The sequence below is a fragment of the Flagellimonas algicola genome (assembly GCF_005937185.1).
Lineage (GTDB): Bacteria > Bacteroidota > Bacteroidia > Flavobacteriales > Flavobacteriaceae > Flagellimonas > Flagellimonas algicola.
Genome location: NZ_VCNI01000001.1, coordinates 634,386 through 865,071, shown reverse-complemented (window position 1 = coordinate 865,071; position 230,686 = coordinate 634,386). Strand labels below are relative to the sequence as shown.

At 41.8% G+C, this 230,686-nt stretch carries 195 protein-coding genes (2 of these 195 only partly in view); 97 read left to right on the top strand and 98 right to left on the bottom strand.

The window, feature by feature from the left end; translation table 11 throughout:
* Positions 1 to 854, top strand: the 3' portion of a protein-coding gene (locus tag FGG15_RS03790; protein ID WP_138833371.1) for a M1 family metallopeptidase. 1,222 nt of this gene lie to the left of the window's left edge; 854 of the gene's 2,076 nt are visible here — the last part of the coding sequence; its start codon lies off the left edge, out of view; the stop codon is at positions 852 to 854.
* Complete coding sequence (locus tag FGG15_RS03785) at positions 851 to 1,765, top strand: patatin-like phospholipase family protein (protein WP_138833369.1); 915 nt, start codon at positions 851 to 853, stop codon at positions 1,763 to 1,765. The genes FGG15_RS03790 and FGG15_RS03785 overlap by 4 nt, the downstream gene beginning before the upstream one ends.
* Before the next feature lie 3 nt (positions 1,766 to 1,768).
* Here FGG15_RS03785 and FGG15_RS03780 read toward each other — a convergent pair whose 3' ends face one another.
* The 6 genes from FGG15_RS03780 to FGG15_RS03755 all read right to left on the bottom strand — a co-directional run bounded on the left by FGG15_RS03780 (position 1,769) and on the right by FGG15_RS03755 (position 9,036).
* Complete coding sequence (locus FGG15_RS03780; RefSeq protein ID WP_138833367.1) at positions 1,769 to 2,287, bottom strand: DUF7935 family protein; 519 nt, start codon at positions 2,285 to 2,287, stop codon at positions 1,769 to 1,771.
* 76 nt (positions 2,288 to 2,363) lie between these two features.
* On the bottom strand, positions 2,364 to 4,622 hold the full coding sequence (locus tag FGG15_RS03775; RefSeq protein ID WP_138833365.1) for a GH92 family glycosyl hydrolase: 2,259 nt from the start codon (positions 4,620 to 4,622) through the stop codon (positions 2,364 to 2,366).
* 198 nt (positions 4,623 to 4,820) lie between these two features.
* Positions 4,821 to 5,594, bottom strand: a complete 774-nt coding sequence (locus tag FGG15_RS03770) for a DNA replication initiation control protein YabA (protein ID WP_138833363.1) — start codon at positions 5,592 to 5,594, stop codon at positions 4,821 to 4,823.
* Between the two features lie 40 nt (positions 5,595 to 5,634).
* Positions 5,635 to 7,209 (bottom strand): FMN-binding glutamate synthase family protein, encoded by a 1,575-nt coding sequence (locus FGG15_RS03765; RefSeq protein ID WP_138833361.1) that lies wholly within the window; start codon positions 7,207 to 7,209, stop codon positions 5,635 to 5,637.
* A 2-nt stretch (positions 7,210 to 7,211) separates the two neighbouring features.
* Positions 7,212 to 8,486, bottom strand: coding sequence for an amidohydrolase (locus FGG15_RS03760; RefSeq protein WP_138833359.1), 1,275 nt, complete (start codon positions 8,484 to 8,486; stop codon positions 7,212 to 7,214).
* 10 nt (positions 8,487 to 8,496) lie between these two features.
* A complete protein-coding gene (locus FGG15_RS03755; RefSeq protein WP_138833357.1) occupies positions 8,497 to 9,036 on the bottom strand; it encodes a DsrE family protein in 540 nt (179 codons plus the stop codon).
* Between the two features lie 133 nt (positions 9,037 to 9,169).
* On the opposite strand from FGG15_RS03755, the gene FGG15_RS03750 reads away from it, so the two are divergent.
* Positions 9,170 to 11,494 (top strand): ATP-dependent helicase, encoded by a 2,325-nt coding sequence (locus tag FGG15_RS03750; protein ID WP_138833355.1) that lies wholly within the window; start codon positions 9,170 to 9,172, stop codon positions 11,492 to 11,494.
* Positions 11,495 to 11,529: 35 nt separating this feature from the next.
* On the opposite strand, the gene FGG15_RS03745 is transcribed toward FGG15_RS03750, so the two are convergent.
* Positions 11,530 to 12,843: a hypothetical protein gene (locus FGG15_RS03745; protein ID WP_138833352.1), complete on the bottom strand. Its 1,314-nt coding sequence runs from the start codon at positions 12,841 to 12,843 to the stop codon at positions 11,530 to 11,532.
* A gap of 158 nt (positions 12,844 to 13,001) precedes the next feature.
* On the opposite strand from FGG15_RS03745, the gene FGG15_RS03740 reads away from it, so the two are divergent.
* Positions 13,002 to 13,622: an L-threonylcarbamoyladenylate synthase gene (locus FGG15_RS03740; RefSeq protein WP_138835380.1), complete on the top strand. Its 621-nt coding sequence runs from the start codon at positions 13,002 to 13,004 to the stop codon at positions 13,620 to 13,622.
* 54 nt (positions 13,623 to 13,676) lie between these two features.
* Here the strand turns inward: FGG15_RS03740 and FGG15_RS03735 are convergent, their stop codons facing one another.
* From FGG15_RS03735 to FGG15_RS03725, 3 genes are all read right to left on the bottom strand, one after another.
* On the bottom strand, positions 13,677 to 14,549 hold the full coding sequence (locus FGG15_RS03735) for an OmpA/MotB family protein (protein WP_138833350.1): 873 nt from the start codon (positions 14,547 to 14,549) through the stop codon (positions 13,677 to 13,679).
* Positions 14,550 to 14,647: 98 nt separating this feature from the next.
* Complete coding sequence (locus FGG15_RS03730; RefSeq protein ID WP_138833348.1) at positions 14,648 to 15,649, bottom strand: glycosyltransferase family 2 protein; 1,002 nt, start codon at positions 15,647 to 15,649, stop codon at positions 14,648 to 14,650.
* A 12-nt stretch (positions 15,650 to 15,661) separates the two neighbouring features.
* Complete coding sequence (locus tag FGG15_RS03725; RefSeq protein WP_138833346.1) at positions 15,662 to 16,108, bottom strand: type I restriction enzyme HsdR N-terminal domain-containing protein; 447 nt, start codon at positions 16,106 to 16,108, stop codon at positions 15,662 to 15,664.
* Positions 16,109 to 16,134: 26 nt separating this feature from the next.
* Here FGG15_RS03725 and holA point away from each other — a divergent pair, with 26 nt between their 5' ends.
* Positions 16,135 to 17,136: a DNA polymerase III subunit delta gene (holA, locus tag FGG15_RS03720; protein ID WP_138833344.1), complete on the top strand. Its 1,002-nt coding sequence runs from the start codon at positions 16,135 to 16,137 to the stop codon at positions 17,134 to 17,136.
* Positions 17,137 to 17,138: 2 nt separating this feature from the next.
* On the opposite strand, the gene FGG15_RS03715 is transcribed toward holA, so the two are convergent.
* The gene (locus FGG15_RS03715) at positions 17,139 to 17,516 is read right to left on the bottom strand and encodes a DoxX family protein (protein ID WP_138833342.1); all 378 of its coding nucleotides are present in this window, start codon (positions 17,514 to 17,516) and stop codon (positions 17,139 to 17,141) included.
* 198 nt (positions 17,517 to 17,714) lie between these two features.
* Between FGG15_RS03715 and FGG15_RS03710 the strand changes: the two genes are divergently transcribed.
* Positions 17,715 to 20,495, top strand: a complete 2,781-nt coding sequence (locus FGG15_RS03710; protein WP_138833340.1) for a M16 family metallopeptidase — start codon at positions 17,715 to 17,717, stop codon at positions 20,493 to 20,495.
* A 32-nt stretch (positions 20,496 to 20,527) separates the two neighbouring features.
* On the opposite strand, the gene FGG15_RS03705 is transcribed toward FGG15_RS03710, so the two are convergent.
* The 4 genes from FGG15_RS03705 to uvrA all read right to left on the bottom strand — a co-directional run bounded on the left by FGG15_RS03705 (position 20,528) and on the right by uvrA (position 29,506).
* Positions 20,528 to 22,939, bottom strand: coding sequence for an alpha-ketoacid dehydrogenase subunit alpha/beta (locus tag FGG15_RS03705; RefSeq protein WP_138833338.1), 2,412 nt, complete (start codon positions 22,937 to 22,939; stop codon positions 20,528 to 20,530).
* A 158-nt stretch (positions 22,940 to 23,097) separates the two neighbouring features.
* Entirely contained in the window at positions 23,098 to 25,872 is a 2,775-nt protein-coding gene (locus tag FGG15_RS03700; protein ID WP_237561787.1) for a gluzincin family metallopeptidase, read from the bottom strand.
* A gap of 70 nt (positions 25,873 to 25,942) precedes the next feature.
* Complete coding sequence (locus tag FGG15_RS03695) at positions 25,943 to 26,629, bottom strand: LOG family protein (RefSeq protein WP_138833334.1); 687 nt, start codon at positions 26,627 to 26,629, stop codon at positions 25,943 to 25,945.
* A 15-nt stretch (positions 26,630 to 26,644) separates the two neighbouring features.
* Positions 26,645 to 29,506, bottom strand: coding sequence for an excinuclease ABC subunit UvrA (gene uvrA / locus FGG15_RS03690; RefSeq protein ID WP_138833332.1), 2,862 nt, complete (start codon positions 29,504 to 29,506; stop codon positions 26,645 to 26,647).
* Between the two features lie 105 nt (positions 29,507 to 29,611).
* Here uvrA and FGG15_RS03685 point away from each other — a divergent pair, with 105 nt between their 5' ends.
* Positions 29,612 to 30,139 carry a hypothetical protein gene (locus tag FGG15_RS03685; protein WP_138833330.1) on the top strand — a complete coding sequence of 176 codons (528 nt, stop codon included), beginning with the start codon at positions 29,612 to 29,614 and terminating at the stop codon, positions 30,137 to 30,139.
* Between the two features lie 71 nt (positions 30,140 to 30,210).
* Here the strand turns inward: FGG15_RS03685 and FGG15_RS03680 are convergent, their stop codons facing one another.
* From FGG15_RS03680 to FGG15_RS03670, 3 genes are all read right to left on the bottom strand, one after another.
* Positions 30,211 to 30,723 carry a hypothetical protein gene (locus tag FGG15_RS03680; RefSeq protein WP_138833328.1) on the bottom strand — a complete coding sequence of 171 codons (513 nt, stop codon included), beginning with the start codon at positions 30,721 to 30,723 and terminating at the stop codon, positions 30,211 to 30,213.
* A 225-nt stretch (positions 30,724 to 30,948) separates the two neighbouring features.
* On the bottom strand, positions 30,949 to 31,725 hold the full coding sequence (locus FGG15_RS03675; protein WP_138835378.1) for a DNA alkylation repair protein: 777 nt from the start codon (positions 31,723 to 31,725) through the stop codon (positions 30,949 to 30,951).
* A 35-nt stretch (positions 31,726 to 31,760) separates the two neighbouring features.
* On the bottom strand, positions 31,761 to 32,360 hold the full coding sequence (locus tag FGG15_RS03670; protein WP_138833326.1) for a TIGR03915 family putative DNA repair protein: 600 nt from the start codon (positions 32,358 to 32,360) through the stop codon (positions 31,761 to 31,763).
* A gap of 104 nt (positions 32,361 to 32,464) precedes the next feature.
* Between FGG15_RS03670 and FGG15_RS03665 the strand changes: the two genes are divergently transcribed.
* Positions 32,465 to 33,226, top strand: a complete 762-nt coding sequence (locus FGG15_RS03665) for an XRE family transcriptional regulator (RefSeq protein WP_138833324.1) — start codon at positions 32,465 to 32,467, stop codon at positions 33,224 to 33,226.
* 44 nt (positions 33,227 to 33,270) lie between these two features.
* On the opposite strand, the gene FGG15_RS03660 is transcribed toward FGG15_RS03665, so the two are convergent.
* Positions 33,271 to 33,717, bottom strand: a complete 447-nt coding sequence (locus FGG15_RS03660) for a hypothetical protein (protein WP_138833322.1) — start codon at positions 33,715 to 33,717, stop codon at positions 33,271 to 33,273.
* Between the two features lie 89 nt (positions 33,718 to 33,806).
* A complete protein-coding gene (locus FGG15_RS03655; protein ID WP_237561738.1) occupies positions 33,807 to 34,682 on the bottom strand; it encodes a DUF1338 domain-containing protein in 876 nt (291 codons plus the stop codon).
* Between the two features lie 123 nt (positions 34,683 to 34,805).
* On the opposite strand from FGG15_RS03655, the gene FGG15_RS03650 reads away from it, so the two are divergent.
* On the top strand, positions 34,806 to 35,690 hold the full coding sequence (locus FGG15_RS03650) for a LysR family transcriptional regulator (protein WP_237561737.1): 885 nt from the start codon (positions 34,806 to 34,808) through the stop codon (positions 35,688 to 35,690).
* A 4-nt stretch (positions 35,691 to 35,694) separates the two neighbouring features.
* On the opposite strand, the gene FGG15_RS03645 is transcribed toward FGG15_RS03650, so the two are convergent.
* Genes FGG15_RS03645 through FGG15_RS03635 form a run of 3 tightly spaced genes read right to left on the bottom strand, consistent with a single transcriptional unit; the run spans position 35,695 to position 38,879 of the window.
* Complete coding sequence (locus FGG15_RS03645; protein WP_138833316.1) at positions 35,695 to 36,609, bottom strand: ATP-grasp domain-containing protein; 915 nt, start codon at positions 36,607 to 36,609, stop codon at positions 35,695 to 35,697.
* Positions 36,610 to 36,615: 6 nt separating this feature from the next.
* Positions 36,616 to 38,298 (bottom strand): gamma-glutamyltransferase, encoded by a 1,683-nt coding sequence (gene ggt, locus FGG15_RS03640; protein WP_138833314.1) that lies wholly within the window; start codon positions 38,296 to 38,298, stop codon positions 36,616 to 36,618.
* On the bottom strand, positions 38,286 to 38,879 hold the full coding sequence (locus tag FGG15_RS03635; protein WP_138833312.1) for an acyl carrier protein phosphodiesterase: 594 nt from the start codon (positions 38,877 to 38,879) through the stop codon (positions 38,286 to 38,288). Before FGG15_RS03635 ends, ggt begins: the two co-directional genes overlap by 13 nt.
* An 85-nt stretch (positions 38,880 to 38,964) precedes the next feature.
* On the opposite strand from FGG15_RS03635, the gene glmM reads away from it, so the two are divergent.
* Complete coding sequence (gene glmM, locus FGG15_RS03630) at positions 38,965 to 40,356, top strand: phosphoglucosamine mutase (RefSeq protein ID WP_138833310.1); 1,392 nt, start codon at positions 38,965 to 38,967, stop codon at positions 40,354 to 40,356.
* Here glmM and FGG15_RS03625 read toward each other — a convergent pair.
* The 4 genes from FGG15_RS03625 to FGG15_RS03610 form a co-directional block, all read right to left on the bottom strand.
* Positions 40,353 to 40,892, bottom strand: coding sequence for a YybH family protein (locus FGG15_RS03625; RefSeq protein WP_138833308.1), 540 nt, complete (start codon positions 40,890 to 40,892; stop codon positions 40,353 to 40,355). The genes glmM and FGG15_RS03625 overlap by 4 nt on opposite strands.
* 76 nt (positions 40,893 to 40,968) lie before the next feature.
* Entirely contained in the window at positions 40,969 to 41,952 is a 984-nt protein-coding gene (locus FGG15_RS03620) for a sterol desaturase family protein (RefSeq protein WP_138833306.1), read from the bottom strand.
* Between the two features lie 79 nt (positions 41,953 to 42,031).
* On the bottom strand, positions 42,032 to 42,901 hold the full coding sequence (locus FGG15_RS03615) for an alpha/beta fold hydrolase (RefSeq protein WP_138833304.1): 870 nt from the start codon (positions 42,899 to 42,901) through the stop codon (positions 42,032 to 42,034).
* Positions 42,902 to 42,907: 6 nt separating this feature from the next.
* Positions 42,908 to 43,804: a lysophospholipid acyltransferase family protein gene (locus FGG15_RS03610; protein ID WP_138833302.1), complete on the bottom strand. Its 897-nt coding sequence runs from the start codon at positions 43,802 to 43,804 to the stop codon at positions 42,908 to 42,910.
* Between the two features lie 53 nt (positions 43,805 to 43,857).
* On the opposite strand from FGG15_RS03610, the gene FGG15_RS03605 reads away from it, so the two are divergent.
* On the top strand, positions 43,858 to 44,508 hold the full coding sequence (locus tag FGG15_RS03605; protein ID WP_138833300.1) for a rhomboid family intramembrane serine protease: 651 nt from the start codon (positions 43,858 to 43,860) through the stop codon (positions 44,506 to 44,508).
* Positions 44,509 to 44,579: 71 nt separating this feature from the next.
* Here FGG15_RS03605 and FGG15_RS03600 read toward each other — a convergent pair whose 3' ends face one another.
* Together FGG15_RS03600 and FGG15_RS03595 are read right to left on the bottom strand one after the other, a co-directional pair.
* Positions 44,580 to 45,689, bottom strand: coding sequence for a TlpA disulfide reductase family protein (locus FGG15_RS03600; protein WP_138833298.1), 1,110 nt, complete (start codon positions 45,687 to 45,689; stop codon positions 44,580 to 44,582).
* Positions 45,690 to 45,789: 100 nt separating this feature from the next.
* Positions 45,790 to 46,284: a hypothetical protein gene (locus FGG15_RS03595; protein ID WP_138833296.1), complete on the bottom strand. Its 495-nt coding sequence runs from the start codon at positions 46,282 to 46,284 to the stop codon at positions 45,790 to 45,792.
* 87 nt (positions 46,285 to 46,371) lie between these two features.
* Between FGG15_RS03595 and FGG15_RS03590 the strand changes: the two genes are divergently transcribed.
* The gene (locus FGG15_RS03590; RefSeq protein WP_138833294.1) at positions 46,372 to 49,284 is read left to right on the top strand and encodes an FAD-binding and (Fe-S)-binding domain-containing protein; all 2,913 of its coding nucleotides are present in this window, start codon (positions 46,372 to 46,374) and stop codon (positions 49,282 to 49,284) included.
* Here the strand turns inward: FGG15_RS03590 and FGG15_RS03585 are convergent.
* Positions 49,255 to 50,175, bottom strand: coding sequence for a UDP-2,3-diacylglucosamine diphosphatase (locus FGG15_RS03585; protein WP_138833292.1), 921 nt, complete (start codon positions 50,173 to 50,175; stop codon positions 49,255 to 49,257). The two genes, FGG15_RS03590 and FGG15_RS03585, sit on opposite strands and share 30 nt — an antisense overlap.
* A gap of 195 nt (positions 50,176 to 50,370) precedes the next feature.
* Here FGG15_RS03585 and aroC point away from each other — a divergent pair, with 195 nt between their 5' ends.
* The 7 genes from aroC to FGG15_RS03550 all read left to right on the top strand — a co-directional run bounded on the left by aroC (position 50,371) and on the right by FGG15_RS03550 (position 61,034).
* Entirely contained in the window at positions 50,371 to 51,435 is a 1,065-nt protein-coding gene (gene aroC / locus FGG15_RS03580) for a chorismate synthase (RefSeq protein ID WP_138833290.1), read from the top strand.
* A 57-nt stretch (positions 51,436 to 51,492) separates the two neighbouring features.
* On the top strand, positions 51,493 to 52,818 hold the full coding sequence (locus FGG15_RS03575; RefSeq protein ID WP_138833288.1) for a dicarboxylate/amino acid:cation symporter: 1,326 nt from the start codon (positions 51,493 to 51,495) through the stop codon (positions 52,816 to 52,818).
* 18 nt (positions 52,819 to 52,836) lie between these two features.
* Positions 52,837 to 53,868, top strand: coding sequence for a glutathione synthase (gene gshB, locus FGG15_RS03570; protein WP_138833286.1), 1,032 nt, complete (start codon positions 52,837 to 52,839; stop codon positions 53,866 to 53,868).
* Complete coding sequence (locus tag FGG15_RS03565) at positions 53,861 to 54,688, top strand: N-formylglutamate amidohydrolase (RefSeq protein WP_138833284.1); 828 nt, start codon at positions 53,861 to 53,863, stop codon at positions 54,686 to 54,688. Before gshB ends, FGG15_RS03565 begins: the two co-directional genes overlap by 8 nt.
* Positions 54,685 to 55,857, top strand: a complete 1,173-nt coding sequence (locus tag FGG15_RS03560) for a flavohemoglobin expression-modulating QEGLA motif protein (protein WP_138833282.1) — start codon at positions 54,685 to 54,687, stop codon at positions 55,855 to 55,857. Before FGG15_RS03565 ends, FGG15_RS03560 begins: the two co-directional genes overlap by 4 nt.
* A 232-nt stretch (positions 55,858 to 56,089) precedes the next feature.
* A complete protein-coding gene (locus tag FGG15_RS03555; RefSeq protein ID WP_138833280.1) occupies positions 56,090 to 59,671 on the top strand; it encodes a DUF1592 domain-containing protein in 3,582 nt (1,193 codons plus the stop codon).
* A 10-nt stretch (positions 59,672 to 59,681) separates the two neighbouring features.
* On the top strand, positions 59,682 to 61,034 hold the full coding sequence (locus tag FGG15_RS03550) for a DUF1552 domain-containing protein (protein WP_138833277.1): 1,353 nt from the start codon (positions 59,682 to 59,684) through the stop codon (positions 61,032 to 61,034).
* Between the two features lie 104 nt (positions 61,035 to 61,138).
* Here FGG15_RS03550 and FGG15_RS03545 read toward each other — a convergent pair whose 3' ends face one another.
* The 21 genes from FGG15_RS03545 to FGG15_RS03445 form a co-directional block, all read right to left on the bottom strand.
* Entirely contained in the window at positions 61,139 to 62,770 is a 1,632-nt protein-coding gene (locus FGG15_RS03545; protein WP_138833276.1) for an alkaline phosphatase D family protein, read from the bottom strand.
* A gap of 158 nt (positions 62,771 to 62,928) precedes the next feature.
* Positions 62,929 to 63,336 carry a thiol-disulfide oxidoreductase DCC family protein gene (locus tag FGG15_RS03540; RefSeq protein ID WP_138833273.1) on the bottom strand — a complete coding sequence of 136 codons (408 nt, stop codon included), beginning with the start codon at positions 63,334 to 63,336 and terminating at the stop codon, positions 62,929 to 62,931.
* Between the two features lie 52 nt (positions 63,337 to 63,388).
* The gene (locus tag FGG15_RS03535; protein WP_138833271.1) at positions 63,389 to 64,243 is read right to left on the bottom strand and encodes a nuclear transport factor 2 family protein; all 855 of its coding nucleotides are present in this window, start codon (positions 64,241 to 64,243) and stop codon (positions 63,389 to 63,391) included.
* A gap of 1 nt (position 64,244) precedes the next feature.
* The gene (locus FGG15_RS03530) at positions 64,245 to 64,886 is read right to left on the bottom strand and encodes a GntR family transcriptional regulator (RefSeq protein ID WP_138833269.1); all 642 of its coding nucleotides are present in this window, start codon (positions 64,884 to 64,886) and stop codon (positions 64,245 to 64,247) included.
* A gap of 100 nt (positions 64,887 to 64,986) precedes the next feature.
* On the bottom strand, positions 64,987 to 66,225 hold the full coding sequence (locus FGG15_RS03525) for an amidohydrolase family protein (RefSeq protein ID WP_237561736.1): 1,239 nt from the start codon (positions 66,223 to 66,225) through the stop codon (positions 64,987 to 64,989).
* A 69-nt stretch (positions 66,226 to 66,294) separates the two neighbouring features.
* Positions 66,295 to 66,681, bottom strand: coding sequence for a DUF4345 domain-containing protein (locus FGG15_RS03520; protein WP_138833264.1), 387 nt, complete (start codon positions 66,679 to 66,681; stop codon positions 66,295 to 66,297).
* A 73-nt stretch (positions 66,682 to 66,754) separates the two neighbouring features.
* Entirely contained in the window at positions 66,755 to 67,453 is a 699-nt protein-coding gene (locus FGG15_RS03515; protein WP_138833262.1) for a helix-turn-helix transcriptional regulator, read from the bottom strand.
* 72 nt (positions 67,454 to 67,525) lie between these two features.
* Entirely contained in the window at positions 67,526 to 68,404 is an 879-nt protein-coding gene (locus FGG15_RS03510; protein ID WP_138833259.1) for a bile acid:sodium symporter family protein, read from the bottom strand.
* Positions 68,405 to 68,477: 73 nt separating this feature from the next.
* Positions 68,478 to 69,266 carry an alpha/beta hydrolase gene (locus FGG15_RS03505; RefSeq protein WP_138833257.1) on the bottom strand — a complete coding sequence of 263 codons (789 nt, stop codon included), beginning with the start codon at positions 69,264 to 69,266 and terminating at the stop codon, positions 68,478 to 68,480.
* Positions 69,267 to 69,379: 113 nt separating this feature from the next.
* Positions 69,380 to 69,628: a hypothetical protein gene (locus tag FGG15_RS03500; RefSeq protein WP_138833255.1), complete on the bottom strand. Its 249-nt coding sequence runs from the start codon at positions 69,626 to 69,628 to the stop codon at positions 69,380 to 69,382.
* A gap of 108 nt (positions 69,629 to 69,736) precedes the next feature.
* Positions 69,737 to 70,798 (bottom strand): ribosome small subunit-dependent GTPase A, encoded by a 1,062-nt coding sequence (rsgA, locus tag FGG15_RS03495; protein WP_138833253.1) that lies wholly within the window; start codon positions 70,796 to 70,798, stop codon positions 69,737 to 69,739.
* 345 nt (positions 70,799 to 71,143) lie between these two features.
* Entirely contained in the window at positions 71,144 to 71,524 is a 381-nt protein-coding gene (locus FGG15_RS03490) for a DUF1428 domain-containing protein (protein ID WP_138833251.1), read from the bottom strand.
* A gap of 69 nt (positions 71,525 to 71,593) precedes the next feature.
* The gene (locus FGG15_RS03485; RefSeq protein ID WP_138833248.1) at positions 71,594 to 72,457 is read right to left on the bottom strand and encodes a Nif3-like dinuclear metal center hexameric protein; all 864 of its coding nucleotides are present in this window, start codon (positions 72,455 to 72,457) and stop codon (positions 71,594 to 71,596) included.
* 160 nt (positions 72,458 to 72,617) lie between these two features.
* A complete protein-coding gene (locus tag FGG15_RS03480; RefSeq protein ID WP_138833247.1) occupies positions 72,618 to 73,412 on the bottom strand; it encodes a cation efflux transmembrane domain-containing protein in 795 nt (264 codons plus the stop codon).
* 152 nt (positions 73,413 to 73,564) lie between these two features.
* Entirely contained in the window at positions 73,565 to 74,332 is a 768-nt protein-coding gene (locus tag FGG15_RS03475; protein WP_138833246.1) for a hypothetical protein, read from the bottom strand.
* Positions 74,333 to 74,967: 635 nt separating this feature from the next.
* On the bottom strand, positions 74,968 to 75,774 hold the full coding sequence (locus tag FGG15_RS03470) for an endonuclease/exonuclease/phosphatase family protein (protein ID WP_161991915.1): 807 nt from the start codon (positions 75,772 to 75,774) through the stop codon (positions 74,968 to 74,970).
* Between the two features lie 202 nt (positions 75,775 to 75,976).
* The gene (locus FGG15_RS03465) at positions 75,977 to 76,372 is read right to left on the bottom strand and encodes a lipocalin family protein (protein WP_138833244.1); all 396 of its coding nucleotides are present in this window, start codon (positions 76,370 to 76,372) and stop codon (positions 75,977 to 75,979) included.
* Between the two features lie 22 nt (positions 76,373 to 76,394).
* Positions 76,395 to 77,822: a serine hydrolase domain-containing protein gene (locus tag FGG15_RS03460; RefSeq protein ID WP_138833243.1), complete on the bottom strand. Its 1,428-nt coding sequence runs from the start codon at positions 77,820 to 77,822 to the stop codon at positions 76,395 to 76,397.
* 88 nt (positions 77,823 to 77,910) lie between these two features.
* Positions 77,911 to 78,990: a serine hydrolase domain-containing protein gene (locus FGG15_RS03455; RefSeq protein ID WP_138833242.1), complete on the bottom strand. Its 1,080-nt coding sequence runs from the start codon at positions 78,988 to 78,990 to the stop codon at positions 77,911 to 77,913.
* A 72-nt stretch (positions 78,991 to 79,062) separates the two neighbouring features.
* Positions 79,063 to 79,866, bottom strand: a complete 804-nt coding sequence (locus FGG15_RS03450) for a helix-turn-helix transcriptional regulator (protein ID WP_138833241.1) — start codon at positions 79,864 to 79,866, stop codon at positions 79,063 to 79,065.
* A gap of 147 nt (positions 79,867 to 80,013) precedes the next feature.
* Entirely contained in the window at positions 80,014 to 81,519 is a 1,506-nt protein-coding gene (locus tag FGG15_RS03445; RefSeq protein WP_161991914.1) for a tetratricopeptide repeat protein, read from the bottom strand.
* Between the two features lie 638 nt (positions 81,520 to 82,157).
* Here FGG15_RS03445 and FGG15_RS03440 point away from each other — a divergent pair.
* On the top strand, positions 82,158 to 83,858 hold the full coding sequence (locus tag FGG15_RS03440; RefSeq protein ID WP_138833239.1) for a thiol-activated cytolysin family protein: 1,701 nt from the start codon (positions 82,158 to 82,160) through the stop codon (positions 83,856 to 83,858).
* A 171-nt stretch (positions 83,859 to 84,029) separates the two neighbouring features.
* On the opposite strand, the gene FGG15_RS03435 is transcribed toward FGG15_RS03440, so the two are convergent.
* The 4 genes from FGG15_RS03435 to FGG15_RS03420 form a co-directional block, all read right to left on the bottom strand.
* Positions 84,030 to 86,201: an endonuclease MutS2 gene (locus tag FGG15_RS03435; RefSeq protein WP_138833238.1), complete on the bottom strand. Its 2,172-nt coding sequence runs from the start codon at positions 86,199 to 86,201 to the stop codon at positions 84,030 to 84,032.
* Between the two features lie 79 nt (positions 86,202 to 86,280).
* Positions 86,281 to 87,504, bottom strand: coding sequence for a cytochrome-c peroxidase (locus FGG15_RS03430; RefSeq protein ID WP_138833235.1), 1,224 nt, complete (start codon positions 87,502 to 87,504; stop codon positions 86,281 to 86,283).
* Positions 87,497 to 88,099, bottom strand: a complete 603-nt coding sequence (locus tag FGG15_RS03425; RefSeq protein WP_138833233.1) for a short chain dehydrogenase — start codon at positions 88,097 to 88,099, stop codon at positions 87,497 to 87,499. The genes FGG15_RS03430 and FGG15_RS03425 overlap by 8 nt, the downstream gene beginning before the upstream one ends.
* Positions 88,100 to 88,127: 28 nt before the next feature.
* Complete coding sequence (locus tag FGG15_RS03420) at positions 88,128 to 89,633, bottom strand: YfcC family protein (protein ID WP_138833231.1); 1,506 nt, start codon at positions 89,631 to 89,633, stop codon at positions 88,128 to 88,130.
* A gap of 72 nt (positions 89,634 to 89,705) precedes the next feature.
* On the opposite strand from FGG15_RS03420, the gene FGG15_RS03415 reads away from it, so the two are divergent.
* Both FGG15_RS03415 and FGG15_RS03410 read left to right on the top strand, forming a co-directional pair.
* Positions 89,706 to 90,371 (top strand): uracil-DNA glycosylase, encoded by a 666-nt coding sequence (locus tag FGG15_RS03415; RefSeq protein ID WP_138833229.1) that lies wholly within the window; start codon positions 89,706 to 89,708, stop codon positions 90,369 to 90,371.
* Positions 90,372 to 90,457: 86 nt separating this feature from the next.
* Positions 90,458 to 90,862: a response regulator gene (locus tag FGG15_RS03410; protein WP_161991913.1), complete on the top strand. Its 405-nt coding sequence runs from the start codon at positions 90,458 to 90,460 to the stop codon at positions 90,860 to 90,862.
* On the opposite strand, the gene FGG15_RS03405 is transcribed toward FGG15_RS03410, so the two are convergent.
* The 5 genes from FGG15_RS03405 to FGG15_RS03385 form a co-directional block, all read right to left on the bottom strand.
* Positions 90,863 to 91,711: a substrate-binding domain-containing protein gene (locus FGG15_RS03405; protein WP_138833224.1), complete on the bottom strand. Its 849-nt coding sequence runs from the start codon at positions 91,709 to 91,711 to the stop codon at positions 90,863 to 90,865. It lies immediately after the preceding gene.
* Positions 91,712 to 91,772: 61 nt separating this feature from the next.
* Entirely contained in the window at positions 91,773 to 92,642 is an 870-nt protein-coding gene (locus tag FGG15_RS03400) for a nucleoside phosphorylase (protein ID WP_138833222.1), read from the bottom strand.
* A gap of 3 nt (positions 92,643 to 92,645) precedes the next feature.
* On the bottom strand, positions 92,646 to 93,578 hold the full coding sequence (locus FGG15_RS03395) for a DUF1835 domain-containing protein (protein WP_138833220.1): 933 nt from the start codon (positions 93,576 to 93,578) through the stop codon (positions 92,646 to 92,648).
* A 147-nt stretch (positions 93,579 to 93,725) separates the two neighbouring features.
* Positions 93,726 to 94,058 carry a translation initiation factor gene (locus FGG15_RS03390; RefSeq protein WP_138833218.1) on the bottom strand — a complete coding sequence of 111 codons (333 nt, stop codon included), beginning with the start codon at positions 94,056 to 94,058 and terminating at the stop codon, positions 93,726 to 93,728.
* Between the two features lie 2 nt (positions 94,059 to 94,060).
* A complete protein-coding gene (locus tag FGG15_RS03385; RefSeq protein WP_138833216.1) occupies positions 94,061 to 95,011 on the bottom strand; it encodes an isopenicillin N synthase family dioxygenase in 951 nt (316 codons plus the stop codon).
* Positions 95,012 to 95,125: 114 nt separating this feature from the next.
* Between FGG15_RS03385 and FGG15_RS03380 the strand changes: the two genes are divergently transcribed.
* The 11 genes from FGG15_RS03380 to FGG15_RS03330 all read left to right on the top strand — a co-directional run bounded on the left by FGG15_RS03380 (position 95,126) and on the right by FGG15_RS03330 (position 104,549).
* Positions 95,126 to 97,102, top strand: coding sequence for an alpha-ketoacid dehydrogenase subunit alpha/beta (locus FGG15_RS03380; protein ID WP_138833214.1), 1,977 nt, complete (start codon positions 95,126 to 95,128; stop codon positions 97,100 to 97,102).
* Between the two features lie 86 nt (positions 97,103 to 97,188).
* The gene (locus tag FGG15_RS03375; RefSeq protein WP_138833212.1) at positions 97,189 to 97,674 is read left to right on the top strand and encodes a lipocalin family protein; all 486 of its coding nucleotides are present in this window, start codon (positions 97,189 to 97,191) and stop codon (positions 97,672 to 97,674) included.
* A gap of 4 nt (positions 97,675 to 97,678) precedes the next feature.
* A complete protein-coding gene (locus tag FGG15_RS03370) occupies positions 97,679 to 98,374 on the top strand; it encodes a YiaD family glycine zipper/OmpA-like lipoprotein (RefSeq protein WP_138833210.1) in 696 nt (231 codons plus the stop codon).
* A gap of 73 nt (positions 98,375 to 98,447) precedes the next feature.
* The gene (locus tag FGG15_RS03365) at positions 98,448 to 99,575 is read left to right on the top strand and encodes an NAD(P)/FAD-dependent oxidoreductase (RefSeq protein WP_138833208.1); all 1,128 of its coding nucleotides are present in this window, start codon (positions 98,448 to 98,450) and stop codon (positions 99,573 to 99,575) included.
* Positions 99,575 to 100,288, top strand: a complete 714-nt coding sequence (locus FGG15_RS03360) for a methyltransferase domain-containing protein (RefSeq protein ID WP_138833206.1) — start codon at positions 99,575 to 99,577, stop codon at positions 100,286 to 100,288. The genes FGG15_RS03365 and FGG15_RS03360 overlap by 1 nt, the downstream gene beginning before the upstream one ends.
* A complete protein-coding gene (locus tag FGG15_RS03355; RefSeq protein ID WP_138833204.1) occupies positions 100,288 to 101,343 on the top strand; it encodes a type III polyketide synthase in 1,056 nt (351 codons plus the stop codon). The genes FGG15_RS03360 and FGG15_RS03355 overlap by 1 nt, the downstream gene beginning before the upstream one ends.
* Before the next feature lie 10 nt (positions 101,344 to 101,353).
* Complete coding sequence (locus FGG15_RS03350; RefSeq protein ID WP_138833202.1) at positions 101,354 to 102,136, top strand: SDR family oxidoreductase; 783 nt, start codon at positions 101,354 to 101,356, stop codon at positions 102,134 to 102,136.
* A 2-nt stretch (positions 102,137 to 102,138) separates the two neighbouring features.
* Positions 102,139 to 102,597, top strand: coding sequence for a 3-hydroxyacyl-ACP dehydratase FabZ family protein (locus tag FGG15_RS03345; RefSeq protein WP_138833200.1), 459 nt, complete (start codon positions 102,139 to 102,141; stop codon positions 102,595 to 102,597).
* Positions 102,587 to 103,858, top strand: a complete 1,272-nt coding sequence (locus tag FGG15_RS03340) for a beta-ketoacyl-[acyl-carrier-protein] synthase family protein (RefSeq protein WP_138833198.1) — start codon at positions 102,587 to 102,589, stop codon at positions 103,856 to 103,858. The genes FGG15_RS03345 and FGG15_RS03340 overlap by 11 nt, the downstream gene beginning before the upstream one ends.
* Positions 103,859 to 103,864: 6 nt before the next feature.
* Positions 103,865 to 104,116: an acyl carrier protein gene (locus FGG15_RS03335; RefSeq protein WP_138833196.1), complete on the top strand. Its 252-nt coding sequence runs from the start codon at positions 103,865 to 103,867 to the stop codon at positions 104,114 to 104,116.
* Between the two features lies 1 nt (position 104,117).
* Positions 104,118 to 104,549 carry a hypothetical protein gene (locus FGG15_RS03330; protein WP_138833194.1) on the top strand — a complete coding sequence of 144 codons (432 nt, stop codon included), beginning with the start codon at positions 104,118 to 104,120 and terminating at the stop codon, positions 104,547 to 104,549.
* A gap of 244 nt (positions 104,550 to 104,793) precedes the next feature.
* Here FGG15_RS03330 and FGG15_RS03325 read toward each other — a convergent pair whose 3' ends face one another.
* Positions 104,794 to 105,306, bottom strand: coding sequence for a YceI family protein (locus tag FGG15_RS03325; protein ID WP_138833192.1), 513 nt, complete (start codon positions 105,304 to 105,306; stop codon positions 104,794 to 104,796).
* A 194-nt stretch (positions 105,307 to 105,500) separates the two neighbouring features.
* On the opposite strand from FGG15_RS03325, the gene FGG15_RS03320 reads away from it, so the two are divergent.
* Entirely contained in the window at positions 105,501 to 105,830 is a 330-nt protein-coding gene (locus FGG15_RS03320) for a hypothetical protein (RefSeq protein ID WP_138833190.1), read from the top strand.
* A gap of 119 nt (positions 105,831 to 105,949) precedes the next feature.
* A complete protein-coding gene (locus tag FGG15_RS03315; protein ID WP_138833188.1) occupies positions 105,950 to 106,867 on the top strand; it encodes an EamA family transporter in 918 nt (305 codons plus the stop codon).
* 1 nt (position 106,868) lies between these two features.
* Here FGG15_RS03315 and FGG15_RS03310 read toward each other — a convergent pair whose 3' ends face one another.
* Complete coding sequence (locus tag FGG15_RS03310) at positions 106,869 to 107,444, bottom strand: Crp/Fnr family transcriptional regulator (protein WP_138833186.1); 576 nt, start codon at positions 107,442 to 107,444, stop codon at positions 106,869 to 106,871.
* 80 nt (positions 107,445 to 107,524) lie between these two features.
* Here FGG15_RS03310 and FGG15_RS03305 point away from each other — a divergent pair, with 80 nt between their 5' ends.
* Positions 107,525 to 108,715 carry an MFS transporter gene (locus tag FGG15_RS03305; protein WP_138833184.1) on the top strand — a complete coding sequence of 397 codons (1,191 nt, stop codon included), beginning with the start codon at positions 107,525 to 107,527 and terminating at the stop codon, positions 108,713 to 108,715.
* Between the two features lie 17 nt (positions 108,716 to 108,732).
* Here FGG15_RS03305 and FGG15_RS03300 read toward each other — a convergent pair whose 3' ends face one another.
* On the bottom strand, positions 108,733 to 110,961 hold the full coding sequence (locus FGG15_RS03300) for a carbohydrate binding family 9 domain-containing protein (protein WP_202619523.1): 2,229 nt from the start codon (positions 110,959 to 110,961) through the stop codon (positions 108,733 to 108,735).
* Positions 110,962 to 111,073: 112 nt separating this feature from the next.
* On the opposite strand from FGG15_RS03300, the gene FGG15_RS03295 reads away from it, so the two are divergent.
* Positions 111,074 to 111,646 (top strand): DUF4251 domain-containing protein, encoded by a 573-nt coding sequence (locus FGG15_RS03295; RefSeq protein ID WP_138833181.1) that lies wholly within the window; start codon positions 111,074 to 111,076, stop codon positions 111,644 to 111,646.
* A gap of 79 nt (positions 111,647 to 111,725) precedes the next feature.
* On the opposite strand, the gene FGG15_RS03290 is transcribed toward FGG15_RS03295, so the two are convergent.
* A complete protein-coding gene (locus tag FGG15_RS03290; protein ID WP_138833179.1) occupies positions 111,726 to 112,460 on the bottom strand; it encodes a LytR/AlgR family response regulator transcription factor in 735 nt (244 codons plus the stop codon).
* An 83-nt stretch (positions 112,461 to 112,543) separates the two neighbouring features.
* The gene (locus FGG15_RS03285; protein ID WP_138833177.1) at positions 112,544 to 113,053 is read right to left on the bottom strand and encodes a hypothetical protein; all 510 of its coding nucleotides are present in this window, start codon (positions 113,051 to 113,053) and stop codon (positions 112,544 to 112,546) included.
* A 384-nt stretch (positions 113,054 to 113,437) separates the two neighbouring features.
* On the opposite strand from FGG15_RS03285, the gene FGG15_RS03280 reads away from it, so the two are divergent.
* Both FGG15_RS03280 and FGG15_RS03275 read left to right on the top strand, forming a co-directional pair.
* The gene (locus FGG15_RS03280) at positions 113,438 to 114,610 is read left to right on the top strand and encodes a PQQ-dependent sugar dehydrogenase (RefSeq protein ID WP_138833174.1); all 1,173 of its coding nucleotides are present in this window, start codon (positions 113,438 to 113,440) and stop codon (positions 114,608 to 114,610) included.
* A 1-nt stretch (position 114,611) separates the two neighbouring features.
* Complete coding sequence (locus tag FGG15_RS03275) at positions 114,612 to 115,277, top strand: ion channel (RefSeq protein ID WP_138833172.1); 666 nt, start codon at positions 114,612 to 114,614, stop codon at positions 115,275 to 115,277.
* A gap of 46 nt (positions 115,278 to 115,323) precedes the next feature.
* Here the strand turns inward: FGG15_RS03275 and FGG15_RS03270 are convergent, their stop codons facing one another.
* Positions 115,324 to 115,725, bottom strand: coding sequence for a hypothetical protein (locus FGG15_RS03270; protein WP_138833170.1), 402 nt, complete (start codon positions 115,723 to 115,725; stop codon positions 115,324 to 115,326).
* 237 nt (positions 115,726 to 115,962) lie between these two features.
* Between FGG15_RS03270 and FGG15_RS03265 the strand changes: the two genes are divergently transcribed.
* From FGG15_RS03265 to FGG15_RS03240, 6 genes are all read left to right on the top strand, one after another.
* Positions 115,963 to 116,397, top strand: a complete 435-nt coding sequence (locus FGG15_RS03265; protein WP_138833168.1) for a MarR family winged helix-turn-helix transcriptional regulator — start codon at positions 115,963 to 115,965, stop codon at positions 116,395 to 116,397.
* A 45-nt stretch (positions 116,398 to 116,442) separates the two neighbouring features.
* Entirely contained in the window at positions 116,443 to 118,770 is a 2,328-nt protein-coding gene (locus FGG15_RS03260) for an efflux RND transporter permease subunit (RefSeq protein WP_138833166.1), read from the top strand.
* A gap of 5 nt (positions 118,771 to 118,775) precedes the next feature.
* Positions 118,776 to 119,573: an outer membrane lipoprotein-sorting protein gene (locus tag FGG15_RS03255; RefSeq protein ID WP_138833164.1), complete on the top strand. Its 798-nt coding sequence runs from the start codon at positions 118,776 to 118,778 to the stop codon at positions 119,571 to 119,573.
* 2 nt (positions 119,574 to 119,575) lie between these two features.
* On the top strand, positions 119,576 to 120,910 hold the full coding sequence (locus FGG15_RS03250) for a DUF1302 family protein (RefSeq protein WP_138833162.1): 1,335 nt from the start codon (positions 119,576 to 119,578) through the stop codon (positions 120,908 to 120,910).
* Positions 120,911 to 121,215: 305 nt separating this feature from the next.
* Positions 121,216 to 122,013 (top strand): HNH endonuclease, encoded by a 798-nt coding sequence (locus FGG15_RS03245; RefSeq protein WP_138833160.1) that lies wholly within the window; start codon positions 121,216 to 121,218, stop codon positions 122,011 to 122,013.
* 12 nt (positions 122,014 to 122,025) lie between these two features.
* Positions 122,026 to 123,078: a hypothetical protein gene (locus tag FGG15_RS03240; protein WP_138833158.1), complete on the top strand. Its 1,053-nt coding sequence runs from the start codon at positions 122,026 to 122,028 to the stop codon at positions 123,076 to 123,078.
* On the opposite strand, the gene FGG15_RS03235 is transcribed toward FGG15_RS03240, so the two are convergent.
* The gene (locus FGG15_RS03235) at positions 123,075 to 126,824 is read right to left on the bottom strand and encodes a tetratricopeptide repeat protein (protein WP_161991912.1); all 3,750 of its coding nucleotides are present in this window, start codon (positions 126,822 to 126,824) and stop codon (positions 123,075 to 123,077) included. The two genes, FGG15_RS03240 and FGG15_RS03235, sit on opposite strands and share 4 nt — an antisense overlap.
* A gap of 310 nt (positions 126,825 to 127,134) precedes the next feature.
* On the opposite strand from FGG15_RS03235, the gene FGG15_RS03230 reads away from it, so the two are divergent.
* The 7 genes from FGG15_RS03230 to FGG15_RS03200 all read left to right on the top strand — a co-directional run bounded on the left by FGG15_RS03230 (position 127,135) and on the right by FGG15_RS03200 (position 134,547).
* On the top strand, positions 127,135 to 127,968 hold the full coding sequence (locus FGG15_RS03230) for an oxidoreductase (RefSeq protein ID WP_138833154.1): 834 nt from the start codon (positions 127,135 to 127,137) through the stop codon (positions 127,966 to 127,968).
* Positions 127,969 to 128,065: 97 nt separating this feature from the next.
* Positions 128,066 to 128,974, top strand: coding sequence for a helix-turn-helix domain-containing protein (locus tag FGG15_RS03225; RefSeq protein WP_138833152.1), 909 nt, complete (start codon positions 128,066 to 128,068; stop codon positions 128,972 to 128,974).
* Between the two features lie 4 nt (positions 128,975 to 128,978).
* Complete coding sequence (locus tag FGG15_RS03220) at positions 128,979 to 129,647, top strand: Rossmann-fold NAD(P)-binding domain-containing protein (RefSeq protein ID WP_138833150.1); 669 nt, start codon at positions 128,979 to 128,981, stop codon at positions 129,645 to 129,647.
* 10 nt (positions 129,648 to 129,657) lie between these two features.
* Positions 129,658 to 130,791 (top strand): MBL fold metallo-hydrolase, encoded by a 1,134-nt coding sequence (locus tag FGG15_RS03215; RefSeq protein ID WP_313790980.1) that lies wholly within the window; start codon positions 129,658 to 129,660, stop codon positions 130,789 to 130,791.
* Between the two features lie 130 nt (positions 130,792 to 130,921).
* The gene (locus FGG15_RS03210) at positions 130,922 to 132,826 is read left to right on the top strand and encodes a hypothetical protein (RefSeq protein WP_138833148.1); all 1,905 of its coding nucleotides are present in this window, start codon (positions 130,922 to 130,924) and stop codon (positions 132,824 to 132,826) included.
* 1 nt (position 132,827) lies between these two features.
* On the top strand, positions 132,828 to 133,649 hold the full coding sequence (locus FGG15_RS03205; protein ID WP_138833146.1) for a DUF2490 domain-containing protein: 822 nt from the start codon (positions 132,828 to 132,830) through the stop codon (positions 133,647 to 133,649).
* A gap of 34 nt (positions 133,650 to 133,683) precedes the next feature.
* Entirely contained in the window at positions 133,684 to 134,547 is an 864-nt protein-coding gene (locus tag FGG15_RS03200; RefSeq protein WP_138833144.1) for an MORN repeat-containing protein, read from the top strand.
* 91 nt (positions 134,548 to 134,638) lie between these two features.
* Here FGG15_RS03200 and FGG15_RS03195 read toward each other — a convergent pair whose 3' ends face one another.
* From FGG15_RS03195 to FGG15_RS03190, 3 genes are all read right to left on the bottom strand, one after another.
* A complete protein-coding gene (locus tag FGG15_RS03195) occupies positions 134,639 to 135,307 on the bottom strand; it encodes a nitrilase-related carbon-nitrogen hydrolase (RefSeq protein WP_313790979.1) in 669 nt (222 codons plus the stop codon).
* Positions 135,308 to 135,348: 41 nt separating this feature from the next.
* Positions 135,349 to 135,579, bottom strand: a complete 231-nt coding sequence (locus FGG15_RS20435) for a nitrilase-related carbon-nitrogen hydrolase (protein ID WP_313790978.1) — start codon at positions 135,577 to 135,579, stop codon at positions 135,349 to 135,351.
* 73 nt (positions 135,580 to 135,652) lie between these two features.
* Positions 135,653 to 136,459 (bottom strand): helix-turn-helix domain-containing protein, encoded by an 807-nt coding sequence (locus FGG15_RS03190; RefSeq protein ID WP_138833142.1) that lies wholly within the window; start codon positions 136,457 to 136,459, stop codon positions 135,653 to 135,655.
* 144 nt (positions 136,460 to 136,603) lie between these two features.
* Between FGG15_RS03190 and FGG15_RS03185 the strand changes: the two genes are divergently transcribed.
* Entirely contained in the window at positions 136,604 to 137,344 is a 741-nt protein-coding gene (locus FGG15_RS03185; protein ID WP_138833140.1) for a slipin family protein, read from the top strand.
* 249 nt (positions 137,345 to 137,593) lie between these two features.
* Positions 137,594 to 138,823 carry a hypothetical protein gene (locus FGG15_RS03180; RefSeq protein WP_138833138.1) on the top strand — a complete coding sequence of 410 codons (1,230 nt, stop codon included), beginning with the start codon at positions 137,594 to 137,596 and terminating at the stop codon, positions 138,821 to 138,823.
* A gap of 28 nt (positions 138,824 to 138,851) precedes the next feature.
* Here FGG15_RS03180 and FGG15_RS03175 read toward each other — a convergent pair whose 3' ends face one another.
* The gene (locus FGG15_RS03175; protein ID WP_138833136.1) at positions 138,852 to 140,114 is read right to left on the bottom strand and encodes a hypothetical protein; all 1,263 of its coding nucleotides are present in this window, start codon (positions 140,112 to 140,114) and stop codon (positions 138,852 to 138,854) included.
* Positions 140,115 to 140,243: 129 nt separating this feature from the next.
* On the opposite strand from FGG15_RS03175, the gene FGG15_RS03170 reads away from it, so the two are divergent.
* The 15 genes from FGG15_RS03170 (at position 140,244) to FGG15_RS03100 (ending at position 159,589) form a co-directional block, all read left to right on the top strand.
* Positions 140,244 to 141,347, top strand: coding sequence for a hypothetical protein (locus FGG15_RS03170; RefSeq protein ID WP_138833134.1), 1,104 nt, complete (start codon positions 140,244 to 140,246; stop codon positions 141,345 to 141,347).
* Positions 141,348 to 141,368: 21 nt separating this feature from the next.
* Positions 141,369 to 142,439, top strand: a complete 1,071-nt coding sequence (locus tag FGG15_RS03165; protein WP_138833132.1) for a DUF2911 domain-containing protein — start codon at positions 141,369 to 141,371, stop codon at positions 142,437 to 142,439.
* A gap of 37 nt (positions 142,440 to 142,476) precedes the next feature.
* On the top strand, positions 142,477 to 143,169 hold the full coding sequence (locus FGG15_RS03160; RefSeq protein WP_138833130.1) for a protein-L-isoaspartate(D-aspartate) O-methyltransferase: 693 nt from the start codon (positions 142,477 to 142,479) through the stop codon (positions 143,167 to 143,169).
* 119 nt (positions 143,170 to 143,288) lie between these two features.
* A complete protein-coding gene (locus FGG15_RS03155) occupies positions 143,289 to 143,948 on the top strand; it encodes an RNA polymerase sigma factor (RefSeq protein WP_138833127.1) in 660 nt (219 codons plus the stop codon).
* A 177-nt stretch (positions 143,949 to 144,125) separates the two neighbouring features.
* Positions 144,126 to 145,352: a FecR family protein gene (locus FGG15_RS03150; protein ID WP_138833125.1), complete on the top strand. Its 1,227-nt coding sequence runs from the start codon at positions 144,126 to 144,128 to the stop codon at positions 145,350 to 145,352.
* A gap of 221 nt (positions 145,353 to 145,573) precedes the next feature.
* Positions 145,574 to 148,828: a SusC/RagA family TonB-linked outer membrane protein gene (locus FGG15_RS03145; protein WP_161991911.1), complete on the top strand. Its 3,255-nt coding sequence runs from the start codon at positions 145,574 to 145,576 to the stop codon at positions 148,826 to 148,828.
* 16 nt (positions 148,829 to 148,844) lie between these two features.
* Positions 148,845 to 150,191, top strand: a complete 1,347-nt coding sequence (locus tag FGG15_RS03140; protein WP_138833121.1) for a RagB/SusD family nutrient uptake outer membrane protein — start codon at positions 148,845 to 148,847, stop codon at positions 150,189 to 150,191.
* A 285-nt stretch (positions 150,192 to 150,476) separates the two neighbouring features.
* Complete coding sequence (locus tag FGG15_RS03135) at positions 150,477 to 151,661, top strand: exo-beta-N-acetylmuramidase NamZ family protein (RefSeq protein WP_138833119.1); 1,185 nt, start codon at positions 150,477 to 150,479, stop codon at positions 151,659 to 151,661.
* A 79-nt stretch (positions 151,662 to 151,740) separates the two neighbouring features.
* A complete protein-coding gene (locus FGG15_RS03130) occupies positions 151,741 to 152,232 on the top strand; it encodes a DinB family protein (RefSeq protein WP_138833117.1) in 492 nt (163 codons plus the stop codon).
* Positions 152,233 to 152,301: 69 nt separating this feature from the next.
* Positions 152,302 to 153,234: a ketopantoate reductase family protein gene (locus tag FGG15_RS03125; RefSeq protein WP_138833115.1), complete on the top strand. Its 933-nt coding sequence runs from the start codon at positions 152,302 to 152,304 to the stop codon at positions 153,232 to 153,234.
* Between the two features lie 105 nt (positions 153,235 to 153,339).
* Positions 153,340 to 153,612, top strand: a complete 273-nt coding sequence (locus tag FGG15_RS03120; RefSeq protein ID WP_138833112.1) for a type II toxin-antitoxin system Phd/YefM family antitoxin — start codon at positions 153,340 to 153,342, stop codon at positions 153,610 to 153,612.
* Entirely contained in the window at positions 153,609 to 153,887 is a 279-nt protein-coding gene (locus FGG15_RS03115; protein ID WP_138833110.1) for a Txe/YoeB family addiction module toxin, read from the top strand. The genes FGG15_RS03120 and FGG15_RS03115 overlap by 4 nt, the downstream gene beginning before the upstream one ends.
* Before the next feature lie 233 nt (positions 153,888 to 154,120).
* Positions 154,121 to 155,026, top strand: a complete 906-nt coding sequence (locus tag FGG15_RS03110) for a leucine-rich repeat domain-containing protein (RefSeq protein WP_138833108.1) — start codon at positions 154,121 to 154,123, stop codon at positions 155,024 to 155,026.
* A 164-nt stretch (positions 155,027 to 155,190) separates the two neighbouring features.
* On the top strand, positions 155,191 to 157,200 hold the full coding sequence (locus FGG15_RS03105) for a serine hydrolase (RefSeq protein ID WP_161991910.1): 2,010 nt from the start codon (positions 155,191 to 155,193) through the stop codon (positions 157,198 to 157,200).
* Between the two features lie 286 nt (positions 157,201 to 157,486).
* On the top strand, positions 157,487 to 159,589 hold the full coding sequence (locus FGG15_RS03100) for an elongation factor G (RefSeq protein ID WP_138833104.1): 2,103 nt from the start codon (positions 157,487 to 157,489) through the stop codon (positions 159,587 to 159,589).
* A gap of 53 nt (positions 159,590 to 159,642) precedes the next feature.
* Here FGG15_RS03100 and FGG15_RS03095 read toward each other — a convergent pair whose 3' ends face one another.
* The 9 genes from FGG15_RS03095 to FGG15_RS03055 all read right to left on the bottom strand — a co-directional run bounded on the left by FGG15_RS03095 (position 159,643) and on the right by FGG15_RS03055 (position 173,021).
* Complete coding sequence (locus FGG15_RS03095) at positions 159,643 to 162,993, bottom strand: ThuA domain-containing protein (protein WP_138833102.1); 3,351 nt, start codon at positions 162,991 to 162,993, stop codon at positions 159,643 to 159,645.
* A 130-nt stretch (positions 162,994 to 163,123) separates the two neighbouring features.
* On the bottom strand, positions 163,124 to 164,509 hold the full coding sequence (locus tag FGG15_RS03090; protein ID WP_138833099.1) for an alkaline phosphatase family protein: 1,386 nt from the start codon (positions 164,507 to 164,509) through the stop codon (positions 163,124 to 163,126).
* A 13-nt stretch (positions 164,510 to 164,522) separates the two neighbouring features.
* Positions 164,523 to 165,734 carry a metabolite traffic protein EboE gene (gene eboE, locus FGG15_RS03085; RefSeq protein WP_138833097.1) on the bottom strand — a complete coding sequence of 404 codons (1,212 nt, stop codon included), beginning with the start codon at positions 165,732 to 165,734 and terminating at the stop codon, positions 164,523 to 164,525.
* Positions 165,734 to 166,894: a 3-dehydroquinate synthase gene (locus FGG15_RS03080; RefSeq protein WP_138833095.1), complete on the bottom strand. Its 1,161-nt coding sequence runs from the start codon at positions 166,892 to 166,894 to the stop codon at positions 165,734 to 165,736. The genes eboE and FGG15_RS03080 overlap by 1 nt, the downstream gene beginning before the upstream one ends.
* Before the next feature lie 21 nt (positions 166,895 to 166,915).
* Positions 166,916 to 167,806 carry a UbiA-like protein EboC gene (gene eboC, locus FGG15_RS03075; RefSeq protein WP_138833093.1) on the bottom strand — a complete coding sequence of 297 codons (891 nt, stop codon included), beginning with the start codon at positions 167,804 to 167,806 and terminating at the stop codon, positions 166,916 to 166,918.
* 3 nt (positions 167,807 to 167,809) lie between these two features.
* Entirely contained in the window at positions 167,810 to 168,715 is a 906-nt protein-coding gene (locus FGG15_RS03070; RefSeq protein WP_138833091.1) for a TatD family hydrolase, read from the bottom strand.
* Positions 168,715 to 169,560: an EboA domain-containing protein gene (locus FGG15_RS03065; RefSeq protein WP_138833089.1), complete on the bottom strand. Its 846-nt coding sequence runs from the start codon at positions 169,558 to 169,560 to the stop codon at positions 168,715 to 168,717. Before FGG15_RS03065 ends, FGG15_RS03070 begins: the two co-directional genes overlap by 1 nt.
* A complete protein-coding gene (locus FGG15_RS03060; protein ID WP_138833087.1) occupies positions 169,557 to 169,943 on the bottom strand; it encodes a transmembrane 220 family protein in 387 nt (128 codons plus the stop codon). The genes FGG15_RS03065 and FGG15_RS03060 overlap by 4 nt, the downstream gene beginning before the upstream one ends.
* Positions 169,944 to 170,033: 90 nt before the next feature.
* Positions 170,034 to 173,021 (bottom strand): PA14 domain-containing protein, encoded by a 2,988-nt coding sequence (locus FGG15_RS03055; protein ID WP_138833085.1) that lies wholly within the window; start codon positions 173,019 to 173,021, stop codon positions 170,034 to 170,036.
* Positions 173,022 to 173,292: 271 nt separating this feature from the next.
* On the opposite strand from FGG15_RS03055, the gene FGG15_RS03050 reads away from it, so the two are divergent.
* The 3 genes from FGG15_RS03050 to FGG15_RS03040 all read left to right on the top strand — a co-directional run bounded on the left by FGG15_RS03050 (position 173,293) and on the right by FGG15_RS03040 (position 176,670).
* Positions 173,293 to 174,315: an AraC family transcriptional regulator gene (locus FGG15_RS03050; RefSeq protein ID WP_138833083.1), complete on the top strand. Its 1,023-nt coding sequence runs from the start codon at positions 173,293 to 173,295 to the stop codon at positions 174,313 to 174,315.
* A gap of 170 nt (positions 174,316 to 174,485) precedes the next feature.
* On the top strand, positions 174,486 to 175,592 hold the full coding sequence (locus FGG15_RS03045) for a type 1 glutamine amidotransferase domain-containing protein (protein ID WP_138833081.1): 1,107 nt from the start codon (positions 174,486 to 174,488) through the stop codon (positions 175,590 to 175,592).
* A gap of 82 nt (positions 175,593 to 175,674) precedes the next feature.
* A complete protein-coding gene (locus tag FGG15_RS03040; RefSeq protein ID WP_161991909.1) occupies positions 175,675 to 176,670 on the top strand; it encodes a helix-turn-helix domain-containing protein in 996 nt (331 codons plus the stop codon).
* A gap of 4 nt (positions 176,671 to 176,674) precedes the next feature.
* Here the strand turns inward: FGG15_RS03040 and FGG15_RS03035 are convergent, their stop codons facing one another.
* A complete protein-coding gene (locus FGG15_RS03035) occupies positions 176,675 to 177,685 on the bottom strand; it encodes a LacI family DNA-binding transcriptional regulator (protein WP_138833076.1) in 1,011 nt (336 codons plus the stop codon).
* Between the two features lie 219 nt (positions 177,686 to 177,904).
* On the opposite strand from FGG15_RS03035, the gene FGG15_RS03030 reads away from it, so the two are divergent.
* Positions 177,905 to 179,308: a Gfo/Idh/MocA family oxidoreductase gene (locus FGG15_RS03030; RefSeq protein WP_237561735.1), complete on the top strand. Its 1,404-nt coding sequence runs from the start codon at positions 177,905 to 177,907 to the stop codon at positions 179,306 to 179,308.
* Positions 179,309 to 179,344: 36 nt separating this feature from the next.
* On the opposite strand, the gene FGG15_RS03025 is transcribed toward FGG15_RS03030, so the two are convergent.
* Positions 179,345 to 180,517: a heparan-alpha-glucosaminide N-acetyltransferase domain-containing protein gene (locus FGG15_RS03025; protein ID WP_138833074.1), complete on the bottom strand. Its 1,173-nt coding sequence runs from the start codon at positions 180,515 to 180,517 to the stop codon at positions 179,345 to 179,347.
* 214 nt (positions 180,518 to 180,731) lie between these two features.
* Between FGG15_RS03025 and FGG15_RS03020 the strand changes: the two genes are divergently transcribed.
* Positions 180,732 to 181,784 carry a sensor histidine kinase gene (locus tag FGG15_RS03020; RefSeq protein ID WP_237561734.1) on the top strand — a complete coding sequence of 351 codons (1,053 nt, stop codon included), beginning with the start codon at positions 180,732 to 180,734 and terminating at the stop codon, positions 181,782 to 181,784.
* Positions 181,781 to 182,527 (top strand): LytR/AlgR family response regulator transcription factor, encoded by a 747-nt coding sequence (locus tag FGG15_RS03015; protein WP_138833072.1) that lies wholly within the window; start codon positions 181,781 to 181,783, stop codon positions 182,525 to 182,527. Before FGG15_RS03020 ends, FGG15_RS03015 begins: the two co-directional genes overlap by 4 nt.
* Before the next feature lie 9 nt (positions 182,528 to 182,536).
* Here FGG15_RS03015 and FGG15_RS03010 read toward each other — a convergent pair whose 3' ends face one another.
* Positions 182,537 to 183,082, bottom strand: coding sequence for a sigma-70 family RNA polymerase sigma factor (locus FGG15_RS03010; RefSeq protein WP_161991908.1), 546 nt, complete (start codon positions 183,080 to 183,082; stop codon positions 182,537 to 182,539).
* Between the two features lie 173 nt (positions 183,083 to 183,255).
* Between FGG15_RS03010 and FGG15_RS03005 the strand changes: the two genes are divergently transcribed.
* From FGG15_RS03005 to FGG15_RS02975, 7 genes are all read left to right on the top strand, one after another.
* Entirely contained in the window at positions 183,256 to 184,395 is a 1,140-nt protein-coding gene (locus FGG15_RS03005; protein ID WP_138833068.1) for a FecR family protein, read from the top strand.
* A gap of 210 nt (positions 184,396 to 184,605) precedes the next feature.
* Positions 184,606 to 187,920 (top strand): TonB-dependent receptor, encoded by a 3,315-nt coding sequence (locus FGG15_RS03000; RefSeq protein WP_161991907.1) that lies wholly within the window; start codon positions 184,606 to 184,608, stop codon positions 187,918 to 187,920.
* A gap of 18 nt (positions 187,921 to 187,938) precedes the next feature.
* Complete coding sequence (locus FGG15_RS02995; protein ID WP_138833063.1) at positions 187,939 to 189,540, top strand: RagB/SusD family nutrient uptake outer membrane protein; 1,602 nt, start codon at positions 187,939 to 187,941, stop codon at positions 189,538 to 189,540.
* Positions 189,541 to 189,642: 102 nt separating this feature from the next.
* Positions 189,643 to 192,990 carry a VCBS repeat-containing protein gene (locus FGG15_RS02990; RefSeq protein ID WP_138833061.1) on the top strand — a complete coding sequence of 1,116 codons (3,348 nt, stop codon included), beginning with the start codon at positions 189,643 to 189,645 and terminating at the stop codon, positions 192,988 to 192,990.
* A gap of 79 nt (positions 192,991 to 193,069) precedes the next feature.
* Positions 193,070 to 193,435: a BlaI/MecI/CopY family transcriptional regulator gene (locus tag FGG15_RS02985; RefSeq protein WP_138833059.1), complete on the top strand. Its 366-nt coding sequence runs from the start codon at positions 193,070 to 193,072 to the stop codon at positions 193,433 to 193,435.
* Positions 193,428 to 195,113, top strand: coding sequence for a M56 family metallopeptidase (locus FGG15_RS02980; protein WP_138833057.1), 1,686 nt, complete (start codon positions 193,428 to 193,430; stop codon positions 195,111 to 195,113). Before FGG15_RS02985 ends, FGG15_RS02980 begins: the two co-directional genes overlap by 8 nt.
* 28 nt (positions 195,114 to 195,141) lie before the next feature.
* Positions 195,142 to 196,278, top strand: coding sequence for a TlpA disulfide reductase family protein (locus FGG15_RS02975; RefSeq protein WP_138833055.1), 1,137 nt, complete (start codon positions 195,142 to 195,144; stop codon positions 196,276 to 196,278).
* Between the two features lie 74 nt (positions 196,279 to 196,352).
* On the opposite strand, the gene FGG15_RS02970 is transcribed toward FGG15_RS02975, so the two are convergent.
* Positions 196,353 to 198,413: a DUF3857 domain-containing transglutaminase family protein gene (locus tag FGG15_RS02970; protein WP_138833053.1), complete on the bottom strand. Its 2,061-nt coding sequence runs from the start codon at positions 198,411 to 198,413 to the stop codon at positions 196,353 to 196,355.
* A 300-nt stretch (positions 198,414 to 198,713) separates the two neighbouring features.
* On the opposite strand from FGG15_RS02970, the gene FGG15_RS02965 reads away from it, so the two are divergent.
* From FGG15_RS02965 to FGG15_RS02915, 11 genes are all read left to right on the top strand, one after another.
* Positions 198,714 to 199,544, top strand: coding sequence for a dienelactone hydrolase family protein (locus FGG15_RS02965; protein ID WP_138833051.1), 831 nt, complete (start codon positions 198,714 to 198,716; stop codon positions 199,542 to 199,544).
* A gap of 196 nt (positions 199,545 to 199,740) precedes the next feature.
* Positions 199,741 to 200,163: an ABA4-like family protein gene (locus tag FGG15_RS02960; RefSeq protein ID WP_138833049.1), complete on the top strand. Its 423-nt coding sequence runs from the start codon at positions 199,741 to 199,743 to the stop codon at positions 200,161 to 200,163.
* Positions 200,160 to 200,960, top strand: a complete 801-nt coding sequence (locus FGG15_RS02955; RefSeq protein WP_138833047.1) for a hypothetical protein — start codon at positions 200,160 to 200,162, stop codon at positions 200,958 to 200,960. Before FGG15_RS02960 ends, FGG15_RS02955 begins: the two co-directional genes overlap by 4 nt.
* 12 nt (positions 200,961 to 200,972) lie before the next feature.
* A complete protein-coding gene (locus tag FGG15_RS02950; protein WP_138833045.1) occupies positions 200,973 to 202,061 on the top strand; it encodes a sensor histidine kinase in 1,089 nt (362 codons plus the stop codon).
* Positions 202,042 to 202,794: a LytR/AlgR family response regulator transcription factor gene (locus tag FGG15_RS02945; protein WP_138833043.1), complete on the top strand. Its 753-nt coding sequence runs from the start codon at positions 202,042 to 202,044 to the stop codon at positions 202,792 to 202,794. The genes FGG15_RS02950 and FGG15_RS02945 overlap by 20 nt, the downstream gene beginning before the upstream one ends.
* A gap of 285 nt (positions 202,795 to 203,079) precedes the next feature.
* Entirely contained in the window at positions 203,080 to 205,482 is a 2,403-nt protein-coding gene (locus tag FGG15_RS02940; RefSeq protein ID WP_138833041.1) for an ABC transporter permease, read from the top strand.
* 130 nt (positions 205,483 to 205,612) lie between these two features.
* On the top strand, positions 205,613 to 207,817 hold the full coding sequence (locus FGG15_RS02935; protein WP_237561733.1) for a carbohydrate binding family 9 domain-containing protein: 2,205 nt from the start codon (positions 205,613 to 205,615) through the stop codon (positions 207,815 to 207,817).
* A gap of 176 nt (positions 207,818 to 207,993) precedes the next feature.
* Positions 207,994 to 208,887 carry an ACP S-malonyltransferase gene (gene fabD / locus FGG15_RS02930; protein ID WP_138833039.1) on the top strand — a complete coding sequence of 298 codons (894 nt, stop codon included), beginning with the start codon at positions 207,994 to 207,996 and terminating at the stop codon, positions 208,885 to 208,887.
* 280 nt (positions 208,888 to 209,167) lie between these two features.
* Positions 209,168 to 210,541 (top strand): family 4 glycosyl hydrolase, encoded by a 1,374-nt coding sequence (locus tag FGG15_RS02925; RefSeq protein ID WP_138833037.1) that lies wholly within the window; start codon positions 209,168 to 209,170, stop codon positions 210,539 to 210,541.
* A gap of 34 nt (positions 210,542 to 210,575) precedes the next feature.
* Entirely contained in the window at positions 210,576 to 212,381 is a 1,806-nt protein-coding gene (locus FGG15_RS02920; RefSeq protein WP_138833035.1) for a sodium:solute symporter family protein, read from the top strand.
* Positions 212,368 to 213,066 (top strand): galactosamine-6-phosphate isomerase, encoded by a 699-nt coding sequence (locus tag FGG15_RS02915; protein WP_138833033.1) that lies wholly within the window; start codon positions 212,368 to 212,370, stop codon positions 213,064 to 213,066. The genes FGG15_RS02920 and FGG15_RS02915 overlap by 14 nt, the downstream gene beginning before the upstream one ends.
* 7 nt (positions 213,067 to 213,073) lie before the next feature.
* On the opposite strand, the gene FGG15_RS02910 is transcribed toward FGG15_RS02915, so the two are convergent.
* On the bottom strand, positions 213,074 to 213,847 hold the full coding sequence (locus tag FGG15_RS02910; RefSeq protein WP_138833031.1) for a 3-keto-disaccharide hydrolase: 774 nt from the start codon (positions 213,845 to 213,847) through the stop codon (positions 213,074 to 213,076).
* Positions 213,848 to 214,108: 261 nt separating this feature from the next.
* On the opposite strand from FGG15_RS02910, the gene FGG15_RS02905 reads away from it, so the two are divergent.
* The 3 genes from FGG15_RS02905 (at position 214,109) to FGG15_RS02895 (ending at position 218,331) form a co-directional block, all read left to right on the top strand.
* A complete protein-coding gene (locus FGG15_RS02905; RefSeq protein ID WP_138833029.1) occupies positions 214,109 to 215,122 on the top strand; it encodes a hypothetical protein in 1,014 nt (337 codons plus the stop codon).
* A gap of 335 nt (positions 215,123 to 215,457) precedes the next feature.
* Positions 215,458 to 216,969, top strand: coding sequence for a PQQ-dependent sugar dehydrogenase (locus FGG15_RS02900; protein WP_138833027.1), 1,512 nt, complete (start codon positions 215,458 to 215,460; stop codon positions 216,967 to 216,969).
* A 240-nt stretch (positions 216,970 to 217,209) separates the two neighbouring features.
* The gene (locus FGG15_RS02895) at positions 217,210 to 218,331 is read left to right on the top strand and encodes a TlpA disulfide reductase family protein (RefSeq protein WP_138833025.1); all 1,122 of its coding nucleotides are present in this window, start codon (positions 217,210 to 217,212) and stop codon (positions 218,329 to 218,331) included.
* A gap of 25 nt (positions 218,332 to 218,356) precedes the next feature.
* Here FGG15_RS02895 and FGG15_RS02890 read toward each other — a convergent pair whose 3' ends face one another.
* The 11 genes from FGG15_RS02890 to FGG15_RS02840 all read right to left on the bottom strand — a co-directional run bounded on the left by FGG15_RS02890 (position 218,357) and on the right by FGG15_RS02840 (position 227,615).
* Positions 218,357 to 219,502 carry a serine hydrolase domain-containing protein gene (locus FGG15_RS02890; RefSeq protein ID WP_138833023.1) on the bottom strand — a complete coding sequence of 382 codons (1,146 nt, stop codon included), beginning with the start codon at positions 219,500 to 219,502 and terminating at the stop codon, positions 218,357 to 218,359.
* Between the two features lie 112 nt (positions 219,503 to 219,614).
* On the bottom strand, positions 219,615 to 220,379 hold the full coding sequence (locus tag FGG15_RS02885) for a GNAT family N-acetyltransferase (RefSeq protein WP_138833021.1): 765 nt from the start codon (positions 220,377 to 220,379) through the stop codon (positions 219,615 to 219,617).
* Positions 220,380 to 220,402: 23 nt separating this feature from the next.
* Positions 220,403 to 220,957, bottom strand: coding sequence for a GyrI-like domain-containing protein (locus tag FGG15_RS02880; RefSeq protein ID WP_161991906.1), 555 nt, complete (start codon positions 220,955 to 220,957; stop codon positions 220,403 to 220,405).
* 54 nt (positions 220,958 to 221,011) lie between these two features.
* Positions 221,012 to 221,563: a hypothetical protein gene (locus tag FGG15_RS02875; protein WP_138833017.1), complete on the bottom strand. Its 552-nt coding sequence runs from the start codon at positions 221,561 to 221,563 to the stop codon at positions 221,012 to 221,014.
* A 247-nt stretch (positions 221,564 to 221,810) separates the two neighbouring features.
* The gene (locus FGG15_RS02870) at positions 221,811 to 223,304 is read right to left on the bottom strand and encodes an amidohydrolase family protein (RefSeq protein ID WP_138833014.1); all 1,494 of its coding nucleotides are present in this window, start codon (positions 223,302 to 223,304) and stop codon (positions 221,811 to 221,813) included.
* 155 nt (positions 223,305 to 223,459) lie between these two features.
* Positions 223,460 to 224,497, bottom strand: coding sequence for a methyltransferase (locus FGG15_RS02865; RefSeq protein ID WP_138833012.1), 1,038 nt, complete (start codon positions 224,495 to 224,497; stop codon positions 223,460 to 223,462).
* Between the two features lie 361 nt (positions 224,498 to 224,858).
* On the bottom strand, positions 224,859 to 225,194 hold the full coding sequence (locus FGG15_RS02860) for an avidin-fold protein (protein ID WP_138833010.1): 336 nt from the start codon (positions 225,192 to 225,194) through the stop codon (positions 224,859 to 224,861).
* Complete coding sequence (locus FGG15_RS02855) at positions 225,191 to 225,850, bottom strand: pyridoxamine 5'-phosphate oxidase family protein (RefSeq protein WP_138833008.1); 660 nt, start codon at positions 225,848 to 225,850, stop codon at positions 225,191 to 225,193. The genes FGG15_RS02860 and FGG15_RS02855 overlap by 4 nt, the downstream gene beginning before the upstream one ends.
* A gap of 2 nt (positions 225,851 to 225,852) precedes the next feature.
* A complete protein-coding gene (locus FGG15_RS02850; protein ID WP_138833006.1) occupies positions 225,853 to 226,368 on the bottom strand; it encodes a GNAT family N-acetyltransferase in 516 nt (171 codons plus the stop codon).
* A gap of 223 nt (positions 226,369 to 226,591) precedes the next feature.
* The gene (locus tag FGG15_RS02845) at positions 226,592 to 226,882 is read right to left on the bottom strand and encodes a DUF1272 domain-containing protein (protein ID WP_138833004.1); all 291 of its coding nucleotides are present in this window, start codon (positions 226,880 to 226,882) and stop codon (positions 226,592 to 226,594) included.
* Positions 226,883 to 226,892: 10 nt separating this feature from the next.
* Positions 226,893 to 227,615 (bottom strand): AraC family ligand binding domain-containing protein, encoded by a 723-nt coding sequence (locus tag FGG15_RS02840; protein WP_138833002.1) that lies wholly within the window; start codon positions 227,613 to 227,615, stop codon positions 226,893 to 226,895.
* Positions 227,616 to 227,719: 104 nt separating this feature from the next.
* Here FGG15_RS02840 and pdxR point away from each other — a divergent pair, with 104 nt between their 5' ends.
* Positions 227,720 to 229,195 (top strand): MocR-like pyridoxine biosynthesis transcription factor PdxR, encoded by a 1,476-nt coding sequence (pdxR, locus tag FGG15_RS02835; protein ID WP_138833000.1) that lies wholly within the window; start codon positions 227,720 to 227,722, stop codon positions 229,193 to 229,195.
* Between the two features lie 45 nt (positions 229,196 to 229,240).
* On the opposite strand, the gene FGG15_RS02830 is transcribed toward pdxR, so the two are convergent.
* A complete protein-coding gene (locus FGG15_RS02830) occupies positions 229,241 to 229,936 on the bottom strand; it encodes a LytR/AlgR family response regulator transcription factor (RefSeq protein WP_138832998.1) in 696 nt (231 codons plus the stop codon).
* Positions 229,937 to 229,941: 5 nt separating this feature from the next.
* A protein-coding gene (locus FGG15_RS02825) for a sensor histidine kinase (protein ID WP_161991905.1) crosses the window boundary here: on the bottom strand, positions 229,942 to 230,686 show its 3' portion. 161 nt of this gene lie beyond the right edge of the window; 745 of the gene's 906 nt are visible here — the last part of the coding sequence; the start codon falls outside the window, past its right edge; its stop codon occupies positions 229,942 to 229,944.

The following is a 230,686-nucleotide window of genomic DNA, read 5'->3' as shown; positions in this document are numbered from 1 at the left end:
CCATTTCCGATTTTATGTGGGAAATGGAAAAGGCCTCGGGGATGAAACTCTCCAGCTTTGAAGAGGCTTGGTTGCAGGAATCCGACTTTCCGTTTGAAAAGGTTAAACTGTTTTTAAGAGCGAAAAATACATCAATAGACACCTACTTTAAGGCAAAAGAGGAAATAGGAGACAAGCCGGAAAATGCAGAGACAGTTCTTGGGGCAAACTGGAAAACCTACCTATCAGAAGCCTTGAAGCACCAACTTTTATTGGACTACGGGAATCAACTGTCCCCGCAGTTTTTAAACGAACTCTTAAAACAGGAAGGGCTAAAGGTAAGACAAGCGATTTCCCTAGCTATGGAAAAAGTGCCCTTGGAGGTACGTGCGGGTTTTGAAGGATTACTAGGTGATCAGAGTTATACCACGGTGGAAGCAGCGTTATTCAAACTTTGGACGGATTTCCCTGAAAACAGGAATGTTTATCTGGACCAAACTGCAAATATTGTTGGGTTCCCAAACAAAAATGTGCGTCTACTTTGGCTGACCTTGGCTTTGGTGACTGCAGATTATGCTATGGACAAAAAACCTGATTTTTACAATGAGCTTAGCTCCTATACGGGATCAGAATACCATTTTGAAGTTAGACTTTTGGCATTTCAATATTTAAAAAGCATTGGAGCGTTTAACGATGACACCTTGAAAAGTTTGATAAAAGCCTGTAGCCATCATGTTTGGCACTTTAAAAAATCATGCAGAAAAATGTTGAAAGACTTTTTGAAAGCGGAAGGGAACCTGGCCAGGGTAAAGGCCATCTATCCTACTTTAAATTTAGAACAACAGCGTTATTTGGATAAAACCTTGGGCAAATGAGGGCATTGGTAATTTCAGGAGGAGGTAGTAAGGGAGCTTTTGCAGGGGGTGTAGCCCAATTTCTGATTGAGGAGGCCAAACACGATTATGACCTATTTGTGGGGACATCCACGGGTAGTCTGCTCATTTCCCATTTGGCCTTGAACAAGCTGGATAAAATCAAGGAAATCTATTCCTCGGTCAACCAGAACAGCATTTTCAACAATTGCCCTTTTGTCATCAAAAAGAAATATGGGATTGAGGTGATTTCCATCAACCATTGGAATGTGGTCAAAAATTTTATCCGTGGGAAAAAGACCTTTGGGGAGAGCGAAAACCTTAGACATCTTATTCGAAATTCCATTACCCCGGCAGAATTTGAAGAATTGAAACAAGGCAGTTCAGATGTTGTGGTCACGGTTTCCAATCTTTCCTTGAATCAGGTGGAATACAAATCCATCAACGATTGCACCTATGAGGAGTTTTGCGATTGGATTTGGATTTCGTCCAACTACACACCCTTTATGAGTTTGGCCCGAAGAAATGGTTGTGAATATGCCGATGGGGGACTGGGTACCCTGGTGCCTATTGAAGAAGCACTGAAACGCGGAGCCACAGAAGTGGATGTGGTGGTTTTGCACACTGAAGTGAATTACCTGAACCGTATGCCTGTGCGTAATCCATTTGAGTTGATTACTACCATTTTTAGTTTTATGCTGGATCGAATTGAAAATCAAAACATCCGAATTGGAAAATTGGTGGCCAACCAAAAAGATGCCATCATCAACTTCTACTATACCCCGACCGTGTTGACCACGAACTCCTTGATTTTTAACAAAGAACGTATGACCCTATGGTGGAAAAGAGGGTATTTATATGCGAAAAATAAAAATGAGGAGACCAGTCCTATAGACCCTGACCATCAGGAATAAAAACTACCAAAGTTCACTAACTTCTTTCTTGATAAAGGCTAGAGCCGTAGCAGAAGGAGACTGTTTGTCTATCGTTTGGTTTAGGATATCTTCCCTTAGTTTATCCGGAGAGTCGGTTTCACTCATTCCGGCAGAACGTATAATTTGAATGGTGGCATTTTTAGCGGCCTTGATAATGTTCCAGCACTCATCTGACATATAGATCTGTTGTGAAAGGTTGTGCTCAAACTCGGTTTCTATCTGTTTGATCAATAGATTTTCGTAGGCACTTTTGTCCTTGCTCGTGGGAGCCACTCTTACCACAAGACTGTTGATGGAAATACGTTCCAAGAACAACACCATACGCTCATAGGCTTGTAAACGAATGGGAAGCGTGTCTTTTTGGGAATCCTTGTGCAACAGAAAACGTCTACGACCATCTTCGTTTCTGGTATGAAGTCTAAAAAAATAAAATGCTACGGCACCCGTAACAACGGCTGGCAATAAAAAGCCGAAAAGCTGAAAAATGTCGTCTCCGCTCATGGTTTGGTTTGGTTTTGGATTTTATACTTTGGATGATAACGGAATAAACTTTCAAAAAGTATACCGGGCATACCCGCTATTTTTTTGGTTCTGGCCCCATAGTGATAATCAACGTACTTCCATTTCTAATAGCATCATGGGTAAAGAACAACTCTTCCAGTTCCTTGTCATTTAATCGGACTGATTGCACATACTTATTTTTTGGGGAATTATTTTGTGTTAGTATGGTAAATGTTTTTCCGTTTTCAAGTGGTATTTTGACGGTGTCAAACAGTGGCCTTCCAATAACATATTCAGGTTTTCCAGGTGCAACCTGATAGAAGCCCATGGCACTCATGACGTACCATGCGGACATTTGACCACAATCTTCATTTCCAATGATACCATCGGGTTGGGAGGTATAGAATTCCTTTAAAATTTGATTTACCAATTCCTGCGTTTTCCACCCTTGGTTTGCATAGGTGTACATATATGCGATATGGTGACTAGGTTCATTGCCATGTGCATACTGCCCAATCAGCCCCGTAATATCCCCACTGGCATTTTCACCTTCAATTTCAGAAGAGGTGGTAAATAGGCTATCCAATTTACTGGCGAATTGTTCCTTGCCACCATATAGTTGTGAAAAACCGTCAATATCATGGGGGACAAACCAAGTCCATTGCCAGGCATTGCCTTCAACATAATCAGAGTGCTCATGATCAGAATGTTTGGGACTAAAAGGCTCTCGCCATGAGCCGTCCGCATTTTTTCCACGCATAAACCCTGTCTCCGAATCAAAATAATGCCGATAATTTTGCCCTCTTTTTTGAAATTGCTCCGCAACGGAATCATTGCGAACAGCTTGGGCAATCTGGGCTATGCACCAATCATAATAAGCATTTTCAAGGCCGTAGGAAACGGAGGCTGTTATTTCATCCGAGGGAATGAACCGTCCCTCAATGATATACTTGTTGTACGGGGTCATGACTCGTGACTTTCTGGGTTCGTCGGAATCCTTCACTAGTTCAGGTCTATACGAAGCGCTGGTGATGGCTGCTTCCAAAGCCAATTGCTGGTTAATTCCAGGAAGTTTTTTGGATATGGCATCGGCAATGTTGGCCACAGCTGGATAGCCTACCATTGTTCCTGTATAATTGGAAACCAGAGGCCACTTGGGCAACAAGCCACCTTCATCATATTTCAAAATCAAATTGTTGACATAAGCTATGGATTTGGGTTCATCAATAATGGTCATCAAAGGATGTAGCGCCCTAAAAGTGTCCCATAGTGAATATACCGTATAATTGATCGCTCCATTTGTGGATTGATGTATCTCTTTGTCCATTCCACGGTATCTGCCGTCCACATCCTGGTGTAGGGCTGGAGCAATCATACTGTGATATAGGGAGGTATAGAAGGTGGTAAGCACATCCTCATCGGCTGTCCGTACCTGAATGCGATTCAATTCCTTTTTCCATTTCTCCCGTGTCTGGGAGACCACCGCTTCAAAATCCCAATGCGGTAGTTCGTTTTCAAGATTGGTTTGGGCACCTTTTTCATCAACTGCAGATATTCCGACCTTCACTAGCAAAGGTTTACCTATGGAAAGGGATGGAAAGCTTAGACGGGAGTATATGTTCTGACCTTTATAAACATCTTCAATTTTGTTTGAAGCTTGGCCATCCACAATAATGCTATCCACCTGAAATGGACTGGAGAACTTGGCATGGAAATACACTTTATGATCATAAGCCCAGCCCCGGGAATGTTTTAGGCCTCTTACGGTGCTATCATTTACAATTTCCAACGAATTGGAAATGTTTCCATGCCCCCAGGTTTGCTGAAGGATATGACCCACATCCAATAACAGCTGTTTATTCTGATTGGCACCATAGGTGTATTTGTGGAGACCGGCTCGCTCCGTAACAGCCAATTCTGCTTCTACATCGTAGTTGGTGAACTTGACGGCGTACTTGCCGACCTCAGCCCTTTCATCGGACTTTTTAAATTGGGCTATCGGTTTGTTTTTTTCTTCCCCAGTGAAGGGAAGAACAAGAATATCACCCATGTCCCCAATCCCAGTTCCACTGAGATGCGTGTGGGAGAATCCATAAATGGTGCTGTCACTATAATGATAACCGCTGGACGCATCCCAACCATTCAATTTGGTGTCAGGGCTCAATTGTACCATACCATGGGGCATTACCGGCCCTGGAAAAGTATGGCCATGAAATCCTGTCCCTATAAACGGGTCTACATAACCTAGTACATCCCTTTCAACTTCCGATTCTTGAGGAGTAGGCGTACAGGCCAACAAAAGGAACGGGGTTAAAACGGACAGAAGACGATTCATGATTTCTCAGTTTTTGGTTTGGTAATGTACTGAGAGTCAAGATAAGTTGGTTGCAGTAGTTTCCATCACTAAAATCGACCAATGACGCAATACAGGGAATCAGTATAGAGGAAAAGCAAAAACTGAAAACCGAGCCGTTTGGGTTACATGCTATAGAACTATTTATGCTAAATGGAAGTAGAGATGTTTCGTTATGGCTTATTCACCATTTTTCAGATTGGCTTTGGCTTTATCGTAAAACCCTTTGTAATCGGGTTGAAGACTTACAGAGATCCCTTCCTTGAAATTTCCATCTTTTACGGAAACACCAACCTTATCCACAGGTACGGCTAAGGTAGTTACCAATTCTTTTGCCGCAACTGAAGCCTGATCGTAAGTAACTCCAAACTCTCCGGTAATATTCAATCCCTCTACTTGGGCATGTATATTAGGGCTTGCCAAAATAATTTTTGCCAATTGCGACAGCCAAACTTTACCTTCTTCCGTTAAAGTGGTACCGGTGTCCGAACCAAACAACTTGGTTAAACTTTGGGAAAGTATCACGGCTCCATCAGAAACATTGGGGTTGGCATTTTCACCCATGGTCTGTTTTATTCGAGTCAAAAGTACAATGGCCGTGGAGTCACTGGAGGAAATCATGTCTGTTACTCCTCTTAATTGTTGCTCTTTACGTTCCAGGGCTTGCAGAGCATTGTTTACATTTTCGCTGTTCTTTTTGGAAAGCTCCGAAAAACTGCTCAGGTTTTTAAGTAGGGTGGCATTGGCATCCCTTAACCCAACATTTTCGGCTTCCAGCGTATTTGCCTTGGCCGTACTGGAAGAAATCTCGCGTTTGGCCTCGGCCAGTTGCTGTTGAACTTCACTGACCTGGGTTTCCAAATCATCAATTTGGGCAAATAGCTCACTTTTCTTTTGGGAAAAAGCAAGCGTAACAACAAATAAGCTGCAAAATAGAAGTAATGGTTTTTTCATAAGTAAGATGTGTTGGTTTAAGCAAAAATCGAAATCAAAATTAGGTTGTTTTTTTGGAAAACGCCTTACCGCCCAAATAAACACAGTCGTAAAGTTCCTGCATGTCGGCAAATGGAACCTTTTCTTTTTGATAGGAGTAGACCGCTTCCAAATCACTGCTAAGGTAGTCATCATCTACATTAACTTGGATATCATTCATGGAAAACTGACAAGGATGTTCGTAACCAGCTGCATGGGTAATTTCCAGGAATTCCTTTCTAAATGTTTTGAAGTATTGTGCCAGCCTATCCGATTTCAGTGGCACATTGATACCACCCTGCAACCACTTGCTCTGTGTAGCTACACCTGAAGGGCATCGGTTGGTATGACAGATCTGGGCCTGTATACATCCAATGCTCATCATGGCCTCTCTCGCCACATTAATACAGTCAACACCCATGGCAAAGGCCATGGCCGCCTTGGCAGGGAAGCCAAGTTTTCCACTACCAATAAACACCAATCGTTCGGTGAGTCCACGTTCTTTAAAAATCCGATACACTGAAGAAAAACCATACACCCATGGCAGCGAAACATGATCAGCAAAACTTGGGGGTGCGGCTCCAGTACCACCTTCACCTCCGTCAATGGTAATAAAGTCTGGGCCTTGGCCTGTTTTTTTCATAAGGTCTGCCAGTTCTTCCCATTGATCCAGTTTGCCAATGGCTCCTTTGATTCCAACGGGCAATCCAGTTTCCTTGGCTATATTCTCAATGAGTTCAACAAATTCAGGAATGGAGTTGAATGCCGTATGAGTCGCTGGTGATAGCACATCTTTCCCAACTTCAACTCCTCTTATTTTGGCTATTTCCGGGCTTATTTTGGCTCCAGGCAAAACTCCACCTTTGCCGGGTTTGGCTCCTTGGGACAATTTTATTTCGATGGCCTTGATGCAAGGATTTTCGTCCACCAATATTTTCATTTTCTCCATGGAAAAGTTCCCTTCACGGGAGCGAACCCCAAAATAGCCCGTTCCAAAATGAAACACTACATCACCTCCCGTTTTATGGTAGGGGGACAGGCCTCCTTCACCGGTGTTGTGGTACGCCATGGACTTCCCAACACCTTGGTTTAAGGATTCAACCGCCCTTGCGGAAAGGGAACCAAAGCTCATTGCAGATACGTTGATAACGGAAGCCGGGCGATAGGGTTTTTTTCGTTTGTTGTATGCACCTATGATCTTGGCACAAGGCAAGAAATAAGGGTCTTCTACATTGGGATGTCCTTTGGGTACTTGATACCCAATCATGGCATTTTTTACAAAAATGTGCTGATGTGCATAGATGTCCCTGTCCGTGCCGAAACCTTCATAGTTGTTTTCCTTTTTAGCTGAAGCATAGATCCAACCACGTTCAATACGATTAAAAGGAAGTTCTTCCCGATTGTTCGCCACAAAATACTGCCGCATTTCCGGACCAATGCTCTCCAGCCAGTACCGCAGATGTCCGATAATGGGAAAATTATGGCTTATGGTATGGGCTTTTTGGAAGAAGATGTCCCTCATGGCTACAAGACCTAATAAAATTAGAATCCAGGCCCACCATGGAGTTCCTGCCAAAAAGTCCATTACCGTATCCATATTTACAGGTTTAAATAGTCCAATGCCAACCCGGTCATCGTTTTTACTCCCAACAACAATCCACTGTCGTCAATCTTGAAATCGGGGGTGTGGTGTGGAAAGGATTCTGTATTTCCAGGGGTCATTCCCCCTAAGAAGAAATAAAATCCGGGTACTTTTTCCTGAAAGTAGCTAAAATCCTCAGCTCCGGTAATGGCTTTATGAATGCTGACATTCTCATCTCCAGCAACTCTTTTTAGAGTAGGCGCCATTTTTTCGGTCAATTCCAAATCGTTAAAAGTAATGGCCGTTGAGCTCTTGATATCGATGGTTGCATCTCCACCATACGCTTTGGCAATGGCCGGTACCATTTCTTCCATACGCTTGTTGATATGCTTCTGCATGTCGTAGTCCAAGGTGCGAATAGTGCCTATCATTTCTGCGCTCTCTGGAATGATGTTGAATCTAACCCCACTTGTAATTTTTCCTACGGAAATTACGGCGGCTTCATTGGTAAGTTCAGATTCACGACTGATGATGGTTTGCAGGCCATCAATGATTTTGGCACTGATCAAAATGGGATCAACACCGCCCCAAGGTTGAGAGCCGTGGGTTTGCTTTCCTTTTACGTTGATGACGAAGCGTTGCGCGGCCGCCATTGCACCTCCAGGCTTATATTTTACGGTTCCTACAGGTGTTTGGGAATTGATATGAAGCCCAAAAACGGCATCTACATCAGGGTTGGAAAGCACCCCTTCCTTGACCATCAGCAATGCCCCACCTTCCTCACCGGGAGGAGCTCCTTCTTCTGCGGGTTGGAAAATGAATTTGACCGTTCCTTTAATTTTGTCTTTGTTTTTGGACAGCACCTCTGCAACACCCATCAAAATAGCCGTGTGGGTATCGTGTCCGCAAGCATGCATTACGCCAACTTCCTTTCCTAAAAATGTCGATTTCACAGTCGATCTATAAGGTAGGTCGTTACGTTCTGTAACCGGAAGTGCGTCAATATCGGCACGTAACCCAACCACCTTACCGGGTTGATCTCCTTTTAATATACCGACCACTCCGGTTTTGGCTATTCCCGTTTGAACCTCAATCCCCAGAGATTTGAGATGTTTGGCAATCTTTTCGGCCGTTTTGAATTCCCGATTACTCAATTCAGGATTTTGATGGATGTCCCTGCGCCATTCAACGACTTTTGATTCTATATCTGAAAAATCTTTTTCCAAACTTGGCCCTTGGGCCCATACGGAAGTTCCGAAAAGTAGTAACGCTAGTGCGAATAATTTTTGCATATGTTCAATTTTAAAATTTTATAAGTTGATAGCCTTCATTTTGAAGTTGGACCAAAGCCGTCATGGCCGACAGGGAAATTTGTACCCCCGGAATAAGGTCTTCTTTGGCAATTTTATTGTGAGCAGCGGACTGTCCGCAAATTATGACCGGCACATCAATTTCCAAAAGGGATTTAACCAGCTCCAAATTGGGATTGTCCTTTTTATATTTTTTCTGATACACCACATTGGACAATACATCCTTACTGGCTCCGCCATGCACAACCAAAGCCACTTTCAACTGGTTGTTGGGAACCCCACTTTGGGCGTGCATATTTAAAAAACGGGCTGCGGTTTCAATACGTGCGTTTCTACTGCTATGGGAATCCGCCTTTCCGGTCACATCGATCACAGCCTTAAAGGTGATGTCCTTTTGAACCTTGTAATCTGGGTTGTTTACTTCATAAACCTTCCCAAAATCAGTTATGATCGGTCCGGCCTCTGCGGTTTGGGAATTTGTAATACAGCTAAAAAGAACAAACAGGGGTAAAGCTAGGAGATGGAATCTCATTCAGTTTCAAATTAGTCTCTAAATATATCAAATTCGAGCTAAATGGATTGCTGTTTATAAGTATTAACAGGATCATTTTAGCATGAGTTCAATATTGGCTATTTTCACCTTTACTTTTTAAATACCTGAGCGTTTGGATACTTTTTTGGATGAATTGAACGATGCGCAACGGGCACCGGTATTGCACAAGGATGGCCCCTTGATGGTTATCGCAGGTGCTGGATCGGGCAAAACGAGGGTATTGACCTATAGGATTGCGCATTTGATGGAGCAGGGGGTGGATTCCTTCAATATTCTGGCTTTGACCTTTACCAACAAAGCGGCCCGTGAAATGAAAAAACGGATTGCCACCATTGTTGGGAATTCTGAAGCCAAAAACCTGTGGATGGGAACTTTTCACTCAGTTTTTGCAAAGCTACTTCGGTTTGATGGTGATAAATTGGGCTATCCAAGCAATTTTACCATCTATGACACTCAAGACTCCCAGAGATTGATTGCGTCCATTATCAAAGAAATGGGACTGGATAAGGATATTTATAAGTATAAACAAATACAGAACCGGATTTCTTCCTATAAAAACAGTTTAATTACCGTCAAGGCCTATTTTCAGAACCCGGAGTTAGTGGAAGCTGATGCCATGGCGAAGCGCCCAAGGCTGGGAGAGATTTATCAGAACTATGTAGATCGATGTTTTAAGGCGGGGGCCATGGATTTTGATGACCTGCTACTCCGCACCAATGAGCTTTTGACCCGCTTTCCGGAGGTACTTATGAAATATCAGGACCGGTTTAGGTATATCCTTGTGGATGAGTACCAGGATACCAACCATTCCCAGTATCTTATTGTGAAGGCTTTATCAGACCGGTACCAAAACATTTGTGTGGTGGGGGATGATGCACAAAGTATTTATTCTTTCCGCGGGGCCAATATTAGCAACATTCTCAATTTCCAAAAGGATTACGACGATGTTGGAATGTATCGCTTGGAGCAGAATTATAGATCAACCAAGAACATTGTCAATGCTGCCAACTCCATTATCGCCAAAAACAAAAACCAGCTTGAAAAAGTGGTTTGGACTTCCAATGACGAAGGCAATAAGATAAAAATCCATAGAAGTATCACCGACGCGGAAGAAGGGCGTTATGTTGCGGGTTCCATCTTTGAGAACCGGATGCAGCATCAATTGATGAATGGTGAGTTTGCGGTATTGTATCGGACCAATTCCCAATCCAGGGCCATAGAGGATGCCTTGCGTAAAAGGGATATTCCCTACCGGATTTATGGAGGACTTTCTTTTTATCAAAGAAAAGAAATTAAGGATGTGCTGGCCTATTTGCGTTTGATCACCAACCCCAAAGATGAGGAAGCTCTAAAACGGGTGATCAATTTTCCGGCAAGAGGCATTGGTCAGACCACTGTGGATAAACTTATTGTAGCGGCCAACCATTATGGTCGTTCAATTTTCGAGGTTATGGATAACCTGTCCAAATTGGAACTAAAGATCAATGCTGGAACCCAAAGAAAGTTAGGCGATTTTGTGACCATGATAAAGAGTTTCCAAATCATGAACGAAGGTTCGGATGCCTTTATCTTGGCGGAACATGTTGCCAAAAAAACAGGCTTACTCCTAGAGTTTAAAAAAGATGGGACACCTGAAGGCATTGCACGGATGGAGAACATTGAAGAACTCTTGAATGGAATCAAGGATTTTGTGGAGGGGCAAAAAGAACTGGCTGATTCCACTGGGAGCCTGACGGAGTTTTTGGAGGACGTGGCCTTAGCAACCGATATGGATAAGGACACTGGGGATGATGACCGAGTGGCCCTTATGACGATTCACTTAGCCAAAGGATTGGAATTTCCGTACGTGTACATTGTGGGAATGGAGGAGGATTTGTTCCCATCGGCCATGAGCATGAACACACGTAGCGAATTGGAGGAAGAACGGAGATTGTTCTATGTAGCGCTGACCCGAGCTGAGAAACAGGCCTATCTCACTTATACCCAAAATAGATATCGCTGGGGTAAGCTAATTGACGCTGAACCCAGCCGCTTTTTGGAAGAGATTGAGGAGCAATATGTGGAAAACTTAACCCCGGTCAATGATGGATATCGCTACAAATCCATGATCAATGCTGATATTTTCGGGGATGTGGACAAGAGCAAGTTGAGACAGATAAAACCGCAAAACGGTACCCCATCTTCGGCGAATCGACCCAATGAAAATCAACTGCGTAAACTAAGAAAACTAAAACCAGAGCTTTCAGCTACAAATACCAATGCCTTAGATCCTAACCTCATTGAAGGTTGTCTTGTTAACCATACCCGTTTTGGCAGGGGTAAAGTCATTAAGATAGAAGGTGTGGGTAATGACAAAAAAGCCGAGATTCAATTTGAAAAAGGGGATATTAAAAAACTACTGCTCAGATTCGCGAAACTGGAGGTACTTGACCAATAACGCCTTCATTTTCAATCATTGAATCAAAAAGCCGGTTACAACTTGGCTAGCTGATTGTTCGCAATGCTACTGCAAAAAATCTGGTTGGTAAATTCCACGATGGGATGCTTCTCCCTAAAACGTACCGAATAAACTTTAAAATAGGCCCTATTGATTCCAACTGATGAACCGCATGATACTTCATGGGCATTGGAAACCAAATAGGATTCGGTTTTCTCTGCAAAAAGGATGGAGTCGTCCAAGATAAAAGCCTTGGTCAAAGGGCTTGTCCACTTGAAACTTTTGCTATCGATGTCATACAGATGTAGCATTTCCTTGTTTGTGTCCAATTTTTCTGAAAAGAACAGAAAACCATCTTTTTTGGCAACTAAACTTGTTTTTCCCTCCCAATGAATTTTAAAATCACCATTCCCAATAAGGGTTAATGACTTGTCCTCCTCTTCATTATAATTCATTTGCACCTCCAGCTCATCCTCAAACAAAAAAGTTCTACTATTTGTCCCTTCAAATGTTTTAGCTGCTTCCGAGCCTTGGAGGAAGTTGTCTGAACTTTTAATTTCAAAGGCTTTGGAGTTTATTTTATGGCCAATGGTAGTAGAGGCTTCAATGTAGTTCACGCTTTTATGATCGGCCTGGAGCTCCAATGGTCTATAAGCCAGTGTTGTTCCCCAAGTCTCTGGTTTTAGAATTAGGGAACCATCCATTTCAACATTAAAATCCAACTGGGAAACGATGGAACTTTGCCTGTTGGGAAAGATTTTGGCGAGTTCCATTCCATTTTCATTGATGGTATAGCTATCTATTCGGAAGAATTCTTCGTTGATATTGGTAACACCTTGACCTTGTAACAGATAAAAGTTTTTTGTGCCAGTTTTGATTGTGTGGATTTGCTGATAAATCATGGAATCTCCATATAAAGAGGTAGGGATTATTTTGCCATTATTGGTATAAAGGGCAATATTCCGAATACCTTGAAAAGCTCCTTGCATTCTAGACTCCCATGAAAACACGCCGATTTTTTCGTCCCTGGAAATGGTAAATAAAAAATCATGTTCCAGAATACTATATGATTTACAAACCTCCTTCAGCAGCTTTTTGGATTGGATTCGCTCTATGGTTTTTCGAATTTGCTCGTTGATCAAAACCGCCTTTTCATTAAAACCCGTATGGTTTGCGTCTAAGTCATTAAGAAGGGAAACATTGTAGTCTAGATGGGCAATGAGTTCCCTACCATGCTCAAAATGGGGAGGGGTTTGTGTCTTTTTGGATAGATTGTGATTGCCACAGCTTGTCAAGAAAATGGTGAAAATGCCAAGAAGGGTGAATGATCGTATTCTGGAGTTTATCATTTTTGGATGGATTGGGTTGTACTTTATCAAAAATGCAAGTTCGAGAGCTTACTTTCTGGACACAATTGACGGATGGCCCATATGAATTGACGAATGCCGCTTTTGGGGATATTCTTTGTTACTTTGTAGCTCGAAAAAAGGTTAACACCTCGCATGAAATGGCTGAATTGATCAAACTCTTTGAGGAGAACCCCAACCCTAGACAGGTTGAGAAAATAGGAGATGTGTTGCGCAAGGGCGGATTGATCATCTATCCTACGGATACGGTGTATGGCCTGGGTTGCGACATTACAAATTCCAGGGCGTTGCAGCGTATTGCTCGAATTAAGGGAGTGAAGTTGGAAAAGGCCAATTGGTCCTTTGTTTGTGCCGACCTGAGCAATCTGTCCGATTTTGTGCGCCAGATAGACACCTCTACTTTCAAAATATTGAAGCGATCCCTTCCGGGACCCTATACCTTTATTCTACCAGGAAACAACAACCTTCCCAAAGATTTCAAGAAGAAGAAAACGGTGGGAATTCGTGTTCCCGACAATGAGATTGTAAGGGCCTTGGTCAGGGAACTGGGCCATCCGATTGTCTCCACTTCCATATATGATGAGGATGATATTTTGGAGTATACTACAGACCCAGAACTGATCTATGAAAAATGGGGAGAATTGGTAGATGTTGTGATTGATGGGGGATATGGTGGCAATATAGCTTCCACCGTGGTGGATCTTTCCAGCGGTTATCCTGAAATCGTCCGTGAGGGAAAAGGGGACTTGGATATCTTCTAAATAAAAAAAGCGACCCATTTGGGTCGCCTTTTCTGGTTTTTTTAATGCTTTCGATTAGTTGCCAGAACCGCCAATGGCTGGATCCTTCATGCCTTCCTCGATCATGCTGTAGAATTGATCAATTTTTGGCAATACAACAATACGTGTTCTTCTGTTTTTAGCTCTTTCACCAGCCGTATCGTTGGAAGCCAACGGTACGTAGTAGCTTCTTCCTGCTGCTGTCATACGTTTTGGATCAACGTTGAAATCATTCTGTAAGGTTCTTACAATGGAAGTAGCACGCTTGGCACTCAAATCCCAGTTGTCAACCAAAACACCACTTGAGAAAGGAAGATTATCCGTATGTCCTTCTACCAAGAATTCAAAATCAGGTTTGTTGTTCACCACTTTGGCTACTTTGCCCAATACTTGCTTGGCTGCATTGGTGATGTTGTAGCTTCCGCTTCTGAACAAAAGTTTGTCTGAAATGGAAACAAATACCACACCTTTTTCAACACTTACCTCAATGTCTTCATCGTCAAGATTGCCCAAAACTCCTTTTAGACTCTGAACCAAGGCAAGGTTCACAGAATCTCGACGGGTTACAGCATCCTGCAATCTTCTAATGGTCAAATCTTTTTCCCTTAGGCTTTCCAAAGATTTTTCAAGGTTCTCAGCTCCTTTGGTAGTAAGGGTGGTTAAATTCCCCATGTTGTTGATCAATTCTTGGTTGTTGGCCTTTAGAAAGGCGTTTTGATCTTCAAGGGTCTGTAATCGAGAAGAAGCAGTTGCTTTTTCTTCAAGGCAATCGTTTAGTTTAACGGTTGCAGAATTCAATAAATCTTGGGTCTCTTTCTGTTTGGCCTCAAGATCGGCATATTTTTTTTGTGATACACAAGATGACAACAAAATTGCCATGGACAATGTTCCTAGGAAAACTTTTTTCATAGTACTGGGTATAAATTATTAAGAATTGTTAGATATTTCACTGCTTAAACTATTCGCCAAAATTAGAGAAATTGCAAAGTTGGCGTATTTCGGCATCGTTAATCTTTTACTAAAATGTTAAATCGCTTCACTTGATGTACGAAATGAGACCAAACAATGGATGTTGCGGAATAGTATTTTAATAAAACTTTTGCTTTTTCCCTCTTTTTGTAAAGTTTTCTAAAGTTACTATAAAAACTGAGATGCGCACGCATAATGGCGAGGCAATGGCCAAATTTTAATTGAAGGATAAACCGGACCCCGGCAATCCCATCCAACAACAACCTAAAAAAGATTATAGTGAAAGCAACTTTACCGGGTAAGTTCTTGGTAATGGAGTAGAGGGAGTTCCTGAAATTAAGAAAGGTTTTCTTGGGATCCATGTTGGTGAGTGTGGAACCCCCAAGGTGGAACACATGGCTATGTCCAACATACAGCACATGATGCCCCTGATTCTTAGCCCTCCAGCAAAGGTCAATCTCTTCCTGATGTGCAAAATAATCCTCGTCAAACCCACCAAGGGACCTAAAGACCTCACTTTTAATAAACATACAGGCACCGGTGGCCCAAAAAACCTCTTTGATGTCATCATATTGACCCGAATCTTTTTCCAGGGCCTGAAAGATCCTTCCTCTACAAAATGGGTAACCCAAACGGTCAATGAACCCTCCTGCGGCTCCGGCATACTCAAAATACTCTGGCCGTTTTAGATCCAAAATCTTGGGTTGAACTATGGCAGTTTCGGGTCGTGTCTTAAAAACTTCCAGTACAGGATCCAACCAATTGGGAGTAACCTCTACATCGGAATTCAATAAACAGAGGATATCGGCATCCACATGTTTTAGGCCATCGTTATAGCCCTTGGCAAATCCGCCATTGGTGGCATTCGTAATAACCTGTACACTGGGATAGTTTGCTCTTAGGAATTGGACGGAATCGTCCTCACTTGCATTATCCACCATATGGACACTGGCGTTTTCGGAATGGGACATGACGGTGGGGAGAAACTTTTCAAGCAAAGCTTTCCCATTCCAATTCAGTATGACGACCGCAACTTTCAAAATGGCAGCAAATTAACGGCTAAAATCAGGAATTTCCTTCAAAAACTTATATTTTTCACCTTCAAGATCCATTTTGCAGTAATAATGGTTCAATCCGTTGGTCACCATTAAATACTTGGAATGCAATTGTAAATTGTATCTGGCTATTTGATCAAAAGTGGTTTGGTCAATAGTAACTTCCGGAGCCTTGCATTCCACCAATAGATTAATGGACCCATTAGGTTGAAACACGACCACGTCGTATCGTTTTTTTAAATGGTTAACTACCAGCTGTTTCTCTACGTTGATTAAACTTTTTGGATATTTCTTTGTTTCGACCAAGAAATGAACCACATGTTGGCGGACCCATTCTTCGGGCTGCAGCAACACAAATTTTTTACGAATAATGTCGAAGATTTGGAGCCCTTTTTCGCTACTTTTGAGTCGGAACGGATATGAAGGGAAGTCCAATGGCTGCATGGGACAAATTTGACGATTTTTTCTGAATGGATAGGGTAAAGGAAATAGTTTCTGACATAAAACTGGGGAATCCCAAACCCATTTACTTTTTAATGGGGGAGGAACCTTATTATATAGACCGGATTTCCCAATATATTGCTGACAACGTATTGACGGAGGACGAAAAGGGTTTCAACCAAATGGTGCTCTATGGAAGGGATACGACTGTGGATGAAGTCATTGGTAATGCCAAGCGGTTTCCTATGATGGCAGAGCATCAGGTGGTAATTCTTAAGGAAGCGCAACATCTCTCCAGAACCATAGAGAACTTTGTTACCTATGCGCAAAACCCACAACCCAGCACAATCTTGGTGATTTGCTATAAATATAAGAAGCTGGACAAACGGAAAAAACTGTACAAAGCCGTTCAAAAAACGGGGGAACTATTCGAGAGTAAAAAGCTGTACGAAAATCAGGTAGCGGAATGGATCAGGCGAACCTTGTCTGGTAAGAAGTATAAAATTTCACCTAAGGCAGCCATCATGTTAGTGGAGTTTCTTGGAACCGATTTAAGCAAAATAAGCAATGAATTGGACAAGCTAACCCTCGTCGTGCCTTCCAACGTTGAGATTACCCCGGAACTTATAGAACAGCATATAGGAATTAGCAAAGATTTCAACAACTTTGAATTGAAAAAGGCCCTGGGAGAGCGAGATGTTAAAAAAGCGGCTCGCATTGTGGATTACTTTGCCCAAAATCCCAAGGATAATCCTTTTGTGGTCACTATAACCCTATTGAACACATTTTTCACGCAGCTTTTAAAGTACCATGGTCTCAATGACCATTCTCCAGGCAACGTAGCCAAAGTGTTGGGTGTTAATCCCTACTTTGTAAATGAATTTACCGTTGCAGCCAAAAACTATCCAATGAAAAGGGTGAGCGCCATTATTTCCAATCTTCGCCAATTGGATTTAAAAGGAAAAGGAGTAGGTGCCAGCAACATGGCCCAAGCCGATTTGCTTAAGGAAATGCTGACGGCAATAGTTTAATCTTATTTTTTGTCCACGCTATACTTGCCAGGACCAAGCAAGAACACCACTATGAAAACCACAGCAAAAAGAAGTGCCTTTTCCTTGGTGCCAAAAGGATCCTCTGCATGCACCCGGAATGCTGCCACCAGCATAACCAAGGTGGTTGGAATCGCGGCCCAACGCGTTTTTAACCCGATAATCATTAAAATGGGACAAATAAATTCGCCAAGCACTGCCAAGAACAAAGAGGGTCCTTGACCTATTCCAATGGGGTTGGCAAACTCCATATTTCCGCTGATCAACTTTTGGAATTTCGGATAGCCATGGGTAAGCATAAAGGCTGAAGGAACGATCCTTAGAATTGCCAATCCTAAATGGATCAAAAGATTATTTTTCATTGGTGGGGGATTTTGTTTTCGTGAAAGTATAAATTATGTTTCAACAAAAGAAAAATAGGCATCAAAAATTAAATAGGCACTGAGGATGAGAATAAACTTTACAATAGGCCTTTGCAAGAGCTAGCCGGACAGGATGATAAAAATTTAGTACCTTGTTAAACAGTTTTAACATCAATCACTTAACGAAAATTTTATGTCATGAAGAGACTTTTGACTTTCTTGGTAATGGTCCTGTTTTGTGTACAATCACAGCTGGGACAAAACTTTCAATTTAAAGCGGATCAAATTGAAATTCCGCATAAAAAATACCGACTTCCCAACGGACTTACTCTATTGGTCCATGAAGATCATAAAGCACCCATTGTTGCTGTGAACGTTTGGTATCATGTAGGTTCCAAAAACGAAAAACCAGGTAAAAGTGGGTTCGCACACTTGTTTGAACATCTAATGTTCAACGGTAGTGAGAACTTTAACAAAGATTATTTCCAAGCTTTGGAAAGTATAGGGGGTACGGATCTAAATGGAACCACCAATACGGATAGGACGAATTACTTTCAAAATGTTCCAGTTTCTGCCCTAGATCAGGTGCTTTTTCTGGAATCAGATAGAATGGGACATTTGCTGGGTGCCGTTGATCAAGCCCGGTTGGATGAGCAACGTGGGGTTGTCCAAAATGAAAAAAGACAGGGAGAGAACCAACCCTATGGAAAACAGTGGAACTATTTAACCAAGTCCATGTATCCCAAAGGTCATCCATATTCGTGGACGGTCATTGGTGAAATGGAAGATTTGAACGCGGCTTCCCTTGAAGATGTTCAGGAGTGGTTCAAATCATATTATGGAGCAGCCAATGCTGTAGTTGCAGTGGCTGGCGATATAGATCCTGAGGATGTTTACCAGCGTGTTTTGAAATATTTTGGTGACATTCCCGCCGGACCAACCATTGAACGTCAAGAGGTACGCATTCCAGAAAGGAGTCAGGATACCTATCAAGTTTATGAGGACAGGGTTCCCGAGACCCGGGTTCTCTTTGCCTGGCACACACCTCAATTTGGTAACAAAGAGGACCTACACTTTGATTTGATTTCTGCCATTTTGACCAGCGGTAAAAATTCGCGCTTGTTCAAAAGGTTCGTGTATGAGGACCAGACGGTCAGTCAGGCCGTTTCCTTCCAGGCCTCCAGTGAGATTTCCAGCAGGTTTATTACCTGGTTGAATGTGAAACCCGGTCAGGATGCAGATCAATTGAAAATTCAATTGGAGGAAGAAATCCAAAAGTTAATGGATGAAGGCCCTACTGAGGCTGAATTGAATAGGGTAAAAGCAGCGTATTTTTCCAATTTCATAAAAGGTTTGGAAAGGATTGGTGGTTTTGGGGGAGTCTCAGATATTCTGGCCTCCAACCAGACTTATTTTGGAGATGCAGCCTATTACAAAACCGTGTTGAAATTTGTAGAGGACGCAACAGTTTCCGATATCCAAAAAACGGCCGAGAAATGGTTGAGCAAGGGGAAACACGTTCTGGTTTGCAATCCTTTTCCGGAATACAGTGTTGAGAAATCTACTGTGGATCGCTCTAGCTTACCGGCACTTGGTCCTGAAAAAAGTTCAAAATTTCCCAATTTGGAAAAGGCACAACTATCCAATGGATTGAATGTTGTTTTGGCAAAGCGTACAGGTGTTCCCACGGTGGTGGTCAATATGGTGTTTGATGCTGGCTATAAAACGGATTACCTATCCAGCCCGGGTACTGCCCAGTTGGCCATGAACCTCATGGATGAAGGAACCAAGGACTTAAATTCCTTGGAAATCAGTGAAAAATCTGAGCTTTTGGGCGTTAGTTTGAATACATTTTCCAACCAAGACCAGTCCAACGTGTTCATGACCACCTTGAAACAAAGTTTTGATGCCAGTATGGACTTGTTTTCTGATGTGGTGTTGAACCCAGTCTTTCCAGAAGCCGAGTTTGAACGTCTGAAAAATGAGCAAATCAACAACATCAAAAACGAAAAGGCCCAACCCATTTCCATGGCGCTTCGGGTTATGAACAAGTATATGTATGGTGAAGGGCACCCCTACAGCAATCCGTATACGGGAACAGGATATGAAGAAACTGTGGAAAAACTCACCCGTGAAGATGTAGTGAAATTCTATGAGACTTGGATGAAACCCAACAATGCTACGCTTATTGTAACGGGAGACATTGAAATGTCTGAGCTAAAGTCCAAGTTGGAAAAAACTTTTGGCAAATGGAAAAAGGGAGATGTTCCCACGGTAGTTTTCAATGAGCCACAAGTGAATTCCAAAAATACCCTGTATTTAATGAACAGACCGGAATCACAACAGTCGGTTATAATTGCAGGACATCTAACAGAGAAGTATGGTGGTGTTTCGGAAATTGCTCTGGAACAAATGGTAAGTATACTTGGAGGGGATTTCACCTCAAGAATCAATATGAACCTAAGGGAAGACAAACATTGGTCCTACGGTGCAGGTGGATTTGTACTTGGGTCCAAAGAAGAAAGACCTTTTATTGTTTATGCACCGGTTCAAACAGATAAAACTTCGGAATCCGTTACCGAATTGAGAAAGGAGATTTCGGAATTTATTTCTACGCGCCCCGCTACCCAACAAGAACTCGATAAGGTAAAAACAAACCAAGTGTTAAGTTTGCCCGGGCAATGGGAAACCAACAGCGCGGTGAATACCTCCATTAGAAATCTTCTTCGGTACAATCTACCGGATGACTATTATGAAACCTATGACCAAAATGTACGGAGCCTTTCACTGGATGATGTGCGCAAGGTAAGTACCCAAGTGGTAAAGCCAGAGGCCGTTAATTGGTTTATGGTGGGTGATCGTGCCAAGATTGCCAGTAAATTGGATGAACTTGGTTTTGATAACATCATAGAGATAGACGCGGACGGAAACCCATTGGTGCCGGCTGTGCAGCAACCGGAAACCGAGTTGAAAAACTAATTAAAAAGCCCCCGATTTATCGGGGGCTTTTTTTATCTCAATTGTGGATAGGAAACGGGGTCCATCTCGTGCATAATGGCATAGACCTTTTCGAAAATATCCTCTGCATTGGGCTTGGAGAAATAATCCCCATCCGAGGCGTACGCCGGTCTGTGTTCCTTGGCCGTGAGGGTTTGCGGAGCACTGTCCAAATACTTATACCCTTCTTGGTTTTCCATTATTTCTTGTAGCAAATAGGCAGAGCATCCACCTGGCACATCCTCGTCAACAATAAGAAGTCTATTGGTTTTCTGAAGACTTTTAACCACGTCGTGATTTAAATCAAATGGGAGTAGGGACTGCGCATCAATGACCTCTGCGTCAATACCCACTTCCAAAAGCTCGGAAGCTACTTTTTGAACAATTCTCAGTGTTGAACCATAAGACAACAGCGTAATGTCCTTACCTTCTTTCAATGTTTCCACCTTTCCTATAGGTGTGCAAAACTCTCCCAAATTGGAGGGTTTCTTTTCTTTTAAGCGATAGCCGTTTAGACTTTCAATGACAATAGCGGGTTCATCGCTTTTTAGCAGTGTATTGTAAAACCCTGCAGCTTGGGTCATGTTTCTGGGAACTAGAATATACATGCCTCGTAACAGGTGTATCAATCCACCCATGGGTGATCCAGAATGCCAAATACCTTCCAGTCTGTGTCCGCGTGTTCTAACAATTAGCGGTGCCTTTTGCTTTCCAACGGTTCGGTACATCAGGCTGGCTAGATCATCACTCAAAGTTTGGATTCCGTATAGAATGTAATCCAGGTACTGAATTTCCGCAATTGGACGAAGTCCTCTGAGGGAAAGACCTATTCCTTGCCCAATGATTGTGGTCTCACGTATTCCGGTGTCCGCAACCCGTAGCGGTCCGTATTTCTTCTGAAGTCCCTCCAGTCCTTGATTCACATCCCCAATATTCCCGGTATCCTCGCCAAAGACCAAAGCCTGCGGATATTTGGCGAAAAGTGCATCAAAATTGTCCCTTAGAATGATTCGTCCATCTACTTCTTCAGCACGGCTGTCATATGCCGGCTCCTGTGTTTTAACTTCGGTAGCCTTGCTGTCCAACTCATTATAGAGGTGGGAGCTGTATTTGGGTTGAACTTCGTTCAAGAAGTTTGCTATCCATTGTTGAAGGGCAACCCTTTCTGGATTTGTTTCCCCAAGGAGGTATCTTAATGCCTTTCTGGCTTTGGAGGCCAAATCTTTTTTGATGGGCTCCTCAATGGCAATCAAATCGTTTTTCACCTTGCTGATGAAACTACGATTGGGGCTCTTGGAGGCAGCGCTTTCCAATAACTGGATCAATTGTTTTTTGGCTTGGATATGCGGTTGAAGGAATTCTGCCCAAGCTTCTTTTTTGGCGGCACGAACTTTAAGCTTGATTTCCCTTTCCAAAGTTTTTAGCTCTTCTTCGGTCTTTATACCGTTTTCAAGAATCCACTCTCTAAATCGCTTATTGCAATCATTCTCCCGCTCCCATTCTAATCGCTCGCTGGATTTGTAGCGTTCATGGGAACCCGAAGTGGAATGTCCTTGAGGTTGTGTTAGTTCTGTGACATGAATCATTACGGGAACATGATCTTCCCTCGCAATGTCCGATGCGTTCTCAAAGGCATGAATCAAGGCCGTATAGTCCCAACCTTTGACCTTAAGAATTTCGTAGCCAGGGGTGTCTTTATCTCGCTGTAAACCGGACAAAGCTTCTGAAATATCCCCTTTTGTTGTATGGAATTCCGCAGGTACTGAGATACCGTATTCGTCATCCCAGATACAAATGATCATTGGAACCTGCATGACGCCAGCAGCATTAACCGTCTCAAAGAAATGACCTTCGCTGGTACTCGCATTTCCAATGGTTCCCCAAGCAACCTCATTTCCGTTGTTGGAAAAGTTGGTCTGATCAATATCCTCTAGGTTTCGATATAGTTTGGAGGCCTGTGCAAGCCCTAACAAGCGTGGCATCTGACCGGCTGTACAGGAGATGTCTGCGCTACTGTTTTTTTGTTTGGTCAAATCTTTCCAGGTCCCGTCCTCATTTAAGCTGTGGGTCACAAAATGGCCTCCCATTTGCCTCCCAGCGCTCATGGGCTCTTTTTTCATATCCGTGGTGGCATATAGCCCATGGAAAAACTCCTTTGGGTTTAGGTAACCCAAGGCCATCATAAAGGTTTGGTCCCGATAATAACCGCTCCTAAAATCCCCGTCCTGAAAAGCTCTGGCCATGGCCAACTGCGGTAATTCCTTTCCGTCACCAAATATTCCAAACTTTGCTTTTCCGGAAAGAACCTCCCGTCTTCCCAATAGGCTACATTCCCTACTTGTGACCGCAACCTGGTAATCCTTAAGGATTTGGGACTGGAAATCATCAAAGGAAATATCGCTGCTTGTCTTGGAATGGGGTTTCATTGGCACAATTGAATTTGCGCAAAAATACTAAAATAGAAGCAGAATGGCAACAGTGAAACCTGTTAATAAAGTAATAATATGTTATAAAAAAAGCATTTTTATGGAAAATTATGCAATCAAACGATAATTAAGAGCCTGTTTTTTGAGAATGCTTCAATCTAAAACCATTTTCTGGTAAACAGTCCGATAAGTGTTTTTGGGCTGATAGTGACCACGAAACGAATACGTTCCCCGTAATCCCTTTCTGCAATTTCCCAACCTCTGTTGCTATATACAGGAAAGTAGAGTTCAAAATAGTCCGTAACCAAATTTAAACGAACCCCAGAATCGTAAACAAAGCGGGCATTTTCCCCTTTGTTGCGGATATACCCCAAATCTCCATAGGCTTCTATCCACCTCCAAATGTTGGTGCTGGCGTTTGTGGTAACAATCCAATCGTTGGCAAAAGGGTTTTCCAATTTGGATTTAAAACCACCCTCTGCAATGATAATTTGCTGGCTATAGATTCCTGAGTTTTCGGAACGTCCTAAATAGTTTAGGTCAAACATATAATCCGTGGGTCTGTCCAAGGCAAAGCTGAAGAAATCCGAGTCCGTGTTGTTTCGCAAAAATTTACCCGCATACAAGCGAAAGTTAAACTGCCTGTTGCTTTCAAATAGTTTGCGATATTCCAGCTCAAAAGCCAGTTTTGTAAAGTCGCTGGAATGTTGGGCATCCAAAAACCAAGATGTGTAGTTCAAAATATCATTGTCCACATCTATAAACCTGAGATTCAGCACCCCATAATCCGGTTCTGTGTCCAGTTGGTCCGCAATACTCTCATCAATATTTCTAAAAACACTTCGGTATCGCAGCAATAGGCTCTGCCTTCGATTCGAAATTAGATTATCCGGCCTCCATCCAAATGAGACTGCGGGAGTTAGCGTAGTGTATCGGGAATTGACTTGAAAATGTGAGGTTGATCCCGCAAAAACATAATTGGAGACAAAGAGGCCACTTTTACCGTGATATTTCCGGTAACGAAAACTAGCTTTGCCCACTACTGTTTTTTCCAAAAACGAATAGGTGGGAGATATATCATATTGAAATGGGCGCTCCAAAAAGGTTTTGTTGTAAATACGTAGCCCAGGGGTTATCCCATCATACACGTTGAAATTGGCAATAGGGACATAAAATATCTGATGGTAATAAGGATCTTCCGTGTCCTTGAAAAATTGAAATTTTAATCGCTTGTTACTGGCAAAAAAACCATTGAGCGTTTTCCAGTTATCCCGCTGGTTGAATTCCGGGATCTTCTTATCATAGTTGAGCACTAGCCGGTCTTCACCATTTCTTGGAATGGTAAAGGTTCTGGAGGTGTCTATGTCTTTAAACCAATACTGGGATACCACAGAATCCTTGTTAAGCCCAAAAAGGGAAATGGGAACCTTGGTTCCCCGTTTATTTTTAATCACAAAAGTCAGCGAATCCTCGTATTTTTCAACCTTCTTAATCTTGTAGTCAATCTTCTTTCGTGTAGAAACATATTCTTTAAAGAACCAATCCACATCCTTTTCAGCGTGCTGTTCTATTTCCTTTTGGAAATCCAAGGCTTTTACCGATGGATTCAGCATATGACCTCTATAAAAAGAGGTAATGCTGCTATCTACCTTCTGACCTCCTAGGTATTCAGCCAAATAGGACATGCCCAATCCAGCTTTATAACCGTTTGCGATTTTTTGATTGAATTTGATCAAGGAGTCATTAGGTGTGTCCAAGGCCTGATCTATATTTTTACGGGCAGACAGCATACTGAGGAGTGCATATTGCTCATTGAAGTCCATCTGCGCTAAATGAAATCCTCGGAATCCCCAGATTTTGGATAGTTTGCCCGCTAATTTCTGGTCAGGATAGTGTTCCTCCACATATTTGATCATCAAATAATTACCGATGGCATCCAGCACCCAACGTTCCGCTCTTGGGTCCAAATAAATGGTTTCATTTAAAAAACTATGGATGGCGGTTTTAAGGAATTTCATCTCAAACTGAAACTGCTCTTCATAAGGCCTAATAAACGAGGGTAATTGGTTGATTCCATACAAAGGACTTTTGTTGTATGAAATTTCACTTACCAGAAGATTGGGGTGCGGATACTTGCCCAGGTTTTCATTTAAGAAAACCGCAATCTTATTTATGGAAATACCCTGTGAGATTTTATCATAACGGTTGGATTCCAAGTCTGTAGTAACCGTGATCATTCCGGTTACATGTTTGGTGAACCTGGATGTTCTTTCCAAGATGATTTCGCAGTTTTTTCTATTGTCCCCTTGAAGCTGTATGAATTGCCCACCCGGAAAATTGGATTTCCCAATGTCGATAAAGTTAGTGGACAAAAATAGTTTATCAGGATAGGTGAAGTTAATGGAAGTGTTGGCTGGATCCGTGTAATTGTCATCCAAATCCATGTTGTCGTACAGTTTCCAACCATCATCATACACAGCCGGGGTAAGGTACCAATCCTTTAAATGATACTCCCCGTTAGGGCCAAACCCGTAGGCGGTAAACTTGGCATTGGGCAGTTTGATGGTGTAGGTAAAAAAAAGCTGTACGGATGCACCTGGAGCCAAGACCTCTTCCAATTGTACTCGAATAACATCGCTATTACCCATTCTATTCCAACTTAAGCCAGCATAGTTTTCTCCAACAATACTAACCAAATGGGTGTACCCACGTTCTTTGTCCTTGGCTAAATGTAAACTGCGTTTGAATTCTTCCCCAAAACGTTTGGCAAGTGCGGTTTTTTTGTTGGAAAAAGCGTGGTTCCAGTCGTTGAAATAAAGAGCGGTCAACCCATCCTTGGAGGTGTTGACATAGGTAAACTTTTGTTTGATTTCAACTTCCTTGGTTTCGTCTTTTAAGGCAGCTGTTATTTCATTGGTGTGCTGCCCCAACATCCTGAACCCAACAAGAAGGAAGAGCAATGAAAAATATGTTATGCTTTTTTTGTTCGCCAAAGGCAAGGGATTAAAAATTGGGGCTTAGGTTACGCCCTTTATAGAACGCATCAATAATATCAACAACAGCTTCGGCAGAATCCACAATTTTAATCAAATCCAGATCATGGGCACTAATGTTACCCGCGTTCAGCATGGTTTCCTTGATCCAATCTATAAGACCACTCCAGAATTTGGTGCCTACCAAAATAATAGGGAAGGTATGAATCTTGTTGGTTTGAATCAGTGTTATAGCCTCAAACAATTCATCCAAGGTGCCAAACCCACCGGGCATGACCACAAAACCTTGTGAGTATTTTACAAACATAACCTTTCGGACAAAAAAGTAATCGAAGTCCAGGTTTTTATCATTGTCAATGTATGGGTTATCATGTTGCTCAAACGGAAGATCAATATTGAGGCCTACGGAAGTTCCTCCCGCAAGGTTGGCTCCTTTATTTCCTGCTTCCATAATTCCTGGTCCGCCACCGGTGATTATTCCGTACCCAGCTTCCGCTACTTTTTTGGACACTTCCACGGCTAACTCATAATAAGGTTGTCCGGGTTTTACCCGCGCCGATCCAAAAATAGAAACACAGGGGCCAATTTCACTCATCTTCTCAAAACCATTGACAAATTCACCCATAATCTTGAATATGGCCCAAGAGTCATTGGTCTTTATTTCATTCCATCCTTTATGGTGCTGTTCTTTTCGCATTTGAATAATCATGTATTATACGGCAGGTGCAATTTTCCGTTTGGATTGCTCAAGCTCCTTCTTTAAAAACCGGGCTGTGTAGCTTTTATTGTCCTTGGCCACCGCTTCCGGTGTACCTTGGGCAACGATCATTCCGCCACCACGACCGCCCTCATATCCTATATCAATAATATAATCCATCATTTTTATGACGTCCATATTATGTTCTATAACCAAAATGGTATTTCCTTTGTCCACCAATTTGTTCAAAACTTCCATCAAGACCCTTATATCTTCAAAATGCAGTCCAGTTGTAGGCTCATCCAAAATATAAAACGTATTTCCTGTATCTCTTTTGGAAAGCTCGGTTGCCAATTTTACTCGTTGGGCTTCGCCTCCTGAGAGCGTAGTAGATTGCTGTCCCAAGGAAATATATCCCAACCCAACATCTTGAATGGTCTTTAGCTTCCTATGAATTTTGGGGATGTTCTCGAAAAAGTCCACCGCTTCATTGATGGTCATTTCCAAAACATCCGCAATGGATTTTCCCTTGTACCTAATCTCCAAGGTTTCTCTGTTGAATCGCTTGCCATTACAGGTCTCACATTCTACATATACATCAGGTAAAAAGTTCATCTCAATGACCTTGAGACCTCCTCCTTGGCAGGTTTCGCACCTTCCCCCGGCCACATTAAAACTGAACCTGCCGGGCTTGTACCCACGGATTGTTGCCTCCGTGGTTTTGGCAAACAGGCTCCTGATTTCACTGAAAGTACCGGTATAGGTTGCCGGATTGGACCTTGGTGTTCTTCCAATAGGCGATTGATTGATGTCAATAACCTTGTCCACATGCTCCAAGCCCGTAATCTTTTTATAAGGCATAGGTTTTTTCACGCCATTGAAGTAATGGGCGTTCATAATCGGGTAAAGTGTTTCATTGATTAAGGTGGATTTTCCACTTCCGGAAACACCGGTTACACCTATCAGCTTCCCCAAAGGAAACTGTGCCGTTACATTTTTAAGGTTGTTACCTGTACAGCCCGAAAGAACAATTTTCTTCCCAGTCCCTTTTCTTCTATTGGAGGGAACGGGAATTTCCCGTTCTCCAGTGATATATTCAGCGGTTAAGGTCTGGTGCTGTTTTAGTTCCTCCGGTTTGCCTTCAGAAATAATTTCCCCACCATGTCTTCCGGCCTTTGGCCCAATATCAATAACATGATCGGCATGTTCTATCATGTCCCGGTCATGTTCCACCACAATAACAGAATTTCCTATATCCCGAAGGGATTCCAAGGAATTGATAAGTCGTTCATTATCTCGCTGGTGCAAACCAATACTGGGTTCGTCCAATATATAGAGCACCCCAACCAATTGAGAGCCTATCTGTGTTGCCAATCGTATACGTTGCGCTTCCCCACCAGAAAGCGATTTTGAGCTACGGTTCAAGGACAGGTAGTCAAGTCCAACATCCAGCAAGAATTGAACACGGGTTCTGATTTCCTTGATTATTTCTTCGGCAATTTTTTTCTGGTTACCTTCTAGGTTGCTTTCCAATTGTTTGAAGAAATCTGCCAACTCTGCTATGTCCAGCTGTGCCAGTTCGGCAATGTTTTTTTCGCCTATTTTAAAATATAAGGACTCTTTCCTTAATCTGGCGCCCTGGCAACTGGGACAGCCCACTTTGTCCATATATTCCTTGGCCCATCTGCGGATGGATGTGGAGTTGGCTTCATCAAATTGGGTTTTGATAAAGTTGGCAATGCCTTCGTAATCAATTTTATACTGCCTTTTTACTCCCAGTGTTTTGGAGTCCACTTCAAAACTGTCCTTGCCACCATTTAAAATAATGTCCATTGCCTCAGCAGGAATCTTTTCAAGCGGATCCGTCAAATCAAACTTATAGCGCTGTGCTATGGTCTCCAGTTGTTTGAAGGCCCAGGATTTTTTGTATTCGCCTAATGGGGCAATCCCTCCAGCTTGGATGGATAATTTCTTATTGGGAAATATCTTCCGTTCTCTTACCTCAAACACATGTCCCAAACCGTTGCATTCTGGACACATGCCTTTCGGGGAATTAAAGGAAAAGGTATTGGGCTCAGGAGTAGGGTAGGAGATCCCTGTTGAAGGACACATTAGATCCCGGCTAAAATATCTGGGCACGGGCTCGCCTTCTTCCAAAACCATAAGCACATTGTTGCCACTGTACATGGCGGTATTGATGGTTTCCCCCAATCGCTTCTGGAAATCTTCTGATTCAGATACCTTGAGTCGATCAATGACAATCTCAATATCGTGGGTCTTGTAGCGATCTACCTTCATGCCTTTCACAATATCCAGGATTTCGCCATCAACCCTCACCTTCACAAAACCTTGTTTGGCAATTTGCTCAAAAAGTTCACGGTAATGTCCCTTTCTGGACTTTACCACAGGTGCCAGAACATTGATTTTTTTGTCCCGGTATGAATCTATGATCAAATCCTTTATCTGCTCATCGCTATAACTCACCATTTTTTCTCCTGTGTTATAACTGTAAGCATCACCGGCTCGTGCGAAGAGCAAACGGAGGAAATCATAGACCTCGGTAATGGTGCCCACAGTAGAGCGTGGTGACTTGGATGTTGTTTTTTGTTCAATGGCTATAACTGGGGAGAGGCCATCGATTTTATCCACATCAGGGCGTTCCAATCCCCCGAGGAATTGTCTCGCATAGGCCGAAAAGGTCTCAATGTAGCGTCGTTGCCCTTCCGCATAAATGGTATCGAAGGCCAAAGAGGATTTTCCACTTCCGGAAAGGCCTGTGATGACCACTAATTTCTCACGAGGAATGGTCACATCAATATTTTTCAGGTTGTGGACCCTGGCGCCTTTGACTTCAATATTTTCTTCGTAGTTAATCATAGCACAATTTGCTAAAATAAGGTTTTGATACTTAAAAAGGAAGCGTGTTCCAGTTTCGTTATTGACAATGGATGGCTTATTTTTGAGTTCTTTAAATTGACACAAATGAAACTACTGGGCATAGGCTCTCGTATTAACCATCCTGAGTACGGTAAAGGGGTGGTGACCAATGTATCTTCCCAACACTATTGGGTCACATTTTTGGAAAATGGTTTGGAAACCATTGATATTGATTCTGACTTTGATGTAATTGAAGGAGTTTCTGATGAAGTGGATACCGTTAGCTTTTTTGATGTGGAAAGTTCCTTGGTGTCCATCCTTAAAAAATGGAGTGATACGACTGAAAAAGTTGCCATTGCAGATAAATGGCGTGGTGGGAAATTGGTTTTGGAACCTGGAGATGATTTGGCCAACAAGGAAATGCCCATTGATACGTTCTTTCATAAGATTGTGATGGTACGTGACCGTATCAGGGTTATGGAGCAGAAAATCAATAGTAGTAAAAATCTTGATGATCAGGAAAAAGTAGATTTGCAACAATATATCACCCGTATTTATGGAAGCCTGACCACTTTTAACGTATTGTTCAAAAATAAGAGTGATCAATTTATCGGTGATCGGGGTAAGTCTTAAGGAGATATGCTTCCAATGCAATGGGCGAGGTTTTTTCAAATTGTAGTAGTGACGCTCGATATCCAGATTATTTAGGGATGTTTTGAGCGCTTCAGCAAAGATCTCCAATCTTCTTTCCTATAGGGGCTAAAATTGGAATCTTCCGTTCTTTTTTCAACGAAATGGATTAGATTATTCTGTTTAAAATAATAACGGTACTCATTGCCTTCCGTTTTTATGAAACAAAAAATCAACGCACCGTTTTTGTAGATGAACTCATTTACTTCATTTCTTGTGTCGATATCAAAATCACGTTTTTCATAGACTAGAACACCATCAGTTCCATATTTTGGACCATCATTTAAATTTTCAACCGTGAGAAACCATTTTTCTGTAAAACCATGGTAGCTACCTACAGCCGGCATTGTTTTCCGAAGTACATTTTCTTCCGAAAGCACAACATAAAAGCTTGGGTTTTCATTTTCCCTGGCCGTATCCATTTGTTCTTTTAGGTCATAGTAGTACTCTTTTATGGAATAGATTCCATTGTCTTGAGCATGGGCTTTAGCGATAATTAGAAGCAGGGCAATCCACATATATTTCATAGGCGTGACTTTTTTGGCCCGCTATTTGGCTGGGCTTAATAGTATTGTTTTGAATAAAATGAGGTTGAATAGTTGCATTTCATCCAAGAAATGCGGGAGGAGGTAAAAAACCAAAAATAGCAATTTATGCTCTTCCTTTTGTAAAATTTCGGAATCATTTGGGAATTGGGTCCTAACTAGACTGTGGGATTTTGGTTTATTCTTTTCATAAAAACTGATTCCTATTTACTGTTGCGTCAGAATCCGTTTTGCCCATTGATCATCTTTCTTTATTAAATAACGCATGGCGTGCTTTATAATCCACTTGCGCTGTGGCGTTGCATTGGGAATCCAGTTTTCTACCCAGGCTTTACCAACTTCAGGATTGTCCTTTAAAACATCGTTGATGCAGTTGGCTACGGACTTTTGCACGTATTTACTGGAATCATCCTTCAGGTTGTCCAAAATGAGGAAAATTGGACTTGGGTCTTGAATGAACTGATCTAATTTACTGGCCCAGGGCAATCTTGGGCGCACACCTTCGCTACTTAATCGGCGTACATGTTTATTATTGTCCTTGGACCAGGACAGCATAACTTCCAAGGTTTGTTCCGGGAATTTTTCCAAATAGGGTCTAATGGTATATTCTCCGGTATTCCGTTGTGTAATTTCCCGAATTGCGGACATGGAAGTGTCAAAATGGCCCAGTCCATACTTCTCTACATATTTGGCAATGGGCATCACCCAATAAAACTCCTTGAACATCCCTGTTTCTTTTTCATTTTTGGGGCCAAGGATATTCATCAAGTGGGAGGCTGTGGTGGGATAGTCATTCGGCAAATGGGTGTGAAGCGCATCCGCCATTAATTCCACACGATCTTTTAGTTCGAGGTAGGCCAATTTTTCAGCCACTGAATTGACAAAGGAAACCTTATCGAAATCCACACCATTTGCAAGGAGTTTGCCCGCAAGGAGTTCGGCCAAATCTGTATCGAACCATAGTTTAAGTTGTTTATAAGCCATGTTCGCTTCGGAAAGTTTAAAGATAGTTTTCAAAATTAAACTGCAGCCCGGACTTCTGTAGTATTCGAAATTAATTCCAAGCCCAAAGTACTGAATCTAATACCGTACTTTCTTTTATCGTCAAAGACTTGCCAGTCCCTTCCCTTGTAGGTTTGCCGTAGATGTTTGGACAATAGGGGCAATACGTTGTATTTGGGTTTGATATGGGCCGCCCCAGTTTCTTGGGAGAGCTGGAACTGCACAAAAGCTTCCATCCGGCCTTTTTCCCGAGCAACCTTGTTGGACTGGATGTTTAGGGTGTTTATAATATCATTGATATCAACTTCCGGTGAAACGATTCCCATTATGGATTGAATATAGTGATACAGTAAGATTTCAATATGGGATTGTTCACTTAGAAATGCATAGTATATTCTTTTTACAGCGGTATGATTCTTTTGATTAACACCTGACCAAACCTTTTTGGCCAAGGCAACATCCGTTTTGACATAGGTGGTGTTGGCAAAAAGTTCACTGGCCCCAGCGCCTTGTTTTTGAATATTGATAATAGGCCATTTGTGTTCAAAAGCTTTAAATATTAAGGTTAAAAAGCCATTAAAAGTACTGTCGTAGATGATTGTTTTACTTGATCCCATGATATTACATCTTGTAATTTGTCCAAAATTATGGAATTATTCCTAAATATGGAAATAGTCCAAATATTTTTTTGGAAATAATCCAAATTCTATATATTTGAGGTATGGAAAACGAGCTGACACTTAAGCGATTTATTGATATTAGAAGGGATTTGGGGCATACCCAAGCAGAGTTTGCCAAGCTTTTGGGTATATCCAATACCACTGCGGACATTGAACGGGGTCGAACCAAATTGTCTGGAAAAGTGGTAGTTGAACTTTTACGTCAGTTCAATATAAATCCTTTATGGTTGTTTGGGGAAAGCGAAGACAGACATTTGGAAACTTCAAGAACCAGTGTTATTCCAAAAGTGGTCACGGTCAATAGTGAGGAACAGGAGAATATGGTATTGGTCAACGCCAAAGCCGCAGCGGGTTATCCCCAAAATATTGCAGATACAAGTTGGTACAGGCAATTGCCTGCTTTTGACATGCCTATTCCCGAGTTTAGGAACGCTACGTATAGAGGGTTTCAGGTTGAAGGAGACAGTATGTTGCCCAATTTACGGCCAAACGATTGGGTATTGGCCAGGGCCATTGAGCATATAGACCATGTGAGCGCCAACAAAATGTATGTGGTTGTGCTCCAAGATGCCGTATTGGTCAAGAAGATTGAAAGACGACCCAATTCCAACAATATCACTTTGGTATCCCTTAATGAAACCTACCCTCCCTACGAAATAAAGCCTTTTCAGATACAGGAAATTTGGGAGGTAAGTAGCAAGTTGACCTTTAATCTGGATGCCACCACAGAAACGGGACTGCTGCGTCAGTTGCAACAGTCTATGGAAGAATTGAAACAGCAGGTGGGCCAGGTAAAAAATTAGGAGGCGCCCAAAAAGACGCCTCCCAGTTCCATCCCTTAAGGGATTTACTTCCAAATAGCCCTACATTTCTTGTTAGCCCAAAAGGGTTTGAGATACCCATCGCGTAACACTAATTCACTTCCATTGATTTTGATTTTCTGGGCGATGTAGTGATTCTTAGGAAGTTTACGGGTTCTAAAAACGGTAGCTGTCAAAGGTTGCCCCGTTTTTTTGCGAACAAAATTCTTGATTCGAGCGGTGGGCCCAAGATGAACATTGTACAATTCATCATTGGATAGCACCCAAATATGGGTTCCAGAAGCTGAATTACCTGTACTAAGCTCACATGGTCCAGTGCTTACACTTTTTATAACACCCTCAATGACCGACAAATTTGGCAATGAATCCAGTTGGGACAAACCCTTAGCATCCCCCATTCCTTTTTGTCCGAACAGAACGGTAGACAACAACAAGAAACTTAGCCAAATTGCGGATTTAGTAAAAAAGACCATCTTCATTTTTTTGAAGACGAAATTAGTCACGGCCTCAAAACCATCCTATGATTTTGGTCAGTTTGGGTTAGTTTTTTTGAAGAATTTTACTAGATTATTTTAGCGGTTTGCTCAGTGTAGGTGCTCTCAAAGATTTTATCTGCGTTTGCAGCCTCAAATCCCTCCCTGCGATGGTTGCGGGATAATTGTTCCTTAGCTAAAGTTTGAAATTCTGGTAGGGGAAGGCGTTCTGCAAATTCAACATAACTCCCGGCTATTTTGGTTTTTTCCCCATTGGCGAATTCAGCATCCACCATTTGGGCTACAGAACTGCTTTGTCTCAACAGACCATCATTACTTTCTTTGAGTTTTCCCCCGGCAGTGTTCAATACAACCCCTATGGATTCCAAAAAATTATTGAAGTTTTCCAAAGAGGAGTATGCTTCAGGAAGTTCATGTACACTAATCGTGTAATGGTTCAGGTAATACCGGTTATAAATGACCCAGGCGGCATATTCGCTTTCTTCTAGAAGAAGTTTATAGTCTGCTAAGGTTGGCAATGACCCTAAGGGTTTGTGGAAGAACTCCCCAACAGCAGTAAGATCGTTCAGATTCAAATGGTCTACTGGGTCTGAGGTAACTTGTCCCGTGTATTTTCTAATAATGCCTTGAGCTTGTTCGGACAGATCCTGAACGCGCAATTCACTAATGAATATTCGAGGTAGTCTTTCTTCCAGCGGGGCATACCAATAGGCGTCCAGTTTTTTCTCTGGAAAATGGTAAGGCTCCATCCGTTTGTACCCATGGTGCAGGAATATTTTTTCAAAGGAAGCAATACCCAAGTTGGGCACGCCCAAGGTTCGAAAAGCAATATGATCATTTACTATAGCCTCTTCATTTGCGATAAGCTTGTTTTGAATCATGGCAGAGATAATTTTGTCCACATCCGCTACACGCTTTTTATAGGGGGTAAAGAGTGCTTCCATTATTGAGTCCAAGGGGGTTTGTTCTGTAGAAATCATATTTAGCTATATTGAAAGATTTACTGGACGTAAAATTAATTGTACTTTTAATAGTTAACAATAATTATTTAATCATAAATAATAAGTTTGACTAATCAAATTGAATTTCGACATTTGGAGTATTTCCTTGCCCTTTCCCAAACTCTTCATTATGGAAAGGCGGCAGAACGTTTGTTTATTTCACAATCCGCCCTTAGTCAACAGATACAACGCTTGGAACATCTGTTGGGCCAACCCCTTTTTGACCGAACCAACAGAAGGGTAGAGCTAAATCAAGCTGGGCAATTGTTTAAACAAGTGGCACAGCAGGTCACCAATCAAATGCACGGATCCTTGGAAAGCTGGAGATTGGCCTTGGAGGAAATAGAGGGGATGATCAGAATTGGTTTCGTGGGGTCGGCCATGCAGGAGTTTTTACCCCCGTTGATCAAGGATTTCAGTGAAAACTATCCCAAGACAAAATTTTCCTTGGATGAAATGAATAACCAACTTCAACTTCAGGCGCTGGAAACGGAGCAGTTGGATATAGGGTTTGTACGGTCCAATGAGGTTCCCCCTGGTCTCAGCTGCAAAGCGGTTTATACGGAAAATCTTTGCGTGGTATTGCCAGAGAATCACGGTATTTCAGATGCGACCTTCAAGGATATAAGTCAGTTTTCCTATGAAAACTTTATCCTGTTTCCCAATCAACAGAGCCAAATGTACTATCAGCAAATTATTAGGTTATGCCAGCACTATGGTTTTTCTCCCAGTATTTCACATCGTTCTATCCACGGCCCGACTATTTTTAAACTTGTGGAAAGTGGAATGGGAATTTCCATAGTTCCCAAGTCGTTGATGGATAACAAAAACTATGGAATTCGGTTTATTGAGCTGACCAATGTTCCCTTTGACACATCACTTTTTGCAGTTTGGAACCCAGAAAACTCTAAAAAAGGATTAAAGCATTTTTTGGAACTCCTTTTCGCCTAGGAGATCAAAAGAGCTTGTTTTTGATATGTTTGGCCAAGACAGCAGCTGCATCTGGATTATTTCTAAACCATAGTTCGGGTTCAAAAATCTCCAGTTCGGCAAGGGCAAGTTGGTCATAGTTGTCTTGGAAAATATCGACTCTGGCATACATAGGAAGCTCCGGTGCTGCGTGAACAGTTTTCAACGCAAATTGGATTTCCGCTTCACTAGGATGATATTCATGAACGCTACCACCAAAATCGTCCTGAACCCTGAAGTCCCCTGGTTTAGCTACTTTTAGAACCGCATGCGTGTATTCTCCATTGAAAACCATCAACGAGATTTCCCCTTTTGCTACAATGTTTTTTTGAAACTCCTGGAGCATCATGGCTTCATTTTTAATAAGGGAAGTAAATACCTCTTCATACTCATGAATAGTTTTGGATTCAATTTTATAGGTGTGTCTAGCTCCTCCGGAAATACATGGTTTCAGAATTAAAGTAGAACCTTGGAACCCATGGGATCTTTTTGCGAGTTCCCAGATATTCCCCAAACTACTGTTCGTTCCTTTTTCGATAAAAACAGTTTTCGGGATATGCACTCCCTCCGTTTTCAAATCCTGGAGGTAGTGTTTATCCAAGTTCCAATAGATAAGGCTTTTGCGGTTGATAAACTGGGTTTTCGTTGAAGCGTTTTCCAGCCAGTCCTCAAATTCCGTAACACGATGAATATAATCCCAAGTGGACCGAAATAATGCGAATTTGGTTGTGGACCAATCAAAATCAGGATCGTCCCAGGACTTACGAACCACATTTAAACCTTCTTTCCCCAGCGCATTCGTAACCAACTGGTCCTCCCGAACTACATTTTGGAGCAAAATCGAATCCTCTTTGGCCAAAAGGTATCCGGGTGCTGAAAGAACAACAATATCGTAGATCATCTCAAACTAGAATCCAACGGCCGTATCGTCTCCCCTGGGGTCGGCACCACCTTCCAATTTCCCATCGGGCAATACCCGAATGGCATCTACCTTTCCAATTACAGGTGTCCTGTCTTCTTTGATCACATATCCTTTGGATTTGAGCTCCTTGATCAGCTCTTCCGGAAAGCCGTTGGGTTCAAAGGTTATGAGGTCGGGCAACCATTGATGATGAAACCGTGGGACATTTACCGCCTCCTGCATGCTTAGGTTAAACTCATGCACGTTCAAAATGGTTTGTGCAACCGCTGTTATGATGGTTGATCCGCCTGGTGTTCCCACAACCATGAACAATTTCCCATCTTTTACCACAATGGTGGGGGTCATGCTGCTCAACATTCTTTTTTCGGGAGCTATGCTGTTGGCCTCCGCACCAATAAGTCCAAACATATTGGGGACTCCCGGTTTGGAACTAAAATCGTCCATTTCATTATTGAGAAAGAAGCCCAGTTCGTCCGCATAGAGTTTGGAGCCAAACCCGCCATTAAGCGTAGTTGTTGCGGATATAGCGTTGTCTTCGGCATCAATGATGGAATAATGGGTGGTTTCAGAACTTTCCACGATTTCAACTGCTCCATGACCAACATCGGCTGATAAAGTGGCCTTTTCAAAGCTGAAATCCTTCATGCGTTGCTGCAAATATTCGTTGTCCAAAAGCACATCCAAGGGGATGTCCACAAAATCGGGATCACCCAAAAAATAGTTTCTATCCGCGTAGGCCCTACGGGCTGCTTCCGTGAAAAGCTGTATGGCCTCCACTGAGTTATGCCCATATTTTCCAATGTGATGTGGCTCGATCATCTTAAAAATCTGATTGATGGTCACCCCACCACTACTAGGGGGACTCATAGAGATCATACGGAGGTCTTTGTAGTCAAAAACAACAGGGTCTCTCCATTTGGCTTCATACTTTCCAAGATCTTCCACGGTAATAAAACCTCCTTTTTCCTGGATAAAACCAGCTAACTTTTCAGCTACTTCACCTTTATAAAAACCATCTTTTCCATTTTGCATAATGATGGTCAAGGTTTTGGCCAATTCTGGATATTTTATGGTGTCTCCGGGCTTAAATTCTTGGGCAAACTTGGTGCTATCACCATTGACCGCCATAAATTTTTCACGATATCTCCCAATGCGGTCTGCTTGCTTTTCCGTTACCACAACTCCTCTTTCAGCTAGGGCAATAACTGGTTTTATCAATTCTTCCATGGGCAGGGAACCGAATTTCTCGTGCACGGCGAACACTCCGGCCACCGTTCCAGGTACACCTACGGCTGATGCACCCAAGGTGCTCATGTCCGGGATTACATTGCCCAAAGAGTCCAAATACATGTCTTTGTGGGCAGACAGAGGAGCTTTTTCCCGATAATCAATGCCACCAACTTCACCGTTACTTTTTCGATAGACCATAAATCCACCACCACCAAGATTACCGGCATAGGGATAAGCCACGGCCAGTGCCAACTCAGTGGCGACCATGGCATCGAAGACGTTTCCGCCTTTTTGCATTACTTCGGAACCAATTCGGGATGCATCTTCACGTGCGGAAACTACCATGGCTTTTTCGGTGACCAATCCAGTGGGGGCTGCGGGTTGTTGTTTACAATGGATGAAAAGTAAGAGTGGGAGCGCTAAAATTAGTCTTCGCATAGGGATTTGAATTTATGTCGGGAAAAGGTAATCAATTCTTCAAAAAAACGGGTGAATTCATCTTCAAAGGCATCGTAATGCACTTCCAAGTCCAAGATGGCAAAGTTCATGCGGGATTTGTTCTTTGTTCTACGGTTCATGCCATCCAACACCTTCGAAATACCATTTAAATCAGCATAGCTCAACAGCCAATTATCAGCAATCAAGAAGGGCATCATTCGCTGCGTAGACAGTGGAAGAATGGCATAATTGTCCTCTAGAAGGTCATAAAATCGTTCAACGTAATCCTCCAGCGGTACTTCCGAGTAATTGGCCCAGTTTTTGGCCAAAAAATGGTCGTAAAAAATGTCAACGATTACGCGACTATAGTGGCTGTAATTTTTATGCAGTCTTTTGCTACTTTCCTTAGCAATGGGATGGGCATCCGTAAATGTATCTATTTCCCGATGTAGCAAAATCCCTTTTTGGATACGCTCGGGAAAATGCTTGTATTTATTACCCCGAATATGATCCGCAAAGAAATTCCCCAAGGTAATCTCAGGGTCATCAAAGGAAAGATAAATATGGGCTAGAAAATTCACTAAAAAGTATTGAATGTGAAATTTACGAATTCGAAACACGGATTCTAAACCAGCCCTTTATATTTGCAAAAACTTTTTAACAATTATGACGCTTATCAAATCAATTTCAGGAATTCGCGGAACCATAGGGGGATCAACCGGTGACAATTTAACCCCGATTGATGCAGTTAAATTTGCTGCGGCTTATGGAACTTGGTTAAAACAATATTCCGGAAAGGATAAATTGACCGTTGTAATTGGGAGGGATGCCCGTTTATCCGGCGATATGATTCAGAATTTAGTTGTTTCTACCCTCGTGGGTCTTGGGATTGATGTGACCGATTTAGGCTTGTCTACCACACCCACCGTTGAGATAGCAGTCCCCTTGGAAAAGGCTGATGGAGGAATTATTCTGACCGCAAGTCACAACCCCAAACAATGGAATGCGTTGAAATTGTTGAACGAGAAAGGCGAGTTTTTAGATGCCGAACAAGGTGCGCGTATTTTAGAATTGGCCGAGGCTGAAGACTTTGATTTTGCAGAGGTTGATGATTTGGGAACGGTTACCAATAACGATGCCTATATCGATATCCATATTGATGAAGTACTGAACCTGTCCTTGGTGGACAAAGAGACCATCAAAAAGGGCGGATTCAAAGTAGTGGTTGATGGGGTCAATTCCACAGGTGGAATAGCCATCCCCAAACTGCTGGAAACTTTAGGGGTTGAAGTTATCAAACTCTATTGCGACCCTACAGGTCATTTTCCGCATAACCCAGAACCGCTTAAGGAGCACTTGGGGGACATCTGCGATTTGGTCGTCAAAGAGAATGCCGATTTCGGAATCGTGGTAGACCCAGATGTGGACCGTTTGGCTTTTATAAGTAATGATGGGGAAATGTTTGGAGAGGAGTACACTTTGGTTGCCTGTGCGGATTATGTGTTGGGAAAAACCAAAGGTAATACAGTTTCCAATCTATCTTCTACCAGAGCGCTCCGGGATGTTACCGAAAAACATGGAGGTTCCTATGAGGCTGCAGCCGTTGGGGAGGTCAACGTGGTGACCAAGATGAAGGCCAACAATGCCATCATTGGTGGCGAAGGCAATGGGGGAATCATTTATCCGGAAAGTCATTATGGAAGGGACGCCCTTGTGGGTACAGCTTTGTTCTTAATGTTGATGTCTGAGCGAGGAGGTACCGTAGCCGAATTGAGAGCAAGCTATCCCAGCTATTTCATGAGCAAAAAGAAAATCCAATTGACTCCTGAACTTGATGTGGATGCGCTCCTAACTGCCATGCAAGACAAGTATGAAGAGGAAGAAGTCTCTACTGTGGATGGAGTCAAAATTGACTTTGCGGAAAACTGGGTGCATCTTAGAAAATCGAATACAGAACCCATTATCCGAATCTATACGGAAGCCAAATCCCAATCCGATGCGGATGCACTTGCGGATAGGATTATAGGTGAAATCAAGGAAGTGGCAGGATTGGCCTAGGAAGGCCCATCCATCTCATAAAGGGTTTTTTGCTTGCTGAATTCAGAATCTGAGATATCGGCTTTTTTGTCAGAATCCAACCAGATTCTCCAGCCGTCATCTTCCAGTTTCAAGCCAACATTGAAATACCCGTAGCCACGAACCACCATTTCCTCGCCGTCTTTTCCCAACGAACTAAAACGGTAATAGCCGGTTTGGTATGCCATTTCCTCACTTTCATCAACAGCTGTGGATAGGATAGCAAAGGCAATGGCCACTTTGCCGCCTTTTTTCTTTACAATGTCCAGGAATTTGCCAAAATACTCAAGGTAACTTTCACCAGATTTAATCTCATTATCATCAATGGTAACCCTAACAATTTCTTGGGAGTGGACTGATTTTAGCTTGTTGGGGTTAAGTTCATTATACGATTCCATAAAAGGAATCCAAACATCCTTTTTAATGGCATCAATAATTTCAGGATTGACTGCCTTGTCTTTTTGCCCGAAGGAAATAGTAACACAAAGCAGCAGCAAGGTTGATACTAACTGTTTCATTTTTTGGTTTTTGAATTAGGTTCAATTTAGGAAACAAAACAGCGAATGTCCAAACTTTAGGAAAATTTTAAAGGAGCTATCTGTTTTTCAGATACGCTCTCCGAACCACTTTCGCAGTTTTATGCTCACCGGTATGACTCCAGCCAGGAGGCATGATCAAATACCGAAACTTATTCGTAATTCCTGGAGCCTTGGCAACATCCTTGGCCAATGCCACAATTTCTCCGAAATATACATCCATAAAATTCCCGGAATCCATTTCACGGGTTATACCATATTCAATTTGAACACTTTTTTGTTCTTCTTGATAAGTCCCAAAAACTTTGTCCCAAATATTCAGAAGATTGCAAAAGTTGGTGTCCATATACAGAGGGTTTCTTGCATGATGGACCCTATGGTGTGATGGGGTGAGCATCAGTTTGTTCAAAAACCCAAAACGGGCATCTTTTATCATGTTTTCCCCAATATGGATAAAGGCCCCATAAGTTCCATCAATAAACATCACGGTGAACAATAGTTCAGGTTGAACTCCTGCCAAAATGCAAACCGTGGTACGAATTGTATCCGCATAGGGTGCTTCCAAGAAAAAATGGGCATGTGTTACGGAAAGATTCATTTCTTCTGGAGCATGATGGGTGGAATGCAAACACCAAAAAAGCCGCACCTTATGACCTAGATAATGGTAGATGAAATGTCCAAACTCCCACACCACATAGGCATACAGAAACCAATACCAAGTGTTGGAAGTCTTAAAAGGGGCATAAGCACTGAACAGTCCAATGCAAAAGGCAACCATGGCTATAGAGATAAAACGTCCCACAAACCGATTGAAAATGTAAATGAGGAAGTTGACCTTGTATACTTTAATCTGTGGCTTTTTATAGATTAGGCCAACAACAAGCTCTAGCAACAGCAACAGTGGAATAATGGGATAAATTAGAGAGGCAATCCCGTCGTAGGTTCTAAATGCGCTATAATCACCAGATTTTAGGATTTCCAGAACTTGGGTTATTCCCAAGAAACCCAGTAGCTCTTCCAAGAGAATTGATAGTATTTCCATGAAAGAAGTATAGGGAATACGAATTGTTTTTCCATCAAATTTAGACCAACAACTTTTGGGAACTCATCAATAGAAGATTTTAATCGCTTCTTACCCAGCTGAGTAGTGCGTTTTTGACCAATTGCTCCTGGCTCCAAACAATAAAATGGTTTTCATTTTCAATGGATATGACCTTTAAACTGTCCACTTGAGTAAAGTTTTCTTGCATAAAAGTCACATTCTGATAGGGCACCAATTGGTCTTCCGTTCCATGAATGATAAGCGTTGGCGTTTTCAGATTTTGAAGTCTTGGTTTCAAGTGTTTTAGATCTTCCTTCAACATCCAAAGCTCATCATTGGAAGGTTTTAATGCCCCCGGAACCAAATATTTTAAGGGAATCCAGGTAAGGGGTTTGCGCCACTTCTCAGGCTTTTCAGCATCGGGATCCAATGCCCCGGCGAGCATAACCAGCTTGTCATATAGTTCCGGCTGTTCCAAAGCCATTTGGGTGATGAGGGGGCCTCCGTAGGAATGCCCAATCAGTGTGATAGGCTTCCCATTATCCAATTGGGACAATAATTCATTTAAAATTACTGCTTGGGGTTGGAGTGCCATACTCTTTCTAAATCCACTTTTTCCAAACCCTGGCCGATCTGGAGCAATAAGCCTGAATTGACTGGTCAAGGTAGTGTCGGAAAGGTAGGTTTTATACGCATCCCAACTACCCGGTGAACCATGCATGAAAACCAAGGTTGCTGCCTCTTTTTTTCCTGTCTGTATATAGTGTAGCTCCCTGTCTTGAATAGAAATTGTTTGTTCGGAAAATGTCGTTTTCTGTTCCTCAAAATAAACCTTGGCATCCTTGGAAGAGGTTCGCATGGTCATACAGGAATGTGCAAAAAGCAGGTAGGTAAGAGAAAAAAAACCAAGAATCTTACGTTTTAGAAACCTTTTTCTTTTGCCCGCCATTGTGTTTTAGATGTTTTTAAACTCCGAAGGCACCTTGTCCTTGTGTTTCCACCTTTTGTGGGTCCAAAAATAGAATTCGGGAGCTTCATATATGGAAGCTTCCACTTCCTTCAAGAAGGCCTTGGTCAACTCAAACTCTGGAAGTTTTTCAGGGTTTTCAGCCAATACCTTGAAAGTACCTTGATAGTGGCCTCGTTTTAACTTGGTCACCTTAAGATAAACGGCAGGGAGATTCAATTTTTTGCAAAGAAATTCGGCACCTGTATGGGCGGGAACGGTAACACCCATAAAAGGAGTCCATAGATGAGTTTTCTTGATCATGGGTGATTGATCACTCAGTATTCCATACATACTCAATTGCCCTTGCTCTTTGTTGTTGGCCACAATTTCCCTGGTGTCTTTGGTAGATATTAAGGTAGTGCCAAATTTTTGTCGGATGTCCCGAATCAATCTATCAAAATATTTGTTCCCAATTTTTTGGTATATGCCATAGCCTTTTGAAGCAATATGTTTGTCCAAGGAAATGACCCATTCCCAACTGGCGTAGTGAGGAAACATAAGCATGACGCTCAGTTTTTTTTCCTCCAATTGATGCAGTACTTCTGGATTGGTAAACGTGAACCTATTTTGAAGCTGTGCATTGGAAATGCCCATAGTCTTGATCATTTCCAGGAACATATCGCAAAGGTGCTTGTAGAATTTCTTTTCTATGGTTTTTCGTTCAAGTTCAGATGTATTGGGAAACACCAAGGCCAAATTAGCGCGTACTACTTTTTTGCGATAGCCAACCAGCCGATATAGGACAACATAGACAGCATCCGAAAGGAAATACAGTGCTTTGAAAGGAAGTCTGGAAACCAGCCAGAGTAGGGGGTAAACAAGTAAAAAAACAACCAGCTGCATACGTAATTCTTGTGCGCAAATATAGCTATATTTGAGTCCAAACCTTTTTGTTCATGCACAATTTACATGCTGTGACCATAGCTATTATGGTAGCCAATGTTTTAGTGTCCCTGAAGGGATTTAATGATGATGCTTTTTTTGATCGATATAAGTTCAGCATAGGTGGAATAAAAGCCGGACAGAAGGACAGAACAATCACTTCTGGATTCCTTCATGTGGACATGTCACATTTGTTTTTCAACATGTTCACCCTCTATTTTTTTGCCAATGTGGTCATCAACTGGTTTGGTCCCGGAAAATTCCTGATCATCTACTTTATAAGTTTGTTGGGAGGAAGTCTTTTGGCGCTTTTTTTTCATAAGAATGAACCTTACTATAGTGCGGTAGGTGCCAGCGGAGCGGTCACGGGCATTTTATATGCCGCTATTCTTCTGAATCCTGACATGCCCTTGCAATTTGTTTTTATTCCTTTTGAATTTCCGGCCTATGCCTTGGGTATTGGATATATGTTGTACTCTATTTATGGAATGAAAAGTCGAATGGGAAACATTGGTCATTCCGCACACTTTGGGGGTGCTATTGGAGGCTATGCCACTGTACTGCTTTTTAAACCTGACCTAGTGGTTACCGAAACCTTTACCGTGATTTTATTGGCCGTTCCTATCGCCATTCTTTTCGTATTGGAGAAAATGGGAAAAATATAGATGGGGTCAAGGCATAAAAAAAACCGAAGCACTAGCTTCGGCCTTTGTACTTTCTTATTTATGTGCCCAACCTAGTTCAATAACTCTGCCACTTTTTGTTCCAATGCTGGACCTCTAAGGTCTTTGGCAACAATTACCCCGTTTTCATCAATCAGAAATGCCGCCGGAATGGCATTGATGTTGTACAATCTTGCCACAGGGTCCTGAAAGCGCTTTAGGTTGGAGATATGGTTCCAAGCCAATCCGTCCGCTTCTATGGCTTTGGTCCAATCTTCGGCTCTTGTGTCCAAAGAAACTCCAATAATGTTTAATCCTTTATCGTGATATTTATTGTAAACGTTCACGATGTTTGGATTTTCCGCTCTACAAGGCCTGCACCATGCGGCCCAAAAATCCACCAAAGTCAATTTTCCTTTGATATCGCTTAGAGCCAATAAGTTTCCTTCAGGTGTGGGTGCCGAAAACTCTGGCGCAACCCCACCAATTTCCGTGCTTTTGGCATTGTCCAATTGTTCTTGAAGTTTTTTGCCCGGATTTGATGCTTTCATTTCGGGAGTCAACCCATCAAAAAGCGTTTTGACCTCATCATGTGGTATCACCTTACCCATCATAAGGTTGTTGATGATTAAAACGGAAATCAAAGCACTTGGGTTATCCTTGGCAAATTGGATATTAAAGTTCTTAACATCGTCTTGAAACTCAATATACTCCTCACGCAGGGCGGACACGGTTGCCGTGTCACGTTGTTGAGCGGCATTTCGCATATCGTTCTGCATAGACCTGGCTCTGTTGGATAGCTCTCTTGATTCATCCAAAAACGACATAAACAATTCGTTTTGGGGGGTTCCCTTTACTTTGGCGAAATTCATACTGTCCTTTTGGAATTTTACCTGAATCTTTCCGTTTTCCAAAATCAGGGGTATATTGCCCATCGCAGTTTCCAAGGTAATGTAGTGCAATTGGGGCTCGTTCTGTATTCCCGAGAAGGTGAAGGATCCATTTTCTACGGTTGCCGTATCCACATCCACCAATTTGTTAAGGGTGTCCGCAGTTTTTAGGAAAACGCGGGTACCATTGTCTAATTCACCGGTAACAGTTGCATTTAAGGTAAATCCTTCCGGATTGGAATTGCACGAAACTAGGAATGCAAGGCCCAAACCGATGGTCAATAATTTTTTCATTCTGTTAAATTTAGCCGCTAAGGTATTCAATACTTATCGCATAAAAAAGGCCCTTAACTTTTAAGAGAAGCTAAAGGCCTGTATATCCAAGAAAGTTTGACTAGAACTGGTAGCGTATACCAAGCGCTATGTCAAAATCAAAATCATTTTCAAAACCATCGTAGCCAATAAGGCCAATTTCAGGTCTAAAATCCAAGGAAAGCAGCAGTGGGATGTCAAAATTGTATTCCACGCCTATATCTCCGGCTGCAAATACAAAAAGCCCATCATTGTCATCTCCACCTGGGACGGCATCGAAATCAACACTGCCCAATCCGCCACCAACTCCGTAGTACCAGTTAAAATTTCCATCCAATTGGTGTACCCATTGGTAAACTCCGGATAATTTAAAGGCATCAAAGGCTCGGCTGTCCCTCCAACCCAAGTTAAATTCTACACGATTATATCTAGCTATCGATTTTTGATACGAAATTTCGGCTCCAAATCCATCGCTGTCACCCAAACGCAATCCTAGGGCATGCTCAGAAATGTCTTGTGCACTGACCATGGTCGTTGCAAACGCAAAAAGTCCGATAAATAATGTGGTAATCCTCATAAGTTTCTCGTTTAGTTAAAAATTAAAGATAGTTTTGTACTTCTTTTTGACATTAAAACTGAGTAGAAGACCAAAAATTGTTCCAGATTGGAAAAATCTTTATTCACAACCCTGGCCAAACAACTGGAAGGGGAACTTCAAATTGATGGTTTAAGCAGGGCACTTTATGCCACCGACGCATCGGTTTACCGGAAATTACCCTTGGCGGTAGCCTATCCAAAAACCACCAAAGACATCCAGGTTTTAATTGCTTTTGCCAACGATCACAAGGTGGGTTTGATTCCCAGGACTGCTGGCACCTCTCTTGCAGGTCAATGTGTTGGGGACGGAATCGTTTTGGATGTTTCCAAGCACTTTACCCAAATCGTTCATCTTGATCAGGATAAAAAGCAAGTCAGGGTACAACCTGGGGTGGTTAGGGACGAACTGAATCTCTACTTAAAACCATTTGGACTTTTTTTTGGCCCCAATACTTCAACATCCAACCGCTGTATGATCGGGGGCATGGTAGGGAACAATTCGTCAGGTACCACTTCCATTCAATACGGAGTTACCAGAGACAAAGTAGTTGCCATGCAATGTTTGTTGGCAGATGGCAGTGAGGTTTCTGTTTCATCCTTGGGTAAGGACGAATTCCTCCAAAAGAAACAAGAACAATCCAAAGAAGGTGAAATCTACGCATTCTTGGATACTGAACTCGGTAATGTTGAAAATCAGGAGCGCATCAGAAACGAGTTTCCTCATCCAAGTATCCATAGAAGAAATACAGGATACGCAGTGGATGAGCTTTTGAACAACAACCTTTTTGGATCGGGTTCAGAAGATTTTAATCTGAGCAAACTACTCTCCGGAAGTGAGGGGACCTTGGCGTTCACTACGGAAGTGACCTTGCAATTGGATGACCTACCACCGCCTTTTGCGGCCATGGTAGCCACACATTACCATACCTTGGAAGATTGCTTGGCCGATGTTGCCCCGGTGATGCAGCATAGCCTGCATCTTTGTGAGATGATGGACAAGGTAATTTTGGATTGTACCAAAAACAATCGCGCGCAATTGGCCAATCGCTTTTTTGTGGATGGTGATCCGGCCGGAATTTTGATGTTGGAAATCAAAGCAAATTCTGAAAAAGAATTGCAACAGCAATTGGATGCGCTGCTACAAACCATAGCGGAATCGGGATTGAGCTATGCCAGTCCTGTGCTAAAAGGAGATGATATTGCCAAGGCCATTGAACTTAGAAAAGCGGGACTAGGCCTATTGGGAAACATGGTAGGGGACAGAAAGGCTGTTGCCTGTATTGAGGATACCGCTGTGGCACTGGACGACCTAAAAGATTTTATTGGGGAGTTTACGGATATCATGAAGGGTTATGGGCAGGAGGCTGTGTATTACGCCCATGCTGGAGCCGGGGAACTGCACCTTAGACCCATATTGAACCTAAAGAAATCTGAGGATGTCAAGTTGTTTCGGTCCATTACTACGGATGTGGCCCACCTGACCAAAAAGTATAAGGGAAGCTTTAGCGGAGAACATGGGGATGGAATCGTGAGGGCCGAATTTATTCCTATGATGATCGGCGATGCGAACTATGAACTGCTGAAACGCTTGAAGTCCACCTTTGACCCGAATAACATTTTCAATCCCGGAAAGATTGTGGATGCATTCCCTATGGATGAATCCCTTCGGTATGAAGTGAATCGTGAAGAACCGGAAGTGGATACCTTAATGGATTTTTCGGATAGCGAAGGGATATTGAAAGCAGCCGAAAAATGCAACGGAAGCGGGGATTGTAGGAAGAGTCACGAGATGAAGGGTGGCATGTGCCCAAGCTACCACGCTACCAAAAATGAAAAGGACACCACCAGGGGGCGGGCCAATACCCTTCGGGAATTTTTGACCCATTCCAACAAACCCAATCGTTTTGACCATCAGGAGCTGAAGGAGGTGTTTGACCTGTGCTTGAGTTGCAAGGCTTGTGCAAGCGAATGTCCCAGTAATGTGGATGTAGCAGCTTTAAAGGCGGAGTTCTTATATCAATATCAGGAAAATAATGGGTATTCCTTCCGCAGCAAACTCTTTGCATACAATACCAAATTAACCGCTTTGGGTAGCACCTTTCCTGGTCTCACTAACGCAGTCTATAAATCCAAAATATTGGGAGGATTGTTAAAATCGGTCACTGGAGTGGCCAAGGAACGAAGCTTTCCACCCGTGCATAAAGTCAATTTTAATGGCCATCTCAATAAATTTAAGGAAGTTCAGGACAAGAATGGGAAAAAGGTGGTGCTGTACTTGGATGAGTTTACCAGATACTTGGATGTTGAGGTGGGGCAGGACGCTATTGAGTTATTGTGCAAACTGGGTTACGACGTACAGCTGCATTATGCGGAAAGTGGGAGGACCTATTTGTCCAAGGGTTTCCTAAAGCAAGCAAAAAAATTGGCTACCAAGAACCTGGAGGAATTGGAACCAATGGTTGAGGAAAATATCCCCATGGTAGGTTTGGAGCCCTCTGCCATTTTATCGTTCAGGGATGAGTACAAGCGCCTGAGCCCTCGTAAAGAGCTTCTAGAAAAACTGGCATCCAATTCCTTTTTAATTGAGGAGTTCCTGGCTTCGGAAATTGAAAACGGGGTTGTTACAGCCGATAGTTTTACCCTGGAAAAAAAGAAGGTCAAAATTCATAGTCACTGTCACCAAAAAGCACTTTCCAACCAAAAAGTGACATTTGATATCCTGAATCTCCCCAAAAACTACGAGGTTACCATAATCCCATCCGGTTGTTGTGGTATGGCGGGTTCCTTTGGGTACGAGAAAGAGCATTACAAAACCAGCATGCAAGTGGGGGAGTTAAAGTTGTTCCCCTCAATCCGAAAAAGTGAAAAAGATACTCTGATTGCCGCCAACGGTACCAGTTGCAGACATCAAATAAAGGATGGGACAGATAGGGATGCAGAACATCCAGTTTCACTCCTGCGCAAGGCCCTGATCGTCTAAATCCTTGGCTTTTTCAGGAACTTCCGTGATTTCAGGATTATCGTCCAGTTCTGAAATCTCAGCATCAACACTCTGATCTGTGATGGAAGCAATGAGCTCATTCATGTCCATGTCCTTCAAATCTTCATCTACAAAGAAAGGAGAAAGACGGTCATGGCTATAATGGTAAATCCGCCACCTTTTGAAGGAGTATTCAAGCGCGGTCAGATTTTCCACCCAATCCCCTGAGTTGAGATAGACACAGCTACCATATTTGTTTTCGTAGCGTTCCTTTTTGGGTTGGTGGATGTGTCCGCAAATTACATAGTCGTAATGGTTCTCTATAGCCAAGTCCGCAGCAGTCCGCTCAAAATTGTTGATGTATTTTACAGCACTTTTTACTCCATTTTTGATGCGTTTGGACAGGGAATACTTCTCACGGCCCATTTTGGCCAGGCACCAATTGACAAAACTATTGATCAATATCAGCAAATCGTATCCGTAGCCGCCCAATTTGGCAAGCCATTTAGCGTTTTGGATAGACATATCGAAAACATCACCGTGGAAAATCCAGGCCTTTTTGCCATCCAGATTCAATACCAGCTTGTTCGTGATTTTAAAATTCCCCATTGAAGTATCACTGAACTTACGGAGCATTTCATCATGATTTCCAGTGATATAGAAAACTTCCACTCCCTTGGACGCCATGCCAATAAGCTTTTTTAGAACTTTTAAATGCGAGGCTGGAAAATAGCGCTTGCTAAACTGCCAGATATCTATGATGTCCCCATTTAAGACTAGCTTTTTGGGTTGGATACTGTTGAGGTAGGTGATAAGTTCATCGGCATGGCAACCATAAGTGCCAAGGTGCACATCCGATATCACTGCGAGTTCAATCTTCCTTTTTTTCAATGCGGTGGAGGTTTAAGTGCAAATTAAGTTTGTGGGAATAAACTGAAAATCAATTCTAAATCAAGAATTTATGAGTATTTCGTTAAGAAAACATGAATAAGCATCCCTATCTGTTACATATAGGTTAACTGGCTAAGCTGTTTTTGATTAAGCGGAATAACAGCTACCTTTGAAGCTTTTAGATTTTTAGGATAGATGGCAGGTAATAGCTTCGGGCAACTTTTTAGACTTACAACTTTCGGTGAATCGCACGGCAAGGCGCTTGGTGGGGTAATTGATGGCTGTCCTGCGGGGATTACCTTGGATTTGGAACAAATCCAAAGTGAGCTTGATCGCAGAAAGCCTGGCCAATCGGCCATTGTCACCCAACGCAAAGAGCCGGATACCGTTGAGTTTTATTCTGGAATTTTTGAAGGAAAGACAACAGGAACTCCCATAGGTTTTGCCATCCATAACACCAACCAAAAATCGAAGGACTATTCCCATATCAAGGATTCCTATAGGCCATCCCATGCCGATTATGTGTATGACAAAAAATATGGTTTTCGGGATTATAGGGGAGGTGGTAGGAGCTCCGCCAGGGAAACTGCAAGTAGGGTGGTGGCCGGTGCCATTGCCAAGCAGCTATTAAATGGAATCAAAATAAACGCCTATGTTTCCCAAGTGGGTGAAATGACCTTGGAAAAGGATTATAAAACATTGAATTTATCCAAAATCGACTCCAATCCAGTGCGCTGTCCAGACACTGAAATGGCCAAAAAGATGGAGGAATACATCAAATCCATCAAAAAAGAGGGCGATACCATAGGTGGAATAGTGAGCTGTGTCATCCAAAATGTACCTATTGGTTTGGGAGAACCGGTATTTGATAAATTGCATGCCACTTTGGGAGCGGCTATGCTGTCCATTAATGCGGTAAAGGGTTTTGAATACGGTAGTGGTTTTGAAGGCGTAAAAATGAAAGGAAGTCAACATAACGATGCTTTCAATTCTGATGGTACCACGGCAACCAATCGCAGCGGTGGTGTCCAAGGTGGGATCAGCAATGGTATGGATATCTACTTCAATGTTGCATTCAAGCCTGTTGCAACGGTACTTCAAGCCTATGAAACCATCAACAAAGAAGGAGAAAAAGTCACTACGCAAGGCAAAGGGAGGCACGACCCTTGTGTTGTCCCACGTGCAGTGCCCATAGTTGAAGCCATGGCTGCGTTGGTTTTGGCTGATTATACGCTTTTGGCCCGTTCCAATAAAATCTAATTTTGGGGTTAGGGCAATTCCCGCCAAAATAGTATCTTACTTTCCTAAAACATACGTATGCGTAAACTAGAACTGCATTGGCAGATCCTTATTGGAATGCTTTTGGGAATAGTATTTGGATTTGTCATGACCGGGTTGGATTGGGGTAAAGACTTTGTAACCGATTGGATCCAACCGCTGGGAACCATTTTTGTAAAATTGCTTAAACTCATTGCAATACCCCTCATTATTGCATCCTTGGTCAAAGGAATTTCAGACCTGAAAGACATCTCAAAATTTAGAAATATTGGCTTGCGAACCATAGGAATTTACATTATGACAACGGTTGTGGCCATTACGATAGGATTATTGCTGGTCAATGTGCTGCAACCGGGAAATGGCATAGCAGATGAAACAGTCGCCAAACTCACAGAAACCTATGCGAGTGATGCAGGAGTGACTTCCAAAATTGAAGAAGCAACCAGACAAAAGGACAGTGGCCCGTTGCAGTTTTTGGTGGATATGGTGCCGGACAATGCCTTAAAGGCAATGAGTGAAAATGGATTGATGCTTCAGGTCATCTTTTTTACCATCTTTTTGGGTATTTCCATGCTACTAATAGGGGAACAAAGGGCCAAACCACTAAAAGACTTTTTTGATTCCCTGAACGATGTCGTACTAAAAATGGTGGATTTGATCATGCTTACAGCTCCGTATGCTGTTTTTGCGCTTCTAGCTGGAGTGGTGGTTTCCTCAAGTGATCCAGACTTATTGCTGGCGCTTCTTAAGTATGCCGGTGTTGTTGTTGGGGGGTTACTTCTTATGATCGTTTTCTACTCTATTGTGGTGTCCACCTTCACCAAAAAGAATCCATTTTGGTTCTTAAAAGAAATAAGCCCAGCGCAACTATTGGCCTTTTCTACGAGTTCCAGCGCTGCGACTTTACCGGTTACCATGGAAAGAGTAGAGGAGCATATTGGAGTGGACAAGGAAGTATCCAGTTTTGTGCTCCCGGTTGGTGCTACTATCAATATGGATGGAACCAGTTTATATCAGGGCGTAGCGGCTGTTTTTATCTCACAAGCTTTAGGGTTTGATTTAACTTTTGGAGATCAATTGACCATTGTGCTTACCGCCTTGTTGGCTTCCATTGGTTCCGCTGCGGTGCCAGGTGCCGGAATGGTCATGTTGGTCATCGTTTTGGAATCGATTGGGTTCCCTGCTGACAAACTGGCTATCGGTTTGGCCTTGATTTTTGCGGTGGATAGACCTTTGGATATGTGCCGTACCGTGGTCAATGTTACTGGCGATGCTACTGTATCTATGGTGGTGGCCAAATCTGTTGGAAAACTGGGCAAGCCCAATGTAAAAGAATGGGATGACCACTTGGATGAAGTAAGATAACTGTCAAAATAAGGTGCTATGAATATCTGTTTTTTAATGTATCCTTGGGATGAGATTGACCCGGAAAACGACACTAGTTTGGCCCTCATCCACGAATGTGTAAAACGGAAACATGGGGTCGCACTCTGTACGCCTGCCAACCTAACTATCCGAAATAGCGTTACCAGTGCTTTTTGTACAGTAATTAATCGAATGGATAAAGTGTCCAGTAATCTGAAGACGTTTTACAAACAGGCTTCTATTCGAGAAGAAATGCTTCCCTTGGCCGGGTTTGATGTGATTTTTATGCGCGCAAATCCGCCTTTGGATCCCTTAATGCTAAACTTTCTGGATTCGGTTAAGGACGATGTATTTATTATGAATTCGCTCCAAGGACTTCGCGAGGCCAATAACAAATTATATACCGCAGCCTTTGGCGATAGCCATAGTAATATTATTCCAGCTACCCATGTCTCCAAAAACAAGCGGTATCTAGTTCAACAGATCAAAGAGTCATCGGCAGACAAAATGATTTTGAAACCACTGAATGGCTTTGGCGGGTCGGGAGTCATTTTGATTGAAAAATCGGCAATGTCCAACATCAAGTCTCTTTTGGATTTTTATGTGACCAACTCCGATGGCACTTCCAACTATGTAATTCTACAAGAATATATTGAAGGAGCAGATCAAGGGGATGTTAGAGTTTTGATTTTGAATGGGGAACCTATTGGTGCCATGCGTCGCATTCCGGGATCGGATGACCACCGCTCCAATGTTTCTGCCGGAGGTTCAGTGTCCAAGCATACCTTGACCAAACAAGAAAAAGCCTTGTGCAAACAGATTGGTCCAAAACTGGTCAATGATGGACTTTATTTTGTGGGCATTGATGTGATTGGCGGTAAATTGGTGGAAGTCAATGTGATGTCTCCAGGCGGTATAACCTATATGAACAAGGTGTACAAAACCAAGATACAGTGCAAGGTCATTGATTTTGTGGAAAGTAAGGTTTTGGATAAGCTCCAAGCTTTTGACAGAAGGTCAAGATTACGAAGCGAGGTTGAAAATGCATAGGCGGACCGTTGATGATATTATACTTTTAATTGAAGGAGGTGCATGTTTTGAAGCTGTAGCCCAAGATTATTCCTTTACTATAAAAATTGACAAATACGCCCCCTTTGTTTGTGGTGCCGTACACGATGGGCATCAATTTAGACAGTCGCTTTGGGATAATTGCTTGCATACCGAATATGAACGATGGTATGAGGAGGATCCTTGTACCAGAGAAATGGTACGGACTTTTCCTATCGTTATTGCTGGCTGTGATAGCCGCTTTGAATACGACCTAAATCGCCCTCCGGAAACCGCAATTTTTGATACGGCCTGGGGCAAACAGCTATGGAAAGAGGAACTACCCAAAGAGGAAAAGGAGAAAAGCTTTGCAAAGCACCACAATTTCTATCGAGTTGTCCATGCGTTAATAGGCAAATTGGAGAAAGAGTTCCGGGACGTTATAGTTTTTGATATGCATAGCTACAACTGGAAACGTTGGGATAGGGAAGTGCCCGTTTGGAATTTGGGGACTTCTAATATTGATATGGAAAGGTATGGCTCCCTTGTGGAAAGTTGGAGGGCCAAGTTGGAATCCATGCAGTTGCCCAATGGCATCCAAACCACTGCCAAAATCAATGATACATTTTATGGAAATGGGCATTTTTTAAAATATATCACCCAAAACTTCGAAAATACCTTAGTTTTGGCGACCGAAATCTCCAAAATTTATGGTGACGAACTCACCGGGATTATTTTTCCGGAGGTGGTACGATCGGTAGAAAATCAGCTTAAGGTTTTAATACCGGAACTGGTTGAAGAATTTGAAAAAGACTCTTTATGATTGGGGCGCAGGAAATAAAACAACTGGAAAAAGAGTACAGCAATCTTTTCGAAATTGATGCAAACCTTGATCGTTTGGTACGCAGGATAGAGCTTTTGAGCTATATCAATCCTTTGAACATTGAAAAGGAAAAACAACGTTTTTTTGCTTCCAAGTTCACATCCAATCCCAATTTTAAGTATCCCAAATTAAAGTTTGACCCCTATAAGTTGCACCGATTGTTCTTTTCGCAGCGGTTGGAGCGAATCAAGGATGAGCGGATCAGACAATTGTATCAGGAGGTGATCTATCACTATTCCAACATGATCCAATGCATTGAGACCATCGGGAAAAACAAAAAGTTCTATTACAATTCCTTGCGGGTCTACGGAACTCCCACCGAAAGAGATGTTCAGAATGCAAGGTATATACTGCACTATGAAGATGAACCCACCTCTTCGGATATGGAGAAAGTATATACTGCTGGGGAGGCAAGGGCGTATTTTGAAGAGTTTTCGCACCAATATAGTTTTCCGCTAAACATTAAATTTTCTACCCATATAGCCGCTGAGGCCATGGTCAGTAATAGCTCCCAATCCCTTTTGATTCGGAAGAACATCAAATTCAGTAAAAATCAACTGCTTACATTATCTAACCATGAGATTGGAGTGCATTTGGTCACAACCTTTAATGGACTGTTGCAGCACTTAAAGATTTTCTCCAATGGTCTTCCCAAGAATGTGGAAACACAAGAGGGCTTGGCGGTGTTTAGTGAATATATGGGCGGGGCGTTGACCCTAAAACGACTGAAGGAATTGTCATATCGGGTTTTGGCGGCGGATAGTTTGATTAAGGGTTATTCATTTGCAGATACTTTCGATTTGATTCATGGGCAATACAAACTTAACAGGGACGAAGCTTTTGGAATTACCTTGCGGGCACATAGGGGAGGAGGTTTCACTAAAGATCGATTGTATTTAAGTGGGCTTCGGAAAATATACAAACGATATCAAAAGGAAGAGAGTCTGGATATTTTGCTTTCCGGAAAGGTAGCCTTGGAGGATGAGGAGATGATCAGGTATCTGAGGACTTTGGGGTTGGCCCAACCCATTTCGCACAAAAGCATATCCTTTCAGCAAAAACTGAATACCAATCCCACTTTGGATTTTATTTTGAATAACTTAAAATAATCTGGGGAAGGCATCAATGCACTTCAAAACAGCTTCTATCAAGCGACCTCTTAAACCGTATTTTTTTGTTAAAACTATGGCTATTTGGCAAAATAGTGCAATTAAAGTATCGAAAAAAGCAAATTTTTAGGAGAATCCTAGTACTTTGATGGATTAGATTTGTCTTCATGTTGCATCATTCGGATGCTAATGGATTAAAAATTTTTGGACAAACCTCTAAGCTAGCTATTACATGAAAGACAATAATTTGGTCTTTAAGGCTGTATTATTATCTGTAATTCTTATTGCAATACCATTGTTACCCTTCAAAGGAGATGCCCATTGGCTGTTGGACTTTTTTGGAAAATTCCACCCATTGATTGTGCATATACCCATAGGGGCCCTACTGTGTCTTTTTATCCTTGAAATAATTGTTCCCAAATCCCATATGGGCCACATTCGTGGAGTGGTGCTAAAGTTCATTGTTATCACTGCAATACCTGCTGTGTTGGCCGGAACTTTGTTAGCTGGAACAGGAAGCTATGGTAGTGATGTTTTCACACTTCACAAATGGTTTGGGGTGGCAACTGCAGTGTTAAGTATTTGGCTGTATGTACTTCACAAGAGGAATTTGCCCAATAAAATAGGCAAGTATTCCATATACCAATGGACCCTGTTTATAAATGTAATACTGCTTAGTGTTGCAGGCCATTATGGAGGTTCCCTGACACACGGCTCTGATTATTTGACCAAAAGTCTTCCGCAAGAAGTACGTACATTTTTTGGTGATGATCCCTATGCCCTAAAGGGCTTGGTGGCCATGAATAATTCTAAGGTGGACAAAACACTTAGTACCTACGATTTCGGACGGGATCTCCACCCGGTAATCGAAAAGTATTGCGTACAATGCCATGGTCCAGAAGAACAAAAAGCTGGTTTGCGGTTGGACAGCATCAATCCAGATTTAATCAAAGGACCGGATGCAGCAACATGGCGGGGTATGCTGGACATGATCAATAGTGGAGAAATGCCCCCAGAGGATGAGGAGCAACTTACGGATGAAGAACGCCGTATGTTGGTGGATTGGATTACCGCTTCGGTGCAGAATGCCATTAAGATCAAAAAATCAAGTCAGGCAGCTGTAATCCGCAGATTGACCAAAAAACAATATACCAATTCACTCAATGAGTTATTGAAAGTTTCGGTGGATTTTGGGGATGTGTTGCCAGATGATGAAAAATCCGAGATGGGATTCAGTAATAACGGGCATGAACTGCAAACTTCACCCCTACATATAGAATACTACAAAAAAATTGCACGAGAGGCCCTTGACAAGGCCATTGTTACAACGGAAAAGCCATCCGCTACCTATTATCGGATTAAGTTTGGAAAAGGCATAGGAGAAGAGTTGCCCGCAGCAATGATTGGAGGATACCAAAGTGCACCCATCAATTCGGACGATTTCATTGTTGATATTTTGGATGGAAACGGTTTGCCCATTCAGCCTAAAGACAGTGTTGAGGAAGCGTACATTACAGAAGTCAAAAAGAATGTTGGGGTAGGGATGCGTGGTTCCCATGCAGACCGCTACGAGGTAGTGGAAGATGGTGTGATCCTTTATTCTGCATTACCGCATAAAGAAGTAAGCCCAAAATCATGGCAGGGCCCTTCACCCAATTTGAAGCTTTTGGTCAAGGACTATTTTCCCATGGATGGGGATTTTGAATTTCGGGTGAAAGCCTCCAAAGGGTATCAGGAACATGTTAAAAAAGAGGGATTGATCAGTCTCCGCACAGCTGTTCCAGCAGAACCTATGGAGAGCACTATAACCTTGGGTGATAGGGCATTTAAGGATAAGAGAAACCTAATCAAAAAGGGAAAATATTTGGTCTCAGAGGATTTGACCAATTATAGTTTTGCCAGAACCACCTTTGTCGCCCCAAAAACGGGCTATTACCAAATCGACTTTACCCATCCTTATGCCGCTCAAGATGGAATGCCTTCCATAGGGCTTAGATTGGACCAGTTTCGTTTGCAGGAACGACTGCACTTGGTAAAACCTGAAGATGGTCAAATGGACATGGTAACCCCATTGACCTTGGCATATCTGGAAGAAGGAAAACACAACTTGGAGATAGGGGGACGATTTTTTGTAGGTTTTGGAAAACTAATTATCACCCCTTATCCGGATGATCATCCTGTGTCCCTCCAATTGGATAGTGAAGAAGAAGAGAGCAAACGGAAGTACGATTTAGCTGCCCCAATAATGCGGGTGTTTGCGGGAACACGTACCGATGATGGCATTGACTACAAGAATTTTGATGATTTCAGAAACGTTATTAACGCAGACCAACCAAGACAATATATTTTTAAGGGCAGATTGGAAGATCTTCCTATTCCGGTGATTGATACTTTGGAAACCGAAATTTTGGCCAATATCATGGGGATGGGGGTTTGGAATGATTACCTGGTGAAGGACAATCGTGATTCGGGGCCACCGCTTTTAGTTCACGAAATTGAGTTTGAAGCCCCCTACCATCCGGTTTGGCCTCCAAAAAGTCATTCGGACATATTTTTTGATTCCCTGGATAAAGCTGATAAGGAAAAGTACACCTCGCAAGTACTTTCCAGCTTTATGGAGAAGGCATTCAGAAAACCCTTGGTAAAAGGAGAAGTGGAAACGTATATGGAATTTTGGAGAGCTATCAAGGAAGACTATGATCGTTATGAAGATGGAGTTAAGGAGGTGTTGGTTGCCATACTCTGTTCCCCCAACTTCATCTATTTGGCGGAACCTGAAAAAGGCACTTCTGATGATGAGCGTGAATTCTTCTTGGCTTCCCGCTTGTCCTATTTCCTATGGGATTCCCCACCAGACCAAGAATTGTTGGCACTGGCAGACAGGGGCAGGCTCCATAAAAAGAAGGAGTTGAAAAAGCAGGTGCGGCGAATGTTGCAGGACGACAAAATCTGGGAAATGGTGCGAAATTTTTCCAAAGAATGGCTGCGACTGGATCGCCATGAAACCATGAGCACCAACGTGAACGAATATGAAGCTTTTAGCCGATTTGTAAAACGGGATATGTCTGAGGAGACTTATCATTTTGTACATCATGTGCTCAATTGCAACATGTACATTGGTAACCTAATAGAATCAGACTTTGCCATGCTGAACCAGAATTTGGCTGAGTTTTATGGGATAGAAGGAGTAAAGGGAAACCATTTTAGACCTGTCAGTTTACCTCCCAATTCCAAAAGGGGGGGGTTGCTTTCCCAAGGTTCTTTTTTAAGTGGACATTCGGATGGAACGCAAGCGCATCCTATTAAAAGGGCAGTTTGGCTTCGCTCTCGAATATTAGGGGACAGGCCGCCAGACCCACCACCAAATGTACCGGAACTAGACCCCGAGACCCCTGGTTTTGAAAAAATGACTTTAAAGGAACAGTTGTTCCTGCATCGAAACAAGGTGTCCTGCATGGATTGCCATCAGAAGATTGATCCTTTTGGAATTGTATTCGAAAACTACAATGCGGTAGGACTTTTTCAAACAATTTCCAACAACGGAAATCCCATAGATGTAAAAACAGAACTACCTGATGGTAAGGTAGTTGATGGAATTGACGAAATAAAAGCGTATATTTTAAATGAGAAAATAGACGACTTTACACGTTCCTTGGTAAAACACCTGTTCTCCTATGCGGTAGGACGTGATGTGACCTTTGTGGACGAACCTGAAATTGAATCGATTGTAAGTGCCGTGCGTGAAGACGGATATCGGTTTCAATCGGTATTTGAACATATTATAACAAGTAAATCGTTTATTGGTGATTTTTAAAGACTAGATTATGGCTCGAAAATCTTGGCATTTAGATCGAAGAACATTTCTCAAAGGATTGGGTGTTAGTTGCATGATTCCCTACATGGAAGCCATGGGGATGGGAAGTATGATGAAAACTACCAACACCAGCAGTGAAGCCATGAAGAGGTTGTGCTTTGTGTATTTTCCCAATGGCGTGGGACTACCTCCGGTAGAGAGTTCCTATCATAAGAAATGGAGCTGGTTCCCAATGGGAGAAGGAGTAGATTATAAGGTTACACAGTCGCTGATGCCCTTGGCAGGTCACCGAGAAAACATGTCAATACTTGGCGGATTGAGCCATCCACGAAGTAGGGCGTTGCTCGGTCATTTAGCTGGAGATACCTGGCTGACAGGGGGTGATGTACGCGGAAGCGAATACATGAACAGTATTTCCGTGGATCAATTGGTGGCCCAGAAATTTAGTAAGCATACACGGTATCCTTATTTGGCCCTTTCCACAGATGGTGGAATTGGATACAAATCAAGGGTTTCTACGTTATCTTTTGATCTGTCTGGAAAACCTATCCCTTCAGAGCACCGTCACCGCGAAATCTTTGAGCGCTATTTTGCCCCTGGCGGCGGCGCAACTACCCAGGCCCGAAGAAAGAGTATTCAACAAGACAAGAAAATCGTTGACTTGATTTTAGAGGATAGTAAGCGATTGCATAGACGGCTTGGTAAGCATGACCAGACCAAAATGGACGAATACATGCATTCCTTGAGCACGGTTGAGGAGCAGGTGAAGCGCAACGAACAGTGGTTGGATATACCCATGAAGGATTTCGATACTGGTCATATCAATTTCAACGCTGATGTGAAAGTAGATCCAGAGGCTTATATCAAAACCACCTTTGATCTTATGGTCTTGGGCATGGAAGTGGATTTGACCCGTGTTATGACCTATATGATGGCCCGTGAAGATGGGCTTGGTTTGGGAGAAAACTTCCCAAAATTGGCTTTGGGCCTAAGCAAAGGGCACCACACTATAAGTCATGACCTTGCTACCGGACATTGGGAAGAGTGGGGCCGCTATGATCAGTGGTTATCCAAACAGTTTGCCTACTTCCTTGATCGAATGAAAAACACCCATGACGAGCATGGTTCCCTATTGGATAATACCATGATTCTTTATGGAAGTGCGTGCAGCACAACCCACAATGCCGTAAACTACCCCTTGGTCTTGGCCGGAGGAGCCAATATGGGCTTAAAGCATGGGTCGTACGAGAAATTTGGTGAGGAACCCATGTCCAATCTCTTTGTAAGCATGTTAAATACCTTGGGCATCGAATCTGAAAGTTTCTCGGATAGTACAGGCGAGTTGCATTCTAAAATTTGGTAGACTGAGACAACACCCATTCCAATCCTAAATCAGTATTGTACGGTGTTTTAAATATGGAATAGGCTAGAAGGTCTTATTAATTGATGTTACATTCAAGCCAAGGACTACTCCCCAAGCGTAACTTCAATTGGAAATCCGGTAAATTGTGTAGCTCCATCCATAGTTACATCAACTTCCCGTGGCCAGCATTCAAACACGACATTGTTTTCATCCTTGTTGAATCTGATGAGACCGTACCCTGCACCATTGGAAGGACTTTCTGGGTTGACATAGGCAAACATGGTAATCTTATTGTGAAATCCATCCAGGTATCTTCCATTCCACGGCAACACGCCATTTGAGTTTTCCCCTGCCTTTTCATCCTTTGGCCACCACCATCTGCTGTAATAATTGTTTACAATAGCAGGGACTACAAAAGCCCAGGGACCATCCTCAAATTCGTCAATACCATGATGTATGACCGTTGCCAGATGTTGATCTCCTGCTATATGAACCGCATTGGCATCTTTAATGGCCCTTAGCGCTCTATTTCTACCATCTTGCGGCCATCCATTCGAATCCAAATCAGCATGAAGACGGTTATCAGGATTTCCATGGATATGTGCTCCACCGCAAAATCCGGTCTGGGATAATACCACTTTCATTGTACCCTCACTTTCCATCCCCCAATTGGTCAAGAATTGTAGTTGTCGACCTCCCAACAACTCTAATCCCTCCAAATTTATGCTCTGGGGGTCATAATTAGGGTTATTCACATGGTCAGGTCTTGGTCCCATTTGGGGAATTTTACCTTTTGGACCGGATTTAAACTTTCTATCCTCAATGATAGCAAAGTCCACTCCTCCCAAAATTAGATTGGTGTAGTAAACACCAATGCCTTGTTTTATTGGAGTAGGGTCATAGGGGTCGGGCAAATGTCCCGTTTGGCATCTCTCAACCATTTTTACGTATTCAGGATGATAAAAGTATCCCCCATCATTGCCGGCATCCGAAGATGCTTTTTTGCCATATTCCCCCCAAATGTTTCCCTGACCAATATCATGATCATCCGGTATGGTAATACAGGGGCGATTCCTGAATACATCCCTAAACTGAATTCCAAATTTTAACCAGGCCGCGGTGTGTTGGATGTGATCATAGGATTGGTCACCTGCAAAAAATACGAGATCTGGATTTTGGTGATTTATATTCCGCACATAGTTGTTTCTGTCTCCTCTGTCTTGATTACTGTTACAGGAAAGGGCAGCCAAAACAATTTCATTTTTGTCCTTAGGGTCTTTTCTGATCAGACCTTGAAAAGAAGCTTTTTCTCCATGTAAAATTCTATAAGGTGTGTCTTTGCTATCATCCCAATTATCCAAACGGAATAAGGCGGACCAGCCAATATCGTTGATATTTTGTATTTGAATTTCTTGCCACTCGCCATCTTTTTGGATTTCCAGCCGAACCTCTCTGGTTTCATCCGGATAAAGGGGAAACAACTGCGCGGTAAGTTTAAGGATTTTGTTGTGCATGGTGTAAATTCCAAATGCCACAACATCCTCTCTTTTCACTTTAAGGTCAATAATTTCATTGGGCTTCCTATTCCACCAGTCATTTATGGATAGGGAATCCTCCGTTGAAAATGGAGCTACCACAGGGGAGGCGGCAGTTTCTTTTTTTGGATTTTTTGTTCCGTTGGCACATCCAAGTAAGAAGAAAATAAGGACAAGTGATGGATAAAAGAGATTTTTCATTTTTAAGTTCTGGTTGATTTAGATTGGTTTAGAACTAAAATACTTAAATAGCTTGGTATGTAAAACTTCGGACGTAGTTAGCAACAAACTTTATTAGATGAGTTACAGAATCTTTTAACCATCTACGAAAAGAACACTTGGAAAAATAGCGTATGGGGTTATCCCAAAAACTTGGCCTGTAGTTCTGGGGTTGGAATCATGCAGGCGTCCTTGCGACCAAACCAACGGTATCGGTTTTTGGCTACTAGGTTATAGATAGCATCACGAATAATTCTAGGAACCCAGCTAAAGATTACCAAACCTTTCCAAAGCCCGCCAAATTCCTGTACGATACGCAGCGCCGCATCCGATTTTACAAAATAGGCAATACCAGGTTCTATTAAAATGATGGAATCCACTTTGGACGTATTAATGCCGCGTTCAGCAATAAGTTTTTCCCCAATTTCGCTTTGCAGGGCTGCATAGCGGAAAACATCTTTTTTATCCCTTTTGATAATAAATTGGACGGCTCCGTTACAGAGGTTGCAGACCCCATCGAATAGGATTAGTTTTTTATTGTCTTCCACAATGCAAAGATACGATAGGTGTCAGGAACTTAAAATAAAGAGGGCGGATGGATTAATTTGTTGCCCTACGTTCATTGGTGATTTTCCAAATACCATCGAGTTTAAAAATGGTAATAAAAGAAGTACTGTTTTGTGAAGGAATGTCGATTCGGACAATAGCCAGTTTGTCGTGGTACAAATCTATGGACAACAATTGGGTGAAATCTATATGCTCGGTTTTGGGATTTTGAAGTAGCCCTTCTTTGGAAACAATGGTCAATTTCCCTTCAGTGTCAATCGTTATGGAATCCCATTCTGGATGTAGAATCTCTGAAAGAACTTGGGTGTCCGCAATGGAAAGCGCTTTAAAATAAGCATGAAGAAGCATTTCCACAGCATGATAGGACTCCGAAGTAGGAGAAAGGTTGGCCGCTTCCCTTACTGGTACCCACAATTTGTCCATGATGATCCATCCTTCATCCAGTTTGTACAAATAAAAACAAGTAGAACTTCTGCTAGGGGCCTTATTGATTCGTACAAAGGCCAAGTTGTCATTGGCCATCCCCACATGAGCAAATACTCTTTCGCTGGCATAACCATGGTAGGGGCCATGGTCTTTGACCATATTAACAAAATTGTTTTTATCCGCTATATGTAAAGTAGCCTCATTGGGTGTCCCTGTATCCCTCATCTGCCATTCCTTATGGAAAACCGTATTAAGTAATTCCGCCTTCCCCAGTTCAACACCTTCATAATATTGGGCCATTACACCATAAATAGCAGAAAGATCTTCTGAGTTCCGCATAAGATTGTCCGGATGAAAAATAAAACTGGGGTCTAAGGTTTCATTTGGGGCCTGAGGTTGCGAATTAGCATCTATGGATGCAAAAAAGGCGAATCCGAAGAGTAGAAATCCGAGTCGTTTCATTTTATAGGATTGAAGAGTTCTTAGCGTAATGTTTCTCAATAAATTCAGCACTGGTTTCCCAATTCTGTTGAAGAAGTCTGTAGGCCTTGGACTTATTTCCAACTTCCAAAGCTTGTATGATCTTTAAATGGGTTTCACTGGATTTTTTATGGTTTTTGGAGTTCATATATTCCAATTCATAAAAGAACACCCGAATCTTTAAGTCACGGAGAATATTTGCTGTGACCCTGTTCTCATAATTTGAAATGAGTATTTCATGAAATTCAAGGTCAAATCGAGCAGCTTCCTCATTGCTGATCGCATTCTCAAATTTGGTTTGAATTTGCTTAAGTCTAATGAGAAGTTCCGAATCCAGTTTAGATTGTTCAAGAGCTAATTTTTCCAAGGCGTAGATAGCTGGATAAATATCTTGGGCTTCTTTGGCGCTGAGAGCAGGAACAAAAAAACCACGATTGGGTATGGTCTCAACAATACCAGCGCGCGATAATTGGGACAATGCTTCCCTGATTGGGGTGACACTGACTTCCAAGTCTTTGGAAATATCTACCAAGGAAAGTTTTTCACCGTTTTGTAGAGAACCACTTAGCAGTTGTTCTTGAAGCCAACTACCAATTTGATCGCGCAATATAATTTTCTGAAGCATAGCTTAAAAATAATATATCGTATACGATATGAAAAAAGATTAACACATGTTTATGTTTTAATCGAGCACTTGAGAAGTCGGACTAACCTGAAATTGACCGTTAATTCAGAATGGAACCCTGCTTAACTTTTAATACGATTGACTGATTAACATCCTTGATATTCACGAGTGGATTTTTATCCAATACCAAAAAACTGGCTTCATAACCGTCTTTTAAAAAACTCACCTTTCTATGGGGAAGGGTAGTGGTGGCCGAATTCTCGCACCACATCTTGAGCAATTCCAAGTTACTATACACTTCCAAACTATGCAATAACTGGAACTCTTCCACGGAATTGTCGTTGTACATATCTGAACCAACAGCTACAATTACTCCGGCCTGTTTTAGTGTTTCCAGATTAGACCTAATATTATCCACCAAGGCTTGGTAGTTATCCCTTTCCTTGTTTTTCGTAACCAAGGAAGCCGTAGTTACTACCACTGTTCCCTGTTTAGCGGCCAAGTTTGCATCCTTTGGGTCAATAGGTTGACCATTATGGATTTCTGGGAGGTGCGCAATCTCGTCCACCCCGGATGAAACGGCCACATGGAAATCATGGGATGTGGCCACATGCGCACTGACCCGCAGGTTGCTGTTATGCGCTTTGGCCACAATTGCTGGCACCAATTTGGGATCAAGACCTTTTTTGCCAAAATAGGCGGTGTCGTTTTTACGTTTTTGAAATTCTTCGGAATACAGGAGGTTGATTTTTATAAAATCTGGCTGAAATGAGAGAATCCGTTGCCACTTACTTTCCAAATCCGCTTCAGTGTCAATGATAAAATAGCCGTGTGTTTCAATTTCTTCCAGGGTATTAAAAAGCCCATCAAAATAGCCATATTCCAAGTATCGTTTTCTTAGCGCAATCGGATGCCCTCCGGTTCCGGTTAAGGGGGCGTGGGCCAAGCTCACATCTATTCCGGTGGGTTTGTTATAAAAATGTATTAAGGAATCCATCCGCTTTTTTATGGAGGACAAATGCTTCACATAAAACACTCCATTGTCCAAGTAGGAGTTAATTCGTTCTTCCAATTCATAGTCACTCTCTAAATTGTGGTTATGCGCCTCGGCAAAAGGTGGAATTACATATTTACCCTCTAGGTCAATAATGGTATCACTTAGTACGGTCTTCTCATTAAAACTTAGGGTGCCATCTTTGATCCATACAGTTTTTTCCTCAAAATCGCTGCCATTGAACCAATAACCGTTGGATAGTTGCATCTGCACATGTACTGGGTTATCAGGTTTACAAGCAATTATAACAGAAGCCAATAAAAGTGCAAGGAGAAGCTTTTTCATCATGGGCTGGTTTAACTAAAGACTGAATTCGCAAAGCAATGTGGCATTGATGAATCAGGTAAACCCAGTTTAAATAAAAAAGTTCAACAAACAAAATAGATTTATACCCCCAAGAACAAGCTCGAACCATATACCCTGGACAATTTGCTTGTTAGGTTGACCGTCAACTGCGATACCGGTGAATCTACCTATGGCAAAACCTAAGAAAATAAGAGTGGCCACTACAAATGAAGTGAAGGTAAAACTATGGATAAAGATTCCCAGCACCGCCAAGATGCCACCAAAAAGCATTACTGCACTTACGCCTCTCATTTCATTTAAGAGGTCTACATCTTTATCCAAAGTAATTCCAGAATTCTTTAAATAGGTTTTAATGGGGTTGCTTAAGCGCATCGCACCCACAAAAATCAACATTAAACCTGATAGCGACAGAATAACTACTTTAGTAATCTCCATTTTTAATTTGTTTTAATTAATACTGAAGCAAAACTAAAATAGGGTTGTGACACAGGTGTGTCAGGGGTAGTTTTTACTTTTGTATATATTCCTCAAAAAATTGCTGCATGGTCATATTATGTGGGATAAAAGTTTCGTTGAAGGGAACAAGTTTCTCAATAAAATCGATTCTAAAAACCCTAAAATCATTCCGAAGTCGGCAAAAGGCAATAAGCAAAAAATTACCATTGATACTATAGATGGCAAAGGGTTCTATAGTCCGTTTGGTTCGTTTTTTTTCCGAAGAGCAATAGTCTATTTCCAAGACTTGAAAATTGATGAGGGCAGCTTGTATCTGCATGAGGTTGTTGCTGTATTTCTCCACTTTCTGTCCTGTACCAAAGTAAATTCGTTGTGCCAATAAATCGGCATTTCCTTTTTGGGAATAGCGTAAAATGGCCTTTATTTTTTCCAAGGCACTGTACACATTTTCGGTGAGGGATTGGTCTTTATTGGTTCGTGCCAACTGCTCCATGGTGATTAAGGCATTGGCTTCCTCCTCGCTAAAGAGTACCGGGGGGAGGTGATAGCCTTCCATAATGGAAAAGCCCTTGCCTTCTTCGGTTATGATAGGAATCCCGGATTTCTCCAGCGTACGGATATCCCGGTATATGGTTCGAACACTCACATTATGTTTCGCTGCTAAATAGGTAGCCGTTACAATTCTTTTGGACTGTAATTGGGTAATTATAGCCGTTAGGCGGGAAAGTCTTGGTTTTTCTTTTTCTTCCATTTTTACAAATTCCGCAAATCACTCCGCTTCCCATGATATCTTTCTAGTACCACAATGGAGTTGCGACTTGGGTTATTTGGCATCCACATCCGATCTTTTTCCAAAATACCACATCAAAAATCCCCCAGTAATAAACATCCAAATGGAATAGGCTCCAGTTGGAATTCCCATTTCAATATTGTTAAGTATGGATGTGGCAATTACAAAGGCCAGGGTGCCATTTTGTATGCCACTTTCAATTGTAATGGAAATTACGTTTTTTAGATTTAATTTAAACAACTTGGCGGTCATGTATCCCAACCCCATGGTTGCTAAATTCAGTATCAGGGTAACCAGTCCAGCTTCTTTCATGCCTTCCACGAGTTTTTCCGAATTGGCGGCCAATACGGCAATAAAAACCAGAATAAAAATTACTGTTGAGGCAATCCGCATGGGTCTTTCCATACGTTTAGCAAATTCCGTCCTACGTCTTCGTATGAACATCCCAATTGAAATGGGGATCACCGTGATTCCCATAATCTGTATGATTGTATCCATTATGGGTAGTTTAATTGCAATATCCGTAGTACTGCCAAAATAGGCCAGGGCGTAGGAAAGGATAAAGGGAATGGTCAAGATGCTTACAAAACTGGCAATGGCGGTAAGAGTTACTGACAGTGCGATATTCCCCTTGCACACCTGTGTTATTAAATTACTCGTTGGCCCTCCCGGGCAGGAAGCAAGAATCATCAGTCCTATGGCCGTAACCGGATTTAATTCAAAAATGATGGCCAACGCAAATCCAATTAAGGGTAAAAACAATAATTGGTTGGTAAGCCCAAGCAAAATAGCCTTGGGATATTTAATGATTCGGGTAAAATCGGCGGGAACCAAAGTCATTCCCATACCCAACATTATAATGGCAAGAGATAAGGGTAAGAATACCTTGCCCACAAGTTCGGCTGCGGTCATATGTATTGGTTATTGGTATGCGTTAGTGGCAGCAAAAGCTACGTTTGATGGTTATTGGCTTTGAAGATACTATTTATTGGTACGTATCCAAAAAAGAGAACACCACCTTCCACGTTTCGTCAACATTGCTGCCTACTCTTGAGGCCACTAACATAGAAGAACCATGCACGCCATGTTGGGGCACAAAGGTTTTATGACCATGGGTCTTGGCCAATTCCGATTGCAATTTTGAGGTTTCCCGCTCCATTTCATGGGGAGGTCTTAGAAGTAGTAGTGGTATTTTTATGGTTTCGAAATGCGCATTTGGTAGGCAATCCTTCATCGAATTACCAGATGCCGGTGAAAATGCCAACACCGCACGGATATCTTGCTGTCTGTTGTTGGCCAGATGTATACCAAGCGAAGCACTGTAACTACTTCCCCAAACAATTTTATCTCCCGTAAACCCGGAGTCTATAATAAAATCCAAAGCACTTTCCAGATTGTTGTAGGCATCGCAATACCCGTATCCATCTCCAAAACCATTGGTGGGAATGTTGGCAAGGGTGCGGTTGTAATTCCCGTAAAATTGTCCGCCCACGCGTTGGTCTATTGCTAAAATGTTGTAGCCTTTTTGAATTAAAGTTGGGATGATAGGTTCATATTCCCCCCGTGCATTGGACCCTCCTTGATGGAAAAGCAGAATGGTTTTCCCGTGTTTGTCCAATTCATATAAATCACCGAAGATTTGGATGCTATCCGGAGTATAAAAACTGATTTCCCTGCTGAGTTCAGGTTCGGTTACTGTTTCTTGTTTCACTTCTTTTCTACAAGAGCCCATTAGAAGCAACGCGCCTATTACGGTGATGGACCAAGTTCTCATGATCTATTGTATTTTGATGATGTCATACAAGATACAACTAAACCCCGTAAAGCAATTTAGTCCTTAGGAAGTGATGGAGGGAACGGCCTTTTATGCTATCAAAATAGCTGACGCTAAAACAACCTACCCCATTCAAGATAGCCAGAAACATCGTTGAGAATGAATACCAGCCCAAGCAGCAGGGCTATAATGGCAAGAATTGTTTTACCCAGTTTATCTAATCGTGCCATGTACTCCCAGAATTTTCTAGACGGTTTTAAATCCATTTCGGTATCATCGTCGGTAGGGTCGTATTCTGAATAATACCTGCCATGAAACAGCCATATCAAAAATAAAAGGATAAGAATAAGACCTGGGACCATACAAACTTAACTTACTTGCCAGGGCAATTTAATAGTTTTCAAATAATCCGAGAACACAAAAGACAAGCTGCTCCCGCAAAGCGCAAGACCATACAGGAGCAGGAATATCTATTTATTGGACTTTTTAATATACTTGAAGTGTTTTATCATCTTACCAAAATCCTTGTCCTTTTTTCGTTTTTCGGCAATAGTGGAATCAAAATGTACTTGCTCCCGTTTCAATTTCAGGTAGTTTTCATAAGCTGATTTATCTATATCACCACTTTCTACCGCTTGGGTTACGGCACAACCTGTTTCCACGGTATGAGTGCAATCCTTGAATTTACAATGTGCTGCTAGATCTAGTATATCTTCAAAGGTTTTATCCAAACCATTCGAAACATCTGGAAGTCCAACTTCCCTCATCCCTGGATTGTCAATCAGAATTCCGCCATTTTCCAAAACCACCAATTCCCTATGGGTGGTGGTATGCCGTCCCTTTTTGGAATAGTCGCTGACCTTCTTGGTCTCCATCAGCCGTTTTTGGGATAAGGCATTGACCAAGGTCGATTTCCCAACACCGGAGGATCCCAAAAGGCAGTAAGTTTTTCCGACTTCAATTATCTCTCTGACTCTTTTAAGACCTTGTGTCGTGGAGGCACTTATTCCAAGTACCGGAATTTCTTCAAATCTATTTTTAAGCTGTCCCATTAACTCCGATAGTCTGTCTTCAGCCACCAAATCCATCTTGTTAAGTATGATTATGGGTTGAATACAGGAAGAATGGCATAGGGTGAGATACCGTTCCATTCGATTAAGACTAAAGTCTTCATCCACGGAAAGTACAATAAAGGCAAAGTCAATATTAGTGGCAATGATTTGAATGTCCGCCGTAACTCCGACTGCCTTTCTGGACAATACTGAGAAACGGGGCAAAACTTTGTGGATAATGGCACTATGGGTGTCAAAAACCATGAGAGCCACCCAATCCCCAACAGCCGGAAAGTCTGCACGCCCTGCTGCCGTATACCTTAGGTTTCCTGTAATTTCTGCTTCAAATTCCCCTTTTTCGGACTGTACAAGATATCTTTCCTTATGTTCTGTGATTACACGTCCAATTTCAAGCCCTTCGAGTCCAATGTCTAGACTATTTTTGATTTCATTATTATAGCCCAATGCTTCTAATTTCATATCATATTTGTTTTGCTTTGATCGTTACCGGTGCCCGAGTGCCCAAACAATAGAGTAGGGTCAAGCTAATGCGGATAACCATCAAAAAAATGTTTGTAAAATGTAAATAGGTGATTTTGCCTCAGGTGATGACCTGAAGTGGAGGGGTGATAGTCAATCGAGTAACGGACTATCTTATTTTACAATATCCAAATATGAAATTTGTGTAGTGGACATAAAGTCTGATATGATGTAAAATTAGGGAATATTTCTTCCATTTGGAAGTCTTAATGATTAGATAGGCCCTTTGCACCTGGATTGAGCAAGGCGAAGTACTCTTGATGAGTCGATTTTCCATTTTCCTGTTTACCCGTCTGAGTTTACTAGGGGTTTAAATCCACCATAGACCATTCTGCTGGCATCAAAAATCAATTTTTTAGGATTGACCAATGGTCCAACTAAGTCTGCCATTCTTTGATCTTGAGGAACTTTTTTGTTGGCAAGGTCACGTACTTCTTTGGATGGAAAAACCACCCAACCAAACACAATTTCCTCGTCTTCTTTGGTGCCCACAGCTTCCATAAAAGACTTGGTGCCTTCCAATTTCATGTCGTCCCCAACAAATTCAAAGTAGGCAGTTGCCCCGAATTCTTTCCAAATTTCAGCGACTTTTTCTGCCACATTTTGATATTCTTCCAAATAAATACTTCGAATTGGAAAAACAAAGCCGTCTATATAGTTTGTCATGGTATATTTTGTTTTGGATTGTAAATTCAACACCGTTTTAACTATTTAAATCTTGCCTTTCAGTTACTTTTAGTATGACCAATATGAAGAACCGCACTCGATAAAATGGACAGGTATATCCTTAACGAACTTGCCCAACCAATCCGCACAGAATTTCATACCGTATTCCTCCGAATTGATATGCCCAATGAAAACAACCGCTTTTTTTCTTCCTTGTAAAACCGCGTCCCTGGCATATTCATAGGTTTCCCACTGAGGCACCTCCCCGGCGACTACAACATCAACATTGGGGTCCTGCAGTTGGCTAATATGGACTTGGCTACCGGATGATCCTGGTATATACATTACATTGGATAGATCCATTTCTGGGTCTCCAATCACATGAAAATTGTTTTCAGGAAACGTAGTCTTCAATTTTTTTAAAAGACTCATCAATGTGATGTTGGGAAAAGAAAACTTGTACGGATTGTCATTGGCCCTATGGTCTTCCCAGTCCAATTTTTCCGTAATTCCAGTAACAATTCCATCAAACGGAATGCGATGAATATAGTCGTGGAAACGCCAAACTACCAACTTATGGTCATTTATAAATTTCTTTTTTTCAAGAAAAACCGAATCCTTTTGAAATTGTGCCGTTTCATCCAAGTGGTTGTAATACAAAGGTTCATGAACAATGATAAGATTACAGTTTTTCTTCACCGCTTTTCTTAAAACATCCATGGTGGCAAACATACAGGTTGCTATACCGGTAATTTCCGTTTCCGGGTTTCCTTCTTTAATAATATCTACGGTGTTGGGTACCTCTGTAGCAGCTGTTTCTTTTATTATGCTTTCAATGAGTTGTTCTGCAGTATTGGCAGATTGGGTGGAACCGTTTTGACTCCAAAGAACTATGGGCAATGCACATAGCAAAAGGTTGAAAAGTAATTTCATTTTTTTGTTTTGAATCGGTTGTTGCTGATTATTGGTCTATATCCCCAATTTACCACATTTTACGTAGTTGGTAGGTTCTAGCATACTTACAATGTATTGGCCCACAAGATACACCTGATTTGACCCGGTGAATTGATTCTGCGGGAGCGCAGTGTTAAGCTCATTTCCCTAACTTCAATATTCGAAATGCACCCTGGATTACCAAAACAAAAACGATGGTCCCAATGATTAGGTCAGGTTTGTTTGAATGTAACCAATTTACCAAAAGTCCTGCTATGACCACCCCCAAGTTGATGATCACATCGTTGGAGGTGAAAATCATGCTCGCTTTCATATGTGCCTCCTCCTTGCTTTTTGACTTTTGCAAAATGTAAAGGCAAATTCCGTTTGCAATTAAGGCCAAAACGGAAACAATGATCATGGTGGAAAAGTCCGGTAGCTCCTCTGCTCCAAAAAAGCGTCTCAGCACTTCCATAAATCCGATAACTGCGAGAGTGATTTGAAAATACCCCGCAATTTTGGCTATCCGTTTCTTTCTGGTCAATGTCCCGCCCACAGCCAACTGGCTGATACCGTAAACAAAACTATCGGCGAGCATATCCAAACTATCTGCAACAAGTCCCATGGATTTTGAAATCAGCCCAGTTGTCATTTCAATAAGGAAAAAGGAAAAATTTATGGCAAGGACGGTCCAGAGCAACCTTTTCTGGGCCTTATTTTCTTCAAATTCGGTTTGGAGGGTTGGTTCGGTAGCGATTTTCTTTCCGTCCAGATTCAGTTGTAAAATGGACTGTTCTATAGCGTGGGCCGGTCCGCTATGAAAAATAGTCAATTTTCGGTTGGGAATGTCAAAGTCCAGATGGGCAATACCTGAAATTTCGTCCAATTTTAATCGGATTAGATTTTCCTCTGAAGGACAATCCATTTTGGAAATCTCAAATACGGTTTTGTTCATTCAGTTGTATGGATTTCTTTGTGTTGACCGCAACAGTCTGGGCTATGATTTCTTTTGGACTGTTGTAAAATTAATTAATTCACAGGTTACTCCTAGGTTTGGCTTGGCAAAGCACAGACAACTATGGGAGCGGGGTTAGCGAATATATTTTATCATCTCAATTCGTACTTGTCTTTAATAAACTCATACCAATTGCTTGAGAATTGTTCTTCTGTTAGGTTAAGAGTCTTTTTTAGGTCTCCGTAAGATGCAACCAGTTCAATTAATTTGTCCCTACCGTATGTTTCAAAGATGTACTCGATCAGGGTATAACCGCAGGTATATATCTTTTGACCGGCAGAACGATTGTTTAATTCCGAAATTTGGGGAAAATTACCGTTGTCAAAATACGCCAAGGTTTTAGGCTCATAAAATTGCTCGGCCTCATAAACACTTAACCCTTCCCAAAGCCATACCGGAAAAGTTAGAAATTTCTCATCAAACCGTTTGGAATCCAAAGGTTTAGGTTCTCTGTCAATGAGCAGTTTAAGAACCACAGCATGAACAAATTCGTGCACGGCAATTTTAGAAATCTCAGTATCCAGCCAAGCATTTTCCATAAAATGAAGTTTAGCTATTCCCTCAATACTCCCCGAAGCGCCCCAATGCCCTGTAGCTTGAAAATATCTCCATCTTTGGGCGTAGATGTTCACTTCAATGCGCTCGGCAGGAGTTGTCCTTAGATTGCTGCTTACCCTTGAATAACTAACTTCCAATGCTTTTGAGAGTCCTACAACGCTGAGGGAATCAATACCGCTGCTATAGTGGAAATTAAAATGTGTTGTTTTAAATTCTTTTCGGTTTTCAGGGATATTTGCAACAATTGATAGAACCAGAATCAGTAGAGCAATGGTTACAATGATGTACTTCAGTTTTTTCATGGGGTAGGTCACCTTTTTGATTACAACGGGTTGTTGATATCCACAAGTTACCCCTTTTTAAATTGAAATTTTTCTCCCGTATGGAACTATGAAACAGTTGGAAATGGATAGTTAAAAATTGAAAGCCATTAGTTGACAGCTGACGGTTTACACTTGTTGGAATTTGGCGCTTCTGATTTGGGTTCTCGACTGCCTGCCTGTCGGCAGACACGGTGCTCGAACTGACAGTTGGATAGTTGGAAACTTCGACTGCCAGTCCTCGGCACGAGACTTCGGGAGGCGGGCGCTCAGTACAGGTTTTTGGAATTTGCTGCTTGGAGTTTTAAGTCTAACGTCCAACATCCAACATCCAACATCCAGCATCCAGCGTCTTGGGTCTTGGGTCTTCCCTCTTGCTTCTCGACTGAGCTCGAACTGACAGTTGGATTGTTGGAAACTTCGACTGCCAGTCCTCGGTACGAGACTTCGGGAGGCAGGCGCTCAGTACAGGTTTTTGGAATTTGCTGCTTGGAGTTTTAAGTCTAACGTCCAACATCTAACATCTAACATCTAACATCTTGCATCCAGCATCCAGCATCTAGCGTCTTGAGTCTTGAGTCTTGAGTCTTGAGCTTTGAACTTGAACTTGTTCTTTCCTAGAGCTTGAACTCCGCCATCACGGGATAATGATCTGACAATCCGTGCGTCTCCTTTTGATTGAAGATTTTAAAGCTGGTACAAGAATTTCCCAGCTCTGGGTTTGCCAATATGTAGTCAATTCGCACCCTGTTTTCTGCAATGGATTTGTCGGTATGGTTGTATTTTCCAATTAGGGCAGGAGTGGGAAAGGTGTGGCCTTGGGTAACCAAGTCGACCTTGTTCAATGCCAAATCCACTGCCGGGAGGGCCAGAAATTCGGCAATAGTTGAATAGTCAAAATTCCCGTTCCTTAGGTTGGAGTGTTTGGCATCGGCAGCTTTGGGGCGGTATTTTTCCCGTAGCACATCGTTATTTTCCAAGGCTTGAGCATCAAAGGGGGAAGTGGCATTGAAATCCCCGAGAATAACGAAGTTATCAGGTTGACTTTCCTGTATGCGCTGGGTGATCATTTGGGCTTCGTGCAGTCTAAATGCTGCATCGGCAGGGGAGAGGTGGACGACGTAAAAGTCTATTCCATACGTCTGGCAGTGCAACAGGCCGTGCCAAAATCCTTCTACTTTTCGTTCTTTTAGTTGAATGGGTCGATTGGATGTAAGGGCGGTTGGGTAGCCTTCCGTTTTAAGCAATTGCACATACGAATGTCCCCATTGCAATGCATCCTCTTTGAGCATCTCTTCCGTGTAGCCACACAATTCCTGAAGGGCCAAGACATCTGGTTTTTGGCTCTTGATCCAATCAATGCATTGGGCTTTTCTCTCCGTGTCCTTTCCCCACTCAAAGCCGTTCCAGATGTTATAGCTCATCACTTTTAGGTTTTGTACTTCGCTTTGGTTTTGCTGCGCAAAACAACTGAAGGAAAGTAAAATAATAAGGAGAAGGGACAGGGGGAAAGTTGGGTTTCGGTTCATTGGGTTGGGTATGAAGTGAGCAACGTGGGTAATCCCAACTAAGTTCGTTCAATTAAGCCGTACAACCAAGTGCTGCATAAAAAAGTGGGTGGGCTACCTAGTCAATCTTCTGGAATTTTTGGGAATAACCTTCGTTGGAAATAAAGTTTAAAACCAGGGTTTCATCCTGCCATTCGAAGCTTATGGTGGCGATGTTTGGATTTTCGCAATTGGTGGTAATCGTCAAGTTTTCAAGATCAAACTTGCCTGCGGTTCTAATTTCTTCGGAATAGGGGTCGCATAAAGAGGTATTGGTGCTTACGGTGCCGTTACTTTTAAACTGAATGGTCTTTTCACTTTTCACAGAACGGAACTCAGCACTGCCATCCCCTGGGTCGGCCTTAATTTGAATCAGTTTCCAGGTTCCCACAATATCGCTTTCGGCATAAATGTCATCATTGCTACAGGAAAGCACCAAAATGATTGCAAAAGCTAGGGTAGCAATTCTTTTCATATGGTTGATTTCTTTTTAGACGTCATTTAGGGAATGGGTTGCTTCTTTTTCTTACCAAGACGTAGAAACCGGTATAATATTCTCTTAGGGCCACTGCCCGTCCAACATCATCCACCTCAAAAGTAATCAGGTCATAAGGCCATTGCTCAATCCAGAATTTGTTATTGCCTAAATAAGTCATGGGGTAGCAGGTATCGCCCATACAATAAGCTAGATTTCCATTTTCATCTATTTTGACTTGAATGGTTCTTTCAATTTTGGAATCATACCCTAAATAGGATCCACTGTAGTTTGAGGGATTGTTCAAAGTTTGCGTTTGGATGGTGTCCGTAGAAATACTGTCGCCCAAATATACAGCGGCAAATTCCCCAAAAATCTTTCTGGCACTGGTAGGAGTGTTATCTGTATTGGTGAACACTACAAAGGTCATGTCCCGTTCTGGGAAATACACCATAATGGCATAGGTGGATTTATGCCCTCCTGTATGGCCAATGATCCTTTCCCCAAAGAGCTCCCCGTTGCGTACACCTAGGCCGTAACCCGTTTCAATACCATCTGTAAGTATTCTTGGGGTTGCCATTTCTTGAAAGGAAGCGCTGTCAATGAACTTTCCGGAACTCCATTGCCTTGGGAATTGTGCCAACATAATGGAAGTTGCCGTTAAACCTCCATCCCCTTTTATCCAAGGCCAGTGCGGGTAGGGGATGAACCGGGTACCTTTCTTTTCCCAATAAGGGGACATATCAGGCAGAGTGGCTGCTTCTTCGATAAGTCTTAAATCCATGCTATCGGATTTGTTGATTACCCTATCAAACTCCTGTTGCAGACTCCGTTGACTTATGCGTTCCACGATCATTCCCATCAATAGAAAACCTGAGTTACAGTAGCTATAGTTGGAGCCGGGTTCAAAAATCAAATCATTTGCTTTAAAAAAGGTATAGAAGTCCTGTTTGTTTGGAATTGCCCCGGTCCTCACATATGTGGAATCAATCTCGGTAGCATATTCAGGTAATCCCGATGTATGGCTGATCAGATGCTCCAAGGTGATTTTTTTCCCTTGTTCGGGATTTGGAAAATCGGGCAGGAGTTCGATAAGGTTTTGATCAAGGGAAAGCTTGCCTTCTTCCACAAGTTTCATCACCAAGGTGGAACCTAACAACTTGGAGATGGATGCAATCTTAAAGCGGGTGGAGTTGGTAACTGGCTGGGTTCGTGTTGTGTCGGTAAAACCAAATCCGCGGTTAAACAGGGTATCATTCCCCTTCATGATAGCTACCGAAAAACCAACAACTCCTCCACCTTCCAAAATGGATTTACCCAAGGAATCCAGTTTGGATACCATAAGATTCAGATCTTGACTAGGTTTTTCTGGTGAAGGCTTGCATTGCGTCAAACCAACAATGCAGACGATAAGCAACCCATAAAACAATTTGATGGTCAATATTCTCATAATCAGCAAATAATACCAAAAGTTAAGGTATTTTCTTCAATTGCTTTTTGAGCTGAAATTTCATTAGGCGAGGCGGTATCTGCCCACTTTATTGTTGATCGGTCAGTGCCGGTACAATGTACTCGTTTACCAATTCATCTGTGTAGTTATGTGCATTTCTATTTCCGTAGTTGGTAGTTGTAATAACCATAACCGCATTTAATTCGGGAATGGCCAACAGTTTCTGCCCTCCGTTCCCTGACATATGGTAGGAGTAATGCTGCTGATTTTCACCAAAACTTCTTAGCCAAAACAAGTAACCGTATTCCACTCCATCCCTTACCCTAACTTTGGGAGTGGTCGCCTTTTGTAGCCAGGCAGCTGGAATGATTTCTTGGCCATTCCATACCCCTTTATTTAAGCAGAGTTGAATAAGCTTCAATAGATCTCTGCTTTTGTATTCGCTTCCCCCTGCGGTGTTTAAAACTCCCTCCGGGGTGTAATGCAGGACATAATCTTCGAACCCCAACGGATCTAAAAGGTTTTGCTTTGCAAATTGGTCTGCTGGCATGCCCACCGCACGCTGTACTATATCAGCCATCGCAGCAGCCCCCGCCGAACAATAACTGAAAGCTCTGCCATAGGGTTGGTCTTCGGGTTTTGGCTCAAAGGGGTACGCTCTAACGGGCAAGTCCACTAAAAAGCCGGTCCAGTCCTCGATAACATACATGCGCTCTTCATTGCCTCGGGAGTAACTATTAAAATCATTGCATTCCAAAATGGAACTCATACTGAGCAAATCTTCTAGGGTAATCCCTGACTTGCGATCATCCGGGTTTTTCACTGGGGTCTTGTGTCCAAGATATTTGAATATTTTATCCTTTTCGGATTGGATGTACCCCTGTTTAATGGCAATCCCAGTAAGCAGGGTAGCCATGGTCTTGGTAGCAGAGCGCGTATTATGTTTCGAATTTGAATCTGCGCCGTTGTAATAATTTTCAAAAAGGAGTTCGCCATTTTGCGCAACCAAAACACTGGTTATTCGTTCGTATTTTCCAGATTTAATGGTGCTGTCCATTTTGGACAAAAGCGGGTGGGAAGTTCCACTGGGAGAAGTAAAATCCAACTGTGAACAAGCGTTTTGGATTGAGAACAGGTAAACAAAAAAGACTACAATTAGTTTATTCATGATTTGATTGTTTTTTGAGCCGTCAATGTACCATGGAAATTGCCATCAAAATAGAACAGATTTAACATTGGGTCAAATCATCTGTTTCCGAAAAGCGCTGGGAGTGTTGTTCATATAGGCTTTAAAGGTGCGGGTAAAATGGCTTTGGTCCGAAAAACCCAATTGATATGTAATTGTCGTCAATGAATTGGAAGGATCCAGCAAAAGGGGGATAGCTTTTTTGATTTTCTGTTGTCTTATATATTCTCCAAGACTCATGGACAGATATTTTGAGGCCGCTCTAGAGATATGTACAGGATGGATATTTAGCTCAGAAGATAAATAATCAAGACTAAGCGAGGAACTGTCATAATGCAGTAATTCTTTTAAGCCATCTACCCATATGGGATTGTCCAGGGTGTTTATTTCTTTTTGGTTACCCAAAGCTTCACAGATTTGAAGCAATAAAACCTCAACAGACACTTCACTATAGTCATCTGAAAGTACGAATTCGCGATATAATCTGGCGAAAAGAACATGTAATTGTGGGTTTTCAATGAGTTGGCTACCTTCCAAGAGATGCAATGGGATTCCGTTTGTTTTGAGCCAATCCACCTCAAACTCCAGATGGAAGCCACTGGCTTTGTCGGAGTGTTTGGACCCATAGTGGGCTTCTTGCCAATTATTGAACATTAAGCTACCGGAAGGGCAGAGTGTTTGCACTCTGGTATTGCTATCCTTCATGTTTCCATGCAGTACATACATAAAGTATGGGTTTTCATGGTAATGCCAGTCCGTTTTATCTCCCGTATAGGTATACTGCGACAACAAAACCCCATTAAAGGATACTTCTGAGTTTGGACTTCCGTAATATTTTCCCTTGGTTAGAATTTTCATTTACTAGAGCATGCAACTAACGAAAACTATCTTGTCCCGTTTTATGAGCTATATCTGCCGCGAACGAATTTCGGCTAATTTTCTTTCAAAATCAAGACCAAAGACTCTGTAGCTAGAAAAAGAAATCGAAGCTTATAGCGCTAGTCCTTATAGGGTGTTCAAAAATGTAGTGAGATCCATATCCTTATCCAAGTCCAATTTCTTTTTGAGTCGGTATTTGGATTTTAGGATACTATCCGGGAGCACGTTCAACGTTGCTGCAATCTCTTTGGTAGTCAAATTCATCCGTAAAAAGGCAGCCAACCGGATTTCCTTTTCTGAAATGTCTGGATACAGTGTTTTGAGCTTTTGGTCAAAGTCGTTATGCACTTCAGAGAAATAGGACTTAAACACTTCCCAATCCTTGTCAGAGGCGTTTTGCTTTTTAAGAAGCATCACAATCCGGCGGAACTCCACCTTAAATTTTTCCGGGGAGTTTTTAAGGTTTTCCAGATTCTCTTTGAGTTCTTGGATAAAGGTGTTTTTTTGAACTAAATGAAGAGTTTGACTGGCCAGTTCCTTTTGTTTGTGTTCGATTTCCTTTTTATAGATTTCTTCTTGTTTTTCTCGAGCAATCCGGTTCTTTTTGATGCGCTGTCGGAAACCAAAAACCATTAATCCTGAAAGGGCTATGGCAGAGGTCATACCCCCAGCGTAGAGTCCCTTTTGCAGATTGTCCGCCCTTGCTTTTTCATTTAAAGTGTTTATTTCTTCTTCTTGCAGGGCGATTTCATTCTCTCTCTTTTCTGACTCATAGAATTCCCGCATACTGGCAATTTCTTTTTCTTTCTCAATGGTAAAAATGGAGTCTTTTGCGGTAATATACTCTTGATATACTTGTACGGAACTTGCATTTTTGTTGTTGGCATGCAGTGCCTTGGCATGGGTCTTCAAAATATTCAAATAGGCATCAGATATACCTCGTTCTTTTTCTTCCTTATAAACAATGGAAGTTTCTTTTAATGCAAGCTCGTTCTCGCCCAACTCTATATAAGTCTGGGCAAGATATCGCCTATTCATGTTTTCCAGTATTTTATTATCAACAATTTGGGATTCTTTTATAGCTGTGTTCAAAGTGGCTATGGCTTGATTGTATTCTTTGTTCAAATAGTATGCGTAGCCTAAGTGCGACTTCCCGTATAGGGCGCCATTTTTATCACCTTCTTCTTCCAAAATGGTAATTCCTTCTGGAATTTTTTGCAAAGCAGGTTTATGATTGCCATTCTCAATTTCAGAAACAGAAAGGCTAATTATACTTGCGGCATACATCCCCAAATCTTCGGCTTTTATAAACCCATCCGCTGCCTCTTGGTAATATTTTACAGCAAGTTCATAATCTCCATTGGATGTGTATGCATTTGCCAAAGTAAATAAAAGACCACTTTCACGGTGAATATCCCGGCTGGCCTTTACAAAAGGTCTTGACTCAATAAGAAGTTCTATTGACTTTGTAATGTTACCAATTCTTCTATATGAACTCGCTAATCGGATTCGGCTAATAGCAATTTCACTGCTATCATTAGCATATTCTGCCCAATAAATGGCTCTATTGTAAACGGGAATGAGACTATCGATTATACCAATTCTGGAATACGCATAACCTAATTCCCTCAAAAGACGATTTGTAACCAAGGGATGATTTTTTCCATTGAGTTCCAATCCTCTTTTTGCATATGAAATGTGTTCTTCATTATTTCCTACAAAATCAAGAACATTGCATATTTCAAAGAATGTCTGGGCTAAGACAGAATCATTTTGATCCTTCTTTGATTCTGATATCGCCTTTTCAAAATAGGAATTACAATCTAATTTTTTTTCATTAATACATTTTTTTCCTTGTTCTATTAATGACCCTTGTTTAGCAGGGAGGTTGTAAATTACCTTTTGAGAATTTAGGTAATTGACTAAAAGAAAGCAAGCCAGAACTGTGGATTTTATTTTCATGGGAGGTTGATTATAAAACCAAGATACCGATTATATGTTCTCCAAGAACATTGAATTCCATGGTGTAAAAATGCTTTGTCCATAAAAAGTCCATGGATTTGAAATTGAATAGTTTAACATCAATCCCTGAAATACCCCTATTTTATTGGTATTTCATTGAATTCACCTACTTTATAAAAAACGTACTGTCCATGATGCTTTTCAATGAAATCCATGCTGCTTGTCCATACTTTGTCCATGCCAAAAATTAGGGGTGGGGGATTTTCTCATCTAGGTTTGGGGTGTTGAATCCTAAAAACCAAAGTATTATGAAAACAAATCACCCCCTTTTAAAAGTAGGAATGCTAATCATATTATTGGGCATGTCTTTTTCAATCTTTGTTGCGTGCAGCAAAGACAGTACCGACCCACCAATTTCGGATGATGAAGTAGTCATCGATGATGACGATGTTACACCTTCAAATTTTAACGCTGACTTGAACAATCTGCAGAACTTTTCCCAACCCATGGAAATTGCCAATCCCGAACTCATAGAGGATGACGACACTCCGGAAAGGAACGGACAGTTTGAATGCGTTGTGAAAAAGTACAAGGCAGCTCCCGGTTATGACGAAATGCTTTCCTTGGATCCTGCCAATGGAGTAATTTACCCTGGCGCCATGCTCAAAGGAGAATCAATACCCACTGGAGAATATGTTGGCTTAAATGGAGGGAGAGCACCCATTACATTATCCATATCATTGGAAAATATAAATGGTACCGCTTCGGTGGAAGTTGAAGATCCTGATTTAGATGGTGTAAGAAATAGTGTAAATTCCTTATTGGCACAAGGTGTGGACGGGGCTACCCCAGCCGATTTGAATTTTACCATTCAAGAGGTACACTCTCAAGAGCATTTGGATATTGCCTTAAGAGCAAACTATCGTGATCGTAATAGGGATATTTCGGGTTCATTCGATTTTGAGAGCTCAACATACAATTACAAATATGTGATCAAGTTTTTTCAAGAGTACTATACCATAGATATGACCTTGCCACCTAATGATGATCCAGGCTCTCTTTTTACAGCACTACCCAATCTAAACAGCACTAGTCCTGTTATGGTTTCGAGCGTGGTATACGGTCGTATGGTTTTATATACTGTTGAATCCAATTATAGCACTTTGGATGTAAAATCGGCATTTGCGCTTTCCTTTAGTCAAGGAAGTTCAAGTGGTGAGGGTGGAACCAACGTAGATTATAATAAAATCATTAGCGAGTCAAAGATTGAAGCTTTGGTTATTGGCGGGTCCGCTGAAGATGCAGTAGGAGTTATTGAAGGCCCTTCAGGTGTCCATAGTTATATTATCAATGGGGGCAATTACTCCAAAGATTCCCCAGGAAAACCCTTAGCATATACCTTAAGGTATATCAAAAATGATTTCCCAATTGCCAGAGTGGTCTTGGCTTCCGAATATCCAGTGCGCACTTGCGACTTGGCTTGGCCACAATATGAATTAAAATTAGTAAAGATTGCTGGCTCAACACTTACCAATAGAGAGCTGTACGGAAACCTGGAAATTAGGATGTGGTCTGATGCCAATAACGATTTTGTACGATCCAATACCGATAACCCTGGTGTGGATAATGCCTGGTGGAACCGTGAAAATAGCAGTGACGAAAGGGTAAACGTAAAAGGTGGTGATGACAACCATTATTATTTTGACGACAATCCAATAGATGATGAGTTTTTCACCTATGACATTGAACCGTACAGACCGAATAAAAGCGCGGACTATTTTGAATACAGAGGGCATCTATATGATAATGAGTTGATAGGCTTTGATGATTTAGGCGCAAAATCGGGAAGGGCTTATTTGGACGATCTTGGTGAAAATGCCTTAAGTGAACAAGAAGCTAAAGATGCTAATTTAATAGAAGATACTGAGGCCATATTGCCAGGTGAATACTATTATAGCCATAGTTTTGAGGACGGAATAACTGTTTATTATAAAATAACAGAGAAGTAATCAAAGATGCAGCTGGCCGCTCAGGTTGGGTTCAACAACCTGATGCCGGCTGTTTTTCAATGGTCAATAAACAATTTACAATGTACAATGAGCAGTAATCAATAATCAATGTTCAATAAATATCCTCATTGTAAAATAATTGATAGCTGTTAACTGTAGATTGTTAACTGTTTACTTTTTGGCTTCCACCAACTCCAACTGATCCACACTGACCTGGGTGGTAAACATGCCATAATTGACCACGGCCTTTCCTTTTTCCAAAGTATCAATACTGCCTACAGCTTTTCCATCCATCATACGTACACGGTCACCAATTTTAAAGATTGGTCTGGGTTTGTTCTTTTCCTTTTGGATGGCTTTTTTCTTCTCTATTTTCTTTTCCTGGCGGACCTTAACGATTTTTTTCTCCAACTCTTGGGCTACCACCTTTTTTTGTGCTTGCTTGGCCTTGGACTGCTTTGCAGTGGTCTTTTTGCGCTTGCTGTTCTCGGTTTCCACAATGCGAAGGAGCTCCGAAATCAATGGCCTTTTTTTATTGTCGATAAAGTACCGCTCAGCTGCCGTGTTGACCTTATCTCCCAGATGGATCATTCGTTGGTTGTGATCGTACAACTCCTGATAATTTTCCAATTTGGATTTGATCTTGGCATTCAGTTTTTCCAGACGTTCGGCCTCATCCCTCGCTTTGGTTTCCTCTTCTTGCAGTCTGGAACCGGTTTGGGCCATTTTACTACGCTCTTTCTGAAGCTTGGCTATTGTGGCATCAAATCGCACTTTCCCGCGTTCTATTTTCTTTTTGGCCTTGTTGATCAGACTATAGGGAATACCATTTTTTTGGGCGACCTCAAAGGTGAAAGAACTACCGGCTTCTCCCAAAATCAATTGAAAAGTAGGTTCTAGCGTTTTGGAATTGAACAACATATTGGCATTGGTAGCATGAGGAAGCTCGTCCGCAAGCGCTTTAAGGTTGGCATAGTGGGTAGTAATCACCCCGTACGCTGCCCTTTCGTAAAATACTTCAAGAAACGCTTCTGCAAGGGCACCTCCCAACTCCGGGTCACTTCCGGTCCCAAACTCATCAATCAAGAACAAGGTTTTGGCATTGCACTTTTTCAAAAACTGGTTCATGTTCTTGAGTCGATAGCTATAGGTGCTCAGATGGTTTTCTATGGATTGGTTATCTCCTATATCCGTCAATATTTTGTCGAACAAGCAAACCGTACTTCTTTCATGAACAGGGATTAACAACCCTGATTGAAGCATTACTTGAAGTAAGCCAATGGTCTTTAGGGTTATACTTTTTCCTCCAGCATTGGGTCCGGAGATTACTATGATTCGGTTTTCATGATGCAGCTGAATGCTTTGCGGCCAGGTTTTTTCATTCTTCAGCTTGTTGGTCATGTACAAGAGTGGATGGTAGGCTTCCCTGAGATATAATTCCTTCTGGTCATTTATCTCTGGAAGCAGTGCGTCCATTTCCAATGCATACTTAGCCTTGGCCGCAGTAATATCGATGTGGCTTAAATAGGCTTGATAAGCTCGTAAAAGTTCTTGAAAAGGACGGATGTCATTGGTAAGTTGGTTAAGGATACGTTGGATTTCTTCCTTTTCCTCAAATTCCAGATTGTTCAATTCCCGTGTATGACTCAAAGTGGCTTCCGGAACAATATAGATAATGCTTCCTGTCTTGGAAGTCCCCATGACTGTTCCCTTTACTTTTTTCCGATGCATGGCCTTTACTGCCAATACCCTTCGGTTTTCCACTACAGACTCCCTGATTTCATCCAAATAGTCTTGTCCTTGGTATCGACCCAAAGCTGCAGCAAAACTTTGATTGATCTTGGCTCTAACCTCATTGATTTGGATTCGGAGATGTTTCAATTCTTCGGAAGCAGAATCCCTTATTTCCCCAAACTTGTCTATAACCGAATCTATGGAGGAAGGAATTTGGGAATTACCTTCCAATTGGCTGGAGTACTCAAAGAGCAGAGGATAGTATTCTTTGAATTTCTTTAGAAACTTTTGATGGAGTTCCACCGTTTTGCAAATAGAGGCAATCCGTCTAAAGCCTGAAATTTCCAAAGTGGTGTTCTCAATACCCAGCAGCTTAAGTTCACTATTGATATGGTCAAACCCGTGGTTGGGAATCCGGTTGTCATTGGAGAAAGAAGCGAGATACTCTGATGTTTGCCCCAAAATGTTCGTCAGGAATGCGATGTCTGTCAATGGGCGAATCTCTGCGGCTTCCAATTTGCCCAATTCCGTATTACACCGTGCTGCAACCTGCTCCAGTACAGTGGGGAACTCTAAATCTTGAAGTGTCTTGGGGTGTATTTTCTGCATGTTTATTTACTCGCGGGGCAAAGATAGCCATTCATACCTCCAATCAAAGGGAATACATGGAACATCTGTTGACATTGCCTTATTGGATATGGCCTCCAACCGGAAGGCCACTAGGCACCCTTTCCGGAATGGATTTGTCAAAATCTGGATCGTTAAGGGTATTTAAAAAGGAGATGATCTGGCTCATTTCCTTCACGGAAAGCTTAAGTTCAGCAACCAGGGGATCAAATTTGGACTTTGGTACATTCTTATTCCGAATTTTCCTATGGGCAATATCCTCATAAAACTCTAAGACCCGTCTCAGATCCATAAAGCTCCCATTGTGCATGTAGGGAGCTGTAAACCGAAGGTTTCGCAGTGATGGTGTTCTAAATGCAAAACTATCCACCCTTTGCTTGTCGGCCCGCCCCAAATCCGGGAGGGGTAGTTTTTTGTTTTCCGGAACCCCGAGGACATGAAATTTGTAATCCGAAAACATAGGGCCGTTATGGCAATTGGCACAGCCCACTTTTTTAAATTGTTCAAAACCGTCTTTTTCCAATAAAGAAATGGCGGACCTGTCTCCATTCATATACTGGTCAAATCTGGAATTGTTGGCGACCAGGGTACGTTCAAAAGAGGCAATGGCCTTACCAAGGTTTGAAACTGAAATGGGATTTTCCCCATCAAAGGCTTTTTTGAAAAGTTCCTGATATTCTGGAATATGTTGTAACCGACCCACAACCACCTGCAGGATTTCTTCTTCAGTAAAGTGTGGGCCGCGCATTTCCTCCAACGCTTTGATGGGTTCCAAAGCCTGTTTTTCCAAACTTTGAACCCTATCGTCCCAAAACATGGGAGCATTTTTAGCTTCCACGGTTTGGTGGCCTTGCATCCCATTAAAAGCTGTGTTGAGTATGGTTTGAGCGTTGCGCTTAACAAAGGGAATTGAATTGGGCTCCAGGAAGTTCCGCTTACTTCCCATACCCTGGGCGTTAGGGCCTATGGATATATCCAGAAATTCTGCATAGCCCATTTCCGGATGATGACAGGTGGCACAGCTTACATCTTTGTCTCCGGATAAGATAGGGTCATAAAACAGGAGCTTACCCAGAATTTCTTTGTCCCTGCTGGGGGGATTGTCCTGAGGGTAAGGAACTTCTTGGGGTAGTGCGGTAAAAACGGGAACATCAACTTTAGTTTTTGTAATCTCTGGCTCTTTTGCTTTGGGGCCGCCACAACCTAAGGGAATAAAAACCGCGGCAATTAAAAATAGTCCTTGTAGATGGGCAAAACGGTTCTTGGAAGATGTATTTTCACCCATAAACCCGTATTACTTTTCCGTTTTCTTTGCCCTTGATACTTTTGATGTAAGCATTCACAGCCTTTTCCATAGATATTGGGGTATGGCCTGGAAAATAATCCTTGTATTTTTCATAAGCGTCAATGACCAGTCCAAGGGACACCACATTAAGCCGAATTCCGTTTTGGAGTTCCAAAGCCGCCGCTTGTACAAAACTATGGATGGCCCCATTGACCATGGCAGCACTGGCTGTTTTTACCACTGGGTCATCGGCTAAAACACCGGTGGACAGGGTTATTGACCCTCCGGGATTTAGGTACTGTTGTCCAATTCTGGTCAAATTGACCTGTCCCATGAGCTTGCTTCGTATCCCTATGTAATAGTCTTCTTCGGAAAGTTGGTCAAAGTCGTCCCATTTGGCTTCGCCAGCAATGCACACAATGGCATCCAGCTTTCCAATTTTTTGGAACATACTTTCAATGGAGGCACTTTGGGAAATATCTACACTGATATCCCCAGAACTTCTGCCAGCCATGAGGACTTCATCACCCTTGGAAAAATGTGATACTACCTTGTTGCCGATGGTTCCTTTACCGCCTATGATCAAGATTTTCATAACAATTGAATATGTTTATTCGAAGGTATTAAAAATAGACACCAATTGTAAGCACGACCATAGCTAAGATGGCCAATAACAATACCAGAGGTAGAGCAAATTTCAACCACTTGTCATAACCTACATTGACCAAGGCCAAAGATGCCAATATTATTCCTGTTGGATTAATGATTTTGAACAAGCCCACGCCATACTGATAGGCACTGACCATGAGTTCCCGTCCAATTCCCACGCTATCCGCCAAAGGAGCCATAATGGGCATCGTCAAAACTGCCATTCCAGAGGAGGATGGGATAAAGAACGTAAGGCCAGTGTACATTATAAAGGCTACGTTGATAAACAATCCTTGTGGCATAGTTGAGGTGAACTGACTGGCATAAAACAAAAGTGTATCACTAATTTGTCCATCTTCCATCAAAACGGTAATTCCCCGAGCAATGCCAATAATAAAGGCAACACTCAATAGATCTTTGGCACCATTCATAAATTCCGTGACAAAATGTTTTTCATTTAATCGGGCGATTAGGCCAATAAGCAAAGCAGCCGCCAAAAAGACTGAAGTCATTTCCAAAAACCACCATCCCAATTGAGACACCCCATATACCATCACAAAAAAACAACTGGCAAAAATAAAAAGCACCAGTTTTAATTTAAGAGTGAGCGGGGTAATCTTATCCATGTTGATGGCGGGATAAATTTGTTCTATTTCATTCCGTTGATCATAAATTAAGGATTGCGAAGGGTTCCTTTTTACTTTTTGGGCGTAACGCGTGATATAGAGAATGCAAATTACTAGTCCAAGACTAAGCATAACCAATCTATCCGTAAGTCCCTCGGTCCAATTGATACCAGCGGCATCCGAGGCAATAATAGTGCTAAATGGGTTAATTGTGGATGCCAATGTACCAATGGAAGAACCGATATAAATGGATGCGATGCAAACCAGGGCATCGTATCGAGCAGCCAAAAAAATGGGAATTAAAATAGGGTAGAAGGCGATGGTCTCTTCTTCCAAACCGAAGGTGGTCCCGCCCAAAGCAACCAATAAAGTAACCATAATAATAAGGATAAACTCCCTTCCCCTTAAACGTTGTGCAAGCCCAGCTATTCCGGCTTCAAAGGCCTTGGTCGCATTAACAATTCCAATGAGGCCACCAATGATTAGCACCAACAAAATAATCTCAATGGATTGGGAAATACCTCTTAGCGGTGCTTTAATGAAGTTGACCAAACCCTGGGGTTGGCCTTGGAGCTTTTTATAGGTTCCTGGAATACTAATAGGCTTTGAAATGGCCCCTGTCCTAAACTTTTCAATAGGAATTTTAACGGTCAATTCATCCAAAGTTTCTTGGGTAGCCGGCAACGTTACTTGAACTTCTTCACTAGTTTGGAGGAAAGTGTCCGTATCCGCTGAGTACGCAAGACGGTCGTATTGGCCAGCAGGAACCAACCAAGTAAGGAGTGCTACAAAAGCTGCAATTATGAACAAAACAGTATGTGCGGTAGGGAATTTCCTTTTTTTGGTTTGGCCCATAAGTCCTAATAATTAATTAGCAAAGTAGAAAGATATTATTTTTAGTTTTATCCTTGGAAATGAAAGAAATTAATGGAGGTACATATAGAGCCAAGCTGGAAGAAACACTTACAATCTGAATTTGAGCAGACCTATTTTGAACAGTTGGTTCAATTTGTGAAGGGGGAATATCAGCAGCATACCTGCTACCCTAAAGGGCAGGATATATTTGCTGCCTTTGACCATTGCCCGTTTTACGAAACCAAGGTGGTAGTTATTGGTCAGGATCCCTACCATGGCCCAAATCAAGCCAACGGACTCTGTTTTTCCGTTAAAGACGGTATTTCCCACCCACCTTCATTGGTGAATATCTTTAAAGAAATAAAGACCGATGTAGAAAAGCCCTACCCACAAAGCGGCAATTTGGAGCGTTGGGCGCAACAGGGGGTATTACTGTTGAATGCCACCTTAACGGTGCGGGCCCATCAAGCCGGAAGCCATCAAAACAAGGGTTGGGAGAAATTCACGGACGCTGTGATCAAAACCATATCCTCCCAAATGGATGGGATTGTGTTTTTGCTTTGGGGTGGCTTTGCCAAAAAGAAAATTTCCCTCATAGATAAGACCAAACACCGCATACTTACCTCCGGTCATCCCTCCCCTTTAAGCGCAAATCGAGGGCTTTGGTTTGGTAACCAGCACTTTAGCAGCACCAATAAGTTGCTGGCCCAAATGGGAAAAACGTTAATAAGTTGGTGAATTACTTCTTGAAAGTGTTTTCTTAAAACTAGTTGGAATTTCTTACGTTTATATGTAAACTAACCCCATACGAAAATTCTGATACGTTGCGCAGATTGAAATCGGTTTTGCTTGTTGATGACGACGAAACCACGAATTTTTTAAACAGATTTTTTTTAAAGCAGTTAGATAGTAACCTTCCAGTCTTTACGGCATGTAATGGTATGGAAGCCATTGAATTCTTAGCTACGGATTTGGATGAAGACCATCTTCCCTGTCTACTTGTCTTGGATACCAATATGCCCGTTATGAACGGCTGGGAGTTTCTGGACGGTTATGGACAACAATTTGAAGCAGAATTTAGGGACAAAATTGTCATTATTATGCTAACTGCCTTGGACACTGAAGAAAATACAGCTCTGGCCTTGGCCAATCCCAATGTGAGGGACACGGCTCAGAAGCCGTTATCCGATATATCTTTCAAGGCACTCATCAAGAAACATTTTTCTTGATCATGAATACAAAAAATGTTCATTGGGTTTGATGTCCTGAATCAAGTCCAGATCCCTGAGTTGCCGTTGTACCTTTTCCAAGGTTTCGCTGCCCATCTGTGTCTGCCCCCAATTGGTTTTTGAAAGCCACTCCTTGATGTCCTCCAATTTTTGCCCATATCTATTGGACAAGGTACGGTCTATACTGGGAATTCGCTTAAATTCCGAAGTATACATGTTTATGATTTCCAAAATATGTTGAACTACATTCTTGTTTTTGCCTAGGAATGTAGTGTTGGCCGCAATTACAAAACAAGGCCATGGCGTTGGACAATCCCCCAACCGTTTAAAGATGCCCTGATCTACCAAGGGTTTGGTAGTAAAATGCTCCCACATGAAGTAGGCCCCCGAGCCATTGACCAAGCTCTCCACTGCACCATCCAAGTTGTTTATGATTTCAAATTCCAGGCTTTGGGTGTCCCAGCCTTGACTTTGGGCTTGGACATAGGACATCAAATGACTCCCACTACCCATACGGCTTATAGCTATCTTGTCATTTTCCAGGTCGGAGATGGAAGTTCGGTTATTATCGGCGGCAACATGAATTCCCCAAAGCAGGGGAGAGGACACGTACTCTTGAACAATTTTGGCAGGATTACCTTGGGCAATGCTTTTTACAATGCCCTCAGTAAGAATAATAGCCATGTCGGCATCACCATTTTCCAGAAGTTTGGCCATCTTACCAGTTCCTTCTGGAATATCTTCCCACTGTAATTGAATTCCACGATCTTCAAAGGCAGATTCTTCAATGGCCAGATGCCAAGGCAAATTAAAATGCTCAGGAACACCAACGATTTTTACCTGTTTCATATGGTCTTTTATTGCGGGTATTAAATGGGTGGATAAAGTTAAGCAAAAGACAAACCAATCGTTATGCCGTTAGTTTTTCCAAGGCCAATTGAATGAGTTCGTTCACGGTACGCATAGGTCTTTCGGAAAATTCTCCTGTGGCCCTGTTGGCCAAGATGGCATTCAGGGAAACCGCCCGGTGTCCATGCATTTTGGAAAGCCCATAGATACCTGCAGTCTCCATTTCCAGGTTGGTAATTCGCTGATTTTGATACGAAAAGTCGGCAAGCTTCCTATTAAATTCAGTGATACGCGGTTGAAGCCTAATACTCCGTCCTTGAGGGCCATAAAACCCTGAATTTGTTGCGGTTATTCCAAATCGTATATGATTTTCAGCAAATATGTCGGCTAAAGAAGCATCCGCATCAAAGGCATAAGCACTTATTTTATGGGTCTGCCAAGCCAGAAAACCATTCAACTCCTGTTCCAATCCTTGGTTGCCCGCTTGTCCAGTATCGTAAAAGTGCATCAAACCGTCAAAACCAACCGCGGAAGAGCTTAGTAAGAAGGTGTCCACGGGGATGTCTTCCTGTATAGCGCCCGATGTACCAATCCGTATAAAATCCAACTGGGTAAGCTCATCTTTTATTTGGCGGGTCTTAAAATTTACATTGACCAGGGCATCCAATTCATTACAGACAATATCGATATTGTCCGTTCCAATTCCTGTTGAAATTACCGTAATTCTTTTCCCGTTAAAAGTACCAGTGTGAGCAAGAAATTCCCTCTTACCTTTCTCAACTTCGATAGTTTCAAAATGTCTGCTTACCGAACGTACCCGGTCTGGGTCACCTACGGTGATAATGGTATTGGAAATATCTTCCGGATGAAGATTAAGATGGTAAATACTGCCATCAGGATTCAGAATGAGCTCTGAGTGGCCCAATGCCATATATTACAATTTTAGTATGCGGTCCGTAGATGAATTATATAAGAAGCTATACTTTAAAGAACCTCCCAAATATAATTGATTATCACGTAGTTGTGAATAATAATTTGCTTTGTTTTCTAAAACATCCTTACCCATTTTGGTCAGCTTTACCGGATTGAAAGAGCTGAACAATGGTTTTAACGACGTGATGATACGGTTGTGTTGGGTATCCCCAAATCCATAGTATCCTTGATTCGTAAGCATGCTGCTCAAAAGTTCCTTTCTGGATTTAGGTTTTTCACCGACCGCAGTCTCCAAGACCTGGTTTTCCAGCTCGTTCAAACCATTCTTGATGGTCGGGAAACGTTTAAGGTGTGCTTTTAAGGCTTCGGAAAGGTACTGGAACTGGAAATTGTTGTGGGCAATAAGGTTTTCCAAGCGTATGGGATTGTCACTGCAATATAGCTGCCATACATAGTCGGCGAACTCTATATCGTCCTGGGACAAAATCGTTCTGTTTTCGTACAGTTCCAGTAACTTATCGTCGCTTAGTTCGCTTAAGCCATACAGTTTGTCTGTTGCATCTTCCTTTCCGCTGCATACCAAAGAGATTTCAGCATGTCTTCGGTGGGTCTTCAACCAGCTAAGAACTGCTAGCATATTAATTTGGCAGAATAGGTCATACTCAAACCACAGCACAATCTGATCTTGTTGCTTATGGTTGCAAAGGGAGCGGTACTCCTTCAGGGTTTTCTCTACGAACCAAGATTTGGTAACCTTGTAATTCTTGTTCAAAAATTCAAAACGCGTCTTCCAGAAGGATTCACTGCCTACTGCACAAAGGGTTTTGCCCTCGCAAAGCATTTCCCTCCATGTAATAATATCCCCCTTAAGATTTAGCGTTTGAAGTTTTGACGTGAAAGAGTCCCCGTTGGTAATATGCAACAGTGATTTCATTTTCAACTTAGTTTTCGTCGGTTAGGAGCATTAAATGTAATATTTAAACCAAGAACTCAAAAACTTTTTTCGTAAAACCTTGGTTGTCAAAGCTTAAATTTAACATGGAAAGGAAGAGGCCCAAGGGATTTCTTGGTTTATTTGGAGTTATCCACCAACGCGTTTTACAGAAAATCCATGGTCTTTTAAATAATCCATGATTTTATTCCGATAATCTCCTTGAATAATGATGGATTCGTTTTTGAAGCTTCCCCCGACACCCAGTAAGGACTTTAGGTCTTTGGTCAATTTTTTAAAATCGGAGTTAGCTCCATTGTATCCTTCCAGAATGGTGACAGGTTTTCCTTTTCTTTTTTCGTATTTGCAGATTATTGGGTCGTCTTGAAGCCAATATTTGGGAACATGTGGCTCCTTTTCGGCTTCTGTTTGCTCCGGGGTATGGTCTGGAAACAAATTTTTAAGCTGGTCCTGTAAATCCATGCTTACTTTTTAACCAGTCCAAGCTCAATAAGCCGTTCATTCAAATATTCCCCGGCTGTGGTGTCCTCAAATCCCTTAGGATGGTCCTCATCAATACAATGCTCAAGGCAGTTTAAGGGCATTTCACTTACCGGATGCATAAAAAATGGAATAGAGTACCGTGATGATCCCCAAAGTTCCTTAGGGGGATTAACCACTTGATGTATAGTGGATTTAAGTTTGTTATTGGTCAATCTGGAAAGCATATCCCCCACATTGATCATCAATTGGTCCTGTCTGGCAATGGCATCCACCCATTCTTTTTGATGGTTCTGGACCTGTAAGCCCTTTCCATGTGCCCCCATAAGCAAGGTGATGAGGTTAATGTCACCATGGGCTGCAGCTCTAACCGCATTTTTGGGTTCCTCGGTAATAGGGGGGTAGTGAATGGGTCTTAATATAGAATTCCCATTTTTGATCCATTGGTCAAAATATTTTTCTTCCAATCCAAGATGGAGAGCCAATGCGCGAAGTACATATTTTGCTGTTTTCTCCAGCATTTTGTAGGTTTCCTCCCCAGTGCTATTGAAATCGGGAAGTTCACTAACAGTAACATTGTCCGGATATTCAGCTTCCAAAGTAGGATTGTCTTCAACATATTGCCCAAAATGCCAGAACTCCTTCAGATCGCCTTCCTTTTTTCCTTTAGCATGTTCTTTTCCAAAGGAAGTATAGCCCCTTTGGCCGCCAATGCCTGCTATCTCGTAGTTATCTTTGACATCTTGCGGCAATTGGAAAAACTTTTTGATCTGCCCGTACAACTGTTCCACAAGTTCATCTGAAAGAAAATGACCACTTAGGGCCACAAATCCAATGTCTTCAAAAGCAGCACCTATTTCTTTAATAAACTTTTGTTTTCTGGAAGGATCCCCTGAGATAAAATCAGAAAGGTCCACACTTGGAATTGCACTCATGACATGAAATTTTAGCTATTTTCAAAAGTAAGGAATATTAGGAAACGATTGGGAATATTTCATGGTTGATGGTGCGCATTTTTATTACATTTATCCCGACTGAATTGAAGCTTTATGAGATACCATATTGGTGGGTTGCCCCAGGAGAAATTACTGGATTTATACAAGGGAATGTTGAAACCCAGGATGATAGAGGAGAAGATGTTGGTGCTGTTACGGCAGGGGAAAATATCCAAATGGTTTAGTGGAATTGGACAGGAGGCTATTTCGGTTGGAGTAACCCATGCCCTCAATCCTGAAGAGTACATCTTGCCGATGCATCGGAATCTTGGGGTCTTTACCTCGCGAGGGGTGCCACTACATCGACTTTTTTCCCAATGGCAGGGAAAGAAAAGCGGTTTTACAAACGGAAGGGATAGAAGTTTTCATTTTGGAACCCAGGAATACAAGATTGTTGGTATGATTTCCCATTTAGGCCCGCAATTAGGCGTAGCCGATGGTATAGCTCTTGCAGATATGCTCAGACGTAAGAAGCGAGCTACGGCAGTGTTCACCGGTGAGGGCGCTACCAGTGAAGGTGATTTCCATGAAGCTTTGAATGTCGCCTCCGTTTGGAATCTTCCTGTACTGTTTTGCATCGAAAATAACGGATACGGCTTGTCCACTCCAACAAATGAGCAATACAACTGCAAGGATTTGGTAGATCGGGCCAAAGGCTATGGAATGGAGTCCAGAATAATAGATGGGAACAATATTCTGGAGGTATATAGCAAGGTGAATGAATTGTGCAAGGCCATTCGTAAAAGACCCCGGCCCATTCTGCTGGAGTTCAAAACCTTTCGTATGCGAGGACATGAAGAGGCCAGTGGAACAAAGTATGTTCCCGAAAAATTGATGAATAAATGGGCCAAAAAAGACCCCATATCCAATTACGAGGAATTTTTAAAAGACAAAGGGTTCCTGGATGATGCCAAAATAGAGGCGTATCGAGCTGAAATTACAGAGGAAATCAATGCCAATCTAAAGACGGCGTATGACGAGCCCTCAATTGAATCAACTTTAACTAAAGAGTTAAATAATGTTTATCAAGAATTTGATTATAAACATTATAAAAAAAATGAAAAGATAGAAAACATTCGCTTAGTAGATGCCGTATCCCAAGGGTTGGAACAATCCATGGAGAAATATAATGACTTGATCATCATGGGTCAGGACATTGCAGATTATGGAGGGGTTTTTAAGATTACTGAGGGCTTTACCAAAGCCTTTGGAAAGCGAAGAGTAAGAAATACTCCAATCTGCGAGTCAGCAATAGTGTCTGCAGCTATGGGACTGTCCATAAATGGGATGAAATCTGTGGTGGAAATGCAATTTGCAGATTTTGTTAGCTCCGGATTCAACCCTATTGTAAACTATCTGGCCAAAGTACATTACCGTTGGGGGCAAAATGCAGATGTGGTCATCAGAATGCCCTGCGGTGCAGGGGTGGGCGCAGGTCCATTTCATTCACAGACCAATGAAGCTTGGTTTACCAAGACCCCTGGATTAAAAGTGGCCTATCCGGCATTTCCTTCGGATGCCAAAGGCTTGCTGGCAACGGCTATTAACGACCCCAACCCAGTATTGTTTTTTGAGCATAAAGGACTCTATCGAAGTATTTACGAAGATGTGCCCACAGAATATTATACCATTCCATTTGGCAAGGCCAACGTATTGAGGAGTGGACAGGATTTGAGTGTGGTTACCTATGGAGCTGGAGTACATTGGGCATTGGAAATTTTGGAAAAACACCCAGAAATTAATGCAGATGTCATAGATTTGCGTACACTTCAACCTCTCGATGTCGATACCATTTATCAATCGGTAAAAAAGACATCAAAACTGATTGTTTTACAGGAAGACACATTGTTTGGCGGTATTGCCAGCGACATTGCCGCCATGGTCATGGAAAATTGTTTTGAATATTTGGACGCTCCAATAAAACGGGTGGGCAGTTTGGAAACCCCGGTTCCATTTGCAAAGTCATTGGAAGAGGAGTATTTGCCCAAACAAAGATTTGAAGCAGCGCTTTTGGAATTATACACCTACTGAAATATATGTTTAACATTTTTTTAACAACTTAAAAGAGTCAATACGGTGTCTCAACCGTATATACTCAAAATTAAACTCCTAATCTTATGGTAAGAAAATCATTGATTTTTATGGCACTGGCGGGACTCATTTTCTCGTCATGCTCCGTTTCCAAAAGTGCAAGGACGCAAAGAAATCTCTTTAGCGGTTCCTGGACTTTAGACAACATTTCGTACGAGAACAACACAGGTAACTTTAAGTCCGTCATTTTCAACGATGCAGAGGATATTTGCTTTGAGGGCAGCGACTGGTTTTTTAGGGACAATAACAGTACCGGACGGTACACCATTTCCCAAAGCAGCCTTTGTCAAGGTGGAGATCGCTTCTTTAGATGGTCGGTTGTGGAACCATCCCAAAACTACAGTAGCCAACTTCAGTTCAAATTTATTGATGATAAGCGCAAGGACATATCTGGTGGGGTAGGTTATCGCTTGAACATTGCCAGTCTTTCCGAGCAGGCCATGGTACTTAAGTCCAATGTTTCCGTCGAAGGTGAACTCGTCACCATAGTTTATGAATTCTCAAAAAAATAATCAGATGAAAAATATAGTAGTTAGAAGTACCGCCATTATTTTGGCTTTTGGTCTTATGGTGGGCTGTAATGCCGTTAAAAATGCAAACAACACCCAAAAAGGTGCTGCCATTGGTGCTGCCGGGGGTGCTGTAATTGGCGGAATTATTGGCAACAATGTGGGTAAAAAAGGAAATACTGCATTAGGCGCCATTATTGGTGCTGTTGTTGGAGGAGCCGCTGGGGGTTACATTGGTAACCGAATGGACAGACAGGCGGAACGGATTGAGGAAGAAATTCCAGGCGCGGAAGTAAAACGGGTTGGCGAAGGAATCAATGTTACCTTCAATGAAGATGCCGGAGTTTATTTTGATACCAACAAATCCGATGTGAAAGGAACCTCTGCCACCACTTTGGATAAATTGGCTGGTATTTTTAAGGAGTACCCTAAATCCATCATTTTGGTGGAAGGTCATACAGATAGTGCCGGAAGCGAAGAGTACAACTGGAACCTATCCCAACAAAGAGCGGAATCCGTTACCAACTATTTGGTAAGCAAGGGAATTTCCTCTGGAAGGTTTACCACCAAATGGTATGGGGAGACCCAGCCTCGTGAAAGCAATGAAACTTCTGAAGGAAAAGCAAAAAACCGTAGAGTGGAATTGGCCATCATGGCTAGTGAGGAACTCAAGGAAGAAGCTTATGATAGCACCAAGAATTAATATTCTTTCTTAAATATTTTGAATCCCGGCCAATGGTCGGGATTTTTTTTTGCAAAAAACCTATCTTCATATAGTGAAGAACACGGACGTGCTTATCATTGGAGGAGGTTTGGCTGGATTAACTGCAGCAGTGGACCTGGCTTCCAAGGGAATTCAGGTGGTAGTGGTGGAGAAAAAGACCTATCCCAGACATAAGGTTTGTGGCGAATATGTATCCAATGAGGTTAAACCCTATCTTGAACACCTAGGAATGGATTTTGCCACATTGTCCCTTCCGCAAATTGATACCCTTCAGCTGAGTACGCAACTAGGAAAGTCAGTTTCCGTGAAATTACCGCTTGGCGGATTCGGAATGAGCAGATATGCCCTGGATAACCAGTTGTATCAGTTAGCACTAAGAAATAGCGTGGAGTTTGTTTTCTCTACGGTTACCGCCGTGGACTTTAAGGAGGATGAATTTGAGGTTTCACTTGCATCAAAGTCCATACAAAGGGCAAAAGTGGTGCTTGGAGCCTTTGGTAAGCGCTCCAATTTGGATGAAAAATTTCAATTAAGAGGCAGGCATCAAAAGTCGCCATGGCTCGGTGTAAAATGCCATTACCATTACGATGGGCATCCCAAAAACCTTGTTTCCCTCCATAACTTTCAAGGTGGGTATGCTGGTTTATCGCAGGTAGAGGAAAGTGTGTTGAATCTATGTTATTTGGTTCGGTACGATAGCTTCAAAAGGGCGGGGAATATCCATGAATTCAACAGGCAGGTGCTGTGCAGAAATCCGTATTTGAAGCAATTCTTGGAAAAGGCAAAACCGATTTTTGACTATCCTTTGAGTATTGCACAGATTTCCTTCGGCAAGAAGCTCACTGTTGCCAATCATATACTGATGTGTGGAGATTCGGCAGGAATGATTCATCCATTATGCGGAAATGGCATGGCTATGGCCATGCATGCTGCTAAAATGGCTTCTGAACAAGTAACGTTCTTTCTCAAAGACCAAAGCATGGATAGAAGAGGGATGGAAGAAGTGTATCAAAAACAATGGAACAAACATTTTAAGAAAAGAATTTGGCTTGGCAGCCAGCTGCAAAGGGCAATGTTGCATACCGGATGGTTTAATTTTGGAATGCGATCTATCGCCAACTCCAAGCTGATGCTACAAACCCTTATCAAAAGAACCCATGGTAATCCAATTTTAAGTTGATGGATTTAACGGCAAGAAGTAGGATGGATGAGCTGATGGATAACCCCAACATGCAATTTCGACTACTTCAAAATGCGTATAGGGACATCAATTTTTGCAATAAATGGTTGGGTGGAGAGTCCATTACACGCAATGGTGTTTGGGAATTGGTCAAAAAAGACCCCAATAAATCGTATACGATTCTTGATATGGGGTGTGGGGATGGCAATATGTTGTTCAAACTATCCAATTTCCTCAGTAAAAAAGGGGTGTCCCATGAAATGAAGGGAATTGATCTAAGGGATGATGTTTTGGCTATAGCTCGAGAAAAATGTAAGGGTTTGCCCCATGTCAGCTTCCATAAGGTGGACATATTAAAGGCAGATTCGCGCTTTGAATGCGATATAGTAATCAACACCTTGACCATGCATCATTTTGAAGAGGAACGAATCGAGACCTTTCTGAACAAATTTGTAGAACTGGCTAGAGTAGGTGTGGTCATTAATGATCTTCAAAGAAGTAAAATATCCTATATGCTGTTCAAGATGTTCAGCTCCATTTTTTTGAGGACCTATGTTGCTAAACATGATGGTTTGGTTTCCATAAGTAAAGGTTTTAGGAAAGCAGAACTAATGGGATTATCAAAAAAAATACCGAATGTTTCACACAAGATTCGATGGAAATGGGCATTTCGGTATGTATGGGTCATGGATTTCAATCGACATACTGAATAATGGCGGAAGTACGGATTGCAGGAGTTTCAAAACAGTTGCCCAAGTATAGTCGGGATACCTTGGACATTATTCCATTTGTGGATCTATGGCTTAGTGGTCAAGAGGAACGGTTTCGAAGAAAGGTCATTAAGATTTTTGAAAGGGCCGGGGTTGACCGTCGATATGGAATAATGGATATTGAAGAGGTCTTTACGGCCACTTCCTTTGAGGAGAAAAATGAGATTTACGCACGGGAGGTTAAGGAATTAGGCGAGAAAGTACTTCAAAAGTCGCTATCCAAGCTAGCTTGGAACTCCGAATCTCTCGATTTTATTATCACCGTAAGCTGCACGGGGATCATGATTCCGTCATTGGATGCGTATCTGGTCAATGCTTTGGGATTAAGACAGGATATTGTTCGCCTTCCGGTAACTGAAATGGGATGTGCAGCAGGTGTTTCAGGGCTCATTTATGCCGCTAACTTTCTACGGTCCAACCCGGGCAAGCGCGCTGCGGTAATTGCTGTTGAGAGTCCGACGGCCACATTTCAGTTGGATGATTTTTCCATGGCAAACATGGTCAGTGCCGCAATTTTTGGCGATGGCGCTTCCTGTGTATTGCTTTCTTCCGAAAAAGAAGCAAGCGGCCCTAGAATTTTGGGTGAAGAAATGTATCATTTCAGCAATGCCACCCATTTAATGGGCTTTGATTTGACCAATACAGGTTTAAAAATGATTTTGGACCCTACCGTTCCAGAAGTGATAGCTGAACACTTTCCACGAATCATCCATCCGTTCTTGGCTAAATTTAATTCGAACTTGGATAAGGTCAATCATCTGATTTTTCATCCCGGAGGAAAGAAGATAGTGAGTACGGTGGAAGAATTGTTTGGTAAATTGGGAAAGAATATCGACGATACCCGGGAAGTACTGAAAAGTTATGGCAATATGAGCAGCGTCACCGTCCTCTACGTCCTTGAACGGTTTTTGAAAAAGGAGTTGGGAGCTGGAGAGCAAGGATTGATATTAAGCTTTGGGCCCGGATTTTCGGCACAAAGAGTATTGTTGGAATGGTAAACAAAAATAGATGGGAGATTCGGCTAAATGGGCTTTAATTCTTGGTGGGAGTAGTGGTTTGGGATTAGCCACGGCCCAGAAATTAGCCGGCAAGGGGTTCAACCTAATTTTGATTCATAGGGATAGAAGGACCAATATGCCATCGGTGCAAGAGGCGTTCCAGGAAATTGTATCCAATGGGGCTGTAGTCCATAGTTTTAACAAGGATGCTGTTGATGCTGCTAGCCGGGAAGGGGTAGTGGAAGAAATAAAATCGCTGTTGGGGGGTGCTAAAATTTCGGTTTTGGTGCATAGTATAGCCAAGGGTAATGTAAAACCAATGTGGGATGTCCAAGAGGGAGCATTGTCCAATAAAGATTTCCAATTAACGATAGATGCCATGGCCATAAGCCTTTATGGCTGGGTGAAAGTTTTGTATCAAACCCAACTTTTTAATCAAGATGCTAGAGTGATTGCTTTTACAAGTGAAGGTAGTACCAGGGCTTTGAGGAACTATGCAGCTGTTGGTGCCGCCAAGGCGGCCTTGGAATCCATTACGCGAAGTATTGCTCTTGAATTTGCCCCATTTGGGATTAAAGCAAATTGCATCCAAGCTGGAGTAACAGATACTCCTTCGCTAAGGCTGATTCCCAATAGTGAGAAATTAATCAAACAATCCATACGAAGAAATCCAAACCAAAGGTTGACCACTCCCAAGGACGTGGCCAATGCGGCCTATCTGTTGACAACCAAGGAGGCGCTGTGGATCACAGGAACGGTGATCAAGGTTGATGGCGGTGAAAGTTTGCAATAGTTATGACCTATCAAGAAATAATAGACCGTCTTCCTTATAGCCAACCTTTTCATTTTGTGGATGAACTTCAGCATGTGGATTCGGATGGAGTGGAAGGAAGCTATTGTTTTCACCCAGACTTGCATTTCTATCAAGGTCATTTTAAGGAAAATCCGGTTACTCCAGGGGTAATCCTAACAGAATGTTGTGCGCAAATTGGTTTGGTTTGCTTGGGAATCCATCTTCTGGGTCATGAAGGGCTGGATGACGGATTGAAATCATTGCAAGTCGCCTTTTCAAGTTCGGAAATGGAATTTTTGTTGCCGGTTTTCCCCGGAGAAACAGTCAGGGTAATATCAAAAAAAGAGTATTTCCGGTTCAACAAGCTTAAATGCAGCGTCCAGATGTTCAATGCCAAGGAAGAATTGGTCTGCAAGGGAATCTTGGCGGGGATGTTTAAAATGGTAGAGCATGGCAGTTAGGGTAGTGGTTACAGGAATGGGGGTCTGTGCCCCTAATGGAATTGGACTTGTAGCGTTCGGTCACGCGCTGCAATCGGGCATGAGCGGAATAAATTTTCAACCTGAACTGAAAGAATTAAATTTTTCATGCCAAATTGCTGGAAAACCGAATGTTGATGCATATAATCTAAATGATTACTTCACCAATGTTCAGCTAAAGGGTTTGAATGCCTCGGGCGTGGTTTATGGGGTTATGGCAGGGAAAGATGCATGGCAAGATGCTGGTTTATCAGCAAATACCGAAACACCAGATTGGGATAGTGGGATTGTCTTCGGGACTGGGATTTTGGGAGTGGATAAGTTCAGGGAAGCCATTTATAAGGTAGACCAGGGTAATGTGAGACGGTTGGGCAGTACATCCGTAATCCAGACCATGGCGAGTGGAATAAGTGCCTATTTAGGTGGAATGCTGGGATGTGGAAACCAAGTGACTACTAATTCCTCGGCATGCACCACGGGAACCGAGGCCATTCTAATGGGCTATGAACGCATAAAATCCAAAAAAGCAAAGCGAATGTTGGTGGGGAGTTGCAGTGATAGTGGCCCCTACGTTTGGGGTGGATTTGATGCCATGCGAATCTTACCCAGAAATTACAACGATAGCCCAGCTAAAGCAAGTCGACCCATGAGCGCTACGGCCTGTGGATTTGTACCCGGAAGTGGGGCAGGGGCATTGGTTTTGGAATCCTCGGAAAGTGCCAGGGCAAGAGGTGCCAAAATTTATGGAGAACTTTTGGGCGGTTCCATTAATAGCGGCGGGCAACGGAATGGGGGAACTATGATAGCTCCCAATAGTGAAGCTGTAGTTAGATGCATTCGCACTGCTATAAAAGAGTCGGGGATAACTCCCAGCCAGATAGATGTCATCAATGGGCACTTGACTGCCACGACCAAAGACCCATTGGAAATCAAAAATTGGAGCATTGCCTTGGGGCGTAGCGGTAAGGATTTTCCCTATGTAAACTCTTTCAAGGGGCTATTTGGACACTGTTTGGCAGCGGCAGGAAGTATTGAATGCGTAGGCAGTTTGCTTCAATTTAAATTAGGTCAAGTCTTTGGAAATCTCAATTGTGAGGATTTACACCCGGAGATTAAAAAAGTGGTAGATGCCTCCAGAATTCCGCAAAAAAGCCTGGATATAGCACCTCAAATTATTGCAAAAGCCAGCTTTGGCTTTGGAGATGTCAATGCCTGTGCTATTTTTAAGTCCTACAACAAATAATGCTATGTGAAAGAAGAACACTTTGTAAAACTCAAGGAAATAGTGAGCAATTATTTACCAGATGATGTTTCTTCGGAAGCTATTCAATTGGAAAGTAATTTTCTGGAGGAGCTAAATATCAACTCTGCCAATTTGGTGGACATTGTGTTGGATGTCGAAGATGCATTTGACATTATGCTGGAAAATGAGGACATGGACGGAATGCAAACCATGGCAGATGCACAACAGATTATTCAAGCCAAATTAGAAGCCAAATAAGATGAAGGAATTCTGGAATTTTATCTTGCAAAAAGTAAATGTGGATAAGCGATTGCTGCTCACGTACTGTTTGGTCTACTTCACTTGGGGCATGGGTATGGACTGGTTTGGGGAGCAGGTTCAAATTGCCAAGTTCACCTATTGGTGGCAAGTAATCACCTGCTATATTTTGTTCATGGTTCCCATTTCATTGATCCTCCGTGGGCTTCCGTTTCACATGCAATACGCCTATGGTCTTGTGGCCATGGGTCTGTTGGAATTTAGCGGGTACGCTCTTCAAACTTCGTATGCGTATCCGGACAATATTTTGGACCAGCTCTTCAACATTCGCAATTTTAGTTTGGGAATGGCGCTGTTCTTTGCGCTCTATTTTCCGCTCGGGAATTGGCTGGTCGTGAAAATTTATGCAGCATTATTTGGCAGGAAGCAATAAGTCTTGGGTCTGGTCAATTAAAAATTGAAAATTCAAATTTGAAAATTGCTACGCTGAAGTTCAAGTTCAAATATCAAGTTCAAAAGTTATGAGTTCTGAATTCTGAGTTTTGAGTTATCCATAAATCGAACTATCGAACATTCCAATATGCTAAACACAGTCCAAGTATCAAGTTCAAAAGGTTAAATGATAAAAATGCTGTAAACCGTTTACTGTTAACTGTAGACTGAAGACTGAAAACAGATTACTCAACCTCCAGTTCTAATTGCACTTTCACCAAATTATCCTCCCGCTGCTTTTTGATTTTTATCCCATAATCTATAGAATACAAGGAAAATGTACCTACCAACTTTTTGTCCTCCTTTTTGAAGATTATGGATACCGGGTTAGTGGTAGACTTAATGGTAAGTTCGCCCTTTACCACCCATTGATTCCCATTTGGAGTTACCTTGGTGCTTTCAAAAGAAATATAAGGATGGTCTTTGGCATCAAAGTACTTGCCGCTCCTCAAAGACCAATTCCGTAGGCCATTATTGGTGTCCAGGGTTTTGGATTGTACCCTGCCCTTAAAAATCGATTTTTCTGGATGTTCCCAATTAATTACAGACTCGGATTCAAATCCGGCAATGGTGCCCTTCACTTCTTTAGACACAAACTCAAAACGAATCTCCGCATTTTGAATCTGCGGGCTCTGAGCGTTTAGCAGTATTCCTTGAATACCGAAGGTCAATACAAGAAGTAAGGAAATCAATCGCATAACAGGCTTTTAGTCTAAAAATAGCAAAAACCTTATCAATGGCATTAGGTTTGGCGCATTCATCTAAACTAGGGTTCCAATCGGTTCCCAATGTTAAATTATGGCAAATTATAAGTGTATAGGTGGAAAAATGTAAGATAATTACTAACTTAATGGTAGCATTTAGATGGTTCTAAAATGGTAAACAAAATGGCATGGCAAACTTGACCAAAAATAGCAAGGATTCCATTCAAGATTTGTTGGTTCGCATGGAACGAAACAACAACATCATTCAACGGCTTACCAAAAAAATTAATTCCTATACCTGCGAACCTCGAGATTACTCCTGTTTTGAGAAACTCTATGAACTGAAGCAAAGTTTTAAAACCTACGCAGGACAGCAAAACAGGATTATGGACTTGATCAAACAAAAAAGAGGAGAGGCCAAAAGTTTAAAGGCGGATATCCAATTGCATTTGGAGCGTTTTAAAAAGCTGGAGAAGGATATCGCGGCCTATCTCTTGGCCACCGACCAATATTCCTAAAAGCCGCCCCTCCAAAAGCTTTTTCCACCCAATTTTTCTGGATAAAACTTATACGCAATTTAGTTTTTCACTGTCCCAAATAGCTGTAATATTGTAGTATAATTACCGACCTAGGCGCTATGGGAAAAACTTCAAACACCACCCTGATCATACTTGCCTTTTTTGCAATCTATGTCATCTGGGGCTCTACCTACATGCTCAATAAAATGGCAGTAATGGAGATTCCCCCGTTTATGTTGGCAGCCTATCGTTTTGTGGTGGCAGGACTCCTCATTTTTGGCATAGCAAGGCTTATGGGCATTTCTGTGGCCATTACTAAAAAACAGTTGGGCAATACCATCATCGCCGGTTTTCTCTTTTTGGGTATTGGGAACGGGGTAGTGGTTTGGGCACTTCGCTACGTAGATTCTGGATTTGCAGCATTGGAAATCTCCGCCCAACCTTTGGTTGTTTTGATTTTGATGCGCTTGTTGCAGGGCAAAAAGATTAAACCTATGTCCGTGGTGGGCGTGGTGCTTGGCATACTGGGGATTTATCTTTTGGTCAGCCAAAAGGAGGTGATAACCAAAGAAGGCTCTGTAATGGGCATGATTGCCATTTTCGCGGGTATGCTGAGCTGGGCCTACGGAAGTTTATTTGTAGGTAAAGCGGATTTGCCCACCAGTTATTTTGTGAATACGGGATACCAGATGCTCATGGGGGGATTCATCTTGGCCCTTATGAGTTTGGGATTGGGGGAAACATGGACATCCCCACTGGTTTGGAGTGGCAAAGTACAACTGGCCATGGTGTTATTGGTCATTTTTGGAAGTATCGTGGCCTTTACCTCATTTAATTATTTGTTGAAATCTGTCTCTCCTGAAAAAGTAGCCACCTCCACCTATGTAAATCCCATTGTGGCCTTGCTTTTGGGTTGGTATTTTCTAAATGAACAAATTAGTATGCAATCTGTGTTGGCCGCTGCCATTTTGCTTACGGGCGTTTATTTTATCAACACCAAAAAGACTTTGGCGATTTTTGAGCGCTTTAAGCGATAGCTTAAAAGAAATCTGATTTTTCTTTAAGCTCCTTCAGTGCCCTATTTAAGCTTCTTGGAGTAATGCCAATGTAATTTGCAATGTCTTTTTTCGAAATCACTTCTGTAAATTCGGGAAAAAGTTTTTTTAATCTAATCAGATTGTCCTCAATAGGATAGGAGTGTTGATAGGAATGCCGAGGAGCCTTAAACCGTATTTTGTTGGCCAGGGCTTTCATGATCAATTTATTGAACTTCGGGTCGGTATCCAGTAATTTGTGGTAGGTGCTGTGGGGGAGGGCATAAGTTTTCAGCGCAGTAATGGATTCCACAGAACAGATGGTGGTATAGTTGTCAAAAACCTCTAGTTCCCCAAACTCCATGCCCTCGCCCAAAAACTCTTGAATAAACTCTTTGCCATTTTCATCTGAGATATAACATTTGGCAATGCCTTCACGAATCAGGTGGACTTTTCCGTACCTGCGGTCTTGCTCAATAATCACCTCTTTAGGGTCAAAATCCTCTTTTAGGATTTGGCTTCCTTCCAAAGCCCATAAGCTTTGAATATAGGTTGCTAACTCAGGATTGGTTCGAATCATTTTTCAAGGAGGACAAATGTCCTTTTAGGTAATAAGCGCACGATCTTACTTTGCATTAAAATTAGGCATAAGCTATTGCGATGACAACAGTAAAGGGAGAATTAATCGTCAAAAAACAGTCCTTGTACAATCCAAAATTTATTTTGGTTTGCTTGGGTTCCCTGTTTTTTTCGGCGAGCTATAACATGCTGATTCCAGAGCTCCCGGCCTATCTAAGTGACATGGGCGGAGCCCGGTATATTGGATTGATCATTGCCCTATTTACGCTTACAGCGGGCTTATCCAGACCGTTTAGTGGTAAGCTTACAGATACTATAGGTCGTAAACCTGTGATGTTATTTGGAGCTTTGGTGTGTGTTGTTTGCGGAAGTCTTTATCCTGTTTTGACCACGGTGTACGGATTTCTTTTGCTTCGACTTTTTCACGGTTTCTCAACCGGATTTACGCCTACTGCGGCATCCACCTTTGTTTCGGATGTTGTTCCTCCCAACAGACTGGGGGAGGCCATGGGAATACAAGGCATTGCTTTTAGTACGGGTTTGGCCTTGGGGCCGGCCTTGGGCAGTTTAATCAAACTCCATTTCTCGTATGAAGTCCTTTTTTATAGTTCTTCGGTAATGGCATTTTTGGCCTCATTGCTCATTTTAAACTTGGGAGAAACCTTAACCGTCAAACAAAACTTCAGTCCTAAACTTCTACGGATTTCCAAGGAGGATATTGTAGCCAAAGAAGCATTTCCGGCGACCATTATCACCTTCTTGGCCTACATCGCTTTTGGGGTGATACTTACCTTGATTCCGGATTGGACTGAAATCATTGGTTTTAGCAACAAAGGCGTGTTCTTTATTGTGTTCACCTTAACCTCCTTGTTGGTGCGGGTAGTTGCTGGAAAACTCTCGGATAAGTATGGGAGAACGGGTGTAATTCTAATTGGCTTATTGTTCTTATGTATAGGCTTAATGGTTATCGGGGGCATCACCACTACATCTGGATTTTTAACAGGAGCAGGTATTTATGGGTTGGGCATGGGTATTGTCTCGCCCGGAATCAACGCCTGGACCATAGACTTGAGCTTACCGGGACAGAAAGGGAAAGCTATTGCCACCATGTTCATAGCCTTGGAGGCAGGCATTGGACTGGGGGCCTTACTTTCTGGTTGGTATTATAACGAAATGCCCAACCGAATTCCAATCAGTTTGTTTGTTTGTGCTGGATTGGCTTTTTTGGGAATCCTTTATCTTCTTTTACGGATGAAGAAGACAAGACTTTAATTGGAAAAAGGTGTTTCCTAATTCAATATATCAAACCTATGGGTGTACTTTACCGTCACAACCTGATTGTTCAAAAGGTCAAGGTCATTATCGTCCTTAACAATATTAAAGACCACAAAAAGACCCGTATTCGCATTTTGAAGCCATCCAAAACGAGCATTTACAGAAGTTATTTCTGAAACATTGTTTCGTTGGATCAAGCTTTGGAGGAATATTCTAGGTGTAAAGGAGTAGGACAATCTTAACCCACCCACTAAGGCGGTAAAATCCCCAGTATCCAGTTGAATATCACTATGGCTAAATGTCAAGGAGGAAACAAAACGGTCTCCAATTCTATAATTCGCCGTACCACTGTTGGTTATCCGGTCGCCATTGAAATATCCCCCAATAAATGTTCTGGAACTTAGGGAAAATGCATTATTGGGATTGGTAATCAACACCAGCTGCAATTCTTCGTTTTTGTAATTCCCAACAGGAACTGTGACATTTGAAAGGGTGAATTCCTGCAATACCCTTTCCGTAGTAAAATTAATACCCGTATGCACTTCAAAACCACTTTTAAACTCCCAGTGGTTGTCTACATGTAAAAACCCGGTAATCAGTTCATCATCAAAATTCCAATAACCTCGATAGGAGACATGGGGACGTATTTCCAAAAGATTCCCCATGTTCTTGAGTCGCTGGGCTTTCCAAATTAAAAACTCAGGTTTGCGGAAGGCCGTACGTTGTAAAAAGCCAACTTCGGGATTAAAACCCTCACCAACCTCTGTGTAACCTGCTCTTAAATCCCAGCCGTTCCAGTTGTAGTTGGCCAGCAACTTAAAAGCATGATCGTTTTCCTCTATTCCTGGTGTGGAACTTTTAGCCACAAATCCCGTAACCTCAGCTTTGTTCCCAATGCCCCATTTGCCATCCATGGCAAAGACTCTGTTGTAATCATCGTCCATGGACCCCAAGCCAGCGCGGTTGATGAAAATGCCACCCAATGAAGATCGGGTCCCTTGAAAATCATGGTTGACACGTCCAACAGTATAATTGTTTTTCTCAATGCCAGCGGCTTCCACATCATCAGTAAACATACTTAAGAAGCCAACATTGGTCTGACCCACTTTTCCAGACAATCTGGCCCCGCCTATAATCGGAACCAAATCCCCGGCAGCACCAATACCTATTCTTCGACTAAAGAATAAATCCACTTCTCCCGGACTCCCCACGCTAAATTGCCCGGCATTCTCCAAGAAAAAAGCTCGTTTTTCTGGAAAGAACAGATTGAAACGGTCCAAATTTACTTGTTGGTCATCCACTTCCACTTGGGCAAAATCGGTGTTGTAGGTAAGATCTAAAGTTAAACTAGGGGTAATGCTATATTTGATATCCGCCCCAGCCTCAAAATTGGTATCTGTTTCACTGGGGTCCACTGCCTTGTTGTTGGATACTTGACCCAAAACATAGGGAATAAGCTTTAGGTTGCCTGGATTTTTTAAGCTGAGACCGGTAAGTTTACCTGCAAGGGAGAGCCTTTTCATATCAAAACCAAGGGGTAAAGATGTCCAATAGGCCGTTTCTGTATTCTTACTAATGTTTCTTCTAAAATTCAAGCCCCATGTCTTGTTGGTGCCGGAGGCAAAGCGGAGGGAACGAAGGGGTATGGCGAATTCGGCACTCCACCCATAATCTCCAATTTGTGTTCTAACCGTCCAAGAGGCATCCCAGTTAATATTGGTTCCCCCAATTACGCCACCTTGCTGTCTATTGGCATTGAAGTTGCCTTTGCCCTCATTGTCTATTTGTGCATCATACTCCATCCCTTGTGCATTGGTTCCGAACAAAAAACCATTTTGACGATCGTGATACGTGTCAATAATGAACAAAAAGCTGTCTTCATCGTTTAAGTCCGCATCCCTTCTGGAATCCGATACGACTATTTTTTCTGGTTCTGAATCATGACAGACCACGGCCACATAGAATGTACTTTTACTGTAAGCCACGCGAATGACTGTTTTCTCGGAAACCGGTTGTCCATAGTTAGGTCTTAGTTGAACCAAATTGTCAATGGCCGGAACCATTTGCCAAATGGGGTCATTGATGATTTCCCCATCCACAATGGGATCTTGCGCCAAATTAAATGCTCTGAACTCTGGTCTATCACCAAGAGAATCCAAGGGTTGGGTTATTTGTGCAAAAACGGCGGGAAAAGACAGGAAGGTCAAAAAAAGTACAAGTACTTTTGAACAAATAGGGTTCATAAAATGAGGTCTGGTTGAAAGTAAATATAGTGCTAATCTTGGAATAATTTTTGTGTACTATTGAAATAAGAAATTGTATTCGTATCTTATTGAATGATAAAAAGTTGAGAAGATGAAAATGATAAAAAATGTAGTTGGGAGCCTCTTTATAATCCTTTTGCTGGGTTGTGGCGCCACCAACAAAACTGTTCAAGTCAGCGAGGCAGATAAACTGGCCTTGCAGGAGTTGGTGGAAAATGGAAAGTTGGAGTTCAGAGCCGAATGGGCGCGACCCTTGTTGACCAATAGTATGGCCAGTATTGCCAATTCGGGCTTGTTGGCACCAGGAAATACTGCAGGCCAAATCAATCTATTGGGAAATCCGGCATATTTACGGGTAATAGGAGATAGCGTATCTGCTTATTTACCATATTATGGAGAGCGTAATATGGTCACCGGATATGGCAACACTAACAATGCCATTCAATTTGATGGGCTCGCCAAAGATTTGGAACTCATTAAAGATCCCAAGACACAAGGTTACAGCCTAAATTTCAATGTGGATAATGATACGGAATCCTATACCGTGTTTGCCAAGATTTTTCCGGGAATGGGTGGTACCATCAACGTGAACAGTACCCATAGACAGACCATTACGTATACTGGAGAGGTATCGGCACTTGATGAAGAAGCTGAACTGAATTAACACACAACAATTCAAAGAAGCTCTCTGTTCGTTTATTAAGAACTTTGGACGAATGGATTTCCTTTGTCTCTAGCTGAAACTACCAGTTGATGGGCTTAAAGGATTGCCCAATTTTTAATCGTTTACCTGATTTTAACACCAAAAATTCATCCCGCTTGTCTTTTTCCGTAGCACTGATTTCATTTCGGTTCACTAAATACTTCCTGTGAATTCGGATAAACTCAGGTTCCAATTGTTTTGCCAAAGACACCAGTCGCTCCCTTTTTATAAAGGAATCCGACTCGGTATAAAAATTCAAATAATGTCCCTCCGCCTCAATCCAATGTATAAGGGACAATGGCATGGTAATCTTTTTGCGTCCCTTGTAAACTGTAATGGTTTCGGTATTTGACTTGGAAAACTGTACAAATACGGCGGCTCCCATTATCAAAATCAAATGGTAAAGGGCTTCACGACCAAAGTAGTACCGGGCATATTCCACATCCACAAAGTGATCAAAATAACCCAGACTGTGTAGTATCACATTGGATAACAGATAAAACAGCCCCAGTATACCCAATGCGGAAAGCATAATAAGGAACCAATACCCTCTGCTAAACCTGTTCTTTAAGTAGCGCTGCAAGCGAACTGTAAGTATGATTACCGGAATAAATAGGATAATGGAAATCGAAAGATAAACTATGGAAATCCAAACACTGTAACTACTATGATTACGATATCGAATAAAATTCTGGAGCAGTGTTAGTGCAAACATGACAATTAAAATGCCAATGGAAAGCACGTAAAACTTTTTTTCACTCCATTTAATTTGCATATCCAATATTATAGGATAAAAGGTTCTCCAACAAAGATAAATAAACCTTGCAGCGACATATTAAATAGTATACGTTTTGGATTTTAGTCAAATATTCCCTTAAACATTTTTTCCGTCAAGCCTTGGGACTGCAACCAATCGGCCAGTTCCATTCTTTCACCAACCTGGGCATGGTGAAGAAGGGTGAAACCATGCGGTCCAGGGGCTCGCAAGAGATGGGGATGATCGGCAATCATTTTCTTTACAAAATCGTCGTATCCAAGAAAGGCATAATTAAAGATATCCAACCGTGCTCCCTTGGATACCAAGTAATCCACAATATCCCTTCTTCCCATATGGCTTGCACCTCCAACGGCCGTTTCAAAGTCCCCTTTGATAAATTGATTGGCACAGTTGAGCAATAGGGGGTGTTTCTCAAGTATCTGTTGGGTCTCCTCCAAACTTCTATGGGCGGCAAATACAAATTCAGTAATTAGTTCTTCGCCAAAGAGTTCTTTTTGCCCCTGGTTTGAGGCAGTCAGCATTGGAGTCGGGCCCAGGGTAAGAGCACCGCCCAAGACTAAATTTCTTTTGAGAAATGTTTTTCTGTCCATTGTTTTTGTTTTTGATGAATACACAAAAGACTAGCTATTTTTGGGTTCTCGGAGCAAGAAGATTAGGATTTGTCCTGAAATTGTTTGAGGCTGTCATGAAATCTACATCCGCTCATGGAGTTTTGTAAGGATTTTGCAACGTCTTCGCCTTAATAGTTGTAAAACCAAAAACGACTTTATTGAAACCATGAATTTTATGTATTTTCGGGAGCATTCAGCTTCAAACGGTTAGTATCAGGGTTAATAAATGGAAAGTCTTCTATTTTCTAATCAAGTTCTTAAGGAATGTACGTTCAGTTGAATACAAGGGGTACTTGATATTGAGATCACTTGAAGCAAACATGTACAAAAGCAATAAATCATAAACCTATATCAATCAGACAAATGACACCAAAAAAAACGATGGTTTTTATGCTGGGCCTCTTGGTCATGGCGTGTAATGGGAAAAAAGAAGAAGCTAAGAAAGAGACTAGAATTGAACCCAAAGAGCGAGTTCATGCGACCAGCCTTCCATTAGACAGCCTAAATCTACCGGAAGGATTCAAAATAGAGGTCTATGCTGAAGGGGTGGATGGAGCCCGTTCCATGGCCATGGGCGATGATGGAACGCTGTTCGTAAGTACACGCAATGATAAAACCGTATACGCTCTTCAAGATTTGGATAATGACTTTTGGGCAGAAAATGTCAGGGTTTTGGACTCCACTTTGGAAGTGCCCAATGGTATCGCTTTTAAGGATGGGGATTTATATGTTGCTGAAGTCAATCGTTTGCTGAAGTATAATGATATTGAACAAAATTTGGATAGTTTACCCGAGCCAGAGGTTATTTATGATGACTATCCAACGGAATTCCACCATGGTTGGAAGTATATTGCTTTTGGCCCGGATGGCAAGCTCTATGTTCCGGTAGGTGCTCCGTGCAACATTTGCGATAGAACCAATGAAGATGAACGATTCAATACGATTACCCGTATGGATCCTGATGGTAGCAATCGTGAAATTTATGCGAAAGGAGTAAGAAACACTGTAGGGTTTACCTGGCATCCAGAAACCAAGGATCTCTGGTTCACGGACAATGGTCGGGATATGATGGGGGATGATGTGCCCCCTTGTGAGCTCAACCGGGCTTCGGAAATAGGTCAACATTTTGGATATCCACATTGCCATGGAGGAACCGTTACGGATCCTGAGTTTGGTGATGGAAACCCATGTGCCAACTTTGTGGCGCCGGTGCAGCCCTTGGGAGCTCATGTGGCTCCATTGGGGGTTAAGTTTAATACAGGAGACATGTTTCCCAATCAATATAAAGGGCAGGTTTTTATGGCAGAACATGGCTCTTGGAACCGCTCTTCCAAAGTGGGATACCGCATAACCATGGTAACCCTCAATGGAAATGAAGCAATGAGCTATGAACCTTTTATTGATGGTTGGTTGAACGATGATACCCAGGAGCAGTTTGGCAGACCAGTAGATTTGCTATTCTTGGAAGATGGTTCCCTGCTTATATCTGATGACTATGGAGATGCCATTTATAGGGTATCTTATGTAGGGGTATAATATGATTAAGAAGTGGTACAAGTATAGGTTTGAGATTTTTCTCATCACCCAATTGGCAATTCTCTTTGGGTCTTTGTTCTTTCCCGAGAACTTTTTTGAATTCACCCTGTTACCCTTATTGTATTTGATGGGAATTTTGGCAGGGATTCTGATGATATCCAAAAGGAAGGAACTCACCTGGTTTTTTATCCTTCTTTTTGCTGCATCTGCCTTTATTTTTGGTAGTTCCATGATTTATAGACAAGAATCACAGGGTGATATCCTGGTACGCCTGATGATTTATTTTGTTTTCTACATTGTGGTAAGCTGGAATGTGATCCATCAGGTTTGGAAGGCCAAATTGGTGAGCAGAAAGGTAATCGTTGGCTTGATGAGCGGCTATATTTCCCTTGGTTTTTTGGCATTCTTTCTCTTTATGGCTATCGAACTTACACACCCAGGAGCATTTCAAGGCACCTTACTTGAAAATCAACAAATAGAAATCAAAAGCGAAGCCATCCTGTACTATGCTTATATCACTTTGATGACCATTGGATATGGTGAGATTGTTCCAGCAATTCCCATTGCACAAAAAGCAGCCATGTTGGTTGGACTGGTGGGCCAGTTCTATTTGGTCATTGTTACTGCGGTAGTGGTGGAGAAATACATCAAACACTCCCAAAAATAATATTGGACCACAGTTATGTATGGTTAGTTGGGTAGATTCAAATCCTTCATTTTGCCGTAGAACTTTGTGTTTTGCCCTCTAAGACTTCCAGAAAAATATGGTTGAGCTTGGATCTTCGCTTAACCGGAACGGTTTCTACAATAAAGGACTGATTGTCCCCGCTAAACTTATATTTTGCCACTCCCCAAGATCCAGTTTTTTCAATTTTTCCATCGTAGAGGACTATATCCGGCTTTTCCAGGGGTGTTTTGGGCTGCATCCAGCTTGCATATCGCAACTTCCCTTCCTGGGTTTGGTCAATTCTAATAGTGTATCTGTCATTGGAGGAATGGATTACATTGTGTGCGGTTTCGACATACATTTTAATCAGCTCGGCATTGGAATGGTTTGTATGGATTGCCGATAGCAATTTTTGTTCAGTTTCTACAAGCTTGCGTTGCGTGTCCACTAGTTTTTGCTATGCCTCTTTATCTGAACAAGAGGTGATTGTAATAAATAAGAGGAGCAATGGAATAAGAAGTACTTTCATGTCTATTAAATAATTTAATGTTGATAGAGTAACATCAAACTACGATATAGGGGACATGAAATAGGGTGCTCAATTGACGGATGGGTGGTTTGGATTGACGGATGAGGAATAAGCAGGTCCGAGCAGCAGTTGTTATTAAAAAGTTAAAAGTAGTATATGCAACATATAAATAGATATATTTGCCCCATGAAGTATGATTACAGCGAATGTATTGGATCAAGGTTAAGAAAGATATCCAGAATGGTGGATAGCCATTTTAGGCAACACCTAGTGGATTTTGATATAACCGAAAACCAGATGACGATATTGTTTGCCATGAGTAAAATGAAGAAAGTGGAGCAGGGCAGAATTGGAAAATATCTTTATTTGGAAAAGTCAACAGTCAGTAGAAATATTAAACTATTGGAAAAAAGAGGTTTCGTGTCACGAAGCTCAGATTATAGACCCACCGTGGAGCTCACCGATGAAGGATATAAAATGGTAGAAACACTTACGCCTGTTTGGCTTGGTATTATGGATGAGCTGGTTGGGGTACTGGGTAGTTCTGGATTGGATGGGCTTAGGAATCTGGAAACTAAAATGAGAACATAAATTTTTTAATTATAAAGTTGTATATACTACATTAAAGCAATCAAAATGAAAACAAAAAGGGCACAAGCATTTTTTAATTGGGTTACATCACACTACAAACCCATTCTGATCCTAAGCTTTGCGGCGTTCGTTGTTTCCGTGGTCTCTTTACCCAAGTTGACCAAGGACACCCGTTACGAAGCTTTTTTACCACCCCAGGATTCCGTGTTGATTCAGCGTAACGCGATCAAGGAAACCTTTGGTTTAAAAGACCCCATGGTCATTGCAATTAAAAATGATAAGGGAATATTTAATCCAACATCCCTCGGAATTGTGGATGACCTTAGTGAAAAGCTAAAGAAAATCCCTGGCATTGATCCGGACCAGGTTCGGAGTCTATCCACAGAAAATAATGTGGTGGGAACGGACTTTGGAATTTTGGTGGAGCCATTCTTTGAATCCGAAGAACTTACCAATTCCAATGCCAAAGCTGTTTCCCAAGCCATAGACAATTTTGAATTGTATAAGGGCAGTCTGGTTTCCAAGGATAAAACAACCACCTTGGTCATTGCCGAGATGTTGGACAGTTATGACCTAAAACAGCATGAAGTTTACAATTCCCTCCAAGCGCTATTGGCAGACTACCAACATGACAACCATGACTTCTATTTGGCAGGGGAAGGTGCTGTAAGCGGTTACCTTATCAAATACATTGATGAGGATGCTATGCGAACCAATCCCTTTGCAGGTTTGGTCATTGCCTTCATTCTCATTTTTGCATACAGAACGGTTAGGGGAGTGGTCATTCCAAATCTAATGGTTCTGGCATCGGTTGGAATTGCATTAGGTTTGATGGCGTTTTTTGGAGTGGACTTCTACGTCATCACCAACGGACTGCCTGTGGTCCTTATTGCCATTGCCGTAGCAGATGGTATCCACATTATGGGTGAGTACTACGAGTTAGCAGCCAAACATCCAGGGTTGAGTCAAAAGGAATTGGTGGTCAACACCATGTTGAGCATGTGGCGACCCATTACCATTACCTCCATTACCACCATCGCCGGATTTATGTCCATTGTATTTTCTTCCTACATGCCACCAATGGCCTTCTTTGGAGTGTTCGGCGGCATTGGGGTTGCAACGGCACTTGTGTATGCATTGTTTATGATTCCATCGGCCTTGATGTTATTAAAACCGCAAATGAGCAAGGCGTTCGAATCTGCCAATACCATTGACGGCTTTGGCAAATTCATGTCGGGACTTGGAGATTTTGTATATAACAGGCCCAGAACCATACTTGTATCCGCAGTATTGATTGTTGTGTTAGGGTTTTTTGGGGCGCTTAAGCTCAAAGTCAATGAAGATAGAATCGCCAACTTTCAAAGTACCGAACCCATTGTTCAAGCGGATGCAGTAATCAATTCTAAAACTGAAGGTACCAGTTATTTGGATGTATTAATCGAGACCCCGGGAACCGAGGACATTTTCCAACCCCACAATCTCAAAAAAATTGAGGCTTTACAGCGTCATGTGGAGACCCTGCCCAAAGTACAAGGGAGTACTTCAATTGTTGATTTTGTTAAAAAGATGCACCAGTCTGTAAATGAGGATAATGCGGAATATTATACTATCCCTGATGACGAAGCTCTGATCAGTCAGTTTTTCCTTTTGTATTCCGCTAGCGGGAATCCAACGGACTTTGATAATTATGTGGATTATGATTACCGTTTGGCCAACGTAAGATTCCGGATAAACTCTGGGGAATACCTGGATGAAAAGATAATCGTGGAGAAAACGCAAGATTATCTAGACGCAAATTTCAATACACCCACCATTAAGGCAACCCAAAGTGGGAAAGTGGCCCTTGATGTGCACTGGATAGGCAAACTGGGACAAAACCACTTTACAGGGGCTATAGTTGCGCTACTGGTTGTTCTAATTGTCGCTGCATTGAGCTTTCGGTCCATGGCGGGGGGTGTACTTACCATTGTGCCTGTATTGATTTCGGTATTGTTCATCTACACCGTCATGGGCGTGCTCGATATATGGTTGGCCGTAGGTACGTCCATGTTCGCTGCTATTGCCATTGGAGTAGGGGTTGATTTTGCAGTGCATACCGTGGACCGATTCAAATATCTTCTAGCGGAAAAAGGACTTTCCCTACAACAGGCATTTCAGGAATTCTTTAAATCAGCGGGGAGGGCCTTATTGTTCAACTTTTTGGCACTGACCCTCGGTTTTGGTGTGCTCATGACCAGCGCCGTACCACCGTTGAACCGATTTGGCTTCCTAGTGGCCGTGGCCGTTATGGTCAGCTTCATTGGTAGCATGACCATCTTACCTGCCATCATTCTATTGGCAAAACCAAAATTTTTCATCACACATAAAAATTAAACATTATGAAATTCAACACGATAACAATGATGGCCTTTTTGTTGGCTATCGGATTTGTTCAAGGACAAAGTTTACCGGATGGACAATCCATTGCGGAGCAAACCTATGCACGGAATGAAGGGAATTCCGTAAAACGAAAACTCATCATGGAACTCACGGACAAACGAGGCAAGACCCGGGTCAGGGAAACTACAGCGCTCCGAAAATATTTTGGGGAAGAACGTCGCTTGATCATTTTCTATGAAACACCCACAAGTGTAAAAGGGACCGCATTTTTGACCTATGATTACCCCGATGCCGAAGTGGATGATGATCAGTGGTTGTACCTTCCAGCGCTTCGAAAAACAAGAAGAATCTCGGCTTCTAACCGGGGGGATTACTTTTTGGGAACGGATTTGACCTACGAGGACATTAAATTGGAAACCAAAATCAGTAGGGACGACTATAATTACAAGACCATAGGTATAGAACAGGTGGATGGCCAAGAATGCTATGTGCTTGAAGCTACCCCGAAGGATGAAGCTACCGCAAAGGAATTGGGCTACAGCAAGGGCAAATTCTGGGTGGATGCCAACATTTGGATGATGCGCAAGTCCGAGAGTTGGGACATTGCTGGCAATCCATTAAAGACGGTACACGTAACTGATATCAGAAAAGTACAGGGAATTTGGACTTTGCATCGAATTGATGTGCAGAATCACAAGACCAAACACAAAACGGTATTCCGCTTTGAAGATATTGACTACAGCACTGATTTAAGTGATGACTATTTTACGGAAGAGGCATTAGTTGACGGGTTGTAGTCATGAAAATTTCAAACATACTTCCGAAGTTGTTCCTGCTGCTGGGCCTATTGGGCTTAGCACAGGAGCAGCCCAGGAAAACGTTTTGGGACAAGTTGAACCCTAGTTTGGTGGTTGCAACAGAAACCTCCTACGAATTTGATTCTGGTCAATTGCAGAAGTCGGAATGGATCATTAAACCAGAGATAACGTATAAATTCAATAGACGCTCTAAGCTGGTATTCCGTGGACAGGTGTATAGCGAGTTCATGGATAATCTAGAAGCGGGCATCCCCGATCAGCATACCGTAGGGAATTTTAACCAAAGGTTATTTTTGGACAAGCATACCCATTTGGAGCTTCGGGAACTGTATTACCATACGCGGCTTGAAGGTTTAGGTTTAACCTTCGGCAAACAGCAGATAGTCTGGGGCGAGACGGATGGCATCAAATTATTGGATGTGGTGAACCCACAGAATTTCAGGGAGTTTATTCTTGATGATTTTGAGGATAGTCGTATTCCACTTTGGTCGGTAAAGGCCGAGTTTGATATCAAGGATGTTGGCGTTCAATTGGTTTGGATACCTGATAACACCTATCATATCACTCAAGATTTTGATGCGCCATTCTTTACCAAAAGTCTCTTTCCAAGCCCTCCGGTAGGTGTTGCTTCACAATTGAACACGCCTAACAAGCCTAGACGGTTTTTTATGGATTCCGATTTTGGAGTGAAGCTTACATCATTTACCAAAGGTTGGGACCTTTCTCTGAATTACTTATATTATTACGACGACCTCCCTGCCTTCTACTCCAACTTTGAGATGGTTGATGGCACTCCTACAGTTTCCATTAATCCAGTTTACGAACGGCAACAATTATTGGGCGGAACCTTTAATAAGGTATTTGGACCCTCAACTTTTCGGGGAGAGTTGGCCTACGTATTTGGACAAAATTTTATCTCGGAAAATCCCAATGCCGCAGGTGGAGTAGAAGAGTCCGATTTCTTTAGAACGGCTTTAGGGGTGGACTTTATTAGAGGGGAGTATGTGGTAAGCGGACAAATATTCAACGAGTGGGTGATGGAATCCATTAGTCCCTTTAATCGGGAACGTTGGGAAACCAACTTGACCTTGTTGGGGAGTCGGGAATTTTTGAATGATAGCCTTAAGGTCGAAGTACTATGGGTCCACAGTACCAATCACGGTGACGGGTATGTAACTCCGCGACTAAGCTATTGGTTCAACACCAATACCCAACTATTGCTAAATGTCCATGCCTTTTACGGGAAGGAATCCCAACTCTTTGGGCAGTTTAAGGACCGTAGCAGGATTTCTTTCGGGCTAAAGTGGGGGATATGACCCTTTATATGTTCAAGTTTGATGTTATCCTTCACCAAAACTTTAGCAACTGCATTTTGCTGAAATTCCACAAAAATTCTAAGGTTTTTATGCAATCTATTGTAAGATAAAATCAGTATATTTAAACTAAGGGTTTACCCTTGATTGAACTTCCCCCTGAGGTGCTCTAATGAAGCGTTTCAAAATCAAACGTGACCTGTCCTAAAAGAGGTGCTGTATTTCAGTGTTTGCTGTTATGCTCACTTTTTGGATTTAGGCGAAGTTTTGAAGTAGTTGATTTCCGATTTGGATGGAATTTAAACCCAATGGCTAGAAACTATTCGATAACCGATATCAAAAAATTGTTTTCCCTTTGTGGAAACGAATGTGCTGCTCCCGACTGTGTTGAGAATATGATCGCTGAGGATGGGGATACAGTATTGGGGGAAATTTGTCACATATCAGCTGCGAGCAAACAGGGGCCTCGATTTGACCCCGAAATGACGGATAAACAACGGAGTTCCTACGATAACTTGATTTTGTTGTGTCCAAATCACCATAAAATGATTGATAATCCGAGCAATCTTGGTACTTATACCAAGGAGCTCCTGATGCATTGGAAGCAGAATCACATTCAGGGCAAAAGGAAATTTCCGATCAGTGATGGATTGGCTGAAAATGCCAGGAACAAAATTGACATTTCTACAAAGGTCCATGTTGAAAATGTAATCCATGTCCATAACCATCCAGAACAATCGAAGTTTGCCGGACCTGCCGGGAAAAGATTCCTGATCAAGAATCTGGAATACTACAAAAAAAAGAGAAAGTTTGATTTGGTTATGTTTGGAAGTGCGATTCTTGTGGCTTTCGTCATTTTTATCATTCTCGTGGCAACCTATGAAAACAAGGACCAACTAAATCCATATCAATTGTTGAGAATAGTTCCAGCAATCCCCATCAAGTCGTTTTACTCCCATTTAATGGTGGCCAAAGATCGTTGGGAAATGAGCTATATGATCGAGCAAAAGTATCGTCAATTTATATCTGAATCCCCACAGGGCAAACTGACCCGGGACCAGCATAGCATCCTTTCAGAGGATTTCGATAAAATAAAGTCCAAATAAAGGTTTTCAAAAATGGAGGAAATAGATGAAAAATTAAGAAAGATTGAGGCCAAAAACCGAACCCTTCGAATTTGGAATGTGGTTACCGTCTTAGCACTTTTGATTGTTGTCCTATTTGTGTTTACCAAGAACAATGAAGTAATCAACGAAAATGAAGAAATTACAGTAGAAAATGAAAAACAGAATATTGAACACGAGTCAGAACTAAAATACGTACAGTCAGAGCTCAATAATCAGAAGGATTACACCCACCAAGAGTTGGAAACCATAAAGGAGGAGCTTAATCAAATTTTAAGCGCGACACAAAACACCAGAACCAAACAAGCCTTGACCCATCTTAGTCGACAGGTGGATACCTTGTCTATGTTAACCTTGGTTTCGGATAGTATAGATGTCTATTATTTTAAACGAAGGGCAGATGGCGGCATTGTTGAAAGAACGGTGAATGGTCTGAACTTTGCCCAATATAACCTAGTTAGAAAGACCCCAGGGCAAAATAGGGAAACGAGAAATAACACAGTGTATTATGGCAAATTGGTTCGGAGGTCGGTTGTGGATACTTTAGTGCAAAACCTTAGAAAAAATGGACTTGAGATTTATGAGGTCAAACCTTTTTTTATGGGATACAAATACAAGGACAACTCCATTGAAATTGGGTACGAAAGAGTAGATGAAAACACCAAGAGAAATAGTAAATACAACATCAAACTATATTCGTATCGGCCAGATGTCATTGTCAAGAATAAAATAGCAACTTCTTTGGTCGATGAAGGATTTCATGTCAATGTTTTGCCTGATAAGAATAAAAGATTGTCCTTCTTTTCTGACTCACCTACAATTCTTTATTACAAGCCCGGAAATCGAGAGAAAGCAAATGAAATAGCTCGTGGTCTGCAAAAGAAAACCGGGGTTAAATTCGGGGTCAGGGAGGATAAAGGTTTGGGAGTTTCAGAAAAGGAAAAAAATGGATTGTTCAGCATCCATTATATCGGAAACTCAAGTGTTCAAAAACCTATTTTGTCCGGAGAACAGAATACAATACTCAGATTGGATAGTAGTTTTTAATCCAAAAAACCAATACCTTTTCTACCTTCTTTTTTGGGAACTGTAAACTGGGACAAGGCTTTTTGAACATCAACATCGGTAATCCCAACCAACGCCTCATTACTGATGTTGGATTCGCCTGAGATGCGGTTGGCCTGGGTCTCTACAATCTTTTCAAAAACGTTGCGAACCAAACGGCCGTTGCCAAAATTACTATCCCTATTCTGGTAAATCTGGGTAAAAAATGAAGCCAAGGCCAGCTCACTTTGCTCGTCAAGGGTATAATTGTTGGATGAACAGAAAAAATGGAATATCTGCAACAATTCCTCGGGGGTATAATCTGTAAAATCAAGATATCGGTTAAATCGCGATTGTAGACCGGCGTTGGATTTAATAAAAGTATCCATGTCATGTTTATACCCTGCCACTACAACGATTAGCCTGTCCCGGTCATCTTCCATACGTTTGAGGAGAGTAGCTATGGCCTCTCCTCCAAAATCGGTACCTCCTCCAGAAGAGTTTAAGGTATAGGCTTCATCAATGAATAACACTCCATTCAAGGCCGAATCTATAACTTCATTTGTTTTTGGAGCGGTTTGCCCAACATATTGTCCAATAAGGTTGGAGCGATCCACCTCAATTACATGTCCTTTGCCAATGATTCCCATAGCCTTAAAAATACGCCCCAGTAATCGAGCAACCGTAGTTTTACCTGTTCCAGGTGAGCCTTGGAATACGAAATGGAGGGATAGCTTGGTTGGTGACATGCCTTGTTCCGATCTCATTTTTTCCACCTTAATAAAGTTGATTAAGGCATTTATTTCTTGTTTTACATTGTTGAGACCCACCAGTTTTTGGACTTCTTCCAGTACTTCTTCCAAAGATTCTTCCGTTGTTTCCTGGAATTCGCCCACCAGGGCGTTGTCCACATCCTTTAAGGTCAATGTGGAAAGAACATCATCAGGGATATGGCCATAATCTGCCAATCTTAATGACTGTGCTTGAATAATCTTTTCGAACGAATTGCGTACCATTCTTGCATTGCCAAAGGTTTCGTCCTTGGTTTCATGCAGATACGTATAGTATCTAAACAGCTTTTGTTTTGCATCATCGTGTATGGACATGGAATTGTTGGAACAGAACAGCTTGAAAATATCAAGTAACTCTTCTGGTTTGTAGTCAATGAAATTAAAATAGCGATTAAATCTAGACCGTAAACCAGGATTGGTTTCCAAAAAGTTATGCATGGGTAGGGGATACCCCGCCACTATGACCATTAATTTGTCCCGGTCATCTTCCATTCGCTTCAGAAGTGTATCGATGGCCTCCACTCCATAATCCACAGAGTCACCTTTGTTTAAAGTGTAGGCCTCATCAATAAATAGTATCCCACCAAGAGCTTGATCGATAATTTCATTGGTTTTTTGGGCTGTTTGCCCCACAAAGGAGGCTACCAATTGTGATCTGTCCACTTCTACTACATGACCACTGGATAACACACCAAGGGCATGGTAGATTTTCCCTAGTAATCTGGCCACGGTGGTCTTTCCAGTACCAGGAGGCCCCAGAAAAACCGTATGCATGCTAATGGGATTTTTGGAAAGACCCTTTTCCCGTCTTAATTTCTCAATTTTGGTGAACTTCGTAAGGGTATCAATGTCTTGTTTAATGTTGTTTAGGCCAATCATGGCAGTTACCTCTTTCATGACTTCATCCAAGGAAGGCTTGTCGGACATATCCAGCTCATCTCCATGTTTTTCCTTTTCCGCTAAGGCGGCATTCAGGTTGTCTTTATAGGTGGTGTTGGACGGATCCAAATCGGCAGCCTTTTGAAAATGTGAAGCGGATTTGGTAAACCCATACAATTTAAAATAGCAGAAACCCAATTGGTTATGTATATCATGGGAATCTGGCATCAACTCCGAGGCCTTTAGATAGTGCTCTATGGCTTTTTTGAATTCATCCTGTTTAAAGAACAGGAACCCCATATCTTTATGGGTCGCTGCATGCGTAGCATTGATTTGAAGAGCCTTTTCATAAGCTGCTGTTGCCTTTTTGAAATCACCCTTGTCCCTAAAAGCATTGCCTAACGCATTGGCTGCATCCGCATAGCTTGGATCCAGCTTAAGGGCTTTTTCATAATAATCAATGGATGCATCAAAAGCTCTTTGGGCGTGATAGGCAGTGGCCAGATTGTAATTGCCCAAGGGATCATTCGGTAGCTGTTCCAAATATTTCCCAAATAATGTAATTGCCAAGGAGTAATCTTTTTGGTTGTATGCGTTCATGGCTTGTTGGTTTAAAGCCATGGCTTCCTTTACAACCTCTGGTGGTAGCCCACTGTAGATCTTATCATTCGATCGTGCTATTTGAACGTTGGTCTTGTAAATCTCACTGTCTGGACTTAGGTCAAGGGCCTTCTGAAAGTATTCGGATGCTGTACCATATTGGTGCATGGAAAAATAACAACTGCCCAGATTGTTATAGGCTTCGGCATCATCTTTGAATTCTAATGCCTTGTTATACGTGGCAATGGCCTCGTCAAATTGTTTAAAATGGGTTTGTATATTGCCCATCAAATTAAGGGCAGGAAGGTTTTTTGGGTCCAGCTCCAATGACCTTTTCAGATATGGTAGACTTTCTTCCTGCCTCCCAAGGTTGAATAGGGCGTTGGCCAGGTTAAATATAAGAATGGCATCATTGGGATTAAGGTCCACCGCCCTTTGGTAATACCCTAAAGCTTCCTGGTACTTGGCTTGGCTAAAAAGATCCGTTCCAATTTGATTCAACTTGGTGGCTTCTTTCAGGGTATCTATCTGATCGGGACTCAACTGGTCCTGCTGTCTGGCATAATCTATATTTTGACGGTAATAGGTGTTGTTTGGGTCAATGTTCAATGCCCTGTCAAAAGCTTCAATGGCTTCCCTAAATCGGTTTAATCGTATTAAACAACAACCCAAGTCGTTATAGGTGTTACCGTCATTAGGGTCAATTTCAACCGCCCTTTGATATGCGGGTAGGGCACCCTCATCATTTTTTTGAGCTGTATAACTTCCTGCTAAATTACGCTGTAATACAGGGTCATTGGGTGCTTCTAGGGTTGCTTTTTGGTAATAAAAAATGGCCTGGTCAAACTCACCACTTCGGTGATAGGAATTTCCTTTTTCATTAAACTGCTGTGAACGTAGTTTAGGAAGGTCTACAGAAAAATTGGTATGGGCTTCTCTTGCTGTTTTAAGATTGTTTTGGTAGAGCGGGTCCGATGGTTTAAGGTTCATGGCCTTTTCAAAGAAATTGGCAGCAATATCAAATTCAAACATTTTGAAATGCGCATTGGCCAACTCATTATAAGTTTCCGGCTTGGGAGCCAGAAGGGTAGCTTTTTCATAAGATTGGGCAGCCTTTGTATATATCTGTTTGTTGGCGTAGATCACTCCCAAGTAATGATGGGTGTTGGCATCTGAAGGCTCCAAGGCAATGGCTTTTTCATAGCATTCCAAAGCTTCATCGTCCTTATGGGTTTCAAAATACACATTGCCCAGGGATTTAAGGGCCGGCACATGGTTTGAATTGAGTGATAGGGCCTTTTGAAAATGGGTAATGGCTTGCGGGTAGTCCTTTTTCATGTGATAACAGGAGCCCAGATTACCATAACAACTGGCATTGGAAGGGTCTTGGGCAGCAGCTTGCGAGAAATAAGTAATGGCCTCGTCATAATTGCCCGCGTTATAGCTTTGTATGCCCTTGTTGATTAAATCGGTTGTCACGGGAGGTTGTTTTGTCTTCAATGTACAAAAATTGTGGGCGCATGCGTAGGATTCCCATTATTTTTAGAGGTATAACCTAGGCTATGATTGAATTATAGGCCGTAGTCCTATAAGATTTCCTTTTTTCATCACTTGATCTAAGACAAAGTTCAAGTTCAAGTTCAATTTTCCACTTTCCATAATACAGTAACATGCAATGGCATCAGTAATTTGTATACACCAATCTGGAAAATGTATACGTGGCTAGAAAACAGCGGTTTTACTTTTGCCCTGTAATTGGAAAGGAAACCATTTCATTAAAACATATAGCATGAAAAAAGTAATCATTGTCACAGGGGCATCATCTGGTATTGGTAAAGCCACGGCCCTACAATTAATTCAGGAAGGACATACCGTTTATGGCTTGGCCCGCAGAGTTGAAAACATGCAAGATTTGATCAAGGCTGGCGGAAATGCCATGTCTATGGATGTCACCCAGCATGATCAAGTGAAGGCCGTAATTGCCAATATCCAAAAAAAAGAAGACCGAGTGGATGTATTGGTCAACAATGCCGGTTTTGCTATCTGGGGCGCAGTGGAAGATGTTTCCTATGAGGATGCCAAGCGCCAGTTTGAAGTCAACATTTTTGGTTTGGCCGAAGTAACGAAAGCTGTGCTACCAACTATGCGAGATCAAAAAAGTGGAACCATCATTAACATAAGCTCCATTGGTGGGAAAATTTACAGTCCTCTTGGCGCCTGGTACCATGCCACAAAACATGCCTTGGAAGGCTGGAGCGATTGCCTACGTTTGGAAGTAGAGAAATTTGGAATTGATGTTGTAATTGTGGAACCAGGAGCCATAAGAACAGAGTTTGGAGATGTGATGAACGATAACTTTTCCCGTTCAAAAAATGGTGCGTATTCCGACTTGGCCCATTTGATTACCGCAGCAGTGGAGGATACCTACAGTCCCGGCAAAAGTTCACCTCCAGCTGTGATTGCGGAAGTAATATCCAAAGCAGTGAAAGTAAATAAACCCAAAACCAGATATGCAGCTGGAAAAATGGCAGCCCAGACCTTGTTCTTTAGAAAGTGGTTCAGCGATCGTTTCTTTGACCGGACGATTATTAGAATGATGGGCAATGCGGCAAAAAGCGCATAACAATTGTTTGTTTGATTAATGTTTGGTTGAAGCTGTCGCCCGGGCACTGTTCGGGCGGCGGTTTAAAACCCAAAGAAATACGTAATTTAGAAAAGCCATGAGTGAGATCATCCATATAGAAAGCATAGAAAAAATCCATCAAATGATGGGTTTTCCCAAACCCAAACACCCTCTTATTTCGGTGGTTTACATGAAGGATTTCCCAAGTAATATGGACTTTGAAGGGTTTCGTTTTTCATCGGAACTCTACATGGTATCCTTAAAGGATGGGGTAGAGGGCTCCATTCAATATGGTAGGAACTCCTATGATTTTTCAGACGGCACTATGGTGTTTATGAAACCGCACCAAGTTATTCACGGTACCTCAGAAAATATTTGTGCGGACTCCAAGGGATGGATGTTATTGTTCCATCCGGATTTGATTCGAAAGTCAGAACTTGGAAAGTCCATGAGTCAGTACTCCTTTTTTGACTATGAGGTCAACGAAGCTTTACATCTTTCCGAGGAAGAGCAACTCATGGTGAGTGATTTGGCAAGTAAGATTGTACTTGAATACCAGCAGAACATTGATAAGCACAGTCAAAAACTTATTGTCTCCAACATAGAGTTGTTGCTGAACTACTGCACTCGATACTATGATAGGCAATTTTATGTTCGCACCAACTTAAACCAAGATCATGTAAGCCAATTTGAATCCCTGTTAAAGGGATACTTTAACTCAGGTAAAGCTTCGGAAATGGGAATTCCTTCCGTAAAGTACTGCGGGGAGGAGCTTCATATGTCACCCAATTACTTGAGTGATCTACTTAAAAAAGAAACGGGTAAAAGCGCCAAGGACCATATTCATGGGTTTGTAGTGAATAGGGCCAAGAACAGCTTGCTTGGCTCCACCGATTCCATAAGCGAGATTGCCTATGATCTGGGGTTTGAATATCCGCAGCATTTCAGCAAACTTTTCAAGTCAAAAACGGGCATGAGTCCCGCTCAATACCGAACGCAGAGTTAACAAAATGAAAAAAGTAATAATTACCGGCACCACTGGCATGGTGGGTAAAGGTGTACTATTGGAATGCCTTGAGGATGTGCGTATATCCGAAGTTCTAGTCATCAACCGAAGTCCGTTGGGAATTGAACATCCAAAGCTAAAGGAAATCTTGTTGAAGGATTTTATGGAATTGGAATCGGTCAAGGATCAATTGGAGGGATACCACGCTTGCTTTTATTGCATGGGGGTCTCTGTATTGGGTTTGAATGAGGAGACGTACGGCCATATCACATTTACCATGACCAAAAAATTTGCAGATGTGCTTTTTGAACTGAATTCCGATATGGTCTTCAATTATGTTTCAGGTTCGGGAACGGATAGTAGCGAAAAAGGCCGCTCCATGTGGGCCAGGGTAAAAGGGAAAACGGAAAACTACATCTTGAATAAAGGGTTTAAGGATGCCTACGCTTTTAGGCCAGGAGGCATTATTCCTGAAAAAGGAATTAAATCCCGAACGGGATGGTACAATGCGTTTTATGTAATTACAAGACCTTTTTTTCCTTTAATGAAAAAGTCCAAAAACATTACGACCACGACAAAAATTGGGCAGGCTATGATCCAAACATTGTTCCATTCCCTAAAAATGAAACATTTGGAGAACAAAGCTATCAATACGCTTTCCCAGAACCCCTAATTATATTGAGTTGAAAAAACTAATAAAGATTTTAAAACGAATGTTGTTATCCATTGGAATACTAATTGCTCTTTTGGTAGTTGCCTATCTGGCTTTTGTTAACTTTTACCCTTCATTTGGGGGAGACGTGTCGGAAGAGCGTCAAAAACGATATGCATTTTCACCCCAGTTTAAGGACGGAACGTTCAAGAATACAAAGGACGTACCTAAAGAAGCTAGTTTTGGTGAGATGTTGTCCATTGCACGAAAATTCTTTTTTCAGAAAGTGGAAAACGGAAGACCAGAAATAGAACCTCCATTGCATAAAGTGGATTCCCTTGAAATAGTATCTAAAACAAAAGGTACGCAGTTGATTTGGTTTGGGCACTCGGCATTTCTGCTGCAGATGAGGGGCAAAAATGTCCTAATAGACCCTATGTTGGGTGCCGTACCAGCGCCTCATCCTTTATTGGGAGCCAATCGATTTAATAAAGAACTCCCTATAGCCATTGAAAAACTCCCTAAAATTGATGCGGTTTTGATTTCCCATGATCATTATGATCACTTGGATTACGAATCCATTAAAAAACTGAAGGATAAAGTTGACCGCTTTTATGTGCCCTTGGGTGTTGGGGTACATTTGGAGGCATGGGGGGTTGCCAAGGACAAGATTGAGGAGTTGGACTGGTGGAAAGAAACTGCCTTGGATGGATTGGATTTTGTTTGTACCCCCGCCCAGCATTTTTCAGGCCGAAAGATGAACAATGGTCAGAGTACCTTATGGGCTTCATGGGTAATCAAGTCAGAGACCGAACGGATTTTCTTTAGTGGGGACAGTGGTTATTCTACCCATTTTAAGGAAATAGGGGAGGCGTACGGCCCGTTTGACTTTGCTATGCTGGAATGTGGGCAATACAACAAAATGTGGCCGGATATCCACATGTTTCCCGAGGAGACCGCCCAAGCAGGAATAGACTTAAGAGCTGAAACCATCATGCCCATTCATTGGGGAGGATTTAAGTTGGCCCTTCATTCGTGGACGGATCCCATTGAGCGTGTCACCAAAAAGGCCAAAAGTTTGGGCATTCCGTTGATTGCTCCGGAAATCGGCTCTATGATTGAGCTGGATTTGATCAAAAACCAAGAAGTTAAGCAGTGGTGGTAGGGTAAAATTGAGTGGATTAGATTAAAATCAAAAAGTCGCAATCCAAAGTAGCTTCACTTCACGTATATAGGGCATCGCGCTTTATAGGATATAGATCGCGAGAACACTAAACAACAAAACACCTATTCGCGTGAAACCAACCAGACAACCAAAATTCTTGGCGGTTTTACTTTTGGGGCTATTGTTTTCTTGGTCAATCCAAGCTCAAGAAAAACTTAGATATACGGGCCCTTTTCAAGTAGCCAGCTTTGTAGGCGAGGTAGATTATACCTATCAAATCATTGATGGGGATACCTTACTTCAGGGACCATTCAGCATGAAGCGTTCCAATTTGGACGCCCTTTTGGACCAAAAAGACAAAACCTTCTCTTTTACCGGTGCTTTTGAAAACGGATTTCCCAATGGCCCGTGGAATTTTCAATTTGGAGAATTTGAATCGGACCAAAAAACCGAAGTAGTCGGATTTCAATATAGGGTCAATGTGGATGGGATCCAACATCAGGCCCAAGGGGATATTCAAATGGGAAGACCTGATGGACTTTGGACTATATCCGAACAGCATATCGAAGATTCAGAAGTTAAGGAAACCCTGTTCCAAAGCCAGATAACCTACAATAACGGTGTGCCACAACAGAGTTTTAGAATTGAGGGTAAGCAAAGTACCTTGGTTGGTCGCTTTTTAAGGGATGGGCTCGCACATGATAGCTGGACCTTATTTGGTGATGAAAGCACAGAGACTTGGTCTTTTAACGAAGGCGTGCTTACCCAAATACGATTGAATGACACCACGATTGCTGTTTTCCAAGGTCCATTCAAGGCGGCTAGAACGATTAACCTGGATAAGCGGTTCTCTAAAATTTTAAAGCTTCAACTAAAAAAGGAGCAAGCGGATGGATTAAGGGATGGAATAAACAAGCTTCTGGCCGAGAATGCCGCGCACTATAGAAAATTGGATGATATCTTATCGCAATTGGGTAAATCCCAATTTTTACCCCTGTTTAAGGCAAAGGTTCCCTACTATCCATTGGATTCTCTAGAAAGAAATGGACTTGAAGCTATCCAAAAGGAGTATGGACATTCTTCCAAAGTGGCTGAGGGGTTATTGGAAAACACCCAGCTGAATTTGTTAAGGCGTTCGGATAACGAAGCCCAGTTCTTGTATTCGGCAGTGGAAAAATTCAAGGTGTCTTTCTTAGATCCACTGGATAAGGTTGTTCACTTTAGCGAGTTGGGAATCTTGGATTATTTGGATCGGGATTTGCTTGCACAACGTTTGTTTCCTACTGGCAAACCTTCAACAACAATTGTCATAGACGAATCAGAAAGAACCTTTGCAGGACCTAATGCCAATAACTTCAATTTTGAGGGTGAGGTGATGGAAGCTTTAAGTCAAATGTCATCTTATGCCAAAGTCAGTCTGGACCAAATTGCCGCCATTTTGTACGAAAAAGTAAAGAACGAGCAGCAGCAACAAGAATTTGTGGTCTTGGAAGAGCAGATGATTGCCCAAATCAATAGCCTAAACCAAATGGTGGATTCGCTGGATACTTCTGGAACTTATGGAACCGCCATTCTGCATATCAAGTCAATTGCGGAGAACAAATTAAATGCTTATTCGAGTTCAGCGGCTACCGAAGGTAAGTTGGAAGAAGCAAAACAATTGGTTCCTTGTCTGGAAACCCTTAAAAGTCTGTCCCAAAATCTGGCAGCTCTTCCGGAAAGGGAATTGGAAATTCAAGAAAGCTATAAAGACGCAGTTTGGAATCCTTTCATGGCCAATTTGATGGAGGAAGAAGTAAAGAAAAGGATCACTTCAGCCTACAGAAATGTTTTGATACCATTCATAGTGGATGAAGCCAGCGGAGAACTGGATTACGGTAAAGCCGGTAGCCTGAACCGTCTTTTAACTGAGCTTCATGAGCGAATGCTGGAACTAAGGGAAGAAGACACCCACAAATTGGAACGTAAACTTCGTAAGGAAAAGAACCCGAATACCATTTTGGAATTGTTCAACCTTCAACCTCTGGAAAACTAGCATGAAATACCTTAGCAAACACTCCGGATGGGTTGCGGCATTAATGTTGATAGCGTTCAATGTACATGCCCAGGATGAGCAGGTTTTACCTTCCGAATCCAAGTATAAAGACCCTACAACCAAGGTTTGGTTCAATACCTATGGCAATATTCGAATCTCAAAACGGTTATTTTGGGATGCCCAGACGCATTTCCGTTTTGAGGAAACCGAGGACACACCTTTTATTGGGCAGATAGGACAGATTTATAACCGACATGCCATTGGTTACATCTACTCTAAAAAGGTGAATTTTAGCTTGGGTGGGGTGCTTAGGGTCAATTTTAATACGGATGAGGATTCCGATGATCGTCCCGTGGTTCCCGAATTCAGGATTTGGCACCAATACCAATTCGCCATGCCGCTCTATAATTCCATGATTTATCATAGGCTGAGAATAGAGCATCGTTGGACCCAGGGTTTTGCTGAAAACAGCGAATACATTTTTAGAAACCGTTGGCGTTATATGTTTCGAGCCAAAGTCCCGTTGAACAACTATAAGCTGGAACCCAAAACCCTCTATGTTTCGCCCGAGGCTGAGCTTATTATGCAAAGCGGCAAGGCCGTGGTGGCGAGTCCCATGGAAGACCTGCGATTAACAACCACCTTGGGCTACATTTTGACGCCCCGTTTAACCATTGCTGGAGGACTGATGTACTCCCAAGGACAGACCTTGGAAAATGGAGGAATCTACAAACAAAGTTGGACTATGCGATTCCATGTTTATTTCTCCCCGGATATCAGAAAAGTAAAAAATAAACTTCCGGAGATCCATTTTGACGATTAGCAACGTATATGTTAGGAAGTCATTCAAATCCATCATGAAAAAAAGACTAAATCAACTCACCTACATTCTTTTTGGCCTTACTTTTTTGTTGGGCGGTTTTTATTTTCTGAAAACCAAGAATCTACAAGAGCAATTGAACATTAAAAACCAGGAGATTGAGGAATTGGCAAATGCTACGGAAATTGATGAGCCCAATTTATCCGAAATTGATGCCATGATCATAGATGGTGATGACTATTCCCAAGCCTTAGAGGCCTATCAAGAAAAGTACGAAGAACATTTATTGGCCGAAGAGGCAGAATTGAAATTGCGAATCGCTTTGACGCAGAAAATGATGGCATTAAAGGCGCAGCCCAAGCAGGATGACGAGGTAATGGATTTGCAGCAACAATTGGATTCGTTGACTACACTTCTTCAAACGGCTCCAAAAGAAATTCAACAATACGACTCCCTTAATTTTGCCTTGGAAAAGTCCAAGGTTCAAATTGCGCGAATGCAAAAGCAATTGCGCCGAAAGTCATCTGGAGAATATCTTACGTTTACCAATAGTAAGGGAAGCTTAATGCATTACGTTGGTCAAGTTAAAGATGGTAAAGCCAACGGTTATGGTGTGGCCATTCTAAACACCGGAAGCCGTTACGTAGGTGAATGGAAGGATAATCAGCGTCACGGTGAAGGAGCCTTTTACTGGGCAGATGGACAACACTATACAGGAGCTTATGTAAATGACAAACGTTCGGGTAAAGGAACCTACCACTGGCCCAATGGAGAAAAGTTTGTCGGTCTATGGAAAGACGATGAACGCATGGGCGAAGGGGCTTTTTATGGTACAAAAGGAGACGTTGTGGCCAGCGGCGTTTGGCAAAACGATGAGTTGGTCGTAACCAACAAGCCTTAAGACATTCCTCTTAACACACTGCAGTTTTACCTAGATAGGGGAATACTAAAATTTCGAAGGTTTAAAAGTTGAACATAGGCTAATTGAATTTTCATTTTAGCCACACAGGATTTGTTTTGGATTCATGGGGTTGACCGATGATATCCCGGTAAAGTTCAGGCCTCCGCGCATTTTTATACCTCGAACCTCCAGAAAGTGGAATTTTATCTTTTGTGATACGGACTACTGTGATATCATCTTCAAACGATTTAATTTCTGATAATACCTCACCGTACGGATCCAAAATCATGGAGTTGCCATTCTTTAAATGTTCGCCATCGTATCCAATGGGATTTGAAAACGCATAATAAACTCCATTGTCATAAGCCCTGGCCGGAAGCCATCGCATTAACCAACCGCGACCTTTGGGACCATCAAATTCTGCCCGTAAAGTTTCGGGGGCTTTGTGCCTATTTTGCCACAATCTGTCATCCACATAACCACGCCCCGGCATATTGGAGGGTGTACAGCAGGTGACATGGGGCGCAAAAATAAGTTCAGCACCCAAAAGGCTAGTGGCCCTCACATTTTCAATGACATTGTTGTCATAACAAATCAGAATTCCGAATTTCCATCCCATTAGATCAAATACACAATATTCCTCGCCGGGGGCCATATGATTACTGATAAAGGGATGTAGTTTTCGATACCTCCCAACAATTCCGTTTTTGGTAACGCAGATATAGGTGTTGAAAAGGCTGTCCGATGACTTTTCAACCAAACCAGCTAAAATCGGAATGTCATAATCACTGGCGATTTGGATCAGTTCGGAGTAGAAGTGCCATTGGGAACTTCTTCCGCCAGCTCGAACATTTCTTCTCGAGAAAGATCTTTGGTAAACGTATAGGCCGTAACACACATTTCGTGGAAGCTAATGATACCCGCTCCTTGAGATTTTGCCTTTTCGGTAAGCTTTCGAATTCGAGATAAATTATATGCTTTATCTCCATCTTTAGGTTGAAATTGTGCAACGGCAAGGTTTAGGTCATTCATTGTAATGAATTGTTTAAACCTCAAAATTAGACGTATGTCCCAAGTCAAAATTGTACGAACCCGACAAATAATACTAAGTCAGGGATACAAGGTTTGTGGCCAAACGATTCGTTTTAGCAATGTACTCATTGGGAGTTAGAGAAGTAAAATCCTTAAAATCCCGAATGGAATGGGATTGGTCATAATATCCAGATGTTAGTCCTATAGTGGTAAGTGTGGAGTCATCGGAATCAAGGTTCAAGAAACCCAAAAAATTATGAAATCTAACAATCCGAAGGTATTCCCTTGGTGGTATTCCCAGATACTTTTTAAAGGCCCGCTGCAAGCTTCTTTCGGTATAGTGGTAGCCTCTGGATAATTGCCCAACTTTGGATTGACCTCGTGCATTTAGGACAGACCGGATGACCGCTGAAAATCGATTGTCCATGGGGTGGATGCCATTTTGGATGTAACGCAAAAAATAAGCATTCAATAAGTCCACCTGCTGTTTAGGTTGGTAACAGGAATCCAATTGTGCTTGAAGGGTGGTAATTGATGAACACAATACGGAAGTTCCCATTATGGTTTCCTGACCCAATTCGTAAGAAGGGATTCCGGTTAGCTGATATAGTCCAGTGGGTTGGAATACCACGATGATTACCGAAAAATCCCCAAGCACAACAAAGTTTTTGTTCGTTCTTATGCCCCCAACGATAAATGGGCTTTCTTGGTTTTCAATTGAATCTAGGGCAAGTTTGGTTTCCCTTAATCTAAAGACCAAATTGGCATTGCCATCAGTAAAAAAGCGAATTTGTTGCAGACCTTTAGCACCTCGGACTCCATCAATAAAAAGGTAATGCTTAATTACTCCGGATAGATGTTTGGATGGTGCTATTTGCATGGCATCACAAAGTTAAAATAAACCGTCAGTTAAGAGTGAATTGCTTTATGTTTGACATTCAGATGTTTGACTTTTATACTCCAGCATTTTTTCGTAACTTATAGAAGGACTTTTTAGCTAAGTAATTACCTAAAACAGCAAAAAATGAACTTTCCGATATTCTTCAGTATCCTATTGGGTGTCATCCTCGTAGCAGGCATAAGGATTGTTTTTGAGTACAAGCGTGCCCTAAAATTTCGATTTGGGAAATACGTTAAGACGCTTCAGCCTGGTTTTAGATGGATTATTCCCTTGGTGGAAACCATTCAAGTGGTGGATATTCGTGTGATTACCATCAATATATCATCCCAAGAGGTGATGACGGAAGACAATGTTCCCTCAAGTATTGACGGAGTGGTGTTTTTTAAGATTAATAATCCAGAAAAAGCGGTGTTGGAGGTAGAAGAGTACGATTTTGCGATTACCCAGCTTTCCCAAGCAGCCTTAAGAGACGTTTGCGGAAAGGTGGAATTGGATACAATCTTGTCCAAAAGAGAGGAAATGGGTAAAAACATCAAGACTATTGTTGAAAATGAAACCCATCATTGGGGCATAGAGATTATTGACGTGAAAATCAAAGACATTCAATTGCCGGAGAATATGAAGCGCATGATGGCCAATCAAGCGGAAGCCGAACGTTCCAGGCGAGCGAGGATTATTCTTGCCGAGGCAGAAGAGCAAGCTGCCGCCAAACTTTTGGAGGCAGGATTACAAATAGATCGCTCACCATCTGCCATTAAATTGAGATTATATCAAACCCTCTCCAACATTGCTGCGGAAAAAAACTCTACTATTCTTTTCCCTTTTCCAGAAGAAGTTCTACCAAGGCAGCCCAAAAAAGATTGACATTATTCCAATCGTTCTGAGGTGAAACTATTTCCTAACATTTCATGGCTTTTTGTATTCTAGATGCTAAGGAGTCTTTACTTCTTTTCAACGAAATTTCGTAACCGTACTTGCGATATCTCGTAAAAACACGAGATATCGTTATGAAATTTTGTATCAAATATACCCATAAATATCTGATAAACAGATTCTTATAGTTTTTGGCACTTTACATGCATGTATCACCGGTGAATTGTAAAGAGAATAACAATGAACCAACTGGATAAACTATTTACAACAGCCCTAATAGGCATTTCATTATCTTATACTATACCTGCTTTTGGAGCTTTACAGCAGCTAGATGAAGAAATCCGGATGATGGACAATGCGCAGATTGACAGCACAAGTACCTTGTTAATCAATAATGCAAAGAATGCTGTGATAAGCGATGATTTTCGCCCAAGATTTCATACTGAATTAAAATTGAAGGACAACACCATATTGGATCGTTCGTACCACAGTGGGAATGGTTATGGTGGAATGGATGGTTACTTCTTTATAGACCTGGATTATAAGGCTTCCAAAAAAATATTTAAAACGGATGATCTTCAATTGAAGTTGTTGACCACCCTTGACCAAAATACAAAAAGCGTATTTCAGGCCTCATTAATTTCTATGGACTGGGAGAGACCCAGGGAAACCAATTTAGGATTTTCCATTTCACTTTCACATATGGGCAACTCTTATAGCCCCACCCTTGAATACTTAATGAGGAAAGGTAGTCTTTCGCTGGATAAAAAATTGACTTATGGATGGATTCCCAATGAAAATTCATGGATCAGAAGACATGGTTTGGAAATTTCCAATACGCTTGCATGGGGTTACAGCAGAAGTCTAATGGAATATCAAGCGGTGAACTTGGGTTGGGAGGTTGACACAAAAACCGGCAATAGCTATCGCTTGGGCTTTTTCAACGAGTACAACAATATGGGTGGGTCCTTTCAAATCCTTAAAGACATTAGAATACCAGAAGGAAGGTATAGTAGCGCGGGATTTACCCTGGGCATTGACCATAATACAACTAGTTTCCTTAATACGAGTCTAGAGTTAACCATACGCGAGCTGTTGAATTCAAATGGCTATAGTTTCTCTATAAATCCAACCTGGAAGATATCCCCAGAATTAAATCTAAGCAGCGGCATTAATCTACACCGATATCGATTTAACCATAAGGAGACTTTGAAGCTAGTACTTCCATACCTCAAATCAACTTACGCTGCCGGAACAAAGATGACAGTGGACATTTTTTCACAATACAACACCGAGACAGGCCGATTAGCGTTTAAATCTGACATTGTATATAAGCCAAAAGATGGGCATAAGCTGGAACTTGCGTACTGTCGTAATAGAATATCTGAAGTTGCCAATCCCTTCTTGAAGACCCAACTTCAAGGCAGCAATTTACTTTTTTTGAAATACACTTACAGCTTTGCCAACTAACAGGAATACTTTGGAAAAGGTTATCGGATTACTCCAAAATCTCATTTGAAAGAAAGTCAATGGTAGTGCTACCGTTTACATCTTGGAGTTCACTTTTGTACACTTCCCCAAGACCCAAAAAGCGATATCTGATGCCAACAACCCTGCCAATACTTTCGTTATAGCTGCCAGCAAAAATTTTGTTGTCCTCGGCAAAAATTTCAACTTGTTTGTCCATTACCTGGATCTTGATATCCCTGGTTTCGGATAGATCCAAACCCAATCCAGAAAGATCATGTTCTTTTCCGCTGAAGTAAACATCGTTCATCATTACCCCCAACTCGGAACTGCAGCCCGGAATGGAAAAAGAATACACCATAGCACCTTTGGTTCCCAAAATAATCACGTAGGTTTTTTGGCATACGGCCCATTTATCCCGATATACATTTTGGAGGGAAGACTTTAAAATAAAATTATCTCCGGAAATCGAGTCAAAATCCTGCACCAAATGGTAGGTGGTATTTATGGGTTGCTCATTTTTACTTACTTCATCAAAGATGGCCGTTGGAAATGAGAGTTTTCCATCATTTATTTCTTCAGATTGAATATAATTTGGAATGGGCTGGTAATCCAAAGTACCCAACCAGCCCTCGGATTTTATAAACAGATCATGCTGTTTAATGGGCTTGCCGTCCACCAATAGTTTGGCCCTAAAATAGCCAGGAGAATAGTATTGGCCTGTTGCCTGGGTCTGTCCAGGTTTAAGACTTATGGTTTTGGTAGGGTCCCAATACTGTTGAATGTGGATACTGTCTGAATCGATTCCGCCCAAATCCAAATCGAAAACCACGGTGTTGGGAAGTCCTTTGGCTATGGGTTTACTTTTAAACATGATGGATTCTGGATCAATGACATTGCTGTCGTTACCGGTACCCTTTAGAGAGAAAAACGAGATAAAGATGACCGTCATTACTGAAGCGCTCAACATAATTATCCCGAGATTGGCATTGACCACCTTTTGCAGCGGATGTTTTGTTTTGAGTGGTGCCGTCCCTTTGAAATCCCGCCAATTTTCAAATCCGGCAAACTGGGCCAACGTGTTCAACGTGGTTTTGCTGGGTGCACTCCGGTAATCAATTCTTCCCCAAACCCGCTTCAATGTAACCGGACTAAGCAATACTTTAGTACGTTCTTGAATACGTTCGCTTAGCTCTATAAATACGTCGTTGTGCCAGTCTTGTGAAGGACCCCAACCTAGGCCTTCCTCAATCTGTAGTAAACATTTCTGCACCAATTTTTCTTCTAGATACATGATTGGGATTTGTTGTGTAAAGATCACAAAAAATTCGCTGTCTGAACCAGAATGAATGAACTTGAACCAACTTGTTTTTGGATTTCGACATGCATAATGGAGCTTTGGAACATCAAAAAACATACAGTCATGATCAAAACTTTCTTATTACCTGTTCTTTTACTTTTCAATTTCATTTTTATCCATGGACAGGAGGTGGTTCCTTTGGATACCGTGCATTTGAAGATCAATTCCAATTCCTTTATGTTCGAACAATTTAAAGGGGAGGAGACTATGTATTTCAAGGGTGGAACCGTCGGCCTAAAAGATGTTTCCTTTTTGAATGGTACTATTGAATACGATATCTACATTACCGAAGACCGAGGCTTTCCGGGAGTATACTTTAGAATCACCGAGGACAATTCTGAACAATTTTACATCAGACCACATCAATCCGGAAACCCAGATGCCAACCAAGCCACACCGGTGACCAACGGACTTGCCAATTGGCAGTTTTACTTTGGCCCAAAATATTCCTTTCCACATAAATATAACTTCAATACCTGGACGCATGTGAAGATAGTGGTCAACGACCGCAGGGCGCAGGTATTTTTAGATCATTCGGAAACTCCACATCTATCTTGGCAATTGTTCCACGAACCCAAGGCTGGTGGAATCAGTTTTTCGGGCGGACTTTTCCGCGGATTTCATATAGCCAATATCAAAATAGACCACCAAACACCTATGATTGAAAATTTCACTCCTGGAACTCGGAAACCCATTGAAAATGTGATTGGGGAATGGACGGTTTCCGATAAGTTCGAGGAAAAGGAGTTGGACAATCTTGATAATATTGACGCATTGATAGCCCGCCTTAAATGGAACAAAAAGATCTATGCGGAGGAGGGTGTTGCTGCTAACATAGCCAGGGTCGTTAAGCTTGATGGCGATGTTCCGGGAAATACGGTTATTGCCAAGTTAACCATTACTTCGGACAAAGATCAAATCAAACTTTTCGATTTTGGCTACAGCGACAGGGTGGTGGCTTTTTTGAACAACAAACCGGTGTATAAAGGAACCAACGGCTTTAGAACAAGGGACTATAGGTATCTGGGCACCATTGGACTTTTTGATGCCGTTTATCTCGATCTAAAAAAAGGAAAGAACACGCTCATGTTGGCCGTCTCTGAGGATTTTGGTGGATGGCTGGTCACCGGAAGGTTCATGGACACTGAAGGGCTGAAAATCAAATAAAATCAATCTTAAAACGCAATCATGGAATCAAAATTTAAGCTGTTCTGCCTATGTTTTGTCTTAACAGGGATACTGACAAGCGAGGCCCAAGATATGTTAGTGGCCACCAAGGTGAGCCAACGGGCGAGCATTACCCAGCGAATCGGGACTACCGATGTAACGGTGGTCTACCATAGTCCTTCTGCCAAAAAACGAAAGATTTTTGGTGGCATTGTTCCCTATGATTTTGTTGTGGATGGGGTGGAATATCCGTGGAGAGCTGGTTCCAACCAAAACACCACAGTGGAGTTTACCCATAATGTGAAAATCCAAGGTCAACCACTGGCCAAAGGAAAGTACGGACTGCACATTTTTGTCAAGGAGAAGGAATGGGTTTTCATTTTTTCAAAGAACTCGGAAAACTGGGGAAGTTTCAGTTATAAAAAAGAAGAGGATGCCTTAAGAGTTGATGCTAAACCCGAAACAAGTGCATATCAAGAAAATCTACGCTATGAATTCAACAATTTACAGCCCCAGTCAGCTCGCTTGGAACTAAAGTGGTCCACAATGATCTGCGGAATTGAAATCTCCGTGGATGTCAATGCCAATGTATTGGCCGATCTAAAGGCCAAAGAGGAAAAAACCGTGGATAATTTTGTTAAGATAGCCCAACTGACAGTAGCAGAAAATCCAGCAAATGTTGATGAAGCTTTGTCCTATGTAGATCAGTCGTTGGAAATTGGGTCCGAATTCCGAAATACCATGCTTAAATCACAGTTGTTGGCTCAACAGGGCAAAAATGTGGAGAGCAAGAAATATGAGGAGCAATCTTTGACTTTGGGAAAGGGTTTCCCTTATTTCTATTATTATCCGTTGAGCTATATGCTGTTGGAGGGCGACACACAAAAGACCTATGAACTCTTGTCTGAAATGCTTTTGAAGGAACCCGATAATTGGATTGCCAATTTGGCCATGGGGGAATATTATATCAAAGTCCAAGACCAGGAAAAAGCTACCTTTCATTTTGGAAAGGCCTATGAACATGCAGGGGAACGTTCCAAAAACTACGCCCGCTATATGTACCTGTCCAATAAGTTGATTCTGGAGCAATAGTTTTGTAACTTATTGGCAATCAATTTGTCCGAGTGCCATGGGTAGGAAGGTTGCCATGTTGTTTTCTTTTTTATTGTGCTATTCGTTGTTGGCGCAAAGCAACTATACGGCTCAAAGAAAGCGTATGGTCGACAACCAGATAAAGGCTCGGGGTATAGATAATGTGACCACGCTTTACGCCCTCTTAAATGTACCCCGACACCTATTCGTTCCTGAGGACTTGAAGCCCTTAGCCTATAATGACAATCCCTTACCTATTGGAAATGGACAGACCATTTCCCAACCTTATATTGTGGCCTATATGACACAAGCGCTGCGATTAAAAAAGGATGATAGGGTGTTGGAAATTGGAACCGGATCAGGCTATCAGGCGGCGGTGCTTGCCAAGATTGTGGATTCTGTTTACACCATAGAGATTGTTGAGGAGCTAGCCATGAGTGCCAAAGAACGATTACGAAATTTGAACTATTCCAATGTCGTGGTGAGAAGGGGAGATGGCTATAATGGATGGCCAGATAAAGCTCCTTTTGATGCAATCATGGTCACTGCAGGAGCAGAATACATTCCTCAGCCTCTTATTGACCAACTTAAGGTTGGGGGCAGGATGATCATTCCGGTTGGGCCGCACAATCAAGTACGGCAATTGGTCCTGATTACAAAAAAGAAAAATAAAGTGGTTAAAAGAAATGTGATGGCGGTGCGGTTTGTTCCTTTTACTAGAGAGGAGTGATATACTGGAACACAAATTAATTTATTCATAAGTGGTTTGGATTACAATCTATCATAAGTAATCGCTTAAGCAGATAATTTTATACCTTACAGCATTAAAACCAACTACTACGTGTTGTTTTGCCTTTAAAATCAGTACATCAACCAAACTACAAGACTGAGGATGTAAAAAATCAACATGCATCCAAAGCTGGCGTTGAGCCCAAATTTGAGGACTCCCAGTTATGGAAAGAATTCCAATCTGGAAATGAAGCGGCCTTTGCCCAGATATATAGGGACAACGTTCCGTTGCTCTACAATTATGGCTTAAAATTGATCAAGGACAAAAACCTGGTCAAAGATTGTATTCAAAATCTTTTTATTGAAATCTGGGATGCCAAGCATCGTTTGGGAAACGTAAAGTCCATTAAATCGTATCTCATTAAATCGTTAAGGCGAAAAGTGATTTCAGAAACAGTACGAAGTAGAAGACTGCATGACAACGCAAAATTTACGATTACTTCTGAACAGATTGTACAGGCAAAGGCACATAGCTTGGCAGAAAAACAAGAATTTGATTTACAAAAACAGCATTTAAAAGAGGCTGTCAAAAAGCTTACGGACCGCCAAAGGGAAATCATCTATCTTAAATATTATGCCCTTTTAAGTTATGCTGAGATTGCCGAAATCATGTCTTTGAGCAACAAAGGGACCTACAAACTCATGGGAAGGGCTATACATTTTCTGAGAAAATATATGGGAGCTATACCGCTGTTGATAGTATCTACTTTGCAGAATTGATTAGTACAGCTCATCCGATTGTTCCTCTTTTTCACTTGAATTAACTTGATGTAAAGTGTTGTAAAACAGAAACTAACATTTATTCTTAAAAAATATTTCATTTTCCGTGGGGTACTAATCGCATTTTCGCTCTCTTACTAGAAAACAACAGATTCTTTCTGCTTGATTCAATATTAAATGAAGTACGCCCACTATACCGAAGAAGATTTCATCAAAGACGAGTACTTTCAAAAATGGGTGCTGAACCCAGATGAAATGACATCCAATTTTTGGGAGAATTGGATGATGGCCAATCCAGAGAAAAAAGAACTTGTCCAAAATGCCATACGCTTTATTCAGCTAATGGATTTTGAAGAGGAAAATCTGACCGATGACGATTTTGATACCATCTGGCAAAATGTCATCCAACAGCGCAAGGATGGAGAGAATAGGATTTTTATACCACGAAGGTCCAATGGAAGGAAAAAAGGCTATGTACTAAAAATTGCCGCTGTTTTTATCGGTTTGATGGGAACCGCCTATATGGTGTATCAAAGTGAACTGTTCAGTAAGCAGGAGCAACTGATTGAGTCGGACACCCCTGTAATCACCTTGGAGCTGGAAGACGGCACCATTAAGGTTTTGGATGATACTTCTTCTGGAATCATAACCAACACTAAAGGAAACCAGGTGGTGAACCAAAAGCAGAATTTGCTTCTGTATAACAATGAAGGCAAGCAAGAAACAGAAAGACTTACCTATAACCAGTTGTCCGTTCCTTATGGTAAAAAGTTTGAATTGGTACTTTCAGATGGCTCCCATGTCTTTTTAAATTCGGGGTCAAAACTCAGATATCCGGTGCGCTTTTTAAAAGATAAACCTAGGGATGTTTACTTGGATGGGGAAGCCTATTTTTCTGTTGAAAAAGACCAAGCCCGACCCTTTACGGTAATAACGGATGACATGAACACCAGTGTCTATGGGACCGAATTCAATGTTTCCAGCTATAAAAATGAAAATAACACATCCACGGTATTGGTGGAAGGAAGCGTGGGCGTATACAAATCCAACAATCTGGACGGGCAAAAACCCATTACCCTTGTTCCTGGAGGGCGAGCTGTATTTAAGGAGGGAGCTATAGCTGTAGATCAAGTGAATGTTCAGAAATATACCGCTTGGACCAAAGGGGAGCTCTTTTTTGTGGACGATCGCTTCGAGTTGATCTTAAAAGAACTGCAGCGGCATTTTGATGTAACTATTGCGAATGAATACCATGAGTTGGATGCAAAAAAGTTCACTGGTACCTTCTCCAAAGAATCATTGGACCAAATACTACGGATTTTTCAGGAGCATACTCCGTTTACCTATACCATCAATCGGGACACGAACACTATTATAATCAATAAAGAACAAGAAATTATGTAGTGCTATTTCAACGGTCAATAAAATAGCGAACAAAAAACAACTAAAACAACTATCTATGAATTGAACCCTGTAAGAACCAAAAAATCGGAAAGTGTTCCCGCACTTCCCGATTAAGATTTGATCTAAGTCGTAAGAATCAACAAAAATCAAACAAAATTATGAAAAAACTAATGAACTCATTGGTGAGATGTTCCCGCGTCTTACCGAAACTAGATCTCAAAATGAAATTTTCACTCTTGTTTTTCATGGTGGCCCTTTTTCAGCTAAAGGCAGAACCGAATTACTCGCAAAAAGTCAAGATTGATCTAGATTTAAAAGATGCTCCTATCTCTCGGATTATTGAGGAGATAGAATCCAAAACCGATTTTAAGTTCTTCTATAGCAGGGAGGAGCTGAATTTGGATCGAAAAATTGACATTCAGGTCAAAAGCCAAGAGATACGCAAGGTACTTGGCAAGCTTTTCCCTAATGGCAACGTCCTTTACAAAATAATTGACCGCCAAATCGTATTGACGCGGAACCAAGACGAAGCGCCAAAACCAAAGACTCCAGCCCCAAAACTGGAACTACAGCAAACCTACAACCTCTCTGGTACGGTCACTGATGAAATTGGAGACACACTTCCAGGGGTTACGGTCCAGATTGAGGGAACCAATCAGGGCGCGATCACGGACTTTTCAGGGAACTATGTATTGCAGGCAGACCTTGACCCAGGAGACTATGTACTTATTTTTAGATCTCTGGGCTTCACTACCCAAGAGCTGACAGTGACCTTGGGTTCTCAAACTGACGTTACAAACGATATTACTTTAGGCACCGACATTTTGGGCTTGGACCAAGTGGTAATTACCGGTGTGGGAGCTTTGACCGCCAAAAAGCAAATTGGAAATACCATTTCAAGTGTGGAAGGAACTGATATTGCAGCTTCTGGCGCCGTTGACATTACTGGAGCGCTTTCTGGTAAGCTTGCGGGGATTCAAGTGTCCCAAAATTCGGGAGATCCCGCGGCGGGAATCAGTGTTAGACTACGAAGTGCCAGTACGGTAAATGGTAGTTCCGATCCACTTTACATTATAGACGGGGTTATTGTAAACAATAACTCAACCAATGTTTTGGATGTGACCAGTGTGGTGCAAAACCGCCTTTCCGACATCAATCCACAGGATATTGATAGGGTGGAGGTCATTAAGGGAGCTGCGGCTGCAGCCATCTATGGTTCCCGGGCGAGCAACGGGGTGGTTCAGATTTTTACCAAGAAAGGAAGATCGGGGAAACCAGTAATCAAGGTAGCCTCGAGTGTAAATTTAAACTTTCTAAGGAAAAAAAGGGAGTTTAACGAGGAGCCTTTGGATTGGACATCCACTGATATCACAGACCTTAGCACAGAATCGGTTACCCGTTATGACTATCAGGACATGGTTTTTCAAAACTCCACCGGAACAGACAATTATGTCTCCATCTCCGGAGGTAATGAAAACACCGATTATTTTGCCTCACTTTCGTACTTAAAGAATGAGGGAATCATGAAATCCACCGATTACGAAAGGGAAGGTGGTAGAATACGCATCAATCAAAAATTTAATGACTGGGCATCTGCATCCGCGGGAATGTACTTTTCAACAAGCCACAGTAACGATGTCCCCAACGGGGGGTATGGTTTCGGGGTTTTGCAGACCATTCTTTTTACGAACAACACCATAAATCCAGCACCTGATGAAAACGGGAACTATCCCCAGATGACCTTTTACCCCAACATTCTGGAGTATATAGAAACCTTCGATTTTCAACAGACCAACAACAGAACGATCAGCGATCTGCAAATCAATTTGTCCCCGACAAATGACCTTAAGGTCAACTACACCTTGGGCTATGACAATGCAGAATCCAGAGGGACAAGGTATGTTCCCATCGGGACTACTACGGTGCCCTTGGGTAGTGCCAGTACCACCACAATTAGTACCAAGCTGTTCAACAGCGATTTGAATGCTACTTATGATAAAATGATTTCGGAGAACCTGAAATCGACCACCACAGCTGGTTTCTCTTGGCAGGCCGATGAAAATATCCTGCGTTCCATCCAAGGAACAGGATTGGCATTGGGGGTTCGAACCACAAACGGAGCAGCATCCATTACAACAAATGAAAGTAGAAGTGAGCGTACGTTTTGGGGAGGTTTCTTGCAACAAACCTTTGGTTTGGATAACAAACTATTTCTAACAGGTGCTATCCGATTGGATGGGTCTTCGGTCTTTGGTAAGGACGAACGAAACCAATTTTATCCAAAGGCGAGTGCATCTTATTTGATTTCCGAAGAGGATTTCTGGATAGATAATTTATCCGACGTATTCAACAGCTTTAAGCTGAGGGGAGCATGGGGACAGGCCGGTAACCTTACCGCCATTGGTCCTTTTGATAGATTGTCCAATTATGCCGCCATCAGCATTGACGGAAATTCCGGTTTAATTGCCCCAACCCGCTTGGGAAATCCGGATTTAAAACCGGAACGCCAAACGGAGCTGGAATTTGGTGTGGACATGGCCTTGTTTGACAATAAAGTGGGCCTGGAGCTCACCTATTACAAGCAAGATATTGAAGATCTTTTGTTGGCCAGGACCTTGTCTCCAAGTACCGGGGCAGGTTCAAGGGTTGAAAATATTGGAACCATGACCAACCGAGGTTTTGAGGCCATGATCACGGCTACACCAATCCAGACCAACAACTTTAGCTGGTCCATAACCGGAACTTATTCGTCCAATAGAAATGAGGTGAACGATATAGCTGGGGAGCAGTTTGGTATAGGAAACTTCGGATTCTCTGTTGCAAAGAACGGACAGCCTTTAGGGGTGTTTTACCAAGGCTTTTATGCGAGGAATACTGATGGCAGTTTACTCTTGACTCCTGAAGGATTGCCACAACGGGAGAAAGGGAGTTTTGATGCTGACGGCAATCCGGTTCCTGAAAGGGACGCTAACGGGCAACCTAGCGGTGCCAATCTAAGTAAGGTAATTGGGGATCCCAATCCAGATTTCATCGCTTCATTGATCAATGAGTTAAAGTATAAAGATTTCTCCTTTAGAATGCAGTTGGATGCAGTTCAAGGAGTGGATATTTTGAGCTGGGATCAACGGATGTTCTATCGCTTTGGAGGTGGCCCTGCCACAGCCGCAGAATTGCGGGGTGATGCAGTCAGAGGAACCGGAAGTGCCAATTTTGGTATCGCGGAATCCTACATAGAAGATGGTTCCTACATAAAGCTTCGGGAGATTTCCTTGGGCTATTTGTTGCGTGAGCCATTTACCGGAGTGGAAAGTTTCCAATTCTCCTTGACCGGACGGAACCTGTTCTCCATTGATGACTTTTCCAGTTACGACCCTGAGGTGAACATTGATGCCCAAAGCAATGGCTCTAGAGGAGGGATTATGGGATTGATTCCCATCCCAGCGGTCATCAGGTTTGGTATAACAGCTACATTCTAATCCAAAAAATTGAAAGATGAAAAATATCAAGATATATACTATAGTAGGTGCTTTTCTAGTCATTGCGGGTTTGTTTGTGGCCTGTGACACAGAATTTGAGAATCCAAATAACCCAACAGAAGATGTGGTCTTGCAAACCAAGGACGGACTCTTTGCCTTGGCTACGGGAATTAGACAATATTATTCCATTTCCGCTTTGCGACAAGTGGTTGAAGCCCCTGGGATTACCACCAGGGAGCTTGGTGTCACCAATACCTTTTTGAATATTAATGAGTTGGCCAAAGGTGGGGCAGAACTACCAGCAGAAAGTGGGGGTATCACCAATCCTTGGGTGAATTTGCTAAGAGCTAAGGGAATGGCAGAATCCTTGATTGAGGGCGCCAATACCGTGGAACTCACAGCAGGTACCCGAAGTGGACTTCTGGCCTATGGCAATCTGTTCAAGGCCATGTGTTTGGGAGCCATGGTTCAGATGTTTGAAGAAGTGCCCATCAACAATGCTGCCGATGGCGCGGCACCTTTTAGTGATCGGGCTGCTGTATTGGCGGAGAGCATAGCACTTTTGCAGGAGGCAAGGGATGAATTGGCAGGAACCGCAGTTTCAGACGATTTCGCATCCGCTGTTTTGTGGACGGATTTGAGCCTGACCAAGGTTATCAATGCGCACTTGTCCCGATACCATTTATGGGCTGGAAATTATGCGGAATCCATAGCTGCTGCTGATGCAGTTTTGAACGATAGTGATGCTACCAATTCCATGTGGATTTTCGATGCCAACAACCAAAATCCCATTTGGAACAGAACCATAAACTCTACGGATCTAAAACCTCAGACCAATTTTGGTCTACTGGGTGCTTTTGTTCCAGAAGTGGGAGACGGGCGTATTGCCTTTTACCTGGGTGCCGATGCTGGCTTTGCCAATGCCGATGCCGGAGGTCAGGCCATTAGTGAAATGTTGGGCTTTGCGGCCACCAATACGGCTCCATTCCCCATTTATCTGCCTGGGGAAATGATGCTGAACAAGGCGGAAGCTTATGCGAGACAGAACCAATTGGGCAATGCAGTGGCGCAAATCAATCTGGTACGTCAAAAAACAGATGACCCATTGGGGGTGAATGCCAACCTTCCTGCTTGGGGAGGAGATGCAGGAAGCCAATCCGAAGTAATGGATGAAATCTATAGGAACAGGGCCATAGAACTGTTCTTGACCGGATTGCGTTGGGGAGACCACAAGCGATTTTATCCAGATTTCTCCGTTCCACAGGCGGCCAACACCACCAACGAGCGAAACAGGAATTTTTATCCATACCCGACCATTGAAAGGGAGAACAATCCGAATACACCGGCAAACCCTTCGATATAATTGAAAAAAATTCCCCGATGCTTTGCGTCGGGGTTTCCGATGAAATGTCATCCCGAACTTGTTTCGGGAACTAAATAACAGAATTTCGGTTTTTGACCTTAAGGTCAAAATGAAGCCAAACAAATATGACTATGGGTTTCTTCCAAAATAGTTGACTTCAAGAAATTCTTTATTAACGATTAGTTTTGAGTAGTTAGTTTAGTTACTGTGCGGGGGCAACGATCCAGTTGTCCCCGTACAATTCCTGACTGCTCTAAATTCGAATTTAACCAAAACAACGAACAAATGAAAGTCTTATCAGGTCTTGATGTTCTGACCCAGGACAAAAGTCTTCAGCAACAATATAAGGGCAAGGTGGCCCTGCTGTGCCATAACGCATCCGTGGATAGCATCTATACCCATGCCACCATTCGGTTTAAGGAAATGTTTGGCCCCAGGTTTATAAAACTGTTTGGCCCCCAACATGGTTTTTCTACCGATGTACAGGACAATATGGTTGAAACCGATCATGTAATACACCCATATTTTCAGATTCCGGTCTATTCCCTCTATTCGGAAACGCGGATTCCCACAGATGAAATGTTGGAGGACATTGACCACATATTTGTGGATCTTCAGGATGTGGGCTGTAGGATCTACACCTACATCTATACACTTACCCTTTTGTTGGAGAAATGTGCCGACAAGGATATTCAGGTAATCGTACTGGATCGTCCCAACCCCATTAACGGGGAAGATATCGAAGGGAATCTGGTGGAAGCTGATTTTGTATCCTTTGTGGGCCTGCATCCCCTGCCCATTCGGCATGCACTCACCATAGGTGAGGTGGGGCTGATGCACCAAAAGCTGTGGGCCAAAAAGAAAGCAAAGCTTGAGGTGATTCAAATGAAACATTGGGACAGGGCCATGTATTTTGAGGATACCGGTCTGCCTTGGTTTTTGCCATCCCCAAATATTGCACGGCCTGAGAGTACCATCACCTTTGCGGCCACGGTTTTTCTGGAGGGTACCCAGCTAAGTGAGGGTCGAGGCACCTCACAGCCTTTGGAAATTGTGGGACACCCAAAAATTGAACCCTATTCTTTATATGAAAAACAAATTTCCCAAAGCATAAAGACATCTAAACTACAAGGATTTGCCCTGAGGCCCATAACCTTTCTGCCCACTTTTCAAAAGCATGGGAACGCGGTCTGCGGCGGGTTCCAAATACATGTGACAGACAGGAAGACCTTTAAACCCTGGCGGGTAGGGCAGTTTGTGATCAGGGAGTTGTACCATGTGCTAGGGGAGGATTTTAAATGGAAACATCCACCCTACGAATACAACTATGACCAAAACCCCATAGATGTGATCAACGGTACGGGCAAACTCAGAAAATGGGTGGAACGCAATGATTCTGTTGCGGCGCTGGATGATTTTGAACACTTGGAAGATTACAAAAAGAGTTTCGAGGCCATCACGCTGTATTAGCATATGATCATGGTTGGTAGGAGAAGGTAAAGGCCTTATCTTTCCATAGGGAAGAATCAAAATAATCCCAATATAAACCATGACATATTCACCCCAAGATGGATTTCCATATTATCTAGATCTGGCTGGCAATTCCGATTGCCAAACCCTTTTTGCGTCAACGACCACGCTGTCTTTTTTGGAAACAATAAGCGAGGAAAAGTCCATCTTCTGGTATGCGCCGGGCAAATGGAGCATCAAGCAGGTGGTGGGGCATATTGTAGATCATGAGCGGATCAAAATGAACCGCGCCTTTTGGCTAAGCCGCAACCAACAACTGCAACTTTGGGGGTACGATCAGGAAGCTTTGGTGCAAAACGCTAGGTTTGATGAACAAACCTTCCAAGAACTGCTTACGGATTACAAAAACGTGAGAAAGGCCAGCCATAGTTTTGTGTGTTCCCTCTCTACGGAGCAACTGCAAATCAACGGCAAGGCCAAAGATCAGGAAGTATCCCTTTCCGATTTTCTACGAACCATTATTGGGCACGAGCTGCACCATATCAACATTATAAAAGAAAAGTATCTGTAGCGTTTTTTGGGCTGCCCTTGAATGCGGAAATATGCTTAATTTCAAGCGACGTTTTCAAATGGGAAAATTATGGGTGCTACACGAATCTTGATTGCCGGAATAGGAGGGGTGGGCGGCTTCTTTGGAGGCCTGCTAGCCAAACAATTTGAGGACAACCAAAGGGTAGAGGTGAGCTTTTTGGCGCGCGGTGCACATCTGAAGAAAATCCAGGAGGCTGGCTTAACGGTAATTGAGGGCAAAGAGCAGTTTGTGGCCGTTCCTAAATTGGCCTCGGACAATGCCAGCGAAATTGGCGAGGTGGACTATATTATTGTCTGCACCAAAAGTTATGATCTGGAGCAGACCATAGAACAATTGGCTCCCTGTATTGGCCCACAAACGGTGATCCTGCCCCTGCTCAACGGGGTGGACTGTAGGGATCGCATCCAAAAATTGTTGCCCAACAACCTGGTGTGCGATGGCTGTGTGTACATTATTGCCCGACTCTCCCGCCCAGGGGTGGTGGAGAACCTGAGCAACATTAAAAAGCTGTTCTTTGGGATGGAGGGCGGTTCCGATGCCCGACTGTATGCCCTGGAGAACCTATTACGAAAGGCTGGGGTAGCGGTGACCCTGACCCCACATATTGAAAAGGTGATCTGGGAAAAGTTTGTCTTTATCTCGGTAATGGCCACGGCCACCACCTATTTTGATGCCCCAGTGGGCCCCATACTTGCGGATGCCGATAAACGAAACACGGTTACCGCTCTGGTAAACGAAGTGGCCCAAGTGGCCCAGGCCAAGGGCATTGCCATCTCCAACAATATGCCCGAAAAGGTGCTGGCCAAACTGGAAACCCTGCCCAGCGCGGCCACCTCTTCCTTACATTCTGATTTCCAAAACAAAAAAGCCGATACTGAAGTGCAAAGTTTGGTGGGTTATGTGGTTGAGGCGGCGCACCAGCTAAGTGTTGAGGTGTCGACTTACCGACAATTGTTTTCAGAAATCCAAGGAAGAGATTAGTATGGGGGTTCTGCACTAGTGCTCTGAAAAACCCTGTACTTGTTTTTCTGGTATATATTTTGTACGTTTACATGTACAATATTTTGTACATTTCAATTCGTTTTCATGAGAGCCATAACCATATCCGCTTTGCGAAAGAACATGAAGAAGCATTTTGACTTCGTCTCCAAATCCTTGGAGATCATTGTTGTGCCCAGAAGTAAGGAGGAAGATGCTGTGGTGATCATGCCGATCAGCGAGTACAATGCATTGAAGGAAACGGAACATTTATTATCCACAAAGGCCAATAGGGAAAGGCTTAGGGAATCTATGGAGCAAATAAATAATGGGGATTTGATCCAATACCACGAAGACGAAATTGAAGCCACCCCTGAATGAACATTAATTTTACCGCCCACGGATGGGAAGATTTTGGCTATTGGCTGGAAACCGATACCGATACGGCCATCAAAATAAAGGAGCTTATTAAATCCATTAAACAAAACCCTTTTAAAGGCTTGGGAAAACCGGAACCGTTAAGACATGGGCTAAAAGGTTTTTGGTCTAGAAGAATTACTGGGGAACACCGACTGGCATATAGGGTAACTGGCAAAAAGGGGGTTGACCAACAATGCATTATCATCCAATGCAGGTTTCATTATGACGATAAGTAAAGTGCTAGGTATTGTCAGCAATGGCACCGTATGTTCCAAAAGCTTTAGCTGGGACACATCACAAATAAAACCTTGTATATGCGCTGTCCTGCCAAAAGGACATGGGTGACACATACTGCCAAAAAAGCTAATCCTCTCATTGCTAGCCAAGCGGAAAAATATTGCATTTAGGGTACGGTTATTGCTCGGTTGTTTTCTCATTTATCAAATCAAAAAACAATCAAGATTTCCCCATGGATTTTAAAATTCCCAGCTTTTCGCTAGCGCTTTTGGCGCTCCTTTCCGCATGTTCAAATGACGATGACACCAACAACACTGACCCATCAACCGAGATATACATTCCGGATGCCCAGTTTGAATCCAAGCTGATCAGTTTGGGGATTGACTCCGATGGGGTGGTTAACCAAACAGTCCTTAAAACTGATGCTGCCCAGGTGGAGTATTTGGATATATCCAGCCAAACCGAATCCGATGAAATTCATGACCTTACAGGCATTGAAGGTTTTACCAACTTGAAACGACTTTTTGCCATTAGTAACCGTTTGTCCACAATCGACTTAAGCCAGAATGTACTTTTGGACACGCTAAATTTGGCCGGAAACGATCTGACCACCATAGATCTAAGCAAAAACACAGAACTATTGCTGCTGGATCTAAAAGTAAATGACTTAACTGAAGTGTCCGGTTTGTCCACAGCCACAAAGTTGGACATGCTAAACCTTTCCTTTAATTTTTTGGAAAGCTATACTATAGAAAATCCAAGCTTGGTTCATATTGTGATCAGTAATAACCAACTGCAAACCTTTGACACCAGTTTGGCAGTGGCTTTGGAAAGTATATATGCGCCGACAAATAAAGTAGCCCAATTGGATCTTACCCATAACCCTTTGTTGGAGACCATAGATGTAGGAGATAGCCAATTGACCCAAATTGATTTTGGCGAAAAGGAGCACCTGAATTATCTATCCTGTTTTAGCAACTTGTTGTCCAATCTTGATGTAAGTGATTTTGGGGAATTGTACTATTTGAGCGCCAACCGAAATCCGGATTTGTGGTGCATTAAAATCAATGATGGCCAAAACATAGATACCCTTAAATTATCGGAATATCAGCAAACCAGTGAGGTTTGCGAGTGGTAGACGTACCTTATTTATGGATTAGGGTTCCGGCAATTTCGAATCTGGATTTATGTGGGTGGGTATAAATTTTGATTGATATGGTTATCCTTGGAAAAGAAATGTTATTTTACTGTAACAGTTTGATTTTTAAGGACTCATTAGTTAAACAACTAATTAACCACATCATGAAAAGATTCCGTTCCTGTTTGCCGATCCACATCCTTTTTTGCGCTTTTTTATCGACCATTTTTTTGGCATCATCCTGTCAAAATTCAAAATCAACTGAAATAATTGATACCGATGCCGCTATTGCATATGCCGTACCTATGGATGACATTGAAGTAGATGGAAATCTTTCGGAATGGCCTGCAGATGTCATTTCGTATCCAATCAAAAATGCAGAATTAGGTACTGCACCCGACAGCCATGAAGATTTTCAAGGTAATTTTCGAATTGGCTATAACGCAGCACAAAGTGAGATATATATTGCCATGGAAATTTCAGATGAATCCCTGGTCGTAGAGTCCCCTGAGTTATCGTTTTGGGACAATCAGGATGGTTTGGAGTTGTATATCAACGAAGAAAGTTTAAAATCGGGATCTCCGGTAACCCAGTATAGCGAATACGGTAACGATCGCAATGCTTATGGGGCAAGAACTGCTTGGGATAAGGTTGAGATGGTCAAAAGCATGACTGATACGGGAAAGACGGTGGAGTGGAAGGTAAAACTGGACAGGAATATTGAAGAAGGCATGTCCCTGGGAATGGATCTGGTGGTGGTTGATAAAGACGAAGATGACAGCTTTACCTGGTTTTCTTGGGGCAGGGGAACGCAAAAAGTAGCAAACCCTGACCGATTGGGCAATGTAATTTTTATTGCTGATGCCACCGAAATTGGATTGGTCAAGGGTAAGGTAGACACCTCCGGAATAAATGAAACTCCAGTTCCTATTAGCATCAGAATGAGCAGTCTGGACAATGAAAACATGTGGGTGCAGACCGTAGTGGATTCCACAGGAAAATTTTCCGTGCCCTTGCCCATTGGGGATTATCAAATAGAAGTTCCAACTAAAATTGTTCAAGTTGATTATAGATACTACAGAATGGCCCCTACAACACCGGTGCCTTTTTCATTGCACAAGGAAGGTCATGATTCCATTCCCACCTTGAAGGTCAAGATGCTTCCAGAACCTGATATGATTCCTAAGGTAGGGTTGCTGCATGATTTTGATGAGCAATCAAAAGAAAAGGTGGATCAGATCATTGAAGGCTATCAAGCACATTACAATATTCCAGGGGTATCAATGGCATTGATCAAGGATGGAAAAGTGGTGTATCATAAAACTTATGGGGTAAAAAATTCGGTGACCAAAGAGCCTGTTGAGGAAAAGACACTATTTGAAGCCGCCTCGATCACCAAGCCCGTTTTTGCCTTTGTGGTGCTAAGGTTGGCGGATCGTAATATCATTGATATGGACAAGCCGTTGCATGAATATCTACCATTTGAGCAGCTTGATGACTATCCAGAATATAAAAAGATGACGGCCAGACACGTATTGATACATCGAAGCGGCCTGCCCAATTGGGGAATTGATATGATTGCTGCACCCGGAGAAAAATATGGTTACTCGGGAGAAGGCTTTGAATATCTTAAACGTGTGGTTGTTAAAATTACCGGCAAAACCATAGAGCAAATCCTTGACGAGGAATTGATAGCACCGAATGGCCTGTACCACATGGAGTTTAGTGATAGTGAAGCTTTGCGTGCAGCAGTTTCCGATGGACATGTAGGAGGTCAACCTACCAATTGGGGCATTCCCCAAGAAGCTGGCATGGCATTTAGCATGCATACAGAAGCAAAAGCTTTTGCCAGATACGCCCTTACCATTTTAGAGCGAAAAGGATTGAAACCAAGCACCTATTCTGAATTTTTGGAAATTCACACCGAGTCTAACCCCGAATACTGGAATATCCCTGATAAGAAGGAGGGGGCTGGTCTCGGTATATTTATTCGAAAAACGGATTATGGCGATACGTTTTACCATGGTGGAAACAATGGAGACTTCAAATGCCAATTTGAAATTTACGACAAGTTAAAATTGGGCTACATCATATATACCAATTCCGATACCGGAAGTGAGCTTACCATGGATGCCTGGCAAATCTTTGTTGAGGGAAAAAAAGAAGGGAACTAGTGTAACGGTTTACCGATTCATTTTCATACATACTAGAATATAGATTACCATATCTATTGGGAAGTTTGGCAAATTTCCAGTGTAACCCAGACGGCCAACTTAAAAAATGGCACAGATTGCATGCTGACCAGATATTTATTATCTTGATAGTGAATCTGATAACTCCAAATTTTTCGACATCTTCTTGTTAGGTCGGCAGCACTTTTTATTTAGGATAAAGAGGTGCTAAATATCATGTTTTAAGAGTTAATAAATTGGGATTTTTATACGCTAAACACTTCTGGTTATGAAAGTATATGATGACAAACACATCAAGAACATCGTTTTTGTGGGAGCCCACAATAGTGGTAAGACCACCTTGGCCGAAACCATGCTTTTTGAGGCGGGCTTACTGAATAGACGGGGCACCGTGGAAGGTAAAAATACGGTATCGGATTATCATGAAATAGAGCACCAAAGAGGTGCTTCTGTTTTTGCAACCCCTTTGCACACCGAATGGCGGAATTACAAGATCAACATCATTGACACCCCTGGCCTTGATGATTTTATTGGTGAGATACTTTCTTCCATTAGGGTGGCTGATACCGTTGTCACCGTGATAAACGCTAGGCACGGGGTAGAGATAGGCACACAAATTATTTGGAACCATATTGACCTTTACAACAAGCCCACCTTATTTGTGGTCAACCAAATAGACCATAAGAATGCCAGTTTTGAGGATAGTTTTAAGGAGATCAAGGATTTAGTCGGCAACAATGCCGTTAAAATCCAATATCCTTTGGTCAATGATGGGGCACAGTGCATCCTTGATGTGTTGAAAATGAAAGTCTACAAATTTCCATCCCAAGGGGGAAAACCCGAAAAATTGCCCATTCCTGAGGACCAAAAAGAATTGGCAGATCAATTGCATAATGAACTGGTAGAAAAAGCAGCTGAGAACGACGAGGACCTGATGGAGCTATTTTTTGAAAAAGGTACATTGAGCGAGGATGAGATGCGCCAGGGAATCAAAGCCGGTATGCTGAACCATGAACTTTTTCCCGTTTTCTGTGTGTCAGCGCTTCAAGATATGGGTAGTGGCAGGCTCATGGGCTTTATTGATAATGTAGCTCCCGCGGCAGCCGACCTAAAGCCGGAACAGAGTGTGGAGGACAAAACTGTTTTGCGAACAATAGAGGCTCCAACGGCACTGTTCATTTTTAAAACGGTACACATGCCCAATCTTGGACAATTAACGTTCTTTAAAGTAAAATCCGGAGTAATCAATGCCAATGACAAACTTGTAAATTCTCGGACTGGAGAAACGGAAATCTTGCACCAACTCTTTATTATGGATGGAAAGAAACGGGAACCCGTTTCAAAACTGATGGTTGGTGATATTGGTGCGACCCTAAAATTGAAACATACCGAAACCAACGATACCCTATACAAACAAGGTCACCGCGTAACGATTAGACCCATAAGTTACCCAGAACCTAGAACCAGAAAATCTGTGGTTGCCCAAAAACAGGCCGATGAGGAAAAACTGAGCGATGCCCTAAAGAAAATACATAGCCAAGATCCTACTGTTGTGGTCACGTATTCCAAAGAGTTGAAACAACTGATTTTGAGCTGTCAGGGTGAGTTGCACTTGGCAACTATTGGATGGACCCTCGAAAATAGCTATGGCGTAAAAGCCGAATTTGAACAACCCAAGATTGCATATAGGGAAACCATAAAGCGTTCTTCCACTGCTAATTATAGACATAAAAAACAGTCAGGTGGGGCAGGGCAATTTGCCCAAGTACACCTTAAAATTGAACCATGGTATGAGGGTATACCGGAACCCGAGGGGTTCAATATTAGGGGAAAGGAAGAAATGGCGCTACCCTGGGGCGGCAAATTGGTTTTCTATAATTGCATAGTCGGAGGGGTGATAGACCTACGGTATTTGCCATCTATTAAAAAGGGAATTCTGGAGGTGATGGAATCAGGTCCGTTGACCGGTTCGTACATAAGGGATGTGCGGGTGATGGTTTATGACGGAAGGATGCACTCGGTGGATTCGAACGACATAGCTTTTAAAATAGCAGGTGCGCATGCCTTTAAAGCAGCATTTTTAAATGCCAAACCAAAATTATTGGAACCTATTCGAGAGTTAACCGTAAAAGTACCTGAAGAAATGGTGGGCAGTGTAATGACCGATCTACAATCCCGAAGGTCCATCATTCTTGGGATAGACAACGCTGACCGTTATCAGATTCTAAAATGCAACACCCCAGAGGTTGAGTTGTTCGGTTATTCTACAAACCTGCGTTCTTTGACACAGGGTAAAGCTACATTCAATTCCGTATTTTCTTCTTTTGAGGCAGTTCCTGACAATATCCAGCAAAGTTTGGTAAAAGTTTAACCAAGAGTTTTGCAGTTAAGATTTGTCCTGAAACCCTAGCTCAGATGCTGATATCAATAGTTTAGAATAATCCAGTTGGCATTGGCTACAAATTGCTTTTCGTCCACTGGATTTTTGAAAACCAGATAGAGTGCGCTTTGCTCAGCTGTGGGCTTCACAGGAATTTCATAGCTCTTGAAACCTTCATCCGACTCGTGGTAAAACCCAAGGGCCGTACTGCCAATAACCGTACCTTCGGGGGAATCTTCCCGAATCTCCAGCACCCCCTTATAGTTGTACCCAGAAATATAGAAGGCTGAAAAACTAATACTTTTTAAGCCGCTCAGATTGATGTTTTCAAAACCGATATAGCTATCGTGTTTGATGGAACCCACAAGACCGGCACCTCCTGCTTCCCATTCCCCAACATCATCGCTTAATTCGTCTGCTTCTTCCGCCTCAAGTTTGGAAGTTGTAAAAATCATCTGCGAGCTTGTGGCTAAAGCGGAATTCGGAACCTCATCGTTACCTTGGTCCAAATAGGAGGCCATCAATACATATTTTCCACCGCTGTCCCCCTTTATATGTTCCTTGAAACGCACGGTTCCAGACAGGGGTAATAGTGTTTCTTCCACGTTTTCATCTGGGCTTAAGGACAGGATGTAGTCCACCATTTTCCCAATTTCTTCAATATCCAATTGTGGGTGGGCCGACATTAAGGACTCGCCCCAAACACCAGAACTTCCTTTTTTGACCCGATCAATCATATTATTGCGGTCGTCACTGCTATATTTTTCCGCAATCTCCATGTAACTTGGCCCATTTACCTTGACATCCACGGCATGACAGGCGGCACAATCGGTGGCATCCATGAGTACTTTCCCTTCGGGAACCACATTTTGCTGATGACCCAAAGTGGCCTTGATCATGTCCTCGCCTTCGGGAATATAGCTAAAGGTAACCTTGATTTGGTCTGCAGGGATGCTACCGCCGTCTGAACTACCATCTTCCGCATCGTTAACCGTAACCTTAAAAGCGACTTTTTTGTTGTTGAAATACATGGAATCCTTGGGCTCAATCTGTATTTGAAGCTCTGGAGCTGTATTGCCCACCAAAATCTTGGTGTTGGTCACATCTGAGTTCCCCAAGGGGTCGGTTACCTTTAATTGTACACTGTAAAGTCCTGCTTCCTCAAAAGTGTGAACTGGAGATTCTTCAGTGGATTCCACTTGAGAACTGTTAGAAAAAGACCATTCATAACTTAGCGCATCCCCATCATAATCTATAGAGGACGAACCTGAAAATTCAACGGATAGGGGAGCGGCCCCTATTTCTGTGTTGGACGTGATCTGTGCCACAGGTTTTAGGTTTCCTTCTATATAAGAAATTTGACTCAAGCGGGCATCCAGATTTCTGGAGTTCCATTTTTGACCGTATTCAAGCATGTACATCTTCCCGTCAGAACCAAAGATCATATCCATTGGGTGCGAAAACTCGGTACTGGGCATAAAGGGGTCGGCCTTAACATAGTTCTGTTCTTCATCCAGTGTCACCACATAGATCCAATCCCGCATCCATTCGTAGACAAACAGTTTGTTCTCAAAATACTTTGGGAAAGTACTTTCGGTGGCATTAGGATAATCGGAAGAGTGATACACCACACCGGCCATGGGATTTACTCCACCTTCGCCCAACCATGGAAACTCTTCCGAGCGGTCATAGGAATACCAAATCATGGATTCCTGGGCTGGAGGAAGCTCATGTATACCAGTATTGTTCGGCGAATCATTGATTAAATTATTAGGGTCAAACTTAGGCCCGGATTCTTCCTTGGCAAAGTCGTAATCGTTGTACAGTTGATTGTTACCACGGGTGTATGGCCAACCCCAGAATCCGGCTTCTCTGGCCTGGTCTATTTCGCCCATTCCCTTAGGGCCGCGGTCTTCGACTCCCTTTCCGGCATCAGGTCCAACATCACCCCAGTACACATAGCCGGTCTTGGAATCAATGTGGAATCTGAAAGGGTTACGACAGCCCATAACATAAATTTCAGCGCGGGTGTTGGGGGTTCCTTCTGGAAAGAGGTTCCCTTTGGGAATGGAGTATGTGCCATCATCCTCTGGCTTTATCCGTAGAATTTTACCTCGAAGGTCGTTGGTGTTGGCAGCGGATTTTTGGGCATCCCAAAGTGCCCTTCCCTTTTGCTCGTCTATGGGTGCAAATCCCTGGGATTCAAATGGATTGGTATTATCTCCTAAACCGATGAATAAATTTCCATCAGGTCCAAATTCCAAGCCGCCGCCACTGTGGCAGCACTCGCGTATCAGCGGAATCTCCAACAAGATTTTTTCGGAATCCAGGTCCAGGACATCATCTTTAAGGGTAAATCGGGAGACATGTTGTTCCACCTTTTCTGCGGACGAATAGAAGAGATAAATCCAGTTGTTCTTTTCATAATTTGGGTCCACCGCCATTCCCAAAAGCCCATCTTCATTGCCATAAAACAGGTCCAATTTTGCAATTACCTTGGTGGATGCTGTTTTGAAATCGTATAGTTTAAGACTGCCTCTTCGCTCAATGAATAAAATTCCCCTGCCCGGCAACTCGGCCAACTCCATGGGTTCATCCAGATTAAAATCCAGGATTTTCTTGGTAAATCGGTTCTCTAGCGGAACTCTGTCGGTTTTGACTTTGCTGTAATCCAATGAGCGATTGCCCATGGCATAGTTTATCCCGCCCATGAGATGTTTTAGAAAGGTCTCATCTGTAAAAGTTTCATCGGTATGGCCCATGGCGGTGTAGAAAGCACGCCCTCCGTCGTAATCATGATGCCAAGAAATGGGATGGTGCTCTCCGTGATTTCCGCCTTCATAAGTGTTTTCATCAATCTCAATCAGAACATTAACATCTTTATTAAAACTCTTAAAGTTGTACCATTCATCTTCCTTGACCCAAGTACTATCAAGCATTTGGGTGCTGGAATGCGTTCCGTCGATAATATTTAAAGTAGCAGGTTGCACAGCTGGATGTCCCATGAAATAGGCGCCCACCAATTCGTTAAACCATGGCCAGTCGTACTCCGTGTCTGTTGCGGCATGAACTCCAACAAAACCGCCACCAGCCTGAATATAGCGTTCAAAATCGGCTTGCTGAACTGCATTCAAGATGTCACCTGTGGTATTTAGAAAGACCACAGCGTCATAATTTTTCAAGGAATCTTCTACGATGTATGACACATCCTCAGTGGCGACCACCTGAAGGCCGTTCTCTGTTCCTAGTTTTTGCAGGGCTACAATTCCAGCCTCAATGGAACCATGCCTAAAGCCTTCGGTTTTGCTCAATACCAATATCTCCTTTTGTTTTTTACCACAGGAAACTGCGGTGAGGAGCACCAAAAGTGCCACTACATATTTTGTCACGCTCATAGTCTTGCCGTTCGAAATTTATTTTAAACAAGGAAAATTAAGGATTTATAGTCTCTTTCCTGTGTATAATTGCCCGTTGAAATATTTTATACAATGTAGACCGATGTTTATGTATCGGTAAAGTCAATTTCTATTCATTGGCTGTTCCAAAGATATTCCCCCAGATATGACCATAGACTTCCGTAGGAAGTAGGGTTTCGCTGTCCTGCTTCCCTTTGTCAGAACTGTGTATGAAAACCGGATAATATTCCTCGGAAATGTTGATGGCACCATGAGATCCTTTGATCAAATTGGCATCCAGTGGAATCATATTGAACAAGCTCCTAAATCCGAGTTTTTTCTTTAGCAGTTTCCATCCAATTCGTGCTAACATCAAATTTTTATTGGGATCCGTGAACATTTCCACCGGATCATATCCCGGTTTTTTATGGATATCCACGGTTCTGGCAAAGTCTGGCGCTTTAGCATCATCCAGCCAATAATAATAGGTAAACCAGTATTCTTGTTTTGAAACTATCACTAGGTCGCCTGACCGTTCATGATCTAGATGATGATCCTTTTTGTTATCGGAATCCAGGACTAAATCTATTTCTGGACAATTTTCAAGGAGTCTTTTAACTTCTTGCAATTTGCCTTTGGCATTTACGTAGATGTGTGCAATTTGATGATCTGCCATGGCGAAAGCATCACAGGCTCCTGGGTCCAAAATTTCCAATCCATTTTCTTCCCTAACTTTTATATATCCTTTTTTCCTCAACAATCGGTTGATGTGAATTGGCCCTTTTACTGGGGTGATGCCATATCCTGAAAGTACAATGGGGTCAATTCCTTTTACCTCATAAAACTCAATAAGGTCTTTTAGGACCGCATCCAACTCCTTTAGATGCTGATAAATGATGTCTTGGTCATTATGCTTTTGCAACACATAGTCCAAATGAGGCAGATAGATTAACTGCAAGGTTGGTTCGTGCCAAGTATGCACTAATTTGGAGGCATCAGCAATCCACTGGGAGGATTTAATATTGGCCGTTGGCCCCCAAAAATTAAATAGTGGGAAAGTGCCCAATTCCTTTTGCAGCTTATCCCTTAGTTCTGGGGGATTGGAATAGCAATCGGGAATCTTTTGTCCGTCTGCCCTGTATTGCGGTCTTGGGGTCACGTTAAAGTCTGAATTGGAATACATATTATACCACCAAAACATATTGGAGCAGCTAAAGTTGGAATTCTCCGCTTTGGCCTTGTCCCATATCTTTACGGACTGCACCAAGTGATTGGACTGTCTCCACAACTTCACCTCACACTCATCCTTAAAGTACCAGCCGTTGGCCACAATCCCATGTTCTGAAGGCCATTTTCCGGTCAAATAGGTGGATTGGGCAGAACAAGTTACTGCCGGAAGCACTGGTTTTATCTTGGAAAGTCTTTTGTTTTTTATCCACTGGGTCAAAAACAAATCTTCATGTTGAAGTAGGGAAGAAGAGAGTCCAACCACATTGATGACCGCAGTTTGTTTCATGCTTTACTTCTGATTAAGATTCCAATTGTTTCAGGACCCATTGCAGTTCCCTTACAATGGAACTTGTTATATCCGTTTGTAAATGCTCTGGCAAAATGGTCCAGGTATAGGTTTCAACCTCCAGATGACTGCTATAAGAAATTTCTTGCCATAGTTTCAAAGCTTTGACAATGTCGTTTTGGGTGGATTCCAATACTTGAAAATCTGGGATAAAAATGGGGATATGGAAATGCGCCCGCAGTTCCTTAAAATTTTCGCTGGTCATGGCATGTATGCCCTCTTGAAGGTCGGGATAACGGTCCAGGTTTCCATCCTCACGCTGCACCACTGCTTGATGCAGGTAAACTGGTTCATCAAATTGTTGCAGGCAATCCTGCTGTTCTTTGATGGAAATATCTGGAGAACGTCTACTTTTAAGCGCAGCGCTAATCTGTATTTTCCCAACTTTAATGCCCTGTTCCTGAAATTGTGCCATAACGTCCTTTGGTTCTTCATAGGCCAACGAGAAATGGCAGACATCATAACAGATTTGAATGTGGTCCAAAATGTGCTTACGTGCATCGGACTGGGAACATTTTAGTTTTTCCTGCAATACCACCACACCCGTTTTGAGCAAATGATCTTGATAAAAGGAAATGACTTCTTGGGTATTTTCCAAAACCCCGTCCGGTTCCGGTTCAATATCGATGTGTATGGTTTTGCCTTGTTGATTTTTGATTCTGACCAGATCTTCAACCACTGACATAAGGGATAGGGTAGCTTTGTTTTTTACCTCTTCAATCTGCTCGTTGGTTTTGAACCAATATTTATAGGAGAGGGGGGAAGTTGAAATTCCACCTTCCATGCCTTCTGGAAGCAGATGGGCGAGAATTTTCACCAGACTTTTTGTGTATACCACTCGGTCTGCCGTTGTCCAATCGGGAGTATGGACCTGGTCTTTTACTGTAACATGATGAAAATCGCCATAAGGGAAACCATTCATGGTAAATACATATAAATTGTGGGCATCCAACCAAGACTTGAAATGGTCTAATTGATTTCCTTGAATCAATTCTTCCGCGCTACGTCTCGATAATCGTAAACCAATACCAAAGGCTTGATTGTTGGAAACCTTATTTTTTACTTCCAAGCCATATGTTTGCAAACTGGCAAAGACTTCTTCCCAACTTTCTCCAGGATGAATATTGGTGCAGTAGGTTAAATGAGCATTCTGTTCAATTTGCATTACATCTCAATTTTTTGCGCACTGTACTGTTGCACATAATTCATCGCCTCCAGAACCAGTTCCTCATCCATTTCATGGACTTCAAACCCTTTGCCAATGGCGTTGAGCAACATAATGGTAAGCTGTCCGCCCAAATGCTCTCTAAATTCTTCAAGTCCTTGTATGACCTGGTCATTAAGTTCTGGGTGATGCAGTTCAAATCCCAAAGTAGTCATCAGATTCAAAATGCGATAAAGAGATGGCTGGTTCAGATATCCTTTTAGCTGCGAATAGGTACTGTCCAGAGCAATACCAATGGCCACCGCTTCTCCATGACGTAACGAAAAATGGGATAATTGTTCCAATTTATGGGCAGCCCAATGTCCAAAATCCAGTGGACGGGATGATCCTTGTTCAAAGGCATCACCAGAAGTTCGGATGTGCTGCATATGCAAATCCGCACAACGATAGATGAGCTCGTCCATTACTTCCATATTGCGATTGGCCAAGGCGTCTGCCTCCGTTTCGATCCACTCGAAGAAATCCAAATCCATGATCAAGGCTACTTTAATGGCCTCTGCTATTCCAGATCTCCAATCCCGGTCATCCAAAGTGGTGAGGAAAGTGGCATCATTTATAACCGCATACGGACTGGCGAAACAGCCTGTGAAATTCTTTTTTCCATAAGAATTAATCCCATTTTTCACCCCAATACCAGAGTCGTTTTGGGATAAAACCGTAGTGGGTATTCTAATATGTCTAACACCGCGATGTGCTATCGCGGCAGCAAAACCCACAGCATCCAAAACCGCACCTCCGCCTATGGCAATGATATACGAATGCCTATCAATCCCAAATCGGTTCACCTTGTCCAAAATGGATTTGATGAGAGCTTCATCATTTTTAGCGGCCTCCCCACCTGGAATTTCCAAAATATCCCCTTGAAGGGCAATGGACTTACCGAAATTATCAAAGTAATTTTCAATAGCTGGTAACAGCGTAGGATGGGCATCTTTAACTCCACTATCCACCACAACAAGCGCTTTGCTGGTGTTCATTGCATTTTCCGACAGTAGTTTGTGGAGAATTGTATTGTCCACATCGAAAATCTGGTGGGTAAACAACACCTTAAATTGAAAACTCACTTGAAACTTCTGCTCTAATGTTCTTTCCTTTTTCATAATTTCTTTCTGCATAACAAATTAGGTCACCGCAAATCTTTTAGCCAGATATATGGACAGGGGCAGCAGGCAAAGCGTAGCCAATCCCAAATACATGGAACCAAAACCCGCTACATAGCTTGCATTTAGGGGGATAAGCGACAAAACCCCAGTTTTTACTGCATTTTTAATGGCTATTGGATGATTATGCCGAATCGCCTTAAGCTTCGCCAAAAAGTTTACTCCATACCAAAATACTATAAATATGGAAGCTGATTTTAATGAAAAGTTAAAGTATCGGCCTAATAGTAAGATACCGGCTACTATAGTTGCATCCAATACCATGGCAACCATTATAGCTCTTTTGTTCTTTCCTTGGCTTTCCTTTTGTGCGGTTAGGGTGATGGCCGCTACAAAGATTATGGGCAGTAATCCAATCCAAAGAAATTGCGAAGGAATAGGCTGTACAATGCTCATACCCAACAGAAGATTAGAGCCCCTGCACGCCCCCATATTTAATGGGCCCAAAACTAAATTGTGTTTGCTGTATTTGTCATAGAGAAAGGCCAACAGAGCAATGACCGTAGCCAAGCCACCACTTAAAATTGATGCCCCAAAAGCTGCAAGGATTCCGACTAAGAAAAGTAAGGTGCCAAAGCGTTTGGCTTGGTTTAGGCTGACCCTTCCCGAAGGAATTACTCTCTCCGGTCTATGGATTTTGTCCTGCTCAATGTCGAAGACGTCATTAAAAACAATTCCTCCGCCATATAAACAGGAGGTGGAAAGAATCAACAGGCACAGATTCAAGATAACCTCCTGATTCCAAACATCAAGGGTAAAGAGACCTGTTATGGCCACTCCCGCAATGATATCCGCTATGGCCGTTACAATATTGGCAGGCCTTATCAGCTGTATATACCCGTACCATTGCATGTATTAATCCCCGATACTGTTTTTGAAGTTGATTTCCTTCGCTTCTTGACCCCTTAACACGCTATTTCCTTTATGGAGATCATCTTGTTTTACAACACGATCCTGTTTCCAACCAGATTCATTGAACTGTCCACTTTGCCCGTAAACGGTCAATGCATTTTGGTAACAAGTGAGGTGGATATGATGTTCGGCAATGCCGTTCTCTCTCATTAAGGCCGCGGTTCTTGGAACGGATAACGGATCACTTACTCCCCAATCGGCTGAGCTGTCCACAATAATCTTTTCAGAACCATAGGTGTTTACAATATTCACCATCCGCATTTTGCTCATCTTGGTTTTCGGGTAGATGGTAAAGGCGGCCCAAAAGCCTCTATCCAGCACATGTTTAACGGTTTCTTCATTGTTGTGGTCTATGACCACCATATGTTCTGGAATGCCATGTTCCTGGATGACATCCATACTCCTTAGGGTTCCATTTTTCTTATCTCGATGCGGAGTATGAACCATAACGGGAAGTTCAAATTCCTTGGCGAGTTCCAGTTGTAAGCGGAAGTATTTGTCCTCGGCTTGGGATTGATCATCATACCCAATTTCACCAACGGCCACAACACCTTCCTTGGCCAAAAATTGTGGTAGGACTTCCATGACCTGCTCGGCCAACTCCTCATTGTTCGCTTCCTTGGAATTCAGTCCGATGGTGCAATAATGCTTGATTCCAAATTGCGAAGCCCTAAAGCGTTCCCAACCGACCAGCATGCTAAAGTAATCCTTGAAGGATCCCACTGTAGTGCGAGGTTGTCCCAACCAGAAAGCCGGTTCAATAACAGCCACAATACCGGCTTCCCTCATGGCTTCATAATCGTCTGTGGTCCTTGAGACCATATGTATATGGGGGTCTATATAGTGCATTAGTTCAAATTTAATTCGTTCATTTTTCCTATGTTGTACCAAAATTCCTCGTCCTGAATTGTATTGGAATCCAAAATCGCCTCAATGGCATCTTTTTCGAAAGTTTCAAGTTCCTTTGCCAAAATTAATTGTTTGACATTTTCCCGTAGGTGCTGATGTACAAGTCGCCATACTTCTGGAGAAACTGTTCGATTTGCCGCCCAGCGCTCCTGAATATAATCTTGTAGCATATAAGCCAGCTCCTTGTTTCTTCTTTTGTCTATATTTTGGACTTTGTACAGGGGTCTATCCATAAAAACCGCTTTTAAAATCAATTGGTTCCATGCAGGGTCCTCCAGATAAGCCGCAGCAAAAGGATTCCCAAGACAAATGGCGTCAAACACGTTCACCATATTGGTGCGGACTCCTTCTTTAACCTGTGGAGCGAAATCGGCTGCATTGTCCAATAAAAACAGACTTTTATAGAGCGCTACCAATTCTTTCATCTCGGCAATTTCAAAAAAACCACTTAGTACCTGTGCGTCTTTATTTGTGTCCAGGGAACATACCAATACTGTCCTTGCCAGATCTTGTTTGGTCCAATCGGTATTGCCAAACCCGGGATATATGCTATTCAGTTCTTGAATTTCTCCAGTATGCCATTCCGGGACATCCTTGGTAATAAAACGCGATGCCTGGCTAAAGAAAATTGGAAACCTCTTCGTGTTTTCCTTGATGCCTACCGTTTTTAAATTCAACCAATCTTGTTCTTCAAGAGACAATTTGTTTAAAACGTAATTGGCAAAATCTAACTTTCTATCTCCCATTTTATCCTTCACGCATTGTTTTGGAACAGATTTTTTCATTTTTTGGATTGCCTCCATTGGTAGATCAAGGAAACCAAAGCTATGACCAATCCTAAAAATTCTCTGGTACCCTCAAGGTATGGTTTTTCGTAGACCATTTCCCCAAAAAGTTCCGATTTGTTTTGCACTTGAATCCAATCCACAAAATGGGGGATATGCACAGCGCTGTATATGGCCAGTCCAATCATCATTAGCAACAGAATGTTCCGATTGATTGATTTAAAACCAACATATAAATGAACCAATGCCACCACACCATAAATGGAAAACCACAATATGCCATCTTTGTCATTTAATTGCAGAACCGCGAAGGCAGCGAACAAAATGAACAACAGTAGATTTAAGATTTTTCCCGTTGCAACTGATTTCTTTTGATTCCCCATGATTTTCAACTATGTTGGTGTCTTACCGCTTGTACAATGTAATCACTTTTTGTCAGAATAAGTTCTTCGTATCGATTGAAGCTTAAAGTTTCAATCCGACAAATCGTCTTTTGAAATTTTGTTTAAGGTATACCATGCCTCTGTGCTCCAAATATCCTGATCCGAACTACTTCTTAGGTTGGGGTTAAGATGGAAATACACCACATGGTTTTCTTTCAGGCCTTGGACGGAAACATAAACTGTCTTGCGATCATCTGATATTCCATTCACGCTGCTCCTGAGCATTTTGTGATCGAGTTTTGGCCCGCCATATGCTTCTGTAGGTAGATAATACCATTGTTCCACTTCCAACAGATTGGCTGGATCGGTATCTCCGGCCAAGGGTTCTGTAAATTCTATGGCAAAACCATTGGATTTGGATGTTATTTTTAGCATCTCAAAAGTGGTGTTGCCATTGTACTTCATGCGCTGAAGACCGTAGTTCAGCTTGCCGTAATGCAACCAATTACCAGATACGCCTATACCCCCGATTACGAGTGAACCATCAGGGGCCCATCTAATACGGTTAACCCCGGCTTCAATACCCTGGGTAAATCTGAACACGGCACCCTGCAGTTGACCTTCCACCTTTTCATAGGCCACCCGTTTGATGCCTCCATGTGTCACTTCACCATGTATCAATTGACTTTTGTACGGACCTACATCCAAATAGGAAGGTTCACTTGGGGAATTCCCAATTTCATCCTGTGGCAGCCAGACCACTGGCAATTTTTCATCAAGATTTGCAGTACCCTCTGGGTCTACCGACCTAGATCCATAGAATTCACCATTTTGGATATGGACAATTTTGGATGAAGGCAACCAATCTCCTTGATTATCCGCAACAAAAAGCTCTTTGTCCTTATTGAATCCTATTCCGTTGGGCGTACGCAGTCCATGCGCTATAAACTCCAAATCGCCACTTTCCTTGTTGACCTTGATCGTTTTCCCTCTGTCCGGAATCTGTGGTGAAGCACTTGCACCACCAGGAAGTATAGCGGTGGCCAGGGTAGCATAAAAATGCCCATCGTTGTATTCAAGACCAAAGGCAAATTCATGGAAATTATCTGAAACTTTCCATTTGTTGCTCACTACTTGGTACTCGTCAATAATTTCGTCACCGTCATGGTCAATGAGCTTGGTCAGTTCCTGTTTTTGAAGCACATATATTTCATCATCTACCACTTTTACACCCAAAGGTTCGGCTAGACCGGAGGCAATCCTTTTCACCACGATCTCGCCAGGATTCCCTGAAAGATAGTTTTTAATGACATACACTGACCCTTCTGCATCCCAAGTACTCAGGATCAGGGTGCTGTCCGATTTAAAATCCATTCCGCCAACACGAGGTTTAAAATCATCCGGTCTAGCTTGGAACAATGTAAAGGATGGATGCACATCTTCCAATGGTTTTTTATCCCCGGGTTTTCTAAGTTCCTTATCCTTTTCATCTGCCGACATTGGCGCTTCGTAAGGAGTTGTATCAGAAAAATGCGCTTCGGTATACGTCAATATTTCGTTGGGCAATAATTCGAATTGCTCATTGGCCTTGTTGAACCACTGAAACGACAATCCAGCATCTCCTCCTCCTTGTTCAAACTCAATTCTGATTTCATGCGCTCCCTTTTTCAGGTACATTTCACCATCTACCGCCTCTACCGCATGAAAACCGCCATTGTCAATTGCAAGTTCCTCATCCAAAAACAAGTAGGAACCATCATCGCTCATCAATCTAAAATCGTAGCTGCCAGTCTGTGGAATGGTGATTTGCCCTTTTAATACGAGCTTAAAATTGGCATTGATTCCCCCAAAATCATCGGTCTTAAGGATGTGTACATTGCTGGTTGTGGTTTTATTGGATGCTGCATTGGTTTCTATATCTTCATCGCCAGCCAAAAACAAGTGCGCTACCAAGCCGTTTCCGGATTTTGGTTTAACCTTTTCCTTAAAATCTAATGGAATGGATTCTGTGTCCAAAGTGAATTCTGCAGGGAGTTCGTCTTCCTCTTCATCCGAATCGGTATCCAAGGCCAGAATGTACTTTACCATTTCCTCCACATCTGCATCTGGAAGGTCTGGGTGGGCTGTCATCATGGCTTCTCCCCAAACTCCGTTTCCACCTAGTTTTATCTTTTCTGACAGGTTTTTAATTGTGGCGTCGTTCATGGGATATTTTTCAGCAATGGCCATATATGACGGACCTATCGTTTTAACCTCTTCATTGTGACAAGCTTTACAATCACTTCCTTCGATCAATCTTGCGCCAAGAGACATCTTTTTAGTGTTTTCCTCTAGGGCCAGCTCATTGTTATTCTGCTCCAGCTTGTCAAATCCTGGATGGAAGTAAGCACTAAAGATTGTCTTGGGTTCGTTGAACACCAAACTTCCCTTAATCTGTAGAATTTCACCATCCTCAAATTGAATTTCTTCTTTGGAAGTGTCAGTAAATGAACCTGTTGTTGAATAGTCGTTTTCATTTTGTAAGGAAGAGACCACGGTTTCCAAAACAACTTGGTAATCTGTTGGGTTGGAAATTTCGAAACTGCGCTGTAGCCCATTCTTATCACCTTCAGCAATGTAGGTTGGTGTCTCTACAACTTCAATGATTTCACTATCCGGAGTCATTAGCACATAGTTGAAACTCACCCCTCCATTGGTAAATTTATGTCCCTTGTATTGTACCTGGGCTTCGGTCTGCTTGCCATCTTTGGTAAGGGTCCATTGCTCCTTGTTGGATAAATAAGCATATCCCAAACTTGTAGGCTGGGGGCCGTGTTTTGTTGTATAAACGGCACCATCAAAGTTTACCCCACCTTTCCAAGCTTTGTACAAGGTGCCATCCTGGGTATCATAGGCTAACCACATATTGTTGTGCAACGCAGCCGTAACCATTCGCGGTTTTTTATCCAAAACCGATCTAAAAACCCAGGTTTCCATTGGTCTTTTATGCGGATCGGGTTTGGTAGAACAACTTGAAATCAATAGTAATACGGGAAGTATCAAGCTAAATAAGGCAGTTGATTTATTTCTGAATGTCATTTTGGTTGTTTAGTTTGGGCATGGGTTCATTAACTGGTTTGTGCAAAGGGTATGCCCGCTAGTTGATATTTCGACTTGGAAAGTTAGCGATTTGCATCTAGTTAAGTGTGCACTATTAAACACTGAAATATTTTGTACAATCACAATCCAATACGGACAGGATTGTTAAAAAACAGGGATTTAAGTTAAATCCCTTATTTGGTGGGCAATCCAGTTTTGATTAGGCCCACGAAATGGTTAATTTTCACATCTGATTGATTATGTGGTTTCGATGAAAGAAAATGTACAGGAGATAGAACCTTTTTTAGGCGATGGAATAGTGTACCATGCGGACAAATGCCTCCCTTTGGTTGACGCGGCCCAAAGAAACAAGATTAAGACCAAAATGTTGGCACGACATACCTATCCAGGTGATCGATTGGATGATAATACCTTGGGATTGAACAGCATTGGGTATTGGGATGCGCACGAACCCCAGGATTGGGGATTGGATTGGCATCGCAACGAAGGTATCGAATTCCATTTCTTGGAGTCCGGCAGTATGCCTTATGCGCAGGAAAACAAAGAAGTCCTTCTAAAGCCCAATTATTTAACCATTACAAGGCCCTGGGAGGTGCATAAGGTAGGCAATCCGTATGTGGGAATGGGTAAGTTTTACTGGGTCATCTTGGATTTGGGAGTACGTAGGCCCCATCAAGAATGGATTTGGCCTGATTGGGTTACTTTAACTCCCAACGATTTGAACAGGTTAACCACTATCTTGAGACAGAATGATCAGTCGATTTTAAAAACCAATAAAGAGGTTCGTGATTGTTTTATTGCACTTGGGAAGGCCATTGATGCCGATGAATTTGGTAGCAACGCCTCAAAAATAAGATTGCTTATCAATTATCTGTTGATTTTGATTCTGGATTTGGTGGATACGGACGATATTGTTCTGAACGAGTCACTTACCGAGAGTTCCAGAAGTGTGAACTTTTTTCTAAAGGAGTTGGAAAATAGCCTTTCGGAAAACTGGACCATTGAGGAAATGTCCCAATCTGCCGGGGTGGGCGTTACACGGTTTACGTACCATTGCAAACAAATTACCAACCTAACACCCATGCGCTATTTGATGATGCGACGCCTGGAGTTATCCAAAAAAATGCTTTTGGAAGAGCCTGAGCTCACGATAACCGAAGTGGCTTATCGAACGGGATTTACCACCAGTCAGTACTTTTCGTCCGTTTTCAAAAAACATGAAAAGTGTACACCTAATCAGTATCGGCTAAAACACTTGGACTTGGTTCTTTAGAACGCAGGTTACGTTTTCTCCAGAAATTATTAGGATTTGATCCATTAGGGCTTGTCCTGCTATCTTATTATTTCTTTCTAAATCATCTTTTGCTCTGACGGAATTATCATTTCGACAGCTTTTGTTGATGTCCTGCCCTTATTTCGCTTCAAAATTCTAAATCAAAAGTTATGTTTAAAAAATATCGGATACTGAAATGGGTATCGCTCTTTATTCTTGGTTTAATTATAGTTGTTGTATCCTTTGGGTTCTGGTTTAAAAGCTTGATACCAGCCAGAGATGAATCCGTAACATCTGCTTCAGCAACAGAATTGTCTTATTTGGTGAACAACCCTGTACCATATAGAGGCAAAATACTTGCTGTGGTGACCAGTGCAGATACCATGGGGAACAGTGAAAAAAGCACTGGTTATGAGTTGACAGAATTGGCAAGGGCATACTACACCTTCCAAGCCAACGGATTTGAAGTGGACATTGCCAGTCCAGATGGGGGAAAACCTCCCGTGGTTATTGACGATGAAGATATGGGAGCCTTTGACTTCGCATTTTTGAATGATTCCATCGCTCAACATAAAACAAGCCACACCATCCCCATGGACCAAGTGGTCTCAGAAGATTATCAAGCGGTTTTCTTTGCTGGCGGGAAAGGTGCCATGTTTGATTTTCCAAATAACACTGCTATTCAAGCATTGGTTAGAAACTATTATCAATCCAATAAAATTATTGGAGCTGTTTGCCATGGTCCAGCAGCCTTGGTCAATGTAACATTGGACAATGGACAGCATATATTGGACAACAAAACCGTAAGCGGTTTTACCAATAAAGAGGAACTGCTGCTAATCTCCGATGCTAAAACCATCTTTCCTTTTTTGCTACAGGATAAAATGGTGGAACAAGGTGCCAGGTTCAATGAAGGGGTTATGTATTTGGACAACGTTAGCCATGACCATAACTTGATAACCGGACAAAATCCATGGTCTACCTGGAGTGTGGCCGAACAAATGATTCAGCAAATGGGATACACCCCAAAACAGCGGGAAATCACTGCAGAGGAGAACGCGGTGCAGGTGCTTCTAAAATTTCATGAGTCAGGAAAACAACCGGCCAAGCAATTGATGGAAAACGTATTGGTGGAGCAGAATAAACCATTGGACCGTGTGTTGATCGCCAAGCATGGAATAATTGCTGCCATGAAAGGAGAGCTAGGGCAGTTTGCCACACTTATTGGGTTGGTTTCCCATGCCAAAAAGTGCGAAGCCAAAAGCGGGAAAATATAGCTACATTTGAGAAATTGGTTGTTTGGGATTTCTAGATATACTTCTTGTAATTATTAGCAGCGCCGGCCTTTTGCATGGTACTATGTTTGCGTTGTATCTGCTTTTCTTTAAAAAGAAAAGAACCTTGCCCAATTCCTTGTTGGCCTTGATACTGATGCTAATGGCATTTAGAATAGGCAAATCGGTACTGTTGTATTTTGGAAATGATCTTGAGCCTGCGTTTATTTTCGCAGGCTTGGCTTTTTTGTTAGGTATTGGTCCGATGTTGCGCTGGTATGTTAATGGAATGACAAGTTCAGGTTTTACCCTGCCGAAGTTTTATGCCTTGGAATTGATTCCCTTTGCCCTGGTTTTTCTGGCCAGTTTTTTCGTTAACAAAGCTTGGTTTGAGACGAACAATAAGGAAGTCATTATCATATTTGGGAGCGTACTTATTTTTATTTACCTGCATTTTGCCTTTTACATCTTTATCTCGAGTAGGGGTTACAAAAAAATGATAAAAAACCATCCCAAGGAGCTTCGGACCAAATCCCAAAAAGCCATTTTTAGCTGGTTGGGAATGCTACTTATAGGTTTAGTTATTATTTGGATTTCCTACGTGCTAAATATTGTGGAAGATGCAGTGCCTTATATCGTTGGGCCAATTATGTATTCCATGGTGGTCTATTTCTTGAGTTATAAAGCATTTCGACTCAAGGTGACGGATATGGATGGAAATGCTTTTAAAAGGAATAATGATTTAGACCTATTTCACCTATTGACTCGTCATCTGGTCGATAACAAGTTGTATTTGGAATCCGATATTTCCCTATCCAGTTTGAGCAAGTTGGTGAATGTTAGTACGCAGAAAACTTCCGAAGTCATCAACCAACATGCCAGGCAAAATTTCAATGACTTTGTTAATTTCTACAGGATTCAAGAGGCCAAGAAACTACTTGGGGACAAGGACAATGAAAATTTCACTATATCAAGCATAGCCTTTGATTCCGGCTTCAGTAGCCTGTCCTCTTTTAACAGCGCCTTCAAAAAATTTGAAGGGCTAACTCCTTCGGCCTTCAGGAAAACGCATTCAGCCTAAACAATTATGAGGATGATTTCCTAACAATTAGGTTAGGAGGGAGGACTATTCTTTTTTCTTTCCATGCAGATTTTTTTCCTACTTGCTCCAAGAACATTTGGGCAGCCTTTCTTCCCATTTCTAGAGGGGATTGGTCCATTGAACTAATGGGAGGGTCCATAAACTCAGTAAAAGGTTCATTGCTGAATCCAACAACACGGATGTCCGAGGGTATATTAAAACCATTGTTCTTTAACCATGTGATTGCACCCAGTGCTCCGTAATCCGTGGATGAGAAAATGGCATCTGGTGGATTTTTTAGCGCCATCTGGCTTTTTATTGCCTGTATGCCGTCTTCTGCCGTACTACGAATTTCTAAAACCAAATCTTGGACAGGCTCCTTTCCGTGATCTTTAAGTGCGCTTACATAACCTTGGTACCTGTCTTGGTATATTTCCAAAGATCTATCGCCCGAAAAATGAGCGATACGGGAACATCCCAATTCAATTAAATGTTTGGTGGCCTGATAGCCCCCCTGATAATCATCAAATATCACGGAACTAACCCCATTAATATCTTTCTTTCGGTCAAAGAAGACCAATGGAATACCTTTTTGTACTACCTCGTTCAGGTGTTCTGTATTTTTGGTAGATCGGGAGACTGAAATCAAAATGCCCTCCACCTGGGCATTTAACAGGCTTTTTATGGTTTGACCTTCCCGGTCCTCTTCTTCATGTGATTGACTTATGATGACATGGTATCCTTTGGGATGCAACTCTTCCTCAATTCCTCTAATAATTGTGGAAAAAAAACTGTGGTTGATGTAAGGGACTACCACCCCTACATTGTTGCTTCTTCCTTTTTTTAGGGCCAGGGCCAACTTATTGGGCTCATAGTTCATTTCCCTAGCGGTTTCCAGTACCAATTTTTTTGTGGCTTTACTTATTCTAGGGTTATTGTTCAGTGCCCGAGAGACCGTCGCAGCAGTAAGATTTAGCCGGTTGGCAATATCATAGATGGTTGTTTTGTTTGTCATTTGACAGAATCCAAAAATTCAAAATAGGATGAATTAAACGCTTACAACGGGAGCAAGATGGTAAAAATATTTTGATTACGCATTGTAAATTGCTATAATTGTGTAATCGATTGCACAAAAACATCCAAGTAGACTGAATTGGTTTATTCAAATGAATAGATTCTTACATAGTTGCCGAAGTTCAAAAATCACCATATAACCCGCAAAACCGCAACCGCCATGAATGACAAACAAACCAGAAGAAAATTTTTAACTGCGGTGTCCATGTTGGCCGCCGGAACTATGATGGAAGCATCGCCCTTAAACTTTGCATTTATGGGAAGAAAACTAAAAGTTGTGTTGGTGGGAACCGGGATAAGGGGCATCACATTTTGGGGTAAGCGATTGGTGGATACCTATTCGGACACCTTGGAGTTTGTAGGTTTATGCGATATTAATCCAGGCAGACTGGCTTTTGCCCAGAACTACATGGGCGTAAAGTGCAGCACTTATTCCAACTTTGATCAAATGGTTCAACAGAACCAACCGGATTTGGTCATTGTTACCACAACCGATTCCACGCATCATGAATACATTATCCGAGGTCTTGAGCTGGGGTGTGATGTATTGACAGAAAAACCCATGACCACTGATGAGGTCAAATGCCAGCAAATTATAGATGCCGAGAGGAAACACAACAATAAGGTAATTGTTGGATTCAATTATCGCTGGATTCCCTATAACACCAAAATAAAGGAATTGCTTCGGGAGGAGACCATTGGTAAAATAACCTCAGTAGATTTTAACTGGTATTTAAATACCTATCACGGAGCGTCCTATTTTAGGAGATGGCACGGCCTGCGTCAGACAGGGGGAACTTTGTGGGTGCACAAGGCCACACATCATTTTGATTTATTGAACTGGTGGTTGGATTCGGATCCCATGGAAGTATTTGCCTATGGGGATTTGGAGCATTATGGCAGTGCCAATACTTTTAGGGGAAAGAATTGCAGAGATTGTAAACATGTGGATAATTGTGATTTTCATTGGGATATCACCCAAAGCAAAATGGACATGAACCTCTATGTCAACAACGAAAAGCATGATGGTTATATCCGGGACAACTGTCTGTTTCGCGAAGAAATAAACATCTATGATAAGATGTCTTCCCAGATAAAATATGCCAATGGAACCGTAGTCAATTATTCATTGACTACCTATTCCCCGTTTGAAGGATGGCGGATTGCGTTCAATGGAACCAAGGGTAGGTTAGAGGCTTGGCACGATATTCCTTACCGCAAGGAAAATCCTTTGAGTCAAGAAGAACTCCACGCTTTGGAAATGACCCAGAACCTTAAGGAAGTGGAAGGGTACAAACCCATGATTCTCCATCATCTATGGAAAGACCATGAAACCGTACAAGTACCCATGGAAAGAGGGGGACATGGAGGAGGGGATAAGCGGCTTCATGAGAAAATCTTTAAACTCCCTAACACCCAAGACCCGTTTGACAGAGCTGCTGGGGTAAGGGACGGAGCTATGTCCATTCTTATTGGCATTGGGGCCAGGAAGAGTATTGAAAGTGGTCGCCCCATCAAAATAGCGGAGTTAACGGATCTTGAACCTCGGGAAAAAAGGTTGTAAAGGAATTCATAGAAGGAGTTATACATCGCTATTCCTTTAAAGTTTCAGTTTATACCCCTTGCGTTCCATCCAACCTGTAAAAGCCACCACAAGAAGTGCAAAAACGAAGGACAGCGATAGTCCAACAAAGCTGCTGTTGAAAATGTCCGGGAGCCGAAAGCCCAACAAACTGCGAATCGGGTACACCATGTATGGAATCATATAGCAGGTAAGGGTGGCTGTTCCGGCAGGGGAAATAAAGGTCGCCCATTTGGTTTTTTTCTTGATATCAGCCAAATAATGAAACAAAATGAAGGCCAAAACCCCAATTCCAGAGCAAATGGCTAACCATGAAGGGGTCCCTTGTATTTTTGAGATGCCCCAAATTGGTCCGGTAATCAATCCCATTGCTATGTTAACAATCCCCAAGATGGCCAAGATCAGATAGGCGTAATTTATTTTGGTAGTGGAATATTTTTGGAACAGCAAAGTGGTTAATACTCCAGCCGCAGTAAAAGCAGGGATGGTACCTTGGTACAGCACTGAGAAATATCGTAAAAATCCATCCGGGCCTTCCACTATTCCCAATTGAAAAAGAACGCACAGTACATTGAAAACAAACCAAACAAGCACAATCGCTGTTAAATTTCCTTTGGAATAAAGAAAGATTAGGGCGTTAGAAAGATATGCCCAGCCAATAAGCCCTAAAATACCCCACCAGTGCACTTGCATCCAATCCTGACCTGTATCTCCACCTTTGTAAATAATTGCCAGAAAGATCAATAAGACGGCACCTACTGCCCTAAAATGTGGATGATATTTTTTTGGAGTCGACGTTTTTTCCCAGTCAACCCAAACCAGGACAACGGCCAGGGTCATTAAGATTGTCCAGAAATCTTTTCCAATTAAAATGCCTTCGTCAAATGCTACTTCATAATTCATAAGGTAAAATCCTATGAGTAAAAGGGAAAACGAACGAATGAGAATATGTAAGGCAATGGATGATCTTGATTTTCCCTTATGCATTCTGTTCCTAATAGCGAAGGGGATACTTAGGCCTACGATAAATAAAAATAACGGGAAGATAATATCTGAAAAACCCAGATAATCTTCATTGCCAGCGGCATGCATGAGCCACTTGGGGACATTGGAAAGTGTCCAAAAGTCGTTTACCCAAATCATTAAGACCATGGTAACTGCTCGTAAAATATCTATGGATGCAAGGCGCATAAAATGTGATTTCCAACTATAATTAACAATTTGAAAGTATTGTTTTTTAAAAAGTCTAAATTATTTTTTATCTGAACGGTATGTTTGTGAAGTCCAATCACATGGTTTTCCTATATCGACGTGTTTCTTCACCAAATAGGGTGATTATCAAGTTTGTAGATTGGACAAAAACATCTAATTTTCATCCATCCTAATCCGGGGTTAAAGTTCAGTATTGAGTGCATTTTGGAACATAGAGAACAAGGTGAAGACCACGATTCCCATTCGGTATCATATCATATTTTGGGTGGTCTATTTTTTGTTCAATTCCATCCGATGGGGCAGTTATTTCCATGATTATTGGTACTCATTCAAATCCAATATGGTGGAGTTTCCATTGCATATGATTATGGTGTACTTCAACATTTACTACCTGGTTCCAAAATTTATTCTATCCAAACGATATAAAACCTATGTCCTGTTATTGCTGCTTGCCCTTGGGTGCCATTATTTTGTTAGGGTAGGCCTATCGTATTGGTGGGTTTGTGAAGTAATTTGGAGGGAGGCCGAAGGAATTCATGAACCCTTCGGGTTCAATCATATCGTTACCGTGGTTTTGGGCGAGATATATGTGATTGGGTTGGTCTCTGCCATAAAGTTCACTGTAGAATATGTGGTTCAATTGAATAAAAGCAAACATTTATTGGCACTACAATCAGAGACCGAACTTAAATTTTTAAAGGCAAGGATTCAGCCGCACTTTTTTTTCAATACCCTAAACAATCTTTACGCCCTTACCTTGCAGCGTTCCAAAAAAGCTGCAGAGGTCGTTCTTAAGTTGTCCGAAATCATGGAATATGTCATCTACGATATAAACATGAAAAAAATCCCTTTGGCCAAGGAAATCAAATACATAAAAAATTATATTGAACTGGAGCGAATTAGACATGGATATCAACTAAATTGCGATGTCCAGACCAAGGGACAATTGGATGATGTTAAACTTCCTCCTTTGTTGTTTTTACCTTTCGTAGAGAATTGCTTTAAACATGGGCAACTGAGTGATGGCAGTATTTGGATAAAGATGAAGAATGAAAGGGAAGGGGATTTGCTGACCTTTTATTTGACCAATGATTTTGATCCTGCCAACACCTCAAAAACAAAGGAAGGTATTGGTATAGCCAATACAAGACGACGACTCGAACTTTTATATGGAGATACCTATCAACTTGAGACGTATCCAGAGAACAATCAATACCATGTTGTATTAAAAATACCTTTAGGATGAAAATCAATTGCTTGATTATAGACGATGAACCCTTGGCTATCAGTATTTTGGAGTCCTATATCAAAAAGCTGGACAATGTTTGCGTTGTAAATACATATACCAAGGCCACGGATGCACTTTCCGACCTAGAAAATGAAGAGATAGATGTAATATTTCTGGATATCAACATGCCACATTTAAGCGGTCTTGAATTTCTTGGAAGTATGCAAAAACAACCGCTGGTGGTTATTACCACAGCCTACCGGGAATATGCCCTGGAAAGTTATGAGTTCAATGTGGTTGATTATTTGGTAAAGCCCATTCGTTTGGAGCGGTTTATGAAAGCGGTCAATAAGGTTTCTGAAAGGTTGATGATAACTAAGGAAGGCGCAATGGGTAGAAGAGAGGTGGAGAACACCTATTTTTTTATTCGGGCAAACAAGAAGATGGTGAAGATTCTGTTCAAGGAAATATTGTTCATTGAAAGCTTGAAAGACTATATCAAAATAAACACATTGTCAGGATATTACATTGTGTATCAATCCCTATCTGGGATTATTGCCGAACTACCAAAAAGCAATTTTCTTAGAGTTCATAAATCCTATGTGATTGCCATAGACAAGGTCATGTACATGGAAAGACACAATGTGGAAGTTGGCACTAAAAATATTCCCATAGGTCGTAGTTATCTTAAAATAGCCAAGGAACGGATTTTGGCGGATCATGTTTTCAATCTAAAAAATGAAAACTCCAATTCGATTTGAAAATGGTTCTCACAAGTTTTTAAGGAGAAGCGTCAGAAGAATAACCAGAACGGAATTGTCCGGAATGTGATTCTTGAAAAAAGCGTAGGCCCTTTTCATTTGGGTTTTGACCGTATTGATTGAAATGTCATTTTCCTTGGCAATTTCCGAATAACTCATATTGTAGGCCACATAGGAAATGAAAATTTCCCTTCTAGCGGTAGGTAATTTATCAAGCAATTCCCTAAGTCGTTGTTCATTGGAGATTTTGTTGGCCAACACTAAGGGTTCCTCAAACTCTCTTGGATTCAAGTTTTTTAGGATATCTACCTTTCTTTTTTTCTTTTCAATATGTTGTATGCTAAGGTTTTTTACAGCTCTTGCGGCATAGGTCTTAAAAGTACCTCTAACAGCAATTTCCTTTTCTTTTTGGCAGTACCAAACAAAGAAATCCTGCACCACATCCTTGGCAATATCTTGATTACCTACAATGCCAAAAGCCACCAATACCAGATAGGCATAATGCTCTCGGAAAAGGCCTTCCAATTTTTCTTCTTTTTGAGTAGTGATCTTCAATTTTCCCAGTTATTTACCAGATGTAAACTCTTACAGGGTTAGTGCTTCAAGCGTTAAATTTATAATTTTTTGTCAAAAACAAACCTCTAAAATTAGCGATTATTTAAAAAAAGCGCTGAAAGCTGTCACCCCAAAATAACATTTCCTTAACAATATATATAGAACACTATGTTATGTCCCACTCGGAAAAAATTATTGCGGCATTAAGACAAATTCAAAAAAATGGTCAGGTAAATCCTGAATTTAATCGATCTCTGAATGCCGAGGAAAAGGAACTTTTAGAAAATCTTTTGCAAAAGGGGTTAGTAGATGAATCCTTGAAGTTTTTGAACCAATTGGACATCGACAATGATTGGGGTTTGGTTAAGAAACGTTTGGAATCCATCAAGCCTATTCGATCCATAAATACTTCGCTGTTAAAATATGCGGCCATTTTAATTGGTCTTATAACAGCTACATATTTCTTCTTTAACGCAAATCTCAATACTGCCAAGGATTCCAATCCGGCAGATGTTATCACCTTAAAAATTGGAGGAGAGGATGTTAAAGTAATTGACCAAGGTGAAAATCAGGAAATTGTCGCTTCCAATGGTTTGGTCGTGGGTACCCAAAAAGGGGATATACTGATATACGACCAAAATGATGAGATTGAGGAATTGATCTATAATGAATTGGCGGTTCCCTATGGTCAAATTTTTAACCTTGAGCTTTCGGATGGCACCATTGTACACTTAAATGCCGGGAGCAGCATTAAGTATCCCATAAACTTTATCAAAAATCACAATCGAGAGGTTTTCCTTAATGGCGAAGCCTATTTTAAGGTGGCCAAAGACGTTGAACATCCATTTATTGTAAGTGCGGGAGAAGTGGCCGTAGAAGTTTTAGGAACGGAATTCAATGTGTCCTCATATGAGGAGGATTCGGAAATAAACACGGTTTTGGTAGAAGGTTCCGTGAGCATGTCCAACATCTCGGAATCCAATGAAAGCCTAATTCTGGAACCTGGGTTTAAAGGATCATTTAAGAAATCCGATCATAGCATTGCAAAAACCGCAGTGGATTTGGATTTGCACACCGGTTGGATCAAAGGAGAGCTGGTATTCAGAAAATCCGAATTCAATACTATGATCAAAAAGATTGAACGGAGGTACAATGTCTCCATTACCAACAATAGGGAGGAACTCAATCTAAAGAAATTCAATGCAAGGTTCCATGTAGATATAGAGAGCATACACGATGTAATGCAATCCATAAGCAATGTAACTCCGTTTGATTATACCATAGAAGCTAACGAAAACGTGATAATTTATTAACTAAACTACTTAAACTCTAAATGCCTATGAAATGAAGAAATCGTAAAAAACCACATAAAAAAAATCGGAAAATGGTTGCAACATCTTCCGATTTATGAAATGGACTAAATAATCTCAGTTCAAAAATTATTTAATAACCAAAACAAAAATATGAAAAAATGCCATAAAGGCAGTAGATTCAGCATTCCGCTGCCTAAAATTGATTTAAAAATGAAACTTACAACCTTTCTACTTCTAGTTTCATTGTTGAAAATAAACGCTAGTTCGTATTCTCAGAACACCAAATTGACCTTAAAACTAGACAATGTAACTGTTGAGCAAGTTTTTAATGAAATCGAGTCCAAATCCGAATTTCGATTCTTGTTCGAAAGTGAACAACTCAACTTAAATCGGAAAGTAAGTCTGGATATTGAAAGTAAAGATATCAGACACGTTCTTAAGTTACTTTTCAAAAATACTAATGTTAAATACAGAACTCTCAACCGTCAAATTTTACTATCCCGCAAAAAACTGGATAAGATATCCGGTTTTGATACCAATGCCGAAACTGATGATGATGAAATGGTTCAGCAGCAAATAAGTGGGAACGTTGTTGACTCAAATGGGGTTCCACTGGCAGGGGCCAGCGTGGTTGAAAAAGGGACCGTTAATGGTACCCAAACAGATTTTGAAGGTGACTTTAATTTGGAAGTAGCGGATAACAATGCCATTCTGGTAATCTCCTATATAGGATTTGCCACCAAGGAAGTATCGGTGGGTCAGCAAACCACCTTTAAAGTGACACTTTCCGAAAGTACAGCTGGCCTCGAAGAGGTCGTGGTAGTGGGTTACGGTTCGCAAAGAAAGAGTGATGTAACCGGGGCCATTACATCGGTTTCCGGAGACGACGTCAATGTGACCAAGGAAAGTAACGCCCTTAACGCTTTGGCTGGTAAGGCAGCCGGTGTGGATGTGAGCTTTGATAGTAACCAGCCCGGTAGTTCTCCAAGTATCTTGATTCGGGGTAGAAGTTCCCTTAATTTCTCCAATCAGCCTTTGTTTGTTGTGGACGGTATTCCGGTTTCTGGAGATCTAAGCGATTTTAACCCCAATGATATTCAATCCATAGAAATACTAAAAGATGCGTCATCCGCAGCCATTTATGGTGCCCGTGGTGCCAATGGTGTAGTATTGATTACCACTAAAAGAGGTAAGGCCGGTAAGGCACAGATCTCCTATGAATCCTATATCGGATTTTCAGAGCCCTATGAGAATATCGATTTGATGGACTCAGATCAGTGGGTGGCCATGAGGTTGGAGTCCCAACGGGCAGCAAGTGAGCAGGAGCAGGTCTTGGCCCCCGGCACTTTACCAATCCCTACCTTGGCTGATGGGTTGGAAGCTGGGCAACTGGAAGCCTTTCAGGCAGGAATTAATACCAATTTTCAAGACCTTATTTTTCAGAACGGACTACAACAGAATCATCAAGTTGGAGTTTCTGGAGGTTCTGAGAAAGTACGCTACAACGTATCCTTGAACTATTTCCAGCAGGAAGGAATCGTGAAAAATGCAGAATATGAAAGGTTGACCATGCGGACCAACCTGGATATGAATGTTACCGATAAATTGAAGGTAGGGCTTTCACAACAGATTTCCTTCGCTGATAGGGATGACTTGAACGATGGGAGTACACTGAGTTTCATCTTTAGAAATTCTCCGCTAACACGTCCTTTTGAGGAAGATGGAGTTACTCCTACCACGGATCCACTGGATGATGGTCTGATTTGGAATCCTTTGAATGATTTTGTAGCTGGCAATTACGTTGACAACAACAAGACCTTCAGATATTTTGCCAATATTTTTGGGACCTATCAATTTAATGATCATTTAAAGTATACCCTCAACATTGGCCCAGAATTTCGCATTGATAGGAACAACGATTTTAGGGGAACTCTCAGTTCCGTTAACCGTGGTGGTCTAAATACGGCACAGAAGGATCTTAGAAACACCACATCGTTTACCATTGAGAACTTGGTAAATTACAATAACACATTTAACGAGGTTCACACCTTGGATGCCACTTTCCTTTTTAGTGCCCAGGATATCAAAGATGATTTTACCACTTTGGCCGTAAGGGACTTGCCTTCCGAGTCGCAAACCTTCAACAATTTAGGGGATGCATCTGAAGTGACCAACAGGGACAGCTCGTTGGATACGGAGCGGTGGACTTCCTTTATGGCTAGATTCAACTATTCCTACAAGAGCAAGTATTTGTTTACCCTTACAGGAAGATACGACGGATCTTCCAAGCTTGCTGAAGGTAACAAGTGGGGCTTCTTCCCTTCAGGCTCCTTTGCCTGGAGAGTGAGTCAGGAAGATTTTCTACAAGAATCCGAGACCATTAGCAATTTAAAATTGCGTTTGGGCTATGGTACGGTAGGACGGAACCCCATTGACCCTTTTAGTACGTTAGGTGGACTTTCAAGGACCGAAGGATCTTTTAGTGATAGTCCAGCTTTTGGATTTAGACCCAACGAAATTGCAAACCCTGACCTGAAATGGGAAATCACTACCACCTTTGATGCTGGAATTGATTTTGGGTTTTACAACAATAGGATCTCTGGTTCCATAGATTACTATGTGGGTAATACTTCGGATTTGTTATTGGAAAGAACTATCCCGATCACATCTGGATTTAATTCGGTTCTTCAAAATGTAGGGGAAACCAAAAACCAGGGTATCGAGGTTGTGTTGAGTACCGTAAACGTACAAACAGAAGATTTTACATGGAGCACCGATTTCAATTTCTCCCGAAACCGAAGTGAGATAGTGAGCCTTTTGCAAGGTCAAGGGGATGATGTTGGCAACCGTTGGTTTATTGGAGATCAACTAAGTGTTTTCTACGATAGGGTGTTCGATGGAATCTGGCAATTGGATGAAACTGCACTGGCAGGTTCTTTTCAACGGATTCCCGGGGACATTAAACTTGCCGATTTGAATGGCGACGGTGTTCTAAACGATGACGACAGGAAAATAATTGGTTATCAAGACCCCCAATGGATTGGTGGTTTAACAAGTAATATAAACTACAAGGGTTGGGATTTCACTGTCGCAGTCTTGACTAGGCAAGGACATACCATAAGATCGCAGGCTTTTGGAAACAACAATTCTTTATTTGGAAGATATAACAATGTGGATGTGAATTATTGGACTCCTGAAAACCCAAGTAACTCCATTCCAAGACCCAATGCCAATCAAGAATCTCCTAAAGATGCCGGAGTGTTGAACTATTTCGATGGATCGTATGTACGGGTGAGGAACATTTCCTTGGGATATAACTTTAATGAGACATTTCTCGATAAAATAGGTTTGCAAAGACTGAGGTTCTATGTCACCGCCCAAAATCCATTTTTATTTACCTCAAGTGAGTTGATAGACGGAATTGATCCAGATGTTGCGAATAGTGGCCCAACTTCAAATTTCCCAGGGCGCAACTATTTGCCAAGTCCCAGAACATTCATCTTTGGACTGAGCACAACATTCTAAAAAACAAAACCTAAAAAAATGAAAAATATAAAAGTAATCTTATTGATAATCGCTTCGTGCTTTTTTTCCTGTGACGATTATTTGGAGGAAGAATTGACTGGCGGGATCACTGCTGATGGAATTTATTCAACTCCAGAAGGTATTCATTTTGGTTTGAATGCCACTTACGCTGCCTTTACCGCGTTAATGGGCAATGATGATGGTGGAGATAACAGAGAAAATGGATGGACCTTGTTGACACTTGGTACCGATACCTATACCAATGGATCTGATGGAGGCAACAAATCCTTTAACAGATATGATACGGACTTGAACGCAAGTGCTGGTATTTTGCAAGCTGCCTGGGAGGAATTATATGTTGGGATCAACACCGCCAATACTGTAATCAATAGAGCTCCAGAAATCATTGAAGACGCTGGAGAGTTGAGCCAAATATTGGCAGAGGCCAGATTTCTTAGAGGATACTACTACTTCTGGTTGGTACGTCAATGGGGAGCAGTTCATTATTCGGCCGACGAAACCACAGGAGTGGAAAGTGAGGCAAACAGAACCCCGGTTCCAGAGGTCTATACCAGAATTTTGGAGGATATTGAGTTTGCAGAGCAGACTTTGCCTGAGGTGCAAAATGATCAGGGAAGACCCACATCTTGGGCTGCAAAAATGGTCTTGGCCGAAATTCATCTCACTCAAGGCAATTATGACCAAGCTGCCCAGTTATCCGAAGAAGTGATCAACAGTGGAACTTTTTCTTTGGTAAGACCTGTTGAGGATTTATGGAACCTTGATACCAACGAGAACAATGGTGAGGTGATTTTTTCCTTTCAATATGCGGATGATCCAAATTTTGATGGCTCTGGAAATCCAGCGCACTTATTTTTCCTGATGGAGTATGATAAATTGGATGGGATGAAAAGGGATATCGCCAATGGAAGACCTTGGAAAAGGTTCAAGCCCACGGATTACCTGCTGAATCTTTATGACATGGAAGATGAACGTTATGATGCAAGTTTTACATCAGTTTATTTTTCCAACAATCCAGATACAGCCCCTCCCGGAGTAATGGAAGGTGACACAGTGGTGTGGCTTCCAAGAACACCCCTGAGTCAGGCTGAAAAGGACACAAGACCGTTCTCAAGTCAGATATATAATCAAGACGAGTTGACCGAACGTATCTTTCCAACTTCGAGAAAATGGGAGCAACCCAATAGGGCATCTGTAAATCAACCAGAAGGAAGTCGTGATTTCATTGTATACCGTTTGGCGGAGGCCTATTTAATAGCAGCCGAGGCCAATGCGTTGAAATCCGCACCGGATCAAACCAAGGCCCTTCAATTTTTGAACGAGGTGAGAATGCGGGCATACAATGTGGACAATGTAGCTGCATTGCCTCCCATTGCTGCTGTGGATTTGGATGTGATTTTGGAAGAACGTGCCAAGGAATTTGCAGCCGAGGGTAAACGTTGGTTCGATTTAGTAAGAACAGGTAAACTGGTGGAACGTGTACAATTGCATAATTCTGGGGGAGCACCCAACATTCAGGATTATCACGCACTAAGGCCCATTCCACTGACCCAGATTGATAGATCATCAAACGACTATCCGCAAAATCCTGGGTATTAAAGATAATTGGCTTTTGAGTTAATTAGTTAGTTTTAAGTTTGGACGTGCCCTTTTCTTGGATAAAGAAAAGGGCTTTGTCAATTTAATATCAAGAAAGATTTCATGCTAAGGCATCAATCAACATTTTGTTCCGTATTGTGGCTATTTCTGATTGCGATAATTGGTTGTACTTCCACAGAAACCCCAAAAGAGGCCAAAACCGTTTTATTTCAGAAGTTGGATAGCGACTTTACCGGGATTGATTTCACCAATCGGATAACGGAACGCTTTGAATATTTTGAAAACTTTAGTTACGCCTATAACGGAGGCGGGGTGGCCATTGGTGACATCAATAATGATGGCCTACAGGATGTTTTCTTTACAGGTAATGAGGTAGAGGACAGGCTATACTTGAATAATGGAGGATTACGGTTTGAGGATATAACCCAAAACGCCAACATAAAACCACAGAAGGGATGGAGCAACGGCGTCTCTATGGTGGATATTAATTCGGATGGGTTTTTGGATATTTATGTATGCCGAGGAGGATGGCAAGATACCGATGAAAATCGCGGTAATCTGCTATATATCAATAAGGGCGACAGCACATTCGAAGAACAAGCTTCCATTTTTGGGGTGGACGATATTGGATATTCTACCCAAGCCGTTTTCTTTGATTTTGATTTGGATAGTGATCTTGACCTTTATGTGGTCAACAGACCTGACCGGTTTATGCTCCAATTGGCAGAAGTCCTTAAAAACAAGCAACAACCCAACGGTTATAATCGAGATAAATTATATAGGAATGATGATGGAAAATATGTTGAAATCGGTAGAGAAGTGGGGTTGGCCCATAATTTTGGATATGGTCTTGGCGTAGTGGCTTCTGACGTAAACAGCGATGGTTTCACTGATATTTATGTGGCCAATGACTTTGATGAGGACGACTATTTATACATCAATCGGGGTGGCAAGTACTTGGAGGAACAAATCAAAAATGCCACCAAACATATATCCCTTTATTCCATGGGTGTGGATATTATGGATATCAACAACGACGGTTTGGAGGATATTTTTGTCACGGAAATGCTCCCGTCAGATCATAAACGGGCCAAACAGTCCATGCCCTCCATGGATGTAGAAGGGTTCAACCAATTATTGGATTTGGGTTTCCATCACCAATACATGCACAACATGCTTCATTTAAACCAGGGCAATACTAAGTTCAGTGAAGTGGGCAAGCTAAGCGGTGTTGACAAAACGGACTGGAGCTGGGCAGGTCTAGCTTCGGATTTTGACAATGATGGGTATAAAGACTTATTGGTCACGAATGGATACAAAAGGGACATTTTTGACAAGGATATTGAAAAACGTCTAACCGAATTCTTTGTACAAAACGGCCCCAATTTCAAATCGGTAGAAGAATTGATTGACCAGAAGAGTGATGAAATCATCAATTTATACAAACCGATAAAGGAAGTTAATTACCTCTATAAGAATTTGGGAGAACTTAACTTCAAAAATGTTTCAAGTGACTGGGGCTTTAAGGAAGATAGTTTTTCAAACGGGGCGGCGGTGGCAGACTTGGACAATGATGGAGATTTGGATTTAATTATCAACAATTTGGATGATGAAGCTTTTGTATTTCAGAATACCAGTTCCGATTCCAATGCCGGAAATTACTTGAAAATTAAACTAAAAGGGTCTCAAAATAATGTCACCGGTTTAGGGGCAAAAATCACCCTTAAAATTGGTGAAGAACTACAGTATCAAGAATTCAAGACGGTGAGGGGTTATCTGTCTTCGCATGAACCCATAGTCCATTTTGGATTGGGAAAAAATAGACTTGTAGATTCCTTGCTTGTTAGGTGGCCGGATGGCAAGGAGCAGGTTTTGGAATTTATAACCCACAACCAAACCATAATCTTGGATTACCAAAATGCAACCTATCCTCCAGAGCAAAAAAAGAAAGAAGATCCCAAGCTTTTTGAAACTAGTGGACAGCATTTTGGCTTGGATTTTGAACATAGGGAGAATGTATACAACGACTTTGCCAAGGAAGTGCTCTTACCTCATAAATATTCCCAGCTTGGTCCTGCATTGGCTACTACCGATATCAATAATGATGGACTTGATGATGTGTACATTGGAGGTGCAATGGGGCAAGAAGGGCAAATGTTTGTTCAACGGAAAAGTGGAGAATTCTTATTCATTGATGGTCCTTGGAAGGCCAATAAGGAAAGTGAAGAAGTTTCAGCCGTATTTTTTGATATTAACGATGATGGGTTGCAGGATTTGTTTGTGGTCAACGGTGGAAATGAAATCCTTAATGGAGCCAAAGCCTCCAAAGACAGACTGTACTTGAATCATGGGAATGGAAAGTTTACAGATTCATCTGAACTTATTCCAGATAAGGCCTTTAGTGGGGGAAGGGCAATACCATGCGATTATGATGGGGATGGGGATTTGGACTTGTTTGTTGCCGGTCGACTGATTCCACAAAAATACCCAATGCCTGCATCCTCTTACCTCTATGAAAATCAAAATGGGAAACTGATAGACGTAACCGATGACAGGGCCATTGGATTGATTGATTTGGGATTGGTCACAGATGCTGTCTGGATGGACTATGACAACGACCAAGACCAAGACCTATTGGTGGTAGGGGAGTGGATGCCCCTTACCCTACTTGAGAACGAACAAGGCGTTTTTAAAAAATTGAAGGCTGAAATGCTCGGTTTTGAAAACACGGAAGGTTGGTGGTATTCCGTTGAAGTTGCGGATTTCAACAAAGATGGGAATTTGGATATCATTGCTGGGAATTTGGGATTGAATTATAAGTATAGAGCTTCTGCTGAATCGCCGTTCAGGGTATTCGGTTCCGACTTTGATAAAAATGGGAAGAATGATATCATTTTGGGATTTGAGGATGATGACAAGGTATATCCGGTAAGAGGCAAAGAATGCTCCTCACAACAAATGCCCTATCTAAAACATAAGTTTAAGACTTATAAAGAATTTAGTGGAGCTACGGTCTTGGATATGGTGGGTAAAAATAGCCTGGAGGAATCTGTGCAGCTTAAGGCAAGTACCTTTGCAACCACCTATTTTCAAAATAAGGGCGATGGTACCTTTAAATCAACCGAACTTCCAAACTTGGCTCAATTCTCGTCCGTAAACGATATTCAGATTGACGATTTTGATTTGGATGGCAATCTTGATGTGATTCTGGCTGGAAACCTTTACACTTCTGAAGTGGAAACACCAAGAAACGATGCCAGTTTTGGTTCGTTCTTAAAAGGAAATGGACAAGGCGACTTTCAAGCATTTTACCCACACCAAAGTGGCCTTTACATGGATGGAGATGTCAAGGGAATTGTTAAGATAAATATTAAAGGAGAACAATTTCTGGTGATAGCCAATAACGATAGCGGCTTAAACTTGATCAAGCTGAACATTGGTGCACACTAACGTACGCTAGTCATCTTTATTTTCATAATATTTGTTTATTACGAATCTTTTCGTATGTTTGTTACGAAATAATTCGTAGATGAAAGCGTATACTAACAAAGAACTTGAAATCCTTATCGTCCTATGGGAACTAGAAGCAGCTTCCGTACTTCAAGTACATGAAGCTTTGGACTCCGACAAAGGATATACCACCACCCTAAAACTAATGCAGATCATGTTCGATAAAGGTCTGCTGGTTAGAAAGAAGGAGGGGAAGAAGCATATCTACAAGGCCAATATTAAAAGGCAAGTGGCCCAGAACAATGGTATGCGGAATATGATCCAAAATCTGTTTGGGGGATCCACTCTGGGTTTTGCCCAAAGTTTTCTGGGTAACGCCAAGCCTACTAAAAAGGAGTTGGATGCCATTAAGGCCATGATCAAGCAAATGGAGAAGGATGCTTGATTTGGATTTCACAAGATTGCTCGGTTTTTTGATTGACTCCCTCTGGATTGGAGCCGCATCCTGGTTGCTTTTGATTATCTTCCTAAAGCTGATTCACCCAAAACACGGTAACCTTAGGTATTACCTTTCCTTGGCCGTTTTCTTTGGTTTTTTCGTTATGTTGTCATTATCGTTTTTTGCAAGTGATTCCATTTATAATTTGTGGTTGAAACCCAAGGTGATTGTGGTATTGACGGACTGGAAAAATCACCAATATGGCTTGGGCATTTGGGAACGCATGCAAGTCTTTATGTTGGATAACAATCACTGGTTTACTGGACTTTGGTTATTGGGTATACTGTTTTTTGGCTTCAAAATAGTAATGCAGAAAAACCAACTTAAGTTTCAGACAAGAGGAGAATCCAATCGGCAACTTGAAGCTTTAGTGAATCATTTGGCCCAAAAGCTCAATATCAAAAAAAAGGTTGACCTAAACATTATACACAATATTAGCCACCCCTTTACCATGGGACATTTGAAGCCTATTATTTACATTCCTGTGGAAGCCCTTACCGGATTCAGTAAAATGGAACTGGAAATCATTTTGATGCACGAATTGGTGCATATTAAAAGACATGACTATTTGATTAACTTATTTCAGGTATTCTTAGAGGTGATATTCTTTTTCAACCCTTTTGTCTGGCACATGTCATCTATGGTTAAAAACGAACGCGAATCCTCTTGTGACCTTAATGTTATTAACAAGGGATATGACAGAGTGGATTATGCCAGAACCTTGGAACGGTCATATCAATTGCATTACGACCTGGCCCTGGCTTTTGGCGACCGTAATGTTTTGTCCCGTATTAAATCCTTGACCACTTTTCATGTGGGGGAGAGTGGATATCAAAGGAAATACAAATTTATCTTTTCATCCTTGGTTTTGTTCTTTGTCATTGTTTCCCTGGGCTTTGGTACTATGGCGAAAAAGAATCTTGCTCCCAATGTAATAACAAAGGGCACTAAAGTCTATCCCTGGTTTTATATTGAGGATAATGGAGATATGGTTTTTCACCCTGATGAACATCGTGAATGGCACATCCATAACGATGGTACACAAGACTTTTACAAAGATGGGGTGTTGCGAAACGAGGAACTGGCGGACAACTTTGAATACAAAGAGACGGATAAGGGAGATATCATTGAGATTGTTTATAAGGATAAATTACTGAAGCAGGAACACATGGCTCGGAGGACAAAGGATCCGGAGCAATGGAAGCAATTTCTTCAGGAAGTTTTGGAAAACCATGGTACAGGGAAACCCATTACGGAAGAAGCTTTCAATACTTCCTTTAGAATGACACCATTTGGGGGAATCTATGTATCAGGGATAAAGGTGCCAGCAAATTCGGTAGCGTATTATAAGAGAAAATATCCAGATGCCTTGCCCTTGTTAAGACCCATGTATTCCAAAGAAAGCCAAGAATTTCTTCGAGAAATGATTCGCGAGTTACAGGGAGATGGTCTGGTACATCACAAATTTGATTCCGTTCAAGTTGTATTTCGCATTCTGGAAAATCAGGAATTGATGCTCAACCAACGAAAGTTGTCCAAAAAACACTCCAGCAAGTATTTGATTTTTCTAGAAGCTTTTAGTCAGGGATTACTATACGACCGACAAGTGTATTATCTAAAATAGTTTATTCATCAATTAAAAAACTAAAAACATGAGATTTGTATTTCTATTGCTAGCGCTTTTAGCCCTAGGCTGCTCCAACAAAACCAAAATCAAGATAGATCCTGGCTATGAGATTCACGGTCAATTGACACAATTTAAAGATAGCACCATGCTACTATTGGATGATTTGGTGCTGGCAAAAACAATTGATAGCACCTTGGTCATAAATAATGCGTTTAGCCTGTCAGGAAAAGTAGATGAACCGGGTCGTTACGTGTTGAAAACAAAATACGATCCGGCTAATCCGGATTCATTTAAATATCTATTTTTCTGGATAGACAATTCGGAGATAACGATCAAAGGGAATTACGAGGATTTTAGGTACGCCAAGGTGGAAGGGTCAAAACTACACCAACTGGCTTGGGAATTTTCATCTGCCCGTGCGGATTTAGATAAGAAACGGGAAAAAATTGTGGATTCACTTCGATCCAATGTAGGAGATAGGGATGAGTTGAGAAGACAAATGCATGAAATTGATAGTATTACCACGGCAATGTCCATTCAATTTGTAAGTCAAAAGCCCAATAACTTGATAAGTTTAGAGCTGCTCACCTTTGTCAACAATAAATTCTCCAAATCAGAGCTCAAGAAAATTTATGATGGACTGGACGAGGAACTTAAGCAAAGCACCAATGGACTGGCGTTAATAAACTACATTTCCATAGATAAAATTGTAGAAGAAGGAGATAAGATGGTGTCTATGACGGGGGAAAACCTGAAGGGTGAGACTGTGGATTTATCCCAAGTTATTCCGCAAAACGAGTACACGATTCTGGACTTCTGGGCAGCTGGATGCGGCCCATGCCGCTTGCAAAGCAAGCAGTATGCAGAGCTCTACACAAAGTACAGGGAGCAAGGACTTGAAATTGTAAGCTTTTCCTTGGATAAAAACCGTAAGACTTGGGAAGCTGCCTCCAATGAGGACAATATTACCTGGATAAACATGTCAGACCTGAAAGGAACTACCGGGAAAGCCCCTATGACCTATGGCGTTAGGGGAATACCCAATAGTTTTTTGATTGATAAAAATGGAATTGTGATAGCCGAGTTTTTCGGGTATGACAAGGACAAGGCTCCGTTTTCTGATGAGTTGACGGCTTTTTTTGATGCCGATACCAACAATTAGCAGGATTCTAAAAGAAAAAGTGTTCCCTTTGTTGTGTTGGGGCAACATCCACAAGTGCCTAGAGCAGGATATGTTTAACCTTGCTTTTTCTTTTTGCGGTTCATCACGATAACAATGACCAATACGACCAATCCAATAGGAATCAATGCAGCCATGGCATAACCAATTAGGGTTCCCAAATTATAAGCAATGGAATCTACAGAAGATTCACCACTTTTGTTGGAGATAATAAAGTAACCTATTTGTTGATCCAGTTGAACCATGTCCTTATAAAAGGCGTCAAACCCTGAAGCGGGTACATGATCATCCTGATTTTTATAATAGTAATCCAAGGTCAGAATATTGTCTGATGAATCGTAATTCGAACTAAAATCATAGTAAAAGTAATCTGAGTTAATGGTCACAGATTCTGCTTGCGCCCTGATGTACTCTGGCAGCATGATTTTCACATGTTGTTTACGCACCATAGGGTATGAAAGGGCAAACGGGGTTGTTCGTTCCAATTGCGATGGCATGGTAAGTACAGAGGTCAGGTTAGTAGGGTAGATGGAGAGATTAATATGGTTGGTATTTTCCAATGACGGCCTCCAAATGGAATCCAATTTATAGCGTTCCAACAAGGCAAACTGATTTTTCGCAGCATCATCAATAATAGTTGGCGGTGCCAAGGAAGAAGTACTGCCATATGTTTCCGTATAGAATGCCATTAGTTCTTTTGCAATAACATCATTGCTGTTGTTTCGGAAAATGGCTCTCATAAAATCCGCTTCGCCATCGTAATAATTGGTGCGAACCTCAAGCTCAGCCCCTTTGCCCATTTCATCCAATCTAAACGTACTAAAGGTTTCCACCAGGTTGTTTCTAAAATCTGAAATGGTATCCATAGCTGTCATGTTCTGGTCCAAGACCAATCCATAGCGGTAGTCAGGCATGTATACATTGTCAAAAGCACCGGCTTGATCCGTTAGGGTGGGATCGTACCACAATGTGGAACCGTTTTGATCCACCACTTTTACAATACAGTGATCAAAAACCTTGGAAGAGGGTGGCAAGGTGGGGAGTATCTTCCTTAAGGAAGTGTTCACCAAAGTCGGATAGGCCTCAATGCTCATATTGTTCAGCATGGCGGAGAACAGTACACTTTTATCCTTACAATCCCCAAACCGTTGTTCCATGACCTTGTTGGGTGGATTGGGTTTATAGCCACCAATACCGGAGTGAATGGCCAGATATCTCACCTCATTCTGTACAAAGGCCAAAGCCGCTCGGATTCTATCGCCCTCTTTTTTATTGGTGTTTCTTATTTCGGAAACAACATCCTGAAGCTCCTTGCTCAAAGGTTCTTCAAAAGTAAAAACATCCCTTCCCCAAGCAATCACATCGGACCAAGAGTCGTATTCGGTAACCAAAACCGTAGCATTTTGAACGTACCATGAAGGAGTTTGCTCTTCCAACAGAATAGCCGGTACATCCTCCTGGGTCCAAGCATAATGATTTACACCTGCCTTTACCTTATGGATAGGCTCTAGCTCGGTATTGATCAACTGATAGTGCAACTGATCTTTGCTAAAGGCATGGGCCGAAATCTTATCTATGGGTTGGGTGGAATTCAGGACAAAGCTAGTGGAGAATTTTCCTTTTTGAATAGGGTTGAAACCTTTCTTGCTGTAACTGTAGAGGACAATATCCCCATTACGGACATCTGGAATATTGAAAAAGGCAGAAATGGTTCCATCATAGATATAGTTCTCGGCATTGGTTTCCCTTCTAGCGGTTTGGATATCTTCCTGCCTCAATCTATTGATCACCTCTCCGTTACGAATCACATCAATTCGATGAAAACGCAGTTTTTGATAGGTGGGGTCATAATCCGCCACCACACTCGAAATGTTTTGGATGCCGCTGTATTCTACTGCCTTGGAAACACTTTTAATGTAGATTTCCTCTCGGTCCATATGTATCTGTTCCGTGTACAATAAAACATGGGTACCTCCACTTACTCCATTTTCAGGGGTTTGTGCATTGGCATCATGTTTTTCCTTAATAATCCAACTGGGTTCTGGGGTAATGGAAACTTGGCTATTGCCAAGATGGAAGAAAAGCAACAGCAAGGGTAGGATGAGGGCGTTTCGCATAAGGTATTTGGTATGGGTTGATTTTGTTTTTGGCAGCCTAAAATAGTAAACTATGAAGATTTTACTGACATTTATTAGGTAAAATGCCTTTAATTGTTGCCTAAGGGCTATTCACAAAATATTTACAGGAAAAGATTCAAGATTTGGCCAATCCTACGAAAAAGATGCCCATCATCAACTTATTAATCGCAATACCAATTGAAGCAAATCACATATCTAACGCATATAACATTGCAAATAGGGTTGATTTGCCCCCAAAAAAGGCAATCACTACATTTATAGTATCAAAAACAATTCACGATGAAATCACTATCCACTTCCGTTCTATTTGTTGCCTTGTTGCTTAGCTTTTCATGCAAGCAAAAAGCCAAAACCGAAAGCACTCCTGAGCCAACACCGCTTGCGGTAAAAGTAAAGGGGGCTGAAGTTGCCTATGCTTCAGATTCTACCAACCTGAAAGGTTATATTGCCTTTGACGAGAATAACAAGGACAAACGCCCTGGAATACTTATTATACACGAATGGTGGGGTCATAACGATTATGTTCGGGAACGGGCCGATATGCTTGCCGAACTTGGATACACCGCATTGGCGGTGGATATGTACGGGGATGGGAAACAAGCTGAACATCCAGATGATGCGGGAAAATTTGCTATGAGTGTCATGAGCAATTTGCCAGAGGCCAAAGCTCGATTTAATGCCGCTGTTGCCCTACTAAAGCAACATGAATCCGTAGATTCTGAAAAAATTGCCGCTATCGGATATTGTTTTGGAGGAAGTGTGGCTTTGACCATGGCCAATAGTGGGGCCGACCTTGATGCCGTGGCTGCTTTTCACAGTGGAGTTTCTCTTCCTGTAATGCCTACCAAGGACCTAAAAGCGCAAGTGCTGGTGTGCAACGGAGCGGATGATCCGTTTATTAGCGCTGAATCCATTACGGCGTTTACCTCTGCCATGGATTCCATTGGGGCCAAGTACGAATACATTTCTTACCCAGGCGTAAAACATAGTTTTACCTCAAAGGAGGCGGACGCCAATGGGGAAAAGTTTCAGTTGCCCTTGGAGTACAATGTGGAGGCAGACCAAAAGTCTTGGGCCAGTTTACAAGAATTGCTGGACCGGGTTTTTTAGGAACCGAACCCTATCAATACAGCATATGGAATGGGAAGCTTGTCGAAACAGGCTTCCCATTTTTTATTGAAGATAGCCTCAAACTTTGGTTGGTGACAATTCAACCATCCATTGCGATGGTACAACATAAAGACCTTCGGCAAACCTAGGTGATTATTGATTTTTGGAGGGTGTAAAACTCTAAAACCAATCATCAATGTCAACAACAGAAGTTTTTTCGATCGCCGGTATGATGGCAATGCCCATGTGGCTTTTAATGATCTTTCTTCCCAAGTGGAAGGTGACCCGCTTTTTGATAGACTATCGGGTAATTCCAATCCTGCTGTCCTTAATATATGCGTGCTACATCATCTTGCACCTACAAACGGGTGGTAGCTTGGATTTTGGAAGTTTATCGTCTGTGATGTCATTATTTACTAAGGAAGACGCAGTAATGGCAGGTTGGGTGCATTACTTGGCCTTTGACCTTTTAGTAGGTATGTGGATGCTGAACCAAAACCGAAATTTGGGAATTCATCAGCTATTGATGGCACCCTGTCTTTTTGCCACCTTTATGCTTGGACCCGTGGGCTTTTTGCTCTTCATGTTATTCCGAACCATAAAACTAGGAAGGTCATGAAAAGTGTAAAAGAAGTACTCGGTACTATAAAACAGCACAGTCCCATCTTGTACGCAATAGGGATGTTCCACTTTATCCTTGCGGCCGTTTGTATTGTTGGTTTTTTTATTGATGACCGGACTTTGGTTGGAATCAATGTGTGGATCAAACCTCTTAAATTCTCTATTTCTGGAGGGATATATGTACTCACCACTGGTTATATGGCCACCTTATATCCATTTTCCAGAAGAAAGCGAAATAGAATAAACAATCTGGTTTCCTGGCCTTTATTGTTGGAGATTATTATTGTGGTCGGTCAAGCTTCCCGTGGGGTGCAATCGCATTATAACCAATCCAATCTATTGGATGGGATACTATTTGGAATTATGGGCTTGCTGATAAGCATAGTGGTGCTCACCATGGTCTTTTATATCGTGGAAACCATCCGGTTGAAGATGCACGTTCCCAGACCAGTGCAATGGGGCATATTATTAGGCTGGATGGTAGTGTTGTTTGGAAGTTGGGTTGGTGGCCAGATGATAGGGCAAATGGCGCATAATGTTGGTGTAGCTGATGGGGGTGAGGGTCTACCTTTGCTTAATTGGAGTACCATTGCAGGTGATTTACGTGTAGCCCATTTTTTCGGATTGCACGGCATTCAAATAATTCCTTTATTCGCAGTAGCGGTTACCAGAAAATGGAATGCATCCAAAATGGCCAAAAATCTAGTGGTCATCCTTTTTGGATTATGCTATGCCTCTTGGATTGCATATACCTTTTATCAAGCAAAACATGGTATGCCCTTGGTAGGGCTTTAAACCAATGACTAAATGGGGCTTTTAAACAGAGCAAATCGGATAAAATACTTGGCCTTTAACGACCTATGGTTCATGCTGGGAGGTATTGTACTCCTAAGTTTTGTAACGGATTTTATATTTTCCGGTGGCTCGTTCAGCAAGTGGCCGTTTGTTGAAGCCACCATAAATTGGAGTATTTCCCTCCTATTCGCAACAATCAATTGGTTGATCATTCGTACCATTCTTATTGCTTTGCGCAAGAGATATCCGAGTCTAAAGGACAATAAAAAACGAATCCCTTTGTTTTTCCTTTCCATTGTAGTTACCGTGATAACGGTGGACTACGTGGGCAGTACCTTATTGAGTGCCTTAATTGGAGATAGTTACAATCATCCTGTCCGGTCAAGAATTGTGGTCCCCGTTATTTTGATCAGTACCATGACCATGGCCATATATGAAGCGATATACTACTATGTTTGGTTAAAGAAGTCCATCAGAGAGGAGGAGCAAGCCAAACAGGCCATTGTGCAAGCACAGTTGGACGCATTGCGGAATCAGGCACAGCCCCATTTTTTTTTCAATACGCTAAACACGCTTCGTGACATTATAGATCAAAACACTAAGGAGGAAGCGAAAGTATTTGTGAATCGCTTGTCTGAAGTATATCGGTTTATATTGGATTCTGGGAATGCAAACCTTATCCCTTTAAAGGACGAAATAAAATTCGCGGAGGCCTATATTCACATACAAAAAGAACGCTTTGGTGACAATCTCAAAATGGATTGGAAGGTTTCCGAAGAAGCCAAAAAGCTGTTGATCATTCCCATGAGTTTACAATTACTTTTGGAAAATGCCGTAAAACACAATGTTGTTTCAAAGGCCAAACAATTGCTCATACATGTTGCTATTGTCGATGGAAAACTGAAAGTAAGCAATAAAATACAACCCAAGTCTACTCAATTGCCAACCACCAAATTGGGGTTGAAAAACATTGAACGACGTTATGCACTTATATCGGAACAAAAAGTGGTAATATCCAAAGCAAATGGCCTTTTTGAGGTGAAATTACCACTTTTAAAGAATGACGCTCAAAAACATCCGCATGCAAATACTGATCATTGAAGATGAGGCCCGTGCGGCCAACCAATTACAGAACTTGTTACAAACTGTGGCGTTTGATTATAGCCTATTGGGAATCATGGACACCGTGGAAGAAAGCGTGGACTGGTTTCAAAACAACAAGGCTCCTGATCTAGTGTTTATGGATATTCAGCTTGCAGATGGCCTAAGTTTTGAAATTTTCCAGAACATACAAGTACCTTGCCCCATCATATTCACCACGGCTTTTGATCAATATGCAATTCAAGCGTTTAAGGTGAACAGTGTGGATTATTTGTTAAAGCCCATACAGCAAACTGATTTGGAACTGGCCTTGGATAAGTTTAAGCGTTCTAGGCAAGAACTTACCATTAGCCATGAGAAGCTTCAAAATTTTTTGGCAGACATAAGTAGGGGAAGCCAGCGTGAAGGCATTTTGGTAAAAGAGGGCGATGGCTTTACACAGCTTCGCATCTCCGATTTGTTGTACGCATACTCCGAAGACAGTGTGACCTTTGGGATAACAGCCCACAAAAGGGTGATTATAGATGAAACCTTGGATCAATTATACCCAACCTTGGATGCAAATCAGTTCTTTCGAATCAATAGAAGCCAAATAGTGGCAAAGCCCTCCATTTTAAAAATTGAACGGTATTTTAACCACAGATTGAAATTGGGAATTACCAATGCCAGAGATCAAGAGTTTATTGTAAGCAGACCCAAAACCAATGACTTTAAAAGTTGGCTCAACCGTTAGACCTCCAAATGCAACTTTTGCAACCAACTTGGATTGGATCCACTTTTATCCAGGGTATCCGAAAAGTTGAATGGTACAGGTGTTCTTTACCGTATAAATAATGGACACTTCTTGTAAATATTTTTTACAGTTTGAGGGTTGGTTTATCATCAAAAACATCGTAATTAACAGATATTCAGAGGGTTGTAAATTTGGCATGCATATAGTGGTGGCAATTGTAGAATTCCATTGGAATTTTTCCTGACCTCCTAATCGAAAGGTCTTGTACTTCAAAAAACGAATACCATGATAAAGAACTATCTAAAGATTGCCTGGAGAAATAGCATAAAACATAAATGGATATTTTCTATTAACATTGTTGGACTTGCCCTTGGAATCGCCTCTTGTTTGGTTATCCTACTTTTTGTGGTCGACGAACTTAGTTACGATCGCTATAATGAAAAGGCGGCTGAAATTGTAACCGTTGCCTTTAGGGCAAAGGTCAGTGGGGAAGAGATTAAGGAAGGTTCTATAATGGCTCCTGTAGGAGAGACCTTAAAACAGGAATTTCCTGAAGTGGTCGATGCCACGCGTATCAGAAATTACCATACCCCAAAGATCATTGTGGACAATCAATCGTTTCGTGAGGACAAATTCGCATTTGTCGATGCCAATTTTTTCGATGTTTTTACCCTTCCGATTATCGATGGTGACCACAAAACTCCGCTTAATGAACCTTATACCGCTGTTATCACCAAAGCCGAGGCCCTCAAGCTGTTTGGAGCTTCAAACGCCATTGGTAAATCCTTCTATTTGAATGGAAATGAACAACCCTTTAGGGTAACAGGTGTCATTCAGGAAGTACCGAGAAATTCACATTTTCATTTTGATATTTTTGCCTCAATGGAAGGGCTTGCCGAGGCAAAAAGTGACTCTTGGTTTGAAGGTAGTTTCTTTACCTATCTACTTCTAAAGGAAGGTGCTGATTACAAGAACTTGGAGACCAAAATGCCCCATATTTTGGAAAAGTACATGGGTCCCAACATGCAGGAGGTGATGGGCATGCCCTATGAAGAGTTCATCAAGGAAAATCGACTGGGGTTTAAATTGTTCCCGTTGTTGGATATCCATCTCTATTCAGATAATGCCATAGATGATCGACTGGAGCAGGGCGGAGATATAAAGTACGTTTATATATTTAGTGCAATTGCCCTCTTTATGCTGCTGATTGCCTGTATCAATTTCATGAACTTATCAACAGCTACTGCAGCAAAAAGAGCCAAGGAAGTAGGAATACGCAAAGTTTTGGGCTCCAATAAGAATCAATTGCTCTATCAATTTTTGGCGGAATCTTTTATTGCCACCCTGTTTGCGATGTTTCTGGCCGCTATTTTGGTGTTCTTATCGCTACCTTATTACAATGAACTCTCAGGTAAGGAACTGGAACTTACTTTCCTAGGGCAGCCTATGGTTCTTGCCTCCCTTTTGCTCTTAACAATTTTTGTTAGTTTGTTGGCGGGGAGTTATCCAGCTTTCTTTTTGTCCTCGTTCAAACCTATCGAGGCACTAAAGAACAAGTTCTTCGGAAGCAGTTACAACAGAGGTGTGCGAAGCGGTTTGGTCGTATTTCAATTTATCATTTCTGCTGGATTGATTTTGGCAACCTTGGTAGTCAACCAACAAATGCAGTATATCCAAAATAAGGATATTGGATATGAGAGAGATCAATTGCTGGTGATACGGGAAGCGTATCTTCTTGGCAATGATCAGACGGCCTTCAAAAATGAATTGCTGAAAAACCCTAAAATAGCATCTATTACACAATCCGCTTTTACCCCAGCCGGAGATTCGGATAATAGTCAGACACTGATCTCAAACGATGGCCAATTCGTGAGGAGAATGCCTGTTTACAATATAGATGAGAACTACATTCCCACAATGGGCATGGAGTTGGTATCAGGACGAAATTTTTCCAAGGAGTTCGGTGCGGATTCAATAAACCTGATTGTTAATGAAACCGCCGTGAAAGTACTGGGTCTTGGAGAAAATCCATTGGGTAAATCTATAACCGAGGGCAACAACAACACAAGAACGGTTATTGGTGTGGTTAAAGATTTTCATTTTAAGTCCTTACACCAACCTATAGATCCATTGTTCTTAATGTATGCACCTTATGGTGGATTAATCATCAAAGCAAAATCTTCTGACATGTCTGGCCTTATCGCCGATGCCAACTCGCTTTGGAACGACTTCGGGAGTAGCGAACCATTTGGATATACTTTGTTGGATGATTCCTATCGGCAGACCTATGTAAGGGAACAAAAAATGGGAACTGTACTAAATGTCTTTGCACTTTTGACCATTTTGGTTGCCTGTTTAGGTTTATTGGGGCTGGTTACCTTTACTGCAGAACAACGATTTAAGGAAATTGGAATACGAAAAGTTCTCGGTTCATCAGTAATGGAAATTGTTATGATGCTCTCCAAAGATTTTTCCAAATTGGTATTAATCTCATTCTTAATAGCCTTCCCATTGGGTTATTATCTAATGCGAAAATGGCTGGAAGGCTTTGCCTATCGGATAGAAATACCTTGGTGGCTTTTTGTTTTGGCGGCATGTGCCACCTTGTTAATTGCTCTTGGAACCATCGGATGGAAAAGCTTTCAAGCAGCAACCATGAATCCGGTCAAAGCACTGAGAGATGACTAATTAAGAGCATTAAGCACTTCATGGCTCAAAAATAGGAAGAGCTTGTGTCTTTTAGGTTCCCTGTGCTGTCATTCAGATAAAATATAGTGGGATTAGCTTTTGAAAGCCCTAATTTCATGCTTTATCAACCATGGGAACCAAAAACAATTATTTCTTTCTACGGGCTATGGCCGTCTATTTTTTTGTGTTGTTCTTTGTTAATCAAGTTTACGCCCAAAAAAAGAACGCAGATTTCCGATATCATATTCGCAAAACAACACAGCCAATCGTAATAGATGGCATAGTGGATGAGCACGCTTGGCAAGAGGCCGATGTTGCGGATGACTTCTTTATGGTATTGCCCATGGATACTGGAAAGGCCAATGAGCCTTCCGAGATTCGTATGACTTACGACGACAAGAACATTTATCTGGCCGCCACATTTTTTAACAGCGTACATGGCAGGTATTTTGTGGAATCGCTTAGAAGGGATTTTTCCTTCGGAAAGAATGATAATTTTTTGTTGTTCATGGATCCCTTTAACAATCAAACCACTGGTTTTTCCTTTGGATCTAATGCCGCAGGAGCGCAGTGGGACGGAACCATGTTTGGTGGAGGTAGCGTGGATTTGAATTGGGACACCAAATGGATCTCCAAAGTAAAGCAGGATCCAGATAAATGGGTGGTGGAAATGGCCATTCCATTTAAGTCCATTCGCTATGAAGACGGCGTTACCGAATGGGGCATTAATTTTAGCAGGCTGGATTTAAAATCCAGCGAAAAATCCAGCTGGACTCCAATACCAAGGCAATTTCCTACGGCCTCCCTGGCCTATACCGGCGTGTTGGTATGGGATGCGCCTCCACCTGCTCCAAAAACCAACATTTCGGTAATTCCGTATGTGCTGGGAGAGGTGGTTCAAGATTTTGATCAGGCAGACGAATTTGAAAAAAGGGTAGGGGGTGACGTAAAGATTAGTCTAAGTTCTTCCTTAAATCTAGACCTGACCGTAAATCCTGATTTTTCACAAGTGGAAGTGGACCGTCAAGTCACCAATTTGGACCGCTTTGAATTGTTTTTTCCTGAACGACGCCAATTTTTCCTGGAAAACGCAGATTTGTTTGCCAATTTTGGATACCCAACAATTCGTCCATTTTTCTCAAGGCGTATCGGGTTGGGGGTTCCCATTAGGGCAGGTGCTAGATTGAGCGGAAACTTAAACGAAAAATGGCGTTTGGGTGTTATGGATATGCAGACCGCAAAGGTAGACGAAGAAGGTCGCCCCAGTCAAAATTTTGCAGTGGTTTCTTTACAACGTAAAATGTTCAGCCGATCCAGCCTTGGGTTTCTTATTGTGGACAAAGAATCGCTCCGCTATCCACACGAAGAAGATTCCTTGCGGACATTGTTTCCCAAATTCAATCGGAATTTAGGAGTGGAATATAATTTGGCATCTTCCAATAATCTTTGGACTGGGAAGGCCTTCATGCTGAAATCTTTTGCCCCCAGCCGGGTGAATGGAAACGGCATTACCCAGGCCGCACATTTGGAATATAAAAGTCGTACCTGGAACTGGGGCATGCAAGAGCAATCGGTTGGGGAAAATTATACGGCTGAAGTTGGGTTTGTTCCTCGGAAAGATTTTATCAATGTAAACGCTTTTTTAGGCCATACTTTTTTTCCAAAGAATGATGTAGGTAAACTTGTGAGTCATGGCCCAAAAATCAATAGCAGCTATTTCCTCAATCAAAAATGGGAGCGCACCGATAATTTTACCGAACTGGAATACTTGCTGAGTTTTCGAAACCGTAGTAGTTTTGAAGTTGGATTTGTAAACGAATATGTAGAACTGCTGGCACCGTTTGACCCCACACGGTCAGGCAAAGATTCCTTAGCAACAGGAACCAAGCATAGCTGGAATGCCGTTCGGTTTGACTACGGTTCCAAACCGCAAAGTATGTTCACCTATACTGCTGGAGGCTATTTTGGAGGTTATTATCTGGATGGAAGGCGCATCAACCTTAATGGGGAATTGGGGTATCGTTTTCAACCCCATGTGAGCCTTAATGCGAACCTAAGTTATAATCATATCAGCTTACCGGCACCCTGGAACGATACCGAATTTTGGCTGATTGGTTCAGAGGTGGATGTCACGTTTACGAACACTTTGTTCTTTGCGACTTTGTTTCAGTATAACGAACAATCCAGAAATTTTAATCTGAATTCAAGGTTTCAATGGCGCTACAAACCGGCGTCAGACCTGTTCTTGGTATATACCAATACCCAATTGCTGGATCCCCTTATAGGTAAGAGTTGGTCGCTAACACTAAAATTCACCCATTGGTTTAATTGGTGAATGTTCTGTTCCAGGTTTTTATTTCCTTATACGGCAGATTTACCAATCCTATATTTTAGGATAGGGATGGATTCTATTTCGGAAGAGGCTTCGTTACAACATGTTTATCAGACATTTATCGAATATATTTCCAATTTTGACTAGTATCTTCAATCTTGTAGGAACTAATTGAATCCATGCACACATATTTATTTCCAGGACAAGGAACGCAATTTCCCGGTATGGGAAAAGAGTTGTACGAGAGTTCATCTTTGGCGAGGGATTACTTCGAACGCGCCAATGAACTTTTGGGCTATTCCATTACAGATGTTATGTTTTATGGGTCTACTAAAGATTTGAAGCAAACAAAACATGCCCAACCTGCAATTTTTCTACATTCCTATATCCAGACCAAAATCCTTGGGGACAAATTTCAGCCTGATATGGTGGCGGGTCATTCCCTTGGTGAGATTTCCGCTTTGGCAGCAGCATCAGCATTAGATTTTGAGTCTGCCATAAAGCTTATTAGCGCCCGAGCTTCCGCAATGCAATCGTTATGCAACCTCAAGAATACCGGTATGGTTGTGGTTGTGGGTCTTTTTGATGTGATCGTTAACAACGTATGTAAACAAGTGGATGGCATTGTGGTACCAGCAAATTACAACACACTGCACCAGGTAGTGATCTCAGGTGAAATGAAGGCCTTGGATGAAGCAAGTCAAAAATTAAGACATGGCGCGGAGAGAGTAGTCAAACTGACCGTTAATGGTGCATTTCATTCCCCATTTATGGAACCTGCAGTGGATGAATTTACCCAAGCCATTGAAAGAACGCAGTTTAAGGAACCCATTTGTCCAGTCTATCAGAATATTGCCGGTCGTCCTGTGAGCGGAGTAGTGGAAATAAAGAAAAACTTAATTGATCAACTTACTTCTCCAGTTATGTGGAGACATGGCATCCTGCACATGATAGAAGATGGCGCCACCGAATTTACAGAAATTGGGCCTGGCAAATTTTTGAGTGGCCTTGTTCAGCAAATTGATAAGAAGGTCAAAATAAACACTAGGGCCAAACAGGAACCTGTCCTTTAAATTTCTGCTTACCTCAGCTATTCTTCTTAATTTTTATTTGCAGTACTGCTATTTGACTTTGGTTGTTGTCAATAAAACAGATCTTTCCAATTATTAAAAATCTTGGTTTGGCAAGGATGTCTCATTAGGCAGAAACGTTAAACTTTCGTTTTGGGTAGATTATGCCAATGGCTTCATCGACATACAATGGGTATGTAATTAGCATGTTCTTTTTCTTTAGGTAAATTTATATGGCGTAATATTATAGTAATCAATTGCAAGCGATATAAAACCAACTGGTATGATCAAAATTACTTATATAGGTGCAGGAAGTATACAGTTTGGACCCATCATTGTCCAAGATATTCTGATGAGTGATGTACTTACTGCAAATGACCTTGAAATTCATTTGATGGACATTGAGCGTTCACATTTGGATCATGTCGTTGAACATGGAACCTATGTCAGTCAAAAACTCTCCCGGAACGTAAAAATTATAGCTACAACAGATAGGGATGCAGCTATAAAGGATGCCCATTTTGTCATCTGTGCCCTGGAGAAAGATAGAAATGTGTACTGGTCCCAAGACTTTCATGTACCTCGGAAGTATGGATTTAAGCAAGTGTATGGCGAAAATGGGGGAGTGGGGTCACTCTTTCATGCGTTGCGAAATATTAAAGTAATCATGGAACTGGCCCACAGCATGGAAAAACTTTGTCCCAATGCTACCTTGTTAAACTTTTCCAATCCAGAACACAAAATATGCGAGGCCGTAACGCGACTGACCTCCATCCAAACCGTTGGTCTTTGCCATGGCGTGTTTATGGGGAGGGAACAATTATCCCAATTACTTGATATTCCCTTGGAAGACCTGCAAACCAAGGCCTGCGGAATTAACCATTTTACATGGTTCCAAGAGGTCAAACAAAAATCAAGCGGAGAGGATTTGTATCCTAAACTCACAGAAATTGAACAACAAGGGGACTGGTTGGCACAGTGGCACGAAATCGCTTTGGGAAGAATATTGTTTCGCAGATTTGGGCAATGGCCTTCTCCGGCTTCCAATCATTATGGCGAATACCTTAGATGGGCAGAGGAATTTGTGATTCCCCAACTGCAATTTTTCTACGACCCCGCCGAAGGGCATCCATGGGAAAACAATCAAATTCCTGAAGGTGTGTATACTGTAGATCGTGTGGATTATGAACGGGAATGGACCAAGGATTGGAGTAAGAAGTTACTACCGGTAGGCTCCACCGAAGAAATACAGTTGGAAAACGAGGATGGCAGTTTTAAAAGTTCTGGGGAAATAGCCACACTCATCATGGAATCTATAATTTCAGATAAAAAGCAGTGGCTTGAAGCCGTCAATATGCCCAATAGAGGTGCCATTCCCAATTTGCCCGATGAATTGGTAGTGGAAGCTCCGGCTTATGTTGATGCCTCTGGGATTAAGCTTGTACCTATGGAACCAATTCCGGAAGGGATTGCGGCAACCATACGTCTACATGCCAGTATCCATCAGCTTTTGGTGGAGGCTTATCAAGAAAAATCCAAGGATAAACTTCTTCAAGCCATTCTTTTGGAACCAACGGTTAACTCGTACCGAAATGCGGTTGACATGTGCAACGAAATGTTGGCATTGCAAAAAGAAGTTTTGCCAGAAATCAATTGATCCAAATGAACTATGTAAATACCGTGAAAATTAGATGGGCTTAGCACTGTTGGACTGGGCCGTCATTGCTGGATACTTGCTGTTAAGCATTGGTATCGGCGTTTTTGTGGTCAAGCACAATTCAAAGAATATCACAGACTTCTTTGTGGCAGGTAGGAATCTTCCATGGTGGTTACTGGGCACATCAATTGCAGCGACTTGGTTTGCTACGGATGCTCCCTTAGCCGTAACAGCGCTCGTCAGAAGTAAAGGTATTTATGGGAATTGGCTCTGGTGGTACCTTGGAACCGGAATTATGATGATGGTGTTTTTCTATGCCAAATATTGGCGTAGATCAGAGATATTGACGGATGCTGAGATGATTGAACTCCGATACAGTGGTACATCTGCATCCATTTTAAGAGGTTTCACTGCGGCCTTCTTTGGCATTTTTAAAAACTGTATTTCCCTTGGATGGATCATGCTGGCCATGCTGAAATTTTCCAACATCATGTTAGGATGGAGCGCGGAATTTGCCTTGGGAATCACATTGGCATTTGCCCTTTTACATACCTTGAGCTCAGGAATCAAAGGAGTGGTTATTTTGGATATGCTGCATTTCTCAGCAGGAACCGTTAGCACCATAATTCTGGCCATTCTGGTTTTGATCCAAATTGGAGGGCCAACGGAATTGGCTGAACAAACCGCTGCTCGGGCAGATGCACCGGCGGGAGTAATGGATATGCTTCCTGATTTGTCGCATATTGGACTTACAGAGATGATCGCCTTCGTTTGTTTGATTGGGGTCCTGTGGTTGGGGCAGGCACAAGGGGATGGTTATATTGTACAGCGTTTATTCTCTGCAAAGGACGAAAAACATGCCATTAAGGCTTCACTTTGGTTTGCGGTGGCAGGGGTTGTAATTCTTACTTGGCCGTGGATAGTTGTAGGTCTGGGCTCTATAGTTATACTTCCCATTTCAGAGGCGTCCGAAGCATTGCTGGCGGACCCTGAGTTGGCCTATCCCATGATGATCAATGAAGTTCTACCTGTTGGACTCCGGGGATTGTTGGTCGCAGCTTTTATGGCAGCTTTTATGAGCACGGTGGATACACATCTGTGCTGGGGAGGTTCCTATATGGTCAATGATATTTACAAACGTTTTATCCATTCAGATGGAAATGACAAACACTATTTATTGGTGTCACGTATCAGCATTGTGCTTTTATTGGCACTTTCCGCAGTAGCAGCTTGGCAGATGGACAGCATAGCAGGTGCCTGGATATATATCATAGAGATTGTGTCAGGAATTGCCATAATCTTGATGTTGCGTTGGTTTTGGTGGCGAATCAATGCATGGTCAGAAATTGCCAGTATGCTATCCGCTTTGATTCTCGCTAATGGGTTTTTATGGATTAAATGGATCCATAGTTGGGGATGGGTAGGTGATTCGGCATTGGAAATGGTAAACGGTTGGTATCATGAAGATGTGGCCCTGATACGCGCAACTGTACTCTTGGTGCTATGTACGGCCATTAGTATTGTAGTCACCTTTATTACCAAACCCGTAGATAATGCCACATTATTGCATTTTTATACCAAAGTACGACCCAAAGGGTGGTGGGGACCCATTGCCAAACAACTGCCCAATTTGGTGGACAAAAGTTCTTCTAAAGGTGTCTGGCTGGGTTTTCTTTTTGGTGTTGTTTTCTTGAACAGTATTCTATTCAGCGTTGGGCATGCAGTATTAGGGAGGTATGGAAACGCATTCATATTACTGTTGGTTGGTGCAATTTGCGGTTGGCTCACTTTAAAATTTGTAGCATCCACCAAAACACAAGAAGTTGATGCGAATTCATAAATTCTGTGATATCAAAAAAATGGGGCAGCAAGCCACTTCCTTGGTTTTGGATGAACTCACTAATCATCCGAAGCTTCTTTTGTGCGCAGCTACAGGAAACTCCCCACTGCCTTTATATCAGGGACTGGCGCTGGAAGCGAAGAAAAACCCAGGACAGTTTGCTCAGTTACGTATCATTCCCCTAGATGAATGGATTGGTTTGCCCTCTCTGGATGGTACTTGTCATGCATACTTGCAAGAACAACTGCTGAAGCCTTTGGAAATCTCAAGCAAGCAGTACTTTGCATTTGATCCATGGGCAAAAAACTTAGAAGAAGAATGTTCACGTATACAAGCCTTATTGGGTGATCAAGGACCTATTGATTTATGTATTTTGGGATTGGGGAGGAATGGACACTTAGGTCTAAATGAGCCAGCGTCTGTTATGCAACCCCACTGTCATATTGCTGATTTAACATTGGAATCCCGGCAACATTCAATGCTTAAGGGGTCAAGCCAAAAGCCCATCAAAGGAATAACATTGGGCATGGAGGATATTCTTGCGTCCAAACGGATTATTCTCCTAGTCTCTGGTAAAGGCAAAGAAGGAGCCAAAAATCAATTTTTTTCCAAAAAGGTAAACTCAAGTTGTCCGGCCAGTTTTCTTTGGAAACACAACAATGTGGATTGCTTGGTAGCTGATTAAACCCGATTTAAAGCTCTCGAATCTTCATATTGCGAAACCAAGCCTCAAAATACCAGTTTTGAAGTGCAATCTTCCCGCTAGTGGCTTTACCAAACCCAGGTGCATTCTTAAATCCCGATTCCGCAATTTTGTTTTTCCAATCCTGAGAGGTTAAATCTTCTTGGGCTGTGAGTTTTCCATTGAGATAAAACTCGAATTTCCCATCTTGTTGCACAATTCTGGCGGTGTTCCACTGTCCTACAGGATTGGCTTCCACCTCATTTATCTGGGGGGATAAACTCCATAAACAACCCGGTCTTTTATTGGGAGTTTTGGTATCCATATGTGCAGGTTCCAACAATTGGTATTCTGGTCCAGTCTGATAAGTGGCAGCATAATCAGGCGTTTCTTGAACATTGATAAATACCCCTCCGTTCCCCCGTAGGGCCATTTGCCAGTCAAATACCAATTCGTAGTTTTCGTATGCCTTATCGGTTACCAAATCCCCAAAGACTTTGGTTTCATCCGTGGCATTGCAAAAAAGATTGCCATCACGCACTTCCCAGGCCGAATATTGGGTGGAATCAGCTTTATGGTAAAGATGCCAGCCATCCAAGGTTTTACCATCAAAAAGCAATGCCCACCCCTGTTCTTTTTCCACATCCAACAATTGATTGTGCACTTGGTTTTCAGTAGCCAATTTTTTTGTCCGCCATGTAGAATCTTCTGCTTTTTTATCGGTCTTGCAAGAAGCTAAGAAGAGTAGGGAAAGTAGGAAAACTTTAAATGTGTTGCGAGTCATTTTTTTGTTTTTCTAAATGTATGAATTCCGAGAAAGATCCTTGTTCACAAAATCCCACTTTTTTGTTTTTGTTCAAGAGTATCCAAAGTGGGGCAGAAAATTTTTCAAAAACCTCATCCCAAAAAATACCTACTAACGGGTATTCCATAGCTAGGGATATGTCATTTAATTTACACACATCCAAATAGTTAAACCCACAAGATAAATGGGAATATTAGAAGATGGTCTCAAGAATAAATAATTCAACTAAATATTCAGAGAATGAAAAAGCAAGTTTACATACCATTTATATTATTCATCTGCTTTACTAATTTACAAGCACAAAACTATCTCCCAGGAGAAGACGGTTTTACCTACAAAGTAAACGGGTTGGTTTATTTCAAGGGATTTGACAAGGAAAAAGGTGAGCTGGATGGAAATACCTATTACGCAGAGGAGTATCTGTTTAATAAGGTTGGACTTCACACGGTTAAGTTAAAAGTTAAAGATCAATACGATTCCATGAAAGAGAAGGAAGTGTCGGTAGATTACTACCTGCTTAAATTAGGGAGCTTTACTTATGGGGAAGAGGTTGAAGAATCAAAGATTACCAAGTTAGCTGCAGACAGGACTTTCAAAATATATGGCAAAAAGATTGATGATACCTATAAACTCTTTTCAAACCGAGATAAAACGAGAGCGCAGTGGGTTCCAATAAACGATAAGAAAATTGATAGGGAGGATGCTAACAAATATTTTGCCATTACCGTTGCTGAATTTAACAAGCATATTGCTGAAAAAATTATTTTAAAACGATATAACATTGGCTTTGGAAATTATGGGCTTAAGCTTATTTATGGAGCACAACTCTCAGTGCCATTTAAACTAAGGCCTTCAATAAATGAGGAACCTTTAAGATTAACACCTGAAATATCTTTAGGAGGATTTTTCGGGGGTCGAGTTAGGATTAAAAGATATGAAGACACACATTGGATACCGCTGTTTATAAGTGCAGGTGTTGGAGCAGTTGGAGTAAATCAAAATAATACAATTGATGAATCAACGATTACTGGAGAAAATCAGGTTGTGGCGTTCAATTTTTCCGTTGGCTCATTAGTGAAGCTTAAGGATTTCCAGATAGGCGTTGTGGCGGGATGGGATAAAGCAACTGGGGATTTAGGAAAGGAATGGGTTTATCAAGGGCGACCATGGTTTTCTTTAGCGATTGGCTATAATTTTCTCGAATTTGGTTCAAAGAAATCCACCGAAAATGGAACCAATGCCGTAAATGATTAGTCCTCATCTAAGTATTCTCCCTTTTATGATTGGCTCAGATATTTATAACCTCCTACTTAAGTTCCATTTAAAATTGATAACGATGTTGCCTTTCAATATCTGAATAGGTATCATGGGTAGAATGTGGAACATAAAATGGTCTTGTCCAAACTTTGGCACTTGCTAGTAATCTGCTGATTCATAATATCCTATCACATGCTCCCCAATACTTTTTGCCAATAAACGTCGTTACATATAATGTAACGTTAATGCGCTAATTACTAGGACACTATAAATTAGCCCTGTCTTTGGTAATTCAAGCTATAGATTTTCATCACCCATTTAAATGGATAATTATGGCCCCAATCACCTCAAATCGCTTATCTGACCTAACTTTCAAATTAAAGGACATCTGCAAAGGGTTAAAGACAACAACCCAATTTGCATCGTTGTTTCTTTTATCGATACTGTTAAGCTGTAACAACTCGTTGGAACCCGTGGTACCGGAAGAAGAAATTGGTACAGACGATGAAGTTGTTGACTTAGGAGATACTGCCCTCAATTATAGCAATCACTGTGGAGGTTGCCATGGACAAGACCTGGGCTCCTTTGTGGAACGCGAGTGGAGCTACGGCAGTTCCCAGGAAGAGATCATTACTTCTATAACGGATGGGTATGCAGCCAATGGTATGCCAGCATACGGGACCGCATTAGGGGCACAAGCAATTGAGGATTTGACCAACTATATACTTACCGAAATTGATGGAAAAACCAAAGCCATGTTAGAGGAGGAGAACCCCGATTTGTCCGGCTTGATTTCGTCCGATAATCTCACCTTCCGACTGGAAACCCTAACCGATGAGATTCCCGGTATTCCTTGGGGAATAGAACAATTACCCAATGGTGAAATTTTGGTGACCGAGCGTGGGGGAGGACTGTTTTTGGTCAATAATGATAAGCAATTGACAGAAGTTTCCGGTGTCCCAGCTGTTGCTTCAGAAGGGCAAGGTGGACTATTGGATGTGCTGATACATCCGGATTTTGAAAACAACGCATTGGTGTATCTGTCCTATTCCCGAATCAATCCGGCTAATGCATCCGAACGGACCACTGCAGTGGCGAGAGGTAGGCTAGAAGGTAATAATTTGGTTGATGTGGAGAACATATTTACGGCACTTCCGTATCTCAATAGTTCTCACCATTATGGCTCAAGACTGGTATTTGATAACAATGGTTACCTATATGTTTCGGTTGGTGATCGAGGAAATAGGGATGCTTACCCACAGGAATTGGGCAATGCCCATGGAAAAATACACCGTATTCATGACGATGGTCAAATACCTACCGACAACCCTTTTTATAATACATCGGGAGCTGTTACTTCTATTTTTACTTATGGTACACGTAATCCCCAGGGGATGGGTCTGCATCCAGAAACCGGAGCATTGTGGGAAGGCGAGCATGGGCCACAAGGAGGCGATGAAATCAATATTTTGGAAGCCGGAGAAAACAATGGGTGGCCGGTTATTTCCTACGGTATCAATTATGATGGCACCACATTTACAGACCTTACTGAACTGGCTGGAATGGAACAGCCCGTACATTACTGGACCCCTTCCATTGCGCCCTGCGGAATGACTTTTGTGTCCAGTGATTTTTATGGGAATTGGAAAAATGACCTCTTCGTCAGCTCGCTCAAGTTCGAATACCTTCATCGTTTGCAAATGAATGGCAACGAGGTGGTTGGCCATGAAGAACTATTGAATGGAATTGGCAGGGTTCGGGACGCACAGATGGGCATAGACGGGTATCTGTATATTGTAGTAGAAGGCCCAGGTAGACTTATACGTCTGGTACCGGAGCAATAGTACCCCTCTTTGTTTGAAGTTGCATGTCGTGTTTACGTTACAGAATTGACCGGTTTGAGTGCTTTCCAACAGGTATGTTAATAATCATTGATTCCAAATTACAATTCCATAATTGGGTTATTGTCACATTGTCTTTTTTTAACCGTCTTTGGTAGTAAATGTTAGCTGTCAAAACTAATTGACCATTAGGTCGTTGTTCAACAACGGTTAACAAAATTCTTCAACCAAAATCAACGCAATATGGCAAATGGTAAAATTCTCATTCCTAAATTGATGGTAGTCCTGATGCTCTCTGTATATGGTTGCGGTGGGGATAGTGAAAGTAAAGGTTACAGATTAACAGGTCATATTGAGGGCACTCCCCAAGACACAAAAATCTATTTATTCAGTATGGAATTGCAATCCAACATAGATTCTGCCATGGTCAAGAACGATGAATTTATCATGAAAGGAAAAATAGACCGTCCGACCCACTGTGTCTTGATCATTCCCGACCAGAACAAGTATTCCGACCTAATTATTGAAAATACTGAAATAAGCTTTGAATCAACCTACTCAGATATCTATTTTCAGAAAAAGGTAACCGGTGGTCCCGAACAGAATCTCAAAAATAAAATGTGGGACCTCAATGGAAAATATAACACTGAGTATTTGAAAATTGGAGATAGTCTTTCCAAAAACTTGTTCACAGATGAGCTTCACAAAAGTGAACTTGTCCGTAGGTATGAAGAAAATGTTTCCAAATCAAAGGAGCTAATGAGAGGTTTTATTGTAAAAAATCCCAATTCTTATTTCACCTTGGAACTACTGTACAGAAACAGAAAATTCATACCTAAAGATACACTTGAAAAAGTCATATCTAAACTTGACCCTATACACCAAAATCTACCAGATGCATTGGCCTTGGACAAATATGTTAAGGGCAACGAAATTGAGTTAAAAGAAGGAGACATGTTTGCTGATTTTAAAGGTATTTCGATGACTGGCGAGCCAATAAATCTATCCTCCCTAAAAGGAAATTACATTTATCTGAGTTTTTGGAGTCGAGGTTGCAAACCTTGTCGCTTAGAAAACAGGTTTTTCAGTAAAAATTTTAAAACGATTCCAAAGGAATTGAAAATTGTTAGTTTTTCAATCGATAAGGATAAAAAGGTCTGGGAGAAGGCTTCTAAAGAAGATGGTATTAAATGGACCAATATATGGGCAGCGGGAAATAAAAATGACAGCATTGCAAAATTGTACAGTGTTCAAGCCCTGCCAAAGTCATTTTTAATTGACCAAAACGGTATAATCATAGATAAAATTGAAGGATATAATGAAGGTTTTTTTGAATCCATTTTAGAAAGGATTGCATCCAACTGATGTATTGAAAAACACCAACTTGGAACTAGTCCAAAAGTTGTTCAGCGTACTTATGAATGTATCTATATATCTTTCCTTCTGGATAAATAGACTCTATGTGCGAGTCGTTGCTTACAATAAACACGCCTAGTTCTTTCTCCCTATAAATGTCCATGCTGGAAGACACCCCCCAATATTCTCCAATATGACCAATCCATTTTCCGCTGAGTACTGTCCAAAGAAATCCAACATTTTTGTCTGGAACTTTAATGGTTAGCATTTGTTGTACTGTTGCTTCTTCTAAAACCCGAGCTTCTTCGAAAGTACCTCCATTAAGCATAGCTATCATGAAGTTGGCCATATCTGCGGTAGTACTTCTTAAGGCAAATGCCGGGTAGTGAGGCGCAGAATATTGTGGTATGAGCTGCCCTTCAAAATACAAGGAGGCAAAATCCGTGGTAGGGGAAAGGTCTGCAATTTTAAATGCGGAGTTATGCATTTGCAAAGGTGTGAAAATATGTTCCTTGCAATAGCTGTGAAATTCCTGTCCGCTTATGATTTGGACCAGGTAGCCCAAAACAGCAGCTCCTATATTGCTATACTGATAAGAAGTCCCGGGGGCATTGTTTTGCCAGCTATTGGGTTGAAAATTTGGATTGTTGGGAGTGAGGTAGTCGCGTAGCCAAGGATAAATGCCTGGGGCATCGGCAGACTCAAAGGTGTTGTTGAAATTAGGGTCTTCCTCATTGGTAGGCCATGATAGGCTGGAGGTATGGGTAAGCAACATCCTAGTTGTAATAGGGGTACTGGGGAAATTCGGATTACGAAGAGCGAAAGGGATATAGGTGTTTACATCTACATCGAGCTCCAAAAGTCCTTGCTCTACCAGTTGTATCACGGCAACGGCGACCACAGTTTTGGAAACTGAGGCAAGAATAAAGGCGGTATTTTCATCTGGACCCTCCGTAGTATTGAGGGTTTTGTATCCAGAAAAATTTTCCCAGACCACTTTGCCATCCTTTACTATGACCGCAGCTATGGCCGGGGCATTTTCCCGTTTCCGTTCCTGTTCAATTAAGGAAGTTAACGAACCCTGAGTAATGGTTTCGGGTAGCTCATGGTCCTTGCTGCATCGCCATAAAATCAAGGCAAGGCACAGAAGAAAAACCGAATTTGTAAAAAAGTGTCGCATGCACTTGGGTTACCTTGGTTAGAGGACATAAAACATTGGAGTTGCCCACTCTTAACTTAACAAATTTTGTGCCATGAAGAGTTATACATTTTGCCGCCGATAAGCATTTGTATTATCTGGTGGGAAGGTTAAGCTCCTTTTTCAAAATGGTTCTGAATCGGGTTCCGCTTAAATAATGGTCATCGAGTAATTTGCCATTGTGCAATAGATTGAAAACCCCAAAACCGGAGGGTGCCATTTTTGCTTCATTTACGGTTTCTATTTTGGACACTTTTATATCTACCCCAAAGTCCATTGCAATGTTAAGTATGGCAGTTATTGACTTTTCGCTCCACGGACACTGATCCGCATAAACTAAGTGCCAACCTTTATACTTCCCTTGTTGGTTGGTCCAGTTGTGAAATTTTGGTTTTTTGGTGTGGTCGTTCCATGTTTTTGATAGCAGTTCAAATCTATCCTTAGCCTCAATTTGCAGAAAGCCGTTTTTCTCAAAAAGGGTCTTATTGGCCAACCAGCCTCCTTTACTGGTCATTGCACACAACCCATCAAGCCCTAAGGCTTTTGCTTCTTTTTCTGCCTCCAGAATGAGCATCGAACCAAAGCCCTTACTTCGTTCCTTTTTTGAGTATATGTAGGTGCAATGTATGAACATATAGTTATCGGCATCTATGGGGCGCCAAGCATATTTTCCAGGGACATACTCAATAAATCCAATCATTTTATCCTCATCATTCTTGAGTATCGTTATTCGTAAACCTTCCTTATATCGTTTTTCATACCAGTTGGCTTTATCCTTAAATCCCTGTCTTTTTGTGTCTTTTATGCAGAAGAAAGTCTCCGTTATTGCATTTTCAGGTGTGACCTCCACTATTTTCATGATTTTAATTTTTTGGAATGTTTCTAGGGCTGGATTGCTATAATTTCTTTGCGATATAGGATCGTTTTATTCGGCACATCATAGATTTCCATAACAGCACCCTTCGCCGCATAACCGTTTTCTTTAACGAACTTATCCATTGCCGGATACACTTTCAATATTCCAAAAATCACGGCCAGTTTCCCTTTGATCGGGAATTCGGTTACGATATATGATTTTTTCGGAAACTCTTTGATTTTAAGTTCCCCATGTATTTGAGTTGCTTTTGAACTATCCTTCTTTTCCACAATACAACCAATTTCAGAACGTAATTGGGTTTTTTTCACCTTTTTTGGGTTATCGTAATAAATGCCAAAACCTTTAAAGGTTTCAATTTCATAATCGTTGAGTAAGGTATAATACACATCGTCTGACAGCTTTTTACTCTTAGCATAATCTCCTGTCATTTCTTTAAAAACCAAGGTTTCACCGCCTTGGACTTCAACCCGGCAGTTTATTTTTTTAAAACCGCCGTTATAACCAATAAACATTGCTACTGAAGCTAAGATCAGAGCGATAATGAGTAAGGTGATTTTCATAGTTTCCATTTATGGTTTCCCCTTTTTTTTGTCTTAGGGGCGAGTTTCATGTGGCTAAAAATGCCAACCCAGTTTAAGTGAGATTTCTGGGATTAGGAGCGGTGTTTCATAGATGCTTTGGTCTACCCTTACTTCTTTATCGCCGGCAATTCGGAGATGTACGGCAGCCCAGGGGTTTAGATAAAAGTTCTTGTGAAATTTCCACACATATCCGCCACCCAGTGTAAAAATGGTATTGTTATATTCGGCTGTTTCCAATTTGGCGTCGGTTTGTATGGTGGCATCCCAATACTCCAATCCTGGCCCGATCCACCAGCCTTCAAAGCCAGGTTTGAAAAAATAATCCACAATGGCCGCGTAGACTTTCATTTCATTATTTGTAAAACCATCTTCAAGGATAAAACTCGGTGTCTCTATTTTTGTAATTACTGCTCTATATCTTAAATGATTATGGCCTACCCATACCGAGCCATAGTATCCCTCAAATAGGTACGGAACAGCATCCAATTCGAACCCTACAGTTGTTTTTTTCACTAGATTCTCGGTATCTTGACCTAGTGCTGCTGTCAATAGTAAAAAAGAAAAAAGGAAAGTTAGCAATCTCATAATTTTCAAGTTTTATAACCCCTAAAAGTATTCTTGAAAACTAGGATTTACAATGATATATGTCAGCTTGTTATGTGACCTTCATTTTGTTGGGAATCCAGCGGTATTATTCCTTTTCCTTGTTTATATAAATCTTCATAACGGCCTCTTTGAGTTCCATAAGCACAAGAGAGCAATTTTGACGCTCTAAATCAGAAAAGGTACTCCAGGAAGAAATTCGAACATAAAAATGGTCTGTTGTTACCCGTTATTCTTTGACCTCTAAATCTTCTCTTTGTATGACTTTGCCTCCAATAATAACTATCTCTATAGCATCATACGCTTCAATGTCCATTAAAGGGCTTTTAGTCATTATAATCATGTTTGCTTTTTTTCCCTTAACCAATGAGCCAAGAGCAGAATCTAAACGAAAAGCTTTGGCATTATTAATTGTAGCGGATGCAAGTATTTTATGCAAGGGAACTCCGGCTTCTTTCATCAGTTTAAGCTCCCAATTTCCATTATGACCAGGTTGATTGCTATAAATTGGGCCAGATGGAGTATCTGAGCCAAATAAAATGAGGCCATTATTGTCAGAAAGGTACTTTAAAGCCAACATGGCATGACTTTGCACATTGTCATAGATGGTATTAATCTCCGCTACAGTAAGCTCACTAAATATTTTTTTGCCGAACCACTGTCCTTCTTCCGTTTTGTACCATTCAAGCAAATCTTTGGGAACAACCTTTTTTAAGCTAGGCTGATCAAGAAATTCAGTATCAGCCAGTGCTTCCTCTCCTTCAATAACAGTCAAGGTAGGGGTATAGCCTATTTGCTTTTTAATTTGTAAATCCAACATGTTTATTATCTCCACTGGAAGAGAATCAGAGGGCACATCCTTATATTCTTCCCAGTTCCAAAGCCCATGAGAAATGATATCAACCCCTATATCTGCTAAAAATGAATGTCCTGCGAATGAATTGGCATGGACCGTTAAAACAAGCCCATTGGAATGCGCCTCCGTAAGCAATTCCTCCATAATATCTTTGGTTGGCAAGGGCAAGCCCTTCATGTGACCAAAACCTGATTCATAATAAGATTTTACGGCGATGGCCCCAGAACTTTTAATACGCTTGACAACTGCTTTGGGAGAATGATCTGCGGGATCATACTTATCTGGTATATTTTCTGCCTGACTTTCCATATATATGAAATTTGGCGCAGCTTCAAATCGAAATTCTTCAGGTGCAAAATTCATTGGGTAACCATTGGCAACCGCAGCTCCTGAATGTCCAACATGATATAAATCGGGTTTTGCCTGTTCCATGTTATAAGAAGTGATATCTTCCTCATGCATGCCTCCAAGATCAATTAAAGTTGTAAAACCATAGTACAAATAGCTTCTAGGCATTTGGCTTTTAAACTCAGTGGCCAGTTCAGGGTATTTTTCTATATGATGGGGAAGCATTCCTTGCACTCCTGGAATATGAACATGACTATCAATTAAGCCTGGAATTATGAATTTTCCACTTCCATCGATTTCTTCAAATGTGCCGCTAATGTCTGGCTCATCTTTGCCCACATAAACGATTCCATCTTTTTCAACCACTAAATGACCTATATAGGGGCTGTAGGTGCCATCTTCTGTTGAGATTATGGTTACATTGGATATGTATACACCTTCCGTAAGATTCAGTTGTACTTTATTGTCCTGACATGAGCATAAAATAGCGGCAAGGAGAATGGTAAGGATTTTTTTCATTGATTATCGGCTTTGGTTGTTTAACCAAAGAAGATTAAATCTTAAGATTGTTACAGCTATTGGAATTTTCAGACTACTTCTCTGACGGACAAATGTTCTAGCGTTACCTGCCAGGGTACCTAATAAGAACTTCAATTAAATGTCTGGTAACGGATTTACTTGATGGCGATAACGGCACTTGATGGGCCCGTCAAAGGCATCACGCTCGTTTGGCCAAACCCTGCCTCCTTGGCCCATTGGTCAAAGTCAGCAGCTGTAAAGTCAAACCCTTGATCGGTTTCTATGGCCATGTTCAATGACATCATCAAACCAAACGCGTTCCTGTTTCTTTCGTCATCAATAATATTTTCAATAACTATGAGTGCTCCTCCTTGCGGTAAGGCATTATAGGCCTTTTTTATTAGCATTACTTTGTCCTCGTAACCCCAGTCATGAAGAATGTTCCCCATGGTGATTACGTCTGCCTGTGGCAATTCATCAGTAAAAAAATCTCCTGAACTAATCTCAATTCTATCACTCAAACCGAAAGTTTCAACATTTTCTTGGGCAATTGGACCAACGGGGGGAAGGTCAAACGAAATGCACTTCATATGGCCGTTGTTTTTTGCAATATGAATTGAAAGATTGGCACCCGAGCCCCCAACATCACAAAGTGTATTATATTTTGAAAAATCAAAATCATGGGCCAACTTGGCAAAGTTTCCGGCCTGGACACCACCCATACCGTGTATGAATTCCCTAAGCCTATCTTCATTGGCATAAATGGCCTCAAACAGAGGTTTGCCTCCGTTTTTGGTCTCATTTTGTGGTTTGCCGGTCTTCAAGCATGTTTCCAGGTCGTTCCAAAAAGGATAAAGCCTATTGTTTGACATTTCTAAAATGCCCCCAATATAGGAGGGCTTGTTTTTGTCTAAAAACAAGTCCGAATCCTCTGAATTACCATATTTGGCATTCTCCTTTAATCCAGAACGATGTAAAAAACCCAGGGCCACCAGCGTGTCCAGAAAATCATACAGGGACCTTTCATGCAGCCCTAGTTTATCTTTGATTTCATGACCTGACAACGATCCATTTGCGAGATGGGTGAACAGCTCCATATTAACAGCTGTAAGTAAGGTCTTTGACGCCCAAAAACCCATTCCAATTTGCATTATTTTGGAGGGATTGATTTGATTTTCGGTTTTAGTATCCATGGTTCGGTTGGTTTTAAGGTTTTAAGGTACTAAAAAATAGCAATGATTTATGGTCAATGGCGTGGCAAGTATTTGAGCCAAAGGTATTTGTGCCATAATCCTCCTACGTTTTACCTCTTGCGGACAAATGTTCTAGGGTTACCTGCCAATGGACCAACTAAGTTTTGAATGGGTATCTGGGCTCATTGCCCTTTTTGTGGTTTACGTAAATCTCCATAACGGCCTCTTTAAGTTCTATGAGTTCAATAAAAACAAAAGCTGAGCTTTTTAATCCGCCCGTACCATAACGGTGCGTTGGGGGGGGCTGGCCAAGTGGCTGAGAAATAGGGAATTAACCGGCTTTCTTCCGTTTTGGTATACTTTATAACTCTTCAAGAATGGATTTTCCGCTTGACATATCTCCTGAAGTCCATTTCCACTTTTCATGAAGTCTAATTTTTCCGTTTTCGTTCAATTTTGGAGTTGAATGACAGATTCCAGTCATTAGTTCCCCTTTTACGTTGACTTGGTGATAACGCATATCGATAGACCCATTTTTGTCCACCAATCCGATTAAATGGCCTTTTACGATATTTCCACCCTTGTATGCAGATGTTACAATATTGCCACTTTGCTTATATGCAAATATGGTTTCTTCCGTCGTATCTGAATTTGCTGAGCTTTCCACTACTCTAAACCGTTTGTTGTGATAGTTCATTTATTTTGCTGATAATAATCCAATACATGTTTAGGAATTTCCATTTGCTGGGGCAGACCCTTGTCGGCAATCGGGTATTCCGCTATTTGCTTTAAAGGTACCAAACCGGCCCAAACATCTAAATCGTAATCTGCTGGTTCGTCCGCAACACCAACATCTCTTATTTTTGCTGATGCTGTTTCAATAATAATTTCTACCACTAAGGTTCTGTCCAATTCGTCTTGGTCCATAGGCCTAATGCCATCCCAACGTCCTTTCATCATTTGTTCCATAACACAGAACAACGCTGCTTCCTTTTCCTTTGTATCTTCAAGTCTTCTTGTTGAACCAAATAGCGTTGCGGAACGATAATTTACAGAATGGTGCAACCCAGACCGAGCCAGAACCAAAGCATCTAAATGTGTAACCGTTAGGCTCATTTCTTTGGCCTCCAATAATGCCAGCAACATTCTGTTGGCTTGGGAACCGTGTAAATAAATTTTGTTGTCTTTTCTTCCATACCCCATGGGTAGTGAAATTGCCCTGTCTTTGTACATGTAACTTACATAGCCTATAAAACCAGCATCCAAAATGGCGTTTATATTTTTAACATCATAAGTTGCTCTGTTATGACCGCGTTTTACCCTGTTTAGTTTAGATTTTGGATATTCTTTCATGCTTATAACTCCTTTGACAAAACGGCATTTTCATAACCCTTACCGTTAACTAGATAATTTAATTCTCCAACGTTTTTAAATTCATTTCTATGATAGAATCTGATAGCCCTATTGTTTTTTATGTAAACCGAAAGCCACATCGTATCCAATTGCAGGGCTCTGGCCTTCTTTTCAATAAAATTTAGAAAGTGTTGTCCAATTTTTAAGGGAATGAAGTCATTTAAAATATAGATTCTTTCCAATCGACAATTGTTTTGTGAGACCACATTTTTGTGAAATGCGTTTACTACCAATTTGGCATAACCTACGGGTAGATCATTAACATTAATGATGTAGTATAGATTTTTCGGATTGTGGATTTCCTGTTTGGTTTTTTCGACTGAAAATGCTTCATCGAGATAGGCCGATAAATCGTTTTTATTATCAATAAAATGACCGTGTGATTCAGCGTATGTCACTCTTCCCAAAAGGGCCAATATGTCAAGATCTGCCTCGCTAGCTGTTTTTATGTTGATCATTGCTGTTTTTTTATTTGTAATCTTCTTAAGTGAAAGCCGTGCAGAAACACTGCTATGGTGCACCCTATGATTATTGGTGCGGTACTAATCAATAAACCATAAATAATGTAGCCTATGTTGGCTATCATTGAAATCAATCGAAGCTTATATTCACCCTTTGTGGACATTGAATACAGATTAATTACCAACGCTACGTAACCAATGGTATCAATAATAATTGGACTCATCTTTTTTCTGGAGGAATGCTTTTATACTGTGCTATGTTCATCCTGGTTTTTTTTAAATCTTTTGGCTTGAATATGGGTTTGATTGAAGCAGGATATTTCTCAATTGCTTTTTGTGGTCTTATGGGGCGTGGAACAAAATTTCCTGCACAACTTGGACAAACATTTTCAAATATTTCTATGGCGCAGGTGCTACAATAGGTGCATTCAAAAGAGCAAATCATTGCCTCGGTCGAGGTGTTTGGTAACTCTTTGTTGCAGTGTTCGCAATTGGGTCTTATTTCTAACATATTTTATTCATTAATGGTCATGATCCATATTAATGGTCTCAAAAAGTATAAAAACATCAAAGTCATCGGAAAGGTCATAAAAGTAGTGGCCAACCCCTCTTTTCACCCACATAATGGAACCTGGCCTAACATCGACGATGGTATTGTTCATTTTAAATTTTGCGCTGCCATTTACTACATAATTGATTTCATCAAAAATGTGCGTAAGCGTGTTATCACCATTTAGTGATTTTGGCAACATATAGAGACCAGCAACCATTGTTGAAGTGTCTATGAATGAATTCCATACATTTTCTGATGCATCTCTTTCAGCTTCAATTTCCTCTTTCGAAAATTTCCCTGTTTTGTCCCTATGATTTGTTTTGGTCGATTTACTTGTCCAAAGCATCGTTTTTAAACTCCCTGAAAATTTAATGGTATCATCAGCTTTTAAAAACACCACATCTCCTGTTTTCAAATCCATGGTTTCAGATTTTACAGTTGCAGTACACATACCCTCAACAACAAACAACATACGATCAGATTTGGAGGCTTGTAGGGTGGAGGCACTATTGGTGACGTATGTTTCCCCACTTATGGTTGGTGTATCTACATAAACCACTGACTCATTTGATGAGAGCTTATCCATTTCATAAACATGCCATTTCACATCATTTTGTGCATATGATGAAAAAGCTGTTAAAAGAAGGCACAGCGCATAAAATAGCTGCTTTGATTCGCACTGATTTTTCATGTCTTTTAAAGTCTTATTTTAATGTTATTATGATATTATAGCTCGAAAGTACTATATTAGTGGACTGCCATAATCGTCCAGAATGGATATAATTAATAGTCCAGATGTTTCCATTTAAAACAAGTATCCAATTTGATAGAAAAAGCAATCAGGCACTGTACCTTCAATTATCCAATCAAATTATTCAATTGATCAAAAGCCAAAAGTTGGCGCCCAATACCAGACTTCCTGGAAGCAGAACATTGGCAGAGCAGTTACATGTGCACAGGAAAACAATAGTAGCTTGTTATGATGAGTTATTGCTTCAGGGTTGGATTGAGAGTATTCCTAAAAAGGGAACTTATGTACATCGTAATTTGCCCGTGCTACATCAGCAAAAATTAAAGGACGACGAAGTATTTGGAGTAAATAATAATGCTGATTTTTCTTTTTATAAGAGTAGTATCCTACCAAAAATACCCACCGAAAAGCGGGAGGATTTTATGTACCTGAATGATGGCATTTCAGATACAAGATTAACTCCCATTGATGAAATTGCAAGGACGTATAGAAATGTTTCATCCAAAAAAATGATATACGAACATTTGTCCTATGGTTCTACTTACGGAAATGGGACCTTACGAAATGTGTTGGTGGAATATTTGAATTCAACCAGGGGACTGAACATTACCAAGGAAAATGTACTGATTACCCGTGGCAGCCAAATGGGAATTTGGTTGTCGGCGAAACTATTGCTTCAAAAAGAGGATGTTATCGTAGTCGGTAATACCAATTACGTGTCTGCCGATTTTACTTTTTTAAACCAACAAGTAAAATTGGAACGTGTTTCCGTAGATAAAAATGGACTTGTGACCGACGATATTGAAAAACTATGTAAGCGGCACCAGATTAAAGCGGTATATGTGACCTCCCATCATCACCATCCAACCACGGTAACGCTTTCTGCGAAAAGAAGAATCCACCTTTTAAACCTTGCACAGCACTATAATTTTGCGATTATTGAAGATGATTACGATTATGATTTTAATTACAATCATGCTCCAATTCTACCATTGGCAAGTCACGACACCAACGGAAACGTAATTTACATTGGTTCTGTTTGTAAAACGGTCGCTCCGGTGTTTAGGGTTGGATATTTAATTGCTTCAAAAGATTTTGTGGATGAAGCCGCTAAATTAAGAGGTTATGTAGACCGGCAGGGTGATGCGCTTTTAGAATTGACCTTCGCGAGCTTCATAAAGTCTGGCGATTTGGATAGGCACATTCGTAAAGTGATGAAAATTCACCAGCAACGACGTGATTTGTTCTGTAAACTTTTAAATGATGAATTAGGTGGTTTTTTTCAGTTTGAAACACCAATAGGGGGTATGGCGGTTTGGATAAAGTTGCATCCGGATTACTCTTGGGATACCATTTCCGAAGCGGCAAGAAAACACAGACTGGAAATTGGAGATTGGCGGCAGTATGATGCAGCCAAGTTAGGGCACAATTCCATTAGAATTGGTTTTGCCACGTATAACGAGGAAGAAATTTATGAATTGATAAAGAGGTTAAAGCATGCAATTACTAGCACGCTTTAAAAAGGTTATGAAACCTCTAATGAAATAGGAGAGTGGGAGGTGTATTTATGGTTTCGCCAAACCTTTCAATTTTTCAAAAACAACCACCTTGTACATAGCGCTCACAGGAATCTTTTTATCCTCAAGCAACAAATGGGTTCGGGTAGCTTTGGTAATCCTGTCCAAATTGACAATATAGGATTTATGCGTACGATGAAAATTTTCTGGCAATAGGGTGGTGATATTAATAAGTGTATCCGAGATAAGATACATTCTGGCATCCGTAAAAATTTTCAAATAATTCCCGAAACTTTGAATGTAGCGTATTGATTTCAACGGAAGGGCAATCGGTAATCCATCATGCTTTATGCGAAGTTCTTCCTGTTTCGTATTCGGTTTGGGTTCTGCTATTGTTGAAGATGAAACTTTGTTTATGGCTTGTAAAAAGCGTTCAAGTTTTATGGGTTTCAATAGGTAATCGACCACCCCAAAGTCATAGCTTTCCAATGCATACTCGGAATATGCCGTTGTTAAAATCACTTTAGGCGATTGTATCATGGAACGTAAAATTCCCATGCCATTGAGTTCCGGCATTTCAATATCCAAAAAAACCAAGTCGATTTTATGCTGCTGAATAAAATTCACAAACTCGATTGGATTCCCAGTACTTAGGACCAACTCAAAGTTGTTTATTTTAGAACAATACTCTTCCAGCACTTCCCGTGCTAATTGTTCATCATCAACAATGGCAATTTTCATCATTCCTACTAGTCTGTAATGTCAATGGTTAAATTTACATGATATGCCGCCTCCATATCACTGATCTGTAGTTCATGGGCATTCGGATATAACAAATTCAGTCGCCGCTGCACATTTTCGAGTCCTGTTCCCATTCTTGTCGATTGGGTCGCTGCATTGTGTTTTGAATTTACAACATGAACATAAAGCCTGGAATTTTTTATGGCAATATTCACATCAATGGTACTCTGCGCATTTGTGGCTTGGGCCCCATGTTTAACTGCGTTTTCAACAAATGGTATCAGTAACATTGGTGCTATTTTATAATTAGATGATTCCCCTTCAATTAAAAATTCAATGGCACACCGTTTACTCAGCCGTTTTTCTTCCAGCAATAAATAATTCTCTATAAACTCCAACTCTTCCTTCAGCGAAACAAAGTCCTTTTTAGCACTTTCCAATTGATATCTCATTAATTCCGAAAGTTGCATAACAACCTCAGGAGTTTCTGTGGATTGCTGTCGGGAAAGGGCATAAATGCTATTCAATGAATTAAATAAAAAGTGTGGATTTACCTGTTCCTTTAGGTAGTTCAATTCCAGTTCTTTTTGCAACTTTTCTTTTTCGCTGTTTTCTCTTTGGATGCGCATACTTCTTCGTAAAAAGAAAGCTGCCATACCAGTACCTGTTGTGTAAACAAGAAAAGAAGACATTTTAGTAATACCGATCCAGTCGAATTTCGGATATATTTTTATACTTACTCCAAGAAATATG

Excerpts from the sequence above, each read along its gene's own strand:
- FGG15_RS03785 (WP_138833369.1), top strand. The coding sequence starts at position 851 with ATGAGGGCATTGGTAATTTCAGGAGGAGGTAGTAAGGGAGCTTTTGCA.
- FGG15_RS03780 (WP_138833367.1), bottom strand. The coding sequence starts at position 2,287 with ATGAGCGGAGACGACATTTTTCAGCTTTTCGGCTTTTTATTGCCAGCC.
- FGG15_RS03775 (WP_138833365.1), bottom strand. The coding sequence starts at position 4,622 with ATGAATCGTCTTCTGTCCGTTTTAACCCCGTTCCTTTTGTTGGCCTGT.
- FGG15_RS03770 (WP_138833363.1), bottom strand. The coding sequence starts at position 5,594 with ATGAAAAAACCATTACTTCTATTTTGCAGCTTATTTGTTGTTACGCTT.
- FGG15_RS03765 (WP_138833361.1), bottom strand. The coding sequence starts at position 7,209 with ATGGATACGGTAATGGACTTTTTGGCAGGAACTCCATGGTGGGCCTGG.
- FGG15_RS03760 (WP_138833359.1), bottom strand. The coding sequence starts at position 8,486 with ATGCAAAAATTATTCGCACTAGCGTTACTACTTTTCGGAACTTCCGTA.
- FGG15_RS03755 (WP_138833357.1), bottom strand. The coding sequence starts at position 9,036 with ATGAGATTCCATCTCCTAGCTTTACCCCTGTTTGTTCTTTTTAGCTGT.
- FGG15_RS03745 (WP_138833352.1), bottom strand. The coding sequence starts at position 12,843 with ATGATAAACTCCAGAATACGATCATTCACCCTTCTTGGCATTTTCACC.
- FGG15_RS03740 (WP_138835380.1), top strand. The coding sequence starts at position 13,002 with ATGGCTGAATTGATCAAACTCTTTGAGGAGAACCCCAACCCTAGACAG.
- FGG15_RS03735 (WP_138833350.1), bottom strand. The coding sequence starts at position 14,549 with ATGAAAAAAGTTTTCCTAGGAACATTGTCCATGGCAATTTTGTTGTCA.
- FGG15_RS03725 (WP_138833346.1), bottom strand. The coding sequence starts at position 16,108 with ATGCAGCCATTGGACTTCCCTTCATATCCGTTCCGACTCAAAAGTAGC.
- holA (WP_138833344.1), top strand. The coding sequence starts at position 16,135 with ATGGATAGGGTAAAGGAAATAGTTTCTGACATAAAACTGGGGAATCCC.
- FGG15_RS03715 (WP_138833342.1), bottom strand. The coding sequence starts at position 17,516 with ATGAAAAATAATCTTTTGATCCATTTAGGATTGGCAATTCTAAGGATC.
- FGG15_RS03710 (WP_138833340.1), top strand. The coding sequence starts at position 17,715 with ATGAAGAGACTTTTGACTTTCTTGGTAATGGTCCTGTTTTGTGTACAA.
- FGG15_RS03705 (WP_138833338.1), bottom strand. The coding sequence starts at position 22,939 with ATGAAACCCCATTCCAAGACAAGCAGCGATATTTCCTTTGATGATTTC.
- FGG15_RS03700 (WP_237561787.1), bottom strand. The coding sequence starts at position 25,872 with ATGTTGGGGCAGCACACCAATGAAATAACAGCTGCCTTAAAAGACGAA.
- FGG15_RS03695 (WP_138833334.1), bottom strand. The coding sequence starts at position 26,629 with ATGCGAAAAGAACAGCACCATAAAGGATGGAATGAAATAAAGACCAAT.
- uvrA (WP_138833332.1), bottom strand. The coding sequence starts at position 29,506 with ATGATTAACTACGAAGAAAATATTGAAGTCAAAGGCGCCAGGGTCCAC.
- FGG15_RS03685 (WP_138833330.1), top strand. The coding sequence starts at position 29,612 with ATGAAACTACTGGGCATAGGCTCTCGTATTAACCATCCTGAGTACGGT.
- FGG15_RS03680 (WP_138833328.1), bottom strand. The coding sequence starts at position 30,723 with ATGAAATATATGTGGATTGCCCTGCTTCTAATTATCGCTAAAGCCCAT.
- FGG15_RS03675 (WP_138835378.1), bottom strand. The coding sequence starts at position 31,725 with ATGGCTTATAAACAACTTAAACTATGGTTCGATACAGATTTGGCCGAA.
- FGG15_RS03670 (WP_138833326.1), bottom strand. The coding sequence starts at position 32,360 with ATGGGATCAAGTAAAACAATCATCTACGACAGTACTTTTAATGGCTTT.
- FGG15_RS03665 (WP_138833324.1), top strand. The coding sequence starts at position 32,465 with ATGGAAAACGAGCTGACACTTAAGCGATTTATTGATATTAGAAGGGAT.
- FGG15_RS03660 (WP_138833322.1), bottom strand. The coding sequence starts at position 33,717 with ATGGTCTTTTTTACTAAATCCGCAATTTGGCTAAGTTTCTTGTTGTTG.
- FGG15_RS03655 (WP_237561738.1), bottom strand. The coding sequence starts at position 34,682 with ATGGAAGCACTCTTTACCCCCTATAAAAAGCGTGTAGCGGATGTGGAC.
- FGG15_RS03645 (WP_138833316.1), bottom strand. The coding sequence starts at position 36,609 with ATGATCTACGATATTGTTGTTCTTTCAGCACCCGGATACCTTTTGGCC.
- ggt (WP_138833314.1), bottom strand. The coding sequence starts at position 38,298 with ATGCGAAGACTAATTTTAGCGCTCCCACTCTTACTTTTCATCCATTGT.
- glmM (WP_138833310.1), top strand. The coding sequence starts at position 38,965 with ATGACGCTTATCAAATCAATTTCAGGAATTCGCGGAACCATAGGGGGA.
- FGG15_RS03625 (WP_138833308.1), bottom strand. The coding sequence starts at position 40,892 with ATGAAACAGTTAGTATCAACCTTGCTGCTGCTTTGTGTTACTATTTCC.
- FGG15_RS03620 (WP_138833306.1), bottom strand. The coding sequence starts at position 41,952 with ATGGAAATACTATCAATTCTCTTGGAAGAGCTACTGGGTTTCTTGGGA.
- FGG15_RS03615 (WP_138833304.1), bottom strand. The coding sequence starts at position 42,901 with ATGGCGGGCAAAAGAAAAAGGTTTCTAAAACGTAAGATTCTTGGTTTT.
- FGG15_RS03610 (WP_138833302.1), bottom strand. The coding sequence starts at position 43,804 with ATGCAGCTGGTTGTTTTTTTACTTGTTTACCCCCTACTCTGGCTGGTT.
- FGG15_RS03605 (WP_138833300.1), top strand. The coding sequence starts at position 43,858 with ATGCACAATTTACATGCTGTGACCATAGCTATTATGGTAGCCAATGTT.
- FGG15_RS03600 (WP_138833298.1), bottom strand. The coding sequence starts at position 45,689 with ATGAAAAAATTATTGACCATCGGTTTGGGCCTTGCATTCCTAGTTTCG.
- FGG15_RS03595 (WP_138833296.1), bottom strand. The coding sequence starts at position 46,284 with ATGAGGATTACCACATTATTTATCGGACTTTTTGCGTTTGCAACGACC.
- aroC (WP_138833290.1), top strand. The coding sequence starts at position 50,371 with ATGGCAGGTAATAGCTTCGGGCAACTTTTTAGACTTACAACTTTCGGT.
- FGG15_RS03575 (WP_138833288.1), top strand. The coding sequence starts at position 51,493 with ATGCGTAAACTAGAACTGCATTGGCAGATCCTTATTGGAATGCTTTTG.
- gshB (WP_138833286.1), top strand. The coding sequence starts at position 52,837 with ATGAATATCTGTTTTTTAATGTATCCTTGGGATGAGATTGACCCGGAA.
- FGG15_RS03565 (WP_138833284.1), top strand. The coding sequence starts at position 53,861 with ATGCATAGGCGGACCGTTGATGATATTATACTTTTAATTGAAGGAGGT.
- FGG15_RS03560 (WP_138833282.1), top strand. The coding sequence starts at position 54,685 with ATGATTGGGGCGCAGGAAATAAAACAACTGGAAAAAGAGTACAGCAAT.
- FGG15_RS03555 (WP_138833280.1), top strand. The coding sequence starts at position 56,090 with ATGAAAGACAATAATTTGGTCTTTAAGGCTGTATTATTATCTGTAATT.
- FGG15_RS03550 (WP_138833277.1), top strand. The coding sequence starts at position 59,682 with ATGGCTCGAAAATCTTGGCATTTAGATCGAAGAACATTTCTCAAAGGA.
- FGG15_RS03545 (WP_138833276.1), bottom strand. The coding sequence starts at position 62,770 with ATGAAAAATCTCTTTTATCCATCACTTGTCCTTATTTTCTTCTTACTT.
- FGG15_RS03535 (WP_138833271.1), bottom strand. The coding sequence starts at position 64,243 with ATGAAACGACTCGGATTTCTACTCTTCGGATTCGCCTTTTTTGCATCC.
- FGG15_RS03530 (WP_138833269.1), bottom strand. The coding sequence starts at position 64,886 with ATGCTTCAGAAAATTATATTGCGCGATCAAATTGGTAGTTGGCTTCAA.
- FGG15_RS03525 (WP_237561736.1), bottom strand. The coding sequence starts at position 66,225 with ATGAAAAAGCTTCTCCTTGCACTTTTATTGGCTTCTGTTATAATTGCT.
- FGG15_RS03520 (WP_138833264.1), bottom strand. The coding sequence starts at position 66,681 with ATGGAGATTACTAAAGTAGTTATTCTGTCGCTATCAGGTTTAATGTTG.
- FGG15_RS03515 (WP_138833262.1), bottom strand. The coding sequence starts at position 67,453 with ATGGAAGAAAAAGAAAAACCAAGACTTTCCCGCCTAACGGCTATAATT.
- FGG15_RS03510 (WP_138833259.1), bottom strand. The coding sequence starts at position 68,404 with ATGACCGCAGCCGAACTTGTGGGCAAGGTATTCTTACCCTTATCTCTT.
- FGG15_RS03505 (WP_138833257.1), bottom strand. The coding sequence starts at position 69,266 with ATGAGAACTTGGTCCATCACCGTAATAGGCGCGTTGCTTCTAATGGGC.
- FGG15_RS03500 (WP_138833255.1), bottom strand. The coding sequence starts at position 69,628 with ATGGTCCCAGGTCTTATTCTTATCCTTTTATTTTTGATATGGCTGTTT.
- rsgA (WP_138833253.1), bottom strand. The coding sequence starts at position 70,798 with ATGAAATTAGAAGCATTGGGCTATAATAATGAAATCAAAAATAGTCTA.
- FGG15_RS03490 (WP_138833251.1), bottom strand. The coding sequence starts at position 71,524 with ATGACAAACTATATAGACGGCTTTGTTTTTCCAATTCGAAGTATTTAT.
- FGG15_RS03485 (WP_138833248.1), bottom strand. The coding sequence starts at position 72,457 with ATGAAATTACTTTTCAACCTTTTGCTATGTGCATTGCCCATAGTTCTT.
- FGG15_RS03480 (WP_138833247.1), bottom strand. The coding sequence starts at position 73,412 with ATGAACAAAACCGTATTTGAGATTTCCAAAATGGATTGTCCTTCAGAG.
- FGG15_RS03475 (WP_138833246.1), bottom strand. The coding sequence starts at position 74,332 with ATGAAAAAACTGAAGTACATCATTGTAACCATTGCTCTACTGATTCTG.
- FGG15_RS03470 (WP_161991915.1), bottom strand. The coding sequence starts at position 75,774 with ATGAGCTATAACATCTGGAACGGCTTTGAGTGGGGAAAGGACACGGAG.
- FGG15_RS03465 (WP_138833244.1), bottom strand. The coding sequence starts at position 76,372 with ATGAAAAGAATTGCTACCCTAGCTTTTGCAATCATTTTGGTGCTTTCC.
- FGG15_RS03460 (WP_138833243.1), bottom strand. The coding sequence starts at position 77,822 with ATGAGAATATTGACCATCAAATTGTTTTATGGGTTGCTTATCGTCTGC.
- FGG15_RS03455 (WP_138833242.1), bottom strand. The coding sequence starts at position 78,990 with ATGAATAAACTAATTGTAGTCTTTTTTGTTTACCTGTTCTCAATCCAA.
- FGG15_RS03450 (WP_138833241.1), bottom strand. The coding sequence starts at position 79,866 with ATGAAAATTCTAACCAAGGGAAAATATTACGGAAGTCCAAACTCAGAA.
- FGG15_RS03440 (WP_138833239.1), top strand. The coding sequence starts at position 82,158 with ATGAAAACAAATCACCCCCTTTTAAAAGTAGGAATGCTAATCATATTA.
- FGG15_RS03435 (WP_138833238.1), bottom strand. The coding sequence starts at position 86,201 with ATGCAGAAAATACACCCCAAGACACTTCAAGATTTAGAGTTCCCCACT.
- FGG15_RS03430 (WP_138833235.1), bottom strand. The coding sequence starts at position 87,504 with ATGGGTGAAAATACATCTTCCAAGAACCGTTTTGCCCATCTACAAGGA.
- FGG15_RS03425 (WP_138833233.1), bottom strand. The coding sequence starts at position 88,099 with ATGAAAATCTTGATCATAGGCGGTAAAGGAACCATCGGCAACAAGGTA.
- FGG15_RS03420 (WP_138833231.1), bottom strand. The coding sequence starts at position 89,633 with ATGGGCCAAACCAAAAAAAGGAAATTCCCTACCGCACATACTGTTTTG.
- FGG15_RS03415 (WP_138833229.1), top strand. The coding sequence starts at position 89,706 with ATGGAGGTACATATAGAGCCAAGCTGGAAGAAACACTTACAATCTGAA.
- FGG15_RS03405 (WP_138833224.1), bottom strand. The coding sequence starts at position 91,711 with ATGAAACAGGTAAAAATCGTTGGTGTTCCTGAGCATTTTAATTTGCCT.
- FGG15_RS03400 (WP_138833222.1), bottom strand. The coding sequence starts at position 92,642 with ATGGCATTGGGCCACTCAGAGCTCATTCTGAATCCTGATGGCAGTATT.
- FGG15_RS03395 (WP_138833220.1), bottom strand. The coding sequence starts at position 93,578 with ATGAAATCACTGTTGCATATTACCAACGGGGACTCTTTCACGTCAAAA.
- FGG15_RS03390 (WP_138833218.1), bottom strand. The coding sequence starts at position 94,058 with ATGGATTTACAGGACCAGCTTAAAAATTTGTTTCCAGACCATACCCCG.
- FGG15_RS03385 (WP_138833216.1), bottom strand. The coding sequence starts at position 95,011 with ATGAGTGCAATTCCAAGTGTGGACCTTTCTGATTTTATCTCAGGGGAT.
- FGG15_RS03380 (WP_138833214.1), top strand. The coding sequence starts at position 95,126 with ATGAGATACCATATTGGTGGGTTGCCCCAGGAGAAATTACTGGATTTA.
- FGG15_RS03375 (WP_138833212.1), top strand. The coding sequence starts at position 97,189 with ATGGTAAGAAAATCATTGATTTTTATGGCACTGGCGGGACTCATTTTC.
- FGG15_RS03370 (WP_138833210.1), top strand. The coding sequence starts at position 97,679 with ATGAAAAATATAGTAGTTAGAAGTACCGCCATTATTTTGGCTTTTGGT.
- FGG15_RS03360 (WP_138833206.1), top strand. The coding sequence starts at position 99,575 with ATGGATTTAACGGCAAGAAGTAGGATGGATGAGCTGATGGATAACCCC.
- FGG15_RS03355 (WP_138833204.1), top strand. The coding sequence starts at position 100,288 with ATGGCGGAAGTACGGATTGCAGGAGTTTCAAAACAGTTGCCCAAGTAT.
- FGG15_RS03350 (WP_138833202.1), top strand. The coding sequence starts at position 101,354 with ATGGGAGATTCGGCTAAATGGGCTTTAATTCTTGGTGGGAGTAGTGGT.
- FGG15_RS03345 (WP_138833200.1), top strand. The coding sequence starts at position 102,139 with ATGACCTATCAAGAAATAATAGACCGTCTTCCTTATAGCCAACCTTTT.
- FGG15_RS03340 (WP_138833198.1), top strand. The coding sequence starts at position 102,587 with ATGGCAGTTAGGGTAGTGGTTACAGGAATGGGGGTCTGTGCCCCTAAT.
- FGG15_RS03330 (WP_138833194.1), top strand. The coding sequence starts at position 104,118 with ATGAAGGAATTCTGGAATTTTATCTTGCAAAAAGTAAATGTGGATAAG.
- FGG15_RS03325 (WP_138833192.1), bottom strand. The coding sequence starts at position 105,306 with ATGCGATTGATTTCCTTACTTCTTGTATTGACCTTCGGTATTCAAGGA.
- FGG15_RS03320 (WP_138833190.1), top strand. The coding sequence starts at position 105,501 with ATGGCAAACTTGACCAAAAATAGCAAGGATTCCATTCAAGATTTGTTG.
- FGG15_RS03315 (WP_138833188.1), top strand. The coding sequence starts at position 105,950 with ATGGGAAAAACTTCAAACACCACCCTGATCATACTTGCCTTTTTTGCA.
- FGG15_RS03310 (WP_138833186.1), bottom strand. The coding sequence starts at position 107,444 with ATGATTCGAACCAATCCTGAGTTAGCAACCTATATTCAAAGCTTATGG.
- FGG15_RS03305 (WP_138833184.1), top strand. The coding sequence starts at position 107,525 with ATGACAACAGTAAAGGGAGAATTAATCGTCAAAAAACAGTCCTTGTAC.
- FGG15_RS03300 (WP_202619523.1), bottom strand. The coding sequence starts at position 110,961 with ATGAACCCTATTTGTTCAAAAGTACTTGTACTTTTTTTGACCTTCCTG.
- FGG15_RS03295 (WP_138833181.1), top strand. The coding sequence starts at position 111,074 with ATGAAAATGATAAAAAATGTAGTTGGGAGCCTCTTTATAATCCTTTTG.
- FGG15_RS03290 (WP_138833179.1), bottom strand. The coding sequence starts at position 112,460 with ATGCAAATTAAATGGAGTGAAAAAAAGTTTTACGTGCTTTCCATTGGC.
- FGG15_RS03285 (WP_138833177.1), bottom strand. The coding sequence starts at position 113,053 with ATGGACAGAAAAACATTTCTCAAAAGAAATTTAGTCTTGGGCGGTGCT.
- FGG15_RS03280 (WP_138833174.1), top strand. The coding sequence starts at position 113,438 with ATGACACCAAAAAAAACGATGGTTTTTATGCTGGGCCTCTTGGTCATG.
- FGG15_RS03275 (WP_138833172.1), top strand. The coding sequence starts at position 114,612 with ATGATTAAGAAGTGGTACAAGTATAGGTTTGAGATTTTTCTCATCACC.
- FGG15_RS03265 (WP_138833168.1), top strand. The coding sequence starts at position 115,963 with ATGCAACATATAAATAGATATATTTGCCCCATGAAGTATGATTACAGC.
- FGG15_RS03260 (WP_138833166.1), top strand. The coding sequence starts at position 116,443 with ATGAAAACAAAAAGGGCACAAGCATTTTTTAATTGGGTTACATCACAC.
- FGG15_RS03255 (WP_138833164.1), top strand. The coding sequence starts at position 118,776 with ATGAAATTCAACACGATAACAATGATGGCCTTTTTGTTGGCTATCGGA.
- FGG15_RS03250 (WP_138833162.1), top strand. The coding sequence starts at position 119,576 with ATGAAAATTTCAAACATACTTCCGAAGTTGTTCCTGCTGCTGGGCCTA.
- FGG15_RS03245 (WP_138833160.1), top strand. The coding sequence starts at position 121,216 with ATGGCTAGAAACTATTCGATAACCGATATCAAAAAATTGTTTTCCCTT.
- FGG15_RS03240 (WP_138833158.1), top strand. The coding sequence starts at position 122,026 with ATGGAGGAAATAGATGAAAAATTAAGAAAGATTGAGGCCAAAAACCGA.
- FGG15_RS03230 (WP_138833154.1), top strand. The coding sequence starts at position 127,135 with ATGAAAAAAGTAATCATTGTCACAGGGGCATCATCTGGTATTGGTAAA.
- FGG15_RS03225 (WP_138833152.1), top strand. The coding sequence starts at position 128,066 with ATGAGTGAGATCATCCATATAGAAAGCATAGAAAAAATCCATCAAATG.
- FGG15_RS03220 (WP_138833150.1), top strand. The coding sequence starts at position 128,979 with ATGAAAAAAGTAATAATTACCGGCACCACTGGCATGGTGGGTAAAGGT.
- FGG15_RS03205 (WP_138833146.1), top strand. The coding sequence starts at position 132,828 with ATGAAATACCTTAGCAAACACTCCGGATGGGTTGCGGCATTAATGTTG.
- FGG15_RS03200 (WP_138833144.1), top strand. The coding sequence starts at position 133,684 with ATGAAAAAAAGACTAAATCAACTCACCTACATTCTTTTTGGCCTTACT.
- FGG15_RS20435 (WP_313790978.1), bottom strand. The coding sequence starts at position 135,579 with ATGAATGACCTAAACCTTGCCGTTGCACAATTTCAACCTAAAGATGGA.
- FGG15_RS03190 (WP_138833142.1), bottom strand. The coding sequence starts at position 136,459 with ATGCAAATAGCACCATCCAAACATCTATCCGGAGTAATTAAGCATTAC.
- FGG15_RS03185 (WP_138833140.1), top strand. The coding sequence starts at position 136,604 with ATGAACTTTCCGATATTCTTCAGTATCCTATTGGGTGTCATCCTCGTA.
- FGG15_RS03180 (WP_138833138.1), top strand. The coding sequence starts at position 137,594 with ATGAACCAACTGGATAAACTATTTACAACAGCCCTAATAGGCATTTCA.
- FGG15_RS03175 (WP_138833136.1), bottom strand. The coding sequence starts at position 140,114 with ATGTATCTAGAAGAAAAATTGGTGCAGAAATGTTTACTACAGATTGAG.
- FGG15_RS03170 (WP_138833134.1), top strand. The coding sequence starts at position 140,244 with ATGATCAAAACTTTCTTATTACCTGTTCTTTTACTTTTCAATTTCATT.
- FGG15_RS03165 (WP_138833132.1), top strand. The coding sequence starts at position 141,369 with ATGGAATCAAAATTTAAGCTGTTCTGCCTATGTTTTGTCTTAACAGGG.
- FGG15_RS03160 (WP_138833130.1), top strand. The coding sequence starts at position 142,477 with ATGGGTAGGAAGGTTGCCATGTTGTTTTCTTTTTTATTGTGCTATTCG.
- FGG15_RS03150 (WP_138833125.1), top strand. The coding sequence starts at position 144,126 with ATGAAGTACGCCCACTATACCGAAGAAGATTTCATCAAAGACGAGTAC.
- FGG15_RS03145 (WP_161991911.1), top strand. The coding sequence starts at position 145,574 with ATGAAATTTTCACTCTTGTTTTTCATGGTGGCCCTTTTTCAGCTAAAG.
- FGG15_RS03140 (WP_138833121.1), top strand. The coding sequence starts at position 148,845 with ATGAAAAATATCAAGATATATACTATAGTAGGTGCTTTTCTAGTCATT.
- FGG15_RS03135 (WP_138833119.1), top strand. The coding sequence starts at position 150,477 with ATGAAAGTCTTATCAGGTCTTGATGTTCTGACCCAGGACAAAAGTCTT.
- FGG15_RS03130 (WP_138833117.1), top strand. The coding sequence starts at position 151,741 with ATGACATATTCACCCCAAGATGGATTTCCATATTATCTAGATCTGGCT.
- FGG15_RS03125 (WP_138833115.1), top strand. The coding sequence starts at position 152,302 with ATGGGTGCTACACGAATCTTGATTGCCGGAATAGGAGGGGTGGGCGGC.
- FGG15_RS03120 (WP_138833112.1), top strand. The coding sequence starts at position 153,340 with ATGAGAGCCATAACCATATCCGCTTTGCGAAAGAACATGAAGAAGCAT.
- FGG15_RS03115 (WP_138833110.1), top strand. The coding sequence starts at position 153,609 with ATGAACATTAATTTTACCGCCCACGGATGGGAAGATTTTGGCTATTGG.
- FGG15_RS03110 (WP_138833108.1), top strand. The coding sequence starts at position 154,121 with ATGGATTTTAAAATTCCCAGCTTTTCGCTAGCGCTTTTGGCGCTCCTT.
- FGG15_RS03105 (WP_161991910.1), top strand. The coding sequence starts at position 155,191 with ATGAAAAGATTCCGTTCCTGTTTGCCGATCCACATCCTTTTTTGCGCT.
- FGG15_RS03100 (WP_138833104.1), top strand. The coding sequence starts at position 157,487 with ATGAAAGTATATGATGACAAACACATCAAGAACATCGTTTTTGTGGGA.
- FGG15_RS03095 (WP_138833102.1), bottom strand. The coding sequence starts at position 162,993 with ATGAGCGTGACAAAATATGTAGTGGCACTTTTGGTGCTCCTCACCGCA.
- FGG15_RS03090 (WP_138833099.1), bottom strand. The coding sequence starts at position 164,509 with ATGAAACAAACTGCGGTCATCAATGTGGTTGGACTCTCTTCTTCCCTA.
- eboE (WP_138833097.1), bottom strand. The coding sequence starts at position 165,734 with ATGCAAATTGAACAGAATGCTCATTTAACCTACTGCACCAATATTCAT.
- FGG15_RS03080 (WP_138833095.1), bottom strand. The coding sequence starts at position 166,894 with ATGAAAAAGGAAAGAACATTAGAGCAGAAGTTTCAAGTGAGTTTTCAA.
- eboC (WP_138833093.1), bottom strand. The coding sequence starts at position 167,806 with ATGCAATGGTACGGGTATATACAGCTGATAAGGCCTGCCAATATTGTA.
- FGG15_RS03070 (WP_138833091.1), bottom strand. The coding sequence starts at position 168,715 with ATGCACTATATAGACCCCCATATACATATGGTCTCAAGGACCACAGAC.
- FGG15_RS03065 (WP_138833089.1), bottom strand. The coding sequence starts at position 169,560 with ATGAAAAAATCTGTTCCAAAACAATGCGTGAAGGATAAAATGGGAGAT.
- FGG15_RS03060 (WP_138833087.1), bottom strand. The coding sequence starts at position 169,943 with ATGGGGAATCAAAAGAAATCAGTTGCAACGGGAAAAATCTTAAATCTA.
- FGG15_RS03055 (WP_138833085.1), bottom strand. The coding sequence starts at position 173,021 with ATGACATTCAGAAATAAATCAACTGCCTTATTTAGCTTGATACTTCCC.
- FGG15_RS03050 (WP_138833083.1), top strand. The coding sequence starts at position 173,293 with ATGAAAGAAAATGTACAGGAGATAGAACCTTTTTTAGGCGATGGAATA.
- FGG15_RS03045 (WP_138833081.1), top strand. The coding sequence starts at position 174,486 with ATGTTTAAAAAATATCGGATACTGAAATGGGTATCGCTCTTTATTCTT.
- FGG15_RS03040 (WP_161991909.1), top strand. The coding sequence starts at position 175,675 with ATGTTTGCGTTGTATCTGCTTTTCTTTAAAAAGAAAAGAACCTTGCCC.
- FGG15_RS03035 (WP_138833076.1), bottom strand. The coding sequence starts at position 177,685 with ATGACAAACAAAACAACCATCTATGATATTGCCAACCGGCTAAATCTT.
- FGG15_RS03030 (WP_237561735.1), top strand. The coding sequence starts at position 177,905 with ATGAATGACAAACAAACCAGAAGAAAATTTTTAACTGCGGTGTCCATG.
- FGG15_RS03025 (WP_138833074.1), bottom strand. The coding sequence starts at position 180,517 with ATGCGCCTTGCATCCATAGATATTTTACGAGCAGTTACCATGGTCTTA.
- FGG15_RS03015 (WP_138833072.1), top strand. The coding sequence starts at position 181,781 with ATGAAAATCAATTGCTTGATTATAGACGATGAACCCTTGGCTATCAGT.
- FGG15_RS03005 (WP_138833068.1), top strand. The coding sequence starts at position 183,256 with ATGTCCCACTCGGAAAAAATTATTGCGGCATTAAGACAAATTCAAAAA.
- FGG15_RS03000 (WP_161991907.1), top strand. The coding sequence starts at position 184,606 with ATGAAACTTACAACCTTTCTACTTCTAGTTTCATTGTTGAAAATAAAC.
- FGG15_RS02995 (WP_138833063.1), top strand. The coding sequence starts at position 187,939 with ATGAAAAATATAAAAGTAATCTTATTGATAATCGCTTCGTGCTTTTTT.
- FGG15_RS02990 (WP_138833061.1), top strand. The coding sequence starts at position 189,643 with ATGCTAAGGCATCAATCAACATTTTGTTCCGTATTGTGGCTATTTCTG.
- FGG15_RS02985 (WP_138833059.1), top strand. The coding sequence starts at position 193,070 with ATGAAAGCGTATACTAACAAAGAACTTGAAATCCTTATCGTCCTATGG.
- FGG15_RS02980 (WP_138833057.1), top strand. The coding sequence starts at position 193,428 with ATGCTTGATTTGGATTTCACAAGATTGCTCGGTTTTTTGATTGACTCC.
- FGG15_RS02975 (WP_138833055.1), top strand. The coding sequence starts at position 195,142 with ATGAGATTTGTATTTCTATTGCTAGCGCTTTTAGCCCTAGGCTGCTCC.
- FGG15_RS02970 (WP_138833053.1), bottom strand. The coding sequence starts at position 198,413 with ATGCGAAACGCCCTCATCCTACCCTTGCTGTTGCTTTTCTTCCATCTT.
- FGG15_RS02965 (WP_138833051.1), top strand. The coding sequence starts at position 198,714 with ATGAAATCACTATCCACTTCCGTTCTATTTGTTGCCTTGTTGCTTAGC.
- FGG15_RS02960 (WP_138833049.1), top strand. The coding sequence starts at position 199,741 with ATGTCAACAACAGAAGTTTTTTCGATCGCCGGTATGATGGCAATGCCC.
- FGG15_RS02955 (WP_138833047.1), top strand. The coding sequence starts at position 200,160 with ATGAAAAGTGTAAAAGAAGTACTCGGTACTATAAAACAGCACAGTCCC.
- FGG15_RS02950 (WP_138833045.1), top strand. The coding sequence starts at position 200,973 with ATGGGGCTTTTAAACAGAGCAAATCGGATAAAATACTTGGCCTTTAAC.
- FGG15_RS02945 (WP_138833043.1), top strand. The coding sequence starts at position 202,042 with ATGCAAATACTGATCATTGAAGATGAGGCCCGTGCGGCCAACCAATTA.
- FGG15_RS02940 (WP_138833041.1), top strand. The coding sequence starts at position 203,080 with ATGATAAAGAACTATCTAAAGATTGCCTGGAGAAATAGCATAAAACAT.
- FGG15_RS02935 (WP_237561733.1), top strand. The coding sequence starts at position 205,613 with ATGGGAACCAAAAACAATTATTTCTTTCTACGGGCTATGGCCGTCTAT.
- fabD (WP_138833039.1), top strand. The coding sequence starts at position 207,994 with ATGCACACATATTTATTTCCAGGACAAGGAACGCAATTTCCCGGTATG.
- FGG15_RS02925 (WP_138833037.1), top strand. The coding sequence starts at position 209,168 with ATGATCAAAATTACTTATATAGGTGCAGGAAGTATACAGTTTGGACCC.
- FGG15_RS02920 (WP_138833035.1), top strand. The coding sequence starts at position 210,576 with ATGGGCTTAGCACTGTTGGACTGGGCCGTCATTGCTGGATACTTGCTG.
- FGG15_RS02915 (WP_138833033.1), top strand. The coding sequence starts at position 212,368 with ATGCGAATTCATAAATTCTGTGATATCAAAAAAATGGGGCAGCAAGCC.
- FGG15_RS02910 (WP_138833031.1), bottom strand. The coding sequence starts at position 213,847 with ATGACTCGCAACACATTTAAAGTTTTCCTACTTTCCCTACTCTTCTTA.
- FGG15_RS02905 (WP_138833029.1), top strand. The coding sequence starts at position 214,109 with ATGAAAAAGCAAGTTTACATACCATTTATATTATTCATCTGCTTTACT.
- FGG15_RS02900 (WP_138833027.1), top strand. The coding sequence starts at position 215,458 with ATGGCCCCAATCACCTCAAATCGCTTATCTGACCTAACTTTCAAATTA.
- FGG15_RS02895 (WP_138833025.1), top strand. The coding sequence starts at position 217,210 with ATGGCAAATGGTAAAATTCTCATTCCTAAATTGATGGTAGTCCTGATG.
- FGG15_RS02890 (WP_138833023.1), bottom strand. The coding sequence starts at position 219,502 with ATGCGACACTTTTTTACAAATTCGGTTTTTCTTCTGTGCCTTGCCTTG.
- FGG15_RS02885 (WP_138833021.1), bottom strand. The coding sequence starts at position 220,379 with ATGAAAATAGTGGAGGTCACACCTGAAAATGCAATAACGGAGACTTTC.
- FGG15_RS02880 (WP_161991906.1), bottom strand. The coding sequence starts at position 220,957 with ATGAAAATCACCTTACTCATTATCGCTCTGATCTTAGCTTCAGTAGCA.
- FGG15_RS02875 (WP_138833017.1), bottom strand. The coding sequence starts at position 221,563 with ATGAGATTGCTAACTTTCCTTTTTTCTTTTTTACTATTGACAGCAGCA.
- FGG15_RS02870 (WP_138833014.1), bottom strand. The coding sequence starts at position 223,304 with ATGAAAAAAATCCTTACCATTCTCCTTGCCGCTATTTTATGCTCATGT.
- FGG15_RS02865 (WP_138833012.1), bottom strand. The coding sequence starts at position 224,497 with ATGGATACTAAAACCGAAAATCAAATCAATCCCTCCAAAATAATGCAA.
- FGG15_RS02860 (WP_138833010.1), bottom strand. The coding sequence starts at position 225,194 with ATGAACTATCACAACAAACGGTTTAGAGTAGTGGAAAGCTCAGCAAAT.
- FGG15_RS02855 (WP_138833008.1), bottom strand. The coding sequence starts at position 225,850 with ATGAAAGAATATCCAAAATCTAAACTAAACAGGGTAAAACGCGGTCAT.
- FGG15_RS02850 (WP_138833006.1), bottom strand. The coding sequence starts at position 226,368 with ATGATCAACATAAAAACAGCTAGCGAGGCAGATCTTGACATATTGGCC.
- FGG15_RS02845 (WP_138833004.1), bottom strand. The coding sequence starts at position 226,882 with ATGTTAGAAATAAGACCCAATTGCGAACACTGCAACAAAGAGTTACCA.
- FGG15_RS02840 (WP_138833002.1), bottom strand. The coding sequence starts at position 227,615 with ATGAAAAATCAGTGCGAATCAAAGCAGCTATTTTATGCGCTGTGCCTT.
- pdxR (WP_138833000.1), top strand. The coding sequence starts at position 227,720 with ATGTTTCCATTTAAAACAAGTATCCAATTTGATAGAAAAAGCAATCAG.
- FGG15_RS02830 (WP_138832998.1), bottom strand. The coding sequence starts at position 229,936 with ATGATGAAAATTGCCATTGTTGATGATGAACAATTAGCACGGGAAGTG.